General features: G+C 62.8%; 201 protein-coding genes, 1 tRNA gene and 3 pseudogenes. 92 read left to right on the top strand and 113 right to left on the bottom strand.

What is annotated here, in order from left to right; all coding sequences use genetic code 11:
* Positions 1 to 445: 445 nt before the first annotated feature.
* Positions 446 to 730: a hypothetical protein gene (locus ABIE49_RS27920; protein WP_192736566.1), complete on the top strand. Its 285-nt coding sequence runs from the start codon at positions 446 to 448 to the stop codon at positions 728 to 730.
* A 374-nt stretch (positions 731 to 1104) separates the two neighbouring features.
* On the opposite strand, the gene ABIE49_RS27915 is transcribed toward ABIE49_RS27920, so the two are convergent.
* The 3 genes from ABIE49_RS27915 to ABIE49_RS27905 are packed head-to-tail and all read right to left on the bottom strand — an operon-like array spanning position 1105 to position 3928.
* Positions 1105 to 1968 carry a hypothetical protein gene (locus tag ABIE49_RS27915; protein ID WP_192736567.1) on the bottom strand — a complete coding sequence of 288 codons (864 nt, stop codon included), beginning with the start codon at positions 1966 to 1968 and terminating at the stop codon, positions 1105 to 1107.
* 1 nt (position 1969) lies between these two features.
* Complete coding sequence (locus ABIE49_RS27910) at positions 1970 to 2140, bottom strand: hypothetical protein (protein WP_192736959.1); 171 nt, start codon at positions 2138 to 2140, stop codon at positions 1970 to 1972.
* Positions 2141 to 2143: 3 nt separating this feature from the next.
* Positions 2144 to 3928, bottom strand: a complete 1785-nt coding sequence (locus ABIE49_RS27905; protein ID WP_192736568.1) for an AI-2E family transporter — start codon at positions 3926 to 3928, stop codon at positions 2144 to 2146.
* Between the two features lie 433 nt (positions 3929 to 4361).
* Here ABIE49_RS27905 and ABIE49_RS27900 point away from each other — a divergent pair, with 433 nt between their 5' ends.
* Positions 4362 to 4532 carry a hypothetical protein gene (locus ABIE49_RS27900; RefSeq protein ID WP_192736569.1) on the top strand — a complete coding sequence of 57 codons (171 nt, stop codon included), beginning with the start codon at positions 4362 to 4364 and terminating at the stop codon, positions 4530 to 4532.
* 177 nt (positions 4533 to 4709) lie between these two features.
* Here the strand turns inward: ABIE49_RS27900 and ABIE49_RS27895 are convergent, their stop codons facing one another.
* The 10 genes from ABIE49_RS27895 to ABIE49_RS27850 all read right to left on the bottom strand — a co-directional run bounded on the left by ABIE49_RS27895 (position 4710) and on the right by ABIE49_RS27850 (position 8558).
* Positions 4710 to 4964 (bottom strand): hypothetical protein, encoded by a 255-nt coding sequence (locus tag ABIE49_RS27895; protein WP_192736570.1) that lies wholly within the window; start codon positions 4962 to 4964, stop codon positions 4710 to 4712.
* A gap of 54 nt (positions 4965 to 5018) precedes the next feature.
* Entirely contained in the window at positions 5019 to 5228 is a 210-nt protein-coding gene (locus ABIE49_RS27890) for a hypothetical protein (protein WP_192736571.1), read from the bottom strand.
* Positions 5229 to 5368: 140 nt separating this feature from the next.
* The gene (locus tag ABIE49_RS27885) at positions 5369 to 5875 is read right to left on the bottom strand and encodes a YciE/YciF ferroxidase family protein (protein WP_192736919.1); all 507 of its coding nucleotides are present in this window, start codon (positions 5873 to 5875) and stop codon (positions 5369 to 5371) included.
* Between the two features lie 279 nt (positions 5876 to 6154).
* Complete coding sequence (locus ABIE49_RS27880; protein ID WP_192736572.1) at positions 6155 to 6310, bottom strand: hypothetical protein; 156 nt, start codon at positions 6308 to 6310, stop codon at positions 6155 to 6157.
* Between the two features lie 176 nt (positions 6311 to 6486).
* Entirely contained in the window at positions 6487 to 6765 is a 279-nt protein-coding gene (locus ABIE49_RS27875; protein ID WP_192736960.1) for a hypothetical protein, read from the bottom strand.
* A 75-nt stretch (positions 6766 to 6840) separates the two neighbouring features.
* On the bottom strand, positions 6841 to 7053 hold the full coding sequence (locus tag ABIE49_RS27870) for a hypothetical protein (RefSeq protein WP_354067003.1): 213 nt from the start codon (positions 7051 to 7053) through the stop codon (positions 6841 to 6843).
* Between the two features lie 104 nt (positions 7054 to 7157).
* The gene (locus tag ABIE49_RS27865) at positions 7158 to 7388 is read right to left on the bottom strand and encodes a hypothetical protein (protein WP_192736574.1); all 231 of its coding nucleotides are present in this window, start codon (positions 7386 to 7388) and stop codon (positions 7158 to 7160) included.
* Between the two features lie 176 nt (positions 7389 to 7564).
* Positions 7565 to 7795, bottom strand: coding sequence for a hypothetical protein (locus tag ABIE49_RS27860; RefSeq protein ID WP_192736575.1), 231 nt, complete (start codon positions 7793 to 7795; stop codon positions 7565 to 7567).
* 241 nt (positions 7796 to 8036) lie between these two features.
* The gene (locus tag ABIE49_RS27855; protein WP_192736576.1) at positions 8037 to 8177 is read right to left on the bottom strand and encodes a hypothetical protein; all 141 of its coding nucleotides are present in this window, start codon (positions 8175 to 8177) and stop codon (positions 8037 to 8039) included.
* A 201-nt stretch (positions 8178 to 8378) separates the two neighbouring features.
* On the bottom strand, positions 8379 to 8558 hold the full coding sequence (locus ABIE49_RS27850) for a hypothetical protein (RefSeq protein WP_192736577.1): 180 nt from the start codon (positions 8556 to 8558) through the stop codon (positions 8379 to 8381).
* 183 nt (positions 8559 to 8741) lie between these two features.
* Here ABIE49_RS27850 and ABIE49_RS27845 point away from each other — a divergent pair, with 183 nt between their 5' ends.
* The gene (locus ABIE49_RS27845; protein ID WP_192736578.1) at positions 8742 to 9788 is read left to right on the top strand and encodes an HWE histidine kinase domain-containing protein; all 1047 of its coding nucleotides are present in this window, start codon (positions 8742 to 8744) and stop codon (positions 9786 to 9788) included.
* 152 nt (positions 9789 to 9940) lie between these two features.
* On the opposite strand, the gene ABIE49_RS27840 is transcribed toward ABIE49_RS27845, so the two are convergent.
* The 3 genes from ABIE49_RS27840 to ABIE49_RS27830 are packed head-to-tail and all read right to left on the bottom strand — an operon-like array spanning position 9941 to position 13379.
* Positions 9941 to 11245: a M20/M25/M40 family metallo-hydrolase gene (locus ABIE49_RS27840; RefSeq protein ID WP_192736579.1), complete on the bottom strand. Its 1305-nt coding sequence runs from the start codon at positions 11243 to 11245 to the stop codon at positions 9941 to 9943.
* Positions 11246 to 11273: 28 nt separating this feature from the next.
* The gene (locus tag ABIE49_RS27835; RefSeq protein WP_192736580.1) at positions 11274 to 11789 is read right to left on the bottom strand and encodes a hypothetical protein; all 516 of its coding nucleotides are present in this window, start codon (positions 11787 to 11789) and stop codon (positions 11274 to 11276) included.
* A gap of 45 nt (positions 11790 to 11834) precedes the next feature.
* Positions 11835 to 13379, bottom strand: a complete 1545-nt coding sequence (locus tag ABIE49_RS27830; protein ID WP_192736581.1) for an acetolactate synthase large subunit — start codon at positions 13377 to 13379, stop codon at positions 11835 to 11837.
* A 221-nt stretch (positions 13380 to 13600) separates the two neighbouring features.
* Here ABIE49_RS27830 and ABIE49_RS27825 point away from each other — a divergent pair, with 221 nt between their 5' ends.
* From ABIE49_RS27825 to ABIE49_RS27815, 3 genes are all read left to right on the top strand, one after another.
* Complete coding sequence (locus tag ABIE49_RS27825; RefSeq protein ID WP_192736582.1) at positions 13601 to 14188, top strand: L,D-transpeptidase; 588 nt, start codon at positions 13601 to 13603, stop codon at positions 14186 to 14188.
* Positions 14189 to 14353: 165 nt separating this feature from the next.
* A complete protein-coding gene (locus ABIE49_RS27820) occupies positions 14354 to 15133 on the top strand; it encodes a DUF2927 domain-containing protein (protein WP_354067002.1) in 780 nt (259 codons plus the stop codon).
* A gap of 18 nt (positions 15134 to 15151) precedes the next feature.
* Entirely contained in the window at positions 15152 to 18526 is a 3375-nt protein-coding gene (locus ABIE49_RS27815; protein WP_192736584.1) for an AAA family ATPase, read from the top strand.
* 106 nt (positions 18527 to 18632) lie between these two features.
* On the opposite strand, the gene ABIE49_RS27810 is transcribed toward ABIE49_RS27815, so the two are convergent.
* The 4 genes from ABIE49_RS27810 to ABIE49_RS27795 all read right to left on the bottom strand — a co-directional run bounded on the left by ABIE49_RS27810 (position 18633) and on the right by ABIE49_RS27795 (position 22158).
* On the bottom strand, positions 18633 to 19388 hold the full coding sequence (locus ABIE49_RS27810; RefSeq protein WP_192736920.1) for a methyltransferase domain-containing protein: 756 nt from the start codon (positions 19386 to 19388) through the stop codon (positions 18633 to 18635).
* Positions 19389 to 19978: 590 nt separating this feature from the next.
* Positions 19979 to 20176 (bottom strand): hypothetical protein, encoded by a 198-nt coding sequence (locus ABIE49_RS27805; RefSeq protein WP_192736585.1) that lies wholly within the window; start codon positions 20174 to 20176, stop codon positions 19979 to 19981.
* Positions 20177 to 20375: 199 nt separating this feature from the next.
* Positions 20376 to 21218 (bottom strand): alpha/beta fold hydrolase, encoded by an 843-nt coding sequence (locus ABIE49_RS27800; RefSeq protein ID WP_192736586.1) that lies wholly within the window; start codon positions 21216 to 21218, stop codon positions 20376 to 20378.
* A 13-nt stretch (positions 21219 to 21231) separates the two neighbouring features.
* Positions 21232 to 22158: a Bug family tripartite tricarboxylate transporter substrate binding protein gene (locus ABIE49_RS27795; protein WP_192736587.1), complete on the bottom strand. Its 927-nt coding sequence runs from the start codon at positions 22156 to 22158 to the stop codon at positions 21232 to 21234.
* Positions 22159 to 22392: 234 nt separating this feature from the next.
* Here ABIE49_RS27795 and ABIE49_RS27790 point away from each other — a divergent pair.
* Positions 22393 to 22527 (top strand): annotated as a pseudogene (locus ABIE49_RS27790) (helix-turn-helix domain-containing protein); the annotation flags it as partial.
* A gap of 313 nt (positions 22528 to 22840) precedes the next feature.
* The gene (locus ABIE49_RS27785) at positions 22841 to 23392 is read left to right on the top strand and encodes a LysR substrate-binding domain-containing protein (RefSeq protein ID WP_354067000.1); all 552 of its coding nucleotides are present in this window, start codon (positions 22841 to 22843) and stop codon (positions 23390 to 23392) included.
* 123 nt (positions 23393 to 23515) lie between these two features.
* Here the strand turns inward: ABIE49_RS27785 and ABIE49_RS27780 are convergent, their stop codons facing one another.
* On the bottom strand, positions 23516 to 24640 hold the full coding sequence (locus ABIE49_RS27780; RefSeq protein WP_192736589.1) for a M48 family metallopeptidase: 1125 nt from the start codon (positions 24638 to 24640) through the stop codon (positions 23516 to 23518).
* A 3-nt stretch (positions 24641 to 24643) separates the two neighbouring features.
* The gene (locus ABIE49_RS27775; protein ID WP_354066999.1) at positions 24644 to 25804 is read right to left on the bottom strand and encodes a DUF898 family protein; all 1161 of its coding nucleotides are present in this window, start codon (positions 25802 to 25804) and stop codon (positions 24644 to 24646) included.
* Positions 25805 to 26445: 641 nt separating this feature from the next.
* Between ABIE49_RS27775 and ABIE49_RS27770 the strand changes: the two genes are divergently transcribed.
* The gene (locus ABIE49_RS27770) at positions 26446 to 32913 is read left to right on the top strand and encodes a beta strand repeat-containing protein (RefSeq protein ID WP_192736590.1); all 6468 of its coding nucleotides are present in this window, start codon (positions 26446 to 26448) and stop codon (positions 32911 to 32913) included.
* A 123-nt stretch (positions 32914 to 33036) separates the two neighbouring features.
* On the opposite strand, the gene ABIE49_RS27765 is transcribed toward ABIE49_RS27770, so the two are convergent.
* Positions 33037 to 34209: an isovaleryl-CoA dehydrogenase gene (locus ABIE49_RS27765; protein ID WP_192736591.1), complete on the bottom strand. Its 1173-nt coding sequence runs from the start codon at positions 34207 to 34209 to the stop codon at positions 33037 to 33039.
* Between the two features lie 232 nt (positions 34210 to 34441).
* Between ABIE49_RS27765 and ABIE49_RS27760 the strand changes: the two genes are divergently transcribed.
* The 5 genes from ABIE49_RS27760 (at position 34442) to ABIE49_RS27740 (ending at position 38813) form a co-directional block, all read left to right on the top strand.
* Entirely contained in the window at positions 34442 to 35728 is a 1287-nt protein-coding gene (locus ABIE49_RS27760) for a cytochrome P450 (protein WP_192736592.1), read from the top strand.
* A gap of 106 nt (positions 35729 to 35834) precedes the next feature.
* A complete protein-coding gene (locus ABIE49_RS27755; RefSeq protein WP_192736593.1) occupies positions 35835 to 37106 on the top strand; it encodes a cytochrome P450 in 1272 nt (423 codons plus the stop codon).
* Positions 37103 to 37540: a PaaI family thioesterase gene (locus tag ABIE49_RS27750; protein ID WP_192736594.1), complete on the top strand. Its 438-nt coding sequence runs from the start codon at positions 37103 to 37105 to the stop codon at positions 37538 to 37540. Before ABIE49_RS27755 ends, ABIE49_RS27750 begins: the two co-directional genes overlap by 4 nt.
* Before the next feature lie 116 nt (positions 37541 to 37656).
* On the top strand, positions 37657 to 38223 hold the full coding sequence (locus ABIE49_RS27745; protein ID WP_192736595.1) for a thiamine pyrophosphate-binding protein: 567 nt from the start codon (positions 37657 to 37659) through the stop codon (positions 38221 to 38223).
* On the top strand, positions 38223 to 38813 hold the full coding sequence (locus tag ABIE49_RS27740) for a thiamine pyrophosphate-dependent enzyme (RefSeq protein WP_354066998.1): 591 nt from the start codon (positions 38223 to 38225) through the stop codon (positions 38811 to 38813). The genes ABIE49_RS27745 and ABIE49_RS27740 overlap by 1 nt, the downstream gene beginning before the upstream one ends.
* Before the next feature lie 5 nt (positions 38814 to 38818).
* On the opposite strand, the gene ABIE49_RS27735 is transcribed toward ABIE49_RS27740, so the two are convergent.
* On the bottom strand, positions 38819 to 39742 hold the full coding sequence (locus tag ABIE49_RS27735; protein ID WP_192736597.1) for a LysR family transcriptional regulator: 924 nt from the start codon (positions 39740 to 39742) through the stop codon (positions 38819 to 38821).
* A gap of 110 nt (positions 39743 to 39852) precedes the next feature.
* On the opposite strand from ABIE49_RS27735, the gene ABIE49_RS27730 reads away from it, so the two are divergent.
* The 4 genes from ABIE49_RS27730 to mdlC all read left to right on the top strand — a co-directional run bounded on the left by ABIE49_RS27730 (position 39853) and on the right by mdlC (position 44789).
* Positions 39853 to 41022 carry an acyl-CoA dehydrogenase family protein gene (locus ABIE49_RS27730; RefSeq protein ID WP_192736598.1) on the top strand — a complete coding sequence of 390 codons (1170 nt, stop codon included), beginning with the start codon at positions 39853 to 39855 and terminating at the stop codon, positions 41020 to 41022.
* Between the two features lie 9 nt (positions 41023 to 41031).
* The gene (locus ABIE49_RS27725) at positions 41032 to 42159 is read left to right on the top strand and encodes a CaiB/BaiF CoA transferase family protein (protein ID WP_192736599.1); all 1128 of its coding nucleotides are present in this window, start codon (positions 41032 to 41034) and stop codon (positions 42157 to 42159) included.
* Positions 42156 to 43010, top strand: a complete 855-nt coding sequence (locus ABIE49_RS27720; RefSeq protein ID WP_192736600.1) for an HTD2 family dehydratase — start codon at positions 42156 to 42158, stop codon at positions 43008 to 43010. The genes ABIE49_RS27725 and ABIE49_RS27720 overlap by 4 nt, the downstream gene beginning before the upstream one ends.
* A gap of 150 nt (positions 43011 to 43160) precedes the next feature.
* Positions 43161 to 44789 carry a benzoylformate decarboxylase gene (mdlC, locus tag ABIE49_RS27715; protein ID WP_192736601.1) on the top strand — a complete coding sequence of 543 codons (1629 nt, stop codon included), beginning with the start codon at positions 43161 to 43163 and terminating at the stop codon, positions 44787 to 44789.
* A gap of 98 nt (positions 44790 to 44887) precedes the next feature.
* Here the strand turns inward: mdlC and ABIE49_RS27710 are convergent, their stop codons facing one another.
* Positions 44888 to 45682: an SDR family oxidoreductase gene (locus ABIE49_RS27710; RefSeq protein WP_192736602.1), complete on the bottom strand. Its 795-nt coding sequence runs from the start codon at positions 45680 to 45682 to the stop codon at positions 44888 to 44890.
* A gap of 231 nt (positions 45683 to 45913) precedes the next feature.
* On the opposite strand from ABIE49_RS27710, the gene ABIE49_RS27705 reads away from it, so the two are divergent.
* Positions 45914 to 47377 carry a YcjX family GTP-binding protein gene (locus tag ABIE49_RS27705; RefSeq protein ID WP_192736603.1) on the top strand — a complete coding sequence of 488 codons (1464 nt, stop codon included), beginning with the start codon at positions 45914 to 45916 and terminating at the stop codon, positions 47375 to 47377.
* Complete coding sequence (locus ABIE49_RS27700; protein ID WP_192736604.1) at positions 47374 to 48405, top strand: YcjF family protein; 1032 nt, start codon at positions 47374 to 47376, stop codon at positions 48403 to 48405. The genes ABIE49_RS27705 and ABIE49_RS27700 overlap by 4 nt, the downstream gene beginning before the upstream one ends.
* Here the strand turns inward: ABIE49_RS27700 and ABIE49_RS27695 are convergent.
* A complete protein-coding gene (locus ABIE49_RS27695) occupies positions 48325 to 49902 on the bottom strand; it encodes a glycosyltransferase family 39 protein (RefSeq protein WP_192736922.1) in 1578 nt (525 codons plus the stop codon). The genes ABIE49_RS27700 and ABIE49_RS27695 overlap by 81 nt on opposite strands.
* 214 nt (positions 49903 to 50116) lie before the next feature.
* Between ABIE49_RS27695 and ABIE49_RS27690 the strand changes: the two genes are divergently transcribed.
* The 4 genes from ABIE49_RS27690 to ABIE49_RS27675 all read left to right on the top strand — a co-directional run bounded on the left by ABIE49_RS27690 (position 50117) and on the right by ABIE49_RS27675 (position 53703).
* A complete protein-coding gene (locus ABIE49_RS27690; RefSeq protein ID WP_192736605.1) occupies positions 50117 to 51850 on the top strand; it encodes an adenylate/guanylate cyclase domain-containing protein in 1734 nt (577 codons plus the stop codon).
* Between the two features lie 340 nt (positions 51851 to 52190).
* Positions 52191 to 52436: a hypothetical protein gene (locus ABIE49_RS27685; protein WP_192736606.1), complete on the top strand. Its 246-nt coding sequence runs from the start codon at positions 52191 to 52193 to the stop codon at positions 52434 to 52436.
* Positions 52437 to 52777: 341 nt separating this feature from the next.
* Positions 52778 to 53035 carry a hypothetical protein gene (locus ABIE49_RS27680; protein ID WP_192736607.1) on the top strand — a complete coding sequence of 86 codons (258 nt, stop codon included), beginning with the start codon at positions 52778 to 52780 and terminating at the stop codon, positions 53033 to 53035.
* Between the two features lie 467 nt (positions 53036 to 53502).
* Positions 53503 to 53703: a cold-shock protein gene (locus ABIE49_RS27675; RefSeq protein ID WP_027539571.1), complete on the top strand. Its 201-nt coding sequence runs from the start codon at positions 53503 to 53505 to the stop codon at positions 53701 to 53703.
* Positions 53704 to 53840: 137 nt separating this feature from the next.
* On the opposite strand, the gene ABIE49_RS27670 is transcribed toward ABIE49_RS27675, so the two are convergent.
* The gene (locus tag ABIE49_RS27670; protein ID WP_210337306.1) at positions 53841 to 54491 is read right to left on the bottom strand and encodes a hypothetical protein; all 651 of its coding nucleotides are present in this window, start codon (positions 54489 to 54491) and stop codon (positions 53841 to 53843) included.
* Between the two features lie 141 nt (positions 54492 to 54632).
* Entirely contained in the window at positions 54633 to 55094 is a 462-nt protein-coding gene (locus ABIE49_RS27665; RefSeq protein ID WP_192736608.1) for an Lrp/AsnC ligand binding domain-containing protein, read from the bottom strand.
* Between the two features lie 113 nt (positions 55095 to 55207).
* Here ABIE49_RS27665 and putA point away from each other — a divergent pair, with 113 nt between their 5' ends.
* The 3 genes from putA to ABIE49_RS27650 all read left to right on the top strand — a co-directional run bounded on the left by putA (position 55208) and on the right by ABIE49_RS27650 (position 60260).
* Complete coding sequence (gene putA, locus ABIE49_RS27660) at positions 55208 to 58273, top strand: bifunctional proline dehydrogenase/L-glutamate gamma-semialdehyde dehydrogenase PutA (protein ID WP_192736609.1); 3066 nt, start codon at positions 55208 to 55210, stop codon at positions 58271 to 58273.
* 112 nt (positions 58274 to 58385) lie between these two features.
* Positions 58386 to 59591: a CaiB/BaiF CoA transferase family protein gene (locus ABIE49_RS27655; RefSeq protein ID WP_192736610.1), complete on the top strand. Its 1206-nt coding sequence runs from the start codon at positions 58386 to 58388 to the stop codon at positions 59589 to 59591.
* A 21-nt stretch (positions 59592 to 59612) separates the two neighbouring features.
* Positions 59613 to 60260: a glutathione S-transferase family protein gene (locus ABIE49_RS27650; protein ID WP_192736611.1), complete on the top strand. Its 648-nt coding sequence runs from the start codon at positions 59613 to 59615 to the stop codon at positions 60258 to 60260.
* Between the two features lie 5 nt (positions 60261 to 60265).
* On the opposite strand, the gene ABIE49_RS27645 is transcribed toward ABIE49_RS27650, so the two are convergent.
* The 3 genes from ABIE49_RS27645 to ABIE49_RS27635 all read right to left on the bottom strand — a co-directional run bounded on the left by ABIE49_RS27645 (position 60266) and on the right by ABIE49_RS27635 (position 63145).
* A complete protein-coding gene (locus ABIE49_RS27645; RefSeq protein ID WP_192736612.1) occupies positions 60266 to 60433 on the bottom strand; it encodes a hypothetical protein in 168 nt (55 codons plus the stop codon).
* A 92-nt stretch (positions 60434 to 60525) separates the two neighbouring features.
* A complete protein-coding gene (locus tag ABIE49_RS27640) occupies positions 60526 to 62082 on the bottom strand; it encodes a hypothetical protein (RefSeq protein WP_192736613.1) in 1557 nt (518 codons plus the stop codon).
* Between the two features lie 91 nt (positions 62083 to 62173).
* A complete protein-coding gene (locus ABIE49_RS27635) occupies positions 62174 to 63145 on the bottom strand; it encodes a hypothetical protein (protein WP_502915928.1) in 972 nt (323 codons plus the stop codon).
* A 249-nt stretch (positions 63146 to 63394) separates the two neighbouring features.
* Between ABIE49_RS27635 and ABIE49_RS27630 the strand changes: the two genes are divergently transcribed.
* The 3 genes from ABIE49_RS27630 (at position 63395) to ABIE49_RS27620 (ending at position 65473) form a co-directional block, all read left to right on the top strand.
* A complete protein-coding gene (locus ABIE49_RS27630) occupies positions 63395 to 63769 on the top strand; it encodes a Crp/Fnr family transcriptional regulator (protein ID WP_192736615.1) in 375 nt (124 codons plus the stop codon).
* Positions 63766 to 64575, top strand: a complete 810-nt coding sequence (locus tag ABIE49_RS27625; protein ID WP_192736616.1) for an MBL fold metallo-hydrolase — start codon at positions 63766 to 63768, stop codon at positions 64573 to 64575. Before ABIE49_RS27630 ends, ABIE49_RS27625 begins: the two co-directional genes overlap by 4 nt.
* 286 nt (positions 64576 to 64861) lie before the next feature.
* Positions 64862 to 65473, top strand: a complete 612-nt coding sequence (locus ABIE49_RS27620) for a glutathione S-transferase family protein (RefSeq protein WP_192736617.1) — start codon at positions 64862 to 64864, stop codon at positions 65471 to 65473.
* A gap of 89 nt (positions 65474 to 65562) precedes the next feature.
* Here the strand turns inward: ABIE49_RS27620 and ABIE49_RS27615 are convergent, their stop codons facing one another.
* From ABIE49_RS27615 to ABIE49_RS27605, 3 genes are read right to left on the bottom strand one after another with little or no spacing between them, the layout of a single operon-like run.
* A complete protein-coding gene (locus ABIE49_RS27615; RefSeq protein WP_192736618.1) occupies positions 65563 to 66063 on the bottom strand; it encodes a TPM domain-containing protein in 501 nt (166 codons plus the stop codon).
* Positions 66064 to 66957, bottom strand: a complete 894-nt coding sequence (locus ABIE49_RS27610; protein WP_192736619.1) for a TPM domain-containing protein — start codon at positions 66955 to 66957, stop codon at positions 66064 to 66066.
* A gap of 19 nt (positions 66958 to 66976) precedes the next feature.
* Positions 66977 to 67588 (bottom strand): LemA family protein, encoded by a 612-nt coding sequence (locus tag ABIE49_RS27605; protein WP_192736620.1) that lies wholly within the window; start codon positions 67586 to 67588, stop codon positions 66977 to 66979.
* A gap of 198 nt (positions 67589 to 67786) precedes the next feature.
* On the opposite strand from ABIE49_RS27605, the gene ABIE49_RS27600 reads away from it, so the two are divergent.
* From ABIE49_RS27600 to ABIE49_RS27590, 3 genes are read left to right on the top strand one after another with little or no spacing between them, the layout of a single operon-like run.
* A complete protein-coding gene (locus ABIE49_RS27600; RefSeq protein ID WP_192736621.1) occupies positions 67787 to 68638 on the top strand; it encodes an enoyl-CoA hydratase in 852 nt (283 codons plus the stop codon).
* Between the two features lie 5 nt (positions 68639 to 68643).
* Entirely contained in the window at positions 68644 to 69789 is a 1146-nt protein-coding gene (locus ABIE49_RS27595) for an acyl-CoA dehydrogenase family protein (protein WP_192736622.1), read from the top strand.
* A gap of 30 nt (positions 69790 to 69819) precedes the next feature.
* Positions 69820 to 71016 carry an acyl-CoA dehydrogenase family protein gene (locus ABIE49_RS27590; protein WP_192736623.1) on the top strand — a complete coding sequence of 399 codons (1197 nt, stop codon included), beginning with the start codon at positions 69820 to 69822 and terminating at the stop codon, positions 71014 to 71016.
* A gap of 138 nt (positions 71017 to 71154) precedes the next feature.
* Here the strand turns inward: ABIE49_RS27590 and ABIE49_RS27585 are convergent, their stop codons facing one another.
* From ABIE49_RS27585 to ABIE49_RS27540, 10 genes and pseudogenes are all read right to left on the bottom strand, one after another.
* A complete protein-coding gene (locus tag ABIE49_RS27585) occupies positions 71155 to 73476 on the bottom strand; it encodes a xanthine dehydrogenase family protein molybdopterin-binding subunit (protein WP_192736624.1) in 2322 nt (773 codons plus the stop codon).
* 825 nt (positions 73477 to 74301) lie between these two features.
* Entirely contained in the window at positions 74302 to 75177 is an 876-nt protein-coding gene (locus tag ABIE49_RS27580) for a dihydrodipicolinate synthase family protein (RefSeq protein ID WP_192736625.1), read from the bottom strand.
* A gap of 78 nt (positions 75178 to 75255) precedes the next feature.
* The gene (locus tag ABIE49_RS27575) at positions 75256 to 76869 is read right to left on the bottom strand and encodes a gamma-glutamyltransferase family protein (RefSeq protein ID WP_354066997.1); all 1614 of its coding nucleotides are present in this window, start codon (positions 76867 to 76869) and stop codon (positions 75256 to 75258) included.
* A 129-nt stretch (positions 76870 to 76998) separates the two neighbouring features.
* The gene (locus ABIE49_RS27570; protein ID WP_354067634.1) at positions 76999 to 77853 is read right to left on the bottom strand and encodes an MFS transporter; all 855 of its coding nucleotides are present in this window, start codon (positions 77851 to 77853) and stop codon (positions 76999 to 77001) included.
* A complete protein-coding gene (locus ABIE49_RS27565) occupies positions 77798 to 78202 on the bottom strand; it encodes an MFS transporter (RefSeq protein ID WP_354066995.1) in 405 nt (134 codons plus the stop codon). Before ABIE49_RS27565 ends, ABIE49_RS27570 begins: the two co-directional genes overlap by 56 nt.
* A 191-nt stretch (positions 78203 to 78393) precedes the next feature.
* Entirely contained in the window at positions 78394 to 80103 is a 1710-nt protein-coding gene (locus ABIE49_RS27560) for an outer membrane beta-barrel protein (protein WP_192736627.1), read from the bottom strand.
* A gap of 247 nt (positions 80104 to 80350) precedes the next feature.
* Positions 80351 to 81992, bottom strand: a pseudogene (gene pgm / locus ABIE49_RS27555) (phosphoglucomutase (alpha-D-glucose-1,6-bisphosphate-dependent)).
* Between the two features lie 124 nt (positions 81993 to 82116).
* Positions 82117 to 83124, bottom strand: a complete 1008-nt coding sequence (locus ABIE49_RS27550; RefSeq protein WP_192736629.1) for a tripartite tricarboxylate transporter substrate binding protein — start codon at positions 83122 to 83124, stop codon at positions 82117 to 82119.
* 50 nt (positions 83125 to 83174) lie between these two features.
* Positions 83175 to 84083, bottom strand: a complete 909-nt coding sequence (locus ABIE49_RS27545; protein ID WP_354066994.1) for a VOC family protein — start codon at positions 84081 to 84083, stop codon at positions 83175 to 83177.
* A gap of 14 nt (positions 84084 to 84097) precedes the next feature.
* Complete coding sequence (locus ABIE49_RS27540; RefSeq protein WP_192736631.1) at positions 84098 to 85093, bottom strand: zinc-dependent alcohol dehydrogenase family protein; 996 nt, start codon at positions 85091 to 85093, stop codon at positions 84098 to 84100.
* Between the two features lie 111 nt (positions 85094 to 85204).
* Here ABIE49_RS27540 and ABIE49_RS27535 point away from each other — a divergent pair, with 111 nt between their 5' ends.
* The 3 genes from ABIE49_RS27535 (at position 85205) to ABIE49_RS27525 (ending at position 87484) form a co-directional block, all read left to right on the top strand.
* The gene (locus tag ABIE49_RS27535) at positions 85205 to 85906 is read left to right on the top strand and encodes a GntR family transcriptional regulator (protein ID WP_192736632.1); all 702 of its coding nucleotides are present in this window, start codon (positions 85205 to 85207) and stop codon (positions 85904 to 85906) included.
* A 125-nt stretch (positions 85907 to 86031) separates the two neighbouring features.
* Complete coding sequence (locus tag ABIE49_RS27530) at positions 86032 to 86886, top strand: fumarylacetoacetate hydrolase family protein (RefSeq protein ID WP_192736633.1); 855 nt, start codon at positions 86032 to 86034, stop codon at positions 86884 to 86886.
* A 4-nt stretch (positions 86887 to 86890) separates the two neighbouring features.
* Positions 86891 to 87484: an amino acid synthesis family protein gene (locus tag ABIE49_RS27525; RefSeq protein ID WP_192736634.1), complete on the top strand. Its 594-nt coding sequence runs from the start codon at positions 86891 to 86893 to the stop codon at positions 87482 to 87484.
* A 20-nt stretch (positions 87485 to 87504) separates the two neighbouring features.
* Here ABIE49_RS27525 and ABIE49_RS27520 read toward each other — a convergent pair whose 3' ends face one another.
* The 4 genes from ABIE49_RS27520 to ABIE49_RS27505 are packed head-to-tail and all read right to left on the bottom strand — an operon-like array spanning position 87505 to position 92481.
* Positions 87505 to 88467: a Bug family tripartite tricarboxylate transporter substrate binding protein gene (locus tag ABIE49_RS27520; protein ID WP_192736635.1), complete on the bottom strand. Its 963-nt coding sequence runs from the start codon at positions 88465 to 88467 to the stop codon at positions 87505 to 87507.
* Between the two features lie 32 nt (positions 88468 to 88499).
* Entirely contained in the window at positions 88500 to 89714 is a 1215-nt protein-coding gene (locus ABIE49_RS27515; RefSeq protein WP_192736925.1) for a CaiB/BaiF CoA transferase family protein, read from the bottom strand.
* Between the two features lie 38 nt (positions 89715 to 89752).
* Positions 89753 to 90892, bottom strand: coding sequence for an FAS1-like dehydratase domain-containing protein (locus ABIE49_RS27510; protein WP_192736636.1), 1140 nt, complete (start codon positions 90890 to 90892; stop codon positions 89753 to 89755).
* A 29-nt stretch (positions 90893 to 90921) separates the two neighbouring features.
* Complete coding sequence (locus ABIE49_RS27505) at positions 90922 to 92481, bottom strand: acetate--CoA ligase (RefSeq protein WP_192736637.1); 1560 nt, start codon at positions 92479 to 92481, stop codon at positions 90922 to 90924.
* Positions 92482 to 92591: 110 nt separating this feature from the next.
* Here ABIE49_RS27505 and ABIE49_RS27500 point away from each other — a divergent pair, with 110 nt between their 5' ends.
* Complete coding sequence (locus ABIE49_RS27500) at positions 92592 to 93368, top strand: IclR family transcriptional regulator (RefSeq protein WP_192736638.1); 777 nt, start codon at positions 92592 to 92594, stop codon at positions 93366 to 93368.
* 34 nt (positions 93369 to 93402) lie between these two features.
* Here ABIE49_RS27500 and ABIE49_RS27495 read toward each other — a convergent pair whose 3' ends face one another.
* From ABIE49_RS27495 to ABIE49_RS27455, 9 genes are all read right to left on the bottom strand, one after another.
* A complete protein-coding gene (locus ABIE49_RS27495) occupies positions 93403 to 93960 on the bottom strand; it encodes a DinB family protein (protein WP_192736639.1) in 558 nt (185 codons plus the stop codon).
* A 23-nt stretch (positions 93961 to 93983) separates the two neighbouring features.
* Positions 93984 to 94949, bottom strand: a complete 966-nt coding sequence (locus ABIE49_RS27490; RefSeq protein WP_192736640.1) for a VOC family protein — start codon at positions 94947 to 94949, stop codon at positions 93984 to 93986.
* 129 nt (positions 94950 to 95078) lie between these two features.
* Entirely contained in the window at positions 95079 to 96338 is a 1260-nt protein-coding gene (locus ABIE49_RS27485; RefSeq protein ID WP_192736641.1) for a serine hydrolase domain-containing protein, read from the bottom strand.
* Between the two features lie 106 nt (positions 96339 to 96444).
* The gene (locus ABIE49_RS27480) at positions 96445 to 97974 is read right to left on the bottom strand and encodes an ABC transporter substrate-binding protein (RefSeq protein WP_192736642.1); all 1530 of its coding nucleotides are present in this window, start codon (positions 97972 to 97974) and stop codon (positions 96445 to 96447) included.
* 46 nt (positions 97975 to 98020) lie between these two features.
* Complete coding sequence (locus ABIE49_RS27475) at positions 98021 to 98971, bottom strand: ABC transporter ATP-binding protein (RefSeq protein WP_192736643.1); 951 nt, start codon at positions 98969 to 98971, stop codon at positions 98021 to 98023.
* Positions 98968 to 99948: an ABC transporter ATP-binding protein gene (locus ABIE49_RS27470; protein WP_192736644.1), complete on the bottom strand. Its 981-nt coding sequence runs from the start codon at positions 99946 to 99948 to the stop codon at positions 98968 to 98970. Before ABIE49_RS27470 ends, ABIE49_RS27475 begins: the two co-directional genes overlap by 4 nt.
* Positions 99945 to 100811: an ABC transporter permease gene (locus tag ABIE49_RS27465; RefSeq protein ID WP_192736645.1), complete on the bottom strand. Its 867-nt coding sequence runs from the start codon at positions 100809 to 100811 to the stop codon at positions 99945 to 99947. The genes ABIE49_RS27470 and ABIE49_RS27465 overlap by 4 nt, the downstream gene beginning before the upstream one ends.
* Positions 100808 to 101725 carry an ABC transporter permease gene (locus ABIE49_RS27460; protein WP_192736646.1) on the bottom strand — a complete coding sequence of 306 codons (918 nt, stop codon included), beginning with the start codon at positions 101723 to 101725 and terminating at the stop codon, positions 100808 to 100810. The genes ABIE49_RS27465 and ABIE49_RS27460 overlap by 4 nt, the downstream gene beginning before the upstream one ends.
* Before the next feature lie 233 nt (positions 101726 to 101958).
* Positions 101959 to 102843, bottom strand: a complete 885-nt coding sequence (locus tag ABIE49_RS27455; RefSeq protein ID WP_192736647.1) for a dihydrodipicolinate synthase family protein — start codon at positions 102841 to 102843, stop codon at positions 101959 to 101961.
* A gap of 145 nt (positions 102844 to 102988) precedes the next feature.
* Here ABIE49_RS27455 and ABIE49_RS27450 point away from each other — a divergent pair, with 145 nt between their 5' ends.
* Together ABIE49_RS27450 and ABIE49_RS27445 are read left to right on the top strand one after the other, a co-directional pair.
* A complete protein-coding gene (locus ABIE49_RS27450) occupies positions 102989 to 104401 on the top strand; it encodes an FAD-binding oxidoreductase (protein WP_192736648.1) in 1413 nt (470 codons plus the stop codon).
* An 18-nt stretch (positions 104402 to 104419) separates the two neighbouring features.
* Complete coding sequence (locus ABIE49_RS27445; RefSeq protein WP_192736649.1) at positions 104420 to 105085, top strand: GntR family transcriptional regulator; 666 nt, start codon at positions 104420 to 104422, stop codon at positions 105083 to 105085.
* Positions 105086 to 105104: 19 nt separating this feature from the next.
* Here ABIE49_RS27445 and ABIE49_RS27440 read toward each other — a convergent pair whose 3' ends face one another.
* Complete coding sequence (locus tag ABIE49_RS27440) at positions 105105 to 106517, bottom strand: amidase (protein WP_192736650.1); 1413 nt, start codon at positions 106515 to 106517, stop codon at positions 105105 to 105107.
* Between the two features lie 3 nt (positions 106518 to 106520).
* On the bottom strand, positions 106521 to 108863 hold the full coding sequence (locus ABIE49_RS27435) for a molybdopterin guanine dinucleotide-containing S/N-oxide reductase (protein WP_192736651.1): 2343 nt from the start codon (positions 108861 to 108863) through the stop codon (positions 106521 to 106523).
* A 190-nt stretch (positions 108864 to 109053) separates the two neighbouring features.
* Here ABIE49_RS27435 and ABIE49_RS27430 point away from each other — a divergent pair, with 190 nt between their 5' ends.
* The 3 genes from ABIE49_RS27430 to ABIE49_RS27420 all read left to right on the top strand — a co-directional run bounded on the left by ABIE49_RS27430 (position 109054) and on the right by ABIE49_RS27420 (position 112802).
* Positions 109054 to 109767, top strand: a complete 714-nt coding sequence (locus tag ABIE49_RS27430; RefSeq protein ID WP_210337309.1) for a phytanoyl-CoA dioxygenase family protein — start codon at positions 109054 to 109056, stop codon at positions 109765 to 109767.
* Entirely contained in the window at positions 109761 to 110828 is a 1068-nt protein-coding gene (locus tag ABIE49_RS27425; RefSeq protein WP_210337310.1) for an acyltransferase family protein, read from the top strand. Before ABIE49_RS27430 ends, ABIE49_RS27425 begins: the two co-directional genes overlap by 7 nt.
* 222 nt (positions 110829 to 111050) lie before the next feature.
* The gene (locus ABIE49_RS27420) at positions 111051 to 112802 is read left to right on the top strand and encodes an ATP-dependent Clp protease adaptor ClpS (protein WP_192736653.1); all 1752 of its coding nucleotides are present in this window, start codon (positions 111051 to 111053) and stop codon (positions 112800 to 112802) included.
* A gap of 34 nt (positions 112803 to 112836) precedes the next feature.
* Here the strand turns inward: ABIE49_RS27420 and cbbX are convergent, their stop codons facing one another.
* The 7 genes from cbbX to ABIE49_RS27385 form a co-directional block, all read right to left on the bottom strand.
* Positions 112837 to 113715, bottom strand: a complete 879-nt coding sequence (gene cbbX, locus ABIE49_RS27415; protein WP_192736654.1) for a CbbX protein — start codon at positions 113713 to 113715, stop codon at positions 112837 to 112839.
* A 134-nt stretch (positions 113716 to 113849) separates the two neighbouring features.
* Positions 113850 to 114269 carry a ribulose bisphosphate carboxylase small subunit gene (locus tag ABIE49_RS27410; RefSeq protein WP_192736655.1) on the bottom strand — a complete coding sequence of 140 codons (420 nt, stop codon included), beginning with the start codon at positions 114267 to 114269 and terminating at the stop codon, positions 113850 to 113852.
* A gap of 12 nt (positions 114270 to 114281) precedes the next feature.
* Complete coding sequence (locus tag ABIE49_RS27405) at positions 114282 to 115742, bottom strand: form I ribulose bisphosphate carboxylase large subunit (protein ID WP_192736926.1); 1461 nt, start codon at positions 115740 to 115742, stop codon at positions 114282 to 114284.
* Positions 115743 to 115797: 55 nt separating this feature from the next.
* Entirely contained in the window at positions 115798 to 116880 is a 1083-nt protein-coding gene (fba, locus tag ABIE49_RS27400; protein WP_192736656.1) for a class II fructose-bisphosphate aldolase, read from the bottom strand.
* 34 nt (positions 116881 to 116914) lie between these two features.
* Positions 116915 to 118951, bottom strand: a complete 2037-nt coding sequence (tkt, locus tag ABIE49_RS27395) for a transketolase (RefSeq protein WP_192736657.1) — start codon at positions 118949 to 118951, stop codon at positions 116915 to 116917.
* Complete coding sequence (locus tag ABIE49_RS27390) at positions 118948 to 119823, bottom strand: phosphoribulokinase (RefSeq protein WP_192736658.1); 876 nt, start codon at positions 119821 to 119823, stop codon at positions 118948 to 118950. The genes tkt and ABIE49_RS27390 overlap by 4 nt, the downstream gene beginning before the upstream one ends.
* Before the next feature lie 13 nt (positions 119824 to 119836).
* Positions 119837 to 120877 carry a class 1 fructose-bisphosphatase gene (locus ABIE49_RS27385; protein ID WP_192736659.1) on the bottom strand — a complete coding sequence of 347 codons (1041 nt, stop codon included), beginning with the start codon at positions 120875 to 120877 and terminating at the stop codon, positions 119837 to 119839.
* A gap of 148 nt (positions 120878 to 121025) precedes the next feature.
* On the opposite strand from ABIE49_RS27385, the gene ABIE49_RS27380 reads away from it, so the two are divergent.
* Complete coding sequence (locus tag ABIE49_RS27380) at positions 121026 to 121997, top strand: LysR substrate-binding domain-containing protein (RefSeq protein WP_192736660.1); 972 nt, start codon at positions 121026 to 121028, stop codon at positions 121995 to 121997.
* Between the two features lie 65 nt (positions 121998 to 122062).
* Positions 122063 to 122446 carry a YkvA family protein gene (locus tag ABIE49_RS27375; protein WP_192736661.1) on the top strand — a complete coding sequence of 128 codons (384 nt, stop codon included), beginning with the start codon at positions 122063 to 122065 and terminating at the stop codon, positions 122444 to 122446.
* A gap of 40 nt (positions 122447 to 122486) precedes the next feature.
* Here the strand turns inward: ABIE49_RS27375 and ABIE49_RS27370 are convergent, their stop codons facing one another.
* Both ABIE49_RS27370 and ABIE49_RS27365 read right to left on the bottom strand, forming a co-directional pair.
* A complete protein-coding gene (locus ABIE49_RS27370; protein WP_192736662.1) occupies positions 122487 to 124925 on the bottom strand; it encodes a TonB-dependent receptor in 2439 nt (812 codons plus the stop codon).
* Between the two features lie 175 nt (positions 124926 to 125100).
* Positions 125101 to 126474 carry a histidine kinase gene (locus ABIE49_RS27365; RefSeq protein WP_192736927.1) on the bottom strand — a complete coding sequence of 458 codons (1374 nt, stop codon included), beginning with the start codon at positions 126472 to 126474 and terminating at the stop codon, positions 125101 to 125103.
* A 228-nt stretch (positions 126475 to 126702) separates the two neighbouring features.
* Between ABIE49_RS27365 and ABIE49_RS27360 the strand changes: the two genes are divergently transcribed.
* Both ABIE49_RS27360 and fghA read left to right on the top strand, forming a co-directional pair.
* Positions 126703 to 127323 carry a response regulator gene (locus ABIE49_RS27360; protein ID WP_192736663.1) on the top strand — a complete coding sequence of 207 codons (621 nt, stop codon included), beginning with the start codon at positions 126703 to 126705 and terminating at the stop codon, positions 127321 to 127323.
* A gap of 34 nt (positions 127324 to 127357) precedes the next feature.
* Entirely contained in the window at positions 127358 to 128203 is an 846-nt protein-coding gene (gene fghA, locus ABIE49_RS27355) for an S-formylglutathione hydrolase (RefSeq protein ID WP_192736664.1), read from the top strand.
* A 16-nt stretch (positions 128204 to 128219) separates the two neighbouring features.
* Here the strand turns inward: fghA and ABIE49_RS27350 are convergent, their stop codons facing one another.
* Positions 128220 to 128732: a DUF3280 domain-containing protein gene (locus tag ABIE49_RS27350; protein ID WP_192736665.1), complete on the bottom strand. Its 513-nt coding sequence runs from the start codon at positions 128730 to 128732 to the stop codon at positions 128220 to 128222.
* A gap of 150 nt (positions 128733 to 128882) precedes the next feature.
* Here ABIE49_RS27350 and ABIE49_RS27345 point away from each other — a divergent pair, with 150 nt between their 5' ends.
* From ABIE49_RS27345 to ABIE49_RS27325, 5 genes are read left to right on the top strand one after another with little or no spacing between them, the layout of a single operon-like run.
* Positions 128883 to 130064, top strand: a complete 1182-nt coding sequence (locus ABIE49_RS27345; protein WP_192736666.1) for a lanthanide ABC transporter ABC transporter substrate-binding protein PedA1 — start codon at positions 128883 to 128885, stop codon at positions 130062 to 130064.
* 17 nt (positions 130065 to 130081) lie between these two features.
* Positions 130082 to 131053 (top strand): YVTN family beta-propeller repeat protein, encoded by a 972-nt coding sequence (locus ABIE49_RS27340; RefSeq protein ID WP_502915926.1) that lies wholly within the window; start codon positions 130082 to 130084, stop codon positions 131051 to 131053.
* Positions 131050 to 131871 carry a lanthanide ABC transporter ATP-binding protein PedB/LutE gene (locus ABIE49_RS27335; protein WP_192736668.1) on the top strand — a complete coding sequence of 274 codons (822 nt, stop codon included), beginning with the start codon at positions 131050 to 131052 and terminating at the stop codon, positions 131869 to 131871. Before ABIE49_RS27340 ends, ABIE49_RS27335 begins: the two co-directional genes overlap by 4 nt.
* Positions 131868 to 132716 (top strand): lanthanide ABC transporter permease protein PedC, encoded by an 849-nt coding sequence (locus ABIE49_RS27330; protein ID WP_192736669.1) that lies wholly within the window; start codon positions 131868 to 131870, stop codon positions 132714 to 132716. Before ABIE49_RS27335 ends, ABIE49_RS27330 begins: the two co-directional genes overlap by 4 nt.
* Positions 132717 to 132733: 17 nt before the next feature.
* Positions 132734 to 133348 (top strand): hypothetical protein, encoded by a 615-nt coding sequence (locus tag ABIE49_RS27325; protein ID WP_192736670.1) that lies wholly within the window; start codon positions 132734 to 132736, stop codon positions 133346 to 133348.
* A 61-nt stretch (positions 133349 to 133409) separates the two neighbouring features.
* Here the strand turns inward: ABIE49_RS27325 and ABIE49_RS27320 are convergent, their stop codons facing one another.
* Positions 133410 to 133973: a PQQ-dependent catabolism-associated CXXCW motif protein gene (locus ABIE49_RS27320; RefSeq protein WP_192736928.1), complete on the bottom strand. Its 564-nt coding sequence runs from the start codon at positions 133971 to 133973 to the stop codon at positions 133410 to 133412.
* 17 nt (positions 133974 to 133990) lie between these two features.
* Positions 133991 to 134875 carry a substrate-binding domain-containing protein gene (locus ABIE49_RS27315; RefSeq protein ID WP_192736929.1) on the bottom strand — a complete coding sequence of 295 codons (885 nt, stop codon included), beginning with the start codon at positions 134873 to 134875 and terminating at the stop codon, positions 133991 to 133993.
* A gap of 161 nt (positions 134876 to 135036) precedes the next feature.
* Between ABIE49_RS27315 and ABIE49_RS27310 the strand changes: the two genes are divergently transcribed.
* Complete coding sequence (locus tag ABIE49_RS27310) at positions 135037 to 135963, top strand: quinoprotein relay system zinc metallohydrolase 2 (RefSeq protein WP_192736671.1); 927 nt, start codon at positions 135037 to 135039, stop codon at positions 135961 to 135963.
* 58 nt (positions 135964 to 136021) lie between these two features.
* Positions 136022 to 136867 carry a quinoprotein dehydrogenase-associated SoxYZ-like carrier gene (locus ABIE49_RS27305; protein WP_192736672.1) on the top strand — a complete coding sequence of 282 codons (846 nt, stop codon included), beginning with the start codon at positions 136022 to 136024 and terminating at the stop codon, positions 136865 to 136867.
* A 60-nt stretch (positions 136868 to 136927) separates the two neighbouring features.
* On the opposite strand, the gene ABIE49_RS27300 is transcribed toward ABIE49_RS27305, so the two are convergent.
* The gene (locus tag ABIE49_RS27300) at positions 136928 to 137287 is read right to left on the bottom strand and encodes a hypothetical protein (RefSeq protein WP_192736673.1); all 360 of its coding nucleotides are present in this window, start codon (positions 137285 to 137287) and stop codon (positions 136928 to 136930) included.
* A gap of 96 nt (positions 137288 to 137383) precedes the next feature.
* On the opposite strand from ABIE49_RS27300, the gene ABIE49_RS27295 reads away from it, so the two are divergent.
* From ABIE49_RS27295 to ABIE49_RS27280, 4 genes are all read left to right on the top strand, one after another.
* The gene (locus tag ABIE49_RS27295; RefSeq protein WP_502916005.1) at positions 137384 to 138346 is read left to right on the top strand and encodes an ABC transporter substrate-binding protein; all 963 of its coding nucleotides are present in this window, start codon (positions 137384 to 137386) and stop codon (positions 138344 to 138346) included.
* Between the two features lies 1 nt (position 138347).
* Positions 138348 to 139085 carry an ABC transporter permease gene (locus tag ABIE49_RS27290; RefSeq protein ID WP_192736675.1) on the top strand — a complete coding sequence of 246 codons (738 nt, stop codon included), beginning with the start codon at positions 138348 to 138350 and terminating at the stop codon, positions 139083 to 139085.
* Positions 139075 to 139803: an ABC transporter ATP-binding protein gene (locus ABIE49_RS27285; protein WP_192736676.1), complete on the top strand. Its 729-nt coding sequence runs from the start codon at positions 139075 to 139077 to the stop codon at positions 139801 to 139803. The genes ABIE49_RS27290 and ABIE49_RS27285 overlap by 11 nt, the downstream gene beginning before the upstream one ends.
* Before the next feature lie 113 nt (positions 139804 to 139916).
* Positions 139917 to 140267 carry a hypothetical protein gene (locus ABIE49_RS27280; RefSeq protein WP_192736677.1) on the top strand — a complete coding sequence of 117 codons (351 nt, stop codon included), beginning with the start codon at positions 139917 to 139919 and terminating at the stop codon, positions 140265 to 140267.
* Positions 140268 to 140294: 27 nt separating this feature from the next.
* Here ABIE49_RS27280 and ABIE49_RS27275 read toward each other — a convergent pair whose 3' ends face one another.
* The 3 genes from ABIE49_RS27275 to pqqA form a co-directional block, all read right to left on the bottom strand.
* Positions 140295 to 140531, bottom strand: a complete 237-nt coding sequence (locus ABIE49_RS27275; protein ID WP_192736678.1) for a hypothetical protein — start codon at positions 140529 to 140531, stop codon at positions 140295 to 140297.
* 123 nt (positions 140532 to 140654) lie between these two features.
* Positions 140655 to 141521 (bottom strand): DUF6662 family protein, encoded by an 867-nt coding sequence (locus tag ABIE49_RS27270; protein ID WP_192736679.1) that lies wholly within the window; start codon positions 141519 to 141521, stop codon positions 140655 to 140657.
* A gap of 381 nt (positions 141522 to 141902) precedes the next feature.
* Positions 141903 to 141983, bottom strand: a complete 81-nt coding sequence (pqqA, locus tag ABIE49_RS27265) for a pyrroloquinoline quinone precursor peptide PqqA (RefSeq protein WP_192736930.1) — start codon at positions 141981 to 141983, stop codon at positions 141903 to 141905.
* Between the two features lie 339 nt (positions 141984 to 142322).
* Here pqqA and ABIE49_RS27260 point away from each other — a divergent pair, with 339 nt between their 5' ends.
* From ABIE49_RS27260 to ABIE49_RS27250, 3 genes are read left to right on the top strand one after another with little or no spacing between them, the layout of a single operon-like run.
* Positions 142323 to 143093, top strand: coding sequence for a MotA/TolQ/ExbB proton channel family protein (locus ABIE49_RS27260; RefSeq protein ID WP_192736680.1), 771 nt, complete (start codon positions 142323 to 142325; stop codon positions 143091 to 143093).
* Positions 143090 to 143722 (top strand): hypothetical protein, encoded by a 633-nt coding sequence (locus ABIE49_RS27255; protein WP_192736681.1) that lies wholly within the window; start codon positions 143090 to 143092, stop codon positions 143720 to 143722. Before ABIE49_RS27260 ends, ABIE49_RS27255 begins: the two co-directional genes overlap by 4 nt.
* Positions 143715 to 144338 carry a hypothetical protein gene (locus ABIE49_RS27250; RefSeq protein WP_192736682.1) on the top strand — a complete coding sequence of 208 codons (624 nt, stop codon included), beginning with the start codon at positions 143715 to 143717 and terminating at the stop codon, positions 144336 to 144338. Before ABIE49_RS27255 ends, ABIE49_RS27250 begins: the two co-directional genes overlap by 8 nt.
* 93 nt (positions 144339 to 144431) lie before the next feature.
* Here the strand turns inward: ABIE49_RS27250 and ABIE49_RS27245 are convergent, their stop codons facing one another.
* A complete protein-coding gene (locus ABIE49_RS27245; RefSeq protein ID WP_192736683.1) occupies positions 144432 to 144761 on the bottom strand; it encodes a hypothetical protein in 330 nt (109 codons plus the stop codon).
* Between the two features lie 159 nt (positions 144762 to 144920).
* Between ABIE49_RS27245 and ABIE49_RS27240 the strand changes: the two genes are divergently transcribed.
* A complete protein-coding gene (locus ABIE49_RS27240) occupies positions 144921 to 145175 on the top strand; it encodes a hypothetical protein (RefSeq protein WP_192736684.1) in 255 nt (84 codons plus the stop codon).
* Positions 145176 to 145183: 8 nt separating this feature from the next.
* Here ABIE49_RS27240 and ABIE49_RS27235 read toward each other — a convergent pair whose 3' ends face one another.
* Entirely contained in the window at positions 145184 to 145612 is a 429-nt protein-coding gene (locus ABIE49_RS27235; RefSeq protein WP_354066993.1) for a hypothetical protein, read from the bottom strand.
* Positions 145613 to 145738: 126 nt separating this feature from the next.
* Entirely contained in the window at positions 145739 to 146707 is a 969-nt protein-coding gene (locus tag ABIE49_RS27230) for a helix-turn-helix domain-containing protein (protein ID WP_192736685.1), read from the bottom strand.
* Between the two features lie 413 nt (positions 146708 to 147120).
* On the opposite strand from ABIE49_RS27230, the gene xoxF5 reads away from it, so the two are divergent.
* The 5 genes from xoxF5 to ABIE49_RS27205 all read left to right on the top strand — a co-directional run bounded on the left by xoxF5 (position 147121) and on the right by ABIE49_RS27205 (position 156584).
* Positions 147121 to 148926, top strand: a complete 1806-nt coding sequence (gene xoxF5, locus ABIE49_RS27225; protein WP_192736686.1) for a lanthanide-dependent methanol dehydrogenase XoxF5 — start codon at positions 147121 to 147123, stop codon at positions 148924 to 148926.
* 107 nt (positions 148927 to 149033) lie between these two features.
* A complete protein-coding gene (locus ABIE49_RS27220; RefSeq protein ID WP_192736932.1) occupies positions 149034 to 149522 on the top strand; it encodes a c-type cytochrome, methanol metabolism-related in 489 nt (162 codons plus the stop codon).
* A gap of 67 nt (positions 149523 to 149589) precedes the next feature.
* On the top strand, positions 149590 to 150699 hold the full coding sequence (locus tag ABIE49_RS27215; RefSeq protein WP_192736687.1) for an S-(hydroxymethyl)glutathione dehydrogenase/class III alcohol dehydrogenase: 1110 nt from the start codon (positions 149590 to 149592) through the stop codon (positions 150697 to 150699).
* 35 nt (positions 150700 to 150734) lie between these two features.
* Positions 150735 to 151304 carry an S-(hydroxymethyl)glutathione synthase gene (gene gfa, locus ABIE49_RS27210; protein WP_192736688.1) on the top strand — a complete coding sequence of 190 codons (570 nt, stop codon included), beginning with the start codon at positions 150735 to 150737 and terminating at the stop codon, positions 151302 to 151304.
* Positions 151305 to 151748: 444 nt separating this feature from the next.
* Positions 151749 to 156584, top strand: coding sequence for an NAD-glutamate dehydrogenase (locus ABIE49_RS27205; protein ID WP_192736689.1), 4836 nt, complete (start codon positions 151749 to 151751; stop codon positions 156582 to 156584).
* A 135-nt stretch (positions 156585 to 156719) separates the two neighbouring features.
* Here ABIE49_RS27205 and ABIE49_RS27200 read toward each other — a convergent pair whose 3' ends face one another.
* Genes ABIE49_RS27200 through ABIE49_RS27175 form a run of 6 tightly spaced genes read right to left on the bottom strand, consistent with a single transcriptional unit; the run spans position 156720 to position 164488 of the window.
* Positions 156720 to 158606, bottom strand: a complete 1887-nt coding sequence (locus ABIE49_RS27200) for an ABC transporter ATP-binding protein (RefSeq protein WP_192736690.1) — start codon at positions 158604 to 158606, stop codon at positions 156720 to 156722.
* Positions 158607 to 158628: 22 nt separating this feature from the next.
* Positions 158629 to 159555 carry a 2-hydroxyacid dehydrogenase gene (locus tag ABIE49_RS27195; RefSeq protein WP_192736691.1) on the bottom strand — a complete coding sequence of 309 codons (927 nt, stop codon included), beginning with the start codon at positions 159553 to 159555 and terminating at the stop codon, positions 158629 to 158631.
* A 22-nt stretch (positions 159556 to 159577) separates the two neighbouring features.
* Positions 159578 to 160906, bottom strand: coding sequence for an NAD(P)/FAD-dependent oxidoreductase (locus ABIE49_RS27190; protein WP_192736692.1), 1329 nt, complete (start codon positions 160904 to 160906; stop codon positions 159578 to 159580).
* A 28-nt stretch (positions 160907 to 160934) separates the two neighbouring features.
* Positions 160935 to 161810: an ABC transporter permease gene (locus ABIE49_RS27185; protein WP_192736693.1), complete on the bottom strand. Its 876-nt coding sequence runs from the start codon at positions 161808 to 161810 to the stop codon at positions 160935 to 160937.
* A gap of 3 nt (positions 161811 to 161813) precedes the next feature.
* Positions 161814 to 162764: an ABC transporter permease gene (locus ABIE49_RS27180; RefSeq protein WP_192736694.1), complete on the bottom strand. Its 951-nt coding sequence runs from the start codon at positions 162762 to 162764 to the stop codon at positions 161814 to 161816.
* A 26-nt stretch (positions 162765 to 162790) separates the two neighbouring features.
* The gene (locus ABIE49_RS27175; protein WP_192736695.1) at positions 162791 to 164488 is read right to left on the bottom strand and encodes a peptide ABC transporter substrate-binding protein; all 1698 of its coding nucleotides are present in this window, start codon (positions 164486 to 164488) and stop codon (positions 162791 to 162793) included.
* Between the two features lie 225 nt (positions 164489 to 164713).
* Between ABIE49_RS27175 and ABIE49_RS27170 the strand changes: the two genes are divergently transcribed.
* The gene (locus ABIE49_RS27170; protein WP_192736696.1) at positions 164714 to 165349 is read left to right on the top strand and encodes a helix-turn-helix domain-containing protein; all 636 of its coding nucleotides are present in this window, start codon (positions 164714 to 164716) and stop codon (positions 165347 to 165349) included.
* Between the two features lie 164 nt (positions 165350 to 165513).
* Here the strand turns inward: ABIE49_RS27170 and ABIE49_RS27165 are convergent, their stop codons facing one another.
* The 3 genes from ABIE49_RS27165 to ABIE49_RS27155 all read right to left on the bottom strand — a co-directional run bounded on the left by ABIE49_RS27165 (position 165514) and on the right by ABIE49_RS27155 (position 175531).
* Complete coding sequence (locus ABIE49_RS27165) at positions 165514 to 165969, bottom strand: hypothetical protein (protein WP_192736697.1); 456 nt, start codon at positions 165967 to 165969, stop codon at positions 165514 to 165516.
* Positions 165970 to 166086: 117 nt separating this feature from the next.
* Positions 166087 to 172338, bottom strand: coding sequence for a VCBS domain-containing protein (locus ABIE49_RS27160; protein ID WP_354067627.1), 6252 nt, complete (start codon positions 172336 to 172338; stop codon positions 166087 to 166089).
* Positions 172250 to 175531, bottom strand: a complete 3282-nt coding sequence (locus ABIE49_RS27155; protein WP_354066991.1) for a beta strand repeat-containing protein — start codon at positions 175529 to 175531, stop codon at positions 172250 to 172252. The genes ABIE49_RS27160 and ABIE49_RS27155 overlap by 89 nt, the downstream gene beginning before the upstream one ends.
* 1045 nt (positions 175532 to 176576) lie before the next feature.
* On the opposite strand from ABIE49_RS27155, the gene ABIE49_RS27150 reads away from it, so the two are divergent.
* Positions 176577 to 176876, top strand: coding sequence for a hypothetical protein (locus ABIE49_RS27150; RefSeq protein WP_192736699.1), 300 nt, complete (start codon positions 176577 to 176579; stop codon positions 176874 to 176876).
* A gap of 328 nt (positions 176877 to 177204) precedes the next feature.
* Here the strand turns inward: ABIE49_RS27150 and ABIE49_RS27145 are convergent.
* Positions 177205 to 177279: transfer RNA gene (locus ABIE49_RS27145), tRNA-Glu, on the bottom strand.
* 169 nt (positions 177280 to 177448) lie between these two features.
* On the opposite strand from ABIE49_RS27145, the gene ABIE49_RS27140 reads away from it, so the two are divergent.
* The 4 genes from ABIE49_RS27140 (at position 177449) to ABIE49_RS27125 (ending at position 181089) form a co-directional block, all read left to right on the top strand.
* On the top strand, positions 177449 to 177751 hold the full coding sequence (locus tag ABIE49_RS27140; protein WP_192736700.1) for a hypothetical protein: 303 nt from the start codon (positions 177449 to 177451) through the stop codon (positions 177749 to 177751).
* A gap of 224 nt (positions 177752 to 177975) precedes the next feature.
* Positions 177976 to 178428, top strand: a complete 453-nt coding sequence (locus tag ABIE49_RS27135; protein WP_192736701.1) for a (2Fe-2S)-binding protein — start codon at positions 177976 to 177978, stop codon at positions 178426 to 178428.
* Between the two features lie 2 nt (positions 178429 to 178430).
* Positions 178431 to 180749, top strand: a complete 2319-nt coding sequence (locus ABIE49_RS27130; RefSeq protein WP_192736702.1) for a xanthine dehydrogenase family protein molybdopterin-binding subunit — start codon at positions 178431 to 178433, stop codon at positions 180747 to 180749.
* Between the two features lie 55 nt (positions 180750 to 180804).
* Positions 180805 to 181089 carry a hypothetical protein gene (locus tag ABIE49_RS27125; RefSeq protein ID WP_354066990.1) on the top strand — a complete coding sequence of 95 codons (285 nt, stop codon included), beginning with the start codon at positions 180805 to 180807 and terminating at the stop codon, positions 181087 to 181089.
* A gap of 68 nt (positions 181090 to 181157) precedes the next feature.
* On the opposite strand, the gene ABIE49_RS27120 is transcribed toward ABIE49_RS27125, so the two are convergent.
* The 3 genes from ABIE49_RS27120 to ABIE49_RS27110 all read right to left on the bottom strand — a co-directional run bounded on the left by ABIE49_RS27120 (position 181158) and on the right by ABIE49_RS27110 (position 184070).
* Complete coding sequence (locus ABIE49_RS27120; RefSeq protein ID WP_192736703.1) at positions 181158 to 182888, bottom strand: methanol/ethanol family PQQ-dependent dehydrogenase; 1731 nt, start codon at positions 182886 to 182888, stop codon at positions 181158 to 181160.
* A 77-nt stretch (positions 182889 to 182965) separates the two neighbouring features.
* Entirely contained in the window at positions 182966 to 183607 is a 642-nt protein-coding gene (locus tag ABIE49_RS27115; protein WP_192736704.1) for a QcrA and Rieske domain-containing protein, read from the bottom strand.
* 127 nt (positions 183608 to 183734) lie between these two features.
* Positions 183735 to 184070, bottom strand: coding sequence for a hypothetical protein (locus ABIE49_RS27110; RefSeq protein WP_192736705.1), 336 nt, complete (start codon positions 184068 to 184070; stop codon positions 183735 to 183737).
* 50 nt (positions 184071 to 184120) lie between these two features.
* Here ABIE49_RS27110 and ABIE49_RS27105 point away from each other — a divergent pair, with 50 nt between their 5' ends.
* Together ABIE49_RS27105 and rpoH are read left to right on the top strand one after the other, a co-directional pair.
* Positions 184121 to 185101, top strand: coding sequence for an RluA family pseudouridine synthase (locus ABIE49_RS27105; protein WP_192736934.1), 981 nt, complete (start codon positions 184121 to 184123; stop codon positions 185099 to 185101).
* 215 nt (positions 185102 to 185316) lie between these two features.
* Positions 185317 to 186216: an RNA polymerase sigma factor RpoH gene (rpoH, locus tag ABIE49_RS27100; RefSeq protein ID WP_192736706.1), complete on the top strand. Its 900-nt coding sequence runs from the start codon at positions 185317 to 185319 to the stop codon at positions 186214 to 186216.
* Between the two features lie 333 nt (positions 186217 to 186549).
* On the opposite strand, the gene ABIE49_RS27095 is transcribed toward rpoH, so the two are convergent.
* The 4 genes from ABIE49_RS27095 to ABIE49_RS27080 form a co-directional block, all read right to left on the bottom strand.
* Complete coding sequence (locus tag ABIE49_RS27095) at positions 186550 to 187173, bottom strand: peptidoglycan recognition protein family protein (RefSeq protein ID WP_192736707.1); 624 nt, start codon at positions 187171 to 187173, stop codon at positions 186550 to 186552.
* Positions 187174 to 187213: 40 nt separating this feature from the next.
* Positions 187214 to 188431, bottom strand: coding sequence for a GGDEF domain-containing protein (locus ABIE49_RS27090; RefSeq protein WP_192736708.1), 1218 nt, complete (start codon positions 188429 to 188431; stop codon positions 187214 to 187216).
* A gap of 719 nt (positions 188432 to 189150) precedes the next feature.
* Positions 189151 to 189765 (bottom strand): LysE family translocator, encoded by a 615-nt coding sequence (locus ABIE49_RS27085; RefSeq protein ID WP_192736709.1) that lies wholly within the window; start codon positions 189763 to 189765, stop codon positions 189151 to 189153.
* A gap of 201 nt (positions 189766 to 189966) precedes the next feature.
* The gene (locus ABIE49_RS27080; protein WP_192736710.1) at positions 189967 to 190362 is read right to left on the bottom strand and encodes a response regulator; all 396 of its coding nucleotides are present in this window, start codon (positions 190360 to 190362) and stop codon (positions 189967 to 189969) included.
* A 147-nt stretch (positions 190363 to 190509) separates the two neighbouring features.
* Between ABIE49_RS27080 and ABIE49_RS27075 the strand changes: the two genes are divergently transcribed.
* Entirely contained in the window at positions 190510 to 191373 is an 864-nt protein-coding gene (locus ABIE49_RS27075) for an SDR family NAD(P)-dependent oxidoreductase (RefSeq protein WP_192736711.1), read from the top strand.
* A gap of 667 nt (positions 191374 to 192040) precedes the next feature.
* On the opposite strand, the gene ABIE49_RS27070 is transcribed toward ABIE49_RS27075, so the two are convergent.
* Together ABIE49_RS27070 and ABIE49_RS27065 are read right to left on the bottom strand one after the other, a co-directional pair.
* Complete coding sequence (locus tag ABIE49_RS27070) at positions 192041 to 192847, bottom strand: lytic murein transglycosylase (RefSeq protein ID WP_192736712.1); 807 nt, start codon at positions 192845 to 192847, stop codon at positions 192041 to 192043.
* Between the two features lie 251 nt (positions 192848 to 193098).
* Positions 193099 to 193902, bottom strand: a complete 804-nt coding sequence (locus ABIE49_RS27065; protein ID WP_192736713.1) for a lytic murein transglycosylase — start codon at positions 193900 to 193902, stop codon at positions 193099 to 193101.
* Positions 193903 to 194048: 146 nt separating this feature from the next.
* On the opposite strand from ABIE49_RS27065, the gene ABIE49_RS27060 reads away from it, so the two are divergent.
* Positions 194049 to 194972, top strand: coding sequence for an OmpA family protein (locus ABIE49_RS27060; protein ID WP_354067622.1), 924 nt, complete (start codon positions 194049 to 194051; stop codon positions 194970 to 194972).
* Between the two features lie 4 nt (positions 194973 to 194976).
* Here ABIE49_RS27060 and ABIE49_RS27055 read toward each other — a convergent pair whose 3' ends face one another.
* Positions 194977 to 195927, bottom strand: coding sequence for a DUF817 domain-containing protein (locus ABIE49_RS27055; RefSeq protein WP_192736935.1), 951 nt, complete (start codon positions 195925 to 195927; stop codon positions 194977 to 194979).
* A gap of 129 nt (positions 195928 to 196056) precedes the next feature.
* Between ABIE49_RS27055 and ABIE49_RS27050 the strand changes: the two genes are divergently transcribed.
* Positions 196057 to 196293, top strand: coding sequence for a hypothetical protein (locus tag ABIE49_RS27050; protein WP_192736715.1), 237 nt, complete (start codon positions 196057 to 196059; stop codon positions 196291 to 196293).
* A gap of 311 nt (positions 196294 to 196604) precedes the next feature.
* On the opposite strand, the gene rpoD is transcribed toward ABIE49_RS27050, so the two are convergent.
* Positions 196605 to 198734 carry an RNA polymerase sigma factor RpoD gene (rpoD, locus tag ABIE49_RS27045; RefSeq protein WP_192736716.1) on the bottom strand — a complete coding sequence of 710 codons (2130 nt, stop codon included), beginning with the start codon at positions 198732 to 198734 and terminating at the stop codon, positions 196605 to 196607.
* Positions 198735 to 198989: 255 nt separating this feature from the next.
* Positions 198990 to 201026: a DNA primase gene (gene dnaG, locus ABIE49_RS27040; protein ID WP_192736717.1), complete on the bottom strand. Its 2037-nt coding sequence runs from the start codon at positions 201024 to 201026 to the stop codon at positions 198990 to 198992.
* A 186-nt stretch (positions 201027 to 201212) separates the two neighbouring features.
* On the opposite strand from dnaG, the gene ABIE49_RS27035 reads away from it, so the two are divergent.
* Positions 201213 to 201779: a chlorite dismutase family protein gene (locus tag ABIE49_RS27035; protein WP_192736718.1), complete on the top strand. Its 567-nt coding sequence runs from the start codon at positions 201213 to 201215 to the stop codon at positions 201777 to 201779.
* On the opposite strand, the gene ABIE49_RS27030 is transcribed toward ABIE49_RS27035, so the two are convergent.
* From ABIE49_RS27030 to ABIE49_RS27020, 3 genes are all read right to left on the bottom strand, one after another.
* Positions 201776 to 202174, bottom strand: a complete 399-nt coding sequence (locus ABIE49_RS27030) for a gamma-glutamylcyclotransferase family protein (RefSeq protein ID WP_192736719.1) — start codon at positions 202172 to 202174, stop codon at positions 201776 to 201778. The genes ABIE49_RS27035 and ABIE49_RS27030 overlap by 4 nt on opposite strands.
* Positions 202175 to 202283: 109 nt before the next feature.
* The gene (locus ABIE49_RS27025; protein WP_192736720.1) at positions 202284 to 203096 is read right to left on the bottom strand and encodes a transglutaminase-like domain-containing protein; all 813 of its coding nucleotides are present in this window, start codon (positions 203094 to 203096) and stop codon (positions 202284 to 202286) included.
* A gap of 2 nt (positions 203097 to 203098) precedes the next feature.
* Entirely contained in the window at positions 203099 to 203998 is a 900-nt protein-coding gene (locus ABIE49_RS27020; protein WP_192736721.1) for a transglutaminase family protein, read from the bottom strand.
* 99 nt (positions 203999 to 204097) lie between these two features.
* On the opposite strand from ABIE49_RS27020, the gene ABIE49_RS27015 reads away from it, so the two are divergent.
* Entirely contained in the window at positions 204098 to 204901 is an 804-nt protein-coding gene (locus tag ABIE49_RS27015; RefSeq protein ID WP_192736722.1) for an N-formylglutamate amidohydrolase, read from the top strand.
* 160 nt (positions 204902 to 205061) lie between these two features.
* Here ABIE49_RS27015 and ABIE49_RS27010 read toward each other — a convergent pair whose 3' ends face one another.
* A complete protein-coding gene (locus tag ABIE49_RS27010; protein WP_354066989.1) occupies positions 205062 to 206036 on the bottom strand; it encodes a DUF3592 domain-containing protein in 975 nt (324 codons plus the stop codon).
* Positions 206037 to 206236: 200 nt separating this feature from the next.
* Entirely contained in the window at positions 206237 to 206854 is a 618-nt protein-coding gene (locus tag ABIE49_RS27005) for a LysE family translocator (RefSeq protein ID WP_192736723.1), read from the bottom strand.
* Positions 206855 to 207149: 295 nt separating this feature from the next.
* Here ABIE49_RS27005 and ABIE49_RS27000 point away from each other — a divergent pair, with 295 nt between their 5' ends.
* The 3 genes from ABIE49_RS27000 to ABIE49_RS26990 all read left to right on the top strand — a co-directional run bounded on the left by ABIE49_RS27000 (position 207150) and on the right by ABIE49_RS26990 (position 210638).
* Entirely contained in the window at positions 207150 to 207464 is a 315-nt protein-coding gene (locus ABIE49_RS27000) for an ArsR/SmtB family transcription factor (RefSeq protein ID WP_192736724.1), read from the top strand.
* A gap of 39 nt (positions 207465 to 207503) precedes the next feature.
* On the top strand, positions 207504 to 208016 hold the full coding sequence (locus ABIE49_RS26995) for an SRPBCC family protein (protein ID WP_192736725.1): 513 nt from the start codon (positions 207504 to 207506) through the stop codon (positions 208014 to 208016).
* Between the two features lie 396 nt (positions 208017 to 208412).
* Complete coding sequence (locus tag ABIE49_RS26990) at positions 208413 to 210638, top strand: ATP-binding protein (RefSeq protein ID WP_192736726.1); 2226 nt, start codon at positions 208413 to 208415, stop codon at positions 210636 to 210638.
* A 4-nt stretch (positions 210639 to 210642) separates the two neighbouring features.
* On the opposite strand, the gene ABIE49_RS26985 is transcribed toward ABIE49_RS26990, so the two are convergent.
* From ABIE49_RS26985 to ABIE49_RS26960, 6 genes are all read right to left on the bottom strand, one after another.
* Positions 210643 to 211080 (bottom strand): hypothetical protein, encoded by a 438-nt coding sequence (locus tag ABIE49_RS26985; RefSeq protein ID WP_192736727.1) that lies wholly within the window; start codon positions 211078 to 211080, stop codon positions 210643 to 210645.
* Between the two features lie 19 nt (positions 211081 to 211099).
* Positions 211100 to 211453, bottom strand: coding sequence for a nuclear transport factor 2 family protein (locus ABIE49_RS26980; protein ID WP_192736937.1), 354 nt, complete (start codon positions 211451 to 211453; stop codon positions 211100 to 211102).
* Positions 211454 to 211547: 94 nt separating this feature from the next.
* Positions 211548 to 212018: a MarR family winged helix-turn-helix transcriptional regulator gene (locus tag ABIE49_RS26975; protein WP_192736728.1), complete on the bottom strand. Its 471-nt coding sequence runs from the start codon at positions 212016 to 212018 to the stop codon at positions 211548 to 211550.
* A 32-nt stretch (positions 212019 to 212050) separates the two neighbouring features.
* Positions 212051 to 213661 (bottom strand): acyl-CoA synthetase, encoded by a 1611-nt coding sequence (locus ABIE49_RS26970; RefSeq protein ID WP_192736729.1) that lies wholly within the window; start codon positions 213659 to 213661, stop codon positions 212051 to 212053.
* A 173-nt stretch (positions 213662 to 213834) separates the two neighbouring features.
* Positions 213835 to 214290 (bottom strand): GatB/YqeY domain-containing protein, encoded by a 456-nt coding sequence (locus ABIE49_RS26965; protein WP_192736730.1) that lies wholly within the window; start codon positions 214288 to 214290, stop codon positions 213835 to 213837.
* Between the two features lie 120 nt (positions 214291 to 214410).
* Entirely contained in the window at positions 214411 to 215112 is a 702-nt protein-coding gene (locus ABIE49_RS26960; RefSeq protein WP_192736731.1) for an alpha/beta fold hydrolase, read from the bottom strand.
* A 222-nt stretch (positions 215113 to 215334) separates the two neighbouring features.
* Here ABIE49_RS26960 and carA point away from each other — a divergent pair, with 222 nt between their 5' ends.
* From carA to ABIE49_RS26945, 3 genes are all read left to right on the top strand, one after another.
* Positions 215335 to 216522, top strand: a complete 1188-nt coding sequence (gene carA / locus ABIE49_RS26955; protein WP_192736732.1) for a glutamine-hydrolyzing carbamoyl-phosphate synthase small subunit — start codon at positions 215335 to 215337, stop codon at positions 216520 to 216522.
* Between the two features lie 165 nt (positions 216523 to 216687).
* Complete coding sequence (locus tag ABIE49_RS26950; protein ID WP_192736733.1) at positions 216688 to 217182, top strand: PaaI family thioesterase; 495 nt, start codon at positions 216688 to 216690, stop codon at positions 217180 to 217182.
* Between the two features lie 68 nt (positions 217183 to 217250).
* Positions 217251 to 217778, top strand: a complete 528-nt coding sequence (locus ABIE49_RS26945; RefSeq protein WP_192736734.1) for a hypothetical protein — start codon at positions 217251 to 217253, stop codon at positions 217776 to 217778.
* A 118-nt stretch (positions 217779 to 217896) separates the two neighbouring features.
* On the opposite strand, the gene ABIE49_RS26940 is transcribed toward ABIE49_RS26945, so the two are convergent.
* Positions 217897 to 219000: an HlyD family secretion protein gene (locus tag ABIE49_RS26940; RefSeq protein WP_192736735.1), complete on the bottom strand. Its 1104-nt coding sequence runs from the start codon at positions 218998 to 219000 to the stop codon at positions 217897 to 217899.
* A gap of 728 nt (positions 219001 to 219728) precedes the next feature.
* Here ABIE49_RS26940 and ABIE49_RS26935 point away from each other — a divergent pair.
* The 6 genes and pseudogenes from ABIE49_RS26935 (at position 219729) to ABIE49_RS26910 (ending at position 226159) form a co-directional block, all read left to right on the top strand.
* A complete protein-coding gene (locus ABIE49_RS26935) occupies positions 219729 to 220412 on the top strand; it encodes a hypothetical protein (RefSeq protein WP_502915925.1) in 684 nt (227 codons plus the stop codon).
* A gap of 87 nt (positions 220413 to 220499) precedes the next feature.
* A complete protein-coding gene (locus tag ABIE49_RS26930) occupies positions 220500 to 221531 on the top strand; it encodes a DUF1254 domain-containing protein (RefSeq protein ID WP_354066988.1) in 1032 nt (343 codons plus the stop codon).
* A gap of 45 nt (positions 221532 to 221576) precedes the next feature.
* Entirely contained in the window at positions 221577 to 223031 is a 1455-nt protein-coding gene (locus tag ABIE49_RS26925; protein WP_192736736.1) for a DUF1254 domain-containing protein, read from the top strand.
* A gap of 83 nt (positions 223032 to 223114) precedes the next feature.
* On the top strand, positions 223115 to 224551 hold the full coding sequence (locus tag ABIE49_RS26920) for a DUF1254 domain-containing protein (RefSeq protein WP_192736737.1): 1437 nt from the start codon (positions 223115 to 223117) through the stop codon (positions 224549 to 224551).
* Between the two features lie 145 nt (positions 224552 to 224696).
* Positions 224697 to 225701, top strand: a pseudogene (locus tag ABIE49_RS26915) (SphA family protein).
* A gap of 23 nt (positions 225702 to 225724) precedes the next feature.
* Positions 225725 to 226159: a DUF2721 domain-containing protein gene (locus tag ABIE49_RS26910; protein ID WP_192736738.1), complete on the top strand. Its 435-nt coding sequence runs from the start codon at positions 225725 to 225727 to the stop codon at positions 226157 to 226159.
* A 54-nt stretch (positions 226160 to 226213) separates the two neighbouring features.
* Here ABIE49_RS26910 and ABIE49_RS26905 read toward each other — a convergent pair whose 3' ends face one another.
* A complete protein-coding gene (locus ABIE49_RS26905) occupies positions 226214 to 226522 on the bottom strand; it encodes a hypothetical protein (RefSeq protein ID WP_192736739.1) in 309 nt (102 codons plus the stop codon).
* A gap of 239 nt (positions 226523 to 226761) precedes the next feature.
* On the opposite strand from ABIE49_RS26905, the gene ABIE49_RS26900 reads away from it, so the two are divergent.
* Positions 226762 to 227859: a mandelate racemase/muconate lactonizing enzyme family protein gene (locus ABIE49_RS26900; protein ID WP_192736740.1), complete on the top strand. Its 1098-nt coding sequence runs from the start codon at positions 226762 to 226764 to the stop codon at positions 227857 to 227859.
* The last annotated feature ends 48 nt before the right edge of the window (positions 227860 to 227907 follow it).

Below are 227907 nucleotides of genomic sequence, written 5' to 3'. Positions count from 1 at the left end.
AGTGCGAGGATTCACTATCGTTCGAATCAGGGCCAACCGCTTCCCGCATGTGCTGCAGACCTTGTTGGTGTGGCTTTCCAAAACAGCCACCTCTTCACCGCGGATTAATTCCATAACCGCCTCCATGCCGAGTTCTGTTTTGAGGGGTGAGACCTAAGTCAGGTCCCCGACATAGTACGAGGGGGCGCGAACTATTCCAAATGAATTCGAAGGTGCGCCCTCCGTTCGAAAGGGTCAGCCTGCAATACCTACCGCTCCGCGTTATTCGTCAAGACACGCAAGGCGCCGAAGAGACGGAAGCCTCGCACAGGTTCGCGTGGATCGGGAACAAGCGGCAACTGACTGCAATGAATTGTCGCCTATCGGGCAGACAACGACACCAGAAACGATTTCAATCGATCCCCACCTGAAGGCTGTGCAATCGCTCAATTGAACAGGTGGACGGATGGCGCACCAAATCAACAGATTGGTTGTCGGCGCTCGTTTCAAGGTGAACCAACTCGGATCAGTCCGGTGCCCGGCGCTGGCCGGCAAGACCGGGACCGTTACCGGAATTAGCTATCGCAACACGGGCGTTGCCGTGCTGTTCGATGGCACCAAGAGACCAACTTACCTGCACAGGGATTTTATCAGCCCCATCCCCGATCACTCGTTGACGACAAGCGAGGCGGCTTACGCCAACGCTAACCCGCCCCACGAACTCAAGCGCAGCGATCACCTGCATGCATAGCTAACCATCTCGTCGAAGCAAGACAGTGGCTCCTGCGAGGGCGGAATCTCGATTGCGATGTGCGGGTCACCGCGCATGATCTTCCACACCTCCGACATAGTTTTGATCTCGAACGCCTCGCCGTCGCGCGATACGAGAATGGCCGACGGCGAAAGGATTAGTCGGAGCCAGATCTCGCATATCCGCGCAGTTCTGCCTCGGAGGTAAAATGGCATTTCGGACAGGTAAATTGAATCATCGGCCGAGACGACCAGGACGGTTTCACGATGTTCAAGGCCATCGGCCACGCGTTGCATTGTGGACAGGCGATCAATACGGCTTCGGGGGTGAGGTCGGGGGTTCTCATCCGATCCACCTCACCCAACCTCACCCGTTCACGCGGCTTCGCGTCGATAGGCTACTCCAGACCCGCGAGCGCCCATCCAATGCGGCATCGGCGCCCCGTCACGGTGGCGGCCGCCGATACCGGCCGATGCCCATGCGATGACAGCACCCAGCAACAGGGCCGCGGCGACGGAGAACGCGAGGATCACCGAACTCCGGCGAGATTTCGCTATCGCGGCCCGAGAATTTGCGACAACGCCGTCGACCCGTTTTTCGGCTTCGGGCCCGGCAAGACCGGTATTCGCTGCGACGAGTTGAGCCAGATAGGATCGATCCTCACTGCTCATTCCCGAATGGCTCGACGACGTCAGGAGGATTCGTCCGGCCTCCGCCCGCTCCTGCGAGAGGTCCACGTTCGCGGCGCGGCGCAACGGCCTGAACAACCGGTCGATCTCATAGCTTAACAGCGGCTCTGCAGCGCTGGTTCGTGCCGAGGAGATGTTGCTGTTGGACCGCGTCAGGGACGCGCTTCCAAGCAAGGCCGCAAGCGCCACCCCGAGAACAACGGCGAGCGCCCAGGCAGCGAGACCATGCAAGCCGTCGCGATGTTCGATTTCGTCAGCATCCAAAACGGCCGGCGCGACATTCGTTCGCCCCGCAATGTAGCCACCCACGCCGAAACTCAGTGCGGCCTGGATAATGAGATAGAGTCCCGACAGAATCCAAAGTGCGGCGGACGCGTCCCGCCACGTCGGCGCCGTCGACGAGATCCCCAACCCGACGGTCGCGCCGAACGCCAACAGGATCGACGACAGCGCGGTTGCCACCAGCGCACCCAGGATCGCCGGCGTCCAGTTCAAATACCTCGGGGAGACTCCAATGGGAGCCGCGCCGGGTTCGATCTGTTTCACCATGTCAGCGCAGCCCGAAGAACGACAATACGGCCAGGATGACGACGACCAATCCAACCAGATAAATTATACCGTTCATTTTTCTCTCCTTGTTTCGTGACAGGTCGAGCCCGCAGTTCAGCGCGCCTTTCCGGCGCACGCTTTGGAGCGATGCCAGGATTGAACTCGCGGACATTGCCTATTGTTCCCGACGCGTTTTGACGCTGGTACTTTTGGCTACGGCGGCGATGGTAGTCGCGAGCGACTGCGGCCCTACATCATCACTCCGTTGCTCCTTGTCCGCCTCGAACTGATTTCCCAACCGGCAGACGATGATCCTGGCCGAAGCTGCCCGCCGGGAGAACTTGCGAACCGTAAACGACAACCTCGCCTCCGATACCTCCTCCAGAAAACAGACGCAGATCGTTTCCGCGTTGCCGGCGTCAATCTCGGTATCGGCGCCGGAAACACGGGCGTTGAACCCTTCACGTTTCAGCGCATCTGCAACAATCAGCGCGGCGCAATCGTCGAGTCGACCCAGTCCGGGTATGCAGAAAATCGGCTTGCCCAGCTTGCGAGCGTCGATGTTGACAATCTTCCCTTTTTTGGCGGGCGCTTCGGCACTCGCGTTCCCCTCAGCGGTCTCTTGCGAGGCCATATCCTCGATGATTTCGGAAACCGTCTCGTGGATATTCTCGAGCCTGACGTCGTCAAGCCGGCCTTGGGCGGCATCGGCCTCAGCCAATCGCAGGGCGCCCAGCAGGATTTCTTCGTAATAGGCCACAGCGGACCCCTTCTTCAGGTACGACCGCGCCTGTTCGATCGCGTCAATCGGATCGCCCGTCAGCATGCGCTGGTATGCGGTCTGCTGCGGCGTCAACGCCGGCTGGTCTCCCAGCATGACGTCGATAAACTGGAGACGGTCGACGTGTCTGGCAAAGACGACCAGACACAGCGTGAGCGGCGTGGAGAGCAAAAGCCCCAAGGGGCCCCAGAGCCAGGTCCAGAACGACGCGGCCACGACCACGGCGACCGGGGACAGGCCGGCACTTCGCCCACAGACCAGCGGCTCGACAACATGGCCAGTCAGCGGCTCCACCACTGCGAACAAGGCGGCCGTCCACAAGGTCATAGTCCAGTCGCTCCCGACCGCGGCCGCCAAAGCAATTGGCAAGCCGGCAGCGAGGATCGCGCCGATGTAGGGCACAAACCGAAGGATCATAGCCAGCAATCCCCATAGCGGCGAGTTCGGGACGCCGATGACGGCGAGGCCCAATCCGATCACGACGCCGAAAGTCGCATTCAGAATGAGTTGGGTCAGGAACAGCCTGCCCAACCGTTGCCCTGCGTCATCGAGCGCCGCCGTGGTGCGCTCCAAATCCTCGCTGCCGAGCAACCGGATGAACCGGTCGCGCAGATCCTCGCGCTGAAAAAGGAAGAAGATGAGGAAGATCACCACGATTCCGGTGGTGGTGAAGGGAGCTGCGAGTGGTCGCAGCATGGCGATCAGTGCCTCCGACGCGCCCGGGTCTGGCTGATGGACTTCGACCGGGATAGGCGTTCTTGCCGGGTCCGACAACGATGGCTTCGCCGTTTCGGCATCGCCACTTCCGGGCGACTTCAGCTCCCTGTCCAGGTTCTTCAACAGGCTGGAGGCGTTCTTGAGCACGCCAACGCTGCCAATCCTGTCCCGCAAATTATGGATTTTTTCGCCCAGCGTGGACTGATAGCGCGGCAGGTCGCTCGCGAGTTGGTTGACCTCGATCATCACCATCGCCGCAAGACTGAGGGCGATGGCCAGCGCCAGGCTGACGGCACTGAGCACCGCTATCGACCGCGGCACCTTCATGCGCTGGAATGCCCTCACGAGGGGCGACAAGACAAAACTCAAGAGGACGGCGACTGCGATCGGAACGAGGATTTCGCGCGTGAAATAGAGGGCGGCGACGACAAGTGCGCCGATCAAGAAGTTCGAAAATGCCAAGCCAGCTGGGACCAACACCTCTATTTACCAATGCGCGAGCCAACCCGGCACGGAAGTGCGCCGCGTGACCCTTAATGGAAATCCTGTTGCGAAGGTTCCAATTGCGAGCCGCATGAGATGTTGTCCCGTTCGAACGTATCTCTCCACAGACATCGGGTGCACTGCGATATTGATCGGGAAGAAGTGGCAAATCGCCGATGCCTCGCGCCTCGCGTCGCGGGCAAGAGCGGAACCAAATCCAACCGCTGCGGTTTGATCGGCTGATTACGTCCGTCTGCAACGCCACGAAGGATCAGCTCAAGGCGATGCCGGAATTCGAGTATTGAATTCGAATGGCCCGGCCTGGTCGTCGAGCCGTTTTCAGGAAGCTTCATACGTAGATTGAGTTTCTTCAAAGCACACGAAAGCGCGCTGCCCATGGAGGTGGCAAATCATGGTTGATCAACATCAGGTACAATCGATCATCGCGGACGCAATTTGCGAATGCTTCAAGGATCATCCCGAGCGAAGCATTGGCTTTGAGGAAGCCAAACAAATGGCAAAATGCGTCGTCGAGGCCTTGGCCGACGCCCGGCTGGAGATCCGCGTGCGTGAACAGGATTGAATGTTTGGGAGGTGCCTGGGACCCACTTCAGACGGTGGTGACCGCGAAGTATTGAGCGCGCCTCGCCGCGGTCTTTGATGTCAGAACGTCATCGATGAAGGGCGGACTACGCCGGAGCCTGTCATGGGGCCCGCGCTTCGCGCCGCCCCTGCCGGGCTAATCCGCTCCGGTCTTTCATCACTGAATCGTCTCATGCACGTCGAGAATGGGCACGTCCGGCGTGTTCATGATCTCGGCAATGATATTGTATGAAACGTCAACCGAGCCGGGCTTGTTCGGGTCAATCTTGACCCCCCTGACGTGAAGCGTCGCGCGAACCAACCGGCCGTCGCTCAGGGTGATTTCGGTGACGCCGTGACGAACGCGGGAAACGACAGGTTCCGGGCGATGGCCGATGTTGAAGGAAAATGGTTGTGCGTATCCGAACTTCATCGTGTCGCCCTCGCATTTCACTCGCAGTCTCGTAACTCGCGCACTTGGCTCCGATCAGATTTTCGGCGCCCGGCCTGCGCGGTCGAATACCGGCACCTTCTCGACATCGTCGGGTGCAGCGGCAGACGGCGTATCTTCGGCAGCGTGTCGCAACGCCTCGGTCTCGGCGTCGAGGCCGTCAACGGTTTCATTGGCCTGGCTGCCTGAATCGTGCGGTCGTGCCGGAACCTTGCCGTCCGTTCTGGCTGGATTTTGCTTTGCCATTGTCTTTCTCCTTAGAGGTCAAGACACCAATGAACCGCGGCGCGGTCGGTTCCGTTGCGTTTACGTGATCGCGGGTAGCAAACGCAGAAAGGCCCCAGCGTAAGGCTGGAGCCCTTCTTCGATGATGTCCGCTTGCCTGATTACGCAGCCTGCGCGGTCTCGGCGTGACGGTTGACCTCGGATTCCGCGAGTTGGCTCAGGGCGCTGTCCGTCGCCTTTTCTTCTTTCAGCGTCGCGTCGAGCAGTTTTACGGCGTCCTTGTAACCCAGTTCACTCGCCCAGGTCTTCAGCGTGCCGTAACGGGAAATCTCGTAGTGCTCGACGGCCTGCGCGGCAGCCAGAAGGCCGGCGTCGAGGGCGGGCATGCCCTTGTACTCGTCCATGACTTCCTTGCCCTCGTCGAGAATTCCCATGATGGCATCGCAGGTCTTGCCCTTCGGGGTCTCGTCGATCGACGCAAACACCTGCTCCAGCCGCTCGACCTGGCCATCGGTCTCGGCCAGATGCTTTTCAAAGGCCGCCTTGAGTTTCGGCGACTGCGCCGCCTTGGCCATCTTCGGCAACGCCGAGAGGATCTTCTTTTCCGCGAAGTAAATGTCCTTCAACGTATCGAGAAACAGGTCTTGCAGTGCTTTCTCTTTCGCCATACCGGCCTCCAGCTGTTGGATTGTGTTGCGGTAGAACCAGCCGTACCGGGAGTTGTTCCTCAACTGTGTCCCGCCGAGACGATTCATTTTTCTCGGCTCTTTTTTTCGGCGGCGCTGCAGCGGCTGTAGTTGAATTACAAAGACGCTCGTTGCACGCGTTGTCGCGATATCGCGGACGACCGGTTTGCCTGGCCTGAAGGACAGGGCCACGGTCCGCGTCAACGGTCAGAGCGTGGTCGGCAAGACCGCTACCGACTGATCCATGGATTAAGGAATCCCTCACGGCTTTTGCTCGGGATGCAGTGCGGCCTTCTCAGTCAGCATTTGCTTTATCAAACCGGCGATCCCGTCCAGCGTGAGCTGGTCAGTCACATGGGTTGATATTCGCTTGTAGTGTTCGATCTTGCCGTCGAGTTCGGCGCACCTTTTGCACATTGCTCACCCCCTGCATTCAGGCGGGAGCGCGACACTCTCATCGCCGGTAGAGACCAAGGAGACAGCGATAACACGGCAACTCCAATCTTTATGTCGCGTTCCCCTGAAATAGCGCCCAGGCAGGATCGGTCGGTGAGGCGGATTAAACGGCCACCGGCGGCGATGCTGCGACAGCATTATCCATAGCGAGGCGGCTTCGAAGGCAAAGCACGCGACGGGTTAGCCATCGTCTTCGACTGCGAAGGCGCGAGGTTTGGCATTCCTGTTTCGATGGCCGGTTTGGCGCCCTCGGCCGCGCGATTCTGGCGGGAAGCCAGGATCTGTTCAGCGAGGTATTCCCACCGCTCGGCCTCACCGAGCAACCTCCAGCTATTGTCCGGATCGCACGCGGCCTGTTGACGGCAGAGCAAGGCCGTCGCGCGATACGCTTCAGCGCTCTTGAAACCGCTTTCCATAAGATCCTCCCCAACTTTCGCGAGGTGCGACCAACCCCGCGCGAGGAGCAGAACGTTCCAGCCGGAGCCCTGTTCCTATGACGCCAGCGACAGGCCCTGTTCGGTTCGAAAACGCTGGTAGGAGGCGATGGCGGTGTTGGAGAGAAGCAGCCGGCGGCGCTCACCGCGCCGAACCATCGTCTCGATCGTGTCGAGCAGGTGATTGGCCGCGGTGTCGGGATGGCCGAGTTCGCCCGTTGCCTCCAGATAGTCCCAGGCGATCTGGAAGGAATCCTCAATCGTTGTCATCAGCGTCTCGGTCATGAAGGCAAACGCCGCCGGGGATGACCTGTTCCGCGACCATCTGCCGCCCAGAGTAAGTCGCGCGCCGGCGGTTCGGGCGACGTCGCGCATCACGGAACGTGATCGTTCCTGCTGCCGCCGATGCGATGCGGCTTGTTCAGGAAGTATCCGCGATTGCCGAGCGCGGCTTCCGCGTATTGGTCGATCGAGACGATGATGGCCTGGACGTGCTGGTAGCACCAGCCTTCGCGGCAGGCCAACGTCCGGACTTCGGCGAGCGCCTTGATCCAGGGCGGATTATCCGCGTTGTGGTCGTACCATTTCAGCGAATCTGACGGCATCGGAATGGCCTCGCTTCATCAAATCTTCCAGCTCCGCCCGCTTGCGCGAAAGCAGGAGCTCAGCCGTCGCGTTGTCGAGGCCGGCTTGATCCAGCCGGCGAACTGCCGAGCCCAGTTCGGCGAGCTGCCTGCGCAGCTTTTCGACTCTTGATTTCCAGGCCTCTTGATTTCCAGCCTCATCGCACACGGCGGCCGCGCGCACCTTTCAAGGGCCCGCGGCCGACCGCGCGGTAATCCGCTTTCAACCGCTCATCGACGTCGAGCAGGCGTTCTTCGCCGCCGAGCCTGTTCCGCTCGCCGATCAGCCCGAGCATCACGACGCGCATGGCCATCAGCTGCATCGAGGCCTCGGCGCAGTCTTCGTCGTGGTTGATGTGTTGGCGGATGGTGCTCTCGGCATCCAGCATTTGAGAGCGCAAGAACCTGATTTTCCTGCGGATTTCGTTCAATCTATTGTCCATGGCTCACCTCACCGGGGGTTGGAGCCTATAGAGAACAAACAAAGAACAAATATCAAGTTAAGAATGCGGGCGGAGCCAAGAATCTTTGTGAGGTCCTTGTGGGTCGCACCCGATCGGCTGGTGAACACGCGCAGAGGCGCAGGCCTGCGCGTACCGGCGACTGGCAGTCGCGCGAGCAATCGCGGAATCAGATCCCGAATACCCAGACCGCGACGATGGTGCCCAGGGTCGCGAGCCCGCTGATGGTCCATCCGGTTGCGTAGAGAAGGTTGTCCTCGCCGGTGCCGCGCATCGCGTCGGCATCCGCGGTTTCTAATCGCCAGTGCATGGCGCATCTCCACAGAGCCTGCCCGCGTGACAACGCCGGGCCGGGTTCCCGGTTCCATCCTTCCCGGATCACACGATCGAGCATTGATCGACGGCTTGAAGGGTGGCTACGCCCAAGGCCAAAACCGGCGCCCCGAGCGGGTCACAAAAAAAGGCCGCCCCCGGGCGGCCTCTGAGTGCTTCGCGCCGTCGGCGAAGACCATTACACCAGCAAAAGACGATCCGTCTTCGCGGGCGCCAGCTCATCCTCGTCTCTGACGATGATGGTGACGTCCCAGCCTTCGCTGGCCCACACCCGCGCCTTGGCGAGTGCCATCAGCGAACTCATCCTGTCCATCCTGACGGTCTCATTTTCCCGTTCCGCCACGATCCTGTACGCCATGCAAGTTCCCCTTACGCATCTGGTTGGCGGAACATTTGAATCCGGCTTTGACCGCAATTTGCTGACAATTTGTCCAATTGGCGGCCGGCCGGGCGGCCCCGACGGCAAAAGGCCATATTTCGTACCCGCGGGAACGTTTGCCTTTGTGACGAATTAGCGTCGTTGCGGGCGGGGAGAAGTATTATGTTGAATTTGTTCAGGCATTCCGAAGCAGCCGATCTCGAAAATATCCTGGCCCGGCACGCCATCAGGAACACCGCTGCTGCTGCTGACGACACGGAATCGCAAGAGAAGCAGTTCCGCGATCTGCTGCAGGCGCTGCCCGCCGCCATCTACACGACAGATGCCGAAGGCCGGATCACGTTCTTCAACCAGGCCTGCATCGAGTTCGCCGGCCGCACGCCGAAGATCGGCGAGATGTGGTGCGTGACCTGGAAGCTGTTCTGGCCGGACGGCACGCCGCTGCGCCACGAAGACTGTCCGATGGCGATTGCGCTGAGAGAAAACCGCCCGGTGCGGGACGTCGAGGCGATCGCCGAACGGCCCGACGGCTCGCGCATCTGTTTTGTGCCCTACCCGACGCCGCTGCGCGACGAGACCGGCCGGCTGCTCGGCGCCGTCAACATGCTGGTCGACATCACCACCCGCAAGCAGGCCGAAGAGCGCATGATGCTGCTGACCGGCGAAGTCGATCACCGCTCGAACAATCTGCTCGCCGTGATCCAGGCCATGCTGCGGCTGACCAAGGCCGACAGCGCCGAAGAGTTTCAAGCCGCGTTTCAGGGCCGGCTCCGGGCGCTCGCCAATGTGCAGCGGCTGTTCTCGGTGTCGCGCTGGACCGGCGCCAGCATCCAGACCATCATTCAGGAAGAACTGAAGCCCTATGGCTCGGCGCGGGTCAGCATGACCGGGTCCGACGTCCGGCTTCCGGCTTCACTCGCCCAGGCCATCGCGGTGGCCATACACGAACTCGCGACCAACGCCGCCAAATACGGCTCGCTCTCGGGCCCCGCGGGCAAGATCGACATCCACTGGCAGATCGATGAGGCTGACAGCCTTCAGCTGCGCTGGACGGAATCCGGCGGTCCCCAAATTGCCGAGCCGATGCGGAAAGGCTTTGGCGTCGACGCCATCGACGGCATGGTCCGCACCCTCAGCGGCCGGATCACGCGGCAGTGGAAGCCCGAAGGACTGGACTGCGAATTGTCGTTCCCGGTGATCGGGACGTAGCGGGAGCATCCGCGGCTCTATCCTTCGAGACGCATCGCTTCGCGATGCTCCTCAGGATGAGGTCTTCTTCAGAGCAAAGTCTTAGACCCTCATGGTGAGGAGCGCGGCAACGCCGCGCGTCTCGAACCATGAGGCCAGCGCCAGAGTTCGCCCTACTTCCCCTGCCTCACCACCAGCGCCGGCTTGGTCACGCCGTCGAGGCCGGTCAGCATCAGAACCGTCAGCAGCGCGTTTTGCGGGCCGAAATACGCGTCCGTCGGCTTGTACCATTCGTTGCGTGAGTGCCAGTTGCCGCCCTCGCCGCCGCCGCCGATGGTGACGGCGGGAATGCCGAGCGACATCGCAATGTTGGAGTCGGTCGAGGAGCCCGCGAAGGTCACGCGCGGCGCGCGGGTGACGGCGGCGACCGCGCGCTGCGTCGCCTGAACGATCGGGGAATCCATCGGCACGATTCCGGCGGGCCGGTCGCCGATCATTTTCGCCTCGACCGAAAGCTTGTCGGACTTCCAGCGCGCGTTTTCATCCGCCACCGCTTCCTTGACCAGATCGAGCAGGCGCGCCTCGAGCTTGAGCAGTTCATCGGTCGAATTCGAGCGCATGTCGACCGCCATCCGCGCTTCGGCCGCGATGGCGTTGACCGAGGTGCCGCCGACCACAGTGCCGACCGTGAAGGTGGTCTTGGGATCGGACGGCGGCTGCAGCTCGGAGATTTTGGCGATCGCGCGGCCCATGGCGTGGATCGCGCTGGGTAAGCCGAATTCCTGGAACGAGTGGCCGCCGGGGCCCCTGAAGGTGAACTCGTAGCGATGGCTGCCGGTCGCCTGGTTGACGACGCGGGTGATGCCCAGCCCGTCGATCGAGATGAAGCCGTCGATGTCCTTGTGATCGCGGAACAGCGCCTTGACGCCGCGCAAATTGCCGAGTTCCTCCTCGCCGACGGTGCCGACGAACATGATGTCGCCGACGGTCGCGATCTCGTTGGCGTTCATCGCCTTGATCAGCGACAGCAGCGCCGCCAGCCCGCGGGAATCGTCGCCGATGCCGGGCGCGACAAAGGTGCCGTCCTTTTCCTTTACCGTGACGTCGGTGCCTTCGGGGAATACCGTGTCGAGATGCGCCGACACCACGAGTTTCGGACGGCCGCCGCCCGACCCCTTGCGCAGCGCGATGACGTTGCCTTCGGCATCGATCGCGGCGTCCTTGAAGCCGAGCTCCTGCATCCGCTTCTGATAGTATTCGGCGCGGATCTTTTCCTTGTAGGGCGGCGCCGGAATTTCGGTGATGCGCTTTTGCTCGTCGAGCGTTCGCGCATCGTCGGCCTTGATGTCCTCAAGCGTCTTGGCGACCTTGGGATTGGCGAGGATGGCTTCCACCGCCGGCGCGGGCGCGGCCTGCCCGAAGGCCTGCGAAGCTGCCGCGACAAAGGCGATTGTCAGGATCGCGCGTTTGAAATTCATGAATGACTTCCCTCTCTCCTCGCAGGTCTTAGCCTGCACTCAAGCCTGTATCCTTCAGCCGTTCGGCGAACCAGATCGACATAGCCGGATCGATCACGCCGCCGGTATAGACCTCCGACATCGCGACCTGCTTCCTGCCGAGCGTCACGAACACGCCGATCCAGTAGGCGAACCACAGATGCGGATCGGTCAGCGCCCGCAGCTTGTGCTGGTCGTGTTCCAGCGGCTGGTGATTGGCGGATTTCCGGACCTCGATCGTGAGCAGATTGTTGGGGATCTCGCGCTGATGCACGACGATATCGGGGTAGATCGATTTGCCGAGATGGTCGTCGGTCGAGATGATCGAACCGTGCGGCAGCCGCAGCGTCCGCTCGCCGAGCCTGTCGTAGTCGCAATCGACCTGCCAGCCGGCAAACTGATGTTCAAGATGCACCGCCAGCCGGTGCGTCAGCGGGCGCTCGCCGACGTCCTTTTCGAGCAGGAACGTCTCGTGCGCGTAAAACTCCGATAGCGCCGTGACGACCTTGTTCAGCTCGGTCTGCATGTCGCCTCCGACCTTCCGTCATTCGAATGACGGCTTTGGAAGCCGTCACATCTGCACTTCGATCAACCGCGGTCCCGGCTCGGCGACGGCTTCCGCCAGCGCCTTGACGAAATCGTCGACATTGTCGACCGCGCGGGCCGGCACGCCCATGCCCTTGGAGAGCGCGACGAAGTCGATGGTCGGGCGGTCGATCTTGAGCATGTCGAGCGCACGCTGTCCCGGCTCGCCGGCGCCGACGCCGTCGAATTCGCCACGCAATATCTGGTAGATGCGATTAGCGAACACGATCGTGACGACGTTGAGGCCTTCGCGCGCCTGCGTCCACAGCGATTGCAGCGTATACATCGCGCTGCCGTCGCCGACCATGCAGATCACCTTGCGGTCCGGGCAGGCGATCGCGGCCCCGGTCGCGACCGGCGTCGAATATCCAATCGAGCCGCCCAGATTCTGGATCCAGTCGTGCGGGGCGCCGGCCGCCATCACCGGAAAGAATGCTCGCCCTGTGGTGACGGATTCGTCGACGACGATAGCATTGTCCGGAATAGCCATGGCGATCGCCTGGGCAATGGACGCATGGTTCAGGGCGCCGGTCGGCTTGACGAGTTCGACCTTGGCCTGCGGCTTCACGTCCGCCGGCTTGGCGCCCAGCGCGGACGCCAGCGCCTCCAGCGCCGCGACAGAATTCTCGCCGCTTTGGGTCATGCGATGGACCTCGCACCCCTCAGGCTTCAGCAGGCTGGGCTTGTTCGGATAGGCGAAAAACGCCACGGGATCGTTGGCTTCGACCAGCACGATGTGCCGAAAACCCTTCAGCGCCGCTTGCGCCGCTTCGATCACGTAAGGCACCCGATCGATCGAAAACCGCCCGCTGCCGCGCGCCATTCGCGGACTGGCCAGCGGGCCCATCACCCTGCAGCCGGTCTTGCCGGCGATTTGCGCCGCCAGCGCCAGTCCCTTCTCCGTCACCGCGCTGCCGGTCATCAACAGCAGGGTCTGTTCGCCTCCGCGCAGCACCTTGGCCGCCCTCTCGACGGCCTGCGGGGAGTAGCTCTGACGCTGCGATTCCACCGGCACCTCGGCCACGCCGTCGGCTTCGTTCCACGCGGTGTCGGCCGGCAGGATCAGGGTTGCGATCTGCGGCGGCGCACCGCTCGCGGCGGCAATGGCGGCAGCGCCGTCACGGGCGACCGATTTCGCGTCCGGCGAGGTCCGAACCCATGACGACATCGGCCGTGCCAGGCCCTCGATGTCGGAGGTCAGCGGCGCGTTGTATTCGATGTGGTAGGTGGCATGCTGGCCAACGATGTTGACGACGCCGGAATTGGCCTTCTTGGCGTTGTGCAGATTGGCAAGACCGTTGGCGAGCCCGGGGCCGAGATGCAGCAGCGTCGAGGCCGGGGTGCCCTTCATGCGGAAATAGCCGTCGGCAGCCCCCGTCACCACGCCCTCGAACAGGCCCAGCACGCAACGCATGCCCTCGACCCGGTCCAGTGCGGCGACAAAATGCATCTCCGAGGTGCCGGGGTTGGTGAAGCAGACGTCGACGCCGCCTGCGACCAATGTCCGCACCAGACTTTCCGCACCGTTCATGGTCTCGCCCCCGTTCGCGATTGTTCTCAAGACGGCTCAAGATCAATCATTCTTCACCCGTTTCGTCAAAGGTTTAGCCGACAATGCAGCCATCGCCTCCGATGTGTTGCCTTTTTTAACCGCCGCGTCCGAAAATGGCGCGCTCACGGGCTCTTTGCTTGCGAAATCGCGGCAGTTATGGCCTGTCTCGCTGCATATTCTGATTTTTCACGAGGAAGAAAATGACCCGGGTTTTGGCTTTGTTATTTGCGACGTTGACTTTGCTGGCCGGAGTCGGTCACGCGCAAGCCCAGGACTTCGGGGGCTTCTTCGACTCGCGCGACATCTTCGGCGGCGGCCCGAACTTCCGAGGTGGCGGCGGGTCGAGCCCGATCCCGCGCCAGACCGTTAGCTTTGCGAGCAATTATGCCCCCGGCACGATCTACATCAACACCGCCGAGCGCCGGCTCTATCTCGTGGTCGGCAACGGCCAGGCGCTGCGCTACGGCATCGGCGTCGGCCGCGACGGCTTCCGCTGGAGCGGAACCCACCGCATCACGGCGAAGAAGGAATGGCCGAGCTGGACCCCGCCGTCGCAGATGCTGGCGCGGCGGCCCGACCTGCCGCGGCACATGAAAGGCGGCATCGACAATCCGCTCGGCGCCCGCGCGATGTATCTGGGATCGACGCTCTACCGCATCCACGGATCGAACGAGCCCGAGACCATCGGACAGGCGGTATCGTCCGGCTGCTTCCGCATGACCAACGACGATGTGACCGATCTTTATAGCCGCGTCTCGGTCGGCACCCCGGTGATCGTCAAGAACTAGCCGGCATCCAGCGTCCGGGAACCGGCGGGCGTCTGCCTTGACGCGCGAACAAGACTTGTTGACCTGAACCAGCCTCGCCTGGCGTGAACAAGTCTTGCGCGCACGCGCCGATTGCGGCAGCGTCGAGCCATAATGAGCGCAATTGGCCGGCCTCGATTCCCGCGAATGCTCGCAGCCGCTCTGGCTGCCGTAGCCCTCGGCGAAGTGTTGCTGCCCGCCGCAGCGTTGGCCGGGGATCCCTCCGTCGCCCAGCGTCAGCGCGCCCAGAAGAAGATATTCACCGACAGCGAGATCATCGAAGGCTTCCTCAAGGTCGCCTTCGGCGCCGAGTATCATCTTGCCGGCCGCGTCGACCGCATCCGGAAATACGAGGCGCCGGTGCGGGTGTTTGCCGACGGCACCCGCGCCGACCGCAAGGCCCAGCTCGCCAAGATCGTCGCCGACATCGCGGCACGGGTCCAGCACCTGGATATCGCGATGGCCGCGAACAACGATGATGCCAATGTGCTGGTCAAGCTGGTGCGTGACCGTGACCTCAACCGCACCATCATAACCTTCTACGGCAGCGAGCGGGCGCGCGAGATTCGCTCCTCGCTCGATCCACAATGCCTGAGCGGCTTTCGCAAGAACGAAAAGTTCGAGATCGAGCATTCCGACGTGATCCTCACCGTCGACAATGGCGACTTCGTCTTCTTCGATTGCGCCTATGAGGAGTTGCTGCAGTCGCTCGGCCCGATCAACGACACCCCGACCGTGCCCTGGACCATGTTCAACGACAATGTGTCGATGGGCTATTTCGGCGTCTACGACCAATACCTCCTCAACCTGCTCTACGATCCCCGGATCAAGGCCGGCATGACCGTGCAGGACGTCAGGGCGATTTTGCCAGACGTGCTCGCCGACGTGCGGGCATGGGTGCGCAAGGTCAACAATCTGACGGAGTGAATTAGGGAGGTCCCCACCGTGGACGTCGGAGGTTGGCTGCGGAAGCTCGATCTCGAACAATATGAGGCGGCATTCCGCGAGAATAACATCGACGACACCATCCTCCGGAGTTTGACGAGGGAGGACTTGGAGGAGCTTGGTGTCGGATCTGTCGGGCATCGCCGGAAGCTGCTGGACGCCATCGCCGCGTTGTGGGCTGAAGCCTGCGAACCATCACCGCCAGCGGACGCAGAAGCCAACAAAGCCGCCAAGGACACCGCCGAGCGCCGCCAGGTCACCGTGATGTTCTCGGACCTTGTCGGTTCGACGGCACTCTCCGCGCGTCTGGATCCCGAAGACCTTCGCGAAGTCATTTCGGCCTATCAGAGATGCGTCGCCGATATTGTACGCCGCTTCGGGGGCTTCGTCGCCAGATACATGGGTGACGGCGTGCTGGTCTATTTCGGCTATCCGGCAGCAGATGAGGATGACGCCGAGCACGCCGTTCGGGCCGGTCTCGCGATTATCGACGCGGTCGCTGCAATCTCCGCCCCTGAGCGCCTGCAGGTGCGGATCGGAGCTGCCACCGGCCTGGTGATCGTGGGAGACCTTGTCGGATCCGGCGAAGCGCAGGAACGCAGCATTATCGGCGAAACCCCGAATTTGGCCGCGCGCCTGCAAAGCACGGCCGAGCCCAACACCGTCGTTATTGCTGAGGCCACGCGCAAGCTCGTTGGCAATCTGTTCGAGCTGCAGGATCTGGGGCCAATGGAGCTCAAGGGCATCGCTGGACCGGTGAAGCCTTTCTCAGTGCTGCGGGCAGGTTCTGTCGAGAGCCGCTTCGAGGCAATGCACGAAGGCGACCTGACTGCGCTGGTCGGGCGGGAAGAAGAGCTTCAATTGCTCTTGCAGCGCTGGGCGAAAGCAAAGTCCGGCGAAGGCCAGGTTGTACTGCTGTCCGGTGAGGCCGGTATCGGCAAATCCAGGCTTGCCGCCGCGGTCATGGAGCAGCTTGCAGGCGAGCCACATGCGCGGCTGCGTTATTTCTGCTCGCCCCAGCACACGGGCAGCGCTCTCTATCCGGTCATCGGGCAGCTCGAACGCGCCGCCGGATTTGCGTACGGCGACACACCGCAGACAAAGCGCGACAAGCTCGATGCGCTGCTGGCGCAGACCGCGACGTCCAGGCAGGACACAGCACTTGTCGCCGAATTATTGTCACTCGCCAACGATGGGCGCTACCCCGCTCTCGAGCTTGCCCCTGAACAGCGACGGCAGAAGACGCTGGAGGCACTCGACCGGCAATCGGAAACCCTGGCGCGCTCGCGCCCCGTGCTGATGATCGTGGAGGATGCGCACTGGGGCGACCCTACGAGTCTCGAAGCGTTCGGTCGCACGGTAGATCGGATTGCGAACCTTCCCGTTCTCGTGATCGTGACGTTTCGGCCGGAGTTCGAGGCAGCCTGGGTCGGAAAGCCGCATGTGACAGCTCTTGCCCTCAATCGTCTGGGTCATCGCGAGGTCGACAGCATGATCGACCGCGTCGTGGGCAACAAGGCGCTGCCCGCGGACATCAAAAAAGACATCATCGAGCGCACCGACGGCATCCCGTTGTTCGTCGAAGAGATGACAAAGGCCGTTCTGGAGACCGGGAGCGAGCGGGAAGCAATGCAGACTGCGGCCGCGGTTCCCCCCTCGGCGCACGCGGTCCCCGCAAGCCTGCATGCGTCCCTGATGGCGCGGCTTGACCGGCTCGGCCCGGCCAAGGAGCTGGCCCAGATCGGGGCGGCGATCGGTCGCGAGTTTTCGCATGCACTGTTGGCCGCGGTAGCGCGCAGGCCTGAGGCAGAACTGGTCTCCTCACTCAATCGTCTTGTCCGGGCCGGATTGCTGTTTCGCAACGGCGCACCGCCGCTTGCGACCTACTTGTTCAAGCATGCACTGGTGCAAGATGCGGCCTATGGCACTTTGCTGCGCCAGCCCAGGCGCGTGCTCCACGCTCGTATCGCGGACATCCTCGAAAGCCAGTTTGCCGACATCGCCGAGGCCCAGCCGGATCTGCTGGCGCGGCATTACACCGAGGCCGGGCTGATCGACAGGGCCGCCGTGTTGTGGGGCAAAGCAGGATCGCGCTCAATTGAGCGCTCGGCGCTGCTGGAGGCCATCGAGCAGCTAACACGCGCGCTTGAGCAGATCGCGACTTTACCCACCACGCCGGCGCTTCGTCATGAGGAAATCAAGCTCCAGGCCGCGCTGATAGGTCCACTCCGCGATATCAAAGGGCTTGCCGCGCGCGAGACCACGGCCGCCGCCGAGCGGGCGCGCCTGCTGATCGAACAGGCCGAAGCGCTCGGGGAGCCTCCCGAAGATCCGTGGCTGCTGTTCGGGACTCTTATTACGTTGCTTGATTCACATATTGTGAACTTCAACGGCGACCTGGCCCGCGAGAGTGCCGCGCACATCATGGCATTTGCCGAGAAAATGGGAGGTACGGAGCCTTTGCGGCTCGCCCAGCAACTCCTGGGTCTTGTCTTGCTTCTCTCGGGAAACATGGCGGAGGGCCGAGTCAATCTGGATCATGCGCTTTCCAGTCCTGTCGAAGCTCAGTCGATGGCGACACCGCGCGGTGGCCGCCTGCGGTGGCCAATACCAATCGTTTTGATCTGGCGGTCGCTGGCACTGTGGACGCTTGGCTATCCTGAAGCTGCGTTGGCAAGCGCAGAACAGGCGGTCGGTGAGGCGCGCAGGACAGGCTACGCCAGTACATTGATGCACATGTTGTCTATCGCATGCATTCCTCATTTGATGAGCCGCAACTATGCAACGGCGCAGGCGCTCACCGTTGAGCTCATCGCACTGGCCGAAGAAAAAGGTTCCGGCTTCTGGAAGACCGCCGGATTGTTCAGGCGGGCCAGTCTGCTGGCTGCAACCGGCAAAAACTCGGACGCAGTCAGCATTTTCAGCTCAGCGATCCCCGTCTGGCGCTCAGCAGGGGCGACAGTGATTTTGCCGGTATGGCTATCCTACCTGGCGAAGGCCTGCGGGGAGGTTGGCCAATTCGATGACGCATGGCGCCACATTGGCGAAGCAATGAAGGTGGTCGAGGTCACAAAAGAAGCATGGTACGAGGCCGAGGTCTATCGCATCGCCGGTGAAATTGTCCTGATATCGCCAGTGCGGGACTTTGCAAAAGCGGAAACGTATTTCGCGCGGGCGCTCGCAGTCGCGAAGGCGCAGCAGGCAAAATCCTGGGAGTTGCGCACAGCCACGAGCATGGCGCGGCTCTGGCACGATCAAGGGAGGCGTGATGAGGCCCGAGAACTTCTCGCTCCGATCTACGGTTGGTTCACCGAGGGGTTCGCCACACCGGATTTGAAGGAGGCAAAAAGCTTACTCGATTTGCTGGCGCCATGAGGACACCGGTGGAGTGCCGGCAAGAAATGCCTGCTCATGGCACCAAACAGGCATGCGGAGAAAACGGACCTCGCGCAGCACGTCCATACCGGCGTCCATCGGGTGGTCAGCGCGTGCCGGCACGATCCCCACAAGCAACGATATCCCGGGGAGATTTTCGACCCGCTCCCTCCGGTGGAGAGAACACCGCCAGGTATCCGCTGCCCCCTGCGAGCTTATGTGTGGCGACCGCGCGATAGCCGACGGCGGTCAGTTCGCAACGCAAGAGCTCTATTGGCGTGCCATGTTTCGACGTCGGAAGCTCAAGGTCGACAATTCCAACCCGCGCACCCCGCTTCAAGGCGGACGAGAGATTGTAGAGGAAGGCATAGGGTTGGGCTATCTCGTGATACATGTGCACAAGGATTGCAGCATCCAGCGAGGAAGCGGGCAAGCGCGGGTCGTGTGGTTCGCCGAGCGCGAATTTGACGTTCGTCAACTTCAGGCGCTCTATTCGGCGGGCGAGCTTGACAAGGTAATCCCGCGTAACGTCTTGGGCAACGACAGAGCCTTCGGGTCCGACGAGGTGCGAGATCCTGACCGTGTGGTAACCGCTGCCTGCACCAATGTCGCCGACCGTCATGCCTGGCTTTAGTTCAAGAAGACGGGCGATTTGACCGGTTTCATTCAGCGCGTCGCGGTGCTCTTCGGCAGAGCGGCGTGGGCTGACAATCTGCGCAACAGGGCGCTGAGGTAAGGGAAACTCGTTTGCAGCGGCTCCCGGGGGAGCAAGATTACCAATGTCAGCGGCGTATGCGCGAGTTGCGGCAAACGCCACTAGCGTCGCTGCAAGGGCCAGTGCTACCACGGGCTCGCCGAGCATTCGCAGCCGGTTTAGGCGCGGTCGTCCAGTTTTTGTGAGCTCGATAGGTGGGCTCACCGTGATGTCAACGAGGTTGAACGTCACAGCCAACTCCATCTGTTCGCCTTGCGCTGGAGCACTCAACGTCCAACCAGTGGTCACACGGTTGTATCCAACTAGCCTTCGTTCACATACTGCAACAGGATGCCTGACCATAGCTAATGTCGGTTGTTGGCACTAGACGTGCCGACCGGTCTTGGACGATGTCCGCTCCGAGAAATCGTCATCTCCGGACAAGCCGACGCGGTCGACCCAAAGCCGTCATCGCTCGCGAGTCAAAACCTAGGCTCACGTGCGCTGTAGCGGTGCCTCGTCGATGCGATCTATCTGAAAATGAGCCATCCCATTGGAAATAAGATAGCGAGCGTTACCGTCGTGGCTAACGCTAACCGGCCAACTTTGTGCAATGTGGATATTTGCGATGGATAACGATCTGGCTGTCGATCAAGCCAGCGCCGAAATGCGCGGATCGGCCACCCAAGAATCAGCCCGACAAGATGAAGAAGACCTTCAAAAAGCTCCAAAATGCCTCTCCGTTAGTAACGGCGTCTTCATCGCAAGAGTGCCGAGATAAGCGCGATGACGAGAATTCCGATCGCGCTCGCTACGGCCAGACCAACCAGCAATTCGATGAACGAGTTCGACTTATAACCCCAGAACGACAGCACTCTCCTGCCGGTTCGCTCGGCCATCAATTCAAACACCGCCTCGATCAATGCGCCTATGATGCGAACAACGGCTTCTGCCATTTGAACCTCCATTCATCATGTCAGCATCGGATTTGTTAATTTCCAGTGGCGAAGACATCCTGAAGACAGGCTGAATGCAGAATCTACAAATGTCTGATTGGGCACTTTTCGGACCTGATGCGGTGTCCGAACAGAGTGAGGAACAGGCACCGCAGCGGACAACAAGCCGACCGCTCAGATTCATGATTGGGCGGAGCGACTATTCGCGGCAAACGATCCCGTCATGCGCGGCGGCGAAATTCAGGATGTGTTCGGCGCAGGCCCGCGGCTGCAGCATCCCGAGCATCGCGTAGGGCGTATCGAGATGCGTCACGCGCACGGAGGCGATGTTGTCGCGCAGCGCGGCTTCCTGATCGGATGAGGAGATATTGCTGCCGGTCGGATAGAGCGCGAGGGTCGGAGCCTCGATCTTCTGCAGGTAAGGCCTGGCGTCGACGGAGCCGGCGAACTCGACCATCGCAGCAACGACGTCCACGTCAGCCTTCCCGACTTCCCGGGCGTACCAATCCATGAAGGCGGGATCGAAACCGGCGGGAAACCGCGCCAGCGTGTTCGACTTGCGCACCCAGCCCTCGACGCCGAGCGCCCTGATGGCCTCGACCCAGCTTGGAAAGCCGACCGCATAGGCGTTGCGGATCCAGTCATTGGCCCACACCGCCGGCGCCAGCACCGACAGCGTACGCAGGCGCTGCGGCCGCTCGGCCGCGAAAATCAGCGTGATGGCGCCGCCGATCGCCTCGCCGACCAGATGGAAATTCGGTGCGCCCGCGTGATCGGCCACCGCCTCGATGTCGCCGATATAGGCGGCAAGCGAGAGCGCGTGCGCCGGATCGTTCAGCGGCGTCGATTGTCCGAGCCCGCGCAAGTCCGGACAGATCACCCGGTAGAACCGCGCCAGATACGGCACCATGTTGAACCAGAACTCGCCCGAGCGGGCGAAGCCGTGGATTAGGATGATGGTCTCGGCCTTGCGCCAGCGGTCGGTGTAGTCGTGTACCGCGTAGTGCAACGGTGTCCCGTCGCCGGCTTTGGCGGTCGGCATGGCGGCGCTCCCGTCAGTTCGGTTTCAGACGGAGTTCTCTGGCGAGCTGCTCCATCTGGACGAATTCGCTTTGCGCGTATTTGGCGGCGTCTTCGGCGCTGATCACCCAGACCTCCTCGCCGCGCTTGGCCGCCATCGCCTTGAATTCGGGGCTTTGCGCCGCCCGGGTCAGAACGTCGCGCAGTTTTTCGAAGCGATCCTGCGGGATGTCGCGCGGCGCGATGACCGCGCGCCACAGCAATGTCTGGGATGGCGCCATCTTGACGTCATCAAGGCTCTCGACGTCGGGCAGCGTCGGAAAGCGCCGCGCGGTGGTCAGCAGCAGGCATTTTGCTTTTCCTTCAGCGACAAATTGCGCGATCGAGGCGATGGCGCCGCCATAGATGTCGATGGTGCGCGCAAGGAAGGCCGTCACGGTCTGGTCGGCGCCGGTAAAGGGGATGATGCGCTGGCGGATGCCCTGGGGTTGAAAAATCCGTGCGGTCGAAAACTGCACGAAGGCGCCGACGCCGTCCGAACCATAGGTGTATTTGTCGGGGTTGTTCTTTAGCTCGGCGAGGAACTCGCCTGCGTTCTTCGCCGGAAAATCCGGGTGGACGCAGAGCACACCGGCGGCCTGCGTGATCATCGCGACAATGCGGTAGTCGGCCTGCTGGAAGCTTTGCGCCGCAACATGCGGCGCCATGGTGATGGCGCCGCTCGGCACCCCGCCGATGATGTAGCCGTCCGGCTCGGACTTCGTCACAAAGCCGACGCCGATGGTGCCGCTGGCGCCGGGCTTGTTCAGGATCACGATCGGCTGGCCGAGCATCGGCGCTGCGACCTGGGCCAGCGACCGCATGATGGTGTCGGTGCTGCTTCCGGGCCCGGCAGGCACCACCAGCTGAACCGGCCGCTCGGGATAGTTGTCGGCCGACGCCGGCGAAACTACGCCGGCCATGAGGGCAGCTATTACGGCTACCGCGCCGATTCGGGCCGGCCTGGCAAAACGGCGCGACCTGAGCCCCCACATCATGTCAGCGAATTTCTCCGTCGCGCCCTCCCCAATTGCCCGCCAGCGCTGTGATCTGAGTTCCGGCCAATGACAACGCTGGGTTTTGCCTACGAAAACTTGTGACTTGCGGCAGCAAATCTTGTCTAATGAGTTAAAGGAAATCGTGTATAAGCTTTTCAAATGAATGACCTTCCCCGTACCCAGGCCCTGCGCTGCTTTATTACCGTAGCGCGCGAGGGCGTTGTGTCGCGCGCGGCCAGTTTGCTGAACCTGACCCAGCCGGCTGTCAGTTTGCAGCTAAAAGGGCTGGAGGAAAGTACCGGCCTGCTGCTTTTCAACCGAACACCGGGCGGCTTTACCCTGACCGAAGCCGGCGCCGCCCTGCTGCCGCTGGCGCACAAGGCGATATCGGCCTCGTCGGACTTCAAGACGATGGCGGATTCCCTGCGCGAATCGGTACGGGGATCGCTGCGGGTCGGCACGATCCTGGATCCCGAGTTCATCCGGCTTGGACCTTTCGTGCGGAGCCTCGCCACTTCCTTGAAACAGACCGAAGTCTTCCTGCGCTACGGCATGAGCGACGACGTGCTGGCGCAGATCGGCAGGGGCGACCTCGACGTCGGATATTATGTCGACGCCACGCCTGCCGAATCCCTGTCGTTCCCGAGCTTTTCCGAGCGGCCACATCGAAGACGGAAAGTACCAGCTCGCGCCGCTGATGAGCTACCCGTACCGGGTGATTGCCCCAGCGGAATGGAGCGACCGGGTAATCGGCAAGGACTGGCCCGACCTGATCGGCCTGCCGTGGCTCGCGACGCCGCCGCACTCGGCGCATCGGCGCCTGCTCGACAATATCTTCCGCCCCATGGGCTCGCTGCCGAAGCGCGTGGCCTATGCCGACCAGGAAGAGGCCATGATCGACTTCGTCGAATCCGGCATCTGCCTCAGCCTCGCGCGCGACTGCACCCTCGATCGCATCACCCGCAAGCGGAACTTCGTGATCGCCGACACAGTGACGGTGACCTGCGATCTCAGCTTTGCCTGCCTGACGTCGCGGCGGCACGAGCCGGTGATTTCGCACGCGTTCTCGGCCATGCAGGCGGTGTGGGATTTAAAGCCGACCAACGCCCTGCCCGCGCCGGTGGCGACGCCAAGGACACGGAAAAGCGCGCGAAGATAACCAGACCCGCCGAACTAGAGCCTTTTCCGTTCCGATGAAATCGGAACGGGGCTCTAGATTCTTGATTTGACGCGTTTTCTTGACGCGAACCGGCGTCCACTTCGCTGGAAAACGCTCTAGCCGTCAGATCTTGCCATCGGAATCGCAGATCGATCTCAGCGCTTGCCATTCCTCCGGCGTCAGCAGCGGCGGCTTGCTGGCCGGCCGGTCTTCCCGGGTCATCCGCGCCAGTCGATCCTCGCTCATCGGATGGCTGGAGATGATGGAGAGGCCCTTGCCTCCCTTGCCGGTGACGCGGACGAGCAGCTCGCCCATCGGCTTGGTCGGCCGGCCAAGCTTGTGCATGACGTCGATCGAGAAACCGTCGGCATCCTGCTCGGCCTCGCGCGAATGCGACGAGGTGACCAGCGTCTTTGAAGCAAAGATCAGAGCGCTGGAGCCCGTGATGTCGCCGAACAGCAACCCGACCAGAAACGCCGTGCCGCCGTCGCGGATCAATCCCCGCATGTTGTCGCGATGCTTGTGGTGACCGAGTTCGTGCGCCAGCACGCCCGCGATTTCGTCGGCGTTCTCGGCCTTCGCCAGCAATCCGTTAAACAGGTAAACCCTGCCGCCCGGCAGCGCGAAGGCATTGGGCACCGACGACGACAGCACGCTGGACTGAACGGCCGTATCCATCCCGGCGGATTCACGTATCGCGGTCATGAGCTTGGCGAAGGCTTTTTGTCCGGCCGCATTGTCGCAGACCTTGGCGTCGAAGATCGTCTTGACCTGACTTTCGGCCGCTTCGCCGAGCCGCCGTTCAAAGGCCTCCGGCACCAGCGGCGCCAAACGATCGGCGGCGAGCGGGACACCGAACAATACCACCGCGATGATCGAAACCGTGGCGGCGAGCGACCAGCCGACGATCGCGGCGACACCGCGGCGGCCCGGCGTGTTCTCGTCCAGGGTTGCGCAACGCGAGACCAGGTCGGCCGCGACCGCGGCATCGCGAACTTCCAGGCGCGCCAGCGCCGGTGCCGTCAGAGCACTGAGGCGCAGCATGCCGGAGGGACCGTCGGCGCGGCGGATATCGGCATAGGCCCATGCCGCAAGGGTCGCGTCACCCTCCCGGATTTCCAGCCGGTCGGCAAAATGCAGCGTGACCGCGCGCCGCTGGTTCGACTTGCCGTCGAAATAGATCGCTGAACCGCCCGATGGCGATTTCGGGGTATCCAGAGCGTCGCTATCCGTGATGGTACCGGTCATCAGCTAGAAGCCCGCGACGTCAAGGCCATCGGCAAAACCTTCACCAAGCGCATTGGCCAGTTCACCCCTTGCCGAAACATTGGCGGCCGCTTCAATGCCGTGGATGTTGATCGATTCCAATACCCGCACCCAGAGATCGCGCATCAGATAGACGCGGATCACGACGTTGAGCGCCAGTGCGAACACCAGGTAGCCGATGCCCGCGAGCACCAGCAACAGGATGCTCTGAGAAGATTCCTGCGACTTGAAGAACTCGCCAATTCCCTCACCACTCATGCTGGCGACCAGCGCCGTGGCAGCTGCGAGGTAGACCGAGAAAACCAAGCCTAGCACGGCCATCCAGCCGACGACCTTCCAGTACAGGCCGATCAGCCGGCTGCGCGGCAATTCCGATTCCAGGCGCACACCGCCGATCCGGATGCCGGACAGCCACCAGCGCCATTCGACCGCCTTGAACGCACCGTAGATGAAGGGTGCGAACAGCGGCATCACGAACGCCATCGGTGCGAGCAACCACAGCCACCAGCCGCGCTTGAAGAATGCCCAGCCGCTTCCCTCGAACTTCCCCTGCAGATCGCCATAGTATGAATGGCGCATCTTGTAACGCTCGAGCGCCGCCGTGCGCCATGGCAGGGCCAGGCCGAGCGTCACCATCGACAGCAGACCCCACAGCGACGCCTGCAAGGCATAGATCCAGCCCGAGCCACTCATCCAGAATCGCACACCGCGCCACACCGTGCGCGTCAGGCGATAGCGGCGGGCGCGAAAGATCGCGAACTGTCCGAACAGATAGAAGAAGGCGACCAAGGGAATGCTGGCGAACGCCTTGTAATGCTCGGCTTCGAGGCCGGCGAGAAAGTAGGCCAGATAGATCGGCACCAGGATCGCGAGGGCAACCAGGAACCCGATCAGCAATTCCCGGCCCCGGCCGGTATATTCGGCGCCATCGCCGTCGATCTGGGTATTGCTCCAGAGATGGCGGCGGATGTCGGTGGTAAGCCAGAAGCGGTAGAAGCCCAGCGTCACCAATTCCAGCCCGGCGCCGCGCTTCACCAGTTGAAAGAATTCATCACGTTTGCCGGAAAACCCCACCGGCATCGGGGGCGGTTTCGGCAGCGGCGGCAGCGATGGCGGCCCGAGCGGGGTCCAACTCATCTCGTTCACGGGTCACTCCAGGGCAGCTTGCAACAAATCGGGTTTACACCAATTTGTCGACTGGAGTGTGATCCGGTTCACTTACGCCGGCATCTCGAGCGGCCTTCGCCCGGTCACTATGCGCGAGTTCCACCGGTGCCGACGGCGATCTGGCAATGCACGGGTACTGGTGCTCCACCCAGACCGCTCCAGCACCCGACGGTCGACAACAATTTGGCGCAGTCCCTAACCGCTGATGTCAGCGAGATCGCGAAGATCAAAGCGACATCGCCTGGTGATCTCTCCACCGTGAATTGAACTTCGTCATCCATCGCAAGTAGCGACGACCACGCGTTCGATCGGCCGACCATCGGCAAAGTTACGGAAGATGCAACGCAACTCGATTCAGCATCACGCCGCAGTCGAACATCCGTTGATGCGGCCATTAATCGTTAATCGTAACGTTGCCGTGCAGCGATTTGGTGAACCGTGCACGCATTGAGAATGAACCGAGCGCGCGTTGAGAATAACCAAAAATGCTCGTTGACGAACGACTTGCTTTTCAATGATTGTCGCGCGCGTGCGCGTGCGGATAAACAAGCACGTCACCGTTAGCGCGTGAATTCGTCAGCGCAATGCAAGTTCGATTCAAGATTTTTTTTGCGGTTCAGATGACCACAGTCGTTCTTTCAATTTCGCCCGCCCTCAGTGCGTCGGTAGTCCCCCTTCAACTCGCCGATTACATCAATCAGGCGAACAACGGCCCGGCGGGCACGAACTACGTCATCAACTTTCCGGACAATCCCTATTCAAGCACCTACTCGCTTTCGCAGGATCTGCCGGCCATCGCATTGCCGGCCGGCTCGACGCTGACCATCAACGGCTTTTCCGACATCCCCGCGCGTTGGGGAAACGGCGTCAACTCAACGCTCGATGGCGGTGGCCTGTATCGCGGCTTCTTCGTGATCTCGGGAACGGTCACGATCGAGAATCTGAATCTGAACAACATGGTCGCCAAGGGCGGCGACGGCGGTGATGGCGGCAGTGGCGGCGGCGGTGGCGCGGGCCTTGGCGGCGCGCTGTTCGTCACCGGCACCGGCAATACCGGCTACAACAGCAGCGGCGGGCAATTCTCGGTCTCGCAAGGCGCCAACGTCACGATCGAGAACGTCAACTTCAACAACAACAGCGCCAAGGGCGGCAATGGCGGCGCAGCCATCGGCAACACCAATGGCGGTGGCGGCGGCGGCGGCATGGGCGGCGACGGCGGTGACGGCACCGCCAACGGCTCCGGCGGTGGCGGCGGCATCGGCGGCCCGGTCACACCCGGCTTTGACGGCAGCGCGCAAGGCGGCTCCGGCACCAACAATACCGGAATCACCGACGGCATCGCATTGACGTTGCCCGGCGGCGGACAAGGCCTGAGCGGTTTTGGCACCTATGGTGCGGGCGATCACGGTGGTGGCGGTGCCGGTGGCGGCTTCGCCGGCGGCGGTGGCGGCATCGGCGGCTATCGCGGCACCTCAAGCGGCTCGAACTTCGGCGGACTGGGCGGCTTCGGCGGCGGCGGCGGCGGCAGTTCGAACCTGGGCGGCCAGGGCGGCTTCGGTGGTGGTGGCGGCGGTGGCACCTACGGCTACGGCAATGGCGGCTTCGGTGGCGGCGGCGCCGGCAACAGCAGCGGCGGCTGGGGTGCCGGCAACGGCGCAGCGTATAATGTCAATACGAGCCAGAACGGCGGCGGTGGCGGCGGTCTCGGTGCGGGCGGCGACGTTTTTGTCCAGGCCGGCGGCGTCCTGATCGTCAAGGGCGGCTCGCAGTCGGGCGCCACGTCTTCCGGCGGCACCGGCGCGGCGGGCGCCGGCAACGGAGGTGACGGCGGGAACAGCGGCATCTTCCTGCAGGGTTCGACGATGTACGTCAATCCGACCTACGACGTCCCCGTCGGTTTCCACAGCAACACGATCACGACGACGACGATCAGTGACAAGATCGCCGATGGCGCAGGCGCCGGAAAGTTGATGGTCGTCGGCAGCGGCACGCTGATCCTCAACAACAACAACAACACCTATACCGGCGGCACCACCATCCAGGGCACCACGCTGGAGCTCGCGAAATTCCAGGCCGCGGGAACCGGCGCGATCGCCTTCTCCGCGGGGTTTACCGACGTCTTGCGGATTGACCTCGCTGCCTTCGGGACACTGTCCGGATCGACCTACACGTTCAACAACGAGATCGACGGCTTCGCCTCCGGCGACACCATCAACCTCGCGGGCGTGGCGTTCGACAGCAACTGGACCTTCACCGTCGGCAGCGGTCACGCGGTCAGCTTCGTTGAAAACGGCATCACCTACGTCCTGCAATTCGACCCGGCGAAGAGCTTCAACACCTTCCTGTTGCAGAGCGACGGTAACGGCGGCACCAACATCGTGCGCGCGGGTCCAAGCTCGTCACCCGATACCACCGCCGTGGTCACCGGCGCAACCGTAACGCAAGCCAACCCGAATGCCGGCGTTCTCGCCAACGATGTCGAGCTCGCCTATGCCTACACGCTCACGGTTAGCGGGATCAGCAACGCCTCTCAGGGCGCGGGCACCGTCGGCCAGGCGCTTGCCGGGCTCTACGGCGCGCTGACGCTGCACGCTGACGGTACCTACAGCTACGCGGCAAACAACACGGCCGCGATCAACGCCGCGCCTGCCGGTCGTTTGACCGACGTCTTCACCTACACCGCGAGCGACGGCCACGGAAATATCGACTCGGGAACGCTGACGGTAGCAGTCGATCGCAATCCGGTCGCCGGCAACGACAGCGGTACGACACAATCAGCATTGTATTCCGTCGACGCAGCGCACGGCGTGCTGTTGAACGACACCGATCCCGACGGCGACGCGGTGACGGTCGGCACCGTCAACGGCAGCGCGGCGAATGTCGGGAATTCAATCGCCGGCACCTACGGTCACCTGACCCTCAATGCCGACGGCAGCTACAGCTATGTTGCCGACAATGCCGCAGCGCTCGCTGCGCAGCCGGCAGGCGCAGCGCTTCAAGATGTTTTCACCTATGCCGCGAAGGACGGGCTCGGCGGCAACAGCGCCAGCGCCAGTCTCACCATCAACGTGTCGCGGTTGTCGACCATCAACCTGACGCAGACGCAGGTCCCGTTCTACGGGTCGCCGACCACGCTGGATTCGCATGCGACGATCAGTAATCCCGATCTGGTCAGATTCAGCAGCGCCACGATCGAAACCAACCAAACGAGTATGAACATTGGGCAGCAGGTCAACGGCTACGTTGGCGCCCATTTCCTGCTCAACGGGGTGCCGATTCCGGACATTACCCCGCAATGGCTCAACAGCCACATGACCGGCGACAATATCGGTCAACAGGCCCCGCTCTCGGTCACCATCGGCAGCGACACCTTCACGGTTGCCTGGCAGTATAATTTCTACGATATCTGGCCCTATAGCGGCACATACCTCTACTACGGCGCCTACAGCACCAGCGTCATCATCACGGGCAACGGTACCGCCGCGGAATATCAGCAAATCCTCGATCAGATACAGATCGACCGCGGAGGTTACCAGGTTACCTGGACGTTGACCGACGTCAACGGCAACGCCTCAGCGCCGGTCACGCAATCGATCAACAATTCGACCCCGATCACCGCGCATGCCGATGCCAATTCGGTCGTGGCGGGTGGAACGGTCACCGCGACCGCGGCGACCGGCGTTCTGGCCAACGAGAGCAACCCGAACGGCCGCGCCCTCAGCGTCAACGGCGTCAGCGATACCTCGCACGGCACAGGAACGGTCGGCTCGTCACTGGCGGGCGTCTATGGTCACCTGACGCTCAACGCCGACGGCAGCTACAGCTATGCCGCCGACAACGCGTCCGCGATCTCTGGCGCGGCGACCGGCTCCTTGCTGCAGGATATCTTCACCTATTCCGAGATCGACACCGGCGGCGCGGCGGCGAGCACCACGCTGACCATCAATGTGGTGCGTGCACCGACGGCCGTTGCCGACACTGCGGTCGCTGCCGCCAATGCGGCCGTGTCCGCGACAGCGGCAAACGGTGTATTGAATAACGACACCGATCCGAACGGGCTGGCGCTGAGCGTCAGCGCCGTGAGCAGTCTTGTCAGCGGCGCCGGCACGGTTGGATCGGTGCTGGTCGGCTCCTACGGCCACCTGACGCTCAACGCCGACGGCAGCTACAGCTACGCGGCCGACGTCACATCGGCGATCAGCGCCGCGGCGACCGGCAACCATCTGCTCGACGTCTTCAACTATGTCGGAGCGGACAGCGCCGGCGGCAGCGCCAGCGGCAGCCTGCAGTTCACGCTGAACCGCCAGCCGGTCGCGACCATTTCAGCCTCGAACTACCACGCCAGCACACAGGGCCCGCTGATGCTGCAAGGCAGCGGGCTTTCGGTCGGCGACCCCGACGGCAATACCGGCATCGAGAGCGTCACCCTGTCGGTCGGCGAAGGCAACATCGTCATCTCGGCTGGCAACAGCGGCATCACCTCCATCACCGGCAACAATACCGGCACCGTGACATTCTCCGGCACGGTCGCCCAGCTCAACGCCTTGCTCGCCGGCACCAGCACCGGCACGATCGCCTACAGCGACAACGCCGCGCATCCGGTTGCATCGACACAGCTGACGCTGTCGATCAACAATGGCAGCGCCGGCGGCAATCTGACCGGCTCGGCCTCGACCAGCATCCTGATCGCGCCGACGGTGGATTCGATCACCGCCACGACGGCGGGCAATCTGGTCAATCTGAATGCCGGCCAGGTCGTCACCGTGACGGTGCACTTCACCGACGCCGTCGACGTGTCAGGCGCGCCGGTACTGACGCTCAATGACGGCCAGGTTGCCAGCTATTCGAGCGGCACCGGCACCAACACGCTGACCTTCAGCTATACGGTCGCGGCCGGCGACAATACGCCTGATCTCAAGGTGCTCGGGATCGACCTCAACGGCGGCAGCATTGCTAACACCAGCGGCAATGCCGCCACGCTGACCGGCGCGACCGCCGATCTGCATCTGAACATCGACACGACAGCAGCGACGGTGTCGTCGATAGTGACGTCAGGCAGCGGAATTACGGCGGGTAGCGGCGACCTGAACGCAGGTCACACCGTCACAATCACGGTGAACATCAGCGAGAACGTCACGGTCGATACCACCAGTGGCACACCGACGCTGACGCTGAATTTCGGCGGCACGGCCATTTATGTTTCGGGATCCGGCACCTCGGAGCTGGTGTTCCAATACGTCGTCGCGGCCGGCGACAACGCCGCCGACCTCGCCATCACCGGGGTCCATCTCAACGGCGCTATCGTGCGCGACGTCGCATCCAACGATGCCGACCTGACCGCCGCGGTCGCCAACCCCGCCGGCACGCTGCAAATCGACACCACGCCGCCAGCTCCGGCGCCAACGCTTGCGCTGACCCATGACACCAATATCGCCGGCGATAACATCACCAGCGATCCGTCGATCACCTATTCGGCTCCGGCCCCCGGCAACACGCTGTCCTATTCGACCGACGGAACCCACTTTACAGGCACGGCGCCCACTTTCGCCACCAACGGCTCGGCGGACGGACCCCACACGGTCTATGTCAGGGAGACCGACCCGGCCGGCAATTTCACGACCGCCAGCCTGACCTTCACGCTGGATACGGGCGCCCCGACAGCGGCGCCGTCGCTCGCGTTGACCCATGACACCGGTGTGGCCGGAGACTTGCTGACCAACGATCCGTCGATCACCTATTCGGCGCCGACAGCCGGCAACACCCTGCTCTATTCGACCGACGGCACCACCTACACCGCCACTGCACCGATTTTTGCTACCGACGGTTCTGCGGACGGTCTCCATACGGTCTATGTCGAAGAGCAAGACATCGCCGGCAATGTCAGCGCGTCGTCAAGCCTGACCTTCCGTCTCGACGCGCGCCTGCCTGTTGCGCCGACCGTCACACTCACCACCGATACCGGCGCGTCCAGCAGCGACCGGATCAGCAGCATCGGAACGCTGGTGCTCGGCGGCATCGAAATCGGCGCCGCTGTCGAATATTCAGTCGATCATGGCGCGCACTGGACGAGTTCGTTCACCGCCGTCGAAGGCGCAAACTCGGTCGATATCCGGCAGACCGACGTCGCTGGCAATTTGTCGGAGGTAACCACCTTCGACTTCACACTCGACACGCTGGTATCGGCGCCATCGGTTGCCCTCGCGTTCGACACCGGCATCTCCAACACCGACAAGATCACCAACAATGGAACGCTGGCCTTCACCGGCTCTGAGCCAGGCGCACTCATCGAATATTCCGCTGATGGCACCACGCATTGGACCACGGCCGCTCTGGCGCTGGTGCAAGGCTCCAACACGATGTTTGTGCGCGAGACCGATGTCGCCGGCAACGTCTCTTCGGCGACGTCGTTCAATTTCACCTTCGACAACCTGGCACCGGCGACACCTACCCTGGCGCTGGCGCACGACAACGGAGTATCTGGCACCGATCGAATCACGAGCGATGCAGCCATCGTCTATTCTACGCCGGCGTCAGGCGACACTTTCCAGTTCAAGCTCGATGGCGGCGCATTCTCGGCGACGGCGCCGGTCTTCGCGACCGATCAATCGTCAGACGGCTTTCATACCGTGACCGTTCGGGAAACCGACGTGGCCGGCAATTCCTCCACGGCCAGCCTCAGCTTCACGCTCGACACCACTGCTCCGGTGCTGTCTCACGTCAGCGCGCCGACGGGATATGCGGTTTTGGGATCCCTGATCGGCTTTGTGTTTAATTTCGACGAGGCGGTAAAGGTGAGCAGCGGCACGCCGACGCTAGCTCTAAGCAATGGCGGCACGGCCGTCTACAACCCGGCGGCCACCGCAGCCCTGCATGACGCAACCAAACTGGCGTTCGATTATCTGGTCGGCCCCAACGATTTCGGGACGCCTTCGCTGGCGATCCTCGGCCTGGATTCGCATGGCGCAGCCATCACGAACTATGCCGGCGGCGCCGCTGATGTCAGCCACGTCGGCGGAACGGCCGTCAACGTGTTGGTGCTCCAGCCGTGGGCCCCGCCTCAGTCTGTCGGCGACTATCACCTGATCTGAGCCCGTTCTCCCAGGGAATGCTACCGGCTGCCTGGAGATTGAATCAGAACAGGGCTCTGGCCTTTTGGTTTGACGCGTGAACCGGTATCCACTTCGCTCGTAAGCGCTGTAGCGGCAGCCTGATCACGCCGACTTGTCGAACAGCTCCCGCCCGATCAGCATGCGCCGGATTTCGCTGGTTCCGGCGCCGATTTCGTAGAGTTTGGCGTCGCGCAACAGCCTGCCGGTCGGATAGTCGTTGATGTAGCCATTGCCGCCGAGCAGCTGGATGGCGTCGAGCGCGCATTGCGTCGCCTTCTCGGCGGCATAGAGGATGGCGCCGGCGGCGTCCTCGCGCGTGGTCTCGCCGCGGTCGCAGGCTTTCGCCACCGCGTATACATAGGCGCGCGAGGCGTTCATCGTGGTGTACATGTCGGCGATCTTGCCCTGCACCAGCTGAAAGGTGCCGATCGGCTGGCCGAACTGCTTGCGCTCATGCACGTAAGGCAGCACCACGTCCATGCAGGCCTGCATGATGCCGATGGGACCCGCGGCCAGCACCGCGCGTTCATAATCGAGGCCGGACATCAGGACGTTGACGCCGCGGCCGACTTCGCTGAGCACGTTCTCTTCCGGCACTTCGCAATTGTCGAACACCAGTTCGCAGGTATCGGATCCGCGCATGCCGAGCTTGTCGAGCTTTTGCGCGGTCGAGAATCCCTTCATGCCCTTTTCGATGATGAACGCCGTGATGCCGCGCGGGCCGGCATTGGCGTCGGTCCGGGCATAGACCACCAGCGTGTCGGCGACCGGGCCATTGGTGATCCACATCTTGCTGCCGGTCAGCACGAAGCGATCGCCCTTCTTGTCCGCGCGCGTCTTCATCGACACCACGTCGGAGCCGGAATCCGGCTCCGACATCGCCAATGATCCGACATGTTCGCCCGAAATCAGTTTGGGCAAATATTTGCGCTTCTGCGCATCGTTGCCGTTTCGGCGGATCTGGTTGACGCAGAGGTTGGAATGCGCGCCGTACGAAAGACCGACCGCCGCTGATGCCCGCGACATTTCCTCGACCGCAATACAGTGCTCGAGATAGCCGAGCCCGGTACCGCCATATTCCTCCTCGACGGTAATGCCGTGCAGGCCGAGCGCGCCGATCTTGGGCCAGAGATCCCTTGGAAACTGGTTGCTCTTGTCGATTTCGGCCGCGCGCGGCGCGATCTCCTTGCTCGAAAAGGCAAACACGGTTTCGCGAATGGCATCCGCGGTTTCACCGAGATCGAAATTGAACATCCGGTACGCATTGGGAATCATGGTCGGGCGACCTCCGGCGAAATATCGTTGTTGGGATAAGCCTTAACCCCTGCAGGCGCGCTTGTCACGAGGAATGATACGGCTCCGTATCGGCCCCGGCCGGGTGTAAAGTTCAATGCGGCCGAAGCAACAAACTGTCCCTTGCCCCGGCACGTACGAACGGCTGTAATCACCCCAAAATACCGCCACCGGGCGAATCCCGGCGCGCGGAAAACAATCAGGGAGCCGCTCCATGCAGGGAACCATCGAACTCACCCAGGATTCCATTGAACTGGATTCCCGGCAAAAGGCCGCACGCGAGCGCGCTTATTCGCTGCCGCTGGCCGAGTTCGACCCCGGCGATCCCGAACTGTTCAAGACCGATACGTTCTGGCCGTATTTCGACCGGCTGCGCCGGGAAGCGCCGGTGCATTACTGCAAGGACAGCATGTTCGGGCCGTATTGGTCGATCACCAAATACAACGACATCATGGACATCGAGACCAACCACGCGGTGTTCTCGTCGGCGGCCTATCTCGGCGGCATCACCATCCGCGATGTCGCAACCGATCTGCGCCGGGAAAGCTTCATCGCCATGGACCAGCCGCGCCACTCGGCGCAGCGCAAGACCGTGGCACCGATGTTCACGCCGACCCACCTCGACCAGCTCGCGATCAACATCCGCAAGCGGTCGGCCGAATGCCTCGACAATCTGCCGCGAGGCGAAGTGTTCGACTGGGTCGACCGGGTCTCGATCGAGCTCACCACGCAGATGCTCGCGGTGCTGTTCGACTTCCCCTGGGAGGACCGCCGCAAGCTGACGCGCTGGTCCGACGTTGCGACGACGATCCCCGGGCCCGGCGGCCTCGTCCCGACCGAAGAAGCGCGGCAGGCCGAGCTTCTGGAATGCGCGACCTATTTCGCCACGCTGTGGAAAGACCGGATCAACCAGCCGCCGAAGAGCGATCTGCTGTCGATGATGGCACACAGCGAAGCCACCCGCGACATGGACCCGAAGAACTTCCTCGGCAATCTGATCCTCTTGATCGTCGGCGGTAATGACACCACCCGCAACACGCTGTCGGGCAGCATCTATGCGCTGAGCAAGAATCCGGATCAGTACAGCAAGCTGCGCGACAATCCCGCGCTGATCGACAGTTTCGTTCCCGAGGTTATCCGCTGGCAGACGCCGCTGGCGCATATGCGGCGCACCGCGCTCGAGGACATCGAGTTCCGCGGCAAGCAGATCAAGAAGGGCGACAAGGTCGTGATGTGGTACGTTTCGGGCAACCGCGACGAAGAGATCATCGAACGCCCTTACGAGTTCATTATCGACCGCGCCCGGCCGCGCACCCACATCTCCTTCGGCTTCGGTATCCACCGCTGCGTCGGCTTGCGGCTGGCGGAACTGCAATTGAAGATTATCTGGGAAGAGATCCTCAAGCGCTTCGACAAGATCGAGGTGATGGACGAGCCGAAGCGGGTTTATTCAAGCTTTGTCAAGGGTTACGAGACCCTGCCCGCCCGCATCGCCGGCTAGGCCGGCGGTTCCGCCCAATCGGCGCGGGCTTTGCGCATCGAGCGTCTGCAAGTTATAGTCTAATACATTTCCTATTGCGTTTGCTTGCACCCAGGGATGACAGACGATGAACGTCCAGACCGCGATCCGAGGCGACAAACAAGAGCTCCTGCGCGCCGCGCGCGAGGAAGCCTATTCGACGCCGCTCAGCGAATTTCACCCGGGTGCGCCAAAGCTGTTCCAGAACGATACGTTGTGGCCGTGGTTCGAACGGCTGCGCAAGGAAGAGCCGGTACATTACTGCACCAACGCGCCGATCGAGCCGTACTGGTCGGTGACCAAGTACAACGACATCATGCATGTCGACACCAACCACGGCATCTTCTCTTCCGACTCGACGCTCGGCGGCATCTCGATCCGCGACGTGCCGCCCGGCTATGATTATCCAAGCTTCATCGCGATGGATCAGCCCCGGCACTCGGCGCAGCGCAAGACCGTGTCGCCGATGTTCACGCCGACGCATCTGGACGAGCTGGCCAAACTGATCCGCGAGCGCGCCTGCAAGGTGCTCGACAATCTGCCGCGCAACGAGACCTTCAACTTCGTCGACCGCGTCTCGATCGAACTGACGACGCAGATGCTGGCAACGCTGTTCGACTTCCCCTGGGAAGAACGGCGCAAGCTGACGCGCTGGTCCGACGTCTCGACCGCGCTGCCCAAGAGCGGCGTCGTGGAATCGCCGGAACAGCGACGCCAGGAAATGGACGAATGCTACGCCTATTTCTCAAAGCTCTGGAATGAGCGCGTCAACAGCGAGCCGCGCAACGACCTGCTGTCCATGATGGCCCATAGCGACGCAACGCGGCACATGGACCCCGACAATCTGATGGGCAACATCATCCTCTTGATCGTTGGCGGCAACGACACCACCCGCAACACCATGAGCGGCTCGGTATTGGCGCTGAACGAGCATCCCGAGCAGTACCAGAAGCTGCGCGACAATCCGGCATTGATCGACAGCATGGTGCCGGAAGTGATCCGCTGGCAGACTCCCTTGGCGCATATGCGGCGCACCGCGCTGGTCGATACCGAAATCGGCGGCAAGAAGATCGCAAAGGGCGATCGCGTCGTGATGTGGTACGTCTCCGGCAACCGCGACGAAGAGGGCATCGAGAAGCCCGACGAGTTCATCATCGACCGCGCCCGGCCGCGCACGCACCTGTCGTTCGGCTTCGGCATCCACCGCTGCGTCGGCATGCGGCTGGCCGAGCTGCAGCTCAAGATCGTCTGGCAGGAAATGCTGAAGCGGTTCGATCGCATCGAGGTGGTCGGCGAGCCGAAGCGGGTCTATTCCAGCTTTGTGCGCGGCATCGAATCCCTGCCGGTGCGGATTTCTTGAGCGAACTCAATCCGTCTGATCTCGCCGCTGCCGTCAACGCCAGGGAATTCTCTGGCGCCGCAGAGTTTCGCATCCTCGCGATCACACCGGGGCACTCCGAACTCGCTTTGACGCGCCGCGACGACCTCGTGCAGTTCTTCGGCCATTTCCATGGCGGCGTGATTACCGCGCTGGCCGACCAGGCGGCCGGAATCGCAGTCACCTCGGGACTGCCAAAGGGCAAGATCGGCGTCACCGTCGAGATCAAGGTCAACTTCCTTGCGCCCGCCGATGGCAGTGAACTCATCGCCCGCGCCAATACGCTTAAAATGTCGGGCTCGCTCGGTGTCGCCACCGTGGAAGTTTTCACCAGGGACGACAAATCCGAACGCCTTTGCGCCTTCGCTACCGCCACAATGCGCGCGCTCGATGTCCCTGCGGGAATGCTCCGCTAACCCCCTATACAAATCCGGCATAGCGGCTCGAACCAGATGAGAAGGCCACATTGCGGCGTTCTGGTCTAAGACGTTGGCATCGGCACGCGTTCAGACGTGCCCGGACCGAGGCTGCCATGAACGATGCTGCTGTCAGCGATGACGCCAAAGACGATACCCAGGCCGGCCAAAGCTGGCCGCTGCAGATCTACAAGACGCTGAAATCGCATGGCGTCTCGCAAATCTCCTATGTTCCGGATGCCGGCCACTCCCGGCTGATCGAGCTCTCGCACGCCGATCCCGCGATCCAGACCACCGTGCTGACCACCGAAGAGGAAGGCGTCGCGCTGTCCGCCGGCGCCTGGCTCGGCGGCGACCGCTCGGTGCTGTTGATGCAATCGAGCGGCGTCGGCAATTGCGTGAACATGTTTTCGCTGGCCGCGAGCTGCCGCCTGCCTTTCCTGACATTGGTGACGATGCGGGGCGAATGGGCCGAATTCAATCCGTGGCAAATCCCGATGGGCAAGGCGACGCCGCAGGCCTTCGAAATCATGGGTATCACCGTGTTCAGGCTCGAACGGCCTGAAGACGCGGAACAGATTATTTCGGCCGCCTGTTCGCTTGCATTCGAGAGCGACCAGCAGATCGCGGTGCTGATTTCGCAACGCATGCTCGGCCGCAAGAAATGGACGGAGACGAAGTGATGGTCCAGAATTTCACGCTCGGTCGCCGCGAGGCCGTCAAGGCACTGCTCGCCGATCGCAAGGACCTGCTTGTCGTGACCGGGCTCGGCTCGGCATCCTACGACGTGTTCGATGCCGGTGAGCATCCAGGTAATTTCTATTTGTGGGGCGCGATGGGCGGAGCCGGCATGGTCGGCCTTGGCCTTGCGCTGGCGCAGCCGAAGCGGCCGGTCGCCGTCATCACCGGCGACGGCGAGCAGTTGATGGGCATCGGCAGCCTGCTGACCATCGCGACCAAGACGCCCGGCAATCTGACCATCGTCATTCTCGACAACGGCCATTTTGGCGAGACCGGCATGCAGGTCAGCCATTCCGGTCTCGGCGCCCAGCTCGACGTGATCGCGACCGGCGCGGGCTTTCGCTCGGTCACCGAGATTACCGACATCAAGGGCATCAACGATTATCGGCCCACACTGCAGCGCATCGACGCCGGGCCGCGGCTGGCGCGCATTCGTATCGCTACCGGCCATGTCGATCGCGCGCTGCCGCCGCGCGACGGCGTGTTCCTGAAGAACCGGTTCCGGGAAAATCTGGGATTTGCGGTTTCGTAATCGCCTCAGCCGACCTGGATATCCCAGAGGCCTTCCTTGCGGCAGGCATCGACCTCCTTGCGGAGCAGATCAGTGACGAGCGTGATGGCGGTCGAACCGGGATGCTCGATTGGGGACGCAATGGTGAGTTCGCGCATCGGCGCCGGTTTCGAAATCGTGGCGACTTCCAGCCGGCCGTCGGCGACTTCCGCGCGCAGCGAGGACGGCGGCAGCAGGGCGTATCCGAGGCCCTCCTCGACCAGGCTGGTCAGGACGCGAAAGGAATCCGCCTCGACCTGGACGTCGAGCTTGAGTTTCTTCTTTGCCGCCGCATGCTCGATCAGCGTCCGGAGCCCGTGCGAATGACTGGGCAACACCAGCCGCTGCCGCAGCAGCCAGTCGATATCGACCTGCTTCTTCTTCGTCAGCCCGCAACCGCGCGGGCCGACGGCCACGATCTTGTCGCGGCCGAGGTGTTGCACGGTGAGGTGCAGATCGGCCGACGGTCCGTAGATCACGGCCAGATCCATCTGGCCGCGGTGCAACCATTCGATCAGATGCCCGCTGTAGCTCTCGACGATGCAGAGCGAGATACCGGGGTAGCTTTCGACGGTACGGCGGGCGAGCCGCGCGGAAATCACGCAGCTCACCGTTGGAACCAGACCCAGCACCACCCGTCCCGACGGCGGCCCGCCGGAGGACTGGATATCATCGCGAATCTGATCGATTTGCCGGACGATGCCGGCGGTCCGCGCCAGCAGCAGACGGCCGGCCTCGGTCAGCACCATGCCGCGGCCGTTGCGCGTAAACAGCTCGGCGCGCAGCTCGTGTTCGAGCAGCTTGATCTGGCGGCTGAGCGCCGGCTGCGCGACCCGCAACGTGTCGGAGGCCTTGCTGAGGCTTCCGAGTTCGGCCACGCAACTGAACGTCCTCAGCTGTCGGAAATCCATGCTTGCCAATCTTGGAATGCAGGTTAATACGCTATAACAATTGAGCATAGGGACTTCACGGTAGTTTCACAACTGCAAGCCCATCCCCAATCACAACGACGGCGCTTCAAATGACCGTACACGAACAACCCGACGAATTCGCCGACATCCGCAACGCAGTCGCAAAACTCTGCGCCCAATACCCCGGCGAATACTGGCGCAAGCTCGACCGCGAGATGAAATATCCGAGCGAGTTTGTCGATGCGCTGACGCAGGCCGGCTATCTGTCGGTGCTGATCCCCGAGGAATATAACGGCGCCGGGCTGAAACTGTCCGCGGCAGCCGCGATCCTCGAAGAAATCCAGCGCGCCGGCTGCAACGGCGGCGGATGCCACGCCCAGATGTACACCATGGGGACGCTGCTGCGGCACGGCAGCGACGAGCAGAAGGCAAAATGGCTGCCCAAGATCGCCAGCGGCGAATTGCGGCTGCAGGCGTTCGGCGTCACCGAGCCGACCAGCGGCACTGACACCTCCTCGCTGAAGACCTTTGCCAAACGCGACGGCGACAACGGCTACATCGTCAACGGCCAGAAGATCTGGACCAGCCGCGCCGAATATTCCGACCTGATGATCCTCTTGGCGCGCACCACGCCGAAGGAGGACGCCAAGAAGCGCACCGATGGCCTGTCGGTGTTCATCGTCGACATGCGCGAAGCGAAAGGCAACGGCCTCGAGATCCGCCCGATCCGCACCATGATGAACCACGCCACCACGGAAGTGTTCTTCACGGACATGCGGGTGCCGGCCGAAAACCTGATCGGCGAGGAAGGCAAGGGTTTCCGCTACATCCTGTCGGGCATGAACGCCGAACGCATCCTGATTGCCGCGGAATGCATCGGCGACGCCAAATGGTTCATCGCCAAAGCCACCGCCTATGCCAAGGAGCGCGTGGTGTTCGGCCGTCCGATCGGCCAGAACCAGGGCGTTCAGTTCCCGATCGCCAAGGCCTATGCGCAGATGCGCGCGGCCGAACTGATGGTAAAGGAAGCCACCCGCAAATACGAAGCCGGGCTCGATTGCGGCGCCGAAGCCAACATGGCCAAGATGCTGGCAGCCGACGCCTCCTGGGAAGCCGCCAATGCCTGCGTGCAAACCCATGGCGGTTTTGCGTTTGCCGAGGAATACGACGTCGAGCGCAAGTTCCGCGAGACGCGGCTCTATCAGGTGGCGCCGATCTCGACCAATCTCATCCTGTCGTTCGTGTCCGAGCACGTGCTCGGCATGCCCCGCTCCTACTGAGAACACATAATGCTGCCGCTTGAAGGATTGATCGTCGTCGCCGTCGAACAGGCGGTCGCTGCGCCGTTTTGCAGCTCGCGGCTGGCGGACGCCGGCGCCCATGTGATCAAGGTGGAACGCCCCGAGGGCGATTTTGCCCGCGGCTATGACGCCGCGGCGAAAGGACAGAGCAGCTATTTCGTCTGGCTCAACCGCGGCAAGAATTCCGTGGTCGTGGATCTCGCGACCAAGGACGGGCGCGCGGCGATGGAAGAACTGATCGCGAGCGCCGACGTGCTGTTGCAGAACCTCAAGCCTGGCTCGATGGACAAGCTCGGCTTCTCGCTGGAGCGTTTGCGCAAGGATTATCCGGCGCTGATCTGCTGCACCATATCAGGCTATGGCGATGACGGCCCCTATGCCGACCGCAAGGCCTATGATCTCCTCATCCAGGCCGAGAGCGGCCTCGCCTCGATCACCGGCGGACCGGAAGGCCCGTCCCGCGTCGGCATTTCAGTCGTCGATATCGCAACCGGCGCCACCGCCCATGCTTCGATCCTCGAAGCGCTCATTGCGCGGGGACGAACCGGCAAGGGCGCCGATATCCGGATCTCAATGTTCGACGTGATGGCCGACTGGATGGCAGTGCCTCTGATCAATTCGGAAGCCGGCAATCCGCCGAAGCGGATGGCGCTGGCGCATCCCTCGATCGCCCCCTATGGCGTTTTCCAGTCCAAGGACGGCAAGGGCATCCTGATCTCGATCCAGAGCGAGCGCGAGTGGAAGAAGCTATGCGCCGAGGTGCTGGACCAGCCCGATCTGCCCAATGATCCCCGCCTGGCCAACATGGTCGAGCGCGTCAAAAACCGCACTGTGACCGACAAGATCGTGGCCGACAGCTTTGCCACGATGGATCGCGTCGATCTGCTGAATCGGCTGGCGGACGCCGACATCGCCTTTGCCGAGGTCAACACCATGGCCGACCTTGCCGTACATCCCCATCTGCGCCGCATCGAGGTCGATACGCCAAAGGGTAAGGTCAGCTACGCCGCGCCGGCCGCGATCTTCGTCGGCGAGAACAGGCGTTACGGCGCGGTGCCCGCGATCGGCGAGCACGTCGAACTTCCCAAGGCTTCTGCACGGGCCAAATCGTCATGACGGAAAAACTCGACCTCGATCATTTGCGTAGCTGGATCGGCAAATCCACCGAAGCCTCCGACACCGTCACCGCGCAACTCGTGAAGGGTTTGCGCGCGACGCTGTTTCAGGAGATCGGCGAGCCGAAGAGCGGTGACGCCGCGCCCTGGACCACGCATTGGTGTCTGGCGCAGCCGGTGTTTCCGATGTCGATGCTCGGCCCGGACGGCCATCCGACCCGCGGCGGCTTCCTGCCACCGGTGCCGCTGCCGCGCCGGATGTGGGCCGGCGGCGAACTCGAATTCCTTGACGCGTTGCGCGTCGGCGATGAAGCCAAACGCACCTCGCGTATTGCCGACGTCACCATGAAGACCGGCAGCACCGGCGCGTTGTGTTTTGTCGCGGTCGAGCACACCATTACGACGCCGCGTGGCGTAGCCATCCGCGAGCGCCAGGACATCGTCTATCGCGATCTGTCGGGCACGGCGCCGGCCGCTCCTGCCAAGGCGCCTCCGCCGCCACCGGTCGCAAAGCACCGCGAAAGCCACATGGCCGACCCCGTGTTGCTGTTTCGTTACTCGGCGCTGACCTTCAACGGCCACCGCATCCATTACGACCGCGATTACGTCACCAAGGTCGAGGGCTATCCGGGCCTGGTGTTCCACGGCCCGCTGCAGGCCGCCCTGATCGTGGAGTTCGCCGCAAAACTGCATGGCGGCGCGGCGCCGAAGAAACTTGGCTATCGCGGCGTGCAGCCGCTGTTCGAAGGCAGCGAGTTCTCGGTCAATGCCAACGATACCGGCGCCGGCATGGAACTGTGGACCGCCAATTCGGACGGCCAGCCGACGATGAAGGGTACGGCCACGTGGTGAGTTGATTTGACGTCATTGCGAGCGTAAGCGAAGCAATCCATACCTCCATGCAGGAAGTATGGATTGCTTCGTCGCTTTGCTCCCTTGTGCAAACGCTTCGCGTTTGCCACAGGCAATGACGGAGTCTGCAGTTAGCTCTGGGAGTCACGGATGTCGTCCCGCAAGCCCACCAAGACCGAAGCCAAATCCACCACCGTCAAGGACGCCACCTTCAACCTGCTGCGCGCGTTCGGCGTCAAAAAAGTGTTCGGCAATCCGGGCTCGACCGAATTGCCGTTCCTCAGCGACTGGCCCGACGACATCGATTACGTGCTGGGCCTGCACGAAGCCTCCGTGGTCGGCATGGCCGACGGCTATGCGCAGGCCACCCGCAACGCCGGCTTCGTCAACCTGCATTCCGCCGCCGGCGTCGGCAATGCGCTCGGCAATATCTTCAACGCCTACCGCAACCAGACGCCGATCGTCATTACCGCCGGCCAGCAGGCGCGTTCGATCATGCCGCTGCTGCCGTTCCTGTTCGCCGAACGGGCGACGGAGTTTCCGCAGCCTTACGTGAAGTACAGCATCGAGCCGGCGCGGCCCGAGGACGTGCCGGCCGCGATCGCCCGCGCCTATTACGTCGCGATGCAGCCGCCGTGCGGACCGACCTTCGTCTCGGTGCCGGTCGACGACTGGACGCGCCCGACCCAGCCGGTCGAGGCGCGCCAGGTCAGCCGCGAGCTCGGGCCTGATCCGGCAGCAATGAAGGCGCTGGTGTCAGCGCTCGCCGAGAGCAAACGCCCTGCCCTCGTCGTCGGCCCAAGCATCGATCGCGCTGAGGCCGTCGACCTGATGGTGCGCGTGGCGGAGAAAGCCCGCGCCGCGGTGTGGGTCAGCCCGTTCTCGGCGCGCTGTTCGTTTCCAGAGAGGCATCCGCAATTCGCGGGCTTTTTGCATGCCTCGCCGGGACAGGTTTCCGACGCGCTGCGCGACCACGACCTCGTGGTCGTGATCGGCGCGCCTATTTTCACCTTCCATGTCGAAGGCCACGCCGCGATCTTCGATGGCGCCACCACGATCTTCCAGATCACCGACGATCCGACCGCGGCGGCGGTGACGCCATTTGGCACCAGCATCATTGCGACGATGAAGCCGGCGCTGGCGATGCTGCTTGAACTGCTGCCCGAGACCAAACGCGTGATCCCGGCGGGCCGCGCGCCGTTGCCCGCGCCCACGGCCGCCGATCCGATCCCGACCGAATTCCTGCTGGATGCGCTGTTCCACGCCATGCCCAAGGATGCCGCCCTCGTCGAGGAAGCGCCGTCGCACCGCCCGGCGATGCAGAAATTCATGCCGATGCGCGGTCAGGACAGTTTCTACACCATGGCGAGCGGCGGGCTCGGCTACAGCCTGCCCGCCGCGGTCGGAATCTCACTGGGACGTCCCGATGTGCGCACCGTCTGCCTGATCGGCGACGGCTCGGCGATGTATTCGATCCAGGCGCTGTGGACCGCGGCCCAGCGCAAGCTGCCGCTGACCGTGGTGGTGATCAACAATTCCGGCTACGGCGCGATGCGCTCGTTCAGCCAGGTCATGCAGGTCCGCAACGTGCCCGGCCTCGAACTGCCCGACATCGATTTCGTCAAGATCGCCGAAGGCATGGGCTGTCACGCGGTCCGCGTCAGCAAGGCATCGGAGCTCGGCGCTGCGCTGAAGCGCGGGCTGGCGCATGAGGGTGCCAGCCTGATCGAGGTGATGGTGGATTCGGCGGTGCCGCTGCTTTACACGAAGAAGGATTGACGCTCGCCGTCATTCCGGGGCGATGCGCAGCATCGAACCCGGAATCTCGAGATTCCGGGTCTGGTGCACCATCCCGGAATGACGGAGCAAGTGCTCCGTCACTTCCCGTACGCTTCCCGCATCTTGGCCTGGATCTTCGCCATGCCTGATATCCAGCGATCGTAATTCTCGGTCTTCTTGCGCATGTAACCGAGCACCTGCGGATGTGGCAGGATCGCAAAGGTTTCCTGCTCCAGCCCCGCGAGCACATCCTGCGCCACCTGTTCCGCCGACAGGTCGCCGTCGCCGGATTGCGGGCCCTTGGGAATCGACCTGAGCATCGCGGTATCGACGCCCTGCGGACACAGGATCGAAACCTTGATGCCGTCGGCCTTGTGTGAGATCGCGAGATTTTCCGCAAAGCCCACGGCCGCATGTTTGGTGGTCGAATAGGCCGGGCTGCCGACCTGCGACAGAAGTCCCGCCGCTGATATCGTGTTGAGGAAATAGCCGCCGCCGCGCGCCTTCATGCGCGGGATCAGGTGCCGCGCGGCATAGACATGCGCCATGACGTGAACGGCCCAGCTTCGCGACCAGGGCTCATCCGAAGTTCCGCCCGCATTGGTGGACAACGGATCGAAGCCGCCGCCGATGCCGGCATTGGAACAGAACAACGCGATCGGGCCGAACTGCTTTTCGGTCTCCTCGATGACGTGCAGGACATCCTTTTCCTTGCCGACATCGCATTTAAAGGCCGCGCCATTGATCGGCGTGGCGACGGTTCGCGCGCCGTCCGGATTGATGTCGGCAACCACGACCTTGGCCGCGCCCGCGCGGTGGAAGGCTTCACACAGCGCCCGGCCGATGCCGCTGGCGCCGCCGGTGACAACCACGACTTTTCCGGTCACCTGCATGGCCGTTCTCCCTTGATTACTGTTTTCAAACTGAACCCGGATCGGAAACGTAAGCCTCGCCCGGAAAATTGTCACGGAGCGATAAAACGTGCTCCCTGGATCGTCAATGCGCCGTCCGATCCCCCGGCCGCCGCCGCAACTGAAGCTTGATTTTGGCCCGCCAATCGCCACTTTTGCGGGTGATCGCCCGCCTATTGTCTCATTGCCCTCTGATCGAGCTCTCCACGACGCATGGCCCCCAGTTTTCAGGATATCGTCGAGGAAGCGCGGCTGTCGGCGCGGGCGTTGTTGGATTACGGCGACAGCTTCTTCCATCCGACGGTGCGGCTCGGCGTCACCGGCCTGTCGCGCGCCGGCAAGACCGTGTTCATCACGGCGCTGATCCACGGCCTCACCCGCGGCGGACGGTTTCCGGTGTTCGAAGCGTATGCGACCGGGCGCATCGCCCGCGCCCGGCTCGAGCCGCAGCCTGATGACGCGGTGCCGCGCTTCGATTACGAGAACCACGTCCGCACCCTGATCGAGGAGCGGCGCTGGCCGGCATCCACCGTCGACATCAGCGAGTTACGACTGGTGATGGACTATCAGCGCCAGAACGGCGCCGACCGCACGCTGACGCTGGATATCGTCGACTATCCCGGCGAGTGGCTGCTCGACCTGCCGCTGCTCAACAAGAGTTTCGAGCAATGGTCGGCCGAGAGCCTGGCCCTCTCGCGCGAAGGCCCGCGCGAAAAGCTCGCCGCGCCGTGGCACGAACATCTGGCAACGCTGACCGCCGAGGCCCGCGAGGACGAACCGGCGGCGCGCATGGCCGCCAAATTGTTCACGGACTATTTGCGCGCCTGCCGCGACGAGCGCTTCGCGATGAGCCTGCTGCCGCCAGGACGTTTCCTGATGCCGGGCAATCTTGCAGGCTCGCCGGCGCTGACCTTTGCGCCGCTCGACGTGCCCATCGACGGCACCGCGCCTGACGGTTCGCTGTGGGCGATGATGCGGCGACGTTACGAGGCCTACAAGGACGTCGTGGTGCGGCCGTTCTTCCGCGACCATTTCGCGCGGCTCGATCGCCAGATCGTGCTGGTCGACGCGCTCGCGGCGTTCAACGCCGGACCGGAGGCGCTGCACGACCTGGAAGCCGCGCTCGCCGGCATCCTCGATTGTTTCCGGATCGGCCGCAGCACGATCCTGAGCAATCTGTTCCGGCCGCGGATCGATCGCATTCTGTTTGCCGCGACCAAGGCCGATCATCTGCATCATTCCAGCCATGATCGGCTGGAGGCAATACTGCGGCGAGCGGTCGCCAAGGCGGCCGACCGCGCCGAGTACGCCGGCGCCGCCATCGACGTGGTGGCGCTTGCCGCGGTGCGCGCCACCCGCGAGGCGATGGTCGCGCGCGGCCGGGAAAAACTGCCCTCGCTGCTGGGTACACCGGCCTCAGGTGAAGTCGCCAATGGCGATACGTTCGACGGCGAGACCGAGGTCGCGACCTTTCCGGGTGACCTGCCCAGCGATCCCGAGGAGCTGTTCAAGGGCACGTTCCGCGGCCTCTCCAGCACGCCTTCCGAAAAGGCCGACTATCGCTTCCTGCGCTTCCGGCCGCCGCTGCTGCAGCGCGAAGGCGGCGAAGAACCCGCTTTGCCTCACATCCGCCTTGACCGCGCCCTCCAGTTCCTGATCGGAGACAAACTGCAATGAGCGAGAAGACGCCCCATCGGCGGCCGGCGACGTTCAAGCTCGACGATCCCGGCGTGATCGTGATGGATCCGGATGATGCCAGCCGTCCCGTCCGCGGCACGGTGCACATCACGCCGGAGCCCGACCCTGCGCAATTGCCGGTGCCGATCGACAGGCCGCTGGTCCCGGTCAGGCGCGGCTTCCGCTGGGGCACGCTGTTCTGGACCGCGACGGGTGGTCTGGTGCTGCTCGGCCTCGGGCTCGGCGTTGTCAACCTGATCGAGGATCTGTTCGCACGCAGCCAGACCATGGGTTACGTCGCGCTGACGTTTGCCGTCGCCGCCGCGCTGGCGCTGACGGTTGTGATCGCGCGCGAAGCCTTCGGGCTGGCGCGGCTTGCCGCCATCGAGAAGCTGCACCAGCGCGCCGCCGAAGTGTTGCGCAGCGACGATCGCGCCGCCAGCCGGGCCATCGTCAACGACTTGCTGAAGCTCGCGCATCAGAACCCGCAACTGGCGCGCGCCCGCGCCACGCTGGTGGGGCACGCCGACGACATCATCGACGGCGCCGACATGATCAAGCTGGCCGAGCGCGAATTGATGGCGCCGCTCGACGAGGAAGCTCGGCGGCTGGTCTCCACGGCAGCACAACGCGTCTCGGTCGTGACAGCGGTCAGCCCGCGCGCGCTGATCGACGTGCTGTTCGTGTTCGTCGCGGCGATGCGGCTGATCCGGCAGCTGGCGCGGCTCTATGGCGGCCGGCCAGGAACGCTCGGCATGCTCAGCCTGCTGCGCCACGTCATCGGCCATCTCGCTGTGACCGGCGGCATGGCGATCGGCGACAGCCTGGTGCAGCAGATGCTCGGCCACGGCATCGCGGCAAAGCTCTCGCAGCGGCTTGGCGAAGGCGTGCTCAACGGGCTGCTCACCGCCCGGCTCGGCCTCGCCGCCATCGACGTGACGCGGCCGCTACCCTTCACCGCGCTGCCGCGGCCCGCGCTCGGCGATCTCGCCAAGGATTTGTTGAGGAAGAAGGACGGCGAGGAGTGACATTCCCGGCTGCGCATTCCCAGCCAGCACGCGCCAGCGGAACAGCGGCGTGTCCGGCGGCGGCGAGAGTTCGGGCGTCCAGCCGGTCAGCTTCTCCAGCGCATAGGTATCCATCACCACGCCGCGCCAGCTGCGCTCGACCCGTTCGAGCGGCTGCCGTTTGGCTGACGTGAAATCCCAGATCGGCAGGCGGTTGTCCGGCTCGCGCGCGACGTAGAGGCCGGCGTGATCCCGGATGAGGTTCATGCCGGGATCGCGAAAGCCCTGAAACCTGCCGCGCTCGTTGATCTGGATGACCGGCACGCGGCCATTGAAATACCAGCGCAGCATCGCGTAGGTGCGATAGTCCGTCGTGGCGATCCAGGTCGCGCCGGTTTTTTGCAACTGATCCTGGGCGCGCGCCACCACCTGCTCATAGCCGGCCTCGCCGCCGACCGGATCGGCGCGGCCGATCAGGTTCCAGGGAACCGCGACATAATAGAAGAACACGCCGACGACGAAGGCGATGCCGGAGATCACCGCTACCCTCGCCCATTTGTTGGTGGATGTGATCATCGATTCCGGCCAGCCCTCGCGCGGCAGCAATGCAAGGTTGATGGCGGTGGCGGCAAATCCGGCCGGCCACAGGAACATCGGCCAGGTGTCGCCGACGCGCAATGTCAGCGACTTCCAGAAGAAGTAGCCGAACGGCACGATGACCGCGGTCGAGAGCAGGATCGCAACCGGCTCGCGATGGCGATAGCCGCGCCACGCCGTCAGCGCCACGCCCGACAGCACCACCGGCAACAGCACGAAGCCGACGAGGCCGAACTGCAGGCCGATATAATCGCCGACGGTGCGCAGCGACAATTGATGGGTCGCGACCGCGCGCACGAACTGGAACCGGAACGAGGCCCAGTCGTGCTGGTAATTCCAGATCAGCACCGGCGCGAACGTGATCAATGCAATCAGCGCTGCTGCCCACGGATAGGGACTGAGCAGCCAGCGCCGCCGCCAGTCCGGCACCAGCGCAAACGCCAGCATTGCGGGCAGCAGCATGATCGCGGTGAATTTCGACAGCATCGCCAGGCCGGCAAACAGCCCGGCGGCGAGCCACCAGCGCGCATTGCCGCTTTCATGGAGCCGGACCAGCGACCACAGCATCGCGACCGCGAGCGGGATCATCGCCGTATCGGGCGCCACCTTCGCCATCAGCAGCCCGTAATAAAGCGCGGCCTCCGGCATCAGGGCTGCGAACACCATAGCACGGAAATCATGCGTGACGCGGCGGACGATATCGATGAGCAAGAGCTGCGTGACCAGCATCGCCACGATGCCGCCGAATCGCACGCCGAGATTGGTGTCGCCGAAAATCGCAGTGCCGAACCGGATCAGCCAGGCGATCCCGGGCGGATGGTCGAGGAAGGCCAGCACGCTCTCCTTCGACCAGGTCCAGTAATAGGCCTCGTCGGTGCGCAGCTCGATGACCCCGGCATAGATCAGCCGCATCGCCGTCATCGCGGCGATCAGCGCCACCACGGCAAGCCATGGCCGGCCGGCGCTATCCGGTTTGTTGCTGTTGTCGGGGGCGTTCGTCACGGCGCTTTTTCTTCGACTCCCGCGGGGGTGTCAACGTTTCGCGGCGGAAAAGGTGATTACCGGGAACGCGTTGCGGGGTGTTCAGCAAGCGAATAAGGCAATATTGTCGCCGGCAGCTTCACTGATGGACCGCATGGCCTCCCTGTCCCCTAAGCAAATCACAGCCACCCTGCGCGGCACCAGCCTGCGGCAAATCCGTCTGGCCAGCGGCGTGGTGCTATTCGCTTATCTGGTCAGCCATTTCGTCAACCACGCGCTCGGCAATATCTCGATGGAGGCGCTGACCAGCGGCGTCTACTGGCACACGCTGTTCTGGCATTCCCTGCCGGTCACGCTGGTGTTCTATGCGGCCTGCCTCGTTCACACCGGGCTCGGCATCTGGGCGCTGTACGAGCGCCGGCAATTTCGCTGGAAAGCAATCGAGCCGCTGCAGCTTGTCCTCGGCCTCAGCATTCCCGCGATGATCATCACCCACGTGATCGGCGTGAGGCTCGGCTATTCGCTTTACGGCCTCGAAATACTCTATCCGCAGGTGTTCTTTGCCTACTGGATCTCATGGCCGCCGCTCAAAATGTGGATGCTGTTTGCTGTCCTGGTGATTTCCTGGACGCACGGCTGCATCGGTCTGTATTTGTGGCTGCGCATGAAGGCGTTCTTCAAGACCGCCGCGCCCTATCTGCTGGCCATCGCGGTGCTGATTCCGACGGTTGCCATGCTCGGCCTCTATCAGGGCGGACGCATCGTCGTCGACAGCGACAGCGTCGAATGGCGGGCGGAGAACCTCAAACCATCCCAGACGGGGACATCGGCTGAAAAGGCCGTGCTGAACGAAATCACGGACTATCTTCTGATCGGCTATTGGGGCCTGCTCGTTATTGTCCTGCTGGCAAAAGGCGCGCGTGCCATCCACGAGCGCCGCGGCGGCATGATCAACCTGTCCTATGGCAACGGCCGAACGATCCGGGTGCCCAAGGGCCTCAGCGTGCTCGAGGCCAGCCTGCGCCACAACGTGCCCCATGCCAGCGTGTGCGGCGGCCGCGCGCGCTGCTCCACCTGCCGTATCCGCATCATCGGCGACCACCACGACCTGCCCGAACCCTCGCAGCGCGAAGCCTTCGTGCTCAGCCGCGTCGGCACTTCGGATCCGTCGATCCGCCTCGCCTGTCAGTTGCGGCCGGCAAACGACCTATCCTTTTTCCAGCTCTTCCTGCCGCACACCATGTCGGCCGATGCGCCGTCGTCCAGTCCGACGAGGATCGGCCAGGAGCGTTATCTCGTCAGCATGTTCGTGGACATGCGCGGCTCGACCAAGCTTGCGGAAAAACGCCTGCCCTTCGACACCGTCTTCATCGTCAATCGATTCCTCGGCGCGGTATCGCAGGCGGTGATCGAAAGCGGCGGCCGGCCGAACCAGTTCGTCGGCGACGGCATGCTGGCACTGTTCGGGCTTGCCACGAACAGGCAGGAGGCCTGCCGGCAGGCGCTGCGGGCCGCCGCCATGATCGCCGCCAATGTCGACGAGGTGAACAGGTTTCTGGAACATGATCTGCGCGAACCGATCCGTTTCGGTATTGGCATCAATGGCGGCGAGGTGATCGTCGGCGACATCGGCTACCGCGACCACATGGTGTTCACCGCACTCGGCGACCCCGTCAATGTCGCCGCACGCCTGCAGGACATGACCAAGAGCCTTGCCTGCGAGGCGGTGATCTCGGACGAGGTTCGCGCCGCCGCAGGCCTGTCCGCCGACGCGCTGCCGCAACATGAAGTCGAGATCCGCGGCCGCAACGAGCCGATGATCGTGCGCAGCGTGTCGGATGCGAAGGAATTGTCGGCGCTGATCGACGAGAACGCCGCGGTGGCGTGATGCGGTGTAAGCCGATGTCGTAGGGTGGGCAAAGGCGCATTTGCGCCGTGCCCACCATTCTCTCGCACGAATGCCGTGAAGATGGTGGGCACGCGGAGCCTGTCATCGGGCGCGCATTCGCGCGACCCGTTGGCTTTGCCCACCCTACATTCCATTCGCGCCTCACCCTCCCTGAACAAGCATTCAGAAAATTCTGGTCAACCGAAGCCCAATTTTCTCGAACCCGCTTTTTGGCGGGTACGACTGATGGGCGATGGGTAATTAAAACCCAGGCTGAAACTGAAAGATCAACCCGCGCCAGGACAAGATGTCGAACGCGCACCATTGAAGGAGAAAGACCATGCGTAAAGTTGCTCTCGCTCTCGCCGCCGCCACTTCCCTCGGTGTTATGGCGCTGGCTCCCACCACCGCTTCGGCGTGGCATCACCACCACCATCACCACGGCCATCACCACCACGGTCACTGGGGCCACGGCCACGGCTTCCGCATCGGCATCATCGGTGGTGGTTATGACGGCTGCTACGTGACCCGCCGGGTGTTCACCCCGTACGGCGTTGTCCTGCGCACCGTCAACGTCTGCTACTAATCGAACCACTCGTTCGGTTCAGAAACCCCGGTCGCCCAGCGCGGCCGGGGTTTTCTGTTGCGGGTGGCAATGACGAAATTGGATGTCAGTCCTCGCGCAACGCTCCATTAACGACGTTGAATCCGGCGCAAACCGCGCCGCCTAGCCCATCTCGGCTTTCCGTTGTGTGATCTATTTCACATCTGAACAGCCATTCAGGTAGTTGTCCGCAATGTAATGCGGTTTTCTCGAACCGGCTTTCTCGCACGCACGACTGATGGGCGATGGGTAAGACTGAAACCTGAACGATCAACCCGCGCCAAGACAAGATGTCGATCGCGCTTCACTTCTGGAGAAAGACCATGCTTCGTAAAGTTACGCTTGCTATCGCTGCCGCCGCCACCCTCGGCACCATCGCAATGGCTCCGACCGCCGCTTCGGCGAAGCCGGTGCACTGGCCCGCCTTCCCGCATCACCACCACCATGGCCATCACCATCACCACCACGGCTTCGGCTTCAACGTCGGCTACATCGGTGGCGGTTACGACGGCTGCTACGTGAGCCGCCGCGTGTACACCCCGTACGGCGTTGTGTTCCGCACCGTCAACGTCTGCTACTAATCGAACCACAATTTCGGTTCAGAAACCCCGGTCGCCCAGCGCGACCGGGGTTTTCTGTTGTTGCAATGTAAATGTGAGAAGGAAGTGCAACCGGTGACGCCGTTCCGGAATCGTGGATTATCTCACGCGAACGACTGAAACGAGCGGCGGATGAAGGCGCGGATGCCCCCGCTCGCCGCGTCTATTGTGTGGTGACCCCCTCCCCCGCACGCCAGGCGAGGGAGTATTTCTGGTCAATCCCGCCATCCACGAGGCTCGCGCCGGCCACGATTTCGCCGCGTCAAATGAGCGCGAAACGGGCAAAACGGCGGAAATACGGTACGATATGGCGGATTTTTGCGGAATCCGTGGTGCCGTTTGCGCTACCCAGTCCGCCACAACCCGCGTATCCTGAAGTCTCGGGCATGCCCGGTATGTGCGGGGACCGGCGGCTCGGATATTTTTTTGATTCCGCGGAGACGACGTGAATGGCTAAAGGTACGGTGAAGTGGTTCAACCCGACCAAGGGTTATGGATTTATCCAGCCCAGCAACGGCGGCAAGGACGTTTTCGTTCACATTTCGGCAGTTGAGAAAGCTGGGCTTTCGACGCTTAACGAAGGGCAGACCGTTGAATACGAAGAGATTGCCAATCGCGGCAAGACTTCGGCCGAGAACCTCAAGGTTTAGCGCTACCGCGCGATCGGCAACGGCGCGCTCTCGGAACTAATCCGGGAGCCGGGCTTGAAAAAACTCTCAAAAAACTGTGAGCGTTCGGCGGAGCGAGCACCGTAGTTGCTCGTACTCTTTTTGGGCCGACCGGCCGCTCAATCTTCCTTTACCCATTTCTCGACCGGCATGACGTCCGGAGGCTGCAAATAGCCTCGCGGCCAGAGGTCGACGACCCATTCGGCCCTGGTTGCGCGGTCGACCAGCACGGCGGTGTTGTGCGGCGTCTGCAGAACCAGGGTATTGCCGCGATAGCGGGGATCACCGATCGCATGATGCTTCAGCAGCCCCCAATCCCGCAGCACCAATAACAGGCTGGTGGTGTTGCGGGTGGTGTCCCAGCAATCGTAATTGTGCTTGTCGTCGAAGTAGCGGAAATCCGCTTTCGCCACGCGCTTGTTAGTGCCGAGGATCGGTCCCATGCGGCGGTCGAACCACACCACGGCCTTCTGCACCGCCGCGCGTTCGGCCACGGCCGATGCACGGCCCGCAGCCATGATCTGCGTCAGCGCGGTGCGGTCTTGCGGCGTGAATTCCAGTATCTGGCGGCGCCGGCAGACGAAGCCGTAACAGACCGTCATCGAATTCGCCGACGGCGGATAGATCGACACCGACGTATAGAGGTCGGCGACCGCCGAACTCATTTCGGCCGCTTCGGAAGGCGCGCCTGATAACGCCGCCCCGACAACGCCGAGCACGCCCGCAAGCCGGGCAAACGTCTGGCGTAACGCTCGATCGGCGTCTCTCATGATCCCTGCATCCAAACCACGGCGGTGCCCGAGAATTAGCGTGTGCCTTTCACGCTGCCAAGTTGCAAAGACCGCCACCTGTGGAACAGGCCACGGCTATTTTTGGCGTGGTGCGTTTTAGACACGGTCGTTTCGTTTGCGCTACCCGACCGGCAACGGCGCGTCGCGCTTGACCTCTTCCATGACGGCGTAGGTCCGCGTTTCGCGCACCCCCGGCAGCGCCAGCAGGGTCTCGCCGAGAAAGCGCCGATAGGCCGTCATGTCGGCGAGGCGGGCTTTCACCAGATAATCGAAGCCGCCCGCCACCATGTGGCATTCCAGCACTTCGGGGGCCGATTGCACTGCTTCAGCGAAGCGCTCGAAGACATCGGGCGTGGTCTTGTCGAGCATCACCTCGACGAACACCAGCAAGCCTAACCCCAAAAGATGCGGATTGAGCCGGGCACCATAACCCTCGACAAAGCCATCGCGCTGCAGCCGCTTCAGGCGCTCGCCGATCGAAGTCGGCGACAGCCCGATCCGATCGGCCAGTTCGACATTCGCAATACGGCCATCCCCCTGAAGGATAGAGAGGATTTTGCGGTCAATCTTGTCAATTTCCATCGATTACCTGGTAAAAGTAGGTCTTCTCCGAGTTTTCTAAGGCAAAACAGCTAATTTGTCTATCGAACTGCGGTGAGAGCAGCGGTAAATTGGCTGAGACCGAGGGAATCACTATGCCGGACCGCCCACCGCCTCTCCCGCCTTTCAACGCGGCCTACGCGCCCGATGATTGGAAAATCGCCACCCGCCTGCTCGCCACCGCTAAACTGAGCGGCGAGCAGGAGGCGTGGATCGACCGCACGGCAACGCGCCTGATCGAAGCCGTCAGAGCCAATGACGATCCGCTCGGCGGTGTCGAGGACATGCTGCGCGAGTTCGCATTGTCGACCAAGGAAGGCCTCGCGCTGATGGTGCTCGCGGAAGCGCTGTTGCGCGTCCCGGATGCCCGCACCGCCGACCAGTTCATCGAGGACAAGCTCGGCCAGGGCGACTTCGTGCATCACGAGACCAAGTCCAGCGCCTTCCTGGTCAACGCCTCGGCGTGGGCGCTCGGCATGTCGGCGCGGGTGATCCAGCCCGGCGAGACGCCGCAGGGCACCATCGGCCGGCTGACCAAGCGGCTCGGCGCACCCGCCGTGCGCGCCGCGACACGCCAGGCGATGCGGCTGATGGGCAGCCATTTCGTACTCGGCGAGACCATCGAGGCCGCGCTGGCGCGGGCCGAAGCGCATGCATCGCGCCATCGGCGCTATTCCTTCGACATGCTCGGCGAAGGCGCGCGCACCGCCGCCGACGCCGCGCGCTATCTTGATTCCTATGCACGCGCGATCGATGCGATCGGGCGCGCCGCCAACAATCGTCCCTTGCCCGATCGGCCCGGCATTTCCGTCAAGCTCTCGGCGTTGCATCCGCGCTTCGAAGCGGTCAGCCATTCACGCGTGATCAGCGAACTCGTGCCGCGCCTGATCGATCTGGCACGGCAGGCCAAGACCTTCGATCTGAATTTCACCGTCGACGCCGAGGAAGCCGACCGGCTGGAATTGTCGCTCGACGTGATCGCGGCGGCGTTTGCCGATCCATCACTGGCTGGCTGGGACGGTTTCGGGCTGGCGATCCAGGCCTATCAAAAGCGTGCCCGTGAGGTGATCGACCATGTCGATGGTCTCGCGAAAAGCCTGAACCGCCGCATGATGGTGCGGCTGGTGAAAGGCGCCTATTGGGACACCGAGATCAAGCGTGCGCAGGAGCGCGGCCTCGACGGCTATCCCGTGTTCACCCGCAAGGCGATGACGGACCTGAACTACGTCGCCTGCGCGCAGCAATTGCTGGGCTTGCGGCCGCGGATCTTTCCGCAATTCGCGACCCACAACGCACTGACGGTGGCGACCCTCCTTGAACTCGCAAAGGACAAAAGCGGCTTCGAGTTCCAGCGCCTGCACGGCATGGGCGAGGCGCTCTATGCCCAGCTCAGCGAGGATCATCCCGACATCGCCTGCCGGACCTACGCACCGGTCGGCAGCCACCGCGATCTCCTCGCCTATCTGGTGCGGCGACTGCTCGAGAATGGCGCCAATTCGTCGTTTGTCGCGCTTGCGGCCGACGAGACGGTGCCGCTGGCCACGTTGCTGTGGCGTCCGATGGAAATCATTGGCGTCGCCGCCAAAGCCGCGCATCCGCACATCCGCCTGCCGGCCGACCTGTTTTCGCCACAACGGACAAACTCGCGTGGGCTGGAATTCGGTGAACGGGCGGCGCTGAACAAACTCATCGCGGATGTCGCTGCGGAAGTTGTGCCTGCAACTGGCAGCATCGCTGATGCGACGCCGGTCGAAGCCAACGCGGCGGTCTCGGCCGCGCGCGACGGTTTCAAGGGCTGGAGCCGAATGCCGGCCTGGACGCGCGCAAGCATTTTGGAAAAGGCCGCCTCGCTGCTGGAACAACGCACAGCACATTTCATCGCACTGCTGCAACGCGAGGGCGGCAAGACGCTGGACGACGCGCTGTCGGAGTTGCGCGAAGCCGTCGATTTCTGCCGCTATTATGCCGCGCAGGGACGCGCGCAGTTCATCGACGGCAAGGCCATGCCGGGTCCGACCGGTGAGAGCAACATACTCGCCTTGCGCGGCCGCGGCGTCTTCGTCGCGATCTCGCCGTGGAATTTTCCGCTCGCGATCTTCATCGGCCAGATCACGGCGGCGCTGATGGCAGGCAATGCCGTCGTCGCAAAGCCCGCCGAGCAGACGCCGCTGATCGCGGCCGAAGCGGTGCGGTTGTTGCATGAAGCCGGCGTCCCGCCCTCCGCATTGCATCTGGTGCAAGGCGACGGGCAGATCGGTGCGGCGCTGGTGGCGCATCCCGACATATCAGGCGTCGTTTTTACTGGCTCGACCGAGGTGGCACGATCAATCAACCGCACGCTCGCTGCCAAGGACGGTCCGATCGTACCGCTGATCGCGGAGACCGGCGGCATCAATGCGATGATCGTCGATGCCACCGCGTTGCCCGAACAGGTCGCCGATGACGTCGTCACCTCCGCGTTCCGTTCGGCCGGCCAGCGCTGCTCGGCGCTGCGGCTGTTGTTCCTCCAGGACGACGTCGCCGATCGCATGATCGAAATGATCGCCGGCGCCGCGCGCGAACTCCGGATTGGTGATCCCTCTGATCCTTCAACCCACATCGGGCCGGTGATCGATGCCGAGGCCAAGCAACGCCTGGATGCACATATCGCGCGCATGAAGCAGGAAGCGCGGGTGCACTTTGCGGGCACCGCGCCCGAGGGTAATTTCGTCGCGCCGCACATCTTTGAATTGTCCGATGCCGGACAACTCAAGGAAGAGGTGTTCGGCCCGGTGCTGCACCTGGTGCGCTACCGCGCCGACCGGCTTCGCCACGTGTTGCAATCGATCGAGCGTTCCGGCTACGGGCTGACGCTCGGCATCCATTCCCGGATCGACGATACCGTGGAGGACATCATCGACGCCGTTCAGGTCGGCAATATCTACGTCAACCGCAACATGATCGGCGCGGTCGTCGGCGTGCAACCGTTCGGCGGCCATGGCCTCTCCGGCACCGGCCCCAAGGCCGGCGGACCGCATTATCTGGCGCGGTTTGCCACCGAACAGACGGTGACCGTCAATACCGCCGCCGCCGGCGGCAACGCGGCGTTGCTGTCCGGGACCGAAGGCGCCGGTTGGCGAATTGGCCAGCCTTCGCCACGCTGGCGGGGGCAAGGCAGCTAAGCGAAAGTGCCGTTGCATCGTCCCCGCAACATGGGTCAAATGGCCGTTCATCGGCATTGATAATTCCAGTCACCGGAATAAGACCAACAAACGTCACGGGAGCGGCACGACAATGGAAAAAGGCATTTTTGACGGCCTCAAGGTTCTGGACTGCGCGAGTTTCATCGCAGCCCCCGCGGCCGCCACCGTGCTGTCCGATTTCGGCGCCGACGTAATCAAGATCGAGCCGCCGGTTACCGGCGATCCCTATCGCAATTTGCCGAATTTGCCGGGCTACCCGCACAGCGAACACAATTTCGCGTGGATGCTGGAAGCCCGCAACAAGAAGAGCCTGGCGCTCGACCTGACCAAGCCGGAAGCGCAGGCGGTGCTGTACAAACTGGTCGCCGAGGCCGACGTCTTCATCACCAACATGCCGCCGCAGGTCCGCACCAAGCTCGGCATCACCTGGGACCATCTGGCGCATCTCAACGACCGGCTGATCTATGCGTCGTTCACCGGCTATGGCGAAAAGGGCGAGGAAGCCAACAAGCCCGGCTTCGACTCGAACGCCTATTGGGCGCGCTCGGGGCTGATGGACCTGGTCCGCGCCGACGAGCACACCACGCCGGCGCGATCGATCGCCGGCATGGGCGATCACCCCTGCGCGATGGCGTTTTATGGCGCTATCGTGACTGCGCTGTTCAAGCGCGAAAAGACCGGCAAGGGTTCGCATGTCAGCTCGAACCTGATGGCCAACGGCGTTTGGGCAGCCTCGGTGCTGGCACAGGCCAAACTGGTCGGCGCCAAGTTCGGCGAGCGGCGCCCGCGCGAGCGCGCGCTGAACGCGGTGACCAACCATTACCAGTGCAAGGACGGCCGCTGGCTGATCCTGTCGCTGCTGAACGAGGATCGGCAATGGCCGACATTGGCGCGCTGCCTCGAGCGCGAGGACCTGGTGACCGACCCGCGCTTTGAAACCAAGAAGGAGCGCCACGCCCGCTCGCTGGAACTGATCAAGATTTTTGACGAAATCTTTGCCGGCAAAGACCTCGCCGAATGGCGCAAGATCCTCGACGGCAACGGGCTGGTGTTCGGCGTCGTCGGCATCCTCGACGACATTCCGGGCGACCAGCAGATGATCGATAACGAAGTGCTGGTGCCGTTCGAGAACGACACCATGATGACCATCAGCAGCCCGATCTGGGTCGACGGCAGCAAAAAGGTCCAGCCGCGCAAGCCGCCCGGCCTCGGCGAGCACAGCGACGAGATTTTGCGCAACGCCGGCTATGACGAGGCCGCGATCAAGAAGCTGCGTGCGTCCGGCGCGGTGGCGTGAGCCTGTGGAAAAGATAACGGCATGCCCACCTACCGACTGCATTATTTTCCAGAGTCCGGAAACAGCTACAAGCTTGCGCTGATGCTGACCCTGTGCGGCCAGACCTTCGAGCCGGTCTGGACGGATTTCGGCGGCGGCATCACGCGGACAGCGGAATGGCGCCGCACGGTCAACGAGATGGGTGAAATCCCGGTGCTGGAAGAGGACGGCGTCCGCCTCACCCAGACCGCGCCGATCCTGCTGAAGCTGGCGCGGCAATTCGGCCAGTTCGGCGGCGAGACCGAACAAGAACAGTTCGAGCTCTTGCGCTGGCTGTTCTGGGACAACCACAAGCTCACCGGCTACATGGCGTCATACCGGTTCATGCGGACGTTCATCCCGTCCGGCGATCCCGCGGTACTGAAATATTACCGCAAACGGCTCGACGATTACTTAGGGATTCTGGAAACGCACCTGCAACAGAGTGCGTTCGCGATCGGCGCGCGGCCGAGCATCGCCGATATTTCCATGATGGCCTATCTGCATTATCCGGGCGACGAGACCGGATATGATTTTGCGGTGAGCCACCCGGCCATCAGCGCCTGGCTCGGCCGTATGGCTGCACTGCCCGGCTGGAAGTCAGCCTACGATTTGCTGCCCGGCAAGCGGCTGACGCATTACGCGAAATAAGGGGCTCAGCGATTCAACCAGGCCCACGCGATGCCAAAGACGATCACACCGGCAATGACCGTGACCGCGATCGCCCAGGTGCTGACGCGGACGTTGCTGACGACCTCGCGTTTGGCTTCGTTCTCCGCGATCTCTCGATTCCGCTGCCTGTTCTCCTGGTCGGAAGAGCTCATCGCCGGTCCCCGCGCGGTTGGTCGTCACCCACCATAGCATCAAACGATGACGGTGCATCGGCGCCCTTGCCGCTGCCAGGGCCGAAACCTGCCTAACGGCTTTTCACAAAACACATGCCCATGCCTGCGGTCTTGCCGCTGACCTGACAGGCCAGTCCCTCGGCGCAGGTCCAGGCACGGAAGCTCGCGTCGTTGCTGGTCGCGGTGTTGCCGGGAGCGTAGCAATGCGCGCCCCAGCCATCGCTATATTCGGTCCCCACCAACTCCGTGCTGCCGCGCAATTGCGGACGGCTGGCAAAGCCCCGGGAATAATCCGGCGCCTTGCCATCCCGCACTGCGGTGAGGATGTCACGGCGGCGAACCTGATCGCCGAAGAAGTGCGGCGACGCCGGAACGACCGTTGAATTGGAAGGATTGACCGCCATCCAGTCGACGCCGGGAAAATGAAATCCGCCGATGCCGCGCGTCTGGTGGCACCCGGAACAGGTGACATCGTTCAGCCGCCGCTCGAAGCCGCCGGTCGAGCGGATGTTTTGCAACTTAATGCCGCCAGCCGCGGCCTTCTTCAGCGCCGTGACGACGTCAGCTTCGCTGAACACCGCCTTGGCTCCCTCGCCCTGCATCAGGCCGAATTCAGGCTGCAGGTCGGACGCGTCAAATCCAACCGGCGTTGCAGCGATCGCGCCGCTGGCAAGAAATTTTTCCGGGATCAGGACCGTGCCGCGATCGAACTCGGCGAGCTGTTTGGGATCGAGCAGCCATGACTTGAACTCGCGCCCGAGCGCGTCGTCAGCCAGAATGCGATCGCGGTCGATCTGGTTCTCCATCGGCGCTTCCCGAAATTCCCGCGCCGCGGCGTCATAGCGAAACACCTTCAGCAGATAATCCGTGCGGAAATCCCGCACTGCCGATTTCGGCGCATGCGCGATCTGCAGGTTGGTTTCGATGCGATCGATGTTTTCGTAACCGAGCAGATCGAGCGGACCGTTTTCTTCGAGCAGCTTTTCCGCGAGCGGCGCGCCGGTCAGCGACAATTCGCCTGCGGCGAGCCATCGCTTTGCGATTTCGGAACAGGTGACGGGTTTGTCGTTACGGTCGATCCCATGACCGGCCTTGGCTTTCAGCACGAGATTCAGCGTCATCGGCAGACGGGGCAAAATTGCCCTGTCGTCGGTCCCCGGCGTTTTCATTCGCGTCAGCCGATAGATCAGCCGGATGTCGCCGCAGCTGGCCTCGTCGACATAAGCGCGATCCATACGGTTGACGACGCCCGCCAGCGCGAAACGGGTGTCGCCGGAATCAAGCTTGGTGCGGTCGAACAGTTGAAAGGCAAAGCCATCGCCGACGCCGATGGCCTCGCTCGGCAGGCTCCTTTTGTGTCGCGCAATATAACGGTCGAACTCGGCGTCGATCGCCTGGCGGACCGGGACCATCGACGGCAGGGTGAATAATTGGCCGCTCGTGAGCGGAATGGTCGCCGACCGCTCCGGCCACAACAGACGGCCGATGCCGAACCTGCCGCCGTCGAGTTCGCGCAGCGCCAGGGGATCCGTTATCGCGGTCCCGCGCTCCAGCGTCGCGGCGGACGCCGGCAATGCGCCGCACAGCAGGGCGAACAGGGTGACAAGAAATCGCAGTGCACGGCTCATGCCCTCACTAACACCGCGCGAAGTGGCCTATTCAAGCAAAAAGGCGCTTCACATCCCGGTGAAGCGCCTTCGTGTTTCAGATTTCGCGTAATCAGCGGGCGACGATCAGGCCCTTGCTGGTCACGACCACCCATCTGCCATCCTGCTTGCGGATGGCATCGATGCGGCCGAGACCGGGGACGGGGTCGCCGGCGTAGACTTCAAAGATGCCCTGGCGGCCTTCGATCAGCGCGCTGCCATTGGCGGCGTCACGCAGCACCCAGCCGTCCACGGTCGGCAGCCGTGCAATCTCGGGCTTCGGCGCGGGGAGCGGCACCGCCGCGGTCGTTGCGGGCGGCGACACTGTTCCCGTGACGTCCCTGGCGGCGGCCGGCGTTGCGGCGGCGACGGGTGCGGGTGCAGCAGCTTGGGCGCGGAGTTTTTCGACGGCCTCGCTGAGCTTGGCGAGCTTGGCGGCCGGCTCGGCCTGCGCCTTCTCAACCTTGTCGAGGCGATCGCTGGTCTTGTTGAACTGGCTCACCCCGGTTTTGGAGGTGTGCTCGACGCTGGCCTTCAGCGCCAGGATATCGGCATCGATCCGCGCCACCGAGGCTTCGAGCGCACTGTTGTTGTTCGCGACCCCGGAATTTCCGGCCATCACGTATCCAAGGCCCGCGGTTGCGAGCGAGCCACCGAGCGCACCGGCGACCGTCGCCAGCGCCACCACGGCTGCCATCGCCGACATCCTGCGCTTGCCTGACGCCCCTTCGGCTGCAACGGCCTCCGGCTTCGCATCGGCTTCGTCGCCGCTCCACGCGCGCTCGCCGGGCGACATGATCAGCAGCTTGCCGGGAATTCGCGGCGGTGCAGCCTCGACTGCTTCAGCTTTGACCGCTTCAACCTTGGGAGCTTCCACCTTGGGCGCGTCCGGCTTGGGAGCGGTTTCTACCTGGTCGGGCGCCAGCATCGGAGACTCGATCGCCGCCGTCACCGGCTCCTTTGACGCGGACATATCGGGAGCGGCCGGCCCGGCGCCGACGGAACCGGTTTCACCGCTGGTGGCCTCGGACTGCTGTTCGCTCACGTTCAATTCTCCAGAATGGGTTGACCTTTTGGTAACTTTTATTGCTTGCGAAATCGTTACTGGGTTCCGCCTTACCGAAATTTAAGAGGGTCATCCGGGCCGGTTTGCGGCCGCAAGTTGACGGCGGCGCGGCTGGCGCTTCCGCCTCTCGCCCATGTTGCCCTGCGGCAATTCCGACAGCTCCGTTTGCGCCCGTTCATTTACCGACTAACATGGCCCGACCATCCAGCCAGAAGGCAGGAGGCCGCCATGACCATCGAAAAATGCATCAACGAGTTTGATGTAGATGACGTCATTTTTGAGGAAGGCTCGACCGGACGCGAGCTGTTCGTCGTGCTCGACGGCAAGGTCGAGATCGCCAAGGTTAACGGCGCCAGCAAGACCATCATCGTTACGCTCGGCAAGGGCGAGTTCTTCGGCGAGATGGCCGTGATCGACGGCTCGTCCCGCTCAGCGACCGCGATTGCCGCAGAGGTGCACACCCGCGTGATGCGGATCAACCACGCCCGCTTCGTCTACCTCGTCAGCCAGCAGCCGGCCTTTGCCCTGATGATCATGGATGCGCTCAGCAAGCGGCTGCGTGCCTCGAACGCGATCACGTTCAAAGCCGCGGCCAATCCATGAGCGAGCGCAGGCCGAGCCCATTCAAGACCCTGCTCGAAAGCGACGTCTGCACGCTGATCGAGGCGGCCGAGGATGTTTACCAGATCCGCTTCAAGAACCGCGCGGCCAACGCCTATCTGGTACGCGGCAGCTCGCGGACCATCATGATCGATGTCGGCCTGTCATCGAACTATCCGCATCTGCTGAAATGCCTGCAACACGTCGATTGTCCGCCCGAGAAAATCGACATGGTGGTGCTGAGCCACGAGCACCTCGACCATATCGGCGCGGCCTATCATTTCAATGGCCGCGCCTTCATCGCCGCGCATCGGCTGGCCGCCAACAAGATCATGCTGCGCGACGATTTCTCGATGCTGCGCAAGATGTTCAACGAACCGAATATCCCGATCAATGTCGACATCTGGCTCGAGGAAGGCAATTTGCTCGACCTTGGCAATTTTCGCCTGAACGTGATGTACACGCCCGGCCATACCTCGGCCTGCATCACACTGTTCGACCAGGACAAGGGCCTGCTGTTCGCCTCCGACACGCTGATGCCGGGCGGCGTGATGGGTGGCGTATTCGGTTCCGGGAGCATCGCCGACTATATCCAGTCGCTGGAGCGGCTGAAGGGGTTGAACTCGAAGATCCTGCTGTCCGGCCACGGCCGCCTGTCCGACACGCCGCAGGACGATGTACGGGTCGCCATTCAACGTTCGCACAATTTGCTGTCCGACACCGCGCAATTGTTCGATGCGCTGGATGCGCGCTCGAATTTCGAACCGATCATGCAGTCGGTGCGCGACCTCAACAAGCTGGACGGCTAGAGAAACTGCTGGCCTCATGGTTCGAGACGCGCGAAGACGCGCTCCTCACCATGAGGGTCTCAGACCTCATCCCCGCGTGAGCGTAAGCTCATCGCTGGAGGAGCGGCGTAAAAGCCGCGTCTCGAAGGATGAAGCCACCGAACTGGAATAACTTCGGCAGCCGGAACTGATCTGCACGCACGGATCAGCGACGTGCGGGTGTGATCCAGCCATTTGACAAAATCCGTAGCGGCATGTTCAACAACGGCAACAATGACGCCTCCAAGAGGCATGGGGAGAGAGCACCATGAAATTTTACGACTCGGTCGGACCGAACCCGCGCATTGTCCGCATGTTCATGGCGGAAAAGGGCATCGAGATGCCGAAGCAGACGGTCGACCTGCGCAAGGGCGAGAACCGCGAGGCCGAGCACCTGAAGCGCAATCCGCACGGCCAGATGCCGGCGCTTGAACTCGACAATGGCAGCTATCTCTCGGAAGTTCTCCCGATCTGCGAATACCTCGAGGAGAAGAATCCAGCGCCTGCGATGATCGGGACCACGCCGGAAGAGCGCGCCGAATGCCGGATGTGGGCACGCCGCGTCGATCTCAACATCTGCGAGCATCTCGCCAACGGCTTTCGCTTCGGCGAGGGTCTGAAGTTCTTCGAAAAGCGCATCCTCTGCGCGCCCGAAGCCTCGCCCGGCCTGAAGATGATCGCGGCCAACCGCCTGCAATGGCTCGACGGACAGATGGCGGGCAAGGACTATCTCTGCGGCAAGCGCTTTACGATGGCCGACATCCTGCTCTATTGCTGGATCGATTTCGGCGGCACGGTCGGCCAGCCGCTGGATCAAAGCAACGGCAATGTCGTGGCATGGATGGCGCGGGTCGCGGAGCGGCCGTCGGTGAAGGCGTAGAGGCTCGCCGTCATTCCGGGGCGCGTTAGCGCGAACCCGGAATCTCGAGATTCCGGGTTCGATGCTTCGCATCGCCCCGGAATGACGATTCAAATCACGACCGGCTTGTCCGGCAGCTCATTCATCCCGCCGCCCTGCGGCGGGAAATGCGCTGCCATTTGCCTCGACACGGCCTCGATCCCCTTGATCACGCCGCGTTCGAAATTTCCTGCCCGGAACTCCGTTTCCATCTCGACACATATTTTCTCCCAGCCGGCGGTGCCGACGTGTGCGTGGATGCCGCGGTCGGCAACGATTTCGACATCGCGGTCGGCGAGCAGGAGATAGATCAGCACGCCATTGTTGTGCGCGGTGTCCCAGATCCGCAGTTGCGAGAAAACATCCAGCGCGCGTTCCCGCGCCGGCTGGTTCCGGAACAGCGGCGCGCCATCGAGCGCGCCTTCGACGACGAAGCGGACCTGGCCGGAATGCGTGGCCTCGCCCGCCCTGATCGCTGCCTCGATCGCGGCCAGCACTTTTGGCGGAAAGTCGCGCCGCTCCCGCCAGCGGTGCTGGATCAGATGCCTGCCAATGCGTTTGATATCTGCCATCTACCAGCTCCCCGACGCGCCGCCGCCGCCGAAACTGCCGCCCCCGCCGCCGCTATCACTGGAGCTGCTGCTGCTCGAACTGCCTCCGGACCATGAGCCGCCGCTGCTGCCGCCGGACCAACCGCCGCTTCCACTGCTCCCCGGCGACGACGACACAATGGAGTCGCTGAACAGCACGAAAAACACTGCGATCAGCCCCGCGAATATCGCCGCGGCCAGCGAGCCGAACAGGAACCAGGCGATCAGCATCACCACACCGCCGCCAACGCCCGCGCCGACCAGCCGCCCGAGCATGGTCCGCATCAACCCGCCGAACAGGAACACCGGAATCAGGAGAAACGGATTGAACATCGCATCGACGTCGAACAACCCTGTCTGATGTTGCCAATGCGGCGGCTCCGGCTCCGGCAGTTTCTCGCCATCGATGATCCGAATCATCTTGTTGAGGCCGGCCGAGACGCCGCCGGCGAAATCACCGGACTTGAATTTCGGCGTGATCTCCTCATCGATGATGCGCTTGGTGGTGACGTCGGTCAGCGCGCCTTCGAGGCCATAGCCGACCTCGATGCGAAGATGACGATCGTTCTTGGCGATGACAAGCACGGCACCGTCGTCGATCTTCTTGCGGCCGATCTTCCAGGCTTCCGCCACCCGAAGCGAGAACTGCTCGATCGCCTCGCCATCCGTCGTCGGCACAACCAGCACTGCGATCTGGCTGCCCTTTCGCGCCTCGAAACTTCGGATGGTCTGGTTCAGCGAAGCGATATCGCCGCTAGTGAGCGTCCCGGTCTGATCGACCACGCGCCCGACGAGCGGCGGCACCGCAACCAGCGCGAGGGCTACCGAAGCCCAACACAGCAGCAGCGCAAGCAGGGAGGCCCTTGCAGCGTTCATTGCGATTGATCTTGATCCGCTACTTTGCGGGCGCGGCCGGTGTCGGATTGAAATCCACCTTCGGCGCCTTGGAGATTTCCCGCTCGTTCTCGACTGCGAAGTTCGGCTTTTCCTTGTAGCCGAACATCATCGCCGTCATGTTGTTCGGGAAGGTGCGGATACCGACATTGTAGTCCTGCACCGCCTTGATGTAGCGGTTGCGCGCCACGGTAATACGGTTCTCGGTGCCTTCGAGCTGCGCCATCAAATCCTTGAACAGTGCGTCGGATTTCAGCTGCGGATAGTTTTCGGTCACGACCAGTAGTCGGGACAACGCGCTGGAGAGTTCACCCTGGGCGGCCGTGAATTTCTGGAACGCGGCGGGATCGTTCAGCACCTCGGGCGTGGCCTGGATGCTGCCGACCTTGGCGCGGGCGTTGGTGACCCCGAGCAGCACGTCCTTTTCCTGCTGCGCAAAACCCTTCACCGAATTGACGAGGTTGGGCACGAGATCAGCGCGCCGTTGGTACTGGTTCACCACTTCCGACCAACCCGCCTTGACCTGCTCGTCGGTGGTCTGGATGGCGTTGTAGCCGCAATTGGTCAGGCTAAGCGTCGCCAGCGCCGCCAGCACGGTCCATAATCTGCGCATAAAACACTCCCGGTATTATTTCGTGTCACGGTATCAGAATGTCGTGCTTTCACACAATTATTCCGAGGCTGGGCCTAATGGCCCATCCCGGAACGGCGGCGGTGATTGAATGAACTTCGGGCCGCTTTCGTTCCGATGGCTCTTGCCTATCGTCAGCTGAAATAGTCACATGGCCGCATAATAATAACGGGAGGGCCCATGACCGCATTCGAAACCATCGTCGTGGAGCGGCCGGAGCCGCGCATCGCGCGGATCGTGATGAACCGGCCCGAGGCGCGCAACGCGCAGAACCTGCAAATGACCTACGACCTCAACGCCGCCTTCGATGCGGCCGTGCAGGATGACGCGGTCAAGGTCATCATCCTCGCAGGAAGCGGCCCACATTTTTCCGCCGGGCACGATCTGCGCCCGGGCAGCAAAAACGAAGCCGGGGTCGATTTTCCGCCGGTCGGAAATTGGGGCGGCTTTGCCGAACCCAACGCGCATGGCCGTTTCGCCCGCGAGCAGGAGATCTATCTGCAGATCACGCGGCGCTGGCGCAACCTGGCGAAGCCGACCATTGCGGAAGTGCACGGCAAATGCATTGCCGGCGGGCTGATGCTGGCCTGGGCCTGCGACATGATCGTCGCCGGCGCCGATGCCGAGTTCTGCGATCCCGTGGTCACCATGGGCGTGTGCGGCGTCGAATGGTTCGTGCATCCCTGGGAACTAGGCCCGCGCAAGGCCAAGGAATTGCTGTTCACGGCGGACACCTGGAGCGCGGACGAAGCGCACCGGCTCGGCATGGTCAACCACGTCGTGCCGCGCGCGGAGCTTTCCTCGTTCGTGATGGCGCTGGCGCAGAGGATCGCGGCGAAGCCATCGTTCGCGCTGAAGCTGACCAAGGAGGCCGTCAACCGCTCGGTGGACGTGATGGGACAACCTGCGGCGATCGAACAGGCGTTCGCGCTGCATCAGCTCTGCCATGCGCATAATCTTCAGGAATTCGGAATGGTGGTGGACCCCGCGGGCCTGCATCCTTCCGTCAGGAAATCAGCGGTAACGAAGTAGATCACATGGACCTGACCTTGAGCGACGAGCAGCGAATGCTGCGTGAGAGTGCCGAACGCTTTGTAGTGGAGACCTACAACGCCGACCATCGCCGCCGCGTGGCGAACGATCCGCTCGGCTTCAGCGCCGAAATCTGGAAACAGTTCGCCGAACTCGGCTGGCTGGCACTGCCGATCGCCGAGGACCACGGCGGGCTCGGCGGTGGCGCGGTCGAGATCGGCATCCTGATGGAAGCCTTCGGGCGCGGACTGGTGTCTGAACCCTATCTCTCGACGGTGGTGATTGGCGCAGGGCTGATCGGTGCATGCGGCAGCGAGGCGCAGAAGCAGACGCTGCTGCCCAAGGTCGCCGACGGTTCGCTGTATCTGGCGTTCGCACATTCGGAGCGCGCGGCGCGGTTTAACCTTGCCGAAGTCTCGACGACGGCCTGGAAGACGCCCAACGGCTGGCGCATCGATGGCCGGAAGACCGCGGTGCTCGACGGTAATGCCGCCGGGCAGATTATTGTTTCGGCGCAGGTCGCCGACGACAATGGGGTGGGAGAGCTCGGCCTGTTCCTGGTGCCGGCGGAGGCGGCTGGTCTCACCAAGCGCGATTTCCCGCGACTCGGCGGCGGCCGCGCATGCAACCTCGAACTTCGCGGCGTCCACGTGGGCGCCGACGCCGTGCTCGGCGACGGCAGCGATGCGCTGCCTGTTATCGAGGCCGTGGTCGACCGCGCAATGGCCGCACTCGGCGCGGAAGCCGTCGGCATCATGCAAACGCTGCTGGATCAGACCCTCGAATACGCCAAAATCCGAAAACAGTTCGGCCGGCCGCTGTCCGCCAATCAGGTGATCCGCCATCGGCTCGCCGACATGGCGATGAACTGCGACGAGGCCCGCTCGATGGCGCTGCGCGCCGCGCTGATGGTCGATGCCGAACCGGTCGCGCGCGGGCGCGCCGCCTCGGGCGCCAAAGCCAAGATCGGCAAATGCGCGCGCTTCGTCGCCGAACAATCCGTGCAGCTGCATGGCGCGATGGGCGTCACCGAAGAGCTCGACATCGGTTCCTACTTCAAGCGGCTGCTGGCCTTCGACACGTTGTTCGGCGGCAGCGCCCATCATTATCGCCGCCACGCCGCCCTCGGCGGCAGGACCCTCCACACTTAGAAGCCCATTCAAGCCTAGCGGGAGCGCACCATGGATCTCACCTTCAGCGCCGAGGAGCGCGCCTTCGAACGGGAAGTCCGCGACTTCATCGCGCAGAATCTGCCGGCGGAAATGAAGCACGCGCAGTCGCTGACCCCATCGGTGTTTTCCGATCCGGATATCGGCATCGCCTGGCAAAAGGCGCTGCACGCCAAGGGCTGGGGCGCGCCGGGATGGCCGGTCGAGCACGGCGGGCCGGACTGGACGCCGGCGCAGCGCTGGATTTTTGAGGCCGAATGCGCCCGCGCCGGGGCGCCGAATGTCAACGTGATGGGCGTCAAGATGGTCGGCCCTGTCATCATCGGGTTCGGATCGCCGGAGCAGCAGAATTTTTATTTGCCGCGAATCCGCTCCGGCGAGGATTACTGGTGCCAGGGCTATTCCGAGCCGGGCTCCGGCTCCGACCTCGCCTCGCTGAAAACGCGCGCGGTGCGCGACGGCGACGATTACATCATCAACGGCACCAAGATCTGGACCACGCACGCCCACCACGCCAACCGCATGTTCGCGTTGGTGCGCACCAACGAGACCGAGCGGCAGCAGGACGGCATCTCCTTCATCCTGATCGACATGAAGAGCCCGGGTATCACGACACGGCCGATCCTCACGATCGGCGGCGACCACGAAGTCAACCAGGTGTTCTTCGACGACGTCCGCGTGCCCGTCGCCAACCGGGTCGGCGAGGAAGGCAAGGGCTGGACCTACGGAAAATACCTGCTCGAGTTCGAACGCGGCTCCGGCATTGCGTCGGCCAAGTTGCGCGAGGCGCTGAAGACGGTATCCGACCTCGCCGAATCCGACGCCACCGGCCGCGCCATCGACGATCCCGATATTTCGATGCGGATGTCGGAGATCGAGGTCGATATCGACACGCTCGAGATGACCGAGCTGCGGGTGCTGTCAGCGCTGCAGACCGGGCAGAATCCCGGCGCGGTGTCGTCGCTGCTGAAGTTGCGCAACAGCGAGATCCGCCAGGCCGTCACGCGCCTCGGTGTCGATGTGATCGGCCATGACGGGCTCTATGTCGAGCCGATGCGGCCGTTCTACAAGCTCAACGAGGCGCCGGGAATTCCCGAGGAGATGCTGCCGGTGGTGCCGGAATATCTCAACAGCCGGGCCTACACGATCTTCGGCGGCTCATCGGAGATCCAGCGCGACATTATCGCGAAGATGGTGTTGGGGCTCTGAGATTCTCTCGGTCATTCCGAGGCAGCCCGCAGGGCTGAGCCCGGAATCCATTTCACGACGGAGCATGCGGCTCGATGGATTCCGGGCTCGCGCTACGCGCGCCCTCAGATGCGCAATTGCGCATCGGGGAATGACGAACTACCCCGCCCTCGCATCCCTGATCGCCTGCCAGACCTTGGCCGGCGTCAGCGGGGTGTTGAGCTGCTTGATGCCGAGTTCGCTGAGCGCATCCATCACGCCGTTGGTGATGCAGGGCGGGCCGCCGATGGCGCCGGATTCGCCGCAGCCTTTGGCGCCGAGCGGATTGGTGCGGCACGGCGCGGAATCATCCAGCGTCACTTCGATCGGCGGAATGTCGTCGGCGCGCGGTACGCAGTAATCCTGATAGCTCGCGGTCAAGAGCTGGCCTTCCTCGCTGTAGGACACGCCTTCATACAGCGCCTGCCCGATGCCCTGCGCGACGCCGCCATGCACCTGGCCGGTCACCAGCATCGGATTGACGGCGATGCCGACGTCGTCGACCGTGGTGTAGCGCACCACTTTGCTGACGCCGGTTTCCGGATCGATCTCGACCTCGCAGATGTGCGTGCCGTTCGGCCAGCTCGGGCCATCGACTTCACCCTCGCTGTCGACGCTGAGCCGCGCGCCGTCTTCTTTCTTTGCTATCTCGAACAGGCTGATGCGCCTGTCGGTGCCGACCACGGTGAGAAAGCCGCCCTGATACTCGATGTCCTCGACCGAAGTCTCCAGAACATTCGATGCCTTCTCGCGCGCCTTGTTGATCATGTCGTTGGTGGAAACCGCTACCGCCGTGCCGCCGACGAACAGCGAGCGCGAACCGACGGAGCCGAAGCCGGTGGCGAGATCGGTGTCGCCCTGCACGACGTCGATCTTGTCCATGGCAATGCCGAGCGTATCCGACACCATCTGGGTGTAGGTGGTCTGCAGCCCCTGCCCCATTGCCATGGTGCCGGAGTGCAGGATGATGCGGCCCTCGGCCGTCGCGTGCAGCGAGACCTTTTCGGTGTGCGCGCGCCCGCCGGTCCATTCGATGTAGCTGGTGAGGCCGCGGCCGTAGAGCAGGCCCTTCTTCTTCGCGGCCTTCTTGCGCGCGTTGAAGCCGTCCCAATCGGCGAGGTCGGAGGCGCGCTGCATCATGTGCGCGAACGCGCCCGAATCGTACACCTGGCCGGCGGCGTTGGTGTAGGGCAATTGCGCGGGCTTGATGTAGTTGACCTTGCGGATGGCGCGCGGGTCCATGCCAATCTGGCGCGCGGCGGCGTCCATCAGCCGCTCGACGATGAACACGGCTTCCGGCCGGCCCGCGCCGCGATAGGCGCCGACCGGCGCGGTGTTGGTCATCACGGATTTGACTTCGAAATGCACCAGCGGCAGATCATAGACGCCGGTCTGCACGAACGGCCCAAGCACCAGCGGGATGATGTTGCCCGCGCCGCTGCTATACGCGCCGGTGCCGCCGATCGAGCGCACGCGATAGGCCAGCACGCGGCCCTTGGCGTCGAGCGCGAACTCGCCGGTCGATGTCAGATCGCGGCCATGGGTGCCGCCGACGAATTCATCGGTGCGGTCACCGCGCCAGCGGATTTTCTTGCCGAGCTTTGTGGCGGCATAGGCCACCACGCCATCTTCCGGATAAAGGCTGGTCTTCTGCCCAAAGCCGCCGCCGATATCGCCGACCAGCACGCGGACGCTTTCCTTCGGCCGCTTCAGAATCGATTCGGCGAGCAGGTCGCGGGTCGAGCCCGGGGTCTGCGATTGGACGTGCAGGATCAGCCGGCCGGACTTCTTCTCGATTTCGGCAATGGTCGAGCGCGGCTCCATCGCCGATGGAATGAGGCGCTGGCTGACCAGATCGAGCGAGACGGTATGCGCGGCGCTGGCGAAGGCCGCTTCGACCTTGGCGGCGTCGCCATAGCTCATGGCGCCAACGATGTTGTCGGGCGCCTCGGGCCACACCACAGGCGCGCCCGGCTTGACCGCCTCGACGGGATCGACCACCGACGGCAGCACCTCGTAATCGACCGCGATCGCTTCGGCCGCGTTCTGCGCCAGCACGCGGGAGGTCGCGACCACGGCTGCGACCGGCTCGCCGGCAAAGCGCACGATCTCATGCGCGAGCAGCCGCCGCGGCGGCACCGTCATCGGCGAGCCGTCCGGCCGCTTGAAGATCGCCAGCGTCGGGATGGTGCCGATATCGTCCCTGACCAGGTCGGCGCCGGTATAGATCGCTTCCACGCCCGGCAGCTCCGCCGCAGCCCTGGTATCGATCGCGACGATTTTGGCGTGGGCATGCGGCGAGCGCAGCACATGCAGCCACAGCGCGCCCTCCTCCGGCCTGTCGTCGATGAACTGCCCCTTCCCGGTGAGCAGTCTCTGGTCTTCCAAACGCTTGACCGGCTGGCCCGCACCAAAACGCATATTGCCGGGAAGAATGTTCATCAGTTGGTCCTTCGAGCTTCTTGGTAAAGTTGGATGGGTTCTAGCGGATAGATGGGGGGTGAGCCAACCCTATGGAAGCGCCTGAGAAATAGGCATTCGTGGGCCATCGTTTCGGCGCGGCTCCACAAATGGTGTCGTCCTCCGCGAAAGCGGGGGACCCAGTACGCCGCGGCTTCTCGGCTCTATCATCAGCGCCTCTGGAATACTGGGTCGCCCGGTCAAGCCGGGCGATGACACTGAATATGTGGCCGCGATCTCGCGACGCATTGCGCCCGAGTTTTGCTGTTGACTTCCTTGCCCTCTCATTCAGAGGGCGCAGGGAATGCCGGATGCGCGCTGCACCCGCGGTCTCGTGTGCGATTGTGCTAAGTAGGTTGCACACGAGCATACAGGGCAGCGGAGAACATCCGACATTCCCTGCGCAATGGCTTTACGGCTTATGACGTGATCTCCCCGGGGAGACGGCCTCTATTGCCCCCGTCGCCAGCGGAATTGCTTCCACCAACTTGACGCCGTTACGGGCGCCAGGACCACACGCTTTTGCCGTACGCTCCAGCGCCTCTCGTCAAAGGCAACCTTCACGTCCATCGCAACCCGCCCCTCGTCGTGACGACGGCCGACGCCCCTCTGATTGGGACGGGATAACGCAAACTCGTAGAGATGATTTGCCCGACGACGGAAGCGAAATTTTGCCCGTCGGGTTATTTTGTCGCACACACCCGTCATGCCCGGACTTGATCCGGGCATCCATCAATCTTCAAAAGAATCTTACGAAGAGGATGGATTGCCGGGTCAAGCCCGGCAATGACAGATCGGGAAGGGACATCACCCAACATCCCTCAACGCCGCTTCCACCACCTTGCGCTGCTCCGCCGTCAGCGCGGCCTGCGGCGGAACGGGATCCCCCACCGCGTAGCCTTGAATCTCAAGGCCGGCCTTGATGCAGGCCGCGAGGTTGAAGCGGGCGAAGGCTTCGTTGATGCGCCATAGCTTGCGCTGCAGCGTCAGCGCCTCGTCCCAGCGTTTGGCGTGGCAGAGATTGTAGAGTTCGACGCTCTGGCGCGGGATGATGCAGGCCGGGCCCGCCATCCAGCCGAGGCCGCCGATCAGCATCACCGCCGCCGGAATATGGGCCGAGGCCGAGAACACTTTGATGCTGTCGCCGCAGCGGTTCATGATCGACAGCAGCCGCCCGGTATTGGTCGAGGCGTCCTTGATGTAGCCGATGCGCGGATGCGCGGCGAGCCGCTCGATCACGTCCAGCGTCAGATCGGAGCGCTGGAATTGCGGGTTGGTGTAGATCACGACGGGAATCTCGACCGCGTCGGCAATGGCGCGGAAATAGGATTCCACCTGCGCATCCGAGATTGGAAAATAAGCTTCGAGGATCGCAAGGATGCCGTCGGCGCCGAGCTTCTGGTACGCCTTCGCCTGTGCCACCGCGTCCGCCGTCGAGGTCGAGGCGACGCCGGCAATCACGGGCACCCGGCCCTTGGCAGCCTCGATCGTGGCCTGCACCACGGCGGTGCGCTGCGCCTGGTTGAGATAGGCGAACTCGCCGGTCGAGCCGAGCGGCGTCAACCCGTGCACGCCTGATGTGATGAGATCGTCGCAGAGGCGGCTGAGGACGTCGGTACGGATGTCGCCTTCGGGGCCAATCGGTGAAACCAGATAGGGGAAGACGCCGTGCAGATCAGCCATTGAGAGAAAACGCCTTTTGAAACCCGGGAACGGATGGAAGCGATCGCCCGTATATCAAACGGGCCTGGTCGTTCAAGTTCAGGAAGCCGTAAGCGCCATCCCGTCGGTCGCTGGATCGGCACCACCTTCCATCCCCTGAGGAGAAATCTTGATACCATGTACCCAACCGAATGTGTGGCTAAGTGCGGATCGTACCGTCTGATATCCGAGCCCATTCAGCGCCCGCTCGGCAGAGCGCGGGATCCGGTTCGAGAGATCGATGATATCGCTGGTCGCCGAAAAGCGCGGCGTTGAGACCGCCTCCAGCATCGACATTTCGAAGTCGAGGACGTTCAACGATACCTGGAGCACACCCATGGCGATCTGGGTCGCCCCAGGTGCTCCGATCACCAGGACGGGCTTGTCGTCCCTGAAGACGATCGACGGGCAAATGGAAGAGAACCTCGCCTTTCCCGGCGCCAGCGAGCCGGCGCGCCCGGGCCGCGGATCGAACACACCCATGCATCCATTGTACATGAAACCCAGTCCATTGGTGATCACGCCAGACGGCAAACCAAGCGAATGGGTCATCGAGATGCAGTTGCCTTCGGCATCGCATATCGAAACCTGCGTCGTATCCTTGCTCGGGAGGCCCGCATTGAGCCTGACCACGTTGACCTTGTCGCCACGCTTGATGCCTTCGGCGATTTCGGCGCAGTGCTCCTTCGAGATCAAGCGATCGGTCGGAACGTCGACAAAGGAAGGGTCGCCGATAAAGAGATCCTTGTCGCGGGTTGCGGCCTTCATGGCTTCGGCAACGACTCTGACGTATTCGACACTGTTGTGACCTATGGACTTCAAATCGAAATTTTCGACCGTGCGAAGCATCTCCAGCAGCATGATGCCGCCGCCCGGCGCCTGATTTGTCGTAACCCGGGAGTTTCGATAGGTGGCGGAGAGCGGCTTGTTCCTTGCGGTTCGCAGCTTCTCGAGATCAGAGCGGCGCAACAGACCGCCGTGAGCCCGCATGTCCGCGTCGATGGCATCGGCGATCTCGCCGCGAAAGAATGCGTCGGGTCCGTCCTTCGCGATAACCCGCAGCACGTTTCCATAGTCCCGATTGACGACGCGATCTCCCACACGCTTCGGCGACCCATCCGGTCTGCAATAAAGCGCCTTGGCCGATGGGACGAATGAAATTCGACTGGCGTTGCCCACGCGCCCCATCGTTCCTTCTTCCGACCACCAGGTGTAGACATGCGGCCGAACGTTCCAGCCGTTTTCGGCGTAATCAATGGCCGGGCCGAACAGCTCCGACCAGGGCAATTTGCCGAGATCACGGTGCGCGTCGGCAAAGGCCCTGAGCGAGGAAGGCACGCAGATCGATTGATAACCGATGTCGTTCACGTTCCCTTTGAGAATAAAGCCGTATCCGTCACGTGCTTCGCCCTCGATCAGATCCTGCCACATGTCAGGTCGTACGGCTGATGGCGCAGGAGCGTGGAAATCGTAGTAGGTGTGCACCTTCTTCGACGGGAAATAGGCGGCCAGGCTTCCGAAGCCGGCGATTCCGCACATCATGGGGTCAACGACCGTCTGAACCAGCGCGGCCGCGATGGCGGCATCGATCGCATTGCCGCCGGCGACGAGGATGTCCCTGCCCGCCTCTGTGGCCTCGGGTTGCGGAGTTACCACCATGCCCTTGTGCGTCACGTTCTTCTCCCTGGCGCCGTGAATTGACATCCGGTCGCAGCAAGGAGCGAAGCAGCTAGGAATTCTTTTGGCAACAGATGGATCGGCATGGGCCTCTGTGAGCGGAGACGCCAACAAGCGGTTCCCGCTTCAAATCTCCTTCCACCAGCGCCAGGTCGCGGCCATGGCCAGCAAGCCAAGAACGCCGGTCACCGCCGTGGCGTTGTGGGACCCGATGCGGTCTGCGAGCCATCCCAACCACACGAAGCCGATCGGACCGGTGCCGATGCAGACGGTCAGGACGCCGAGTATGCGCGAGCGCATTTCCGCCGGCGCAGCGAGATAGACCAGCGTCGCCTGCATCGTCGCAAATCCGGCGCCACCTAGCCCGGTCAGCAGCAATGCCGCGCCTGCCAGCGCCGGGCTTTGCTCAAGCGCGAACATCACCACCATGATCAAGTAACAGATGACACCACAAAGATAGGCCCGGCCGTACCATCTCGGGGTCAGCCACAACGCCAACAGAAGTGCGCCGACGAAAGCGCCGACCCCGTCCAGGCTGGCCAGCAGGCCAACGCCCTCCGGTCCCAGGTGCAGACGGTCGCGCCCGATGACGGGGATCATGCTCGTAAAGGGCCAGGCGAAGATATTGTAGACCACGGTCACAACCAGCACGCCGATAAGCCGCTTGTCGGTGCGCACCAAAGCGAGCCCCTCGGCGATCTGTGCCAGCACGGCGCCGGAGCCTGCGGTGCGGGGAATGCGCGAGCGGATCGTCAGAACCGCCCAGAGCGCAGTGCAATACATCAGCACGCTCAGGATAAAAGCGCCTTGAATGCCGGTCCAGGCGAGCAGGAATCCGCCGAGGGCGGGGCCGATCATCCTGGTTGCATTGCTGGCGCCGACGTCCAGCGACATCGCGGTGCCCATCCGTTCGCGGCCCACGACTTCACCGATCATCACGCGGCGCACCGGGTTGTCGGTGCACCAACCGCACCCATTGATGAAGCTGGCGAGCGCGAGATGCCAGATCTCGAGCTGTCCGCGTCCGGTCCAGCACTGCGAGGATTGCCGAGGTGCCGATCATCAGCAGCACGACGATGAGAAGAACCCGGCCGCGGTCAAAGCGCTCCGCAAGCGCGCCGAGAAACACCCCGAAGAGTCCCATCGGAAGCACGCGGAGCATGGTCATCATCGAGACAAGAAACGCCGAATCGGTGCGCTGGTAGACGACAATCCCGACGGCTACGGTTTCCAGCCAGCGCACGATGGCGACGATCAGGCCGACATACCACAAACGCCAGAAGTCCGGCGTGCTGGCCCCGATCATCCGCCGGAACGGCGAGTTGCTCACGCGATCGCTTCCTCCCGGGGGACGACTTGCCCCCTTACGTTTGCATTACTGGAAGCTCAGGGGACAGAACAGGCCTTTTCAGCCAGAACATGGCGTCATGAGCATCCCGCATGCTCCCGACATCCATCGCGTGCTTGCTGCAGTGCAGGTGCGGAGGGAGCGAGCGGCCAACGATTCAAGGAGCTCGCCTGTTACTTCAGCCCGTCCAGCTTGTAGGAGGCCTGGATGAATCCGCCGTAGCGTTCGGCGCGGACCGGCAGCGTCTGGCAGGGGCAGTCGGTGCCGAAGATGTTGGTGGACGCGCCGGGGGCCCACATCGCCCAGTAGCGGCCGCCCGCACCGACGCTGAAGGATTTTCCGATCGCGTAGGACAGGATGGCCTCGAGCTGCACGCCGTGGCCGGCGCCCGCCTCCGGGGAAACGGTGTTGGACACGTCGGTCCGCAGCACGTGATTGTCGACGCCGGTGAAATTCACGAACGGCAGATAGGCGGCATCAGCGGTCAGCGTCAAACCGTCCATGAGCTTGACGGCGCCGGTCGCACCGACCCGGAGCGAATTCCACTTGTTGTTTTCGGTGATGGCGAGCGTGGAATTCGGTATAGAGGGAACGCAGGCGGAGTAGGGATTGGCGATCTGCACGCAGCCAAAGGCCGATTTGTCTTCGCGGTAGTAGTTGTAGCCGATGAAGCCGCCGATATTGGCGCTGGGTCCGCGAAACAGCGAATAGCCGACGTCGATCGTGGCGTAGCCGATGTCGCCGCTCACGGTCGAGAGCGTGTTCGAATAGGGCACCGTTCCATTGAAGATCAGCCAATCCTCGTCGTGCATCTTGCCCGACAGGATCTTTCCGCCGCCGACAAAACCCTTGAGGAAGAAGTTCTGCGCGGTGTCGAGGCGGCCGAACACCTCGCCCGATGCCGCCGTGGTGTCGTAGGTGAGCCGCGAGACCAGCACGTTCTGCAGCGACGGATTGGCGGTGGCGCCGAGATCCTTCTGGAAGCGGCCGGAAGAGTACCAGGTGCGCCCGCCGATTTCGACTTCGATGGCGGGGATGACACCCGCATCGGTGGTGCCTCTCAGGCGATATTCCGATTCCGTCGGCTGAAATCTCGCATCGCCGTCAACGCCGAACTTGTAGTTCAGGCCCACCTTGACGGTTTGTAGGTTCTGGCTGACCGAAGTCGTGCCGCCCGCGGTGCGAAGGTAGCCGTTGCTGAACGGCGGCAGAACCTGGACGAAGCTTTCCGGCGTGGCGACGTTGACGGCGCCGAAACGCGCGTAGTCATATTCCAGCCTGAACGACCAGGCGGGCGTTATCGCCCGTTCCACGCCGGCACCGGCGGTCCATCCCCATCGCGTGCCGTCGAAGACCGTCGAGGGAAAAATCAGCGGGTTGGACGTGATGTCGATCTTCTCCTGCAACCAGGCACCGCCGCCCTTGGCATAGAGCAACGTGCGCCCCTGGGCGCCCGCGGCCCAGCCGACGCGGCCGGTCAGGCTGCCGCCCAGACCCTGACGAACCCTGCAGTTCGCGGAGATGAAGAAGCCTGATGATGCAAGGCAGGTGGCGCTGCCATCGGCGATAAAGCCGGAGACATCACCCTCGATGCCGAGAACAAAATTCGAGTTTGGAATTTGCCAGTTGTAACCGGCCTGCCCGCCGCCAAGGAACGAAGGGCTTCGGACGGCTCCGCCATAGATCGGCGGGCCTGCGGGATCGGAAAACTGCGCATTGGCGGAGCCGGCACCGAGATGCGCGCCGGCATAAAACCCGGTCCAGGACCACGCCGCGGCATAGGCCGGAATGACATCAGGCATGTCCGCCGCACCGGCGGGACTGGCGCCCGGGAGACCGGAACCCAACAGCAGACCAAGAAGCGCAACTGAGACTGTCTTCATCGACTCAACCCAAACTGTTACCGGCTACAGCCGGCAACCAAGGTCGGTCGAAATACTTAAAAAACCATAAGCGTTGACGATTGGGTAACCCTAATATTTCGTTTCACTTCGTAGCTCGTCATGCCCGGCCTCGTGCCGGGCATCCACGTCTTTGCGGTCTGACAGCAAGGAAGACGTGGATGGCCGGGACAAGCCCGGCCATGACGCGGAATGAACGAATTTCGCGTCAGGCAAAGCCGGCGCTCCGTCAGAACGCCTTGGCGATCGCGGCCTTGGCGTCGCTCTGGATTTTGCCGAGATGATCCTTGTCGCGGAAACTTTCGGCGTAGATCTTGTAGACGTCTTCGGTGCCGGACGGCCGTGCTGCGAACCAGCCCTGAGCGGTCTCGACCTTGATGCCGCCGAACGGCTGATCGTTGCCGGGCGCCCTGGTCCGGATCGCCGTCACCGGATCGCCAGCCATTTCCTTCAGGCCGAGCTGTTCCGGCCCGAGCGCTTTCAGCGCGTTCTTCTGCTTCGGCGTCGCCGGCACGTCGATCCGCGCGTAGACCGGCGTGCCGAGTTCGGCGGTCAGTCCCGCAAACAACTCGCTGGGATTACGGCCGGTCTTGGCGAGGATTTCAGCCGCCAGCAGCCCCATCACGACGCCGTCCTTGTCGGTGGTCCACACCGATCCGTCGCGTTTGAGGAACGAGGCGCCAGCGCTTTCCTCGCCGGCAAAGCCGAATGCGCCGCTGCCGAGCCCCTCGACGAACCATTTGAATCCGACCGGAGTCTCGACCAGCTTGCGGGTTCAGCTTTTTCGCGACGCGGTCGATGATCGAACTGGAGACGATGGTCTTGCCGATCGCGGCATCCCTGCCCCATTGCGGCCGGTGCTCGAACAGATAGGCGATCGCAGCGCTGAGGAAATGGTTCGGGTTCATCAACCCGCCGGTGCGCGTCACGATGCCGTGGCGGTCGGCATCGGTATCGTTGGCGAACGCGACGTCGAATTTGTCGCGCATCTGGATCAAGCTCGCCATCGCGTAAGGCGACGAGCAATCCATCCGGATCTTGCCGTCCCAGTCCGCGGTCATGAAACGGAAGGTGGGATCGACGACGTCGTTCACAACAGTGGCGTTGATGCCGTAATGCTCGATGAGCGGCTGCCAGTAATGCACGGCGGCGCCGCCGAGCGGATCGATGCCGATCTTCACGCCGGATGATTTGATCAGCGCCATGTCAACGGCGTTGCCGAGATCGGCGACATAGGGGCGGATATAATCATACAGATGCGTGGTCGGCGCCTTGCGGGCGCGCTCATACGGCATCCGCGCCACGCCCTTCATGTCCGCCGCCATAAAGGCGTTCGCGGCCTTTTCAACTTTGGCCGTGACATCGGTATCGGCCGGGCCGCCATGCGGCGGATTGTATTTGTAGCCGCCATCCTCGGGTGGATTATGCGACGGCGTGATGACGACGCCATCGGCAAGGCCGCCCGTCCGGCCCTTGTTGTAGCTCAGGATCGCGTGCGAGATGACCGGCGTCGGCGTGTAGCCGCCGCGATCGTCGATCATGATATCGACGCCGTTGGCGGCAAACACTTCCACCGCGCTCACCAGCGCCGATTCGGCCAGCGCGTGGGTGTCGATACCGATGAACAGCGGGCCGGTCAGCCCGGTCTCGCGGCGGTAATCGCAGATCGCCTGCGTCGTCGCCAGAATGTGGTTTTCGTTGAAGGAGTTTTTCAGCGACGTGCCGCGGTGACCCGAGGTGCCGAACGCAACGCGCTGCGCAGGATCGGCCGGATCGGGCTTTCCGGCGAAATAGGCCGTCATCAGACGCGGAACATTGACGAGATCAGCGGAACCGACCGGTTTACCCGCGGCGGGATTGGTTGCAGTCACATGGCCTCGCAAAAAGGAGTGTGTCTGCGGACATATACGCGAAAGGACGGCGGCGACAAAGGCGCTTTCGGCTGCTCACGCTGCCGGAAATGCAAGCAGGGCCGCCATGACGATGCCTTGATCGTCACAGCCGCGGAATATTCGCTGTCTTGATCACGTCGGCCCATTTTACGGTTTGCGACTGAATCAGCGCGCGCATCTCCTCCGGCGTACTGCCCTGCACTTCGCCGCCGATCGCGGTTTCCAGCGCCGCCCTGGTTTCGGGATCGGCCAGGGTTTCCAGAACAGCCTTGTTGAGACGCTTGATGATCGCCGGCGGCGTGCCCTTCGGCGCCAGCAGCCCCGCCCAGGTGCGCACATCGAATCCCTTGACGCCCGATTCATCGGCCGTCGGAACGTTGGGCAAGAGCTTGCTGCGCGCAGGTGATGTCACGGCAAGCCCGCGAATGGCCCCGCTCTCGATCTGCGGCGCCAGCAGCACCGGCGTTCCCACGATCATTGGAATCTCGCCGCCGAGCAGCGCGGTGACGGTGAGCGAATCGCCGCGATAGGGAACGTGCACCATCTTGATGCCGGCCGTGGTTTCCAGAAGTGCGCCGGCCAGATGGTGGGTGCTGCCAAATCCAACGGAAGCGTAATTGAGTTCGCCCGGTTTTGCTCTCGCGAGCGCGATCAATTCGCCAAGTGATTTGGCCTCGTAATCGGCGCGAACCGCGATCACGAGCGCGTAGTAGACGGCGGTCGAGATCATCTCAAAGCTGTCGACGGAATCGTAAGGCAGCGACTTGTAGAGCGCCGGCGATATCGCGTGGGCGCCGGTGACGAGCCCGATCGTGTAGCCGTCGGGCTCGGCCTTGGCGATCTGGGCCGCGGCGAGATTGCCGCCCGAACCCGGTTTGGCTTCGATCACGATCGGCTGGCCGAGCCGCTTCGAGAGCCCGTTCGCCAGAATGCGCGACAGCGTGTCGGCGGCGCCGCCGGCGGCAAAGCCGTGCAGCAGCCGGATCGGCCGGGTCGGATACTCCTGGGCGCTGACGGCGCTAATCGATCCCGCGATCGTGGCGATGAACAGCATCGCGAACAGCCGCCCGAACAAATGGCGACGAACTGAACTACGCGCTGATCCCGCCATTTTCGTCTCTCCCCATATCGCTTGTTGCTTTTTCTCGGAAATTCGACGCGCTATTTTCCGCCGCGCATCTTCGGCGAAAACTCCGCCGCGTCAGGCGACGGGCCGACGCCCCAGATGTCGCGCGGCAATCCGATCCAGGTCTTCGGACGCTGCGGCCGGTCGCGATGCCAGGGGCGCGGCTCGAAATAGCCAAGCTCCTCGTCGGCCATGCGGTCCATGTCGTAGAACAGCTCGATGAGATAGCCGTCGGGATCGCGATGATAGGTCGCGATGTTGTGGCCGGGGCCGTGGCGCACCGGCCCCCACAACAGCGGGATCTTTCGGCGCCCGAGCAGGTCGCAGGCCTGCTGCATGTGAGATGCGTCGCGCAGTTCGAATGCCATATGATGCAGCCGCGCGTCGGTGCCGCGCGCGAAATTGATGGCGTGATGCTCGAAGCCGCAGCGCATGAAGACGAAATTTTCCTCGATCCGGTCTGAATCGCGGAAACCCAAAACGTCGGAATAGAATTTTGCGGTGCGGTCCGGATCGGGCGCGTACAGCGCCATGTGACCGAGTTTATTGACGACGATGCCCCGCACCTGTTCGCTCGGCGGGGTGAATTGCCACTGCGTGAGCAGCTCGATCTGCCGGCCGTCGACGTCTGAGAAAACCAGCGTCCGCGGTATTCCCGGCACGGCATCGGAGCGGAGTTCGGACTTGATGCCGAGATCTTTGAGCTGTTTGCCGACGTCCCCGAGTTCGACATTGGGGGCGATCTCGAATGCCATGGCCTTGCAGGAGGAAGCCGTATCCTGCTCCAGAACCAGCGTGAGTTCGCCGGACTCCGAGGCGAACAGCGCGCGACCGGCCTGCCTTTCGACAATGCCGAGACCGATGATCCCCTGATAATATTCGATCTGCTGCTCGATATCGGCGGTCGCGAAGGTCGCGTGCCTGATGCGTTTGACACCTATCATCGTAACTATCCCCATCAGTCGCGCGTCATGATGATCTTGCCGAGCGCCTTGCCCGAATCCAGCAGCTCATGGGCCCGGCGCACCTCGGACAGTTTGAAGCGGGCGAAGATCGCCGGCTTGATGCTGCCGTCAGCCAGATGGCCGATCATGCGCTTCATGATGGCGCGGCGGCCTTCGCGGTCGTGGTCGTAGATGTGAAACGAGAAGCAGCGGATGGCCGGACAGACGTCGAGATGCTTGCGCATCTCCTCCATCATGTTCTGCGTCGGCAGGCCGTCGAACGCGTTGTAGGAAACTACCGTTCCCCACTTGGCCAGCGCGCGCAGATGGCTGAAGAAATCAGGACCGCCGACATGGTCGAGCACCAGATCGACACCGCGCCCGCCGGTCAGTTCTCGCACGCGCGCAACGACGTCTTCGCCGCGATAGTAGATGATGCCGTCGGCGCCCATGGCGCCGGCGAAGACCGCCTTCTCCTCCGAGCTGACGGTGCCGATCACGGTCATGCCCGCAAGCTTCGCCAGTTGCACCAGCGACGAGCCGACGCCGCCGGCCGCGCCGACGACGAGCACCGATTTCGGCGGACGCGACGATCCGCATTCATTCAACAGCGCCCAAGCCACCTGGTAATTGGCTAGGCAAACCGCGGATTCGAGATCAACCTGCTCGGGCAGCAGATGAACGGCATCCGCGGGGGCTGCGACCATCTCGGCGTAGCAGCCACCACGCTGCGCCAGATCGCGGGCGCTCAGCAGCACCTTTTGTCCGACCTTGATGTCACGGACGGCGCTGCCGACGGCCTCGATCCGGCCCGCCACGTCGTTGCCGGGGTTGGCCGGCAGCGGCGGCATCCATTTGTAGACGCCACTGCGGATCAGCTTGTCGGGCTGCCCCACCCCGAAGGTCTCGGCCCGGATCAGCACATCGGTTTCGCCGGGCACAGGCATCGGGACGTCCTGATACTCCAGGGCGTCCGGCCCTCCCGGGCGGTGTACCAAGACAGCCTTCATGCGCGCTCCACCCGTCCTCAACCCATATTTTCGAAAATACTACCGCTTACGAAAATTATTGCAACAGCATTCTAGCCTCGATAGACTCAAAGGCGATCGGAGAGCGATTCCATGAACGTGACGGCCTTCAAGCGCCGAAAGGAATTCGGCAAGACGCTGGCGTCCGATATCGCGCACCGGATGCGCAACGAGATCGTGACCTGCCGGCTCAAGCCCGGCGAGGTGCTCAAATTCGACACGCTGCGGTTGGCCTATGGCGCGAGCTTCACGACGCTGCGCGAGGCGCTGACGTGTCTTGCGGCCGAGGGGCTGGTGGTGGCCGAGGAGCAGCGCGGCTTCAAGGTGGCGCCGATCAGCCTTCCGGATCTGATCGACCTGACGCGCGCCCGCATTCTGATCGAGGTCGATTTGATCCGCCGCTCGATCGAAAATGGCGATGATGACTGGGAAATCGCGGTTATTTCGTCGATCCACCGGCTTGGAATCATCGAGGGGCGCGAGGTCGAGGACTACGCCGACAATCCGGAATGGAAGCTGGCACACCGGGAGTTTCACGAATCCCTGGTCGCGGCTTGCGGCTCGCCGACCCTGCTTGGCATCAGGCAATCACTGTTCGAACGCGCCGAGCGCTATCGCAATATCTCGGCAAGGTTCCGGCCACGTCCGCGCGACAAGGCCGGCGAGCACCGCGCGCTGATGAAGGCGACCGTCGGCCGGGATGGGAATCGGGCCTGCGAGCTGATCGCAAGGCACATCCAGAACACCACCGACAACGTCATCAAATACGCTTCGGAATTGTTCAGCCAGAATTGAACCGATCGGGCCTCGGCGACCGCGCGGAAATGCGCAATGCCGAGCCGAAACTGAATTTTGCTTGTATCATTTTCGAAAATAGTATCTTTTACGGAAATCTTAAATCAGGTCCGAGGATCGCGTTCATGAAGCTCATCTCCTTCCTGCGGCAGCAGACCGAAACCTGGGGCGCCGTGCGCGGTAACGAGGTCATCGACCTCGGCAAGGTGCTCGGCGGGACGCTGGCGGATTTCATCGGCAGCGCAAAATTCGCCGAGCGGGAGCAGATCGCCGCCGCCCACAAGCCGGACCTGAAACTGAGCGAGATCAATTTTCTGCCTGTGATCCCGCGGCCGGAAAAGATCGTCTGCGCCGTGCGCAACTACCTCGATCACCACAACGAGGCTGTCGCCTTCGGCATGAAGCGCGAGATCACCGAATTTCCGCCGATCTTCCTGCGGGTCTGGCGTTCGCAGGTCGCCCACAACGCGCCGGTAATCCGGCCAAAAGTTTCCGACAATCTGGACTGGGAGGGCGAGCTCGCCGTCGTGATCGGCAAGGGCGGCCGCCACATCAGCCAGGCCGATGCCTGGAGCCATGTCGCGGGTTACTCGATCTACAACGACGTCAGCGTCCGCGACTGGCAACGCCATGCGCAGCAGATCGCGTCCGGCAAGAATTTCGTCGGCACCGGCCCGTTCGGCCCATGGCTGGTGACGCCTGACGAGATCGCCGATCCCACCAACCTGAAGCTTGAAACCCGCGTCAATGGCGAGACGGTGCAATCGAGCAATACTTCGATGCTGATCTTCTCGATCCCGCGGCTGATCGAATATTCCTCGATCATTTTCGACCTCGTGCCGGGCGACGTCATCGCGACAGGCACGCCGGCCGGCGTCGGCTTCACGCGCAAGCCGCCGATCTTCCTCAAGCCCGGCGACGTCGTCGAGGTCGAGATCGAACAGATCGGCGTACTCCGCAATCCCGTCATCGACGAGTGAACCGATGACGCCATCGTCCGCAGCCCATGAAATCCGCAAGACGTCGCTGAGCGTCGAGACAATCTGGCACGAGCGTGGTCCCCGCCGCGACCAGCCGCTGCTCGTCGGTACGGCGATCGCCGTGATCCGCAATCCCTTTGCCGGCCGCTACGAACCGGACCTGATGCCGTTCCAGGCCGGTTTGCGCGACCTCGGCCGCGAGCTTGCAACGGGGCTGATCGCACAGCTCGGTGGCGCCGCGGGCATCGAAGCCTACGGCAAAGGCATCGTCGTCGGCGAGGACGGTGAACTCGAACATGGCGCAGTGTGGCACGAGGCCGGCGGCCAGGGCATGCGCGAGGTGCTTGGCCAGCCCAAGGCCATCGTTCCCGCGGCGAAGACGATCGGCGGGCCGGGCACACGCCTGATGGTGCCGCTCGGCCATATCCACGCTGCCTATGTACGCAGCCACTTCGGCACCGCCGAGATGACGACATGGGACGCGCCACGCCGCGACGAAATCGCGTTCGGTCTCGTCATGGCAACCGGCGGCCGGCCGCACGCCCGCATCGGCGGATTGTCGGCCGATGCGATTTCAGTCCATGACGGCCAGCGCTGACGTGCTGTCCGGCTGTTCGCTCAGCCGCCCTGCAGGCCCGTTTCCTTGATCAGCGGACCCCATTTGAGCCGCTCCCGTTTTTCGAACTGGGTCAGCTCGGCGGGCGTTCCGCCGCCCGGATCAAATCCGAGTTCCAGCAGGCGCTTCTTCGTTTCCGGTTCGGCAAGCGCCTTGGCCAGTTCCTTGTTCAGGAGATCGACGATCGGCTGCGGCGTGTCGCGCGGCGCGTAGAACGCGTTCCAGGCGGTCACCTCGAAGTCGGCGACACCCTGCTCGGCGATGGATTTTACACCCGGCATCAACTCGGTCGATTTCAACGAGGTGATCCCGAGCGCCTTCAATTTGCCGCCGGCGACATGGCCGCGCAGCGCCGTCACCGTGTCGATGATCAGCGGCACCTGGCCGCCGAGGACGTCGGTCGTGGCCGTCGCCGATCCCTTGTAGGGCACGGAGAACAAGGACGCACCGCTCCGCCCCTTCAGGAACTCGAAGACGATGCGGGCCGTCGTGCTCGGCAGCGCGATGTCGACCTTGTCGGGCGTCGCCTTCGCCGCCGCAATCAGGTCGGCCAGCGAACTTCCGGTAAACGACGGATTGGCCGCGAGTACCATGGGCAGCTTGCCCACCAGGATGATCGGCGCAAAATCCTTGGCCGGATCGAATCCCGGCGATGCATACATGAACTCGTTCATGCTCTGGGTGGCATTGGTGCCCATCATCAGCGTGTATCCGTCGGCGTCCGAACGCGCGGCCTGCTCGGCGCCGATGTTGCCGCCGGCGCCCGGCTTGTTCTCGACATAGAACCGCTGGCCCATCGTCCGCGACAATTGCTCGGCGAAATATCGCGCCACCACGTCCGTACCCTGGCCTGCCTGATACGGCACGATGATTCGCACCGGCCTCGACGGATAGGTCTGCGCCACAGCCGCGCAGCTCCATAGCAGAGCCAGCAATCCTGCGGCCCATTTTGCAGATCTCAGCATGACGGTTTCCTCTCGTGATGTTTTGTTTTTTGTTATGAACTCTTCTTGTCGTTGGGTGAGACGATGCCGGTCTCGATCAGGCCGTCGATATCAGCCTGATCGAAGCCGGCCTCGCCCAGGATTTCGCGGACATGTTCACCGAAGCGCGGTGGCCGCCGTCCCGCGCCGCCGGGCGTTTGCGCAAGTTTTATGGGAATGCCGGGTGCGCGGTGGCCTTCGCTCTCAATCAGCATGTCGCGGTGCGCCACATGCGGCTGCGCGAACGCCTGCGCCACATTGTTCACCGGCCCTGCCGGCACGCCTGCGCGCATCAGATCGCGGCAGAGATCGTCGGACTTGAAGCCGGCCAGCGTGCGCTCGAGTTCGGCGCGAAGGGCGGCGACATGTGTCAGCCGGTCGGCGTTGGTACGGAAACGCGGATCGTCGAGAAGGTCTTCGCGCGCCACCTTCTGGCAGAAACGACGGAACTGGCCGTCGTTGAGAATACCCAGAAAAACCTCACCATCGCTGGCTGCGAATTTGTCGTAAGGCGCGATGTTGGGATGGGCGCTGCCGAGCCGGCCAGGGACGTTACCCGAGCAGAGCCAGTTGGCCGCGTGCGGGACCAGCAGATTGAGCGCGGTGTCGAACAGCGTCACCTCGACGCGCTGGCCCATTCCGGTGCGCTCGCGCGCCGCCAGCGCCAACAGGACGCCGGTGAGCGCATTGTATCCGGTGACGTAATCGACAATGGGTACGCCGACGCGGGTGGCGCCGGATTGCTGCGTGCCGTTGATGCTCATCAGCCCGCACATCGCCTGCAGTACCGCGTCGTAACCGGGCAGTCCGCCGAGCGGCCCGTCGGCCCCGAAGCCGGAGATGGCGCAATACACCAGCCGCGGAAAGCGCGTGGACAAAACATCAAAACCGATACCCCAGCGCTCCATGGTGCCGGGCAGGAAATTCTCCACCAGCACGTCCGCATCTCTGAGCAGGGCTTCGAGCACGGCGCGCCCTTCCTCGCGCGAAAGGTCGAGCGCCATGCCGCGCTTGCCGCGGTTGACGGCGCTGAAGTAGGCCGCCTGCCCGGCCGCATCGAACGGCGGCCCGAGACCACGGGTCTCGTCCCCCGCCGGCGGCTCGATCTTGACGACGTCGGCGCCATGATCGGCCAGCATCTGCGTGCACAGCGGCCCGGCGAGCACGCGCGACAGATCGACGACCTTGAGGCCGGTCATCGCTCCGCGCGTGAGCTCGTTTGCGGGCATGGTCAATGGACCGTTCGGTTGTCAGGAACGAAGCTTTTTCAGGAACGGCTTGGCAATTCCACGATGCCGGTCCCGAGGACCGATACTTCGTTGTCCTGGTTGTAGGCTTCCTGCTCGATCTCGACGAGGTGACGTCCGCCCTCGACGAACTTGCGCTTCACCTTGCCCTTGATGAACAGCATGTCGCCTTCGGGATTGTGCCGGCGGATCTTGCAGGTCGCACGGCGCAGGAAGCCATCGTCGCCCATCCAGTTGGTGAGATGATGGGTCAGCCAGGAGCAGCGCTCCGGACCGTAATCGTAGGCGCCGGGCGCGCCGACCTCGAGCGCGAACTCCTCTTCCCAATGCACGCGCTCGGGACAGTCAGGAATATTGAAGCGGTTCGGAATGCCGAGACCGCTATGGGCGTCCTGCAGCTTCCAGGCGAGCTTGTTGGCGCGGATATAGAGGCCGCCCCAACCTTGCGCATAGGCGATGAAGCCGGTGACCGTCATCGGCCCCTTGAACATCACAGGCAGCGCCTCACCCTCAGTGACGTCCTGCCAGTAGCGCTTGCGCGAACCCTGAATCCGCTCCTCGGCATAGAGCTTGTAGGCCTCGGCCAGTTCCTGCTCGCTGTAACGGCGCGGCGCGCGGGCCTTGACCTCCTTGTACTTGGTGCCCTGCTCGCGCGCGTGGTCGCGCTCGGTGCGGAAGCACCAGCTATCCGCCTCGGCGACGAGGTCGCCCTGCTGGTTGAAGAAATCGACATGATAGGTCTGCTGGATTGCGCGGCCGGCGAAGCGCGTCTGGTGCTCGACGAGATCCTTCAGCTTGGCCTCGGTCGAAATCACGTCGTTGCGCCTGACCGCCTTGTGCCAGGTCCAGTCGGCGCCCGACCACATCGCGTGGACGCCGGGCAAACCGCCGACGTAACCTGACACGATGCGGCTGGTCGAGAACAGGAAGCTCGGCAGCGCGATGATGCCGCCATGGTTGGTCTTGGCGGCGTAGTCAGGGTCGCACCACAGCGGATTGTCGTCGCCGATGCCGTGCGCGTAGTGCCGTATGTTGTCGCGCGTCGCCTCATAGCACCAGGGCTCGGCGGTGACGCCGATGGAGACGCCGATGCGCTTGCGCAGATCGTCGAGGCCATCCTCGGTGATTTTCGGAAACCTGGTTTCGACGGTATCAAGCATTGACGTTCCTTCCTTTCAGGCTTTTGCCTCTATCTCGCTTCTGATTTCGTGATGGCCTGCTCGCGATCGCGCAGCACCTTGCGGTTGACCTTGCCGGCCGGTGTCTTGGGCAGCTCGGTGACGAAGCTGACGACACGCGGATATTCATGATGGCTGAGGCGCTGGCGCACGACGTCCTGGATTTCGTGCTGGAACGCCTCGTCGCCTGCCCGGTCGGTGACGACGAAGGCTTTTACGACTTGCCCGCGCAGCGGATCGGCGACGCCGATGGCGGCGGCCTCGCGCACTTGCGGATGCTTCAGGATCGCGTCCTCGATTTCGACGGCACTCATGGTCCAGCCGGCGGAGATGATCACATCGTCGGCGCGGCCGCCGTGATAGAAATAACCATCCTCGTCGATGCGACCGAGATCCTTGGTCGCGATCCACTGCCCGTGGCGCCAGACCTTCAGCTCGCCGGCGACGCCGGGCGGGCATTGCCGGCCTTCGGCATCGTGGACTTCAACGCGCCCGCCGGGAATCGGTTTACCCAATGAACCGGGCTTGACGACGAAATCGCCGGCGCCGGGATAGCTCACCAGGATCACGCCGATCTCGGTGGTGCCGTACATGCTGCAGGCCGGCCGGCCAAAAACATGCTCGACGAACGAAGCGGTCTCGCTGTCGATCGGCTCGCCGGTGAAGGACAGTTTCTCGATCGCGTAGCGATAGTTCGGCGCCACGCCCGAATTCCGCATCATGCGATAATGGGTGGCGGCCGCCGAGATGTTGGTGAACTGATGCTGTTGCAGCGCCGCCAGCAGCCGCTCCGGATTGAACTTGCCGGCATAGGCGCCAATGGTGATGCCGAGCGCCAGCGGCGCCAGCGTGCCGTGCCAGAGGCCATGGCCCCACGCCGGCGACGACGGACAGATGAAGCGATCGCCGGGACGCAGGCCAGTGCCGTAGAGCGCCGCCACCATCAGCGTCACGATCGCTCGATGGGTGTGCTTGACCGCCTCGGGAAGCTCGCGCGTCGTCCCCGACGTGTACTGAAACAGCGCCAGCGCGTCGGCCGCCGTGTTGGGCGTGAAGTGCGGCGAGAAGCGCTGAAGTCCCTTCAGGAACGCATTGTCGGCGACCACGATCTTCGCTTCGATGCCGTCCAGGCTCGGCGCCTTCTCGGCGTTCGTCACGATCAGCCGCGGCGTACAATCGTTGACGCGCAACTTGACGCCATCGGGCCCGAACAGCGTGAACAAGGGAACGGCGATTGCGCCCGCCTTCATCGTGCCGAACACCGCCACGTAGAACGCCCGTGACGGCTCGAGCATGATCGCCACGCGATCGCCGGGCTTGACGCCCTCGCTCGTCAGATAATGGGCGAAGCGCGACGAGGCTTCCGAGATCTCGCGAAAGCTCAACAGTTCATCCGGCCCGTCGGCGTGAACGACAATGACCGCCGGATTGGAACGCCCGGCGTGCCGGTCGATGCATTCATGGGCGATGTTCAGGCGTTCGCGATTGCCCGCGAACAGTTCCCAGAGTCTGGCGGAGGAAAATTCCGCCTGCGCATCCGCGTAGCTCGTGAAGTGGGTCAGCTTGGTCATGGCGGCAAAATACCGAAGACAAGCTGATTGTCAAATAGCGTTTATAATTGTATATGTACAATGAACGCATCTCGTTGTTGCGCCGCAAGCGTTGTTGTACAGAGACAATCATGCCGAATCCCAAATCGCCGCGGGTCCGCGCGGTACCCGCCGTCACCCGCGCCATCGCCATTCTGCGGCTGCTCAGCCGCAGCCGTTCGCCGCAAAGCCTCAAGGCGATTGCGGAGAGTCTTGACCTCGTGCCCAGCACCGCGCTGCACATCGTGCGCGCGCTCGTTGCCGAAGATTTGCTGCAAGTCGATCCCTTGACCAAGCGCTACAGGCTCGGCGTCGGCATGCTGCCGCTGGCGCGCGCGGTGCTCGAGAACAGCGACTTTCCGAATCTGGTGCGGCCGAAGCTGGATGATCTCTCACACCGCTACGGCGTCATGGCGATCGGCGTCGAGGTGCCCGACCTCGACAACATGATCGTCATCGCCCTGGCCCGCAGCCAGGCGCCGGTCCGCCTGCATGTCGATGTCGGAAGCCGGTTTCCCGCGCTGATCAGCGCCACGGGGCGGTGCGTCGCCGCGTTTTGCGGGCAACCGCAGAAGGAGATCGAGAAGCGATTTCGCCTGCTGCGCTGGCATAACGCGCCGAGCTACGATTCCTGGCGCAAGGAAGTCGAGCTGGTACGCCGTCAGGGGTTCAGCATCGATCGCGGCAATTACATTGACGGCGTCACCATCGTGGCGGTGCCGGTTTTGAACAGCCAGGGCACGATCTCGCACACCATCGCAGCCGTCGGCCTCGGCAGCCAGCTCGACCGTGCACGCTCGCTAGCGCTGGCGAACGACATGGGCGTCGCCGCGCGCGAGGTCGCCGCACAGCTGCCGCCGCAGTTCTAGCTACCGCTGAGCGCAATCACGACGACGCCGCAACTCAGCGGCACCAGATCTTATCCTCGCTCCAGCCTAGCTCCGCGAACTCGCCTGCGCGCAATGGCGCCTCTTCCGCGGCAAAGAACTCGTCGAGCTGCGGCGGGCGGACACCGGTCGCGCTCAACATCGCATGCGCCTGGCCGCGATGATGGATCTGGTGCTGGAACAGATGCAGCAGCAGCCGGTCCATCCGCTCATGTTGAATGCGACTGCCGCGGTGGACGTTGACGATGCGATCGAGATATTCAGCGCCGAGGCGCTCGACGAAGGCAATCAACCGGCGGTCCATCTCGTCTTGCGCTTCGCGGAGAATGCCGACGGTTTCGCACGGCTCCTCGTTGGCCCAGGCCGCCGGCCCAAGGGTCCCACCTTCCAGGGCGTCGATGTAGAAACGGTCGATGATCAGGATGTGATTGAGGGTGGCGCGCAGGCTTGGAAAGAAGCCGGTGCGCGGCGCGGTGAAATCCACCTGCGGCAGCGCTGCACAGGCGGTCAGCAGGCGATGATTGGCCCAGCCATTATTGTAGGCCATGGAACGGAAAGGCAGCACGGCATCCATCGCATCTGCTCCCGCCTGATGGCTCAGACCTTGACGAGGCGCACGCGCGTGCCCCAGGGGTCGGCGGCCTCGAGGCCGCCAGCAACGGATGCGACCTGGACGCCGGCCTGACGCAGGCGCTCTTCCTTTGCCGCGAACAAATCCGGCTTCTCGATCTCCAGCGAAAACCAGGCAAGGCCAGTGGCCGCGTCGTCGCGACGGCCGGCACCGGCACTTTGCCAGACATTGAGACCGAGATGGTGATGGTAGCGCCCGGAGGACAGGAACGCGGCGCCGCTGCGCGCCCGCGTCGGATCGAAGCCGAGCGTGCCGCGGTAGAAGCCATCGGCCTTGGCGAGATCGCCGACGCGCAGATGCATGTGGCCGATGCGCAAGCCGTCGGGCGCCTTTGCATAGTCGCTGACGTTGGTATTGGTGAGCGAGACGAGGTTGTCGATATCGAGCTGGTCGGTCCCCATCGTCACGGTGCCCTCGCTCCATTGCCAGAGCGAGGGATCGCGATCGGCATAGACCTCGATGCCGTTGCCTTCGGGGTCGTCGAGGTAGACGGATTCGCTGACGCGGTGATCGGCAAAGCCCGACAACGGCACGCGGTGGATCGCGGCATTGACCAGCCAGCGCGCGAGATCCTTGCGCGTCGGCATCAGGAAGGCGGTGTGATAGAGCCCGGCGGCGTTGCGGGCCTCGTTCGCGGCATCCGGGCGCGCCTCGAGCGCGAGGAGCTTGACCCCGCCGGCGCCGAGCACCGCGCCGGTGGCCGAGCGTTCCATCACGGCAAGCCCGAGCACGTCGCGATAATAATCCGCCACGACATCGAGCTTGCGGACCCGGATCGTCACCATGCCGATCCGCATCGGCGTACGGTTGGCGAAAGTCGGCCCACCGCCGCTACCGCCCTGCTCGGCGTACGCCGCGGCTGCGGCGGCCGCAGCCAATGAGGAGACGCCGGCGAGATGCAGCAAAGTGCGACGGGTCATATCGAGGTTCATGGGGAGCGCGTTGCCTGGGTTCGAATGGGATGACGGCGGGTCTATCACATTTTCGATCGGCGAACTGCCCGCCATCGCGCGCGTTTCAATCACATCTACGTCGGCGGAATGGCAGTCACCCGGAGGTGACTAGGCTGCCCCCAGCGCGCGATAAATCCCGCGCTCGAACTGCCGGTAGGCCACCAGCGCCTGTTTGTCGACAAAGGGCAGGATCTGCATCATGATCACGCCCGCAATGCGCTTTTTCGGATCGATCCAGTAATATGTATTGAACAGGCCGGCCCAGGTGAGACTGCCGGCGGTACGGCCCTCGCGGACCGGATCGACATTGATCATATGGCCGAGCCCCCAGCGCAGATGGACGCCCGGGAAAAAATCCACGTCGTTTGAAAGCGCGGGATTGGCGGTCTTGAGAATTCCTGCTTCGATATTGCCGATCTGGTTGGTCGACATCATTGCGACGGTGTCCGGCCGCAACAGGCTTGTGCCGCGAAACCGTCCGCCGTTCAGCAACGCCTGCAGCAGGACCAGATAGTCCGGCGCGGTCGAATAGATGCCGCCGCCGCCGGAAAAGCCTGATGTCGGGGCCAGCTTCTCGAACGGTTTTGCGACGAGCTTTCCGCCGGCGTCGCGCACATGCAGGCTGGCCTGGCGGGCACGCTGCTGTTCGGTGATGACAAAGCCGGTGTCGCTCATGCCGAGCGGGCCGGTGATGTGTTCACTGAAATAGCGATCGATGGTTTGCCCGCTGGCGATCTCAACCAGCTGGCTGACATTGTCGATGCTGCCGCCATAGGCCCATCGTGCGCCTGGCTCGAACATCAGCGGCCGGCGCGGCAGCGCCGGATCGGCCCGCGCCGCTTTCTGGTAGCGAACCACATTCGGATCCCACAGCGGGTAGCTGAAGCCGGATGTGTGCGTCAGCAGGTTGCGCAGCGTGATCGGCTTGTGCGCCGGCCGCAGCTGCGGTGTGCCTTTGACATCGAAGCCCGCGAGCACCTGAGGCGAGGCGAGCGTCGGATCGATGTTGGCGGCCGGCTCATCCAGTTTCAGTTTGCCGCGCTCGACCAGCTGCAATGCGGCCACCGACGTCAGCAGTTTGACCATCGAGGCAATACGAAAAACCGTATCTGGAGACATTGGGATTGCGGCCGCGACATTGCGGGTGCCGAACGTGCCCTGATACACGACCGAGGTTTCGTTCGCGGCCATCGCGACCACGCCGGGGATTTCCCTGGCAGCAACTTTTGCCTGCAACGCGGCGTCGATCGCCTCGCCGGAAACCGGCTTGCGGGCGGGTGCGGCAAAGCCGGCAGTAGAAACCAGGCCTGCCGCCGCAAGCCCCGCGCTCCGCACCAACGCATCACGCCGACTGAGCAATTCTATCATCGTGTTCCCGAATGCCGCGCCGAGATTTGGGCATTCTAGACGCTTCGAAACCGATGACGCCAGTGGGCTGAACCGGCGCGGCGACGCCGCGCCGGGCGCGTTCAGCCTATTTCCACTTCGCCAGATAGAAGCGCGGCAGTTCGTCCGAGTACGGCGTAAATTCGAGCTGCTTGGAATAGCCGTAGGTCGTCACATAGGTGTGCAGCGGCGCGAAATAGGCCTGCTGGGTGACGCGCTGGATCACAGCCGAGTAGGCCTTGTTGCGGACTTCCGGGTCGATGGATGAGCCGCCTTCGATCAGCCATTTCTGCACGTCCGGATCGCGCGCATAGTCGTCGGCGCCGCCGTCAAGGAAGTTCGGCATGAAGGCCGACACGTCGTTGATCGAATAACTGCCCCAGCTTCCGATGTAGGTGCGCAGTTCGCCGGCCTTCGCCTTCTGGATCAGCGCCGCCGTCTGCAGCTGGTTGAGCTTGGCGCGGATACCGACGGCGATCAGATAGTTCTGCACCGCCGAGCCCCACTGCGGCAGCACATAGCTCGCCACTTCGAGGTCGAAGCCATCGGGATAGCCGGCCTCGGCGAGAAGCTGCTTTGCCTTGGCAGGATTGTAGTCGTACAGCGTCGCGGCCTCGCCGTTGCAGCCGAACTGGGTCGGGAAGCAGGGCGCCGCCGGAACCCGGCTGCCGCCGGTGACGAGCTTGTCGGCCATCGCCTGCCGGTCGATCGCGTGCCAGATCGCCTGACGTACCTTGAGCTTGGTGATCGGGTTATCAGCGCCGGTGCGGCCGGCAGCGTCGAGCGAGAGATAGCCGACCCGCATCGATTCCTTGCGCACGGCCGCAATGTGCGGAAGCTTGTTCACGTTTTCGAACTGGTCCGGATTCATGTTCCAGATCCAGTCCGCGCGGCTGGCCAGCAACTCCGTCATTTCCGTGGTCGCGTCCGGAACGAAGCGAACGCTCATCTTCTTGATCGCCGGTTTGCCCTTGGGGCTGCCGGCCCAATAATCCTCGAAACGTTCGAAGTCGATGGAGGCGCCCGGTTCGACCTTGGTGATCTTGTAGGGGCCGGCGCCGACCGGCGCCTTGGCGTAGCCTTCCGCGCCAACCTTTTCGCGGTATGCCTTCGGGTAGATCGGCACGACCATGGCGAAATAATCCAGCGCCGCGGGCGTCGGCCGCTTCAGCTTGACGCGAACCGACAGGTCGCCGGTCTTCTCGGCCTTTTCAATCCAGTTGTAGTTCGCGGGCGTCGACACCTTGCTCCCGGGATCGGACACCAGATTGAGCGTGTAGACCACATCATCGGCCGTGAACGCGCTGCCGTCGTGGAATTTGACGCCCGGCCGGAGCGTGAATTCAATCGTGGTCGAATCCGGCAGCTTCCACTCGGTGGCGAGCAGCGGCTCGTTCTTGAACGTTTCAGGATTGCGGTAAACCAGCCCGTCCCAAGCCTGGTGATGCATCACCACGCCGGTGCGCAGGTTGTTGTAGTAGGGATCGACGTTCGGCAGCGCGTCACGCATCGTGATCCGCAACGTGTCGGCGGACTTCTGCGCCAGCGCCGGGGAAGCGCCGGCACCGACCAGTGCCGCCGCGAGGATCGCCGCACCAAATCTCAATTGCACGCCCATGCCGTCCTCCTTTGGTTCCGATCGCAAGACCGATTTCAAGCACACTCTATGCCAGATGGCACTCTACCATTCCGTGGGGGGAGCGGGCCATGGGCGTTGGTGCCACACGGCGGCAGCGTTCGACCGCGATGCCGCAGCGCGGGTTGAACCGGCAGCCCGGGGGAATATTGGCCGGATCCGGCATGGCGTCGCCGAGGCCGATATCGGGCACGCCCCGGCCCGGCTCTGGCGTCAGCACGCTTTGCAGCAACGCCTGCGTGTAGGGATGACCGGGCGCACGAAACAGGGCGTCGGTTTCGTTGCGCTCGACGAAACGACCGAGATACATCACCGCGACCTCGCTCGCGACATGCTCCACGACCGCCAGATTGTGGCTGATGAAAAGATAGGTCAGTCCGAGATCGCGGCGCAGATCGGCGAGCAGGTTGAGGATTTGCGCCTGCACGGAAACGTCGAGCGCGCTGGTGGGCTCGTCGCAGATCACGATCCGCGGCTCGAGCACCAGCGCACGGGCAATCGCCGCCCGCTGGCGCTGCCCGCCGGAGAGCTGCGAGGGCATGCGCTCGCCCATCGCCGCCGAAAGCCCGACGCGTTCGAGAATTTGAGCGACCCGGCGCTCGATTTCCGCACGTGAGAAGGTACCCTGGGCGGTCAATGGCAGCGCGACGATGTCCTTGATGCGGTGGCGCGGATTGAGCGAGGCGAACGGATCCTGGAACACCGGCTGGATCAATCGCGCCCGCGCCTTGCGGTCGAGGTCGAACAGGCGCTTGCCGTCGACCAGCACGGTCCCCGCCGTCGGCTTCAGCAGCCCGAGGATCAGCCGCGCGAGGGTGGATTTTCCGCAGCCGGATTCGCCGACAATGCCGAGCACGCTGCCCGCCGGCACGCTGAAGGTAACGTCGTCGACCGCGATCACGCGTTTTTCCGCCGCGAACCAGCCGGCGTTGACCCGGAACTCGCACCGCAAATTCTGGACTTCGATCGCGACGCTCATGCGGGCTGCGGCTCCGAGAATTCCGGTGCGAGCCGGCAAAGATAGTCGTGCGCGCTGCCTGCCTGGCGGCGCGGAATCTCGCGTTCGCAGCTGGCGTCGGCATGGGAACAGCGCGAGCGGAACGCGCAGCCCGCAAAGCCGGGTCCGATCGCCGGCACCACGCCCGGAATCGAGCCGAGCGGCCGGTCGCGCTGCACCCGGCCCGGCACCGGCACGCAGGACAGCAGTCCACGCGTATAGGGGTGTTGGGGGCTGCGGAACAATTCCGCGGTCGGCGCGCGCTCGACCACCTCGCCCGCATACATCACCGACACCCGGTCGGCGACGCGGGCGACGATGCCGAGGTCATGGGTGATCAGCAGGATCGCAAGGCCGAGTTCGCGCTTCAAGGTCGCCAGCAGCCGCAGGATCTGCGCCTGCACGGTAACGTCGAGCGCAGTGGTCGGCTCGTCGGCGACCAGCAGTTCGGGATCGCACATCAGCGCCATCGCGATCATGACGCGCTGACGCAAGCCGCCGGAAAGCTGATGCGGAAACTGGCCGAGCCGCATCTCCGGCGCGGTGATACCGACGCGGCCCATCAGTTCGACCGCGCGCTCGAGCGCGGCGGTGCGTGAGCCGCCCTTGTGGCGGGTCAGCACCTCTGCCATTTGCGAGCCGATCGTAAAAGCCGGGTTGAGGCTGGTCATCGGTTCCTGGAAGATCATCGAGATCCGATTGCCGCGCAGCCGCGCCATCTCGCGGTCGGACAGCGAAAGGAGGTCCGTGCCGGCAAAGCTCATGCGTTTGGCGGAGCGCCGGCCGCCGCGCGCGAGCAGGTTCATGATCGACAGCGCGGTCACCGATTTGCCGCAGCCGGATTCGCCGACCAGGCAATGGGTCTCGCCCTTCTCGACCTGAAACGAGGCGCCGCGTACCGCCGCGCTGCGGCCGCCGAACATCACTTCGAGGTCCTCGATGTCAAGCAATGCGCTCATCGCGACCGCTCCGAACCGAGCAGATTGCGCAATCCGTCGCCGACCAGGTTGATGCCGAGCACCAGGACGAACAGCGCGACGCCGGGCACCATGATCACCCAGGCCGAAAAGAACATGTAATCCTTGCCCTCGGCGATCATCAGACCCCAGGACGGCAGCGGCGGCGGCACGCCGAGGCCGAGGAACGACAGCGCCGCCTCGAGCAGGATCGCGAGCGCCATTTCCAATGTTGCCACCACGGCAAGATGGCTCGCGATGTTCGGCAGGATCTCCCTGACCAGCAAATGCGAGGTCGAGGCGCCGGCGCAGCGGGCCGCGTTGACGTAATCGAGGCTGCGAATCTGCATCGTGGTCGCGCGCGCCACCACCGCAAAACGGTCCCACAACAGAAGCCCGAGGGTTGCGACCACGAGGCCAAGGCCCGAGCCCATCAGCCCCACGACTGCGAGCGCGACCAGCACCACCGGGATCGACAGCCGCGTGGTAATGGCGAACAGCACGGCGTCGTCGATGCGGCCGCCGAAGAAGCCGCCGAGCACGCCGAGCGTGATGCCGATCAGTCCCGACGTGATGACCGTCATGATGCCGATCAGCAGCGAAATGCGCGCGCCGTACACCAGCCGCGCCAGATAATCGCGGCCGAGCTGATCGGTGCCGAGCAGATGCCCGGCCTGGGTACCCTCCATCCAGAATGGCGGCTTGAGGCGGTTGCCGAGGTCCTGGGTGAAGGGATCATGCGGCACCAGCTGATTGCCGATGATCGCGGCCACCGCGATGATGCCGACGATAACGATCCCGACCGTGAAGCCGGCCACGCCGACCCGCGACGTCAGCGGCGCATGGATTGCAATCGGTTCGCTCATCCGGTCCGAAGCCTCGGATCAAGCAGCGCATTGAGGATGTCGGAAAGCAGCGTGAGGCCGATATAGATCGCCGCCAGCACCAGCACCACCGCCTGCACGACAGGAAAATCATTCTTGGCGATGCTCTCCCAGCCGAGATAGCCGACGCCATGCAGCGCAAACACCGTCTCGATGACGATGGAGCCGCCAAGCATGAAACCGAGCTGGACGGCGGCGATCGACACCACAGGGATCGCGGCATTGCGCAGCGCGTGCTTGAAGATGATGCGCGCGCGCGACAGGCCCTTGGCGCGTGCGGTGCGGATGTAGTCGGACGCCATCGCCTCGATCATGCCGGATCGCGTGAGCCGTGTAAGGGCGGGGATTGCCGTAAAAGCGAGCACGATGCCCGGCATCACGAAGTGCTGCCAGGTGCCGGTGCCTGAAATCGGCAGGATGCCGAGATTGAGACCGAGCACGATCATCAGGATCAGGGCGAGCCAGAAACTCGGGATCGCCTGCCCCACCATCGTGAACATGGTGACGCCGCGGTCGAGCCAGGTGTTCTCGCGAACCGCCGCGAGGATGCCGAGCGGGATCGAGATGATCAGGGCCAGGCTCAGGCCCACGAGGCCGAGCGTGAGCGTGATGGGCAGGCGCTTCGCGATCAGGTTGGAGACGCTGTCCTTGAAGAAATAGCTCTGACCGAAATCGCCGACCATGGCGCGGCCGACCCAGGAAAAGAACTGGACGTAGAGCGGACGATCGAGGCCGTATGCCTTGCGGATGATTTCGACGTCGGCCTGCGTCGCGGAAGGCCCGGCGATTGAAATGGCAAGGTCACCCGACAGCCGCGTCAGCATGAATGCAAGCGTCATCACCGTGAGCGCGACCAGGAGGCCGAGACCGAGACGCCGGGCAATCAAAAGCAGCATCGAGAAGTCCAATACCGAAACGCAACGAGAGTGTTCAGGTCGGTGTCCCCTACCCGAAGCGACCGCACGGTGTCATCAAACAGACCCTCCATGCAAGAGCACGACTTGCCACATGCAAGAGCCGCGCCGCGGCCACGAGCAAGAGCCGCGCCGCGCGCAGGTTTCAGGGTGCGGCCTTGCCCGAGGCAGCCTGGAGCGTTGCGTACGTCACGTGAAACTTCGGCTTGAGACCTTCAGGCGACCTCCGGGCTCATCAACGTCTCCAGCTTCGCCTTCAAAACCGCGCCATCGGCGCACTGGCGCAGCGGTGGACGCACCCGCAGCCAGCCGGCGTCGCCGCTCTGCGCGGCGAGAATTGCCTTCAACGTCGAGGGGAACGACGGCCCGCTGGCCACGACGTCGATGGCGGCCTGCATCCGCGCTTCCGCGCCGGTCCCGTTGATCATGGCCTGAACCAGGCCCGGCACGACATTGCCCATTCCGCAGATCGTGCCGGCGCCGCCACCTGCGATGGCGCGGGCGATATCGGCTTCGTTGCCGACCGTAATCGCAAGCTCGGGCGCGGCGGCACGAAACGCCTGGAATTGCCTGAAGTCGCCGCTGCTATCCTTGAGGCCTGCGACGACAACGCCGTAGCGCTTGCGCAAACTGGCCGCCACCGCGACGGGCACGGCGACGCCGGACACCTGCGGGATATGATAGAGCGTGGCGCGAAGGCGGTCGTCAGCCACGGCATCGAAGATCGCGGCGAACGCATCCTCGATTCCCTCCGGCGTAACGTCACGGTCGAAATAGGGCGGCAGGATCAGCACATGGTTCAACCCCAGGCTCAGCGCCGAACGCGCCAGGACAATGCTGTCGGTGATCGCGGGAAAGCCGCCGCCAAGCCCGATGCGCGACGCCGCCACGCCGGCCTTGAGCAGCGCCTCGACGGTCGCGATTCGCTCGGCCACACCGAATGAGGTGCCCTCGCCGGTGGTGCCGAACAACACGACGCCATCGACGCCCTTTGTGAAGAGGTTGAGGGCGTGCGCCGCGAGCTTCGCGTGATCCACGGCCCCACTGGCCGTCAGCGGTGTGGGCGCAGCCGCCCAAAACCCGCGAATTGCTGCTGTCATGACCTCTCCCATTGCATTTGGACGCCCCAAATGGGCTTCTTGACTTATCTTGTACCTTACATACAAGAACACCTCAACTCGGTATTGAGCAGGCCGCGCTGCCAAAAACGCATGGACGCGCGACGGCCCAACTAAAGGCTCCGCCATGGATACGATGACCCGACCCGAACGACCGCTGGAGTTGCTGAGCGCCTTGCAGCTCAAACTCGGCCAGCAGGCGGTGCTGACCGGTGCCGATATTCCCGCCCGCAATGGCAACGACTGGAGCGCGAGCCTGCCACAAACACCGATCGCGGTGGTTCGGCCGCTGGACGCGGCGGGCGTATCTGAAACCATCGCGACATGCCGCAAGGCACAGCTGCCGTTCGTGCCGCAAGGCGGATTGACCGGCCTGTGCGGCGGTGCCGCACCTGAGCCAGGCTGGGTCGCCATTTCGCTGGAGCGAATGGTCGGCATCGAGGAGATCGATCGCGCCAGCGCGACCATGACGGTGAAGGCCGGCACGCCGCTGGAGACGATTCAAAAGGCCGCGGATGAAGCCGGCTTCTTCTTTCCGCTCGATTTGGGATCACGCGGCTCCTGCGCGATCGGCGGCAATCTTTCCACCAATGCCGGCGGCAATCGCGTCATTCGTTACGGCATGACGCGCGAGCTAGTGCTTGGCCTCGAAGTGGTGCTGCCGGACGGCACCATCGTCACCAACCTCAACAAGCTGCTGAAGAACAATGCCGGCTACGATCTGAAGCATCTGTTCATCGGCTCGGAAGGCACGCTCGGCATCATCACCCGCGTCGTATTGCGGCTGTTTCCGAAACCACGCTCCACCATGGCGGCACTCTGCGCCGTGGCTGACTATCCCGCGGTGCTTGATCTGCTCGACGCGGCGCGTGGCGGGCTCGGTCCACTTTTGTCCGCATTCGAAGTGATGTGGCCGGACTATTGGGAGGTGATCACCGCGCGGGCCGGCGTGCGCTCGCCGGTCGGCACCGGTCATGGCCTTTATGTGCTCGTGGAGGCACAAGGCACCGATGAGAGCATCGATGCGCCGCAGTTCGAAGCCTGGCTCGAAGAGCTGATGGCGCGCGGACTGCTGCAGGACGCCGCCGTCTCGCAATCGGTGGCGCAGACCAAGGCGTTCTGGGCGGTGCGCGACATCTGTTCGGAATTCGGCCAGGTGCTCGGCCCGCACATCTCCTACGATATCGGGCTTGCGGTGGCGCGGATGGATGAGTTCGCCAGCCGCTGCAAGGCCGCACTGGCCAGCGGCATCACCGGATGCGAGAGCGTCTATTACGGCCATATCGGCGACGGCAATTTGCACCTGGTGTCCTGGGTCGCCGGCCTGCCGGTCGAGCGCCAACCAAAGGAGGCAATGGACGCGATCATCTACGGCCTGGTGCGCGACATGGGCGGCAGCGTCTCTGCCGAACACGGTATCGGCACGATGAAGAAGAAATGGCTCGGCCATGCGCGCAGCGAAGCCGAGATCGCGCTGATGCGCACGCTGAAGGCGGCACTCGATCCCGATCATTTACTCAATCCCGGCAAGGTGATCTGATCGAGCCAGGGAGCGCCAATGAAGTCACTCAAGCTCGATGCACCGAAGTCGCTGTCGCAGCGGGTCATGCTGCGGCTGCGTCAGGCCATCATCGACGGCGAATTCGGACTGGGTGCGGTCATTTCCGAAGAGATGATCGCGCAATCGTTCGGCGTCAGCCGAACGCCGGTGCGGGAAGCGATGGGTCTGTTGCAATCGCAGGGGCTCGTGGTGATAAGGCCGCAGGTCGGCAGCTTCGTCTTTACCCCGAGCGCTGCCGACATCTCGGCACTTTGCGCGTTCAGGATCATCATCGAGCCCAAGGCCGCCGAACTCGCCTATCGTCATGACCGCGCCGGCGCCGTCGCGGCGATGCGGTCCGCGATCTCGGAAATGGAGCAGGCGCTGGCCTCCAAGGACAACGTCGCCTATGGGCGAGCGGATACCGCGCTGCATGAGGCCTTCTTTGCGCATTGCGGCAATCGCTATCTCGTCGAGTCCTATCAATTGGTATCGGGACGCGTGGCCGCGCTGCGCACCAATTTGAGCGCACCGGTTGACGTCCAGACACCGGCCTCGTTCGACGAGCACCGCAAGCTGCTCCACCTGTTCGAGCGCGGCGAGCTCCCGGCTTTCGAGACGCTGATGACGTCACACATCGCCAATTCAGGGCTGACCTACGCGCGCGCGCTGGAAGTGGCATAAGCGTCCGTCGTTGCGTTGCTCAAGCAATCGGCGGACGCGCGGAGGCCCAGGGACGTGCAGCCTCGAACGCGGCGGACATTTGCAGCACGCCGAGATCGTCGCAGCGCCGGCCGACGATCTGCAGCCCGACCGGCAGGCCTGATGTGGTGAAGCCGCAAGGAATGGACGCGGCCGGATTCTGCGCCAAGTTGAACGGATAGGAAAACTCCGCCCACGACATCCAGTCCCACGGATGTTGCGGCCAGTGATCGGGCTGCAGCTTCGTGGCGGGGAATGCCGCGACGGATACCGCAGGCGTCAGCAGAAAATCCCATTCCTCGAAGAAATGGTGGATCTCCGCGCAATAGGCGAGCTTTGCGACTTTCATTTTCAGATAGTCTGGCAGCGTGATGTGCTGTCCGGCCTCAAAGCACGCGACAAAGCCCGGATCCAGCCGGTCGCGGGATTCGGCGACGCGGTCGGCGTAACGGCTGTAATGCGCCGGCCAGAAGAAGCGCGCCAGCTCCGGGCCCTTTGGTCCCCACGGCGTCTTGACCTGTTCGACGCGCCAGCCGAACTCGGTTTCGAACGCCTCCGCGGCCTTGCGCACCAATGCCGCCACATCAGGATCGACGCGGGCATGGCCGAGATCCGGACTGAATGCGATGCGCGGCGCGCGTGGCCGGTTCGCAAGCTGTGCGGGATAGTCGGCCGGCGGCCCTTCAAGGCTCGACTGATCGTCGGGATGGCGGCCGGCCATCACTTTCAGCATCAGCGCGGCGTCCGCGACCGTGCGCGTCAAGGGACCGAGGTGCACGGTGTTGTCGCTCGGCGTCATCGGCGATTGCGGCACGCGTCCGTAGGTCGGCTTGATTCCGTAGACACCGCAGAAATGCGCGGGCATGCGGATCGAGCCGGCGCCGTCGCTGCCTTGATGCAGCGGGCCGTAACCTGCGGCGGCACCGACACCGGCGCCGGAAGAAGACGCGCCGGCGTTCAAACCGAGCTTCCAGGGATTATGCGTGACGCCGGTCAGCGGGCTGTGGCTGACGCCCTTCCAGCCGAATTCGGGCGTGGTGGTCTTGCCGAGGATGATGGCGCCCGCCTCGCGGAGCCGCGCGACCGCGACGTTATCTGCAGGCGCGACCTCGCCGCGAAACAAATAGGTCCCGCGTTCGAACGGCATGCCGCGCACCGGTTCGAGATCCTTGATGGTGACGGGAATGCCGTGCAGCGGCCCAAGCGAATCTCCCTTGGCGAGCGCGCTGTCGGCCGCCGCCGCGGCGTCCATCGCCTGCGCTGCCGCCAGATGCGCGAAGCCATTCAGTTTGGGCTCAAGGGCTGCGATGCGCTCCAGCACCGTCGACGTGATTTCGACGGATGAGAGTTTCCTGGCGCGGATCGCGCCTGCCAGCTCCGTTGCCGGCGTGAAGCAGAGATCAACTTTATCCATGGCCTAGCTTCCGCGCTTCGCGGTCACGGGCGGATCGTAGGCCTGGATCGGCGGCAGATTGCCTGTGAAACGTTCGACCTCGGCGGTCGTCAGTTGCCCGGTGCAGCCCTGCGCCAGAGAGGACGTGCCGACGTCCCGCGTCAGGACGTTCGGATTGCCGTGCACGCAAAGCGAGGCCTCTTCCTGCGGATCGGCGGGATCATACCAGGCGCCGGTAGCAAGCTGGATCACGCCTTGGCGGATATCGTCGGTGACGCGTACGCCTGCAAGACACGCGCCGCGCTCGTTGAACAGCCGAATGATGTCACCATCGCTGATGCCGCGCGCGGCGGCGTCGATCGGATTCATGCATGCGACCTCGCGTCCGCGTTGCTTTGAAGCTGCACTGTGGCCACCGAAGTCGAGCTGGCTGTGCAACCGCGTCGCTGGCTGGTTGGCGACCAGGATCAGCGGCGCCGAAGGCGCCGGCACCTGCACCCGCTCGAGCCAGGCCGGATGACCGGGGCAGTCGGCCTCGCCAAAGCCCGCGATGACTTCCGAGAATATCTCGAGCTTGCCGCTGGGTGTCGGCAGCTTCGCTCCATCAGGATCTTCGCGGAAACGGCGCAGCTGCCCGCCATCGTCCGGGTGTTGCGGCATGATCAGGCCGTCGCCTTTCCAGAACTCGTCGAAGGTCGGCGCCGGCAGATTACGCTCCGCCAGCCCCTTCCGTGTCGGTTCATACAGATGCTCCAGCCATTGGCGGACATTGCGGCCTTCGGTGAATTCCTCGCGCTTGCCGAGGCGTTCGGCGAGATCGGAGAAGATGACGTAATCGTCCCGCGCGTCACCATAAGGCGGCGCAATCTGCTGCATCGGCACCAGCAAGGGATCGTTGGCGTTGGCGCCGATATCCTCGCGCTCCAGCGTCATGGTCGCGGGAAGCACGAAATCGGCATGCCGCGCCGTCGCGGTCCAGCCCAATTCATGCACCACCAGCGTATCGACCCGCGCGAAGGCCTTGCGCAGGCGGTTGATGTCCTGATGATGATGGAACGGATTGCCGCCAGCCCAATAGACCAGCTTGATGTCGGGATAGGTCTTGGTCTTGCCGTTGTAGCGATAGGTGCCGCCGGGATTGAGCAGCATGTCGGCGATGCGGGCGACCGGAATGAATTCGGTGATGCCGTTACGCGCTTGCGACAGCGTCGGCGTCGGCACGGAATTGTAGCGCCGTCCGTAATAGGCGATGGCCCCGAGCGCGTAGGCATAACCGCCGCCCGGCAGGCCGATCTGCCCCAGCACTGCTGCGAGCACCGCGCCCATCCAGACCGGCTGCTCGCCATGCTCGGCGCGCTGCAGCGAGTGCGAGACCACGATCAGCGCGCGGCGGCCGTGAACCTTGCGGGCAAGCGCGACGATGGTGTCAGCGGCGACGCCGGTGATGGCGGCGGCCCATGCCGCGTCCTTGGGCTGGCCGTCGGTCTCGCCCAGAACATAGCGCTCGAACACCGGCCAGCCGACCGTGAAGCGATCGAGGAAAGCCCGATCGTGCAGTCCCTCGGCCACCAGCGTATGCACCAGCGCCAGCATCAGGGCGACATCGGTGCCGGGAATGTTGCTGATCCATTGCGAGCGGGCTTCATCAGGCAAATCGCCGCGCAGCGGGCTGACGTGGATGAACTGGCAGCCGCGTTCGGCGGCGCGCGCCATCGCGCCACGCTCGACATGCTTGCTGGTGCCGCCGCCGGCCACCATGCTGTTCTTCAGCGCCATGCCGCCGAAGGCGAGCACGACATCGCTGTGCTCGGCAATCTGTTCCCAGGAGACGTTGCGCTTGGTCAAATCCTCGTAGTCACCGATGATGTGAGGCACTACGACGGTGGCGGCGCCGGAACTATATGAATTGACCGACTTGACGTAGCCGCCCATCGCGATGTTCAGAAAGCGATGGACCTGGCTTTGCGCATGGTGAAAGCGGCCCGCGCTCGACCAGCCGTAGGATCCGCCGAACACCGCGCTTGGGCCATAATTATCCCGCACGCGGGCGAGTTCCGCGCCGAGCAGGTCCAGCGCGTCCTTCCACGACATCGGGACAAATTCATCACGTCCGCGGCGCGCGTCCGGCCCGCGCTTTCCTTCGAGCCAGCCGCGGCGCACCATCGGCTGCGCGACGCGCGCGCGGTGGCGCAAGGCGCCGGGAAAATTATCGATGATTTTGTTCGGATCGGGATCGTCAGGATGCGGCCGAACCTCGAGTTCATCGCCCTGCCAGCGCGCCGAAAACACGCCCCAATGGGACGAATGCGGACGGAAGGATGCGTCGGCTGGGGAATCGGGAGGGGTTTTCTCGGTCACATCGGTCATTCGGATTCTCTCATCGCCCGTTGGGGTCATGCGCCAGCGCAAGTCTGCTGCCGACAGTCTAAACCTATCGGGCGCCGGGAGCATTGCGAAATTGGAGAGAGGCCCTGCTTGGCCCGCGCCCCCGGGGCTATGCGGCCGGCAAGGGCGAGGCTAAGCTCCCTGTCGTCGGTCACCAACGATCTGCCATCACATGCCCCCTTCCGCCTTCCTGCAGTCGGTGCAGGCCCAAATCGCGAACACCGGCTTTGCGATCCTGCGTTCGGTTCTTCCGCGACCGGACATGGATATGATTCAGGAAGCCGCGCGCGCATTCTACGAGGTTGCCGAGCGCGCCGACCATTCGCCGTTCCCGCGCGCCTACCTTTACAACCCCGGCAATACCGCAACCGGGATGGCAGCACTCGATGACTACGGCACGAAGGATTATCAGCTGTTGCGCACGGTCGCGAATTCACCGGCAGCCGCATGTTTGCGTCATTATCTCGGCGACGACGTGCTCTGCTCGCTGACCCACTCCCGATTGCGAAAGAACTATCCGCAAGGGGATCTCAGCCGGCCGAGGCCTTCCACGGTCGCGTGGCATGCCGACGGCGGCGCGAACGTCAACTACTACAGCGCCTATATTCTTTGGGTTCCGTTCACACCCTGCAACGACGACCATACCGGGCTTGAGCTTCAGGCGCACGACGGCTCAACCTCCCGCCCCGACCTCGACATCGGCGATGCCCTGCTGTTCAGCGACAAATTGCTGCATCGGACCTCGGATTGTCCAACCGCAACGCAATCCCGCTTCAGCTGCGACATGCGCTTTTTTCGAGCGGCGGATATTCCGGCCCGCGTTCATCAGAAAGTTGCGCAGGAACCGCTGCTGAGCGTACGGGCCTTCGCGCTCCAGCCGTGGTGACGGACCTGCCGTCGATCAAGGAACTGCAAATTCCATCGCTGGACGGGCTGCGCGGACTTGCCGCGTGCATGGTACTCGTCTCTCACGTCAGCAATGTCACGGGACTGTGGGGCGGCCTATTTGGCAGCGGCGGCGGCCAAGTCGGGGTAATGGTGTTCTTCGTGTTGAGCGGCTACCTGATCTCCGGCCTTTATCTCGATCGTTCCTTCACAACCGCGTCCGTTCAGGATTACCTGATCAGGCGCGCGGCTCGCGTGTTGCCGATGTTTTATTTCATCGTGACAATCGCGCTGGTTCTCCATACCGTACAGAGCCGAACCGGACTGCTGGTGTCGATCTATCCCGTTTCACTCGACCAGGCGTTCTGGCACTACGCGATCCTGTCGGGAGCAAGTGTACTCTGGACGATTCCGGTCGAAATCCATTTCTACCTCCTCTTCATCGGCGTGTGGTGGCTGCGAACGCGGATCGGAAATGTCTGGCTCGGCGCGATTTGTGTTTCGGCGATGGTTTTCTATTGGGCCCTGCCTGTTCAGGTCCCGGACCGGCCGCGCGTCTTTCCCTATTATCTGGTTTTTTTTCTTGCCGGCATGCTTGTTGAGCGATTGCTCCCAATGCGGCGGCAACCCACGCTTTCGTGGCCGTGGTCGTGGATATTGGCACCCGCGGCGGCGCTGCCGTTCCTGATCTACCCAAATATCTGGCTGACATTCTTCAACCCGTCCGGCTGGCTGGCCCGGGCCGAGTATCAGCAGATGTGGCACGATCCGCTGTCCGTCATGGCAGTATCGGCCCTGCTGATCGCAGCTTTGCTTTCACGACCGATCAAGGCGTTGCTGTCGACGCGGATCATGATCTATCTCGGGACGATTTCGTATTCGATGTATCTCCTGCACCATCCCGTCATCGACATGCTCGCGATTCACACGTCCTTGCGCGCGCATCCGATTGCTTTCCTGCTTGCAACATTCAGCCTTACCGCTGGACTCGCCAGCCTGACTTATTTTGGGATCGAAAGGCGCTTTTGGCGCCGCGGTTCGTACCGATCCGTCCGAGCCTAGTTCTTCTGGGGAATCTTGGCATATCTTTGAAATTACTCGGTCATTCGAGCACGTGTCGGAGCGGGCCCGATTTATTGAGGGATGTCAGCAGGCCAATCTGGCGCAGCGCCTTTCGATAATCTACACGCTGGGGTAGTGACATAGTTCCTGTTTTGTTCTAATGACTGATGACATGAAGCGATATGCCAAACGGACGTGAACTTAGTCAGGGGCAATTTTCCAATGAGTGATGCCAAGGCCGCTAGCCACCGCGAGATCATCTTTCACAACGACGATGAAACGCCTCTGGATTTCGTCATCGAACTTGTGCACTCGGTTTTCAAGAAGCCGCTAGCCGACACGTTCAGATTCACCAAAGAAATCCGGGACGGAGGAAAGGCAAGTTGCGGAAGTTATCCGCGGGACATCGCCAGCGAAATGCTGGAAGCCGCGCGTCAACGCATCGATGAGTCAGGTCATCCGCTCCGCATCACGAGCAGAGCGACTCTCGGGGACAACCATCTGTTTGACGGTCGTTGCAAGCTCTGCGGCGAACTTTTCTGCGACAACATCGTCACATTGAAAGGCATCGTGACGCCCCTCTGCGATGACTGCGTGAACGAGATTGCGCGCAATCAACCCGATGTCACCAGTAACAAGCAATTCGATTATGCGCACCAAGCACTGGCCTCGCATTTTGCCGGAATTCCAATGGATCGACTGGTCTCGACCTCGCGACTATTCCCAGGTCACATGCGCGCGGACGTCCAAGCTGGCGTGGACAGACTGTTCTCAACATCTCCGCTGCGGTTTTTCGGCATCTATGAAGAGCACCGCTACGAGACGCTGAACTTCGCAGCACTGACCCGCGACGGCCGGAATGCGCATGGCATCGCGCCCGCGCAATATCACGACGTGGATGTCGGCGAGAGCGCGCCGGTCAAATGTCTCGAAAACGGCCTGTGGCTTTGTAGAACCGACGGCGATCTGCGCTACGCCGTGGTGCTCTCCGCGCACCGCGAGTATAGCCGCGAAGCTGGGACGCGGATCGAAATTGCTGTGCCTGCCGGCGCCGAAGGCGCAGAGTTCGCGCAACGCTGCTTCGCCGAGCTCGAGCGCGCGGTCAATGACGCGCGCAGCTATCGCGGCAAGGTTTTGTCGCTCGATGTCGACAGGGGTTATAGCGGGCGCACGAGGGGCATCATGGTCCACAAGGTGCCACTTGTTCAACGCGATGACGTCATCCTGCCCGAGGCCACACTGAAGCTGCTCGATCGCAACGTCCTGGACTTTGTGGGAAACCGCACAATGCTGCGTGAACTCGGACAATCGACGAGGAAGGGCATTCTGCTCTACGGGCCGCCCGGAACCGGAAAGACCCACACCATCCGTTATCTCGCCAGCAACCTGCCAGGTCATACGACTCTGATCATCACGGCCGCACAGGTCGGCGCTCTTGCGCAGTACATGTCGCTTGCGCGGCTGCTGCAGCCGGCGATGGTCGTGATTGAGGACGCCGATCTCGTCGCGCGCGACCGCGAGCAGATGAGCAGCGCTTGCGATGAAGTCATGCTCAATGAGCTTCTCAACGAAATGGACGGTCTGAAGCAGGATGCGGACATCCTGTTCGTGCTCACCACCAACCGGCCGGAACAGCTGGAGAGCGCGCTGGCCAGCCGCCCCGGCCGCATCGACCAGGCGATTGAGGTGCCGGTGCCCAATGAGATCGGCCGCAAGAAGTTGATCCAGCTTTATGGCCGAGGTCTGCCGCTCAGCGGTGCCATCGTCGGCGAGGCCGCGCAGCGGACCGAGGGCGTCAGCGCCGCCTTCATCAAGGAACTGATGCGGCGCGTGGCGCAGGCAAGTATCGCCCGCGATGGCGGCAAGACCGTCGAGTCCCCTGACATCAGCCAGGCGCTCGACGACATGTTGTTCACGGGCGGCAAGCTCAACGTCAAGTTACTGGGCGGGGCACGGGAAATGGCCCGAGCGTGATGCGCACCGCGCTGGGTTTGCACTGGACTCTGGTCTACGACTTGTCTTTCAGGAACACCCGGCTGGCGAGCACGTCCGACGCCTGCAGCGACATCACGTCGTCAGTGTCCAGCATGCGGTCGAGATCGGCGACGAGACGATTGGCCTGCCGCAGCCGCATGCGGTCGAGCGCGTTCCGGATCGAGCGCGCGTTGGAGAACAGCGGCTGGGTGACGCGTGCCGCGATGTAACGGATGAACGCCTCCCGCGCCTCGTTGCTGAACTTGTAGTTCATGTCGTGCAGCATCAGCTCGGCGATGGCGAGCAGCTCATCATTGGAATAATCCGGAAAATCGATGTGATGGGCGATGCGGGAGCGGAAGCCCGGATTGCTGGCGAAGAATTTTTCCATGCGGTCGCCATAGCCGGCGAGGATCACCACCAGATCCTCGCGCTGCGATTCCATCACCTGCAGCAGGATCTCGATCGCTTCCTGGCCGTAGTCCCGTTCATTGTCCGGCCGATTGAGATAATAGGCCTCATCGATGAACAGCACGCCGCCCATCGCCTTCTTCAGCACTTCCTTGGTCTTGGGCGCGGTGTGGCCGATATACTGCCCCACCAGCTCGTCGCGGGTGACCGAGACGACATGGCCGCGGCGGACGAAGCCAAGCCGGTGGAGAATGCCCGCGATCCGCAGCGCCACCGTGGTCTTGCCGGTGCCGGGATTGCCGGTGAACGACATATGCAGCGTCGGCGTGTCCGTCGTCAGATTCATGCGCTTGCGGATACGTTCGATCAATAGCAGCGACGCGATCTCGCGAATGCGGGTCTTGACCGGCTTCAGCCCGATCAGCTCGCGGTCGAGCTGGGTCAGGATCTCCTCGATGCCGACGGCCTCGAGTTCTTCGCGGAGATTGACCCGGTCTGTCATTGGTGAGGCATCCAAATCCATCTGCGAACCGCCTTTCGAGAAAAAACTCCGTCGCCACCCTTATGGCGACGGAGCAGTACTTCCGGCTGGGGTCGATGAGGGAGCACCGCCGGCCGGCAGGAGAAACGAGCGAGCTAGCCGTAACGACCGCCTTCGGGGCGATCGACCGCATAGGACTTCGTGGTGTAGCGGATGTTGCGCCCGGCCATCTCGTGCCGTTCGAGGCGGAAGCCGGGTTCGTCCTTTGGCCGGTTGACGATGAAGGATAGCCGCACCGATTCCCAGCCGTGGCTGTTATCGAACGCCGACATTCGGATGTAGCTGTTGCCATACACCTTGCGGCATTGAGCGAGCTCCATCATCACGCCGGCAGCGTCGCGGAGATCGAACATCGGCAATCCCCACATCTCCCAAAAACTGTTGCGGGGATGGGGGTCGTCGGTGAATTCGATGTTCACCGCCCACCCCTTCTCCAGGCAATACTGGACCTGGCGGGTGATCTGCTCGTCGGTGAGGTCAGGCAGGAACGAGAAGCAGCCCTGGGTAACACGCATGATATCAGCTCCTTACATCGCGACGCTGGGTGTGGGGACGTAGTCCGGCATGTCGGTCGATTCGTAGTTGAAGGTGACGTTCTTCCAGACCTCGAGCGCCGATTTCAGCGGCGTGCAGGTCTCTGCCGCCTTGGCGAGAATTTCCGGCCCTTCGCGCAGATAGTCGCGGCCCTCGTTGCGGGCGAGGATCATCGCTTCCAGCGCCACGCGGTTGGCGGTCGCACCAGCCTGAATGCCCATCGGGTGACCGATGGTGCCGCCGCCGAACTGCAGGATCACGTCCTCGCCGAGATGATCGAGCAGTTGGTGCATCTGCCCGGCGTGAATGCCGCCGGATGCGACCGGCATCATCCGGTTGAGGCTGGCCCAGTTCTGGTCGAAGAACACGCCGTGCTCGAGCCGCACCGGATTGTAGTCCTCGCGGCAGATGTCGTAATAGCCGCGCGTGGTCGCCGGATCGCCTTCGAGCTTGCCGACCACGGTGCCGGCGTGGATATGATCGACACCCGCGAGCCGCATCCATTTTGCGATGACGCGGAACGAGACGCCATGACTGCGCTGCCGCGTGTAGGTCGAATGCCCTGCCCGATGCAGATGCAGGATCATGTCGTTGCGGCGCGCCCATTTCGCCATCGACTGGATCGCGGTGTAGCCGATGACGAGATCGATCATGATGATGACCGAACCGAGTTCCTTGGCGAATTCGGCGCGTTCATACATGTCCTCCATGGTTCCGGCGGTGACGTTGAGATAGGTACCCTTGATCTCGCCGGACGCAGCCTGCGCCTTGTTGACCGCCTCCATGCAATAGAGGAAGCGCTCGCGCCAATGCATGAACGGCTGCGAGTTGATGTTCTCGTCGTCCTTGGTGAAGTCGAGGCCGCCTTTCAGCGCCTCATAGACCACGCGTCCGTAGTTGCGGCCGGAGAGTCCGAGCTTCGGCTTCACGGTGGCCCCCAGCAGCGGGCGGCCGAACTTGTCCATGCGCTCGCGCTCGACCACGATGCCGGTCGCGGGGCCCTGGAATGTCTTCACATAGGCCACCGGCAGCCGCATGTCCTCGAGCCGCAACGCCTTCAGCGGCTTGAAGCCGAACACGTTGCCGATGATCGACGCCGACAGGTTGGCGATCGATCCGTTCTCGAACAGGTCGAGATCGTAGGCGATGTAGGCAAAGTATTGCCCCGGCGAGTTCGGCACCGGATCGACGCGGTAGCACTTGGCGCGATACTTTTCCGCCGCCGTCAGCCGGTCGGTCCACACCACGGTCCAGGTCGCGGTCGAGGATTCGCCGGCCACGGCCGCCGCGGCCTCGATCGGGTCGACACCATCCTGCGGCGTGACCCGGAACAGCGCGATGATGTCGGTGTCCTTTGGCACATAGTCGGGCTCCCAATAGCCCATCTTCTTGTATTCCATGACGCCTGACTTGTAGCGTTCCTTGCCGCGAATGGTCATCGAGTGCTGGTTCATCTTGGTTTCCTCATGTTGCGTGCGGCGGCTGGTCGGGAGCGTGGGGATCAGAAGATCAGGCGGCATGGGTCATCTCCCCGATGCGTGGGTCGAGCGCGCCGGAGCGATAGCGCCTCGCCATCTCGGCCAATGGAACGACCTTGATCTTCGAGGCGTGGCCGGCGGTGCCGAATTGCTCGAAGCGCTCACGGCAAAGGTCGCGTAGCGCGTCCATCGCCGGTTTGAGGAATTTGCGCGGGTCGAATTCGCTGCGGCTTTGCGTCGCGACCTTGCGGAACGCCGCGGCCATCGCCAGCCGGCAGTCGGTGTCGATGTTGACCTTGCGGACGCCATGCTTGATGCCGCGGACGATCTCCTCGACCGGCACGCCCCAGGTCTGCGGCATCTCGCCGCCGAACTGGTTGAACATGTCCTGCAGCGGTTGCGGCACCGAGGAGGAGCCGTGCATCACCAGATGCGTGTTCGGCAGCCGGCGATGGATCTCCTCGACCACCCGCATCGCGAGGATGTCCCCGTCCGGCTTGCGCGAGAATTTGTAGGCGCCGTGCGAAGTGCCCATTGCGATCGCCAACGCATCGACCTTGGTGGCGCGGACGAAATCGACCGCCTGGTCAGGATCGGTCAGCAGCTGGTCGTGGCTGACCTCACCCTCGACGCCGTGGCCGTCCTCCTGCTCGCCGCCGCCATGCTCCAGCGAGCCGAGCACCCCCAGTTCGCCCTCGACCGAGGCGCCGATCCAGTGCGCCATGTCGACGACGCGGCGGGTGATGTCGACGTTGTAGTCGTAATCCGCGGCGGTCTTGGCGTCGGCCTTGAGCGAGCCGTCCATCATGACCGACGTGAAGCCATGCTTGATCGCGGTGGCGCAGGTTGCTTCCTCATTGCCGTGGTCCTGGTGCAGGCACAGCGGAATCTGCGGATGCATCTCCTCCAGCGCGTCGATCATCTTCGAGAGCATGATGTCGTTGGCGTAGGAGCGCGCACCGCGCGAGGCCTGAATGATGACGGGCGCATCGACGGCGGCCGCCGCCTCCATGATCGCAAGGCCCTGCTCCATATTGTTGATGTTGAATGCCGGCACGCCGTAGCCGCGTTCGGCGGCGTGATCCAGCAATTGCCTCAGTGTGATTTTGGCCATCGGTCCCTCCGTGTCGTTGTCTGTTTGCAGGCGCTCATGTGTCGTTCACCGCCATCCTGGCGCGCGCGATGCAGCGCAGGGCCGCCTTCGCAACCCCGTCCGCGGTGATGCCGAACTCGCGATAAAGCGTTTCGGCCGGCGCGGAAGCGCCAAAGCCGGTCATGCCGACGAACTCGCCGTCATCGCCGAGCCAGCGCGCCCAGTCGCCTTCGACCGCGGCCTCGACGCCGACCCGCGGCACGCGTCCGAGCACCGCGGTCCGATACTCGCGCGATTGCTGGCGAAACAATTCGAAGCATGGCGCCGAGACCACGGCCGCGCGGACGTCGACGCTCGCCAGCAGTTCGGCAGCGTGCATCGCGATCGATACTTCCGAGCCGGTTGCGATCAGCGTGACGTCTCGGCCTTCCTCTGGATCGACCACGACGTAAGCGCCAAACGCGACCAGATTCTGCTCACCGGCTTCGCGGAACGTCGGCATCGCCTGCCGCGACAGGCACAGCAGCGACGGGCTATTTTGGGCCCGCAACGCGCAGTCCCAGGCCTCTGCGGTTTCAACGGCATCGCCGGGGCGAAACACCAGCAGATTGGGGATCGCCCGCAGCGATGCCAGATGCTCGACCGGCTGGTGAGTGGGGCCATCCTCGCCCAACCCGATCGAGTCGTGCGTCATCACATGGACGACGCGGATACCCATCAACGCCGCCAGCCTGATCGCGGGGCGGCTGTAGTCGGCGAAGCTGAGAAAGGTGCCGCCATAGGGAATGAAGCCGCCATGCAACGCGATGCCGTTCATCGCCGCCGCCATGGCGTGCTCGCGGACGCCGTAGTGAATGTAGCTGCCGCTGAGACAATCGGCCTGCACCGCCCGATGCGTTTTAGCGCGCGTCAGGTTCGAATGGGTCAGATCGGCGGAGCCGCCGAGCAAATTCGGCAATGCCTCGGCGATCCCGTCGATCACCAGCTGCGAGGCCTGCCGGGTCGCGATGTTGGGCCGCTCGGAGGCGAAGCGATCGCGCAGCAGCGCCATCGCGTCGACATAGCCACACGGCAGATTGCGATTGAGGGCATCGTGAAACGGCGAGCGCGCCGCGGCGCAGCGCTTGGTCCGCTCGATCCAGCTGCGGCGGGCTGCATGCCCGCGTGCGCCGGCGTCGCGCCATTGCGCGATGATATGCTCCGGAATCTGGAACGGCGGATGCGGCCAGTTCAGCGCATCGCGGGTCTTTGCAACCTCATCGGCGCCGAGCGGCGCGCCATGGGCTTTCTCGCTGCCCTGGCGGTTCGGCGCTCCGAAGCCGATCAGCGTGCGACAGGCGATCAGCGACGGCCGGTCGCTGGTGCGGGCCCGTTCGATCGCAACGGCGATGGCTTCGGGGTCGTGGCCGTCGATCCGGCAGGCCGACCATCCGGAGGCCTTGAACCGTGCGAGCTGGTCATCCGAGCACGACAGCGAAGTCGCGCCATCGATCGAAATCTCATTGTCGTCGAACAGCACAATCAGGCGATTGAGCTTCAAATGGCCCGCCAACGAGATCGCCTCATGGCTGAGGCCTTCCATCAGGCAGCCGTCGCCTGATATCACATAGGTGAAGTGATCGACGTGGTCGTCGCCGAAGCGCGCATTCATCAACCGTTCGGCGAGCGCCATGCCAACGGCGGTGGCGATGCCCTGCCCGAGCGGCCCGGTGGTGGTCTCGACTCCCGGGGTATGGCCATACTCGGGATGTCCCGGCGTCTTCGATCCCCATTGCCGGAAGGCCCTGAGTTCATCCGATGTCACGCCCTCATAGCCTGTCAGGTGCAACAGCGCGTACAGCAGCATCGAGCCGTGACCGGCTGATAGCACGAAGCGATCGCGGTCGGGCCATGCCGGGTCGGCCGGATCGAATTTGAGGAACCGCGAAAACAGGACGGTGGCGACATCGGCCATGCCCATCGGCATGCCGGGATGGCCGGACTTTGCATGTTCAACCGCATCGATCGCCAGGAAGCGGATCGCGTTGGCCATTTCCGCGTGCGAAGCAGAAGCATCCGGATAGCCGGCAATACGGGACAGGGGAGCGTTCATGTCGTGCGCCTCTTGCGTTCCATCAGTTGCAGGATCAGCGGGGTGAGGATGAGCTGCATCGCCAGATCGAGTTTCGCGCCGTGGATCACGATCGAATTGGCGCGCGACATGAAGCTGTGCGGGATCATCGACAGCAGATACGGAAAATCGATGCCGCGCGGATTCTTCAGGCGGATCACCACCATCGATTCATCAGGCGTCGGAATCCACCGCGCGATGAACGGGTTCGAGGTATCGACGGTCGGCACACGCTGAAAATTGATGTCGGTCTCGGCGAACTGCGGACAGATGTAGTTCACGTAGTCGGGCATGCGCCGCAGGATGGTGTCGGTCACAGCCTCCGCGGTATAGCCGCGGGCACTGCGGTCACGGTGCAGCTTCTGGATCCATTCCAGGTTGATGACAGGCACGACGCCGATCTTGAGATCGGCATGCTGCGCGACGTTGACCTTGTCGGTCACGACCGCGCCGTGCAGTCCTTCGTAGAACAGCAGGTCGGAATTCTCAGGCAATCGGCGCCAGTCGGTGAACGTGCCCGGTTCTGCGCCGTAGAGCTTCGCCTCTTCGTCGTCGTGGATGTAATGACGGGTGGTTCCGGTGCCGGATTCGCCATAGTCCCGGAACACCCGTTCCAGTTCCACAAACAGGTTGGTTTCCGGGCTGAAATGGCTGAAATGCTTGTTGCCGCGCTCGGCTTCCTCCAGCATTTTTGTGCGCATCTCGAAGCGATTGTAGCGGTGGAAGGCGTCGCCCTCGATGTAGGCCGCAACCACCTTTTCGCGGCGGAAGATCTGCTCGAACGTCTTCTTCACCGACGTCGTGCCGGCGCCCGACGAACCCGTGATTGATATGATGGGATGAGCCCGTGACATGTCGATCGCCCCGTCAGAGAAACAGGCCGCGCCGCGCAAACAGCGGTGCGTCGCTATTGTCGAACATCGGTTCGATCCTGTCGTGAATGGCCGTCACGTCGCGCACGTGGTGCACGGATCCCATGATCAGCGGCACCCGCTGGTGCGGGGTTTTCGCAGCCAGTTCCAGAATTCGCCGGCGCCCGGTCGACGCCGCGCCTCCCGCCCATTCCATGATCAGCGCCATTGGATGGGCTTCGTACAGCAGGCGAAGCCGCCCTTCCCGATAGCTCGGGCGGGCATCGGCCGGATAAAGGAACACGCCGCCGCGCACCAGGATGCGAAGCGCCTCCGCGACCAGCGAACCGATCCAGCGCATGTTGAAATCCGCCTCGCCGCCGCCGCTGATGCCGGAGAGGCACTCGTCGATATAGGTGCGGACCGGCCCATGCCAGTGGCGGTGATTGGACGCGTTGATGGCGAACTCCGGCATATTGCGTGCGATCTGGACACCCTGCCGGGTCTGCACGAACTCCTGCGCGTGGCGATCGAGCATGAAGACATCGACGCGCGCGTTGAGCGCGAGGACGAGCGTGGTCTGCGGACCGTAAACGATGAAACCCGCGGCACACTGCGCCGTGCCGGGCTCGAAGAACGTCGAAAGCAGGTCGTTGCCCCTGGGGCGGATCGAAAAGATGGTGCCGACCGAGATATTGTTGTCGAGATTGGCCGATCCATCGAGGGGATCGATCGCAACGCAGAACGGCGCCGAAGGACGCAGGGTTTCCGGCAGCGCCGCTTCCTCGGAAAGAACCGCCGCCACCGGAGTGCCGCGCAAGGCGCGCCGTATCATTTCATCGGCGGCGACGTCGATATCCTTTTGCTGATCGCCGTCAGAATTGATGCCGCCGTTCCGCCCGGTAATGCCTGCGAACGGTCCATCCGCGATCAGCCCGGCAAGCTCGATGGAAGCTGACGCAATCGCCTTGATCACGTCGGCAAGCGCAGCACCATGCAGCGGCGTCTGCAACGCGGACCGATCGAGATGTGAACGCAGCGTCACGCGCTCGTCCATGACCGTCTCCCCTGTGCCCTCTTTCGGGGGCTCTCAAGCGTCTCGCCGGTTTGGCAATCCGCGATGTCAAAGGAAACGCAGTTTGCCGAATTAGTAAAATTTTGTTATCTTTGGGCTTGGCAAAGTTTTTGTTATAAAGGGTGTGGCGATGGCAGGCCGGTTATTGCGGGAAGTGACGATCCGCCAGTTGCGTGCACTGGCCGCCGTTCAAAAGAGCCGATCGGTCACGTCAGCGGCCAAACAGCTCCATCTCACCCAGCCCGCGGTCACGCTGCAGCTTCGCAATTTGCAGGCACTCGCCGGGCTGCCACTGATCCAGCGCACCGGCGACGGCATGCTGCTGACGGATGCCGGGCGCGAAGTGCTGGCGCTGACTGAGCGGATCGAGGCGGCGATATCAGATTGCGAAACCACGATGGCCATGATGGCGGGGAAGACCGCCGGCCGCATCTCGATCGGCGCCGTCAGCACCGCGAAATATTTCGTGCCGTTCATGATTTCAGGATTTTCGAAACGGCATCCGGACGTCGAAGTCACGCTCTCGATCGGAAACCGGCAGGAGATCGGCACGGCATTGCGCGGCTACGATCTCGACTTTGCGATCATGGGCCGCCCGCCTGCAGACATCGACATGAACGTTCACCTGATCGGCGATCACCCCCACGTCATCATCGCGCCGACGGGACATCGGCTGGCGCGAAAATCCCGCATCGCACCGGGCGAGCTTGCGAGCGAGACTTTCCTGACGCGCGAGCCTGGATCCGGAACGCGCGGCCTGATGGAGCAGCTGTTCGAATCCGCCGGCATTCGCCCCAGGATCGGCCTTGCCATGAGCAGCAACGAGACCATCAAGCAGGCCGTGATCGCAGGTTTGGGCATTGCATTCATTTCCGCGCACACGGTGGCTACCGAACTCGATGAACGACGATTGACAGTCCTCGACGTGGACGGCCTTCCCGTGGTCCGGCAATGGTTCGTGCTCGCCCGCAAGGACAAGGTCCTGCTGCCGCCGGCGCAGGCAATGCTCGATTTCCTCTCTACCAGGGGCAAGCAGTTTCTGCCGCGCACCTATGGCCGCCTGCGTCTCACCCGGTCGTCCACCCGCAAAAAGCGCGGCTGAAATGCCCCGCAAGTTCTGCTCGCGCTGCTACCTTGGCCAAGGAACCCGGTACACTGGAAGGCGCAATGCTCTCTCGTATCAAATCGTGGGCCAAGGGCCTGAAACGCGACGCTCACGCGATCTATCTCGCGTCCCGCGATCCGCGCGTGCCGTGGTATGCGAAGGCGCTCGCCATCGCCGTTGCCGGATATGCGCTTTCACCGATCGACCTCATTCCAGACTTCATCCCCATCATCGGCTATCTCGACGAGTTGATCCTGCTCCCTTTGGGCATCTGGCTCGTGGTGACGCTGATTCCCGATGAGATCATGGTCGAATGCCGCGCCAAGGCGAGCGCGACCGCGCAGCGTCCGACCAGCCGAGCGGGAATGGCAGCCATCATCCTGTTGTGGATTGCAGGCGCATTGACGATGGGATGGATCGGTCATGCCTGGTGGAACCGGCCGTGAAGGCCGGCTCTGATCGGTATCCTCTGACGCGCCGTTCGCGTCAGAAGGTCGCCTTCAGGCCTGCGTAAAAGGCGCGCGGCCGCGCCGGGCTGAGCGAACGCGCGTCAGTGAAGGGCGCGCCGCCATTGGTGAAATTCGGCACGTCCCCAGTATCGAAGAAGGTACCGAAGGTCGCATAGCGGTTGTCGAAGATGTTGTCCGCGCGGGCGTAGATCTGGAACGTCTTGTTGATCTGATACGAGGTGTGCAGGTTGAAAACCGCATAGGACGGCAGTCGCCGCGCCTGATTGGATTCGTCGCCCGCAAAGTACTGGTTGCCGACGAACAGCGCATCGCCTCCGACCTTGAAGGCGTCCGTGACCGAATAGTCGATGCCAAACTTGATCCGGTTGCGGGGGATCGCCGGAATTCGATTGCCCGGCTGGATCTGGACATTGCCATTGTCGTCGGCGAACGGGCTGTTGGAGCCGACCTGCAGCGCGTCGAGGAAGCGGGCATCCACGAGGGCATAGCTGGCATAAAGTTGCAGTGTCTTCGACGTCAGATTGACCTGGGCCTCGATGCCCTGGCGCCGTGTCGAACCCACGTTCTGGAAGTAGCCAAAGCCCTGCAGTTCCGGGCTTGGAATCGCGAGGATGTCATCGGCATTGGTTGCGCGGAACGCACCAACTTTCCAACTCAACGTTCCGATATTGAGTTCCGACGTTCCGCGGAAACCTGCCTCGATGGTGCGGGACACGACTTGCTTCAGCGGCGGGTCGGCGATGAGGAATGCGGCGATGAGACAGGGGCGCAAGGGGTCGGCGCACGCAAGCTCCAGCGGGGTCGGTGCACGATTAGCCTCGGAATACCCGGCATAGGCCGTCAAACCTGATGTGATCTTGTAGGTGCCGCCGATCATCGGGTTGAAGCGGGTAAACGTATGCTCGCCATTGAGCGCCGTACCGATCTGATCCTCCAGCTTAATATGCGCATGGTTGAACCGGCCGCCGCCCGTGATCGAAAATCTATCGGTCACGTCGAACGTGTCTGACGCGTAGAGCCCGGTGTACCGGTTGGTGGCGCGAAGCGAAACCGGACCGATCGAGATCGGCTCGCCGGATGGTCCGAGATAGATGCCGCTGCCGTTGACGACGTAGTTTGAACCGATGGTTCCGAGCTCCGCGCTGGCCCCGAAGCGGGTGACGCCGGAGTCGATGCTGGCGCCAACCATGAACTGGTTGTTGTGCCCGAACAGCTGATCGGTATTCGTTGCCTGCAGGGTTGCCCCGGTCGTGACCGAACGGGTTGTGGTCCGGTCGATCTGTCCCAGCACGGCGTTGTCGGGGAAGGGATTGGCGAGCTGGACGCCGTTCAGGCCATTCGCCGGGACGTCGTCGTCGTTAAAGCAAAGCAGGCCCGGATCGGCCGCGCATCGCTCCGTCTCGGTTGGATTGCCATCCACCGTTTTTTGCCTGAAAGCGCGGACGCGCGCGGAACCTTCGATCGTCCAGGTCGGCGTGGCCTCGACCTTTCCGGTCAGATTGGCATAGGCAACCTGGTTGGATGTCGTCTGCGGCGTGGTGTAGGTGGCGCCCCAGTAGTTCTGCAGCAGTTCAACCGGCACCGTCGCAGCCGCGCCGAAATTGTTCTTGGCCAGGCCCACGTTGAGGTGAAATTCACTGCTATCGGTCCGATAGCCGACATCGCCGTAGAACCGGCGAATGGCCGACTCCGAAAAATTGCGAAAGCCGTTGTCACGCACGCCTTCCAGCGCGCCATAGACCGAAAAATTGTCGATCTGCTTGCCATACTGCGCCGAACTCTGGATGCGTCCGAACGAACCGCCCATCGTGTTGATTTCGGCGCCCCGATAATTGAAGCCGTCCTTCATCTGGACGTTGACGGCGCCGCCCAGCGCATTGAGACCGAAGGCGGGATTGTTGGTGACGACGGTGACCGACCTGATCGCGGCCGTCGGGATCAAGTCCCAATTGACGGTATCGCCGAACGCTTCGTTGACGCGCACGCCGTTCTGGTAAACTGCCAGTCCCTGCGGCGTACCGGCGACCGGAGATGCGACGAACCCCCGAAACTGTATGTCGGGCATAAACGGATTTCCGGTCGTATCGCTGATGATGATACCCGGCACCTGCTGCTGTAATGCGTCCGCGATGTTGAGCGAGCCGGTGCGCGCAATCTGCCCGGCCCCCACCGCATTGACGCTTGCCGCCACCTTGTCGACGTCCATTCCGGAACCCACCGTCGGCGTCGGCGCGGTTGGATAAATCAAAACCCTGCGGGTGCTTCTGGTTGCCCGAGGCGCATTTCTGCTGCGGGCGGGCCTGGCGGCTGTCCCCGGCGAAACCACCTCGATGGCCGGTAAGACCTCGGTCGAACCGGGCGCGTCCTGGGCTTGAGCACAGTCACTCCCGGGAACCAGACACAGTGATATTGTCCCGATAAACAGGAATCGCGCGCCCATTTTACTTCGTCCCATCCCAATCCGGCTGCATTGGTGTCTGCCGGTACGCCGATGACGATCTTACGGGCGTCGAAAAAGTTGCGCACCATTCAAAACGTCCCGAACGGGTTCGGGAAAAATTCCCGAACTGGAGCGTTTTCCAGCGAAGTGGACACCGGTTCGCGTGAAGAAAACGCGTCAAAAAAAGAATCTAGCGCCCCACGTCCCGGGGAACCAGGGCCTCGACCGTTACGCCGCTATCTCCTGATGCAATCGTAAGCGAGCCGCCCAGCGCCAAAATGCGCTCGCGCATGCCGGTTAGCCCGAAGCCCAGCTTGTGATCGGGCCCCAATCCGTTGCCATTGTCACGAACCCGCACCAGCGCGCCGCCGCGGCCGGTACGCGCAAGCCCCACAGGCAGTTCGGCCGGTTCAACGCTCACCTTGATGCTGGTGGCGCCGGCGTGGCGAAATACATTGGTCAGCGCTTCCTGGATGGTGCGGTAGATCGTCAGATCAGCCGTCTCGCCGGTGTCGCCCAACGACGGCGAGATCGCCGTTTCGATAGCGACTTCGGGGTGCGACTCCCCCCACAGGCGCAGCAGCGCGCCGAGCGCCTCGCGAAGCCCGAGTTCCGTCAGTCCCACCGGACGCAATTTTTCAAGAACCCTCCGATTGGACGCCTGCAAGGCATTCAGCTGTTCCAATATGGCACTGCCGTGCCTTCGGGTGGCCTCCCCGTTCGGATCCCCCGCCTCCGCAATCCGCGTCAGGGCGCTGGCGTGCACCCGCAAAGCGAAGAGATAGGGTCCAAATTCATCATGCAGTTCGCAGGCAATTTCCTTGCGTTCGACATCTTGCAGCGAGACGACACGCTCGGCGAGGCGCCGCTTGTCCTCAACCGCCTCGCCCAGAGTGGCCGCAAGGTGATTCAACTTGTCGCAAATGGCAACGAGTTCCGGCGGTCCGTCCGGTTTCACGCGCGTATCGTAACCGCCGGCCTCGATCTTCGCCATCGCATCCGAAAGGGTCTGGATCGGCGCGAGCGCCCGGCCAACGACCCTGCTGGTAATGAGGAAAAGAAATATCGCAATCGCGGCGCCGACCAGGAGCTGGGTGAATATCCCGTCCCAGATTTCGGCCATCTCGTCGTTGGGATGCGACGTGATCAGCAGCGCGTCCGGTTTTCCCTTGATCGAGATCGGCACGTTCACCGTCGTCTGTTCGGGGTGAACAAGCCGGACAAACCATGCCGGCGGCGAGCGTGCATCGGGATTGTCGTCCGGCTTGTCCGCGATCCCGGATCTTGCGATGGCTTCGCTTTGCCGCGTGATGCTGACGTGACGCAGCTTGTTGAGGTCGTGAACAATCTGGTTCAGTCGCGCTTCGGGATCCGGCGCCTCTTTCAGTCCTGCAACGATCGTACCGATGAACTCGCGCGCCAATCGTATGACGCTTTGATCTTCAGCCTGAACCCGGGGGCCGGCCTCCAGCACAAGCCGCGCAACGTTGATGGCCAGACCAAGCGTGAGGACGAGCACGAGCAACAGGTTGATCCGGGCACGTAACGAAAGCTTTTGCCACATATCATTTGTCCAGGAGTGAAGTCGCTTAGTCCGAGAGCGAAATCGCCTTCGATTTCCTATCGATGGGAGCGTTGACAGATAAAACACGCGTCTATCTAATCGAAGCGTATAGCAACATCGCCCGGGTTGCATGACCATCGACGGCAGATATCGCCCCGAAGTCTGCGCCGGTGTTTCACCTGATGCGGTGCACAACGGGATTGACGCGGCTATTCGGGACCAATGCCAATGCGCGTTCTGATCGTAGATGATCATCGCATCGTAGCTTCAGGCTGTCGTGCCTTGTTCGCGGACGAGCCGGAGATCGATGTCGTGGAAGCCTCCGACGCGGAGAGCGGCGAGCGCGTGTTCGGCGAACTGCATCCCGATATCTGCGTGCTCGACATCAACCTGCCGACGGTGTCCGGTTTCGAACTGGCGCGACGCCTGCTCGGGCGCGATGCGTCGGCGCGGATCATCATGTTCAGCATGAACGATGACCCGGTATTCGCCGCGCGCGCCATCGACGTCGGCGCCAAGGGTTTCGTCTCCAAGACCGGGGATCCCCAGGACCTTGTTGACGCCATCCGCGAGGTAGCAAAGGGCGGGGTCTATTTGCCGCCGGCGATTGCGCAAAGCATTGCATTCGCCGGCCCCTCATATGCAAAGAGCCCGCTTTCAAAACTGACGGCGCGCGAGATGGAAATACTGCGCCTGCTCAGCACAGGAAAATGCCTGTCCGAAATCGCGTGGCTGGTCCATTCCTCCTACAAGACCGTCGCCAATACATCCTCGATCATGCGCCACAAACTCGGCGTGCGCACGTCCGCCGAACTGGTGCGGCTGGCCATCGACAACGGCGTGGCCTAAAGACGGCGCGACGCGGCACGGCAACGGAGAGTTCATGACAGTTCAAACGGTTTCGCTCAACAAATCGCATGGCGGCACGCAAGGCGTTTACAAGCACGCCAGCGCCGAGACCGGCACCGACATGACATTTTCGGTCTATGTCCCTCCCCACCAGGATGGCGCAAGGCTGCCGGTGGTCTGGTATCTGTCGGGATTGACCTGCACGCACGCCAACGTCACGGAAAAGGGTGAGTTCCGCAGCGCCTGCGCTGACCTCGGACTGGTGTTCGTCGCGCCGGACACCAGCCCGCGCGGCGACAAGGTGCCCGGTGATCCCGCCGGCGCGTATGATTTCGGGCTCGGGGCCGGCTTTTATGTCGACGCGATACAGGAGCCGTTCGCGCATAACTACCGGATGTGGAGTTATGTCACCGAAGAACTGCCGAAACTGGTCGCCGCGAATTTCCCCGTCGATGCCGGGCGGCAATCCATCCTCGGTCATTCGATGGGCGGCCACGGCGCACTGACCGTCGCGCTGCGCCATCCCGACCGCTACCGCGCCGCCAGCGCCTTTGCGCCGATCGTCGCGCCCTCGCAGGTACCGTGGGGCATCAAGGCGCTGGGAGGCTATCTCGGCGGCGACAGGCAGGCCTGGCGCAAACATGATGCGGTGGCGTTGATCGAGGACGGCGCCAGATTCTCCGATCTACTGGTGGATTATGGCGACGCCGATTCGTTTCTGGCCGAGCAGCTTCGCCCCGAACTGCTGAAAAGCGCCTGCGAGAAGGCGAACATTCCGCTCACGTTGCGCCGCCAGGGCGGTTACGATCACAGCTATTTCTTCATCTCCAGCTTCATGGGCGACCATCTGCGCTGGCACGCCGCGCGCCTGAGAGCCTGAAATTTTACGCGGTCCATTATGGCTGGGGTCTGCCATAATTGGGCGCCAGCAACCGGTTGCGCACGAGATAGCTCGTCGCCCGCGTCCAGGATTCATCGGTGTTGCCGCGAAAATCGGCGTTCATTGCGGTGATGAGCTGTCCGGTGTGGGCGTCGCGCACGAAGATGGTCAGGTTGAGAATAAGGGTCGAGATCTTCTTCATGACACCCGTGATGACGAGATCCGCGCCGATGCGCTGCGCATACTGGACGTCGCAACCACCGCATGCCTGCAGATTGCTGCCCTCGGCCGCAGCTTTCACCGGCGAGATGTCCAGAAGCTCGAACTTGCTGGATTCCGTCAATTGCCGGCGCACCAGATCGCTGATGCGGATCAGTCGATCATGCTCGTCGGCCTGAGGTCCCCTCATCTCGCCTTCGAGGCTGGTATCCAGCAGTTCGAAATCGAAAATCGCGAGCTTCGGCGGATCGGCACGCGCCGGCACCGACACCAGCAGCATCAGCGCGGCAAAGACAAATTGCGCTCTCATGATCGTGATCCCTCACATCGACGGTCGAACAACGACGAAATGCGGACTTGCAAGCTAGAACAATTCAGTCAAGTTTCAAGTCGAGCGTGCTTGCGAGACAAGTATCCCTCCATCGCCGGCAAGTCGAGGAGGAGAATTGAGGGAGCGTCCATGATCCGATGGTTGATCGGCGCAATCGGACTAAGCTTCGTGGCCAGTTCCGCGTTCGCGGCCGACCCGATCGACATCCGCGTCGGCTATCTCGGTCAGGCCGGAATCAAATCGAAACTGTCCCTTGCCGAGCAACCGTCGGAAAATGACGGCATCGCCGGTGCGCGGCTGGCGATCGAGGACAACAACACCACCGGAAAATTCCTCAATCAGCGTTTCTTCCTCGAGGAAATTCGCCTGAAAGATGGCGAGGATGTCGCCAAGGCGGCGATGGCTCTCGCCGACCGCAATGGCATCATCATCGCCGATCTGCCCGCCGACGCGCTGTTAAAGGCGGCCGATGCGCTGCGCGATCGCAAAACCGTGCTGTTGAACAGTGGTGCGATCGACGACCGGCTGCGCGAGCAGGATTGCCGCGCCAACGTGATCCATGTTGCCCCGACCCGCTCGATGCTCGCTGACGCGCTGGCGCAGTATCTGGTGTGGAAGCAGTGGAAGCGCTGGCTGCTGGTGGTCGGCTCACACGAAGCCGACAAGCTTTACGCCGATGCGCTGCGGCGCGCGGCGACGCGCTTTGGCGCCAAGATCGTTCAGGAAAAGGTCTTCGAGGATACCGGCGGCGCGCGGCGCACCGACAGCGGTGTAACCCTGATCCAGCGTCAAATGCCGGTATTTACGCAAGGTGCGCCGGCCTATGACGTCCTCGTCGCGGCGGACGAAAGCGAAGTGTTCGCATCCTATCTGCCCTACCGGACCTGGGACCCGCGGCCGATCGCCGGCTCGGCAGGCCTTGTGCCGACAAGCTGGGACGCGGCGCACGATCAGTGGGGTGCGATCCAGATCCAGAACCGCTTCGTCAAATTGAATTCGCGGCGCATGACGGCGCGGGACATGCAGGCCTGGACCGCCGCGCGCATGATCGGCGAAGCGACATCGCGCACCAACTCCGGCGACCCGAAATCGGTGTTTGATTTTCTCAAGAAGCCGGATTTTTCGGTTGCGGCGTTCAAGGGACAGCGGCTGACGCTGCGGGACTGGAACCTGCAGCTACGCCAGCCGATCCTGCTGGTCGACGGCCGCATGGTCGTCTCGGTTTCGCCGCAGGAGGGTTTCTTGCATCAATACTCCGAACTCGACACACTCGGCGTCGACCGGCCCGAAACCAAATGCAAACTGAACTGAAAACGGAGGAATGGCGGATGTGGCGTCGGTGTCTGCTTTCCGGAATGGCGGTGTGGCTCGCGGCCACCTGCCCCGCCTTGGCCTTCGTCGCCTATGTATCGAATGAGAAGAGCAACACGGTATCGGTGATCGATACGGACAAATGGGCCGTCACCCATACCATCAAGGTCGGTCAGCGCCCGCGCGGCATCGAGTTCACCAAGAGCGGCAAATTCGTGCTGGTCGCGGTCGGCGATGACGACAAGATCGAAGTGATCGATACCGCGACCCATCAGGTGGTGGACAGCCTGCCCTCCGGTCCGGATCCGGAACTGTTCACCCAGGATGCCGCCGGCAAACTCCTCTACGTCGCCAACGAGAACGATAACACGGTGACTATCATCGACCTCGAAAAGCGCGTCCGCCTCGGTGACATCCAGGTCGGCGTCGAGCCTGAGGGCATGGCCCTCAGCCCGGACGGCAAGATCCTGATCAATACTTCCGAAACCACCAACATGGCGCATTTCATCGACACCGCGACGCGCGAGATCGTCGCCAACGTGCTGGTCGATGCGCGGCCGCGCTATGCCGAGTTCAAGCGTGACAGCTCCGAATTGTGGGTATCGTCCGAGATCGGCGGCACCGTTTCCATCCTCGACCCCGCCAAGCGCACCATCACGGGCAAGATCGAGTTCAACATTCCCGGCCTGCGGCGCGAGGCGATCCAGCCGGTCGGCATCGGCATCACCAAGGACGGCAAGACCGCTTTCATTGCGCTCGGCCCCGCCAATCGCGTTGCCGTCGTCGACGCCACCACGCATAAGGTCACGAAATATCTTCTGGTCGGCCAACGGGTCTGGCACATGGCCTTTACCCCGGACGAAAAATATCTGCTGGTGACCAACGGCGTTTCAAACGACGTCTCTGTCATCGACGTGTCGGCGCAAAAGGTGATCAAGACAATCCAGGTCGGCGAGCTGCCCTGGGGGATTACGTTTGCTCAGCCATGACAGCCATCGACGCACACAACAAAGGACCTGCGCCGCCGGACCCCCGTCCCCGGGACGATCCTGCGGCTACGCCCGCATTGTCGATCGAAGGCATCAGCCATTCCTACGGCACAAGGCGCGCTTTGATCGACGTCAGCTTCGCGGTCGCACCGGCAAGCTTCACGGCACTGCTTGGCCTCAATGGCGCCGGCAAGAGCACGTTGTTCGCGCTGATCACGCGGCTGTTCGGAACCCAGGCCGGACGGATCGGCATTTTCGGCCACGACATCAGCCTCGCGCCAGGCGAAGCGCTGCGGCTGCTCGGCGTCGTATTCCAGTCACGGACGCTCGATCTCGATCTCTCGGTGACGCAGAACCTGCTCTATCACGCCGCCCTGCATGGCATCGCCACGCGCGAGGCACGGCTGCGCAGCGACGAAGTGCTGACGCGCATCGCCCTTGTGGACCGCGCCGGCAGCAAGGTTCGCGACCTCTCCGGCGGCCAGATGCGGCGGCTGGAAATCGCGCGCGCCTTGCTGCATCGTCCGCGCCTGCTGTTGCTTGACGAGGCGACCGTCGGGCTCGACGTCAAGGCCCGCGCCGACATTCTCGGCCACGTCCGGCAGCTCGTGATCGAGCAGGATATCGGCGTGCTGTGGGCCACCCATCTGTTCGACGAGATCGTGCCCGGCGACGACCTCGTGGTCCTGCATCAGGGCCGCGTCCTTGCGCATGGTCCGGTCGAGAGTATCATCGCCGACGCCGGAGCCCGTGACATCAATTCCGCATTCATGCGCCTGACCGGCGCTGCGGTGGATCCCGGGAGCCCCGCGCCATGAGCTTCGTGACCGTCAACCGACAGCACAGCGGCTTCTCGCTCGCGCAATATGTCACCTGCCTGAACGGCATCGTGTGGCGCGAGGCGCTGCGCTTCGTGCACCAGCGCGAACGCTTCGTTTCGGCGCTGGTCAGGCCGCTGGTGTGGCTGTTCATCTTCGCCGCGGGCTTTCGTCAGGTCCTCGGCATTTCCATCATCCCGCCATACGAAACCTACATTCTCTATGAGGTCTATATCGCGCCGGGATTGATGGCGATGATCCAGCTCTTCAACGGCATGCAGTCGTCGCTCTCGATGGTCTACGATCGCGAGATGGGCAATATGCGCACCCTGCTGGTGAGCCCGCTGCCGCGCTGGTATCTGTTGTTCTGCAAGCTGGTTGCGGGAACCGCGGTCTCCTTGCTCCAGGTCTACGCCTTCCTCCTGATCGCGTGGTTCTGGGATATCGCACCGCCGCCGATCGGTTATCTCACGGTGCTGCCGGCGCTGATCGTTTCGGGCTTGATGCTCGGCGCGCTCGGCATGCTGATCTCCTCCGGCATCAAGCAGCTCGAGAATTTTGCCGGCGTGATGAACTTCGTGATTTTCCCGATGTTCTTTGCTTCATCGGCGCTCTATCCGCTGTGGCGGGTGCAGGAAGGCAGCCCCTTGCTCTACTATGTCTGCCTGTTCAATCCATTTACCCATGCCGTCGAACTGATACGCTTTGCGCTGTACGGACAGATGAACTGGATTTCACTGGCCGTCGTGGTTTGCTGCACGACGGCCTTCATGATCGGTGCGATATACGCCTATGATCCATCACGCGGCCTGGTTCGCCGCGGGCCCGCCGGAGGCGAAGCATGATCCGCCGGAGGCAAAACATGAGATGGCAGATCGCAATCGGGACGCTCTTCCTTGTCGCGGCATCGACCGAGGCCGGCCTGGCCGCCGATCCGCGCTATCCGGACTGGCCGTGCACCCAGGCCAAGGTGCCGGAAATCTCCCTCACCGCGGTGTGGGCCGGTCCGCCGCTCGACGACATCAAGGACAAATGGAGGGACGATGCCAAGGTCAGCCCGCTGGTGTCGAGGCTGGCCGCAAGACGGACGTCCCTCGACGAGGCGCAAAAACTGATCACGGAGTTTCTTGGCAGCCCGGCGACCGACAAGGCCACGACGGGCAAGCTGTTGTTCGCCGGACTGTTCGACAGCCTCAACGCGCAGCGCGCGTCGGTCATGAACGGATTGGAACGGATCACCCGCAAGCAGCGCGAGGCCGCGGACAAGATCCGGTCCGACGTGTCCGCACTGCATGCCCTGCAGGGCGCGTCCCCGCCCGATCAGCCCAAGATCGACGAGCTCAGCAACCAAATGGTCTGGCAAACCCGGATCTTCGAAGACCGGCAGCGCGTGGTCAAATTCGTCTGCGAGGTGCCCACCGCGATTGACCAGCGGTTGTTCGCGCTCGGCCGCATGATCCAGCAGGAGATCGAGTAGCGAAAGAGAGGTCCTTCTTACTTTGCATGGGGTTGTTTTCGCAATTTTGTGCCCAAGCCCCTCATCTGCTCCCTTCCTCATCCGTTCTGGGCTCGGGCTGTGATTCAACGGCCGGCAGGCTGGCGCGCTCCCAACCTTCGGTTCCATCCGGGTACCAGGCCACATTGGAATAGCCGTAGGACAGGACCCGTTTCGCCGCGTTCCAGGACATCCAGCAATCTTCCTGACAGTAGATCACCAGCAGCGCGGCTTTGTTGCCATGAGACGCCCGCTCGAGTCCGCGCCGCAGATAGGCCTCGGTTGGCTCTGCCAGTTTGCCGTACCCCGTATCGGGCAACCAGATGCTGCCGGGAATGTTGAACCGCGGCTTGTCGCGCCAGACCGTGCCGGCGGGGAGATTTGGCGGTTTCGGCGCACGCGGCAGCACGTCGATAAAAACACCGCTTCCTGCGCGCCAGATCGCTTCGGCCTCTGCCGTCGTGAGAACGCGTACGCCGGCGAGGGTCGCAGGAACAGCCGCGCGATAATTATCCGTGCGATATCCGTCCGGCTCCGGCACATTCTGCTGCGCGAGAACATTGGCTGCAGGGGTAAACGCTGCGAGGGCAAGGGTCGTAACGACCACGCACGCCAGCGTTCGTATCACGGCGACTTCTTCGCCGTCTCCGCGCCGATCGGCCGGTCATTCTCGTCGAGCAAGGGAACGCCGAAGTCGAGCAGGATCCTGTTGATGGCCGGCTGGTTCTCCTGGATCAGGCGGTTGAGCATCCGCTTCCAGTTCTGGTCGGCCGGCCGGACGCCCATGCCGATGCGATAGACGAGCCGAGGCCCCGTGGTCTCCTTGACAAGCGGCGTGACATGCAGCGGCGGGTTTGCCTTTTTGGCGTAGAAGCCAGCGAGCGGTCCCCACAAAATGGCGGCGTCGATCGTTCCCGCCGTTAGATCCTTGATCATGACCTCTGCTGATGAATCGATCCGCGTATCGACCATCAGTGGATAGGACTTGGCTTCTGCCATCAAACCATTTGATGTCATGTTGGTGGCGGGCGGCGTGCCGGCGACAATGCCGATATGCTTGCCCTTCAGGCGTGCGTCGCCCAGCGCCGCGACATCGTCAAGGCCGCTGCCTTGCCTGACGACCAGCGCGTAGGCGGTCCGGTAGTAGGGATTGGTGCCCTGCACCAGGTCGTCGCCTTGCGGATAGCCCATGATGACGTCGCAACGGTGAGCGGCAAGCGTCATTCGGACAAAGCCGGCCGCCTGCGGGTAGTAAGCATAATCCAGCTTTTTCTGCAGCTTTTCGGCGAACAGCTCACCGAGCTTGTTTTCGATTCCCTCGCCCTTGTCGTTCGAGAACGGCAAATTGCGCGGGTCGGCGCAAACCCGCAGCACCTTGGGATCGATGAGCTCGATGGACAGGTCGGTGCTGTCGTTGGTCTGCGCTCCGGCGATATCTCGGCCGGCGAATATTGCTGTGATCGCGAGCAGCGAGACCAGCAAGCGGCGGCGTTGTCCCCAATCTGTCATCATGCATTCCCTTCTTGATCGAACGCCCGCCATCCATCAATTGCTCAGCGTGCCAGAGCGTGCAACAGGAATATCCCCGTGCTGGATTTGCGTTGCATGCTGCGACGCAAACCAGCTCGACGAAACCCGAGATCGCTTCCGGACGAGACTGAGGCAGAAACATGGCTCATGGCGTTTCGGTTCTTGCCTTACTCGTGGTTTTGGCGACGTCCACCCTAGCGCAGGCCCAGCAGCAAGAATTGCCTGTGAGCGAAGTCGCTCCCGGAATATTCGTGCACCAGGGCCAGACCGCGCTGATGACGGGCGAGAACGAAGGCGCGACCGCCAACGTCGGATTCGTCGTCGGCGAGAGCGCGGTGGCGGTGATCGACACCGGGGGAAGCGTTCGCGAGGGTCAGCGGCTGCTTGCGGCGATCCGTGCGCGAACCGGCAAACCGATCCGCTACGTCATCTACACACACGGCCATCCGGACCATGTCTTTGGCGGCGCCGCGTTCGCAGGCGATGGAACCGAGTTCGTCGGCCACCGGAACCTGCCGCGGGCGCTGGCGGCGCGCGGACCATTCTATCTCGATGCATTTCGCCGGATCATGGGCGAGAAGTCCCTGGATGGGGTGCGCATGTTACCGCCCACGCTCCTTGTCGATGGCATGGTCAAGCTCGATCTCGGCTCGCGAATCCTGACCTTGAGGTCGTGGCCGGCGGCGCACAGCGACAACGACGTCACCGTGTTCGACGAGCAAACCAAAACCCTGTTCGCGGGCGATCTGGTGTTTCTCCGGCACATTCCGGTGCTGGACGGCAGTATTCGCGGATGGCTCGCCGTGATCGACGAACTCGGCGCGCTCCCCGCGCAACGCGTGATTCCCGGTCACGGACCTGTGAGCGAATGGCCGGGCGCCCTCGCCGACCAACGCCGTTACCTCGAAACGCTGGCGTCGGACGTTCGCAGGCTGGTCGCCCGTGGCGCTCCGATCACGGTCGCCGCCGACACCGCCGCGGCCAGCGAGCGACCGCGGTGGCAATTGTTCGACGACTACAATGCACGCAATGCAACAACCGCATTTTCGGAAATTGAATGGGAATAGCCTGCCCGATGACGTATACTGGCGGCGTTACGTTCCATCCCAGCGAAGGGGTGCCGCCATGCCCGGACGTCGTTTCCACCTGCTCTGCATCGCCAGCCTCCTGAGCGTCATGCTCGTCGGCGCGCGCGTTGCGCCTGCGGCAACTCCCGAGGCCAACGATCCGTGGCCCGGACTGGTCCAGGACATCTTCAACAACCGCCCGATGAACGACGGCGCAGACGTGATCGCCATCGAGATGCCGTACCGTGCCGAGGATGCGGCGATCGTTCCCGTTACCCTGCGCACCAAGCTCCCTCCTGGCGACAGCCGCCGCGTGTTGAGAATCACGCTGGTGATCGACCAGAATCCGGCGCCGATGGCGGCGAAGTTCGAACTGGGACCGGATGCCAATGTGACGGAAATCTCGACGCGCGTGCGCGTCAACAACTACACCGACGTTCATGCCGTGGCCGAACTGAGCGACGGCAAGCTCTATATGACGAAGACCTACGTGAAGGCCTCCGGCGGCTGCTCCGCACCGGCCACCAAGGTCGCCGACGAAGCCAAGAGCCGCCTGGGGCAGATGCGATACCGGCAGTTCGCGCGGGCTGGTGAAGGACTTCGCCAGGGTCCCGCCAGCGGCACCCGCGAGGCGCAGATCATGATCGGTCATCCCAGCCATTCCGGCCTGCAGATGGATCAGGTGACCCAGCTCTACATCCCGGCCTTCTTCGTCGACCAGTTGCGGCTGTGGCAGGACGATAGTCTGGTGCTGGCGATGGAAGGCGGAATCTCGATCTCGGAAGATCCCAACATCCGCTTTACCTATGTTTCGAACGGCGCGAAGCGGTTCTGGGCCGAAGCCAGGGATACCGAAGGCCACGTATTCCAGAAGGAATGGAAGGTCGACGATTCCGGCACTTGACTCGACGCGGCGAGGCAATAGCACCAGCACATCGCGACCACGTCTAGAAACATCGCACGTCTAGAAACATCGTACTTCCGCTTCGGCCTGTGCGCGCCTGAGATCATTGAGCGCGCTCGCCGCCTGCTCTGAAGTGCGGAACTGCCCGCCGAGATTGCCCCGGTGCTGCGCCATGCTGAGCACGGTTTCAGCCGAGACATAGCGCTCGTAGGGTACGATCGATGCGATGATATCGATCGAGCAGGAGCATTGTTCGATCGCCTGCCGCGTCTCGCCATTCGCCTTGAGGCAACCAAAGACGTATTCGGCGCGCGCCGAGGTCGGATAGTCGTTGATGTCTGCGGCCCGCGCCATCGTTGCCATCGCCGTCAACGCTGACAACGCGGCGACAATACGTCGTACCGATCCGACAGCTGCCATGATCTTCCTCCCGCTACGAAGCGTGGAAGCTATGCTATGACAGTCCTCAAGAAAAGATGCGCGCGGAAACGGCTCACCATGACAATTTGCATTCGCATGCTGCTGGCTGCGGTTATTTTGGCCTTTGCGCAGGTCGGTACATGCTACAGCGCCGAGACCGTGCGGGTTGCGGTGCAAAAAACCGGAACATTCGCCTGGGAACTTGCCGTGATCCGCGCCCATGGTCTCGACAAACAGGCCAATCTCTCGGTGGGGGTTGTCGAGCTTGCGAGCCCCGAGGCGGGCAAGATCGCGCTCCGTGCTGGCAACGCCGACATCATCGTCTCCGACTGGCTGTGGGTATCGCGCGAACGTACCCTTGGCGCCAAGCTGACATTCTATCCCTATTCGAGCGCGCTCGGCGCCGTCATGGTACCGGCCGCGTCGCCGATCCAGACATTGGCTGATCTGAAGGGCCGCAAGCTCGCCGTTGCCGGCGGCCCGATCGACAAGAACTGGCTGCTGTTGCAAGCGTGGCTGAAACAGGGCGGCATCGATTTGAAGTCGGAGGCGACCATCGCTTACGGCGCGCCGCCGCTGCTGACGGCAAAGACGCTCAGCGGGGAAATGGATGCCACCATAAACTACTGGAATTTCTGCGCCGTGCTGGAAGCGAAAGGCTTCCGCCGCGTCGCCGGCGTTGAGGATCTGCTGCCGAAGCTTGGCGCCACCGGCCGCACCGCGATGATCGGCTACGTCTTCGACGAAGCATGGGCGAACGCCAACCAGGACATAGTGGCCCGCTTTATCGCCATGACCCGCATGGCGAAAGAGATCCTGTCGACCTCGGATGCCGAGTGGGAGAAAATTGCGCCGCTGACCGGTGCCCCCGATGCCGCGACGCTCCGCGTCTATCGCGATCGCTATCGGGAGGGAATTCCACGCCGCCCGATCGCCGACGAGGAAGCCGACGCGCGCATCCTCTACCGCGTGCTGGCTGGGATCGGTGGCCGCGAACTCGTCGGGGCGGCGCCCGAACTCGCTTCCGGCACCTTCTATCACGCCATCCCGGGAGACTGAGGTGCCGCGTCTGTTTTCATTCGCCGTGTTTTTCGCAACCTGGTGGATCGCCTCGCTGCTCGCCGGTGATGCGAAGCTGCCGCCTCCGCCCACCGTGCTCGCGGCCATGCTTGCGGAAGCGAAGTCGGGCGCCTTGTTCTTCAATCTCGGCGTAACATTGGCGCGCGTGGCGCTCGCCTTCACCCTGGCGATGACGCTGGGTGCCGCCATCGGCTACCTGATGGGCCGGGTACGGCTGGCCGATCGGCTGGGCGACCCCTGGCTGATCCTGCTGCTCAATCTGCCGGCGCTCGTGGTCATCGTGCTCGCCTACATCTGGGCCGGATTGACCGAAGTCGCTGCCATTGCGGCCATTGCCATCAACAAGCTGCCGACCGCCGTCGTTACGCTGCGTGAGGGGGCGCGGGCACTCGACGCGGCGCTCGACGAAATGGCGACAGTATTTGCGTTGCCGCGCTCAAGGACGTTCCGGCACGTCATATTGCCGCAACTGGCGCCCTATATCGCAGCCGCTGCGCGATCGGGACTTTCCCTGGTCTGGAAGATCGTCCTTGTTGCGGAGTTGCTTGGACGCCCGAACGGCGTTGGCTTCGAGATTGGCGTGGCGTTCCAGTTGTTCGACATCCCGCTTTTGCTCGCGTATTCACTGAGCTTCGCGGCTGTCGTGCTCGTCATCGAAACCGTGTTGGTGCAGCCATTTGAGGCCCGGCTATCCCGGTGGCGCCCCCGTGCGGCTTGAGGTCGATATCGCCAGCAAGAAGTTCAGGAACGCGGCGGGCGAACAGCACGACGTGATCGCCGGCGTGGCCTTTGCGCTCGATGCAGGAGAGGTTGGCGTGTTCGTTGGCCCATCCGGCTGCGGCAAGAGCACCATGTTGAGGATTCTCGCCGGCCTCGACCACGATTTTCAAGGGCGCGTCGTGCGTCCCGCCGGCGCACGGATCGGCGTCGTGTTCCAGGAACCGCGGCTGCTGCCATGGCGATCGGTCGAAGAAAACGTGCGGCTTGTCGCACCTCTGGCCGACGAGGCGAAGCTTTCAGCGCTGTTCGAAATTCTGGAATTGGGCGCACATCGCAAGCATTTTCCCGGCGAATTATCGCTCGGCCTTGCCCGGCGCGTCGCGCTCGCCCGCGCATTCGCCATCGAGCCGGATTTCCTTATTCTCGATGAACCGCTGGCCTCGCTCGATGACGCCCTCGCCGTCCGTCTGCGCGATCAGATTGCCATGCTGGTCGACGGCCGTTCGGTGATGACGCTGCTGGTTACCCATGACGTGGACGATGCGGCCCGTCTCGGCGACCGCCTGTTCCTGCTGTCGCCGCGGCCGGCTCGGGTTATTGCCGAGCTGCCCATCCGCACGCCCCGTCGCGCGCGGGGCGACGCCGAGATCGCGGCGATCAAGTCAGACATCATGCGGCGGATCAACGGCGGTCTCACCGAGCGGGATGCCTCATAGGTGCTTGATCTCATTCAGCGAGATTGAAGGCACCAAAAAATTCGAGACGACGAAAAACCGAAACGTCTGATAAGATAGGAAGCGCTTGAGGTTTGCCGCGGGAGGATCTGGTGATGCGATGGATACTGGCCTTGGTCGTGCTGTTGTCGGCGGGCGCCGGCGAACTCGCCGCGCAGAGCAAGGGCAAGGGCATCCGGCTCTGGAACCTGACCACCTCGACGATATCGGGTTTCCAGCTGTCGCCAGTCGGGAAGGACGCCTGGGGACCTAACCTGACCCTGAACGACAAGGACAAGGAGGTCGACCACGACGAACGCCTTCGCATCACGGGCGTGGAGCCGGGACAATACGATGCCAAGGTAAGTTATCCCGACGCGCGGCAGTGCCTTGTGAGGGGCATCGAAATCAAGGCGGATGCCGTATTTTCGATTGCCGACAAGGATTTAAAGGACTGCAACAAGTAGCCCCAGCGGCAGCCTGACAGGATGGCTTCAGCCTGCGGGCGTCACTTCGCCCTTGTCCGCCCGGTCGTTGTGGTGCGGATACTCGCAACGCCACTTGACCGCGGTCCATTTCGGATGCTCGCCGACCCATTGCGCGATATAGGGCTGCGCAGCCATGACGCATTGCCGCGGGGAAACATCCGAGGAAAACACCAGGTGCCTCTCCTCGCAGGTGGCCGGCGACAGCACGGCACACACTGTCAGTACCAGATCGATCGCATTCATGCCTGAGATCCAAAGCTAGTGCGTTGAATAGATAACACAAACAGCTACGTAGCAGGCAGCGAAAAGTTTCACCACACCGCGAAAATCCGGTACCCGGCGCGACCTCGTGTCAGCCGCGCAGGCTCAAAAGTTAACGCCGAAAATCAGCCGTGCGTGATGGCGTTCGAAGTTGACGAGATCGAGCGCCGCATTCGATCCGGCCGGACGTCCCCATGCCTGAATGCTCCAGGCCGCGGTCAATCGTGAGCGCGGCGACAACTGAAAATAGGCCGTGGGCCCGACGAACAGCGCCTGGCCTTCGAATTCCTGCAACCCGATCCCTTCATATTGCCTGAGGTAGCGGGCTTCAGCGCCGAGAAAGACGCCCGGACGTGTTTGCACCATCAAGGCAAGCGCGGCGCCGATGGTCGATTCCTGCTCTGCGGCTCCGGTGCCGACAACGCGCGTCCATTCCGGCTGGTAGATCAGATTGACCGCAGCGACGGCGACGTTCGGAATTATTTCGCGGTCGAACGCCAGCGTTAGTCCCGCCCCGTAGCTTCGCACCGCCGCTGCCGTAGTCTCGTCAATGCGGCTGCCGTGGCTTTCTACCGCGACGGTAAAGCCAAATGGGGCCGCGTCCCGATCGAGAAACCGGTAGCGCAGGTCCACCGACACGCCTTCCCACGACAACTGGCGCCGATCCTCCAGACCTGGAACGCCGCGGATGTAATGGGACGCAAAGCTGGTTCCCAACTCCACCCGAACATTTTTGGCAGGCACGAATTCCAATTCGAATTCCTGACCGATCGTGCGGTACTTTCCGCCATTCTTGGAAAATCGTCCGGTGGTCTCGCTCTGCAGCTCGCGCTCGCCGACACTGCCGATATCCGTGCCGATCATGAAGCCGAACAGATGCTCGGTATCAATGCCCTCCGCGCGAACAGCACCCGGAAGCAGCATGGAGAGACAGACGAATAGCGCCCGGCAGGTGTTCGAACGAATTGGCATCCACGAGCCACAGGAATGAAAACGACGGGAATGAACGAGGCGTCACTGCCGACACCCTAGCATGGCGCAGATGGCGGCGGCCAAGGAATCGGAGGGCGTATTCCCGGAATTCCGGCTATCGCAGCCAGTGGCGGCGCGAGGGCGCCAATGAGGGAAAATGGAATTGCAAAGCTCCTGCTGCAAGAAGCCTGACGGCTTCGAGACTTTCGACACGAGCCGATCAATGCAAGGGGAGTTGGGCGCTGCGTGATTTCGCGAGGCGATGTTCTGAAATACTGAGCCGGACCAAATCTCGCGCCGGACTAAATCTTGAACCGGACGCCTGCCGCGGCTCGAAGCAGCAGAGTGCAGCCAGAGCCGGGCAGAACGTTTCGATGCAGTCTATTTGCGCGATGCGCAGGCGTACATGTTGATTTCCATGCCCACCGACACTTCGACGATTTTCGGAGTCTTCCAAGTCATTCGGGGTCCTCCCAACTAATTTGGCGCGACGTTCACGCCGGAGCAGAACCTAGGGCGGCCCCGGACGCAGCGCAAGTACGGAACATCGACGGCACAACGATGGAGTGCCGCACCTGGCCGCCAATATTTCTCTCTCGGACAAAGTCACTTCGCTCCTAGGCAAATACGGAACACCGGATCGGCGCGCGACATCAGTGCAATAGCGCACGGGCCGTGAAAGACTTTGTGCCAACGGAACCTTGAATCGCCATTTGACGAATTCGGTTTGCCTGCCCATGCGACATGTGGAAGGTTGGCGTTCTCTTGGGTCGAGGTTCTTGGGTGGATCGAGGTGTCCGGATGCCAACGGCGAGTGGCGATCTTGATTCTTTTGGTGACCGCGGGCCTCTGTTGAGATGGCTGGTCTTCACCGGGCTGTGGATTTTTGCGTTCTTTCTGTTGTGGCGCTTCGGCCTCGTTCGGCAGATGATCGCTGGCGATCGCACCTATCTCTCGCCGATCATCGCTCTGCTCTATGTTGCGACGTCGCTACACTGCCTGTGGCGTACGATCGTGATCGCACGCGAGGGCGATGCGGCGCGCCGCACTGGCGCGTTGATCGCGTCTGGATCGGGTCGCCTTGATCTTGACCGCGACTCCGTCGTCGTCGAGGGCGCCGGCCAGCTTCCAACCGGTCTGGTCGCGGCTCACATTCGCGACCTTGCCGTCAAGGCACGCCTGCAGGGATCCCGCAAGCTCGATCAGACGCTGCTGCTGCGCGGGCTGGCCAGCCGGCTACGCGGCTCCAACCAGTTCGGCGCCTTCGCCAGCGACACGCTGATGAAGCTGGGCCTGCTCGGTACGATCATCGGATTCATCATGATGCTGGCGCCAATTGCGGGACTTGATCCCAGCGACCGCAGCACGGTCAGGTCTTCGATGAATCTGATGAGCGACGGCATGGCGGTCGCCATGTACACGACGCTCGCCGGTCTCGTCGGTTCCATCCTCGTCAGGATCCAGTACTACATGCTCGACGACGCGACCGCGAAGTTGTTTGCCTTCGCCGTCGGGCTGACGGAAGTCCGCGTGGTTTCGATCCTGGAGAACAGGCCTGAGGCAGCGGAATGATCGACGAATATGACCTCATGCCGCAGGAGGAGCCGTTCGATCCGTTCGCGGTCATGCTGTTCAAGGCGTTGCAGGTCCTCGCCTTCCTGTTCTTCGTCGCGTTGCTGGCCATCGCGCCCGAGGCAAAGGATGGCAAGATCGACAGCAAGGCGGAATTCCTGGTGACGATGGCCTGGCCCGATCAGCATCCTGATGACTTCGACATGTTCGTTCAGGACCCGCTTGGCAATATGGTCTGGTATCGGCGGCGCGAGGCCGGATTCATGCTGCTCGACCGCGACGATCGCGGTGGCGCCAACGATTTCATTCTGGTCAACGGCCGCAAGGTGCTGTCGCCGATCCGCCAGGAGACGGCCAGCATCCGCGGCATCGTCGCCGGCGAATACATCGTGAATATCTACCATTTTATCGCGATGGGCCGCGAACCCGTGCCGGTCTCGGTCAAGGTCGAGAAGCTCAATCCGACGGTTCAGGTGGTCCATTACGCCAAGATGATGATGCAAAACGCGGGCACCGAACGCACTGCCGTCCGCTTCTCGATCGACGCCGGCGGCGGCATCGTCGATGTCAACCATCAGGAGAAGTCGCTGTTGCAGACGCTGCGCAGCCGAATGAGCAAAAGTGGCTGACCCCATGGAACTGCAGAAGGAAATCCTGGGTCTATCGATTGCCTACGCGCTGCTGGCGGCGTTGTTGCTGATCTTTGTGCTGCGCGCCCGCGTATCCTGGCAGCTCAAGGCAGCGGCCGTGCTTGTCACCAGCGTCTACTACTGCGTGGCGTTCTTCCGCATCGAAGGCCTGGCCGGCTGGTCGGCGCCCGCGCCGCTGCCGTCGCAGTTCCAATTGTTGTGGGCGCGGGTCGTCGAGCCGAACCCGCTCGATCGCGATCCCGGCGCGGTGCACATCTGGGTCGAGGAACTCGATGCCGCCAATCTTCCGAGCGGTCAGCCGCGGGCCCATCGCTTGCCCTATTCCGCGGCACTCGCACATAAGGTGACCGCGGCGCGCGACGAGATCATGAAAGGCCATCCGCAGGGCGGGCGCGCGGCCGATTACGGATCCGGCAATGGACAACCCGCGCCTGAGGGACCCTCCGATGTCTCGACGCTGCGTCCGACGGCTGCGCCGGGCGGCGATCCGATGAGCGGCGGTCCGCTCGATCTATCGTTCCTGACCGGTGAAGCCGGCAACATCGAATTCGCGCCGCTACCCGCTCCGATTCTTCCACCCAAGGACGGGCCCTGAAGCTGATCGACGCGGCGGCGCCGAACACCTCTGTTCTGTCGCGGCTAGCCGCGGCCGATCATGATCGGCGGTCCCGGCTTAATTACAGCTGGCCTAATCGCAAGCCTTTTCGGCCATTTGCTGATCAGACTTGGCGCCTTGGGCCTGCTGCGCCGCCGTCGGCTGACCTTGCATCTGCTTTTGCGTATCCTGCGAAGACGCTGCAACGTCGCTGGCTGCACGATTCATCGTGCTGGTTGGCGCGTGTTCCTTGGCATCGGAAGCCATGCCGGTGGTCTGGCCGGTGCCAACCGATGCAGGTCCGGAACCCGCGTCCTTCAGATTTGCGGCGCGACCGGTGGTGTCGCAGGGGGCGGCCATTGCGCTGCCGATGCTCAAAACAGCGATCGAGCAAGCCGCGAGAATGAGTCGTTTCGTGTTCATCTGATCCTCCTTGGAGCTGCCGTGCGCCCCGGCACGTCAGGACGGAGGAGCAACCGGTTCGGACGCCACGGGTTCCGGGTGGCGGGTCGAATCTCGCTGTTGTTTAATCGGGCGCACCTCATGTTCCGATCAGTGACTTCAATTTGCGAGGCTAATCACATGCGACCATTGATCTGCGGAACGCTCGGAGCCCTCCTCGCGATTTGCCTCGCGCCAGCGGCCGAGGCCCAGGACAACTCGCAACTCGAGCAACCGGCACCTGCCTCGGCAAACCCGCCTGCAACGCTGACCGGCAAGGAGCGGCTCGGCAGGAAATGGATGGACGAGCAGCGGATCGACAATTGCAACGTGCCGATCGACAAGCGTGGGTCCCAGATGCGGCCGAGCATCTGCCCGCATGTTCCGATGGGCTGATCAAGCGCTCATACGCCGCCGGGCTGGACGTAACAGAACACGTGACCGTTGCGGTTCATGAAAACGACGCCGTGCCCCGTCGGGTTCGACTGGTCCCATTTGAGCTTGTAGTGCGGGATTTCGATTTCCGTTCCGTTCTTGACGTGGGGCCGGCCGAGCGGTTCATCCGGCCGGTCATCGGTAATGCGCACGTAGGTCTTGCCATCCCGGACGTGGATTTCATCAGCCCAGTAGGCGTCAGCCTCGCCGCAGCATGATGCGCCGGGAGCGTCGGGCTGCATCAGCGATTGGTACCACTGCCGGATCGCAGTATCCGCGTTTTCCCATTGACCAAGGTCGCGCGCGCCGAGCCCTGTAACGGAACAACCGAAAATTCCGAGAAAAAGGATGATTCGCTTCATCCGTCCCGCTCCTGTGTTCTCCGGCGGGATGATCAAAGCAATGTTCGTGCCGCCCAAACCGGTATGGAACCGGGCCAGGCAAGGCTCCGACTGGGCGACGAGCCGCTGCGCTATCGGAGCTTCGATCTACGGATCGGGTTCAGATCAGGAGAGTTGAGAAACTCAGGAAGCGTCCGGAGCCGGGCTGCTGTGCTGCGCCTTCTGGATCGAAGACGGAACAATGCCGAAATACCTGCGGAAGACCCGGCTGAAATGGGACGAACTCGAAAAGCCCCATGAGAATGCGACATCCGTGACGGTCTTGCCGCCGTGCGTCTCCAGTTCGTGGCGGCAGTTCTGCAACCGTGCCTGCCAAATATAGTCGCTGACGGTCATGCCCCGGTCGCTGAACAGCATGTGCAGATAACGCTTGGTGCAGCCCAGTGCGGCGGAAATCTGATCGATGCACAGATCAGGATCGCGCAGATGTTCGCGGATGAAGGCCTGAGCGCGAATATACATCGCCTCGGGGCCGCCGCGATCGAAACTCGCGTCCGCCTCGCGCAGCGGCAACAGCAACAGATCGATCAGCGAATCGGCGACGACGACCGCGTTGTTCGGCGACAGTCTGGCGGCCTGGTCAAATGCGGCATGAACGAAGTCATAGGCAATGCGGCCGGTGCCTGTGCGCGCCGAGAGCTTGCACGCCGACATCCGCGCCGTATGGAAGCCGCGCTCCTGCAGCAGCGCCTTCGGCACGATGACCACTTCGTGCCGCGTCAGCGCCGGACTTACGATCGTGTGCGGACAGGATACATCGTAGGCAAGACAATCGCCGGGCATCAGATCGATGCGACGGCCCTCCTGCTCGAAATAGGAAACGCCATGCGTCTGAAACAATATCTTGACGTAGGGATGCTCGCTGGCTTTTGAACGAGACACGGTGTGCGCGATGCGGTGCTGGCTGACCTCGATCTGACAGAGCTTCAGCTTTGAGACCGTCGTGTAGTTGACACGCGCTTCGAGCGACGAAGCTTTCAACGGATCTATGTCAAATTGGCCGCAAAGATCCGTCAGTGCATCAGACCAGCACTGTATCTGCTTCTTCGGCGACAATCCCGAAGTGGTAAGCGAGTGGAGCGTATCAACCATTTCCAGCCACCGATTCGAGAAACGTAACTGTTGCCGCGGGAGACTCGGTCACGGTGAAGTTTGATTTACCTCAATTTAGAACGGTCGTTGTTGCCTAAGCAACGTATGTCCCGGCATCCACTTGACAATCCTCCGACTTAGTTTCTGCGCCGTCAAGGGGAAGGTTCGCCTCGACCGTGCGACATCCGTCGTAGTGCGCCGCACAGCGGCGGCCCAAACCGCTGCCTTATGTGTGGCAACGCCCACAGCGATTTCGGGAGAAAACAGAAAGTTCGCCGAGGTTCGCTTTGGAGCAAATGCCCTTCCCTCTTGGGCAAGTTTCCCATTCCCGAACGGGATAAAGATACGGGACAAAATCGAAAAAGTGGGCCGCCACCTCGGCGGTACCTGGGCTTCATCAGTGGGAGGACGCAATGCGCAGACTGCTATTTGCAACTTGTCTTGGTTCCATGGCGGCGTTCGCCGTGGGCAGCGCCGTAGCCAACGAGGAATTGATCAAAATGTCGCAGAACCCGAAGGATTGGGTGATGCCGGCAGGCGACTACGCCAATACACGCTACTCGAAACTGAACCAGATCACGGCAGCCAATGTCGGCAAGCTCCAGGTCGCCTGGACCTTCTCGACCGGCGTGCTGCGTGGCCACGAAGGCGGACCGCTCATCATCGGGAACATGATGTACGTCCACACCCCGTTCCCAAACAAGGTCTATGCCCTTGACCTATCCAAGGACCAACAGATCGTCTGGAAGTACGAGCCGAAGCAGGATCCGAACGTCATTCCGGTGATGTGCTGCGACACCGTAAACCGTGGCGTAGCCTACGGCGACGGCAAGATCTTCCTGCACCAGGCCGACACCACGCTGGTCGCTCTCGACGCCAAGACCGGCAAACTTGAGTGGTCGGTGAAGAACGGCGATCCTGGCAAGGGCGCAACCGGCACTTCCGCACCGCTCGTCATCAAGGACAAGGTCCTGGTTGGCATCTCCGGCGGCGAGTTCGGCGTGCAGTGTCACGTCACCGCCTACGACCTCAAGTCAGGCAAGCAGGTATGGCGGGCCTTCTCCGAAGGGCCGGACGATCAGATCCTGGTCGACCCCGACAAGACCACCGATCTCGGCAAGCCGATCGGCAAAGATTCCAGCATCAAGACCTGGCAAGGCGATCAGTGGAAGATCGGCGGCGGCTGCACATGGGGCTGGCTGTCCTATGACCCCGCGCTCAACATGGTCTACTATGGGTCGGGAAATCCGTCGACCTGGAACCCGAAGCAGCGCCCGGGCGACAACAAGTGGTCGATGACCATTTTTGCCCGCAATGCCGACACCGGAATGGCCCGCTGGGTCTACCAGATGACGCCCCATGACGAATGGGACTATGACGGCGTCAACGAAATGATCCTGAGCGATCAGCAGGTCAACGGCACCGAACGCAAGCTTCTCACCCATTTCGACCGCAACGGGCTCGCCTATACGCTCGACCGCGTCAACGGTGAGTTGCTGGTGGCCGAGAAGTACGATCCGAAGGTCAACTGGACCACCGGCGTCGACATGAACAAGAGCTCGCCGACCTACGGCCGTCCCAAGGTCGTCAGTCAATATTCGACCGAACAGACCGGCGAGGACAAGAATACCAAGGGCATCTGCCCGGCCGCGCTCGGCACCAAGGACGAGCAGCCGGCAGCCTACTCGCCGGACACCCAGCTGTTCTATGTGCCGACCAACCACGTCTGCATGGACTATGAGCCGTTCAAGGTGAGCTACACCGCAGGCCAGCCCTATGTCGGGGCGACGCTCTCGATGTACCCACCCCCCGGCGAATCCCACATGGGCAACTTCATTGCCTGGGACAACAAGACCGGCAAGATCGTGTGGTCGAACAAGGAGCAGTTCTCGGTGTGGTCCGGTGCGCTCGCCACCGCCGGCGGCGTGGTGTTCTACGGAACGCTCGAAGGTTACCTCAAGGCGGTCGATGCCAAGACGGGCAAGGAACTCTACAAGTTCAGGACCCCGTCCGGCATCATCGGCAACGTCACGACCTATGAGCAGGGCGGCCGGCAGTATGTCGCAATTCTGTCCGGCGTCGGTGGCTGGGCGGGCATCGGCCTTGCGGCCGGTCTGACCGATCCGACCGCTGGTCTCGGCGCGGTCGGCGGCTACGCTGCGCTGAGCAACTACACGGCGCTCGGCGGATCGCTGACCGTCTTCGCCCTGCCGCAGTGAGTTGAACCGCTACGTTCCGGCGCATGGACTACTCCATGCGCCGGAGCACTTCCCAACGAATCCCGAAGGACAAGCTCTTGCGTACAATCTGGTTTGTGGGCGCTGCGATGATCGTCGCGGTATCTGGCGGAATTACCCTCGCTGCAGACGCGGTCGATCCGACTGCCGTCAAGTCCGAGGACGGAAAGTACTTCGACAAGGAAGGCACCCCGACCTACAAGGTCGCCCCTGACGGCACGGTGGATTGGTACACCTACTCCGGATATCGCCGCTATCACTCGGAATGCCATGTCTGCCACGGCCCCGACGGGATGGGATCGACCTACGCCCCTGCCCTCACCGATTCGGTCAAGACCATGAGCTACGGAGACTTCGTCGGCGTTGTCGCGAGCGGCCGCAAGAACGTGAGTTCGTCGCAGGAGAACGTGATGCCGGCGCTCGGCGATAATCCGAACGTGGCCTGCTACATGGACGACCTCTACATCTATCTGCGCGCCCGCGCCAATGACGCGGTCGGGCGCGTGCGTCCTGCCAAGAAGGAAGACAAGCCTGACGCCTACACCGAGGCGGAGAATTCTTGTATGGGCAGGAAGTGATCATCCGGAGTGAGCGCGGGGGACAGGTGTCCTTGCAGCGCCCTCAAGACGAAAAGTGGAGTTGAGAATGAAGACGCGCGCTGCTGTGGCTTTCGAAGCAAAAAAGCCGCTCGAAATCGTCGAGGTCGACCTCGAGGGGCCGAAGGCTGGTGAGGTCCTTGTCGAGATAAAGGCGACCGGGATTTGCCACACCGACGCCTATACGCTTGACGGTTTCGACAGCGAAGGAATCTTTCCTTCGATCCTCGGCCATGAGGGCGCCGGCATCGTTCGCGAGGTCGGCGCGGGCGTCACGTCACTGAAGCCGGGCGACCATGTGATCCCGCTTTACACACCCGAATGCCGCCAGTGCAAAAGCTGTCTGAGCGGCAAGACCAATCTCTGCACCTCGATACGCGCCACGCAGGGCAAGGGCGTGATGCCCGACGGCACGTCGCGGTTCAGCTACAAGGGCAAGCCCGTCTTCCACTACATGGGCTGCTCGACGTTCTCGAACTTTACCGTGCTGCCGGAAATTGCGCTGGCGAAGATCCGCGAAGACGCCCCGTTCGACAAGAGCTGCTACATCGGTTGCGGCGTGACGACCGGGGTCGGCGCGGTGGTCAACACCGCCAAGGTCACACCGGGCGCCAACGTAGTGGTGTTCGGACTTGGCGGAATCGGACTCAACGTGATTCAGGGCGCCAAAATGGTCGGCGCCGACAAGATCATCGGGGTCGACATCAACGACAGCAAGGAAGCATGGGGCCGCCGATTCGGCATGACCCATTTCGTCAACCCGACCAAGGTCGGCGGCGACATCGTTGCGCATTTGGTCACGCTCACCGACGGCGGCGCCGACTACACCTTCGACTGCACCGGCAACACGACAGTGATGCGCCAGGCGCTCGAGGCGTGCCACCGCGGCTGGGGCGTCTCTGTCGTGATCGGGGTGGCGGAATCCGGCAAGGAAATCGCGACCCGGCCGTTCCAGCTGGTGACCGGCCGGGTGTGGAAAGGCACTGCATTCGGCGGCGCGCGCGGCCGTACCGATGTCCCGAAGATCGTTGACTGGTACATGAACGGAAAGATCGAGATCGACCCGATGATCACCCACGTCCTCACGCTGGAGGAGATCAACAAGGGCTTCGATCTGATGCACGAGGGCAAGTCGATCCGTTCGGTCGTCGTTTTCTAAAGTCAAAGAACGTCAAACATAAGGAGGATAGGCCCATGACTGTTCACATCCACCCATCGGTCGACAGCGGCGTCAAGAAAGGGTCGGGCAGCTTTGCCGGCGGCACCCTTGTCTGCAAATGCGCGGACAAGGCGGTCAAGGTCGGCATCAAGGGTGATGTCGCCCACAACCACGCCTGCGGCTGCACCAAATGCTGGAAGCCCGCCGGGGCAACCTTCTCGGTGGTCGCGGTCGTGCCACGCGAAAACGTGTCGGTGCTGGAAAACGGCGACAAGCTGCAAATTGTCGATGCGTCGGCGGCGATCCAACGCCACGCCTGCAAGGCCTGCGGCACGCATATGTACGGCCGGATCGAGAACAAGGGACATCCGTTCTACGGCCTCGACTTCATCCACCCCGAACTATTCCAGGAAGCCGGTTCGGCGGCGCCAGGGTTTGCCGCGTTTGTATCGTCCGTGATCGAAGCCGGCGTTGCTCCGTCCGACATGTCGGGGATCAGATCCCGCCTCACAGAGCTCGGGCTCGAGCCCTATGATTGCCTGTCGCCGCCGCTGATGGATGCGATCGCAACCCACGTGGCGAAATCGAAAGCCAAAGCAGCCTGACCCTGCAATCGTCTGCGACCGCCGGTGAGCTTTACTGCCACCGGCGGAGCCGCGATCAGCCGCGCAAGATTCGGCCTCGAAGACCGTAGTTTGGCGCAGGAAATCGCAGGCTTTTGGTAACGGCGGAGCGCCCCACCCCCTGCTGCAAGAATTCCTCGTTCGTAAGCTTTACCAGCAAGGCTTGCGCAAATGCGCCGCGGCGGGTGACCTTTCCCGACCTCCGATAACCGACCTGCCAGCAAGTCAAGCCCTCTCGAAGTCGGCCGAAACGCATACTGAAGATGCATTTCCCGAGATTTGATGGCATAATCATCGAGGGCTGCTGAGGTTCCGAGACCGAGGATTGCGCGTACGCGATCAATCCTCGGCCAAAAGCGATGCGCCCAAAGAGATGCACTCCAGAATCCAGCGAACGATCGCGGCTGCGGTCAGACGGCGAGAGAAATGGAGGACCTTATGGCGTCGTGGCGTGACGACAAGGCCCGGGCGACCCTGATCCGCGAAGCCGCGGGTAACGTGCAGCCGGGCAAGGCGCCCCGATCCTTTGCCGAGCATCTGTTCGGCCATACCAATCTCGAGGACCTCGCCAACTACGATGCGGCCTCCCTGGCCTTCCTGGCGGAACAGGCCTGGGAGCATGTGCAGCAACGCACGACGGGCCGTGCCGACATCCGCGTCGTCAATCCGATGATGCCCGATGGGCGCGAGATTTCCGTGCTCGAAGTTCTCAACGACAACATGCCCTTCCTGTTCGATTCCACCATGGCGGAGCTCGCCGATCGGGGCATCGAGGTCACGCTGGTCGCCCACCCGATCATCGCCGTGGAGCGCAACGAGCAAGGCAAGCTGTTGCATTTCTACGGCGAAGCGCTGCCGGAGGGAGCAAAGGGCGAACGCGAAAGCCTGATTCATTTCCACATCGCGCGGCTGGACGCCGATGCCGACCGCCAGAAGCTGATCGAAGGCCTGACCAGGACGCTCAACGACGTGCGCGCCTGCGTCGCCGACTGGCGGGCCATGCGCGCCCGGGTCGAGCAGGCGATCATGACCTTCCGCTCCAATCCGCCGCCGCTGCCGATCGACGAGGTCGCCGAAGCCAACCAGTTCCTGCAATGGCTGTGCGCCGACAATTTCACCTTCCTGGGCTTGCGCGAATACCGATTCTCGCCCGACGCCGATGCGTCGGACGACATCAGCACGGGCGAAGGCCTCGGCATCCTGCGTGATCCCGATGTGAAGGTTCTCCGACGCGGCGCCGAAATGGTGGTCATGACGCCGGAAATCCGCGAATTCATGCGCGAGCCGACCGTCCTAATGGTGGTCAAGGCCAATGTGAACAGCCGTGTTCATCGGCGCGTCCGCATGGATTATGTCGGCATCAAACTCTATGCGCCCGACGGGCGGCTCGAGGGCGAGTTGCGCCTCGTCGGCCTGTTCACCTCGGGCGCCTATACCCGCTCGGCGCGGCAGATCCCCTATGTCCGCCACAAGGTCGAGCAGGTGTTGCAGCGCGCCGGCTTCGACCCGGCCAGTCACTCAGGCAAGGCGGTCCTGCATATCCTCGAAGACTATCCACGCGACGAGCTCTTCCAGCTCGATGCCACAACGCTCTACAATTTCGTCATGGATGTGCTGACGCTCTATGAGCGTCCCCGCGTGCGGGCGCTGGCACGGGCCGACAAGTTCGACCGTTTCGTCTCTATCCTCGTCTTCATTCCGCGCGAGAAGTATGACACCGATGTGCGCACGCGCGTCGCGGACTTCCTGGCGCAGGTCTACAAGGGGCGCGTGGCCGCCTCGTACGCTTCCTTCCCCGAAGGATCGCTCGCGCGCGTCCACTACATCATCGGCCGCTATGAGGGCAAAACGCCTGTCGTCGAGCGCGCTATGCTGGAATCCGAGATCAGCACCATCGCCGCGACCTGGGGCGACAAGCTGAAGGCGGCGCTCGCCGCCTCCACCGACGGCATGCGGGCGCGCATGCTCGCCAACCGTTACGCCCAGGCCTTCACCGGCGGCTACACCGAGGCCTTCGGCACCTCGCAGGCGATTGCCGATATCGCCACCATCGAAAAGCTCACCCCGGCGCGACCGGTGGCGATTTCGGCCCACCACATCGAGGGCGAGGACGATCCAACGCGCTTCGGTCTCAAGGTCTTCTCACTTGGCGCGCCCCTGTCGCTGTCGTACCGGGTGCCGGTGATCGAACATCACGGCCTGCGCGTCGTCAACGAGCGCACCTATCAGATCGTGCCTCGCGCCATGCCGGCGCCGGCGCCGGTATGGCTGCACGACATGACGATCGAGGCCAACGACGGCAAGCCGATCGTGATCAGCTCGGAATTCGGCCATCGCCTAGAAGCCTCGATCATGGCGGTGGTCGGCGATCGGGCCGAATCCGACGGATACAACGCCCTCATCCTGCGTACGGCCCTGAGTTGGCGTGAGGTTTCGACCATCCGCGCGCTCTCCCGCTACCTGCACCAGATCCGCGCTCCATTCAGCCAGGACTACATGTGGGAGACCTTGCGCAAGAACACCGCGATCACCGCCAGCATGGTCGCGCTGTTCCAGGCCCGCCTCGATCCGCGCCTCGCCGCCACCGACGCCGAGCGCTCGGCACGTGAGGCGACCCTCCTCACCGAGATCGAGGAGCAGCTCCAATCCGTCGCTTCGCTCGACGAAGACCGCATCCTGCGCCGCTTCACCAATCTGGTGCAGGCAGCCATCCGCACCAATCTGTGGCAGATCGGCCAGGACGGACATCCGCGTCCGGTGATCTCGTTCAAGTTCGACGCGCGCAAGATCGAGGACCTGCCGGCCCCGCGGCCGCTCTACGAGATCTTCGTCTATTCGCCGCGTGTCGAAGGTATTCATCTGCGCTTCGGCAAGGTCGCGCGCGGCGGGTTGCGCTGGTCTGACCGGCCGCAGGATTTCCGCACCGAGATCCTCGGCCTGGTCAAGGCCCAGCAGGTCAAGAACGCCGTGATCGTGCCAGTCGGCGCCAAGGGCGGCTTCGTGCCAAAACGCCTGCCGCCACCCTCCAATCGCGACGCCTTCATGGCCGAAGGCACCGAAGCCTATCGCATCTTCATTCGCTCCATGCTCGAACTCACCGACAATCTCGACGGCGACGACATCGTGTCGCCCGACTCCACCGTGCGGCATGACGGCGACGATCCTTACCTCGTCGTCGCCGCCGACAAGGGCACCGCCACCTTTTCCGACATCGCCAACGCGATCTCGACCGAGAAGAACCATTGGCTCGGCGATGCCTTCGCCTCCGGCGGCAGCCAGGGCTATGACCACAAGAAGATGGGGATCACGGCGCGCGGCGCCTGGGAGGCAGTGAAGCGCCACTTCCGCGAACTCGGCACCGACATTCAGACCATGCCGTTCACCGTCGCCGGCGTGGGCGACATGTCCGGCGATGTGTTCGGCAATGGCATGCTGCTCTCGCCGGCGACCAGGCTGGTCGCGGCTTTCGATCACCGCGACATCTTCATCGATCCCTCGCCCGACCCGGCCGTCAGCCACGCCGAACGCCTGCGCATGTTCAACCTGCCGCGCTCAAGCTGGCAGGATTACAACAAGGGGCTGATCTCGCAAGGCGGCGGCGTGTTCTCGCGCTCTCTCAAGGCCATTGCGCTCGCTCCGGAAGTGCGCACCCTGCTTGACCTCGACAAGCCGCAAGCCACGCCGTTCGAGGTGATGACGGCGATTCTGAAAGCGCGCGTCGACCTGCTCTGGTTTGGCGGCATCGGCAGCTATATCCGCGCGTCCGGGGAAAGCGACGATCAGGTCGGCGATCGCGCCAACGATCCGATCCGCGTCACCGGCGCCGATATCCGCGCCCGGGTGATCGGCGAGGGCGCCAACCTTGGCGTGACCCAGCGCGGCCGCATCGAAGCTGCGCAGAAAGGCGTCAGGCTCAACACCGACGCGATCGACAATTCGGCCGGCGTGAACACCTCCGACGTCGAGGTCAATATCAAGATCGCACTGGCGCGCCCCGAGCGCGAGGGAAGCCTCAGTGCGGCTGACCGCAACAGCCTGCTGGCCGCGATGACCGACGAGGTCGGCGCCCTGGTGCTACGCAACAATTATCTGCAGACGCTGGCGCTTTCTCTGGCCGAACGCAAGGGCTTGGCAGAGACGGGCTTCCTCGCGCGCCTGATGCAGTCGCTCGAACAGCGCGACCTTCTCAGCCGCGCCGTGGAATTCCTGCCCGACGACGCGGCGATCGCCGAACGCGCCCGGCGCGGCCAATCGCTGACCCGGCCGGAACTTGCCGTGCTGCTCGCTTACGCCAAGCTGACGCTTTACGACGATCTGCTCGCCGCCAGCGTGCCTGACGATCCGTATCTTGCCCGCGAATTGTCTCAGTACTTCCCGCGCGAGCTTGAGGACAAATTCCCCGCTGCAGTGGAACAGCATCGCCTTCGGCGGGAGATTATCGCCACCAACCTCGCCAATGCCGTCATCAATCGTGGCGGCCCGGCGTGCGTCGTGCGCCTGATCGACGAGACGGACGCCGAGGTGTCGACTATTGTGATGGCCTTCGTGGCGGTGGATGAAACCTACGGTCTGAAGCGGCTGAACGACGCGATCGATGCGCTCGACACCCGCATCGACGGGCAATTGCAGCTTACCCTCTACGCCGCGCTTCAGGATCTCCTGCTCTCCCGTATGGTCTGGTATGTGCGCAACGTCGATTTCAAGACCGGTCTGGACTCGGTCATCGCGCGCTTCGGCCCGAGCATCCGCGAGATCCTCGCCGGACTCGACAAGACCCTTCCGGAGGACATGCAGGCCGGGCGCAGCAAGCGACGGCAGGACCTGATCGATGCCGGCGTCCCAGCCGACCTCGCAGGCGAGATCGCCGATCTCGACGCCCTGGTCTCGGCACCGGATATCGTGACTGTAGCGGAGCGCACCAGCCGGACCATCGGCGACGCCGCCGCTACCTTCTTCGCTGCCGAGGCCAATTTCCGTCTCGATCGCCTTATCGCCGCGGCACGCAGCGTCCCGGCCAACGATAATTACGAACGTCTCGCCATTGATCGCGCCATTGACCAGATCGCAGCCGCCGAAAGAAGACTGGCTGCCGACATGCTGGCAACCGGCCAATGCGGCCAGGAGGCCGCCGGGAACTGGCTGGCGGCTCATCCTGAAGCGACGCGCATCCGCCGCTCGGTCGAGGAGATTGTGGCCAGCGGCCTGACGCTCGCGAAGCTGACGGTGGCGGCGAACTTGCTCGGCGATATGGTGAAGGGCTGAGCAGGCGCGCTCACACGCGATTCGGGATACCGGTCAGAGCGTTTTCCAGCGAAGTGGACACCGGTTCGCGTCAAGAAAACGCGTCAAATCAAGAATCTAGAGCCCCGTTCCGATTCCATCGGAACGGAAACGGCTCTAGCCCGACCATTCTTCGCCCCAGACCTGGACGACATGACCCGGCGTGACCTCGCGGTACTGGCGAATCGGAGGTTGGTAGTCGGGCGCGCGCACCGGACTCTTGATTTCGTCGTTGGATACACCGCGCTTCTCGGCGCGCCGCGCGGGATCGGGGATCGGTACGGCCGCCATCAGCTTCCTGGTATAGGGATGCTGCGGATTCCCGAACACCGCCGCGCGGGGTCCGATCTCGACGATTTCTCCGAGATACATGACAGCGACACGGTGGCTCATCCGCTCGACGACCGCGATGTCATGGGAAATGAACAGATAGGCAAGGCCCATGCTCGCCTGAAGATCGAGCATCAGATTGACCACCTGCGCCTTGACCGAAACGTCGAGCGCCGAGACCGCCTCGTCGGCGATGATCAACCTGGGCCCGAGCGCCAGCGCGCGGGCGATGCAGATGCGCTGGCGTTGCCCGCCGGAGAACTCGTGCGGAAAGCGCGACGCCATATCTGCCGTCAGTCCGACGCGAACCAACAGATCGGCAACCTTGTCGCGCGCTTGCGACGAGGAAGCCAGTCCATGGGCATAGAGCGGCGCGGCGACCGCCGAGCCGACCGACATGCGCGGATTGAGGCTCGCGAACGGATCCTGGAAGACGATCTGCATGCGCTTGCGCAAGGAGCGCAGGGCCCAGGCGCCCATGCCGAGGACATCCTCGCCATCGACCAGCACGGAGCCGCTGTCCGGCTCGACCAGCTTGAGGATGGATCGGCCCGTCGTCGACTTGCCGCAGCCGGACTCACCGACAAGCGCCAGTGTTTCGCCGGCGTGCACGCTGAAGGATATGTTCTCCACCGCATGGACGCGGCCCGAGACCTTGCCGAACAGGCCGGAGCGGATCGGAAACCGCGTGGTCAGGTTGGCGACGTCGAGCACCGGCCGTTCCGATGCCGCGACCGTATCGGGCGTCTCCGTCGGTTCGTCCGACGTTCCCGTCACCTTGTCGACGATCGGAAATCGCATCGGCCGCGCCCGCCCTTCCATGGAGCCGAGACGCGGCACGGCCGAGAGAAGCGCGCGGGTATAAGGATGCGAAGGCGCGGCGAAGATCCGCGCGGTGCTGTCGGCCTCGACCGCCTGGCCGTCATACATCACCACGGTGCGGTCCGCGATCTCGGCCACTACGCCCATGTCATGCGTGATGAAGAGGATCGCCATATCCTCTTCCTCCTGCAGAACCTTGAGCAATTCGAGGATCTGCGCCTGGATCGTGACGTCGAGCGCGGTGGTCGGCTCGTCGGCGATGAGCAGCTTCGGCCTGCAGGCTAGCGCCATGGCGATCATCACGCGCTGGCGCATGCCGCCGGAGAAGCGATGGGGATGTTCATGGAAGCGCGACTTCGCCGCCGGGATGCGGACCCTCTCGAGCAGGCGAACGGTCTCGGCCTCGGCCGCCGCGCGCGACATGCCCCGATGGTAGATCAGCGCTTCGGCGATCTGGAAGCCGATGGTCAGCACCGGATTGAGGCTGGTCATCGGTTCCTGGAAGATCATGGCAACTTCGTTGCCGCGCACATCCTGCATGGTCTGTTCGGGCAGCGTCAGGAGATCGCGGCCCGCGAGCTTGATGCTGCCCTCGATGCGGCCGCTCTCTTGCGGAATGAGCCGCATGATGGAGAGCGCGGTGACGCTCTTGCCCGAGCCAGATTCCCCGACAATCGCCACCGTCTCTTTCGCGGCAACGTCGAACGATACGTTCCGGACGACGGGAATCCATTGCCCATCGCGGATGAACGAGGTGGTCAGACCCGCGATCGACAGGACCGGCGAACCCGCTGCCTGGGCCGGCTTCACGCCGGTGGCGAGATGGTCAAGTCCGCTTGGGCCAATACTCATCTTGAGCTTTCAATCTACCGTTTCAGTAGCCGCGTTCACGATCAACTCGCCCCGGCAACGCTTCACCGCGGCGGTGGCGACCGATAGTATCGAGCACGAATTCGACCGCCGCTTGCGGCGTCGTCATGCTCGCAATATGTGGCGTAAGGAGAATGCGCGGATGGCTCCAGAACGGATGGCCCGCCGGCAACGGCTCGGGCTTGGTGACGTCAAGAACGGCTGACGACAACAGGCCGCGCTCCAGAGCCGCAATGAGGTCTGCCTCGACCAGATGCCCGCCCCGCCCGACATTGACGAGTTTAGCACCGTGCGGCAGCGCCTCGAACAGACCTGTGTTCAGGATGCCGCGGGTTTCATCGGTCAGCGGCAGCAGGCAGACAAGGATGTCGGTCTGCGCGAGGAAGTCCGGCAATGTCTCCCGGCCCGCATGACAACTGACACCCTCTATGCTGCGTGGGGAGCGGTTCCACCCGGCAAGCGGAAAGCCGAATAGTTTGAGCCGTTCAAGCACCGCCAGACCGAGCAAGCCGAGGCCCATCACGCCAACACGCCGTTTCGCAGCCGGCGTGACCCGGATCTCGCGCCATGTCTGTTCCCGTTGCTGGTCGATGAAGTGCAGGAGATCACGGTGCAGCGCAAGCACGGCCATGGTGACATATTCAACCATGCCCTCCGCGATGCCGGGCTCCAGCATGCGGATCAGCGGAACATGGGGTGGGATCTGCGAGAAATCGAATTGATCGACCCCTGCTCCGACCGAGAAGATGAGTTCGAGATTGGGGAAGGTTGCGGCGATGTTTTCCGGCGGGCTCCACACCGCGAGATAGCGCACCTCTGCCGGATCGCCGACATCGGGCCAGAGCCGGAACGGCAGCTCCGGGGCACGCTCCGCAAAAAAGCGCGCCCATTCCACACCTCGGATCGCGTTCGCCTTGTAGAGGAATGTCATGGCGCGGGCCGATCCGATACCGCTAGAACAGGCTGACCGGCGCCAGCGGCCGGCCGTCGATCAGGCGCGTATGGCTATAGGCCGCCGGATCGACCAGCGGCGTGTCGCCCGTGACGAGGTCGGCAGCGAGCTTGCCGGCTGCCGGGCCAATGCCGAAGCCGTGACCGCTGAAGCCGGTCGCGAGGAAGAACCCCGGCATCGCATCGACACGTGAAATCACCGGAATGGTGTCGGGCGTCGTATCGATGGTGCCTCCCCAGGCCTCCGCGACTTCGATGCCCTTCAAATCAGGGTTTGACTTGATCAGCGCCGCGAGCGCCGAATTGACCAGCGACATGTCAGGCGCGGGATCGCGCACCCGCTCGGTCTCGAACGGCGAAGGCTTGTCGAGGCTCCAGCTGGTGCCGCGCATGATCTGATCGAAAAACGACTTTCCGAACGACAGCTTCAGTCCCTTGCGGCGCTGCTTGTAGGTCGGCCAGAAGGTTTTGGCATAGCGAAACAGATCCGGCGACACTTCCACCGTGCCGCGGCCGCGCAGCGCCAGCGTGAAGCCGCCATCGAGGCGGCGGCGGATGCAATAGAAGTCGGTGCCGAGCGCGCCCATCGTGATTTCCGGCGCCGGGGTGGTGCGGCACGCGGTGGCGTTGACGAGGCCGATCGGCAGCTCGATGCCGTGACGCCGGCAGAACAGCGACGACCACGCCCCTCCCGCCAGCAGCACGGACTGCGTGCGAATGGCCCCCTTCTCGGTGACGACCGCGCTCACCTGCCCGCCCTGGGTTTCGAGCCCGCGCGCGGCGCAGCCCTGATGAATCGTGACGCCGTGCTTGCGCGCGGCGGCCGCGAGCGCCGGCACGGCCATCGAAGGCTCGGCGCGCCCGTCGCTCGGCGTGTGCAAACCGCCAACCCAGGTGTCGGCATTGCCGGGCACGCGCTCGGCGACCTCGGCGGCCGACAAGACGGTTGAATGAACCTGCTGTTCGCGCGCGATCTCGGCCCATTTCTCCCAGGCGGCCAGTTCCTGCGGGTTCTTGGTCAGGAACAAGACGCCGGTACGCCGAAAGCCGGCATCGACGCCGGCGTCGTTCTGCATGTCCTCCCACAACCGCAGCGCCTCGCGGGCCAGCGGGATCTCGGCGCGGGCACGGCCCTGCTGGCGGCACCAACCCCAGTTGCGGCTCGACTGCTCGGCGCCAACATGCCCCTTCTCGATCAGCGCGACGGTGTGTCCCTTCTTCGCCAGGTGATAGGCCGCCGAAACGCCGATGACGCCACCGCCGATGACGACGACATCGGCTTGCGCCGGCAAGCGTTCGTCGCTTGTGATGCGGCTGAGTGGCGGGGACATGAGACTCTCCTGACAGTAAAATTGCGCTTCATGGGATGTTCATGCGCGGATCGAGCGCGTCGCGCAGTCCGTCGCCGAGGAAGTTGAAGCTGGTCACGGCGAGCGTGATGGCAATGCCCGGCGCAATCGCAAGCCAGGGCGCACTCGTCATATAGATCTGCGCATTGTTGAGCATGTTGCCCCAGCTCGCGGCCGGCGGCTGAATGCCGAATCCGAGGTAGCTGACATAGGATTCGAGCAGGATCGCCTTGGCGACGTTGAGCGTGGCCGCAACCACGATCGGCGCCATCGCGTTGGGCACGAGTTCGCGGAACATGATCCGCAGGTTCGACGACCCGAAGGCGACGGCGGCGATCGCGAACTCGCGTTCGCGAAGCGAACGGACCTGCGCTTCCACCACGCGGGCGACGCTCATCCACGCGGTGGCCGCGATCAGCAAGGTGGTGGTCATCAGACCCGGCTCGGTGAGCGCCGCGAGCGCCAGCAGCAGAAAGATCGCCGGGAAGCACAGCACGGCATCGACGAACCGCATCAGCACGGCACCGATGACGCCGCCGTAGAAGCCCGCGAAAGCGCCGACAAGGATGCCGACCGCCATGGCGATGGTCATCGCGACGATGCCGATGGAGAGCGACACCCGACCTCCCATCATCAGCCGCGCCAGCACGTCGCGGCCAAGCTCGTCGGTGCCAAGGATGTGAGCTCCCGACAATGGCGGCGCGAACCGCTTCATGATGTCGATATAGGTGTCGTCGAACGGCAAAAGATAAGGACCGAATGCCGAACCCAGCACGAGGATGACGATGGTCACGGCACCCGCCAAAGCCAGTTTGTGACGCCGGAAGCGCTGCCAGGCGGCCTGGCCGGGAGCAAGTTGGACGGTCTGCAAGGCTGCGGTGCTCATCGCCTATCCCACCCTGATCCGAGGATCGACGACGGCATAAAGGATGTCGGCGAGAAGCGAACCTATCAGCACCATCATGGCCGAAAACATCAGGATGCCCATCACGACCGGATAATCGCGATATCCGATGGAATCGAGGAACAGCCGGCCCATGCCGGGCCAGGTGAAGACGGTCTCGGTGACCAGCGCGCCGCCGAGCAATGTTGGAAACTGAAGGCCCGCAACTGTGATCATCGGCAGCAGGGCGTTGCGCAAGGCATGCACCGTCAGGATGCGCCACTCCGGCATCCCCTTGGCGCGCGCCGTGCGGATGTAATCCTGGTTGATGACCTCGAGCATCGAGGAGCGCATGAAGCGTCCCCAGATGGCGGTCTCGACAAGCGCCAGCACGACGGCCGGTGCGATCAGATGATGCAGGAGATCGAGCAGTGAGCCGTCGCCGATCGTGTGCCGGTTGCCGGACGGCAGCCAGCCGAGCTTCACCGAAAACAGATAGATCGTGACGAGCCCGAACCAGAACGTCGGAATGGAAAGCGCGATCATGGCGCCGACGGTTGCCAGCGAATCGAACAAGGAATAGCGGCGCACGGCGCCAAGCACCCCGATCCAGCAGCCGAGCAGAACCGCGATGAGGGTCGCGGTCGCCATCAGTTCGAGCGTGGCGCCAAGATGCGAGCCGATGACGGACAGCACGGGCTCTCCGTCCCGATAGGAGCGACCCCAGTCGCCTCTGACCATGCGCCCGAACCAGTCGAGATACTGGATCGGCAGCGGACGATCGAGGCCGAGCTGCCTGGTGACGCGATCGAGGTCCTCCTGCGTCATTTGCGCCGAGGCGGCGAATTGCGAGAGCGGGCCGCCAGGCGCCAGATGGAGGATCGCAAAGCCGAGCGCCGAGACGATCACCAGCAACATGATCGCCTGCATCAGGCGATTGGCGACGTAACGGGCCATTCAGGCAATCCCCCGGATCAGACGCGTCAGGTCCAGTACCATTCGCGGATGTTCCAGCAGTTGGACGAAGCGTTGATGTTGTGCCGGAAGCCCTGCAGCCCTTCCTTGACGCCCTCGGTGATGGTGCCCTGGAACAGCGGCAGCACCGCAAGGTCGTTGCGGATCAGCTTCTGAAGGTCACCATAGATCGCCTTGCGCTTTGCAAGATCGAACTGCTTGGCGCCCTCGGCGAGCAGCCGGTCGGCCTCCGGGCTCTGGTATTGATAGGTGTTGAAGCCGCGTCCGCCCTTGGCCGGAATGGCGCCGGAGCCGAAGCGCGGCGTCACGTCCGGATCGCTGCCCAGCATGAAGTTCACCGACACCAGGACCGAGTTGAACTTCGACTGCTGCCAGAACTCGCCCCAGATGACCGCAGCCGGCATGTTGTTCACGCGCATCGCGGCGCCGATCGCGCGCCAGTCCTGAATCAGCAACTGCTGGGTTTGCTCGCGCACGGCGTTGCCGGACGTGGTCGAATTGGTGAATTCGAGCTTGGCGCCGCCCTTCTCGCGGATGCCGCCCGCACCGCGGACCCATCCCGCCGCATCGAGCAGCGCATTGGCCTTCGCCGGATCGTAGCTGTGCCACGGCAGGCCTTGCTGGAACGACCAGGCCTGTTGCGGCACAAAACTCTCGGTCTGCGTCGGCAGGCCGTAATTGAGCGCGTCGATGATCGCCTTCTTGTTGATCGCGAGATAAAGCGCCTCGCGCACCGTGCGGTCGGTGAATGGACCGAAATCCAGGTTCGGCGCGACATGCTCCACCGAGGCCGTCGACGACACGAAAATCTTGCGGCCACGCAGCGTTTTCGCCTCTTGCACGAAGTTCGGCAGGATTCCCTGCAAGCCCGTGTAATCGACCTGGCCGGTGCGGAACTGGGTGTACAGGACGGTCAGGTCCGGGATGTACTTGAAGACGACGCGCTCCAGATAAGGCCCTTTGCCGTGGTAGCCGGTATGGGCGTGCAACAGGATGTGGTCGCCCGGCACGCGCTCGCCCCAACGGAACGGTCCGGTCCCGACTGGCGCATTGTGGAATGGCGAGCTGTTTGGATCCGAAACCTTCTCCAGAATGTGCTTGGGCACCATGCAGGTCAGCGACAGGATCGACATATAGGGCGAATACGGCGCCTCCATGCGCCAGTGAACCTCGTCGGGCGCGACGACCTTGATGTCCTTGACCAGGTTATGGCCGACGCGGTTGCGCGCGCGGAAATCCGTGTTGTTGATCAGCTCGAGGGAGAACTTGACGTCGTCTGCCGTAAACGCCGTGCCATCATGCCACTTGGCGTTACTGCGCAGCTTGATCTTCCAGGTCAGACCGTCGGCCGACAGCCCGCCATTCTCGATGGTGGGAACTTCGCGGGCCAGGTCAGGAACGAAGTTGCCATCAGGATCGATGAACCATAGCGGCGAGAACACTTGCCACCAAACGCCCTGATCGACCTCGATACCGGGCATCAGGGGATGAAAGACGGTCGGCTCCTGCGACAGGGCCGCGATCACCTGCCCGCGTGGCTTGGCGGGCGGATTGCCCGGACGTTCCGTCTGCGCAAATGCCGAGGCCGTAGTGCTCAATCCCGCCGCAGCGCTCGCGCCGAGCAGCATGAACTGCCGGCGGTTCGGGATGCCGGGGTTCAGATTGCCCAGCGCTGGAACGTCGAACTTGCCAATTTTGTCCGCCATGAACCCTCTCCGTTTCCGCACGAGGCGTCGTTTCCCCGCGCCTGGGTTGAAAACCCGACAATGGAGGGGATTGATCGAACTTTAGCATTTCTAAATATTTGCACAGAAATTTCATCACAGCTAAATAATCGAGTCAATCGTAATGATGGTATGACTGGTTAGTTTAGTAGGACTGACGTTTGGCGCTGGCGCGAAAAGGTTGGGCGGCGAGATATGGAGAACGACATGGGTGGCCGCAGCGGCGCGAGCATTCCGAAGAACGCCCAGGCGATCGAAAGCGACGACGCGGTCGACCAGCGGCGTCTCGGCGAAACCGTGCGGCTGCTGCGCCAGCGCGCAGGCTTCTCGATTCAGGACGTCGCCAAACGTACCGGCCTGTCCACCGGCATGATCAGCCAGCTCGAACGCGCGCTCGCCATGCCGTCCGTGCGCACGTTGCGTCTCCTCAGCATCGCGCTCGACGTGCCGATCTCCTATTTCTTCGGAGCAACCGACGCCGGCGAGCCGCAGCGCTACATCGTGCGGAAGAATGACCGTCGGCTGCTTCGGCTCACCGCCAGCGGCGTCGTCAAGGAAGCGCTCACCCCTGCCGAGAAGGGTGAACTCGAACTCTATGAACTCACGCTCAACCCTGGCGGCTCGTCGGGCACCGACTTCTTCCAGCACACCGGTGAAAAGGCGGGCTACATATTGTCGGGCAGCCTGCGTCTGTGGCTCGACCACGAAGCCCATGTCCTGGAGGCGGGCGACAGTTTCCGCTTCCCGAGCATCGTGCCGCACATGTTCGACAATCCGACGCAGCAGGTAGCGCGCGTCATCTGGGTAACGACGCTGCGCCGAACCGATCCGCCTGCTGGTTGAAGTGCGCGGCCGCTTTCATGGTGAGAACCGCGAAGTTCACGCCGGCTGGCGCGGGGCTGTTCGCCTGACTTCGTCAGCACCTCGGTCGCCGGGTCGCGGCAAGCTGCTATCTACGTCCGGCTACCGGACGGACGCAGGTTGATTTTTAACGCACATCCGTGAGCTCACTTGTTTAGTTCGCCGGCAACCGGGGATGCGAGCAATGCGTCCGCGCTCTTGGTCAGCCCCGCAGCTACTTGACGTGCGGCATCCGGGGACAGCGCATATCCTTCCTGGTTTTCCAGCCGGTGATTGAGAATAAGCAGGACCAGGCCCCTGCCCTCGGTGTCCGCCGTCACGGCGAAGGTCTTCGGAATTTCAAATCTGACTTCATTCGGGTTGCCTTCCGATCGAGCATTCCGCTTGGGAACCACGGCGGAGCCCGCACTGGGAACTGCCACGGCAAGGGTTGGCTCCAGCGTGCCCCGCGCGCTGACCAGGGCATCGATAAAATCGTCCAGGCACTCGCGCGCGATTTTCAGCTCGACATCGCCAATATATTTCCCGCTTCCGCCGACGATGACTTCCTTCTTGTCATCCGAAAGGCTGGACGACTTTACCTCGCCGATCCTGATCGCCATTTATGAACGCTCCAGGCCAAGCCTACCCGTGCCCTGGTCATACTCCTTCTCACGTTCCAAAACCATCGTCGGGCATCGCCCCATCAGCTCCGCACCGCATCCAGAGCCGTCGGTCAGCTAGATCAGATCCGCACGGTATGACAGAAGTGTGCCCGTCGTATCGTCTGCCGAGAATGCGAAGCCGTCCGCCGAGTAGTCGCCGAGCAACGAGATGTTGGCGGTGTGAACGCCGTCCGTTACCGTTAGGGTTCCGCCGGTCTCCTCGGTGTTCTCAACGTAACTTACGCTGGTGCTTTCTCCAAACGTGACATCGACCAGATCGAAGTGGTCATCCTCGTTAAATCCCGAAACCATTCCGCTGAAGTCGAAGGAGTCGCCAAGCTTGAGCGTTCCAGTCGCCTCGGCAGCAAACGTTACATCAACAGCTGAGGCCGCTTCGAACTCGATCGTGGCTACACCATCGATCAATGCCGTGCCGCCGCCAGTTACGCTGCCGTTGAGGGTGATGTCTGCCCCATTCGCCCACAGCAATCCGGAATTATCAAGGTTGCTGTCGATCACCAGCCCGCCGCTGCCGGTCGCTTCGAGTGTTCCGGAATTGACGATGGTATGCGCACCGGTATCGATCTCGAGGGAATTGGTGCCGGTGGCGATGATCGTGCCTTCGTTGATCAGGATCATCTGCCCTGCGCCGAGCTGTCCGGCGCCCGAGATGGTGTTGTCCACGTTCGTCAGCGTGACGTCCGAGACCGTTCCGGTGATCACGTTCCCGGTGCTGTCGGACAGCATGACCTGTCCGTGACCCTGGAGCGTAATGCCATGCTGGATAAGCTGGAGATCGGTTTCGACACCCGCCGAGTTCAATTCTATCGTGCCGGTGTTATCGATGACGCCGCTCAGCGGCAGAATTGCGCCATTGCTGATCACCATGTGGCTGGCATTCACCGTGAACGGTGTCTGGTCGAAGACGAAGTCATCAGCGGCGAGCGAAGCGGCATCGACCCCATTCAGCGTGATCGATTGACCGTCAGCGAGCGTGATCACCGCGTTGCCGGCCGCGTCGTTTGCAGTATGCGCCTGGATGTCGCCGAAGCCGGTGAAATTAGCATAGCCGATCAGATCAATCTGATCCGACATGGCGTCGAAGCTATAAATCACGTCATGGCCGATTGGTTGGGCGAACACGAACAGGTCTTGGCCGCTGGAGCCGGTCAGGTTGTCGTCGCCCGAGATGGCGAAGATCGGGTTGCCCGGCGCGTAGACTTCCACGTTATCGGCGACGATGGCGTTCCCGGTGCTGCCGTCTGGGTTGGTCCAGCTTTGCGTCACGGTGAGGACCAGCGCGCCGGTGTAGTCGCCTGGCGAGGTGATCGTCAGCGCGGCAACGTCGGCTGTATGCACCGTCCAACTGCCATCGCCGTTGGCGGCGCCTTCGCTCAAGCTCCAGCCCGCCGGAACGCCGGCGATAGTGACCGTGACGGCGCCGACGTGATCGGCGGACGGGTCGGTGAGAGCCAGGTTGACCGGCTCGCCCGCAACCCCCGCGGGCGCGAGGGTGAGGTTCGCGAAGTTGGCAGCCCCCATCGCGCCGAACCCGACACCATTGAGCGTCATGATGTGCTCAACGGTCATGCCGCCATTACTGGGGTTCGTAGCATCACTAATGTTCACCGTATAGATACCCGCATTCGCGGTGCCGGTGAGGTCCGAGTAAACGATGAACGTGTAATTTCCAGTGGCGGGAAAGTTAGTGGTTGCCGCCTGAATGATACTTTCGATATTTGAGCCGTCTCCATCGTTAGCAAGCGAGGTGGTAACCCGACCAGCGTTGTTGATCGCTATTTCGACGATCCTTGCTGTTCCCGAAAAAGTGGTATTGTCCGCCGTGATCGTCTGGACACCGGTGGCCGTAATGCTCGTGCCATTGAGAATCACGGCAACTCGATCGCTGTCAGCCACGTCGAAGTTGCTGACAGTCACGACCGTCTGGTCGGCAAGGCCCAGCGCGGTGTGGTTGAAGATAATCGTGTCCTGAACCGCATCGCTTCCCAGGTTGACTGTCCACGAACGGTTGGTGGCGCTGCCGGCATCTATCTTTACGGTATCAGCGCCGGCCCCGGCATTGATAGTGTCTCCCGCACTACTCGATGTGACTATGTCGCCATTCGCAGAACCCGTTAGGGTGACCGCCGTCGTACTGCTGTTATTCAGGGTCCAGCCGTTGGGTCCACTGGCACTGGCAACACTCACGTTAAAGCCGTTTGCATTTACGGATGCCGTGCCAGCGTTGTTGGTCGCCACGCTCGCCGTCCAAGCGGCGGTGGCGGTCGCGATCGCGGTTGCTCCAGCTGACACGACTAGGATGTCGGCGCCCCCCGTTCCGAGATCCGTGATGCTGTCCGTGCCCGATTCTACATTAAATGTATCTGCGCCTGCATTGCCAGTGAGCGTGTCACCGCCCCCACCAGCAGTGAGGGTGTCGCCGCCGGTGCCACCGATCAAACTATTTGCCCCGCCCGATCCGGTCAGAACAACGGCCGAAGACACGGCTGATGCGTTGACATTCTCGAACCCGGTAACGACGGAAGCTGCCGAGGTATCCTGATTAACGAGAGACAGATTTATGTTCACGGCCTGCGTGAGAACGAGCGTGTCGCTGTTGGTGCCTGCCGGCGCAGAAGCGGAATCGCCGTGGATTGTCGCACCCGTCTCGTAAGTGATCGTATCGCTGCCGCCATTGCCGATCAATAGATCGGCGCCGCCGCCACCAATGATGACATTGGCGAGTGCGCCGCCGACCAACGCTTCTGCCGCTGCCGTTCCGGTGAGGTCCGGAGCGGGTTGGGTCGTAAGACTGAGGGAGCCGGCTGCAATGTCTCCATCGCCATCCGTGGCCTTGAGGCCGAAGCTCATCGGGATCGGGCTGCCAACGTTTTCCGTTTGGTACCCGAAAGTGTTGAGGCCAATGTTATTGCCAGTCGGATTTTCAACCTCAATTCTATTATAGCCATCGTCGCTGAAAACAGTAATCGTGTCGTTTAGTGCAACGCTGACGGTGTATACTGTGACTCCCGCCTCCACGGTTGAGGTCAGTGACGAAAGATTCAGCTCCACACCGTTCTTCAGTATGCGGGTGACCTGAACCTGGGCATCGTTGATCAGATCCGCGCGACTTGATGTAGCAGCGCCTGGTTCGGCGTCCGAGTCGCTATACACCCTCAGCTTCACCGTAGCCCCAGCGGAAACATCGGGAAGGCCAAACGAGAAACCGTTCACGTCATAATGACTGTCGTAGTCAAACGTAGTACCTGGCGCTACGCCATTGTTGACGAAGTCGATGCGGAGGCGCTCACCACCGCTGATGGAGGGATTGTTGACGCCGACTTGGGAGCTGTTTGTGTTGACCGTCCCCTCGGCGCCCGCGCCGTTCTGCGCAGAGAACAGCAGATCCCTGTTGCCGGCTCCTTCTACGAGCCGGAAAGTGCCATTGCCGGCGCTAAGGCTCCCAACGGAGACGGTGGACGCTTGTGACCCATCATCCAGACGTTGGAAAAACTGCACCGTGTAATTGTCATTCGCCTCGGTGGCGCTGTTCGGGTTCAGCGTGATGGTGAAAATCGTCGTGCCACCCGTGCCATCTGCAGCGGCGCCTGTCTTGGCGGTCAGCACGCCCGTATTGAACCCAAACAGTTTGACGTCCACGCCGCCGGACTTCACTGCGTTGCCACCCGAAAGCAGGGTGGAATTGTTTGTGCCGTCAAACACCACCGTTCCGCCGTCCGCCCCAATATTCTCGAAGAAGTTGAGGGGAGCGGTGCCGACCGTGGTAGTTTCGTTCGACACAATCATCGGCATAGCAGTAATGTTGTTCGGAACGTCGTCCTGCACCCGCACGGTCGCGGCGCCGGTCGCTATGTCTCCATCGGTGTCGGTTGCCTGGACGTTCACGTTGCCGAGCGAACTGATTTGCGCGGCCAAACCATTCGGATGCGACAGATTATCGGACAGCGTCGCCGTCACCGTAGCAGTCCCGCTGGCGCCCGCAGCAATGCTCGCCGGCGCGTTCAAATCGAGCGTCACCGCCAACTGCGTCATTCCTGCGTTAAGGAAGCCCTTGATCTGCGTAGCGGACGAGTACTGCCACCAGATGTCCTGGCCGCCGCCGTTCAGGTCCGTGACCAAACCCGACAAGTTGGTCGAGAAAGCAAAGGAGGTCAGATTGTCCGAGCCGGCGGTGAATGAGAGGCTTGGGCTATTGTCTACCTCAGTTATTAGAGACGGATTCGACCCTGTCGCACCAGCGGTCGACAGCGCCGCCTCGTTAACGTCGAGCGTGATGGCCGCCGCATTAGCCGCCGCGGTCCCATCGGTCACCGTGATCGGCTGAACCGCCGTCGCGGTCGCTCCATGACTATCTGTGATTTGATATGTGAAAGCGGCGCTGATTCCCGACGCATTGTTCTGGTTCAGGCTGGGATCGAACGTCCACGCTCCGTCCGCTTGGAAGGTATAGGTACCTTTCGTATTTGACAGCGTCGTTATGCCACTCGGCACAATCGTCTGAAAACCGCTTCCAATATCGACAGCGGTGACCGTCCTGGTGTCGCCGTTATCGACGTCGGTGTCGTTGGTCAAAGTATTGCCGCCTATGGTGCCGACAAAATCCTCCGTAACGCTCACTGGCGCGTCGCCGACCGCAGTCGGCGCATCATTGGTGCCGTTGATGGTGAAGCTGACCGTGTCGGTCGCGGTCGCGCCGGTGCTGTCGGTCGCCGTCACCGTGTAGGAGAAGGTGATGGTTTCGCCCGACGACAGGAAGTCGAGGTTGGCGTCGTTGACCGTGTAGGTCCACGGCGTGTCGCCCGGGGCCGCCGCGTCGGTCGCGCTGGTGGCAAAGCCCGCCACCAATTGCGCCGCCAGCGCCGGGTCGATCGTGCCGTTGCTCCAGGCGATGTCGCCGTTGGCGGCATAGCTGATGTCCACCACGTCGTTGGTGTCGATGTCGTCAAAGCTCACCGTGCCGGACTGGCTGAGGTCCTGCGCGCTGGCATCGCCCGCCTCGGTGATCGCCGAGGCCGCCGTCGCGTCAACCGTCGGCGCATCATTGGTGCCGTTGATGGTGAAGCTGACCGTGTCGGTCGCGGTCGCGCCGGTGCTGTCGGTCGCCGTCACCGTGTAGGAGAAGGTGATGGTTTCGCCCGACGACAGGAAGTCGAGGTTGGCGTCGTTGACCGTGTAGGTCCACGGCGTGTCGCCCGGGGCCGCCGCGTCGGTCGCGCTGGTGGCAAAGCCCGCCACCAATTGCGCCGCCAGCGCCGGGTCGATCGTGCCGTTGCTCCAGGCGATGTCGCCGTTGGCGGCATAGCTGATGTCCACCACGTCGTTGGTGTCGATGTCGTCAAAGCTCACCGTGCCGGACTGGCTGAGGTCCTGCGCGCTGGCATCGCCCGCCTCGGTGATCGCCGAGGCCGCCGTCGCGTCAACCGTCGGCGCATCATTGGTGCCGTTGATGGTGAAGCTGACCGTGTCGGTCGCGGTCGCGCCGGTGCTGTCGGTCGCCGTCACCGTGTAGGAGAAGGTGATGGTTTCGCCCGACGACAGGAAGTCGAGGTTGGCGTCGTTGACCGTGTAGGTCCACGGCGTGTCGCCCGGGGCCGCCGCGTCGGTCGCGCTGGTGGCAAAGCCCGCCACCAATTGCGCCGCCAGCGCCGGGTCGATCGTGCCGTTGCTCCAGGCGATGTCGCCGTTGGCGGCATAGCTGATGTCCACCACGTCGTTGGTGTCGATGTCGTCAAAGCTCACCGTGCCGGACTGGCTGAGGTCCTGCGCGCTGGCATCGCCCGCCTCGGTGATCGCCGAGGCCGCCGTCGCGTCAACCGTCGGCGCATCATTGGTGCCGTTGATGGTGAAGCTGACCGTGTCGGTCGCGGTCGCGCCGGTGCTGTCGGTCGCCGTCACCGTGTAGGAGAAGGTGATGGTTTCGCCCGACGACAGGAAGTCGAGGTTGGCGTCGTTGACCGTGTAGGTCCACGGCGTGTCGCCCGGGGCCGCCGCGTCGGTCGCGCTGGTGGCAAAGCCCGCCACCAATTGCGCCGCCAGCGCCGGGTCGATCGTGCCGTTGCTCCAGGCGATGTCGCCGTTGGCGGCATAGCTGATGTCCACCACGTCGTTGGTGTCGATGTCGTCAAAGCTCACCGTGCCGGACTGGCTGAGGTCCTGCGCGCTGGCATCGCCCGCCTCGGTGATCGCCGAGGCCGCCGTCGCGTCAACCGTCGGCGCATCATTGGTGCCGTTGATGGTGAAGCTGACCGTGTCGGTCGCGGTCGCGCCGGTGCTGTCGGTCGCCGTCACCGTGTAGGAGAAGGTGATGGTTTCGCCCGACGACAGGAAGTCGAGGTTGGCGTCGTTGACCGTGTAGGTCCACGGCGGTGTCGCCCGGGGCCGCCGCGTCGGTCGCGCTGGTGGCAAAGCCCGCCACCAATTGCGCCGCCAGCGCCGGGTCGATCGTGCCGTTGCTCCAGGCGATGTCGCCGTTGGCGGCATAGCTGATGTCCACCACGTCGTTGGTGTCGATGTCGTCAAAGCTCACCGTGCCGGACTGGCTGAGGTCCTGCGCGCTGGCATCGCCCGCCTCGGTGATCGCCGAGGCCGCCGTCGCGTCAACCGTCGGCGCATCATTGGTGCCGTTGATGGTGAAGCTGACCGTGTCGGTCGCGGTCGCGCCGGTGCTGTCGGTCGCCGTCACCGTGTAGGAGAAGGTGATGGTTTCGCCCGACGACAGGAAGTCGAGGTTGGCGTCGTTGACCGTGTAGGTCCACGGCGTGTCGCCCGGGGCCGCCGCGTCGGTCGCGCTGGTGGCAAAGCCCGCCACCAATTGCGCCGCCAGCGCCGGGTCGATCGTGCCGTTGCTCCAGGCGATGTCGCCGTTGGCGGCATAGCTGATGTCCACCACGTCGTTGGTGTCGATGTCGTCAAAGCTCACCGTGCCGGACTGGCTGAGGTCCTGCGCGCTGGCATCGCCCGCCTCGGTGATCGCCGAGGCCGCCGTCGCGTCAACCGTCGGCGCATCATTGGTGCCGTTGATGGTGAAGCTGACCGTGTCGGTCGCGGTCGCGCCGGTGCTGTCGGTCGCCGTCACCGTGTAGGAGAAGGTGATGGTTTCGCCCGACGACAGGAAGTCGAGGTTGGCGTCGTTGACCGTGTAGGTCCACGGCGTGTCGCCCGGGGCCGCCGCGTCGGTCGCGCTGGTGGCAAAGCCCGCCACCAATTGCGCCGCCAGCGCCGGGTCGATCGTGCCGTTGCTCCAGGCGATGTCGCCGTTGGCGGCATAGCTGATGTCCACCACGTCGTTGGTGTCGATGTCGTCAAAGCTCACCGTGCCGGACTGGCTGAGGTCCTGCGCGCTGGCATCGCCCGCCTCGGTGATCGCCGAGGCCGCCGTCGCGTCAACCGTCGGCGCATCATTGGTGCCGTTGATGGTGAAGCTGACCGTGTCGGTCGCGGTCGCGCCGGTGCTGTCGGTCGCCGTCACCGTGTAGGAGAAGGTGATGGTTTCGCCCGACGACAGGAAGTCGAGGTTGGCGTCGTTGACCGTGTAGGTCCACGGCGTGTCGCCCGGGGCCGCCGCGTCGGTCGCGCTGGTGGCAAAGCCCGCCACCAATTGCGCCGCCAGCGCCGGGTCGATCGTGCCGTTGCTCCAGGCGATGTCGCCGTTGGCGGCATAGCTGATGTCCACCACGTCGTTGGTGTCGATGTCGTCAAAGCTCACCGTGCCGGACTGGCTGAGGTCCTGCGCGCTGGCATCGCCCGCCTCGGTGATCGCCGAGGCCGCCGTCGCGTCAACCGTCGGCGCATCATTGGTGCCGTTGATGGTGATCACAACATCCTGCGTGGTGGTCGAACCATGACCGTCATTCACCGTGACCGTGTAAGTCTCGGTGACGCTCTGGCCGTCGGCCAGGTACTGCGACGCGCTGTTGTTGAGCGCATAACTCCAACCGACCGAGCCGCTGGCCGCGTTGACGGCCTCACTCACCGCACCAAGCGAGAAGGTCCCGAGCGACGTCATGTTGGCGGGAGCGGCAGCAAAGCTGACGGTGTGGCCGTCGCTGAGGTCGACGTCAGTGAAATTGATGGTGCCATTGGCGTTGAGCGAGTCGGACGGATTTGGTGTGGTGAGCGCATCCTCGACCACCGTGCCGCTCTGCACACCGCTGGTGACGCTGACAACGTCGTTGCTGCCGGTGATGGTGACGACTACGTTCTGGGTGGTCGTCGAACCGTGGCCGTCATTCACCGTGACCGTATAAGTCTCGGTGACGCTCTGGCCGTCGGCGAGGTACTGCGACGCGCTGTTGTTGAGCGCATAACTCCAACCGACCGAGCCGTTCGCCGCGTTGGCGGCCTCACTCACCGCACCAAGCGAGAAGGTTCCGAGCGACGTTGCGTTGGCAGGAGCTGCGACAAACGACGCCGTGTGCCCGTCGCTGAGGTCGACGTCGGTGAAACTGATGGTGCCATTGGCGTCGAGCGAGTCGGACGGATTCGGCGTGGTGGGCGCATCCTCGACCACCGCGCCGCTCTGCGCACCGCTGGTGATGCTGACAATGTCATTGGTGCCCATGATCGTGATGGTCAGCTGTGCGGTGTCCGTAAGACCATTTGGATCTTGCACGGTGTACGTAAACACCTCCGTGACCGTGACGCCGTCCGCCAACGCGTTGGTGTCGGCGTCCATGTTATTTAGGGCATAGGTCCAGGTGCCATTGGCATTCAGGGTCAGCGAGCCGTAGATGCCAACCAGTGCGGTCCCTACTGTGCCGCCAGTTCCCGCGCCGTATTCTGGTCCGGTACGCACGCCCGAGACAACCAGCGACGCCTGGCCGTTGTCAGAATCCGTATCATTTGTGAGCACATTGCCTGCGGCCGAACAATCGCCCGCAAACGGGGCATTACCCGGGCCCACGCCGGCCTCTCGGACAAGATCGAGCCCATTGATATCGTCGACGCCTTTGGGAGAAGTCGGGTCGAGCGCGACACTGACCTTTTCAATCGCAGAGACTTTGAGATTGATGCTCGTGAACGTGAATTCTGCCTGGCCTGCTTGACCGGTATTCTTGTTCGTGTTTGCGGCCATAAAGGCCTGAAATTGGGTGATTTCAGCGTTCAACGCTGCCATGAAAGTCGTATTAAGTAACTGCGCATTGCTCAGGTTGATAACGAGTGTATCAATTTCTGCCGTGCCCTGGGCAGCATTGCCGTTGCCGCCGTCATAGATGTCGTAGCCGGAAAAGGCCATTTGTCCGACCGTTGTGCCTACCCCGTAGACTTGGCTACCGATCTTGTATTGGTTTTCCCACGCTCGATAGATGAGCGTATCCGCGCCTGACCCACCGAGGACGGTGTCAAAACCACTGCCGCCATCAAGCGTATCGGCCCCCGATCCGCCGTTGAGGCGATCGCCACCAGCGCCTCCGGAGAGATAGTCATTGCCGGACCCGCCGACGTAATTGTCGCTGCCACTGGTGCCTGTGAGGGTGGTGGTGCCGCTGGCGCTTGCCATCAAAAATACTCCAATACTCTGTTCGTAAAATTCGCGCGCAACTATCGCGCCGTCTGCCTGTTCGATGAACCGGATGCCGCGATCGCGGCCTGGAATTTTGCAATGATGTCTAAGTGAGACGACAACGAAACGAAGGAGTCGTCTGAAGCAAATGCTGGTGAATCATTTGTGGGAGCGATCGACGGTCCGATTGGAAAAATGGAAAAACGGCAAAAACCTGAAATTTCGTGGCGACGCGATTCGATCTCGAACCAGTCGACCGGCTCTGCCTTTTAGTAAACGCAACGCGTCCCACGGCTCACTCCTCTGCTAACGCAGAGCAGGTGCGATCGCACTCGAAAAGTATCTCACAAGACACCGCCGATTTTTCGGCGCGCGGTCAACGCAAACGCGCTGACATTGGAGAGAATCTGGAACTATTGTGAATTACTCCGAACGCCATAATCCCTGCCCTATTCATGTCGAGTCCCAGGACCCGCGCATGTTCGAAATTTTTTTGTCGCGTCTCTTGATTTGATCAGAGACAAAGTCGCAGACGTCATTCATTCGTGCTGCAATTCGCGAGGCCGTCCCTTAACTTCATGAGCGCAACTTGTCGTAAATTCTAATTACCGTCCATATGCAACGCGACTTAACTATGAATCGATGGCGTCGCAAAATTGCGTTATGATTCATCCGGTTAGACGTCAAAACTGTTCCTGGATTGAGAGGCCGTAAGACTACGGACATCAAGCGGCGAAAGAGGTACCTCGAAAGAGCGATTGAGAGCAGCACAGCTTGTATTTGCCAGATTGTCTGCGGGCTCCTCCGGGAATTGCCAAACGGTCCAACGAGGGATTCGCAATAAGCGAGGATTAAGCGCAGTGAACTATTCGGTGCTCGCTAATGAAAAAAGTGAAGCTGAAGTCAGTGCCGCACGACTGCGCTACATTGCCGGAGCATCAAATGGACCAGGATCATTCGGCCGCTCAATCGGCAGTTCGTATCTGAAACCGAAGCCACCGCGTGACCGAGAGTGCAAAGGACTCTCCGGTAGACATCGGACATGAATTCCGATGCGACCGTGCCGGTTTTGACGTCAAAGCGGCGACGCTTCGTCGAGGAATATCTCCACGACATGAACGCCACGCAGGCGGATATTCGCCGCAAGGATCGCGTCCAGATCGGCGAAACCAGGAAGCTACGACTGTCCGATCGAATGCGCCGGCTGGAGCTAATCGGCAAGCACATCCGCTTCAAAGCGTTCGAGGAGACGGTCAACGTCAAGGGGCTCGATACGCTCGCAGACCGCCTGGAGCGCGCTCATCGACAGGCTGCGGCTACACACCCGATCAAAGGGGTCTGATGATTCGCCTGGAGGATCGTCCCCAAAACAACATCCATTGTTTTTGCACAACGCGGCCATCGCCTCTCTATCTTCGAGTATGTCGGCGGCGGAAGAACCGACTTCTATTTCAACCTGCAGGCTGGGCGCAGAGGCCGGTATGGAAGGACGCCTACGGTTTGTCGCGTGCCTTTTGGACGGGGTTACGACGGATGTCGGCCGAGAGTTCGGGGGTATTCGACTGTGGAATCGCGGTGCGCTGGAGCAGCACGAAATTCGCGGGCGCAGGGATGTTAATTTTACCGATATTCAACGGCGACCTCGATCGTCGCCTAAGCATTTGATTTTATGGCGCTCCCTAGGGGAATCGAACCCCTGTTTCAGCCTTGAGAGGGCCGCGTCCTAACCGCTAGACGAAGGGAGCGTACGGCAGAGGGAATAGCCGCGAAATCGTCCGGCTGCAAGGCGCTGAAGGCCATGGTTTAGGCGATCTAGGGCGGTCCGGGCGTGATCCTGGCGGTCCGGCATCGAAATCAGGCTTCAGGGTGCCTTCAACTGAGCGATGGCGGCGGCGCCGGCCAAAGGACGAGACAGTGGACGACGGCCCCGAGAATCCGGAACTCAGTGACGAGCGGGCGCGCATCTGCAGTCCGCGCGACTGGCCGCTGAGCGTTTTGCTGACGAATTTCAGCCTGCCGGCGGGTTTTGGCGGCCTGGCGTCGAAGGCGAGGACTTGGTCACCGCCTGTACCCAGCTTCACCTCCTCGCCGGTGCAACGCCGTTCGAACGAACTCAACGCCTTCACTGCCCGGCTTCCGCGCGCGGCGAGAGAAACCGGCCAGCCGCCCGGCAGCCCCGCTTTCGACAAACGGCAAATCCAAAACACCTGTCTGTGAAGTCACCGCGTCGTTAACGTCTGATAGCATCGCGGCATTCCTGATGCCGGGGGCGCCTCGGCCAAATCGCGAAAGGACATCCGCAAACAGCAAATTGCCTTAACCAGATTGCCTTCACGAAATGCCTTGGGGCGGGAAAACCACGCGGCGATCCGAGCGAATGGAAATGTGTTCCGGCTCGCGCCGCAAACAGATCAACAGCTTAAAAAGAGCGAGGGACAGCCATGATCAAGGTGAAGATAAACGGCCAGGAACAAAATTGGGATGGCGATCCGGATCTTCCGTTACTCTGGTTTCTCCGTGACGAGGCGGGACTGACAGGGACCAAATATGGCTGCGGCCAGGCCCTGTGCGGCTCGTGCACCGTCATCATCGACAAGCAGGCCGTGCGCGCCTGCATCACCTCGGTTTCCGACGTGGTCGGCCGCGACGTCACCACCATCGAGGGGTTGCACCCGACCGGCGATCACCCGGTGCAGAAGGCCTGGCGCCAGCTCAATGTCCCGCAATGCGGCTATTGCCAGACCGGCCAGATCATGCAGGGCGCCGCGCTGTTGATGGACAATCCAAAACCTACCCATGACCAGATCCGCGAAGCGATGGCGGGCAACATCTGCCGCTGCGGCTGTTACCAGCGCATCGAGAACGCCGTGCATCTCGCGTCAACGGGGGTGTGATCATGAATATCCTCACCAATCCCAAAAAACTTCGCGGCTTTGAGCGGCACCTCAAGGTCGAGAACGTTTCCCGCCGCAGCATCCTGAAGGGCCTCGGCATCGCCGGCGGCTTTGCGCTCGCCGCGCCCGTGATGTCCCGCCCGGCTTTCGCCGCCTACGAGACCGGCGCATCGAAGATGCCGCACGGCACCGTGGTCGATCCACGCGTGTTCGTCTCGATCGCGCCCGACGGCATCGTCACCATCGTCGGCCACCGCGCCGAGATGGGAACCGGCGTACGGACCAGCCTGCCGCTGATCGTCGCCGAGGAGATGGAAGCAGACTGGTCGCGCGTCCGGGTTCAGCAGGCGCCCGGCAACGAGGCCAAATACGGCAACCAGGACACCGACGGCTCGCGCAGCACGCGGCATTATCTGATGCCGATGCGCCAGATCGGCGCCTCGGCGCGCTCGATGCTGGAGGCCGCCGCCGCCAAGCGCTGGGGCGTGCCGGCGACCGAGGTGAAGGCCCGCAATCACGAGGTGATCCACGCTGCGAGCGGACGCAAGATAGGCTTTGGCGATCTTGCCGCCGATGCCGCCAAGGAATCGGTGCCTGGTATCGAAGGTTTGAAGCTGAAGGACCCGAAGGATTTCCGCTATCTCGGCAAGGGCCAGATCGGCATCGTCGATCTCAGGGACATTACCGTCGGCAAGGCGCATTACGGCGCCGACATTCGGCTGCCGGGCATGAAATACGCCGTCATCGCCCGTCCGCCGGTGACCGGCGGCAAGGTGAAGTCGTTCGACGCGGCGGAAGCGATGAAGGTCTCCGGCGTCGAGAAGGTATTGGAGGTCAAGGGCTGGCCGTGGCCGTCCAAATTCCAGCCGCTCGGCGGCGTTGCCGTGATCGCCCGCAACACCGGGGCGGCGATCAAGGGGCGCGACGCGCTGAAGATCGTCTGGGATGACGGCGCCAACGGCAAATACGACTCGGTCGCCTACCGGGCTTCGCTGGAAGAGGCCGCGCGAAAACCGGGGCTGGTGGTGCGCAAGGAAGGCGACGCCGATGCGGCATTGAAGAGCGCCGACAAGGTGATCACCGGCGAGTATTATGTGCCGCACCTGGCGCATGTCAGCATGGAGCCGCCGGTCGCGGTCGCCGATGTCAAAGGCGACAGGTGCGAAATCTGGGCGCCGGTGCAAAGTGCCGGCGGCACGCGCGAAGACGTCGCCAAGACGCTCGGCATCCCCGACGCCAACGTCACCGTCAACGTCACGCTGCTCGGCGGCGGGTTCGGGCGCAAATCGAAATGCGATTTCGCGATCGAGGCGGCGCTGCTGTCGAAGGAACTCGGTGCGCCCGTGAAGGTGCAATGGACGCGGGAGGACGATGTTCGTCACGGCTTCCTGCACACCGTTTCGCTGGAACGCATCGAGGCCGGGCTGGACAAGAGCGGCAAGGTGATCGCGTGGCGGCATCGCAGCGTGGCGCCTACCATTGCCTCGACCTTCGCAGCTGGTGCGAAGCATGAGGCGCCGTTCGAACTCGGCATGGGACTGATCGACAACCCGTTCGAGATCGCCAACCTGCAATGCGAGAATCCGGAAGCGGCCGCGCATACCCGCATTGGCTGGTTCCGTGCGGTGTCGAACATCCCGCGCGCCTTCGCGGTTCAGTCGATGGTTGCCGAAATCGCTTCCGCGACCAAGCGCGACCCGAAGGACATGCTGCTGGAGCTGATCGGATCGCCTCGCCTCGTCAACCTGTCGTCGGTGAAGGACCCCTGGAACTACGGCGAGCCCTATAGCAGCTATCCGATCGACACCGCCCGCCTTCGCAAGGTGGTCGAGCTGGTCGCCGACAAGGGCGGCTGGGGACGGTCCGTGCCGAAAGGCCACGGGCTCGGCATCGCCGTGCACCGGAGTTTCGTCAGCTACATCGCGACCATCGTCGAGGTCGCCATTGACGACAAGGGCAAGCTCACGGTGCCGAGGGTCGATACCGCGATCGATTGCGGAACCTATGTCAATCCGGAGCGCATCGAGTCCCAGATCGAGGGCGCGGCGATCATGGGGCTGAGCCTTGCCAAATATGGCGAGATCACTTTCAAGGACGGCAAGGTGCAGCAGGGCAATTTCGACGATTTCCCTGTGATCCGGATGGACGAGTCCCCGCTGGTGACCCACGTCTATATCGTGCCGCCGGGGCCCGATACGCCGCCCAGCGGCGTCGGCGAACCCGGCGTGCCGCCGTTCGCGCCGGCCTTGATCAACGCGATCTTCGCCGCCACCGGAAAGCGCATCCGCAGCCTGCCGATCGGCAAGCAACTGGAGGCGTGACGCGGAACGTTAAAGGGCTGTGGCCGTTTTCATCGATCTGACAGGAGCCAGGTCGATGAAAAGGTCGATGAAAATCACGATGGTGAGATTGGGGACGCTCGCGGCAGCCTTGCTGTCGGGCGTCCTTCTTTTTGATATGCAGGCAGCGAGCGCCCAGACCAACGCTGCGCCGGACGCAACGGCAACGCGGCCGGCGAAGACGCCGTCAGGCCAGACTTCGATTCCAAGCAGCGGGCCGGCGGCCACGACGACGCAAACCACCGGCGAAGCCAGCCGGGATCCCACCATCAAGCAGATGAACGAAGACGAAAAGTCGAAGGTCGATTCCAAGGGCAAATGACTTGAAATAAAAAGCGGCGGGGTTGAACCCGCCGCTTTCTACGCCACCCCCGTCGAACCGTTCGGCCCTTACTTCTTGACGGCGAATACCCAGACGACGCCGCCTTGCGGCACGTTGTTCTCGACACCCACGTTATTCTGGGTCGCCAGCGCGTCCTGGATGCGTTGCGCATCCACGCCCCAGCCGGACTGCACGGCGATATATTGCGTGCCATCGACCTCATAGGCGATCGGCATGCCCACGATCCCGGAGTTGGTCTTCTGCTCCCACAACTTCTCACCCGTCTTGGCGTGGTAGGCACGGAACATCCGGTCGTTGGTGCCGCCAACGAAAACGAGGTCACCCGCCGTCGCAGTCACCGAGCCGAACAATTGGGATTTGGGGAAGTTCTGCTGCCAGACCTTTTTCCCGGTGGCCGGATCCCACGCCTGCAATTCGCCAAAATGATCGGCGCCGGGACGAACCTTGAGGCCGATGTCTTCGGGCTTGGTGCCGAGCCAAAGCTGGCCGGCAACCAGCGGCACTTTCTCGCCGGTGAAGCCGCCGCAGAAATTCTCGTTGGCGGGCACGTAGACCAGGCCGGTCTTCTGGCTATAGGCCGCCGACGGCCAATCCTTGCCGCCCCACAATGACGGACAGAACTCGACCCGCTTGCCAATCACCGGCTTGTGGGCGGGATCGACGATCGGCCTGCCGGTCTCCGGCTCGATTCCTTTCCAGACGTCGGTGTGAACAAAGGGCCAGCCGCTGACGTAGTTGATCTTGTCCGCCTTGCGCTCGAGCACCCAGAAGATCGCGTTGCGGCCGGGATGAATCAGGCTCTTGATGGTGCGACCATCCTTTTGCAGGTCGACCAGCATCGGCGCCTCGACCTCGTCCCAGTCCCAGGAATCGTTCTGATGATACTGGAAGTATGTCTTTATCCTTCCGTTCTCGGGGGCGAGCGCTAGCACCGAGGTTGAGTAGAGATTGTCGCCGGGATGAGTATTGCCCGGCCAGGGTGCGGCATTGCCGGTGCCCCAATAGATGGTCTTGGTCTCGATGTCGTAGTTGCCGGTCATCCAGGCCGGCGCGCCGCCCGATTTCCAGTCGTCACCGGTCCAGGTTTCGTGCCCGGGCTCGCCGGGGCCCGGAATCGTAAAGGTCCGCCACAGTTCCTTGCCGTTCTCGGCGTCATAAGCGACGACATAGCCGCGCACGCCGAATTCACCGCCGGAACCACCGACGATCACCTTGCCGTCGACGATCAGCGGCATCAGCGTCAGGTACTGACCCTTCTTGTAGTCCTGGACCTTGGTGTCCCACAGCACCTTGCCGGTCTTGGCGTCGAGCGCGACGACGTGATCGTCGGTCGTCGCAAGATACAATTTGTCCTGCCACAACCCGACGCCGCGGTTGGTCGGATGCAATTGAAAGAGATCGTCGGGAAGCTGGCGCTTGTATCGCCAGTACTCGTCGCCGGTCTTGGCATTGAGCGCGATCACCTGCCCTGCAGGCGTCGCGACGAACATCACGCCATTGTTGACGATCGGCGGTGCCTCATGGCCTTCGACCACACCCGTCGAGAAGGTCCATACCGGCGTGAGGTCCTTGACGTTCGAAGTGTTGATCTGGTCGAGCGGGCTGTAGCCCTGCCCATCATAGGTCCGGCGATACAGCATCCAGTTGCCGGGTTCGGGTTTTTCGAGGCGGGCCGACGTCACCGGGCTGTAATTCTCGATCGGTCCAGCGCCGGCGGCGGCTGAGACAAGGCACGTGAATGCGACAGAGCTCGACAATAACCAATGCTTCGTGGTCATGAGACGCAACCTCCCTGTTTTGTTTTTTTCATTCATTCCGTGGTCGTGCGAATGCCCGATGCGGCTTCATCCTCCAGTCAGGTACCTACCTTTCCAATGAATGTTGCGGTGACGGTGAGCGCATCGTCCGTGATCGCCAGCGGAAGCGCCGCCAGGCGCCGCGGCGCCGGCCCGAACAGGACCTTTGCGCTTTCCCGCGGATCATATTCGGAGTTGTGGCAGGCACATTTGAACACGAGCTTGTCGCCCGACGCCTGTTTCACCCAGCCGGTGACCGGGCATCCCGTATGCGAACAGATCAGCGAATAGGCGACGATGCCGTCGGCGCTGCGTGATCGCGTGTCATCATCCAGTTCGGCTGGATCGAGCCTGACCACCAAAAGCTCGTTCAACCGCGAGCCCTTGCGGATCACGGCGGTCTTAAGATCCTTTGGCCAGGCGCGCGCAGGAGGCCCGCCGAGCTTCAAATCCTCTGGCTTGATGACCTCGCCGGCGCGGTCGCCTTCCGAGAACACCAGCGTGTCGGCTTTTTGTGGCCGCAGATTGCTGCCGGGCTGATCATCCTCCGCATTGGAAGGTTCTGGAGCAGCGAGACAGGCGCAAGTCGCAAGCGCCGTCAGCAGCATCGCACGCCGCGTCGGATCGGAACATGAAACCGCGCCATCGTGTTCGACGATGTCGCCCATGGGAACCGCGGCGCTGGGGTTGGATTCCGACATGGCGCAAGCTGAGCGTGTAACTCAGCCAAAAAAATGGCGAGCGTCTAACTTGCCAGCGTTGCTGCTACGCGAAAAATCACCTTGCATTCTGAAGTTGAGTTCGACGAGCGGCCGTCGATCGCTCCGCTCAGGGCTCGCTGACGAATTTCAGCTGCCCTACAGGTTTCAGCGTCTTTGCATCAAATGTGCGGATTTCAGTTACGCCGCCGATATCGAGGGTCACGACCAGCCGGTCGCCGGCGACGCCGGTGGACACGATACGGGCGCCTTTCGGCAAGCTCGCCGTGGTATCGGATATCGCTGCGGGGCTTCCCTCGCTGCGATAAAGACGATAGCCGATGGCGGTCAGGACGATGGCGACGGCCAGCGCCGAGGTCACGCCTGCGATCAGCATCATCCGCCGCACCCGCGCAAACAGCGCGGCCTGTTCGGGGGTCGGTTCGGGCGCAACGGTATCAGTCATGCAAAGGCTCTTCTTTGGAACAAGTCACGTCTTCGAATAGCGGCGAGAGGCTGGAGGTCACGGTCGGCGGCGACGAAGGATCGCCCCGGCTCGACCGTGTGCTCGCGGTGCTTCGCCCGGAACTGTCGCGGTCCCGCCTGAAGGCGTTGATCCTCGCCGGTTCCGTCACCGCCAAGGGCACCCCCATTCGCGACCCCGCTTATCATGTTGCCAAGGGCGATACGATCACAATCGACGTTCCCGAGGCCACCCCGCCTGAGCCAAAGGGCGAGGATATCGCGCTCGATATCGTCTTCGAGGATGAGGACATTATCGTCATCGACAAGCCAAAGGGACTGGTCGTACACCCCGCTGCCGGCCACGAAACCGGCACGCTGGTCAACGCGCTGATTGCCCATTGCGGCGCAAGCCTTTCCGGCATCGGCGGCGTCCGCCGTCCGGGCATCGTGCACCGGCTCGACAAGGACACGACGGGGTTGATGGTTGTCGCCAAAAACGACCGCGCGCACCAATCACTCACGGCGCAATTCGCCGACCATGGCCGTACCGGCCCAATGCGGCGCGGCTATATGGCCTTTATCTGGGGCCTGCCGAACCGCCAGCGCGGCACGGTCAATGCGCCGATCGACCGGCATCCCTTTGCCCGCGAGAAAATGGCGGTGCGCGACAGCGGCCGTGAAGCGGTTACTCATTGGGAGCTGCAGGCGGCCTTCAATGGCCGGGACGGCAAACCGGTCGCCTCGCTGCTGGCCTGCCAGCTCGAGACCGGACGGACCCATCAGATCCGGGTGCATCTTTCCCATATCGGCCACCCCCTGATGGGCGATGCGGTCTATGGCCCGCACTTCAAGACCAAGGCCGGCCAGCTTGGGCCCGGAGGTCAGGCTGCCCTGGCCGCGCTCGGCCGGCAGGCCCTGCACGCCTACCTGCTTACCTTGGAACATCCTCGGACCGGAGAGCTTTTGCACTGGGAGGCGGCCCTACCGGAGGATTTGCTTCTCCTGCAGGGCACCCTCGAAGCGGCGCTATGACGCAGCCGATTCAGAAAAGCGATGCTATGCCAATAGGTTATGGCAGGCACACGGGGACGTGACGTCAGCATTCCTTCCCTATCGGCCCCCATTTGGTGTATGTTGCACCTGCGCTGAATATCCAGCGCGGAACATCGCAGCCTGGTCGGCTTTAACACAGCGATCACCTGCCGGGCCCGCCGCTATCGGGGGCCTGAACCACTGGAGGGCGCTCAATGGCCCGTACAGCTACGTTGCCGGTTCTCAATGGAGAATCCGGCCTTTCTAGATACCTCGCCGAGATCCGCAAATTTCCGATGCTGGAACCCCAGCAGGAATACATGTTCGCCAAGCGTTGGCGCGAACATGACGATCGCGACGCGGCACATCACCTTGTCACCAGCCATCTCCGGCTCGTCGCCAAGATCGCCATGGGCTATCGCGGCTACGGCCTGCCTATTTCCGAGGTCGTATCGGAAGGCAATGTCGGCCTGATGCAGGCGGTCAAGCGGTTCGAACCCGAAAAGGGCTTCCGACTCGCTACCTACGCCATGTGGTGGATCAAGGCGTCAATACAAGAGTACATTCTGCGTTCCTGGTCGCTCGTGAAAATGGGCACCACCGCGAACCAGAAGAAGCTGTTCTTCAACCTGCGCAAGGCGAAGAGCAAGATCTCCGCGCTGGACGAGGGCGATCTCCGCCCCGATCAGGTGGCGATCATTGCCAAGCGCCTCGGCGTGACGAATCAGGACGTGATCGACATGAACCGCCGCCTCGGTGGCGACGCGTCGCTCAACGCTCCGATCCGCGACGACGGTGAAGCCGGCGAATGGCAGGACTGGCTGGTCGATAACTCGCCCAACCAGGAAGCCATCATGGCTGAACACGAGGAGTTCGATCATCGCCGGCAGGCGCTGAACGGCGCCATCGGTGTGCTCAACCCGCGCGAACGCCGCATCTTCGAGGCGCGGCGTCTGGCGGAAGAGCCGATGACGCTGGAAGACCTCGCCGCCGAATTCGGCGTGTCGCGCGAGCGCGTGCGGCAGATCGAGGTCCGTGCTTTCGAGAAGGTGCAGTCGGCCGTCAAGGGCACGATTGCCCGGCAGGAAGCCGCCGTGCTCGAAGCCGCGCACTAATTTCGCGGCCAAGGCAATGAACGACGAAAGCCGGCGGCAACGCCGGCTTTTTGTTGTTTGGAGCAGTTCGCCACCCAACGCTGTCGTCCCCGCGAAGGCGGGGACACCCATACGCCGCAGCAGATGTGAGATAGGCAGTGTTAGTTGCCTTTCTTGCCACGTCGCATCATGAACATTTGTGGCTATGGGTCCCCCGATGTGCAATTGCACATCTGAGCTCAAGGCCGGGACGACGAGTTGAGAGACCGCCGGCCTCCAACAATACGCCGCAGATAATCCGCGATGCTGGTGGACTGGTTCAGCGTGCTCCAGCAGCGCGCCGAGGCTGAGAGCTTACTCGCCCCATTCCCGCGCCAGCTTTGCAAGCTCGCAGCCTTCGCAATAGCGGGCGTCCTTGAAGTCGATCCAGTTATGCGCATAGACCTGCGTCAGCGGGATGCCGTAACGCGCGCGCAGGACCTTGACCAGGATGCGCCACGCCGCCACCTGCGCCTCGGTGGCGCCGCGCGTCACATCCGGGAAATTGCCGGCGAATTCCACGCCGACCGAATTGTTGCCGACCACCTGACGAAAGGTCGGGCGGTTGTCGATGTATTTGTTGTCGTTGCGGTTGCCGCCGTCGCCATGGGTCGGAACCAGATTTTCCGCCACCGCCCAATACACGGTGCCGTCGGTTTCGACCCAGACCATGACGCCGCGCCGCGTCGGATTTTTGGCTTGCGCTTGCGCGCCGCCACGGGCCGAGCCGGCCGGGCCTTCGGTCTGGTGCACGATGATGTTGCGCCAGGGATGCGCCTTGGCAACGTCGCCCCATGGCGCCAGCCAGACCACCTTCAATCCCGGAATCTCGGGCGTGCCGGACGATCGCGCGATGGTGGCGAGGTCGGGCGTTTGGGCAGCAGCGGGAAGAGTGAACGCGATGGCGCAGAGCGCGATCGCAAGGCGGCGGAGCTTCATACGCTAGGGATCCAATGACGACCCCTCTGAGTAACATGCTTCAGGCGCGCTTGCGCAAGCTCGCATCCGCCAGCACGGCTATTTCGATCCCGGGCGCCAGCGGCGGCGCGGGCTCGTAGGTCGCAAAGCAGTTTCGGCCGCCCTTCTTGGCGTCATAGAGCGCGTGGTCGGCGGCCGCGATCAGACGGTCGGGGAACGCCCCCATTTCCCGGGTCCATTGTGCGACGCCGATCGAGACCGAGATCGGAATATCGTTACCCATGCATTGTTCGGCATCGGCGCGGCATACTTCCAGCACCCGGCGCGCGATCATCGCGCCTTCGCGCAAGGTCGAGGACGGCAGCACGATGCAGAACTCGTCGCCGCCCGACCGCGCCAGCATGTCGCCGGGGCGCAGGCGGGTTTGCGCCATCAGGGTGAAATGCTGCAGGCAGGCGTCGCCGGCGGCGTGGCCGTAGGTATCGTTGATGCCCTTGAAGCCGTCGAGGTCGATCACCAGCAGTGCGAACGGCTGGTTGCTGCGCTCCGAGCGCGCGCATTCCTCGGTCAGGCGCTGCACCAGATGGCGGCGGTTGCCGACGCCGGTGAGGTCGTCGAGCAGCGCCAGATCGGCGACTTCGCTTCGCAGATGGTCCATCGCCATCAGCAGGAAGCCGAAATTCAGCGCCATCGACAGGAACACCAGCATCAGGATCACGGCCGACTGCGCCGGGCTGAAATGCATGTAGGAGAAACCGCCGGCGATGCCGCCGATCAGCCGGACTCCGTAGATGGCGATGATGAGGCTGGCCACGATGGCGGCCAGCCGCGCGCCGGGATTGACGCGGCCCTGGTGCGGGGTCAGCAGCAGCTTTACGCTCAGCGCCAGCGGAAGAACCTGGGCGATGGTGAAGATGGTGATGCGCGCCGGCGGGCTGTCATAGGCGAACATGAAGAAGGAAAGGCCGGCGAAGCTCAGCCCCATCACCAGCCAGGTGGCGCGCCACGACACCGGCTTTTCGAAGAATTTCTGGACGCCCATCGCAGCGAGGCAGAGCGCGAAAATCATCGCGGTGCCCGCGATGAGCAGCGGCCAGAGTGCGTCGGTCACGACGCGCAGCATCGCAACGGCCGCGCCTGCCGCCGCCATGAACGAGGAGCCGGTCCAGTATCGCGCGGCATAGAATGACGGATAGCTGCGGATCACGTAGGCCCAGATCAGGCCCAGCGCGAGAAAATTGATGACGAACACCGTCCACAGCGTCGGAACGCTCAGCATCGCGTGCCCGGGACGCTTAGCGTCCCGTCTCCCCTGTTAGATCGCCCCAGTAGATCGCTCAAGGCTTTCACCTCCGCGGGCGTTTCCCCGATCGACAATCCCCGTTGTCTTATGGACAAGGTGCGCCCTTCTCGCTTAACGGACTCTCACCGTCGCCGGGTAATCAATACCGTGGTTTTAAATTGATGAAGAGGCGCGCGTTGGGGCATCGTTAAGCATGATGCGCGCGGCGCGATCGGCGCTACCGAACGGCATTTTCGCGGAAAAGCACGTCAAAATGCATAACAGCTGTGGATAACATGATGACGGCGACGTGACAGCACGCGGCAGCACGCCGCGAATCTGTTGCAATTGATCTTGAGGATGTTGCGAGGTTGGCCCTCCGCCAAGCATGCCTCGGAGTCGCGTTTCAATCCATTAAAACCTTGAGAGGATTTACTATGGCTAAGAAAGCGAAGAAGGCGAAAAAGGCGAAGAAGGCGAAGAAGGCCAAGAAGTCGAAGAAGTGAATTTTGGCCCGGGTGGGGCGCTCAGTTCCGCCCGGGCTTCCACCTTCGAGGCGCCACTTTCAAGGCTCTAACTTTCAAGGCTTCACTTTCAAAGCTCTACTTACGTTCAAGGCTTCCACTTTCAAGCCTCCCAATTGCAAAACCATTCGATTTCGAAAGCAGCGGGCCTCAGGCCCGCTTTTTTGTGCCCTCATCTTTTGTGCCCTGAGGCTATCTCTCCGCGAACGCCAGCTTCGCGCCGAGCGCGGCAAATCCAGCTGCAAAGCTGCGGCGCAGCCAGGCCATTACCCTCGGCCGGGTGATGACGCGGTCGCGGACGCCGGCCGCGAACAGGCCGTAGATCGCGAACACCGCAAACGTCATCGCCATGAAGACCCCGCTCAATTCCAGCATCCGTGCCAATGGATAGGCCTCGTCCACCGCGATGAACTGCGGCAGGAAGGCGAGGAAAAAGATCGAGAGTTTTGGATTGAGGATGTTGATCAGGACCGCCGTGACGATCACCCGCCGGCTCGATCGCCCCGGCGCCGGCCGGGCGTCGATCGCAAGCGCGCCGGTTTCGCGCAGCGCCTGCCAGGCCATGAAGAGCAGATAGACCACGCCGCACCATTTCAACACCGCGAACGCCAAAGCGCTGGTATGCAGCACGGCCGCGAGCCCGAGCATCGCCGCCAGCATCTGCGGCAAAATCCCGAGCGTGCAGCCGAAGGCGGCGGCGATCGAGGCGCGGCCGCCTTGCGTCAGCGCCACCGCCAGCGTGTAGAGCACGCCGGTGCCGGGGGACGCGACCACGATCAGCGTGGTGAGCAGGAAGGACCATGTCATCAACGAGACCCCATTGGCTGCGAATGCGGCGCCGGTCGGCCATATCATGGCGCGGCCGGTTGCGAAAGCAGCGGCCCCATTTTCGTTTCGTCATGGCCGGGCTTGTCCCGGCCATCCACGTCTTCCTGCTTGAATTCCTAACAAAGTAAGACGTGGATGCCCGGCACAAGGCCGGGCATGACGATGATAAGGGTACCCCCACTACGCCTCGCCCACCCGGCTCCAGGCGATCGACATCCTTTCCGCCTCGCGGATCACGTCGAGCGGCGCCCAGGGCTTCGCCCAGAATCTGGCGCCATCCGGCAGCTTCTGCCGCAGCGGTTTGCCCGAGGTGACGATCACATCGATGTCCGGATTGATGTTCTTGGCGACATGCGCAAGCTCCACGCCGTTCTTGTGGCCGGCGAGTTGGACGTCGGTCATGACAAGCACGAGGCTCGCCCCCGCCTCCTCCAGCACCAGTTCGGCGGCCTCCGCGCTTTCGCACTCGATCACGTCCATGTCGCTTTCTTCCAGCAACAGGCAGATCATTTCCCGCTGCATCGGATCGTCTTCGACAACGAGTGCGGTCGCACGAAAAGGCTTCGATTGTCCCATAGGTCGCCCTCCTGAATGGGTATTCATCACGGTAACAGGGGGTTAAAGCGGAAAATCGCTTTATGTTCGGTTCCAATTTGCGAAAGATGCGGGAACCCGCACCGCTGCGCGGCCTGCCTGTTTCTCATCTGTTGGAGCTGACCTCGCATGACTGCCATCAATGGATCGGCCGCCGCCGTGACCGGCGCGGCCAGCGGCATCGGCCGCGCTTTGGCGCTTGAACTGGCCGCGCGCGGCTGCGATCTGGCGCTGGCCGACCGCGACGAGGCCGGGCTGCAGCAGGTCGCCGCCGAGATCGCCAAGGCTGAAATCGCGAAGGCGCACCAATGCAAGGTCAGCACGCACCGCGTCGATGTCGGCGAGCCCGCGCAGATCGCGGAATTCGCTGAAGCCGCCAGCGCCGCGCATCCCGGGCTGAACATCGTGATCAATAATGCCGGCGTCGCCTTGCTCGGCCAGTTCAGCGAGATCGAACAGGCGCAGATGGACTGGCTGTTCAACATCAATTTCTGGGGCACGGTGCACGGCACGCGCGCGTTCCTGCCGATTCTGGCCAAGCAGCGCGAGGCGCATATCGTCAATCTCTCCTCGATCTTCGGCATCATCGCGCCGCCCGGCCAGACCGCCTACAGCGCGGCGAAATTCGCGGTGCGCGGCTTTTCCGAAAGCCTGCGGCATGAGCTCGCGATGGCGAACAGCCCGGTGCGGTTGTCGGTGGTGCATCCCGGCGGCGTCGCCACCAGCATCGTACGCAATTCCCGCACCGGCACCGGCGTCACCGACAACGCCCGCCGCGCGCAATCGATCGACCGCTTCGATGCGGTGGCGAAGACGACGCCTCCGGCGGCGGCGCAGCGCATCATCCTCGGCATCGAGAAAAACCAGCCACGGATTCTGATCGGCAGCGACGCGTGGTACATGGATCTCCTGCAGCGCTTCCGGCCGGCGACGTATTGGGCGGTGCTGGCGAAGCGGCTGGAGAAGGCGATGAGCGCGGGGAAGGTTTCGTAGCTCGCCACACATTCGATGTCGTCCCGGGCTTGACCTCAGATGCGCAATTGCGCATCTGAGGTCAAGCTCGGGACGACGTGGATATAGCTTCGCGTTCTCGCGGCACATTGCGCCCGAGGTTTGCTATCAAACTCATTCGCCCTCTCTAATCAGAGGGCGCAGGGAATGCCGGATGCGCGCTGCACCCGCGGTCTCATGTGCGATTGTGCATAAGAATGCTGCACATGAGCATACAGGGCAGCGGAGAACATCCGACATTCCCTGCGCAATGGCTTTACGGCTTATAACGCGCTCTCCCCGGTGAGACGGCCTCTATTGCCACCGTCGCCCCTCGGAAGCGTTAGCTCCCGAAAGACTTGACGCCGTTACGGGCGCCAGGACCACACGCTTTCGCCGTACGCTTCAGCCGCGACCGTCAATCGCAACCTCAGCGTCCACCGCATCCCCGCCCCTCGTCGTGACGATGGCCAACGCCCCTCTTGATAGGACGGGATGCGCAAACTCGTAGAGATGATTTGCCCGACGACGGAAGCAAAATTTTGCCCGTCGGGTTATTTTGTCGCACGCACTCGTCATGCCCGGACTTGATCCGGGCATCCATCAATCTTCAAAAGATTCTCGCGAAGGGATGGATTGCCGGGTCAAGCCCGGCAATGACAGCGTAGAACTACCGCCCCGCCAGCTGATCCGCAAAATACCCGATCGTCTTGCGATAGATCGTGGCCCGGTTCCACTCGCGCATGGCCTCGAAATTCGGCGTGCCTTCGCTGTAGGGCGCGCCGGGTTTGAAGCCGGAGACGTGCAGCAAATTGGCGGTGGAGGCCAGCACGTCGGGGACGCTGTGGCGCAGGTCGACATGGCCGTTGCCGTCGAAATCGACGCCGTATTTGATGTAGGACGACGGCAGGAATTGCGTCTGGCCGATTTCGCCGGCGAAGGCGCCGATCATGTCGCGTAGCGGCAGGTCGCCGCGTTGCACGATCTTGAGCGCGGCGATCAGTTCGCCTTGGAACAGTTCGGTGCGGCGGCAATCATGCGCCATGGTGGCAAGCGTGCGGACGACCGGCATCTTGCCGACGTCGCCCTTGCCGAAATCGGATTCCAGCCCCCAGATCGCGACGATGATCTCCGGCGGCACGCCGTACTGCTTCTCGATCCGCGACAGCAGCGAGGCGTGCTTCAGCAGCATCTGCCGCCCCATCTTGATCCGCCCGGGCCCGACGCGGGTCGAGACATATTGCTCGAACGTCTTGTTGAAGGTGCCGCGCTGGCGCCGGTCGAAGGCCAGCACCGCCGGATCCTGCGTCACGCCCGACAGCGCCTGCGAAATCACGCCTTGCGAGACGCCGGCGGCGGCGGCTTCCTGCGATATCGCCGCCACGAAGGTATTGAAATCGCCGCCGCAGCGGGCGGCGTGAGCGGGGCTGGCGGCAATGACGGCGCCGAACAGGATGGCGAAACAAAGCTTGAGCATGCGAATCCCTTGTGACGTGCAGGTTGAGTCGATCATGCCATGAGATGAGGGTGCGGAGGAGATGTGTTATTGTCGCTTAGTTTCGTCGTCCCGGCCTTGAGCCGGGACCCATACGCCGCGGCCTTCGTTGTTGGCAAAGGAAGATAACGACTAGCGTGTAAACCAATGGCCGCCTGTGGTTATGGGTCCCCCGATGCGCAATTGCGCATCTGAGGTCAAGCCCGGGACGACGGCTGTGGTTCACACCACCCTCACTCACTCCCCCCATCGATCTGCCGGCCCATCAGCGCTATCGCCTTTTGATAGACCCCCGCGGCGTTCCAGGCCTGGATGGCGGCGAAGTTGGGTTCGCCCGGCTGGTAGCCGGCGCCGGCGCGCCAGCCATGGGCCTTGAGGAAATTCGCGGCCGAGGTCAGCGCGTTGGCGGAGTTCTCGAGATTACCGGTGCCGTAGGCCAGGATGGCCTTGGGCATGAACTGGGTCTGGCCAACTTCGCCGTGCATCGAGCCGCGCTGGGCCGGCGAGAGCACGCCGCGATCGATCAATTGCAGCGCCGCGTAAAGGTGCTCGGTGAAGTAGGCCGTGCGCCGGCAGTCATAGGCCAGCGTCGTGATCGAGGAGAGCATGTTCTGGTTGCCGCGCACCGCGCCGAAGCCGGTCTCCATGCCCCAGATCGCAAGCAGCGGGCCCGGCGGCACGCCGTAGCGCTGCTGGATGGAGGAAAACAGCGCGGCCTGCGAGTTCTTCAACTGACGCCCCTTGGCGACGATCGCATTGGCGCCGCGCTTGGCGAGAAACTGATCGAGCGACAGCTGAAAACTGCGCTGGCCGCGATCGGCATTGATGGTCGCCTGCGCATAGTTCGTCGCCATCATGGCCTGGATGGTCGCGGCGCTGATGCCCTTGGCCCGCGCCTCGCCGGCGAACGACTGCTTCCACGCCTCGAAGCCGGCGGCAGAGTTGCCGCATTGCGCGGCATATCCTTGCGAGAAGGATGTGAGGAAAACGGCAAGAGGAAGGGAGCAGAAGGCAAAGGCATGGCGAAAGAAGTGCATGGGGAAACCATCTTCAGTGTGGGTGCCGGAATATCAGGCCTGCTTCTAGCACGTCTGCCGCCGCGCTTCGAGCGTTGCGGCAGGGCCGCTTGGCCGGTATCTTTCCTAAAAATGCAGAGATTTTCCGAATGGCCCTCCCCCACGCGATGATCAAGCCGCTCCTCGTTTTGCTCGCCTTGTCGCTTGCGCCGGCCGCGGCCCTGGCGCAGACCCGCGACGTCGCGGGCTCAAAGGATTTTCCCGGCATCGGCCGCTTCGCCGGCAGCGTGATATCAGGTCACCAAGTGAAGAATTTCGATGTCGCGCGAATGCAGGCCGCCGCCTTCAAGGACGGCAAGCCATCGGATACGCCGCGCCTCGAAGGCCGCATCACCCGCATCGCCTATCGCACCAGTCCCGGCCCCTCGATCACGGAGGTATCGCGGAATTTCGAGACCCAGCTGACAAAGGCCGGCTTCGAGACGCTGCTCTCCTGCGACACCGAAGCCTGCGGCGGCATTCCCTTCACCGAGGCGATCGAGGCGCTGCCGATCCCGCAGATGTGGGTGGACGGCTTCAACTATCATTACTTTTCGGCGCGCAAGAGCGAGAACGGACGCGAGATTTATGCCAGCGTCATCGTCAGCGAGAACAACCGCGATATCTACGCGCAGCTCACGATCGCTGAACTCGGCGCGATCGAGAACAAGATGGTGGATGCCACCGTCATGGAGAAGGGCCTGCGCGAGACCGGCCGCGTCGCCCTCTACGGCATCTACTTCGACACCGACAAGGCGATCATCCGGCCCGAGAGCCGCCCCACCCTCGAACAGATCGCAAAGCTCCTGGCCTCGCAGGTCGCGCTCAGCGTCTTCATCGTCGGCCACACCGACAGCCAGGGCCCCTACACCTACAACCTCGACCTCTCGCGCCGCCGCGCCGAGGCGATCGCCGAAGAGCTGGTGAAGACCTATCACATCGGCGCGCCGCGGCTGCGCACCGCGGGCGTCGCGCATCTGTCGCCGGTGGGGTCGAATGCGAGCGAGGCGGGACGGGCGTTGAATAGGAGGGTGGAGTTGGTGGCGCCGTAAAGTGTCACGCAGAAGTCGTCGCAGCCGCGCCGGCTGGGCGTGAACCAGTGCTGCTTCGCGCCGCGTTCATTGCGCGCGGCGCATTGATCAAACTCACCAGCGTGTAGCTGATGATCAGCAGTAAAAACCAGGAGCCGAGCTTGTCGATGGAGACAATCGACCAGCCGAGCCGCTGCGACGGATAGAGCCAGATTTTCGTGAAAGTTCCGATGTTCTCCGACAGCCATATAAACGCGGACACCAGCAAAAGTCCGAGCAGCAGCGGCATCGCGCGGCGCTCGTGCCAGACCCTGAAATGGATCGTGGTGCGGCCGAACAGCCACGCTGATGCTGCGAACAACAGCCAGCGCAGGTCGACGATGAAATGGTGGGTGAAGAAGTTGAGATAGGCGGCCATGCTGAGCACGATCAGGCTGCCCCGCCGCGGGTGGTTCGAAAAGGTGAAATCGAACAGGCGCCAGGCGCGGCAGAGATAGCTGCCGATGCAGGAATACATGAAGCCGGTGAACAGCGGAACGCCGCCGATGCGGAAGAAGCTCGCCTCCGGGTAAATCCAGGAGCCCACGGAAGTCTTGAAGACCTCCATCGCGGTGCCGACCACGTGATAGATCAGGATAATCTTTGCCTCGTCTGATGTCTCCAGCCGGCCCGCGAGCAGTGCGGCCTGGACGGCGATCATGCAGAGCAACAGGAAGTCATAACGGGCAAGTACCGCGCTCGCCGGATAATAGCGCCAGGTCGCGATCATCAGCGCCACCGCGATGCCACCGAACAGGCAAGCCCAGCCCTGCTTCAGGCCGAAGCGCAGGAATTCGTACAGCCATGCCGTCCACCGCCGCCGCGTCATAAAGCGGCCAAGGCGCCGCTCGCCAGAGATGAACGGGCGAAGCGGCGGCCAGATCGCGGCGGCGCTCGGCTCTGACGTGTCGGGGGTTTGATCGAGGTCGCGATGCATGCCATCGACGGTGGCGGCGGAACGCGGTCCAAAGTAGGCGAATATTTGCAGATTTCGCTCAGTTTGCGCGCCGTGTATGCGTCCCGCATTTTTCTTTGACACCAGCCCCCTTATCGACCAAAAGCCCGCATGGCCAAGAAACCCGGGACCAATCCCAAAGGCGAGTTTGCCTTCTTCAATGTCGTCTATGAAGACGACTCGCAGCGCTCCAACCGGCGCGTGCCTGCCGAATTGCTCGGCGGGCTCGACGGCGACGAGCCGGCGCGTGCGTTCATCCTCGAGCAGGACCGCGAGATCGCCGAGAAGTCCGGCCGCACGCCGCTGGAGATCAAGAGCATCAGCCGGGTTGGGGCGAAGAAGAAATAGGGCGGGCCGGAGACTCGGTTCACCTCTCCCGCTTGCGGGGGAGGTCGGATCGCATCGAAGATGCGATCCGGGTGGGGGCTCTCTCCTCGCGAAGATTCTGACTCGCGGCGACACCCCCACCCCGCCCTCCCCCGCAAGCGGGAGAGGGAGCGCACCGGCGGCGTGGAGACAGCTTAATGCAAGGCGCGTGCAGGCGTGATCGCGCACCAAGCAAAAACGGCGGGCCTAGGCCCGCCGCTTTCATTTGGATGGATTGCCGGGTCCCGGCTACGCCAAGGCTTCGCCGGGCAGGCAAGCCCGGCAATGACAAGCTAGTTATCCAGGAAGCTCCGCAGCTTCCTTGACCGCGACGGATGCTTCAGCTTGCGCAGCGCCTTTGCTTCGATCTGGCGGATACGTTCGCGGGTGACCGAGAACTGCTGGCCGACTTCTTCCAGCGTGTGGTCGGTGTTCATGCCGATGCCGAAGCGCATGCGGAGTACGCGTTCTTCGCGCGGCGTCAGCGAGGCCAGCACGCGCGTGGTGGTTTCGCGCAAATTGGACTGGATCGCGGCGTCGATCGGGAGGATCGCGTTCTTGTCCTCGATGAAATCGCCGAGGTGCGAATCTTCCTCGTCACCGACGGGGGTTTCGAGCGAGAGCGGCTCTTTCGCGATCTTGAGAACTTTTCGAACCTTCTCCAGCGGCATGCCGAGCTTTTCGGCGAGCTCTTCCGGGGTCGGTTCGCGGCCGATCTCGTTCAGCATCTGGCGGCTCGTGCGCACGATCTTGTTGATGGTCTCGATCATGTGCACGGGAATGCGGATGGTGCGCGCCTGGTCGGCGATCGAGCGCGTGATCGCCTGCCGGATCCACCATGTCGCATAGGTCGAGAACTTGTAGCCGCGGCGGTATTCGAACTTATCGACCGCCTTCATCAGGCCGATATTGCCTTCCTGGATCAGGTCGAGGAACTGCAGGCCGCGGTTGGTGTATTTCTTGGCGATCGAGATCACGAGACGCAGGTTCGCCTCGACCATTTCCTTCTTGGCCTGGCGGGCTTCGCGCTCGCCCTTCTGCACGCCGTGCACGATCTTGCGGAATTCGCCGATCTCAAGCCCGGTCAAAGCGGCCAGCGACTGGATCTCGTGGCGCAGATCCTTGATGCGGTCCTTTTCGTGATGGACGAAATTCTTCCAGCCTTTGGCGGAGAGTTTCGAGACACGGTTGAGCCAGCGCGGATCGAGCTCCGAGCCCTGGTAGTTGCGCAGGAAGTCTTCGCGCGCGACGCCGTGGCTGTCGCCGAGGCGCAGCAGGCGGCCTTCGAACGAGACCAGGCGCTTGTTGATGTCGTAGAGCTGCTCGACCAGTGAATCGATACGGGCCTGGTTGAGCCGCAGCGACTTCACCTCGACGATGATTTCGTCCTTCAGCTTCTTGTACTTGCGCTCCTGCGAGGGCGACAGCGTCTCGCTCTGCAGCTGGTTGGCGATGTCCTGCTCCTGCAGGCGGCGCAGCTTCTTGTACTCGGAAGCGATCTTGTCGAAGGTCTCGACCACCTTCGGCTTCAGCTCGGCCTCGATGGCGGCGAGCGACATCTGGTTTTCGAACTCGTCGTCGTCCATGTCGCCTTCGGCGGCGGCCTCGGCCGGATCCTTTTCCTCGGTGTCGCCACCGGGCGCGGATGCAGGGGCGGCGCGGAACGGCGTCGCCGACGGCGGGGCGGCCGGCGGCGCGACATGCGCGGGTGCGCCATTGCCGTTGGCAGCGGGCAGCGGCTGGCCGTCGGGGCCGACGGGCGCCGCCAGCATCGCCGGGTTCATGTTGTTCTTGGCGTCGGGGCCGGCATAGGTGGCTTCGAGATCGATGATGTCACGAAGGAAGATCTTTCCTTCGTTGAGCTCGTCGCGCCAGATGATGATGGCCTGGAACGTCAGCGGGCTTTCGCAGAGGCCCGCGATCATCGCCTCGCGGCCGGCCTCGATGCGTTTGGCGATCGCGATTTCGCCCTCGCGAGACAGCAGCTCGACCGTGCCCATCTCGCGCAGATACATCCGGACGGGATCGTCGGTGCGCTCGCCGGGCTCGGATTTCTTGACTTCGGTGACGGCCTTCTGCGTGACCTCGACAAGCTCGTTGTCGGTCTCGTCGTCGGCCTCTTCCTTCTCGTCCTCGCTATCGGCCTCTTCGGCTTCGGACACGTTGATGCCCATGTCCGACAGCATCGACATGATGTCTTCGATCTGTTCGGGCGAGGTGGTGTCGGAAGGCAGGACTTCGTTGAGCTGATCGAAGGTCACGAAGCCGCGCTTCTTGGCCTGCTTGATCATCTTCTTGACGGCGGCATCCGACAGATCGAGCAACGGCGACGGGGCGTCCGGCGAGTCCTTCTCGGGGGCGTCCGCTGCCTTGTCGTCTTTTTCCTTGTCTTTAACCTGCAGCGTCTTTGCCTTGGTGGCCATTCATCAAGCTCCCGAAACGCGCTCATGCAGGATGCGGCCGCCGCACCTTGCAAAGAAAACAAAAGTTACTCACGACGCGGAAAGGGCGGCGCAGACTGTCGCCACCCCGAATCCCCGTTTCGCCGGTTATGTCTACTAGCCGTAAGGCTCTTAAGCTTCGCTTAACCCTGTTTTTGCAGCCAAACCATGGGTTTGGCGAGTCTTTTAACGGCTCCGGCACGAACCGTCCGCATCATTTTTTCATCTGACGCTTAATCAGACGCTTTGCCGGAACCGGCCTGAAAGCTCGCCAAAACCCTCAATCAGGGCCTCGGTGCCGTCCAGCGACTCCAAACGGGCGCTGACGTCCTTTAACCACGCCAGATTGGCCTCACTGGACTCCTCGCCCAGGGCCAGCTCGGCATCCTTCTTTTCCCTAAGTAGGGCGTGCGTTTTCTGATGCAAGGCAACGAGTTGCTGCCAGGTGGAAAGAACATCCTCGCGGGCGGCGCCGATCTGCACGCCCCACACCGCCCCGGTCGTAATCGCGCTGCCAACCCTTTGAAGAACTTGCGAAAATCCGCGCGCTTCGAGATCGGCGCGCATTTTCTCGGCCTGTTCTTCGACATCGGGGGAATGGTGATGGTCGCTCGCAAAGGCCGCGATAATACCGGCGCGGAGCTTGTTGGCCTCCGGATGGGCCAGTTCCAGGGCCGCCACCTCCTCCAGATGGTCGTGCAGCAGCCAGGGGTGGTTGATCAGCGACTGCAGAATCAGCGCTTCCCGGCGGGACATCGCGCTGCGCTGGCCGCGCATGATCGGGCTGTTTGCAAGCTGGGGGCTCGCGGCCTGGTAGGGGCCGCGGTTGATGGTCTGGCTGGCGGAGCCCGCCTGCCCGCGCCCGCCATAGGGCGCCGCCCGGCCTGCCGGACCCGGGGTGAAGCTGCGGGAGGCAAAACGGCGGCCTGATTCGCTCGCTCTTCCGCCGCCGCCGAAATTGCCGCCACCAAAATTGCCGCGGCCGTAGCCGCCGCGGCCGCCTTCGGGCGCAAAGGTGTTGCGAAGCCGCTCGGAGAGATCCTGGCGGTAGTAGCGCCGCACCACTTCGTCGCGGATGCCGTTACTGAGTTCGCCGATCCGCGCTTCCAGCGCCGCGCGGCGCTCCGGCGTTGCAAAGGTGCCGCCTTCGATCTCGCGCGACCACACGATATCGGCGAGCCCGCGCGCCGCCGAAATCACTTCCTCGATCGCGGCGCGGCCGCCGGAGCGCGCGAGATCGTCGGGATCCTGTCCCTCGGGCAGCAGCGCAAAGCGCAGGCTTTTCCCGGGCTTGAGATGCGGCAGCGCGAGGTCAGCGGCGCGCCACGCGGCTTTCTTGCCGGCCTTGTCGCCGTCGAAGCAAAGGATCGGCTCGTCCACCATCTTCCACAGCAGCATCAGCTGGTTTTCGGTCAGCGCGGTGCCGAGCGGCGCGACGCTGGCCTTGAAGCCGGTGGTGACCATCGCGATGACGTCGACATAGCCTTCGACCACGATCAGCGGGGCGCCGTCATGCGTGGCCTGCCGCGCGGTGGCGAGGTTGTAGAGATTGTCGCCCTTGTGAAACAGCGGGGTTTCCGGCGAATTCATGTATTTGGCGGGGACGTCCTTTTCCAAAGCCCGGCCACCGAACGCGATGACGCGGTTGCGCACGTCGGTGATGGGAAACATCACGCGGTCGCGGAATTTGTCGTACGGCACGGGAATGTCTTCGCCGCCGTTGAGCAGCCCGGCCTCGACCATGTCCTCGGTCGGAATGCCCTGCGCACCCAGATATTCCTTCAGCGCAAAGCGTTCGCCGGGCGCGTAGCCAATGCGAAATTGCAGCTGCGTCGCCGGCGAGATCGCGCGGTCGGCAAGATAGCCGCGCGCCTTGGCGCCGCCCCGCGAAGCCAGCGTGTCGGCGAAGAATTTGGCGGCGAGCTCCATCACGTCATACAGCGTCTTGCGGCGCTGCTCGTGCCTTGCCGCATCCGGCGTTACCGCCGGGAGCGCCATGCCGGCCATCGAGGCGAGGCGCTCGACAGCCTCGGTAAAACCGACGCCCTCGGTCTCCATCAAAAACGAGATGATGTCGCCGTGCTTGCCGGAGGAGAAGTCGTGGTAAAAACCCTTCTGGTCGTTGACCGTGAAGGACGGCGACTTCTCCTGCTGGAACGGCGACAGCCCCTTCCACTCCCGTCCCGCCTTCTTCAGCTTGACGCGCCGCCCCACGACTTCGGAGACCGGAAGCCGGGCGCGCAGTTCTTCGAGGAATTGGGGCGTAAAGCGCATATGGGATTTGGGGCCTTGAGTCGCTGGACCGGATTCTAGCACGTTGGCCAACCGGCCATGGATATAGCGACGCGCCGGTAAAATACGAAGGTAATCGGGCTTCTCGCCGCTATTCACAGCCCCTGCTGTCCCGGATGGCCGGGATGACATCTTGAACCGGGCCCGGTTCCACGCTTCCATATAGCCATGTTCACGACCTTCAGAGGCGGGCAAAGCGGGGCCTGGCAGGTGGTGTCGCAGGCCGCGGTCAAGGGCACGGGGCTGTTGCGGGCGCCGGCGCTCTCGATCGTCCATTCCCCCTCGATCGCGCTGCCGATCCTGCCCTCGCAGACCTCCTGGCGGCTCGCCGGGGTCGCGAGCCATGTGCGCTATACCGAGCGCGCCGAGAAGGAAAAGCTGGTGGCGGCGCAGGCCGGGCTCGGGCGCCCCGAAGCGAGCTGCGCGGCGCTGATCCCGATCAAGAAGAGCGCCGCGTGGTGGGACCTGACGCAGGAAGAGCGGCGCGAGATTTTCGAGGACAAGTCGCAGCACATCGCCGCCAGCCTGAAATACCTCCCCGCGATCGCGCGGCAACTCTATCACTGCCGCGATCTCGGCGAGCCCTTCGATTTCCTGACCTGGTTCGAATACGACGTCGCGAATTCAGCGCTGTTCGATGAACTGGTCGCGATGCTGCGCGCGACCGAGGAATGGAGTTACGTCGAGCGCGAGGTCGATGTGCGGCTGGAGCAGGAGCGGCTGGATGCGCGCTAGTTTTCGAGGAAGCTCCCCGACGCGATCCGCGGCAGGCCGGTGACGGGCCAGTTGTAGACATACGTCCACGCCTCGCTCGCGCTGCCGTCACCAAGCGTGACGTTCAGCATCTGCCGCAAATATTCGGTCGGCGCCTGAAAGCCCGGGCCGCAGGCCTCGTACATGTCGAACTCGCCAAGCAACGCATCGCGGTCGCGCAGGCGATACAATTCGCCGGATACGGTGTCGGCAGGATCGTCCGACAGCACCAGCCCGGGATAGTGCTTGATGAGATAGAGCCGGCCGCGGCACGTGGCCTCGCCGATGAAATCGGCGCTGCGCGACAGCAGCTTCGCCATCGGATGGTCGAAGCCGCGCATCAGGGTGCCGTAGACGAACAGACGATCTGAAATCATGGACCTTCATGTCATTGCGAGCGCAGCGAAGCAATCCATCTTGCCGCGCAAAGAAAGAATGGATTGCTTCGTCGCCCCGCTCCTCGCAATGACGGCGGAGAGAGCGTGGCTACGCCACCACCACCTCGTCGCTGACGACGACGAACTTCACGAGGTCCATACGGCCAAAACTCGTGGTCAGCGCGACGTCGGCGGCGTCGCGGCCGGTGCCCATCAGGATGCGGCCGATCCGCGGGTGATTGTGCCGGGCGTCGAAGGTGTACCACTGGCCGGACAGGTAGACCTGAAACCAGCCGGAGAAATCCATTGGCGCGGGATCCCTGGGGATGCCGATATCGCCCATGTAACCGGTGCAATAGCGCGCCGGGATGTTCATGCAGCGGCAGAACGTCAGCGCCAGATGCGCAAAATCGCGGCAGACGCCGGCGCCCTGTTCGTAGACGTCGTGCGCCGACTTCATGTGATGCGCATGCTGGTAGCCGAACGTCACATGGTTGTGGACGAACTCGACGATCGCCTGCACCCGCGCCCAGCCTTCGGGCGTGTTGCCGAACAGCGACCAGGCGACATCGGTGAGCTTGTCGGTCTCGCAATAGCGGCTCGGCATCAGATATTGCAGCACCTCGTCCGGCAACTGGTCGATCGGGATCTGCTGCGCGGTCGGCATCACGATGTCAGGCAGGCCGGAATCGCGCACCAGCGCGCTGCCGCGCAACGTCACGCCGCCGGCGGGCGCCACCAGCCGGCCGCAGACATTGCCGAAGATGTCGCGATAAAAACCGATCGGCACGTCAGGCTCGGCGACGATGCTTTCCGTGCCGACGATGTCGGAGAAGCGCGACGGATGGATCGAGAGCATGATCACCATCGGCGTCGGCTGCACGGCCGCATAGGCAATCTCGAAGCCGACCTTGATCTCCATAATCAGACCTTTTCCGCCTGCGCTTCGTCCATGACGGAGACGACGTTGATATTGACCTCCATGCCGACAAAAGCGTCCGCCGAGCCGAGATAGGCGCCGTGCAGCGGGATAGCCTGGCGCGGATCGCGCGCTACCGCCACACGAATGAGGTCGCGGGTGCCGATGATGCCATTGGTCGGATCGAACTCGATCCAGCCCGCGCTCGGCAGATAGACCTGCACCCATGCATGCGTCGAGCCGCCGCCGACATAACCATGCGCACTGTCGCCGGGAATGAAGAGATAGCCGGACACGAATCGCGCGGCGATGCCGAGCCGCCGCAGCGCCTCGATCATGAACAGCGCATAGTCGCGGCAGGTGCCCGACTTCGTCTGCAGCGTATCGAGAGGATGCTGTGTGCCCTGCTCGTGACGCTTGCGATAGGTGAAGGCTTCGCGGATGCCATGGGTCATCCCGCTGAGAATGTTGTAGGTCCGCGTCGGCCCGTCGGCTTCGAGAAATCCCCGCGCCCAGAACGACAGCTCCCCGTTGGGATCGCCATATTGCGGCGTGATGAACTGCACCAGGTCGGGAAACTCTTCATCGTCGTACTGGAAGGGATAGAAGTAGGCCGGGTCATCCGCGGTCAGCGCGAATTCTTCGGCCGGGTTGTGCTCGATCGTAGCCATCGAAGTGAACGACAGCGTTTGCGCGCGCTCGTCGAAGGTCGCGATCGCGACGCTGTTGCCGAACACGTCATGGATCCAGCGCAGCTGCATCGGCTGCGGCTCGATCTCGAGGCTGCCGGACAGCACGCGCAGATCATGGCCGTCGCGCGGACGCAGCATGATGCGGTGTTCGCCGAACGCCACCGGGTGCGTGTAGCGATATACGGTCTTGTGATGAATCGTGAGTAACGGCATCGTCAAACAATCATCGTGATTTTGGGCCGGCTAATCTATACAAAAACCTGCTCATTTGTAGGCCGATATGCCGCTTCGATAGGCAATACGTAAGGAAAAATGGCATTGGACCGCGTCGGCGACACATCATTACTCTTGGGACCAGCGGATGTTCCCCCGGTTGGCGAATATTATGATTCAGGACGCTCGCCGTTTCTGCTCACTTGTGACCATTACGGGCGGCTGATTCCGCAAGCGCTCGGCGATCTCGGATTGCCGGAGAGCGAACTCGTGCGCCACATCGCGTGGGACATCGGCATCGCCGGTGTCGCCGAAATGCTGTCGAAACATCTCGGCGCGCATCTGATCGTGCAGCGCTATTCGCGGCTGGTGATCGACTGCAACCGCCCGCCTGATGTCGCAAGCTCGATCCCGCTCATCAGCGAGACCACGACGATCCCCGGCAATGAAGGCCTCGCGCGGGAAGCCGCGGAATTGCGGCGAACGCAGATCTTCGATCCCTATCACCGCCGTATCGGCGAGATCATCGACGCGCGCCGAGAGCGGAAGATGCCGACGATACTGGTTTCGCTGCACAGCTTCACGCCTGTTTATGCCGGCATCGCGCGTCCATGGCACATCGGCACGCTCTATCAGCGCGACAAGCTGTTGCCGCCGCTGCTGCTGCAATTGCTGCGCGCGGAGCCCGACCTGGTGGTCGGCGACAACGAACCCTACGCGGTCAGCGACCAGACCGACTACACCATCCCCGTTCACGCCGAGGCGCGCGGGTTGATGAACACGGGAATCGAAATCCGTCAGGACCTGATTTCGGATCAAGCCGGCGAGAAAGCATGGGCCGACCGGCTGGCGCGCATTCTTGGTGAGATCGAGAGGATTTTTCGGTCGCGGCAGGTGATTTAGTTTTCTCTCTCTCGACACTGATGCTGCGTTCCCCCTCCCCTTGCGGGAGAGGGTTAGGGAGAGGGGTGGCCGCGAGTTCGGTGCTTGTGGCTTACCCCTCTCCCCGACCCTCCCCCGCAAGGGGGGAGGGAGCAGAGTTGTGCAGGCAGCAACACCTTCTCTAACCGTGCACCGCCGCGTAATATGTCAGCCCCGCAAACCCGAGCACCAGTAGCCACAGGAACCACACGAACGATGCGCGCGGCTCCAGTGTCGCTTCGGATGGATTGGCGGGGTTGACCCAGACCTTGACCCGGGCGCCATCCTGATAAGGCGGCGTGAGTTTTCGCGTCAGCCAGTCCGAGCTCGACGCGACATTGCTGGAAAGGGTTGCGTGCGTGCCGGTGTAGGACTGGTCGTTGTAGGTGTACGTGTAGAGCACCTTGCGCTGATACATGATTTGCCCGCGCGGCCCGTTGTCGGTTGGCGCGGCGCGGTATTGCTCGAGACCGGACAGCTTGATGATGCCGGATACCACCGGCCATTTCCCGGCGAGCTGTGCCTGCCGGTGCATCGCGAGCGCGAACAGCGCAATGACACTGCCGAACGCGCCGAAGGCAATGACCAATGGCGACGCGGTTGGATGGGCCAGTTTTGTCGAGACGAGTTCGCTCAGCTTGTTGAGCCCGATCGCCGAACCGAACACGATCACGAGCGTGATCGCGGTGCCGATGCCAAGGCAGCCCCACAGCCCCTTGGGCAGGTCGCGTTCCAGCACCGCTTCCTTCGGGTGCAGCGGATTGTAATAGACCGTCACTTCGGCGCCGACCGGATATCTGGCGATGGTCTCGGCGACCTCGAAATTGCCGAGGTCCTCGCCGATGCTGACGCGGTTGTTGCGCAGCCTTTTGCCGGCCACCGAATATTCGTAGATGATGTTGGCGAAGTTGCGCTGCTCGGTGCGATAGCCGCCTTCCCGGTTGCTGTCGATCACCCTGACCTCGCGCACCTGGGCGTGCGAGGCCACGATCTTGCCGGCCGCCGACGGCCATTCGCGGGCGGCGCGCACCTGCAGCGTCTTGTAGACCGCGGCCGCGAGCAACAGCCCGAGCGGCGCGAGCAGCATCGCAAAGACGAACCAGGGCAGATCGGGCACGGAGGTTTTCCCAAAGACGGCGCTGGATTAGACGCTCCGTCACCGCTTATGGTTCAAGGAAATCAGCGTCGCACGCGCGGTGGCCTCATGGCTCGAGACGCGCGCAAGAGCGCGCTCCTCACCATGAGGGTCTGGTATCCTTGACCTCATCCTGAGGAGGCCGCAACGCGGCCGTCTCGAAGGATGAAGCCACCGAGGCGCTATTTTGCCCGGGTCAGCGCCAGCCAGATGCCGCCGCCGATCATGAAGCCGCCTGAGATCCGCGACACCAGCCGTGTGCGCTCCGCCGAGAAGAAAAGCCGGGCCCGGCCGGCGAGCAGCGCATAGACCGCGTCGGTCATGGCGGCGGTTACCATGAACGTCGCGCCGAGCAGCGCCACTTGCGGGAAGTGGTCCTGCTTCATGTCCATGAACTGCGGGATGAAGGCGCCGAAGAACACCAGCACCTTGGGGTTCGAGAGCAGCACCAGAAAGCCCTGCAGGAAGAAGCCGCCGCGCGGCGGCGGTGGCGGTTCGTCTGATTTGATGCCCTCCACCGGCTCGCGAACCAGCTTAATGCCGAGCCAGATCAGATAGGCCGCACCGGCGAAACGCACCCAGTCGAACCAGTAGCCCATCGTCGCCATCAGCGAGGTCAGGCCGACCGCGACGATGCCGATCACGATGGCAAGGCCGACCTGGGCGCCGGCGACATTGATCAGCGCCGCGCGGGTGCCGTGGCGCAGGCCGTTGGCGATGATGAGTGTGACCACCGGACCTGGCAGCAACGCCAGCGCGATGCAGGCAGCGACGAAAGCGAGATAGACCTGGAGGGACATGGTGGAACTCGGGGTGGGAGGGAGCTTACGGCATTAATGCACGTGAACGGGGGAGATGGAAGCGGTGCATTCTTCCTTCTCCCCTTGTGGGAGAAGGTGGTGCGCGAAGCGCGCCGGATGAGGGGTCTGTCGCCGCGGATAGACACCCCTCATCCGCCTTCGCTTCGCGAAGGCACCTTCTCCCACAAGGGGAGAAGGGAAGAAGAAGCGGCCTCGCCTTCCCTCCATCGCAGCCACCAACGCGTCAAAACCACGCTCTTGACATGCAACCATTCAGTTGCCTATTATCCCCACCATGGATGAGGTCTTCCGAGCGCTTGCCGACGCCTCGCGCCGCGCGTTGCTGGACAGGCTTCATGCCAGGAACGGACAAACATTGGGCGAACTATGCGACGGCCTCGCCATGACGCGGCAGGCCGTGACCAAGCACCTTGGAATCCTCGAAGCGGCCAACCTCGTCACCACGCTCAGGCATGGCCGCGAGAAGCTGCACTACCTGAACCCGGTTCCGATCCATCAGATCGGCGAACGCTGGATCAAAAAATTCGAGCGCGGCAAGCTCACCGCGCTCAGCGAATTGAAACGGCAGTTGGAGAAGCGTGATGAGTAAGGCGGAATTCGTCGCCCGCCTCGACATCGAGGGCGTGTCATGAACATCGACAAATTCAAACCCGCGGTCGTCTACACCATCTACATCGCTGCCACGCCGGAGAAGGTGTGGCAGGCGCTGACGACTGCCGAGTTCAGCCGGCAGTATTTTTCCGGCTTTGCGATCGAGGCCGACCTGAAGATCGGCGGCGCTTTCATCGCCCGCGCGCCTGACGGTTCGGTGCATATCAGCGGCGAGGTGATCGAATGCGATCCGCCACGGAAATTGACCGTGACCTGGAACGTCAACTGGCCGGCACTGGTGGAAAAGCTCGGGCCCACGCTCGTGACCTACGAGATCGAGCCGTCGGGCGAGGTGGTGAAGCTGACGATGCTGCAATCGCACGACCGCGCCATCAGCGACGATATCCTCTCCGGCGGCCGCCAGGGCTGGCCGGCGATCCTCTCCAGCCTCAAGAGCGTGCTGGAGACGGGTCAGCCGCTCGCGATCAAGATGGCGCCGCCGCAGCGCATGCTGGACGCGCTGAAGGCGATGGGGATCGGAACGCCGTAGTGGTCGCGACGAATAACTCTCGTCGTCCCGGCGAACGCCGGGACCCATCACTCCGCGGCCGTTGTTGTTAGAAAAGGAAGATAACGACCAGCATTTAAAATAATGATCGCCGGTGGTTATGGGTCCCGGCGTTCGCCGGGACGACGGCGGAGACTGGCGCGCTATCCCAACGACACACCACACGCCCTCCCCCATCACCCGCCCCTGATTGCGATAGCCGAACAGAGTCTGTAGGGTTGCTTCGAGGGATTCCACTAGAAGCTATTTGAAAACTGCCGGGCCCGGTTTGTCGCAAGGGGCATTTGCCATCCCGCGGCGGACGCAGCGGCACACGATTGCCGCACATTATTAGTTAAAAATGAAACTGTCCGATTCGAGCGCGAAAATTACGAACCGATGAGCCTGCGCACCCGGCTACTGATACTCGTTATCGCGGCCATGCTGGTGCCGGCTATCCTCGTGGGACTGCGCTTCGCCCAAAATCGCGCCAGCGAAATCAACGCAGCGCTCGCCAATTTGTCGGCAACGGCCGACGATATCTCCAAGGATCTGGACGAGAAAATTCAGGGCACGGCGCAGCTTCACTATGGCCTGGCCCGCGCCCGCGACCTCGACACGTCAGACAAGGTGGCGTGCTCGGCCTTCCTCTCCGCGGTGCGCGAGGAATACCCGCAGTTCACCGGCATCCTGACCATCACGCCTGACGGCGCCCTGTTCTGCGACTCGCTGCGGACCAACCGCACCCTCGACTTGCGGGACCGCGCCTATTTCAAGCAGGCCCTGACGGCGCACGGTATCGTCACACTGGAGCCGGTGTTCGGCCGGCTGACCGGGACCTCCGTGCTGCAGATCGCGTACCCCACCCGCACGGAGTCCGGCGAGCTGAAATTCGTTCTGCTGGCGTCGTTCAACCTGCGCAAATTCGCCGAGTACGACACGCGCCTGCTGAACGGCAAAGACGTGCTGCTGGTTGACAGGAAAGGCACCGTCCTGGTTGCCCCGCAAGGCAAGGGATGGACCGAGCCCGCCGGTGCATCGATCGCAAACTCGGAGCTGTTCCGGTTTGCGGCCGCAGCTGACCGGGGGCCGTTCCACGAGGTGAAGGACGCCGAGGGCCGGACGCATGTATGGGCCGTCGCCCGCTCGCCATCGATCCGGGACGCCGGCCTCTATATCATGGTGGGGCTGCCCAAGGACGGCCTGGTTGCCGCCGCCAACCGCCGCGTCTACGAGGATCTGGCGATGCTTACGGTGGCCTCCCTGCTGCTGCTCGCTGGCGTCTGGCTGCTGGCGACTTTGGGCGTCGGCCGCCAGGTCGGACGGCTCGCCGGGATGGCGCGGAGGCTCGGACTTGGCGATTTGAGCGCGCGGATTCCCGAGCCGCATCCAGGCGGCGAACTGGGCGGGCTGATGACGCTGCTCAACGGCACCGCCGAGTCGCTCGAGCGGCAGCGCGCCGCCATCGACGAACTCAATCAGAAGCTCAGCCAATCCCAGAAGATGGAGGCGATGGGTCAACTCACCGGCGGCGTCGCGCACGACTTCAACAATCTCCTGACCGTCATCCTGGGCAACGCGGAATACCTCGCCGAGAAACTGGCCGCGAACCGGGAGCTGCACACCATCGCCGACAGCATCGCCACCGCCGCCGAGCGCGGCTCGGACCTCACAAGGAGCCTGCTCGCCTTTGCCCGCAAGCAGCCCTTGACGCCGCAGGACATCGACATCGGCCAGAAAATTCTCGGCATGGAACAATTGCTGCGGCGGACCCTGGGCGAACATATCGAATGCGAATTCCTGCTCGATCGGGACTTGTGGCGCGCCAGCGTCGATCCCGGTCAATTGGCGTCCGCGCTGCTCAATCTGGTGCTGAACGCGCGCGATGCGATGCCGCAGGGCGGCAAGCTGACGGTCGAGGTCCGCAATATCGCGCTCGATGAATCCGACCTCGACGTCAATGGCGAGGCCCGGCCCGGCGATTACGTCGAGGTGGCCGTGGCCGATACCGGTAGCGGCATGATTGCCGAAGTGGCCAGCCGCGCCTTCGAGCCGTTCTTTACCACCAAGGAGGTGGGCAAAGGCACCGGCCTCGGCCTCAGCATGGTCTATGGGTTTGCAAAACAATCCGGCGGCGCGATGCAGATACGCACCGAGCCGGGACGTGGCACCGCCGTCAGGCTTTTCTTCCCCCGCATCGATGCGCCGCACAGAGCCGCCGCGCCGCCCGCCGCCCAGCTCGCCGCGCATGCCGGCACCGAGACCATTCTCGTTGTCGAGGACAATGATCTGGTGCGTGCGTATGTCGAAAAGGAGCTGAAGGAGCTTGGCTATCGCGTCATCGCGACGCGCAACGGCCGCGAGGCGCTGGAGTTATTGCGCCAACGCAGCGAGATCGATCTGCTGTTTACGGATGTTGTGATGCCCGGCGGCATGTTCGGACCGGAGCTTGCCAGGGAAGCATCGCGGCTGCGGCCCGAACTCAAGGTGCTTTTCACTTCCGGCTACACCGAGCATCCGGTCCAGCCGCTCGACGGCCTCGACAGTGAAGCGAAAATTCTGAACAAGCCGTACCGGCGAAACGACCTGGCGCTGATGCTGAGGTTGGTGCTGAAGGCGGGTTGAGCGGTCAGGACGACAGCAGCAGGAAGACCACGGCAAGATTTGCCGCGAACAGTATCGCGTCGATGGCAAAGATCCGGAGCATCGGGCCCTTCAACACGGGCCAGTACGCCACCCCGACGCGTCCCCCGCGCATCAGGACCGGAAGGTTATAGGCGAACTGACTGAAGTGACACGCGGCAAAGAACAGGAATAACGCAAGCTGCGCGTCAGTGGCCCCAAAGAAGGGCGGCCTGGCCAGCAAATACAGCGACAGCAGGCCGATCGGCAGATTGATCCCGCCCAGGAACGCCACGCTGGCCGACAAGGTCGGCGCGATCGGATTTCCCCGCTCTTCCCGCGGCACCAGTATTTTCAGCGTATTGCTCTGGGCGATGCTGAACTGGATGAAGGCGCCGCCGAACCAGAGTGTGTTGAGGAGCAGAACGAAATCCGAAAATCGCATCGTTACTTTCCGTACGTGGCTATTTTCCGTAGAAGGCCTCGCTGCGCACCACACGGCCCGCAGCGTCGAAGTCCATGAACTCGCTGGCGCGCGTGTCGCCCAGCTGCCACCAGACCGTCAGGCGCGCGATCGTGTCGTCCCAGCTCCAGCTCAGGATTTTCAAATCCGCGCTCTCGATGGCTCCGTAAGCCTTGCGCCAGTAGGCGCGAATGTTCTCAAGCCCCGCGACCACAGGCGCGCCCGTCAGTTTGATCGCCAAGGGAGAGCGCATCTCCGCGTTTTCGGCAAAGTGCGACACGACAGCGTCGATATCAACCTTGCACCAGTTGGCGCACCACGCCTCGACAAAGCGTCCGGCGGCTGCCCGGTCCATCGTCTGTTTGCTCAAGCTCCCGCACCTCCCCGGCATCACTGCAGAGAAAGTTGTCACGACACGATCTTAAAGTCAACTATGTTGACCTTAGAAATCAATTGTTGTCGGCGATAGCCCCCATGACGGCCATCCACGCGGCAGCGCCACGCGGGCCGACACGATCGAACGCCTCGCTCACGACCTTGCGCTCGTAGTCCGACGCCCGTTGTTCCGCGCGTTTTCCTGCTTCCGTGAGCCGCAACAATTTGGAGCGATGCTGCTCGGGCGACCGCCTCGAGGTCAGCATTTTGCGCTCCAGCAGCAGGTTGAGCGGCCGGTTCAAGGCTTGTTTGGATATGCCGAGAATTTCGATCAGCGAGCCGATCGAGACGTCGGGCTGCCTGGCCACCACGTAGAGAATGCGGTGATGCGGGCGCGACAGGCCAAGGGTCGCAAGATACTGATCGGCGGAAAGCGTCATCCCGCGCCAGCCGTAATACATCAGCTCCAGCGCCGCATCCAGATCATGAAGCTTCCTAAGCGAGGCGCGGTGCAAGCCCGCGGCGTGAGGCACAGTTTTTTGCATTTTCCTAACCGCATGGAATTGACCGAACAGATTTACCCCAGCGCCCGCAGCTCGCGTCGCAGCACCTTGCCCGTCGCGGTCATGGGGAGGCTTTCCGCGAACTGCACGAAGCGCGGATATTCGTGGGCGGCGAGCTGCACCTTGACGAATTCCTGGATATCACGCGCCAGCGCGTCACTGGGCGCAAAGCCCGGACGCAGCACGATCCAGGCCTTGATCGATTCGGTACGGATCGGATCGGGAATACCGACGACCGCCGACATCGCCACCGCCGGGTGCTTCATCAAGGTGTGCTCGATCTCCGACGGCCCGACGCGATAGCCGGCCGTGGTGATGACGTCGTCCTCGCGGCTGACATACCAGAAGTAACCGTCCTCATCCTGCACGCCGAGATCGCCGGTCAGCAAAAACTCGCCGGCATACTTCTTGGCAGTCGCTTCCGGATTGCGCCAATATTCGATCATGGTGCAGGGACATGGCTGCCGCACGCCGATGACGCCGCGGCTACCACGCGGCAGTTCCTCGCCCTGGTCGTTGACGATGCGCACGTCAAAACCGGGCGTCGCCCGGCCCATCGAACCCGGCCGGATCGGAAACAGTTTGGAATTGCTGCCGATCACGAGATTGCACTCGGTCTGGCCGAACACTTCATGGGCATCGACGCCGAAGGTCGCGCGCACCCAGTCGAGCAATTCGCCGCCGAGCGACTCGCCGCCGGTAAAGATGCTGCGCAGCTTTGCGCCGGAATGTTTGACGTCGGCGATCCGCATCAGCTTCAGCGCCGTCGGCGGCAGGAACACGTTGCGGATATTGTGATCCGCCATCATTTGCATCGCGGCCTGCGGTTCGAATTTGCGCGCGCGGTGCCCGACCAGCGGCACGCCGTGATACCAGAACGCGAACAGGCCGTTGATCAGCCCGCCGATCCAGGCCCAGTCCGCCGGCGTCCACATCAGGTCGCCGGGTTTTGGAATGAAGTCGTGGCACATCTCGACATTGGGCAGATGGCCGAGCACGACGCGGTGCGCGTGCAGCGCGCCCTTGGGATTTCCCGTGGTGCCCGAGGTGTAGATGATCAGGCCGGGATCGTCGGCCGAGGTATCGACGGTCGTAAAATCCGGTGATGCGGCTTTCAACGAAGACCAGAACGGCTTGGCGCCCGCGGGCGCGCGGGCGCCGACCACATAGACGGTCTTCAGCTCGGGCAGGCGGTCGCGGATCTTTGCGAGCTTGTCCCAGCCGGCCTCGTCGGTGATGACAGCCTTGGCCTCGGAATTACCGAGACGAAACTCCAGCGCGTCCTCGCCGAACAGCGCGAACAGGGGAATCGAGATCAGGCCGGAGCGAAACGCCGCCAGATGCGCGATCGGCAGTTCCAGCGATTGCGACAGGAACACCGCGACGCGTTCGCCGCGAATGAGGCCATCAGCCTTCAGGACATTGGCGAAGCGGCGCGACATGTCAGCGACCTCGTCGAACGAGGTTCGCGTCGCGGCGCCGTCCTCGCCGATATAGATCAGCGCAAGGCGGCCGGAGCCATCGGCATGACGGTCGCAGCACGCGGTCGCGATGTTGAACCGCGCCGGGATGTCCCAGCGGAAGTTGCGATAGAGCTCGTCATAGGTGGCGGCTTCGGTGAGCATGGCCTTGGTCGTCGTCCCTTGCTTTATCGTCGTCCCGGCTTTGAGCCGGGACCCATACGCCGCGGCGGGTGTTGTAGGATAAGGAAGGCAACGACCAGCGTGCAAAACAACTGCGCCGGTGGCTATGGGTCCCGGCTCAAGGCCGGGACGACACCGAATTCAAAACGCAAAACTCACCCCGCCAGCGCCGCCTTCACCAATCCGCTGGCTTTTCCAAAATCCATCTGTCCGGCGTATTTCGCCTTCAGCACCGCGATCACCTTGCCCATGTCCTTCATCCCGGCGGCGCCGGTTTCAGTGACCGCGGCCGATATCGCCGCCTTGACGTCATCCTCCGACATCTGCTTCGGCAAATAAGCAGAGATCACCGCGATCTCCTCGCGCTCCTGGGCTGCGAGTTCGGCGCGGCCGCCCTTGTCGTAGAGTTCGACGGATTCCTGCCGCTGCTTGATCATCTTCTGGAACACGCCGAGCAGGTCGGCATCGCTGAGCGGCGGCTTGCCCTCTCCGCGTGCGGCGATGTCGGCGTTCTTGATGGTCGAATTGACCATGCGCAGCGTGGACAGCTTGCGCTCGTCCTTGGCCCGCATCGCGTCCTTGACCGCATTGTTGATGTCGTCGCGCAGCATGTTCGTATCCTTCGGCTATCAGAGCCCTGATCTAAGCGCTTCGCGCCGCCAGAACAACCATAGCGTTTTCGAGCGAAGTGGAGACCGGTTCGCGTCAAGAAAACGCGTCAAAACAAGAATCTAGCTCCGCAACCATTCCGTCAGCGCGTCGGCGGTCTCCTGCGGCGCTTCCACCTGTGGCAGGTGACCGCAATTGGCCAGCACCACCAGTTTGGCCCCGGGAATGCCGCTCGCCATCTCCATCGAGAGCGAGTTCGGGATGGTGTTGTCCTGGTCGCCGGTCAGCACCAGGGTCGGACATCTGATCCACGCCAGCGTGGGGCGCGAATCCGGCCGCCCGATCACGGCGGTCTGCTGGCGGACGAACGCCTCCGCCCCGATATCGTCGCCCATGTCATGGACAAGCTGGCGCAACGCGGCATCGCCCTGCCGCGACGGGTGCACGAAGCCGGGAAACAGCTCGTCGAGCACGGCGCGGTATTCGCCGCCTTTTGCGCGGGCGATCATGCCCTGGCGGCGGGTCGTCGCCTCGCCGGTGTCGGGCCGCGCCTGGGTGTTGATCAACGCCAGCTTCGCCACCCGCTCGGGGGCCTGCCGCATGATCTCGAAGGCGATGTAGCCGCCCATCGAATGCCCGGCGAGCGCAAAGCGCGGCGGCGCCTCGGCCAGGATCCGCCGGGCGATCGCGCCCATATTGTCGTCGCGCTTGTGGTTGGCGACCGTCACCGGCCCGAGCTGCCACAGGGCCGGCATCACGGGCCCAAACAGCCGCGGCGAGCAAGCGAGACCCGGAACGAGCAGGATCGGCATCGTATTGTCCATGCGGACTCCCGATTGGGCGCTTTGGGGTGAAAAGCGGCCCTAGCTTCTTGTTTTAACGCGTTTTCTTGACGCGAACCGGCGTCCACTTCGCTCGAAAACGCTATGAAATGGGAACTCCAGATTAGGCTGGTGGCACAGCCTGTCAAATATGCAGTGAAACGCGTGTGAATCCGCGTTTTTGGGGGTTCACGCGGCGGGGTACGCCGACTATGTAATGCGCTCATGACAATCCCTGAAAACTCGTCAGCCTGGCCGGACCTCAAACCGACCGCGCTCCTCGTGCTCGCCGATGGCACCGTGCTGGAAGGCTTTGGCCTCGGCGCGGAAGGCCAGGCGGTCGGCGAAGTCTGCTTCAACACCGCGATGACCGGTTATGAGGAGATCCTCACCGATCCCTCCTATGCCGGGCAGCTCATCACCTTCACCTTCCCGCATATCGGCAACGTCGGCACCAACGACGAGGATATCGAGACGGTGAACATGGCGGCGACGCCGGGTGCGCGCGGCGTAATCCTGCGCTCCGCCATATCAGATCCCTCGAACTACCGCTCGGCAAAACATCTCGACGGATGGCTGAAGGCGCGCGGCATCATCGGCCTTTCCGGCATCGACACCCGCGCGCTGACCGCGCTGATCCGCTCCAAGGGCATGCCGAATGCCGTGATCGCGCACGCCAAGGACGGCAAGTTCGACCTGCACGGCCTCAAGGAAGAAGCGCGCGAATGGCCCGGCCTCGAAGGCATGGACCTTGTGCCGATGGTGACTTCCGCCCAGCGCTTCACCTGGGACGAGACGCCGTGGGGCTGGGAAAAGGGCTTTGGCCGCCAGACCGCGCCCGAATTCAACGTGGTCGCGATCGATTACGGCATCAAGCGCAACATCCTGCGGCTGCTCGCCGGCGAGGGCTGCAAGATCACCGTGGTGCCGGCGACGACATCAGCCGAAGACATTCTGGCGATGAAGCCGGACGGCGTGTTTCTCTCCAACGGCCCCGGCGATCCCGCCGCGACCGGCAAATACGCGGTGCCTGTGATCAAGCAGGTGATCGATTCGGGCACACCGACCTTCGGCATCTGTCTCGGCCATCAGATGCTGGGCCTCGCCGTCGGCGCCAGGACCAAGAAGATGCATCAGGGCCATCACGGCGCCAATCATCCGGTCAAGGACGAAACCACCGGCAAGGTGGAAATCACGTCCATGAACCACGGCTTTGCGGTGGACGAAAAGACGCTGCCCAAGGGCGCTACCCAAACCCACATCTCGCTGTTCGACGGCTCCAATTGCGGCATCCAGCTCGACGGCAAGCCGGTGTTCTCGGTGCAGTACCACCCGGAAGCCTCACCGGGACCGCGGGATTCGCATTACCTGTTCAAGCGGTTCGCGGATCTGATGCGGGCGAAGAAGGCCTAGCCCGCACTTCCCTCTCCATTCATCATGCCCGGGCTGGTCCCGGGCATTTTATTGCGAGTTCGGTCCATGACTCGCGGCATGACGAGATATCATGTGACGGATGGCCTGTTGCCGCGCTATTCGCTATAGTATGATACTAAACATCTAAAGCACAGGAACCGCCCCATGGACACCGCCCCCGCCTCCAAGGTCGAATACGGCGTGACGCCGACCAGCGTGATGGCGTCGATGACGGGTCTCGAATTCGTCCGCGCGATCTTCGAGGGCAAACTGCCGGCGCCGCCGATCATGGAGAATGTCGAGCCGTTCGATTCCACCGCCGAGAACGGCGTCGTGACCTTTCACAGCGTGCCGGGCTTCCGGCACTACAACCCGATCGGCTCGGTGCATGGCGGCTACGCCGCGATCCTGCTGGATTCCGCGATGGGCCTCGCCGTCCACACCACGCTGCCGGCCGGCACCGGCTACACCACGCTGGAATTCAAGATCTCCTTCATCAAGGGCATGACCAAGGATACCGGCCCTGTGAAGTCGGAAGGCCGCACGCTCAGCGTCGGTCGCCGCGCCGCCACCGCGGAAGCGCGCATCACCGATTCCAAGGGCCGCCTGCTCGCCCACGCCACCACGACCTGCCTGGTGTTTGAAATCCCGAAAGCATGAGCCAGGGGAACGCGGGGCGCTGACAGCGGTTGAATCCCGACGTATGGTTTGTACGCGGGAGAACGATCATGTCCGTCGTCAGCGAAGACCTTCAGCCGCTCACCTTCGACTTCGTCGATGACGGCCTGGTGCCGAACAGCAAGATGCCGTTCCTGGTCTACAAGCGCGCGATCGACGTCGACAACGACCATCCCGAAAAAACCATCGAGGGCCTGTTCGGCGCCCATGGCTGGGGCGCGATGTGGCGCAACGGCGTCTATGATTATCTGCACTACCACGCCACCGTGCACGAAGTGCTCGGGGTCGCCCGCGGCAACGCCGTCGTGCGGTTCGGCGGCGATAATGGCACGGATCTCGCGATCGCGGCCGGTGACGTCGCGATCCTGCCGGCCGGCACCGGGCATCAATGCCTGTCGTCGAGCGCTGATTTTTCAGTCGTCGGCGCCTATCCGCCCGGCCCGCCGGCCGAAATCACGCGCGCGACGCCGGAGAACCACGCCAAGGCGTTGAAAACGATTCCGAACGTGAAACTACCGAAGGCCGATCCGGTGATGGGCGCGGACGGACCACTCGTGAAACTATGGAAGCGCGGCTGAGGGCAAAGGCGTTGTTACGCCGTGCCCACCATCTTGCTGATTATCAATCACCAAAGGTGGTGGGCACGCTTCGCTTTGTCCACCCTACGAATTGCGGCCGATCCTTCAAAACGAACCCCTAGAGATACGCCGTATACGAACTGATCCACACCAGGATCGACGCGAGAAGGCCGATCACGCCCGCATTGCCGGCAAAGGCGGTGGCGCTGCCGGACATTCCCAGACGAAGCGAGTCGCGGCTCATCCCGTCGGGGATCGAAATCTCCGCTGGAAACACCGTCGCCCCGCCGAGCGCATTGGTGCGCGCCAGCGTTCCCGATACGGCAACCTGGCCCTGGCCAACACCTTTCGGAATGGCGGCGATCGTGGCGTGATAGATGCGGCCCGGGACATTGTCGAAAACGATGTCGACGGCCGCGCCTTCCTTGATGGCCTGAAAGCCATTCTGCGGAAACATTCCGACCAGCGTAATGTCCTTCTCGACGATGAACGACATCGCCGAGCGCGCCTGCAGTGCGCGGTCGCCGACCGCCAATGCGACAACGGTGACATAGCCATCGGCCGGCGCGCGAACCGTCGCTTGCGACAATTCCCAATTGGCGTTTTCAAGTTGCGCCTGGATTTGCGCGACCGTGGTGTTGACGCCGCCTATCTCGGAATCCATCGCGAGTTTGGCGCTCTGCTGTACTGCCTTGGCCGAGTTTAGCTGCGCCAGCGCTGTCTCGTATTGATTCTGGTTGTCCTGCGCCTGGAATTGTGTGTTGGCACCTTCTGCTGCAAGCTTCTGAATGTCCGCGTTGCGTTGCTTGTTGAACGCGACCTGCGTGGTGAGCCCGCTGACATTCGCCGTCGCCTGTTCGTAATTCGATTTCAGGATCCCGACCTGCTGCTTTGCCGCGGCGAGCGAGGCCTGCAACTGCGTGACCTTGTACTGAAACGGCGCCGGGTCGATTTGAAACAGCACATCGTTGGACGGCACATTCGGCCTGACCGGAATTGCAATAACTTGCCCTGTCACATTCGGCGTCACCTCCACCACGCGGCCGGTCACCGTCACGCGCCCCGACGGCGTGAGATAATTAAAAAGCGCGAGAAATGTCGCGAGGATAAATACTCCGACGGCGATCGAGACCGTCCCGGACAGCCAGCCCCAGCGCACCAGTTTGAATTTCGAGAACACGGCCCATAGCGCGACGAGATAGAGGCACAAAATTATGACCATGACTGGCCCTCATTGGCTTGTGCGCGCGGAGGTAGCCGCGCTTCGATCGTTAGCTTCCTTGCTCCTGTTTTTCCAGCACGTTGTTTCGATCCTCCATACGCTATCTCTTACGTACACATCTCTCTCACGCCGGAGCGAGAAAATGCCTTCGAAAATTCGGGAAATGAAGTTGCCGAAGACTGATGCAGTGATGGGAGAAACGGTTCGCTACGTGAAACCATGGAAGTGAGTCTGACACTTCGATTTGACTCGCTTGCGACAATTTGTCCTGTCACATTTCAGCGTCGCTTCTACCTCAGGCTGTCTGGCACAAAGTGCATAGTCGACGACGCGATCATTCAAAAAACACGCGAAACGTTGCGAATATAGCGCGCCGACAACATCGCGATGCTGGGCAACAATAGATTCATTGCGCGCCGCGGAATTGAACGCCACGCGCAACACGCGTGCACGATGCGCGACACAGCAACCGTTGCTGGCCCTCGAGTTCCATGCATGCTAACGTGCTCTACATGAAGCGCGCCGCATCACAACGCAGTCGAAGCTTGAGCGACATTCGTAAATCCGCCTAATCGAATCTACTTTTATCGACCCTGTATCGAGTCTGCATACGCCTAGGGGCGTTTTATGCAGCCGGCGATGTATGTCCTCTTGAACACTACCTCTCGCGCCCGCGCGGGAATTTCCAAGGCGACCCGATCAAACTTCTGCAAAAAGGAGTGGATGTCATGCGCATCACCAAATTGAACGGGATTTTCGGAATGTTCGCCGTGGCCGCGACGTTGTGCGCCACCGAGACAGCACTCGCCCAGAACGCGGCAGCGCCGCCCTCCATGAAAAGCATCGGCACGCCATCTGCGCCGGCCAAACCCGAGATCGTGCCCTCGCTGTTCGTGCTCAACTCACGCGGCGCGACGTTGCAGGGCGATACGCTCACTTTGACCGGCGTGACACCGAGCTCGATCATCTTTGCCGACCGTCCGGTGCGATCCGCCGGCCACCAGCCCACCGCTGACGTGATCGCGGAATGGGGATCGGGTGACGACAGCTTTACCAAGAACCCTCCGAACGCAACCTTGTCGGTGTTCGGCAAGGACGGTTCGGTGAAGGACGCCGTGGTGGTGCTGAAAAATCCGAAGCTCGAAGGCGACAAGCTGACGTTCAACGTCCAGACCCTCGAGGGAGACATCACCGGCGCGGATGGCGGGGCCGCACTCTTTATTGATATCATCGGCCGGCCGTTCACGCCGATGTCGTTTGCCGGCGTCGCCCGCCGTTCGGCATTTCGCGGCGCGATGTATGCCGGCGCCGCCGGCGCGGCTGCGTATGGGGCGGCTGCGTATGCGCACCCATACGCCTATCCGTATGCGCGACCGGCGTGCGGCTATTATCCTTATCCGCCCTGTTACTGAGACCACGGGGAGGCACGCGCTTCCCCGCTTCGGTTGATCAGTTCGGTTTTCAATCCCTGATTGAACGTCCTCGGAAAGGTATCCGTCATGAAATCGACCAGACGATCTTTCGTTCATGGAGCATTTTTAAGCGGCATGGTTGCCGCTTCCTGCTTCGCGCTAACTCTACCTGCAAAGGCCCAAGCGTTGTCGCCAGCGGAAGCGCAACAAATTGCGACCGATGCCTACGTCTACGGCTATTCGCTCATCACCACCGAGGTGACGCGTGTCCAGATGAGCAATGTGCCGAAGGTGGAGGGGTTTAACAGCCCGACGGGCCAGTTCGTCAACGTTCCACGCTATCCGCCGGCAGATTATCGCGGCGTTTCCGCTCCCAATGCTGACACGCTGTATTCGGTCGCTTGGCTCGATCTGAGCGAACCGCAGGTGTTCAGCCATCCGGACATGGGCAGCCGCTTCTATCTGTTCGAGATTACCGACCTGTGGATGTCGGACTCCGAGTCGTCCCCGAGCAAGCGCACGGCCGACGGAAAGGCTGCCAATTACCTGTTCACCGGCCCAGACATTCCGCAAACCGCCCTGAAGACAATCGAGGCCAACAAGAATAGCATGGGCGAAATTGTAAATGGTTGGGTGGTTTCGAAGGGGCTGGGTACTTATGGTCCCGGCGACTACCTCAAACGCGCTACGGTAGCGGCGTTCGGCTGGCCTGCCAACAACGAGCACGATGCGATCTATCCCTATACCGAAGTTGATTCCGCGGGCCAAAAACTGACTGGCGCCAACAAGTACACATTGACGTTCGCCAAGGACGCGACGCCGCCGGTCAATGGTTTCTGGTCGATCACCATGTACATGATCGATGGCGGCTGGTGGTTTGTTCCCAATGCACTCAACAAATTTACGGTCAGTCCGCGCGACAATCCGAAGCCCAACGCCGACGGTACGCTAACGCTCTACTTCCAGAACGAGTCGCCGGGCAAGGACAAGGAAGCCAATTGGCTGCCGGCTCCGAAAGGCGACTTTCTGCCGATGATGCGGATGTACTGGCCCAAGGGCACATCACCCTCGATCATCAACGGTTCGTGGAAGCCGCCGGCGGTCGTCAAGGTGAACTGATCGCAAATCGAGACCAAGAACCGCAGCAAAATAGGAGGATTCGACATGCTTCGAGGAATTCTGACGCTGACATTGTCTGTCTGCCTTGGCGCGGCCGCAGCGCCTGCAGCGCTCGCCCAAGTGGCGGCGCCCATCACCGAACAGGAGGCGCACGCCATCGCGGTCGATGCCTACGTGTACTTCTACTCCATCATGTCGATGGACATATCCCGCAAGCAATTCACCAACGGCACCACTGACTTCAAGGGGCCGATGAACACCTTCGTCAACGTGCCCGAATACCCGCCGGCGGATTTCAAAGGGGTCGTGCGCTCGAACTTCGATACTTTGTATTCCGTGTCATGGCTGGACATGACCAAGGAGCCCGTCGTCATCTCGGCGCCAGACACCAACGGACGCTACTATTTGCTGCCGATGCTCGACATGTGGACCGATGTCTTTGCGTCGCCGGGCTGGCGAACCACCGGCACCAAGGCCGCGACATTCCTGGTGGCACCGGCAAGCTGGCGGCCCGATCTGCGCGACAGGTTCGCCGAGGAGTTCAAGCTTCCAAAGGACACCAAGCGCATCGACGCGCCAACGCCTTACGTCTGGCTGATCGGCCGGACCAAGACCGACGGCCCGCCGGACTATGATGCGGTCCGCAAGATTCAGGCCGGCTACAAGGTCGCGCTGCTTTCCGAGTATGGCAAAACGCCAAAACCAGTCGAGTTCAAGCCGGACCCCAGCGTCGACATGAAGACGCCGCCGAAGACGCAGGTCGATACGATGTCGGCCGGCGTGTATTTCGCCAATGCGGCCGAGTTGCTCAAGCTGCATCCGCCGCACATCACCGACGAGCCGATCATCGCGCAGATGAAGAAAATCGGCATCGAACCCGGCAAGAGCTTTGACATCGGCAAGCTCGATCCCGCCGTGCAAAGGGCGCTGGAAACCGCGCCGCAGGACGCGCAGAAGCTGATGGCCTGGAAGCTGCCGACACTGGCGCGGGTGGCCAACGGCTGGTCGATGAACACCGACACGGTGGGCGTCTACGGCAATTATTACCTGAAGCGGGCCATTCTCGCGCAGCAAGGGCTTGGCGCGAACGTGGTCGAGGATGCGATCTATCCGCTCAATCTCGCCGACGAATCCGGCAAGCCGCTGGATGGCGCCAACAAATACACCATCACCTTCGAGAAGGGGGCGACGCCACCCGTCAATGCGTTCTGGTCGATCACGCTCTACGACCAGGACGGATTCCAGGTCGGCAACACGCTGAACCGCTTTGCCGTGAGCAGCTGGATGCCGTTCAAGTACAATGCGGACGGTTCGCTTGATCTCTACTTCCAGAACGCGAGCCCCGGCAAGGACCTCGAAGCCAACTGGCTTCCCGCACCGAAGGCGCCATTCAATCTGACAATGCGGCTGTACGCGCCGAAGTCGGAGGCACTGACCGGAAAATGGAATCCGCCGCCGGTCGTGAAGTCGCAGACAACGGTGGGGATATCCGCGCAATGAAGGTTGACGGCAACGCCGGCGCTTCGGCGCCGGCGTCCGATCGCGCGCCACGTGAAATCATCCCCAAAAGAGGAGCCGGCACCATGTTGACGAAACGCGACCTCCTTCGTTCCGCTGCGCTCGCTGTCATGACAGCCACGACTGCAAGGTCGTTTCCAGCGCTGGCGCAGGCCGACCGGCCAGGCTTCCTCAAAGCAAAGGACATCGCCGAACAAGGCTTCATCTTCGGCCTGCCAATCGTTATGAACTACGGCATCATGTATGAATTTGCGATCGATCGCAGTTCGAGCCAGTTCAAGGCGCCGTTCAACCAGTTCAAGAACGACCCCAACGTCTTTACCTACAAGGACACCGCGGTCGTGACGCCGAACAGCGACACGCCCTATTCGATCGGGTGGATGGACTTTCGGGTGGAGCCCATCGTCATTTCCGTCCCGGCGGTGGACCCGAAGCGCTACTATTCGGTCCAGCTCTGTGACGGCAACACCTACAATTATGGCTACATCGGCACCCGCGCCACCGGAAGCGAGGCCGGGGATTATCTGGTCGTCGGCCCGGACTGGAAGGGTGCGACGCCTCCCGGCATCAAGAAGGTGTTCCAGGCCAGCACCCAGCTCTCGATCGTCATTTTCCGCACCCAGCTTTTCAACCCCGCCGATATCGACAACGTCAAGAAGGTGCAGGCCGGTTACAGGATGCAGCCGCTTTCCGCCTACCTGAAGCAGCCGACGACGACGGCCGCAGCGGCCATCGACTTTCCGAAGATCGACAAGGAGCTCGTGAAGACGAATTTCTTCGAGTATCTTGACTTCGCGTTGCAGTTTGCTCCGCCGCAGGAGAACGAGAAGGAAATACGCGCAGCACTTGCGAAGATTGGCGTCGGCCCCGGCAAGCCCTTCAACTTCAAGGACCTGCCGCTGGAGCAAAAGCTGGAAGTCGTCCTCGGCATGAAGGAAGGCGAGAAGAAGGTCGAGGAAGCCGTCGCCAAGACCGGCAAGACGATCAACGGCTGGCAGGTGAGCGCGATGCCGGGCGACAATGCCCACTACAATGGCGACTGGCTGAAGCGCGCCGTCGCCGCCAAAGCCGGCATTTATGGGAACAATCCGGCGGAGGCGACCTATCCGCTCACACGCGTTGATGCCGACGGCCAGACGCTCGATGGCAGCAATCACAATTACACGCTGACATTCCCGCCGGGCCAGGAGCCGCCGGTCAACGCCTTCTGGTCGTTGACGATGTATGACGGCAAGTCGCAGCTCCTGATCGAAAATCCGATCAATCGCTATTTGATCAATTCGCCGATGCTGCCGGACATGAAAAGGAACGCGGACGGTTCGCTGACGCTCTACATCCAGAACAAGTCGCCGGGTGCGGACAAGGAATCGAACTGGCTGCCGGCGCCGAACGATACGATCTATCTGGTCATGCGGCTCTACTGGCCCAAGACGGAGGCGCCGTCGATCCTGCCGCCGGGCGAAGGCAGCTGGAAACCGCCGGGGGTCGTGGCAGCGAAGTAATGGATCGGCCGTCATCACCAGCGAGGCGATGGCGGCCGTCTCAGAGTTGAGCATTGTGATCCCGGGGGACGAGCAGATGACGCACAACATTCCTCAACGAAATTCCAACCGTTCTCGCACGTGCGGCGGCATCGGCGCGGCGCTCATGATCTTCGGATCGATGTCCGGAGCCGCCTACGCCGACGAAACCGGCGTCTCGTACTGGCTTCCAGGTCGGTTCAGCAGCCTTGCAGCGACACCGCAGGTGCCGGGCTGGTCAATGGCCGCGGTGTATTATCACACCACAGTCGAAGCATCAGGCGCGGTTGCCGCGGCCAGGCAGATCCAGATCGGCCGCTTCCCGGCCAACGTGAACGTCAATTTCAATGCGAATCTGAACGCGCAGGCAGATCTCGTCCTGCTCAACCCCACCTATACGTTCGGCACGCCGGTGCTTGGCGGACAACTGGCGATCGGCGTCACCGGCCTGTTCGGCCGGGCCAACACGAGCATCGATGGAACGCTCACCACCGTACTCGGACCGCTGGTGGGAACGCGCACCGGAATCATCTCGGATTCACTCACGTCCGTCGGCGACCTCTATCCGCAGGCCACGCTGAAGTGGAATGCCGGGATGCACAATTTCATGACCTATCTGACCGGCGACATTCCGGTGGGCGCCTACGATCCCGCGCGCCTCTCCAATCTCGGTATCGGGCACGCCGCGATCGACAGCGGCGGTGGCTACACCTACTTCAACGCGGCGACCGGGCACGAATTCTCCGCCGTCGCCGGCTTCACCTACAATTTCAAGAACCGTGACACGCAATACCAGAACGGGATCGACTTCCATGTCGATTGGGGTATGTCGCAGTTCCTGTCCAAGCAGTTTTTCGTCGGCCTCGTCGGATACGGATATCAGCAGATCACCGACGACTTTGGCCAACATCCCCAGCTCGGCGGATTCCGTTCGCGCGTGTTCGGCATCGGTCCGTAGATCGGGTTTCTGTTCCCGGTCGGCGACATGCAGGGATACCTCAACCTGAAAGGCTATGGCGAGTTCGAGGCGCAGAACCGGCCATCGGGGTGGAATACCTGGCTGACGTTCTCGATCTCGCCGATGGCGCCCACCAGCACGGTGACGCCGACGCGCCGGGTGGTGACGAAGTAAGGGAGCTACTGAGCCCGAATCCAATGTATCCCGACACGCCCTCCGTCAGTCAGCTATCGCATGTCATTTCACAGGCGGCAGCGCCTGCGTTTCTTCTCGGCGCTTTGGCAGCCTTCATTGCCGTGCTGATTTCCCGCCTGAACAGAGTCGTCGATCGAACGATCGTCCTGAACGGGATCTCCGACGACGACACCGTCAGATATCGGCTCAAAGCCGATCTTCCACGTCTGATGCGACGTGCGTTGATGCTGAACCGGGCCATCTTCTGGGCCGTGATTGGCAGCATTTCGGTCACGCTCCTCGTCGTCGTCGCGTTTGCAAGTGCTTTGGTCCAGGTTCAACATGAGCGCGGGGTGGCCATCCTGTTCATGGTCGCGCTCGGCGCCTTCACGGTATCGCTCGTCGATTTTGCCCGGGAGGTGCGAATTGCGCTGAACGAATTCGATCACCACGCCTGACGCGAACGATCGCGTCGCCCGGCTTGGGGGTGGCGGTGAAATCACGTCAGGCGGCTAACGCGCCCACTGCCCCATCTGGAGGCAGGTCTGCAGGCTGACGTAACTTGGCGTGCCGCCGATGCTCTCCTGCGAGACACAACTCGCGCGGCTGGTCGCAGGGAATTTGGACCACTGGCTTCCGAGCTGCTGGCGCGCTTTCTGTTCATCGCTGATGCAGGTCTTCAGCGATTGATCGACCGTGAGGCCGGCGGTAGCGGCAATGTCGAGCTTGCAGCTCCGCGTGATATCGAACTTCGGCACGCCGTCAGCGACGGGCATAATCAGTTGCGAACCCAATACGATCATAGAGACGGACAAAGGCATTTCCGGCCTCCTGCTACTCTGGGGTGCTGTATCGTAGCGCAAGCTGGCCGGACCGCCAGTAATATTTGGCTACTGTACGTGCGTAGGGTGAGTAAAACCGACGGGTCGCGCGAACGCGCATCGCGTCCCCGCATTGGAGGCATGACGCACGGCGCTGGATTGACGCCGGCGTTATATGATTGACTTTCCCTTGTCCGAGATCAGGCCAACATGATCCGGCCAGCACAGGGAAACGTCCGATGACAGCCAACCCAGACATGACCATCCGTGACATCCGCGTGACGATGCTGCGCCTGCCCTGGGCCGACGATCCCTGGCTCAAGGGGCATGCGCTGGGCCCGACGCGCGACATTCTGATCTGCGAGGTCGAGACCGCAGGCGGCGTCACCGGCATGGGCTATCTGTTCGTGTTCCGCCCGGGGATGAAGTCGATCGCGGCCTGTCTCGAGGAGTGCATCATTCCGCGCGTGAAGGGCAAGGACGCCACCGCGATCGAGGCGATCTGGCGCGACCTGTGGACGGCGACGATGACCTATGGCCGCGGCGGCATCGCCGCGATGGCGATGTCGGCGATCGACATCGCGCTGTGGGATGCTGTGGGCAAGCGCGCCGGCCTGCCGCTGCACCGGTTGTGGGGCCATTATCGCTCGGAAATCCCGATCTACGGCTCGGGCTGCTTCCGCGGCGCCGGCGGCGACGGCATGATCGAGAAGGCGCTGCACTTCGTTAAGCAGGGCTACAAGGCGATCAAGATGCAGGTCGCGCATGTGCACACGCCCGCGCAGGACCTCGACAATGTACGCCGCATGCGCGAGGCGCTCGGGCCCGACATCGACATTATGATCGACGTCAACATGGGCTGGAGCGCCGATGTCGCGATCGAGATGGGACGCAAATTCGAAAAGTACGATATCTACTGGCTCGAGGAGCCGGTGCCGGCCGACGATTTCGCCGGCTGCCAGCGCATCGCAGCAGCCCTCGACATGCGTGTGGTCGGCGGCGAGACGCATTTCACGCGCTACGATCTGCGGCCGTTCTTTATCAATCCCTGCCTGCCGATCCTGCAGCCCGACCCGATGCGCGGCGGCATGACGGATCTACGCAAGATTTCCGCATTGGCGGACACGTTTGGCATCACCATCGCGCCGCATCTGTTTCCCGAGCTCAACGTGCACCTGCTGGCCTCGATCCCGAACGGCATCTGGTGCGAGAACATGGGGCTGATCGACGACCTCTGGGTCGATCCACCCGAGATTGCCAACGGCATGATCACCGCGCCGGAGCGGCCCGGGCACGGGCTCCGGTTCAAGGAAGAGGTAATGAAGTTCAGGATTTAGATCGTAGGGTGGGCAAAGCGAAGCGTGCCCACCATCCACGTCGCGCAA

It is taken from the genome of Bradyrhizobium sp. OAE829, from assembly GCF_040546575.1.
In the GTDB taxonomy this organism is placed as follows: domain Bacteria; phylum Pseudomonadota; class Alphaproteobacteria; order Rhizobiales; family Xanthobacteraceae; genus Bradyrhizobium.
The sequence above is the reverse complement of the archived record's forward strand: the minus strand, read 5'-3'. Positions and strand labels throughout refer to the sequence as shown.

Excerpts from the sequence above, each read along its gene's own strand:
- ABIE49_RS27920 (WP_192736566.1), top strand. The coding sequence starts at position 446 with ATGGCGCACCAAATCAACAGATTGGTTGTCGGCGCTCGTTTCAAGGTG.
- ABIE49_RS27915 (WP_192736567.1), bottom strand. The coding sequence starts at position 1,968 with ATGGTGAAACAGATCGAACCCGGCGCGGCTCCCATTGGAGTCTCCCCG.
- ABIE49_RS27910 (WP_192736959.1), bottom strand. The coding sequence starts at position 2,140 with ATGTCCGCGAGTTCAATCCTGGCATCGCTCCAAAGCGTGCGCCGGAAA.
- ABIE49_RS27900 (WP_192736569.1), top strand. The coding sequence starts at position 4,362 with ATGGTTGATCAACATCAGGTACAATCGATCATCGCGGACGCAATTTGC.
- ABIE49_RS27895 (WP_192736570.1), bottom strand. The coding sequence starts at position 4,964 with ATGAAGTTCGGATACGCACAACCATTTTCCTTCAACATCGGCCATCGC.
- ABIE49_RS27890 (WP_192736571.1), bottom strand. The coding sequence starts at position 5,228 with ATGGCAAAGCAAAATCCAGCCAGAACGGACGGCAAGGTTCCGGCACGA.
- ABIE49_RS27885 (WP_192736919.1), bottom strand. The coding sequence starts at position 5,875 with ATGGCGAAAGAGAAAGCACTGCAAGACCTGTTTCTCGATACGTTGAAG.
- ABIE49_RS27880 (WP_192736572.1), bottom strand. The coding sequence starts at position 6,310 with ATGTGCAAAAGGTGCGCCGAACTCGACGGCAAGATCGAACACTACAAG.
- ABIE49_RS27875 (WP_192736960.1), bottom strand. The coding sequence starts at position 6,765 with ATGGAAAGCGGTTTCAAGAGCGCTGAAGCGTATCGCGCGACGGCCTTG.
- ABIE49_RS27870 (WP_354067003.1), bottom strand. The coding sequence starts at position 7,053 with ATGACAACGATTGAGGATTCCTTCCAGATCGCCTGGGACTATCTGGAG.
- ABIE49_RS27865 (WP_192736574.1), bottom strand. The coding sequence starts at position 7,388 with ATGCCGTCAGATTCGCTGAAATGGTACGACCACAACGCGGATAATCCG.
- ABIE49_RS27860 (WP_192736575.1), bottom strand. The coding sequence starts at position 7,795 with ATGCTGGATGCCGAGAGCACCATCCGCCAACACATCAACCACGACGAA.
- ABIE49_RS27855 (WP_192736576.1), bottom strand. The coding sequence starts at position 8,177 with ATGCACTGGCGATTAGAAACCGCGGATGCCGACGCGATGCGCGGCACC.
- ABIE49_RS27850 (WP_192736577.1), bottom strand. The coding sequence starts at position 8,558 with ATGGCGTACAGGATCGTGGCGGAACGGGAAAATGAGACCGTCAGGATG.
- ABIE49_RS27845 (WP_192736578.1), top strand. The coding sequence starts at position 8,742 with ATGTTGAATTTGTTCAGGCATTCCGAAGCAGCCGATCTCGAAAATATC.
- ABIE49_RS27840 (WP_192736579.1), bottom strand. The coding sequence starts at position 11,245 with ATGAATTTCAAACGCGCGATCCTGACAATCGCCTTTGTCGCGGCAGCT.
- ABIE49_RS27835 (WP_192736580.1), bottom strand. The coding sequence starts at position 11,789 with ATGCAGACCGAGCTGAACAAGGTCGTCACGGCGCTATCGGAGTTTTAC.
- ABIE49_RS27830 (WP_192736581.1), bottom strand. The coding sequence starts at position 13,379 with ATGAACGGTGCGGAAAGTCTGGTGCGGACATTGGTCGCAGGCGGCGTC.
- ABIE49_RS27825 (WP_192736582.1), top strand. The coding sequence starts at position 13,601 with ATGACCCGGGTTTTGGCTTTGTTATTTGCGACGTTGACTTTGCTGGCC.
- ABIE49_RS27820 (WP_354067002.1), top strand. The coding sequence starts at position 14,354 with ATGCTCGCAGCCGCTCTGGCTGCCGTAGCCCTCGGCGAAGTGTTGCTG.
- ABIE49_RS27810 (WP_192736920.1), bottom strand. The coding sequence starts at position 19,388 with ATGCTCGGCGAGCCCGTGGTAGCACTGGCCCTTGCAGCGACGCTAGTG.
- ABIE49_RS27805 (WP_192736585.1), bottom strand. The coding sequence starts at position 20,176 with ATGGCAGAAGCCGTTGTTCGCATCATAGGCGCATTGATCGAGGCGGTG.
- ABIE49_RS27800 (WP_192736586.1), bottom strand. The coding sequence starts at position 21,218 with ATGCCGACCGCCAAAGCCGGCGACGGGACACCGTTGCACTACGCGGTA.
- ABIE49_RS27795 (WP_192736587.1), bottom strand. The coding sequence starts at position 22,158 with ATGGCCGGCGTAGTTTCGCCGGCGTCGGCCGACAACTATCCCGAGCGG.
- ABIE49_RS27785 (WP_354067000.1), top strand. The coding sequence starts at position 22,841 with ATGTCGACGCCACGCCTGCCGAATCCCTGTCGTTCCCGAGCTTTTCCG.
- ABIE49_RS27780 (WP_192736589.1), bottom strand. The coding sequence starts at position 24,640 with ATGACCGGTACCATCACGGATAGCGACGCTCTGGATACCCCGAAATCG.
- ABIE49_RS27770 (WP_192736590.1), top strand. The coding sequence starts at position 26,446 with ATGACCACAGTCGTTCTTTCAATTTCGCCCGCCCTCAGTGCGTCGGTA.
- ABIE49_RS27765 (WP_192736591.1), bottom strand. The coding sequence starts at position 34,209 with ATGATTCCCAATGCGTACCGGATGTTCAATTTCGATCTCGGTGAAACC.
- ABIE49_RS27760 (WP_192736592.1), top strand. The coding sequence starts at position 34,442 with ATGCAGGGAACCATCGAACTCACCCAGGATTCCATTGAACTGGATTCC.
- ABIE49_RS27755 (WP_192736593.1), top strand. The coding sequence starts at position 35,835 with ATGAACGTCCAGACCGCGATCCGAGGCGACAAACAAGAGCTCCTGCGC.
- ABIE49_RS27745 (WP_192736595.1), top strand. The coding sequence starts at position 37,657 with ATGAACGATGCTGCTGTCAGCGATGACGCCAAAGACGATACCCAGGCC.
- ABIE49_RS27740 (WP_354066998.1), top strand. The coding sequence starts at position 38,223 with ATGGTCCAGAATTTCACGCTCGGTCGCCGCGAGGCCGTCAAGGCACTG.
- ABIE49_RS27735 (WP_192736597.1), bottom strand. The coding sequence starts at position 39,742 with ATGGATTTCCGACAGCTGAGGACGTTCAGTTGCGTGGCCGAACTCGGA.
- ABIE49_RS27730 (WP_192736598.1), top strand. The coding sequence starts at position 39,853 with ATGACCGTACACGAACAACCCGACGAATTCGCCGACATCCGCAACGCA.
- ABIE49_RS27725 (WP_192736599.1), top strand. The coding sequence starts at position 41,032 with ATGCTGCCGCTTGAAGGATTGATCGTCGTCGCCGTCGAACAGGCGGTC.
- ABIE49_RS27720 (WP_192736600.1), top strand. The coding sequence starts at position 42,156 with ATGACGGAAAAACTCGACCTCGATCATTTGCGTAGCTGGATCGGCAAA.
- mdlC (WP_192736601.1), top strand. The coding sequence starts at position 43,161 with ATGTCGTCCCGCAAGCCCACCAAGACCGAAGCCAAATCCACCACCGTC.
- ABIE49_RS27710 (WP_192736602.1), bottom strand. The coding sequence starts at position 45,682 with ATGCAGGTGACCGGAAAAGTCGTGGTTGTCACCGGCGGCGCCAGCGGC.
- ABIE49_RS27705 (WP_192736603.1), top strand. The coding sequence starts at position 45,914 with ATGGCCCCCAGTTTTCAGGATATCGTCGAGGAAGCGCGGCTGTCGGCG.
- ABIE49_RS27700 (WP_192736604.1), top strand. The coding sequence starts at position 47,374 with ATGAGCGAGAAGACGCCCCATCGGCGGCCGGCGACGTTCAAGCTCGAC.
- ABIE49_RS27695 (WP_192736922.1), bottom strand. The coding sequence starts at position 49,902 with ATGACGGCGATGCGGCTGATCTATGCCGGGGTCATCGAGCTGCGCACC.
- ABIE49_RS27690 (WP_192736605.1), top strand. The coding sequence starts at position 50,117 with ATGGCCTCCCTGTCCCCTAAGCAAATCACAGCCACCCTGCGCGGCACC.
- ABIE49_RS27685 (WP_192736606.1), top strand. The coding sequence starts at position 52,191 with ATGCGTAAAGTTGCTCTCGCTCTCGCCGCCGCCACTTCCCTCGGTGTT.
- ABIE49_RS27680 (WP_192736607.1), top strand. The coding sequence starts at position 52,778 with ATGCTTCGTAAAGTTACGCTTGCTATCGCTGCCGCCGCCACCCTCGGC.
- ABIE49_RS27675 (WP_027539571.1), top strand. The coding sequence starts at position 53,503 with ATGGCTAAAGGTACGGTGAAGTGGTTCAACCCGACCAAGGGTTATGGA.
- ABIE49_RS27670 (WP_210337306.1), bottom strand. The coding sequence starts at position 54,491 with ATGAGAGACGCCGATCGAGCGTTACGCCAGACGTTTGCCCGGCTTGCG.
- ABIE49_RS27665 (WP_192736608.1), bottom strand. The coding sequence starts at position 55,094 with ATGGAAATTGACAAGATTGACCGCAAAATCCTCTCTATCCTTCAGGGG.
- putA (WP_192736609.1), top strand. The coding sequence starts at position 55,208 with ATGCCGGACCGCCCACCGCCTCTCCCGCCTTTCAACGCGGCCTACGCG.
- ABIE49_RS27655 (WP_192736610.1), top strand. The coding sequence starts at position 58,386 with ATGGAAAAAGGCATTTTTGACGGCCTCAAGGTTCTGGACTGCGCGAGT.
- ABIE49_RS27650 (WP_192736611.1), top strand. The coding sequence starts at position 59,613 with ATGCCCACCTACCGACTGCATTATTTTCCAGAGTCCGGAAACAGCTAC.
- ABIE49_RS27645 (WP_192736612.1), bottom strand. The coding sequence starts at position 60,433 with ATGAGCTCTTCCGACCAGGAGAACAGGCAGCGGAATCGAGAGATCGCG.
- ABIE49_RS27640 (WP_192736613.1), bottom strand. The coding sequence starts at position 62,082 with ATGAGCCGTGCACTGCGATTTCTTGTCACCCTGTTCGCCCTGCTGTGC.
- ABIE49_RS27630 (WP_192736615.1), top strand. The coding sequence starts at position 63,395 with ATGACCATCGAAAAATGCATCAACGAGTTTGATGTAGATGACGTCATT.
- ABIE49_RS27625 (WP_192736616.1), top strand. The coding sequence starts at position 63,766 with ATGAGCGAGCGCAGGCCGAGCCCATTCAAGACCCTGCTCGAAAGCGAC.
- ABIE49_RS27620 (WP_192736617.1), top strand. The coding sequence starts at position 64,862 with ATGAAATTTTACGACTCGGTCGGACCGAACCCGCGCATTGTCCGCATG.
- ABIE49_RS27615 (WP_192736618.1), bottom strand. The coding sequence starts at position 66,063 with ATGGCAGATATCAAACGCATTGGCAGGCATCTGATCCAGCACCGCTGG.
- ABIE49_RS27610 (WP_192736619.1), bottom strand. The coding sequence starts at position 66,957 with ATGAACGCTGCAAGGGCCTCCCTGCTTGCGCTGCTGCTGTGTTGGGCT.
- ABIE49_RS27605 (WP_192736620.1), bottom strand. The coding sequence starts at position 67,588 with ATGCGCAGATTATGGACCGTGCTGGCGGCGCTGGCGACGCTTAGCCTG.
- ABIE49_RS27600 (WP_192736621.1), top strand. The coding sequence starts at position 67,787 with ATGACCGCATTCGAAACCATCGTCGTGGAGCGGCCGGAGCCGCGCATC.
- ABIE49_RS27595 (WP_192736622.1), top strand. The coding sequence starts at position 68,644 with ATGGACCTGACCTTGAGCGACGAGCAGCGAATGCTGCGTGAGAGTGCC.
- ABIE49_RS27590 (WP_192736623.1), top strand. The coding sequence starts at position 69,820 with ATGGATCTCACCTTCAGCGCCGAGGAGCGCGCCTTCGAACGGGAAGTC.
- ABIE49_RS27585 (WP_192736624.1), bottom strand. The coding sequence starts at position 73,476 with ATGAACATTCTTCCCGGCAATATGCGTTTTGGTGCGGGCCAGCCGGTC.
- ABIE49_RS27580 (WP_192736625.1), bottom strand. The coding sequence starts at position 75,177 with ATGGCTGATCTGCACGGCGTCTTCCCCTATCTGGTTTCACCGATTGGC.
- ABIE49_RS27560 (WP_192736627.1), bottom strand. The coding sequence starts at position 80,103 with ATGAAGACAGTCTCAGTTGCGCTTCTTGGTCTGCTGTTGGGTTCCGGT.
- ABIE49_RS27550 (WP_192736629.1), bottom strand. The coding sequence starts at position 83,124 with ATGGCGGGATCAGCGCGTAGTTCAGTTCGTCGCCATTTGTTCGGGCGG.
- ABIE49_RS27545 (WP_354066994.1), bottom strand. The coding sequence starts at position 84,083 with ATGATAGGTGTCAAACGCATCAGGCACGCGACCTTCGCGACCGCCGAT.
- ABIE49_RS27540 (WP_192736631.1), bottom strand. The coding sequence starts at position 85,093 with ATGAAGGCTGTCTTGGTACACCGCCCGGGAGGGCCGGACGCCCTGGAG.
- ABIE49_RS27535 (WP_192736632.1), top strand. The coding sequence starts at position 85,205 with ATGAACGTGACGGCCTTCAAGCGCCGAAAGGAATTCGGCAAGACGCTG.
- ABIE49_RS27530 (WP_192736633.1), top strand. The coding sequence starts at position 86,032 with ATGAAGCTCATCTCCTTCCTGCGGCAGCAGACCGAAACCTGGGGCGCC.
- ABIE49_RS27525 (WP_192736634.1), top strand. The coding sequence starts at position 86,891 with ATGACGCCATCGTCCGCAGCCCATGAAATCCGCAAGACGTCGCTGAGC.
- ABIE49_RS27520 (WP_192736635.1), bottom strand. The coding sequence starts at position 88,467 with ATGCTGAGATCTGCAAAATGGGCCGCAGGATTGCTGGCTCTGCTATGG.
- ABIE49_RS27515 (WP_192736925.1), bottom strand. The coding sequence starts at position 89,714 with ATGCCCGCAAACGAGCTCACGCGCGGAGCGATGACCGGCCTCAAGGTC.
- ABIE49_RS27510 (WP_192736636.1), bottom strand. The coding sequence starts at position 90,892 with ATGCTTGATACCGTCGAAACCAGGTTTCCGAAAATCACCGAGGATGGC.
- ABIE49_RS27505 (WP_192736637.1), bottom strand. The coding sequence starts at position 92,481 with ATGACCAAGCTGACCCACTTCACGAGCTACGCGGATGCGCAGGCGGAA.
- ABIE49_RS27500 (WP_192736638.1), top strand. The coding sequence starts at position 92,592 with ATGCCGAATCCCAAATCGCCGCGGGTCCGCGCGGTACCCGCCGTCACC.
- ABIE49_RS27495 (WP_192736639.1), bottom strand. The coding sequence starts at position 93,960 with ATGGATGCCGTGCTGCCTTTCCGTTCCATGGCCTACAATAATGGCTGG.
- ABIE49_RS27490 (WP_192736640.1), bottom strand. The coding sequence starts at position 94,949 with ATGAACCTCGATATGACCCGTCGCACTTTGCTGCATCTCGCCGGCGTC.
- ABIE49_RS27485 (WP_192736641.1), bottom strand. The coding sequence starts at position 96,338 with ATGATAGAATTGCTCAGTCGGCGTGATGCGTTGGTGCGGAGCGCGGGG.
- ABIE49_RS27480 (WP_192736642.1), bottom strand. The coding sequence starts at position 97,974 with ATGGGCGTGCAATTGAGATTTGGTGCGGCGATCCTCGCGGCGGCACTG.
- ABIE49_RS27475 (WP_192736643.1), bottom strand. The coding sequence starts at position 98,971 with ATGAGCGTCGCGATCGAAGTCCAGAATTTGCGGTGCGAGTTCCGGGTC.
- ABIE49_RS27470 (WP_192736644.1), bottom strand. The coding sequence starts at position 99,948 with ATGAGCGCATTGCTTGACATCGAGGACCTCGAAGTGATGTTCGGCGGC.
- ABIE49_RS27465 (WP_192736645.1), bottom strand. The coding sequence starts at position 100,811 with ATGAGCGAACCGATTGCAATCCATGCGCCGCTGACGTCGCGGGTCGGC.
- ABIE49_RS27460 (WP_192736646.1), bottom strand. The coding sequence starts at position 101,725 with ATGCTGCTTTTGATTGCCCGGCGTCTCGGTCTCGGCCTCCTGGTCGCG.
- ABIE49_RS27455 (WP_192736647.1), bottom strand. The coding sequence starts at position 102,843 with ATGACAGCAGCAATTCGCGGGTTTTGGGCGGCTGCGCCCACACCGCTG.
- ABIE49_RS27450 (WP_192736648.1), top strand. The coding sequence starts at position 102,989 with ATGGATACGATGACCCGACCCGAACGACCGCTGGAGTTGCTGAGCGCC.
- ABIE49_RS27445 (WP_192736649.1), top strand. The coding sequence starts at position 104,420 with ATGAAGTCACTCAAGCTCGATGCACCGAAGTCGCTGTCGCAGCGGGTC.
- ABIE49_RS27440 (WP_192736650.1), bottom strand. The coding sequence starts at position 106,517 with ATGGATAAAGTTGATCTCTGCTTCACGCCGGCAACGGAGCTGGCAGGC.
- ABIE49_RS27435 (WP_192736651.1), bottom strand. The coding sequence starts at position 108,863 with ATGACCGATGTGACCGAGAAAACCCCTCCCGATTCCCCAGCCGACGCA.
- ABIE49_RS27430 (WP_210337309.1), top strand. The coding sequence starts at position 109,054 with ATGCCCCCTTCCGCCTTCCTGCAGTCGGTGCAGGCCCAAATCGCGAAC.
- ABIE49_RS27420 (WP_192736653.1), top strand. The coding sequence starts at position 111,051 with ATGAGTGATGCCAAGGCCGCTAGCCACCGCGAGATCATCTTTCACAAC.
- cbbX (WP_192736654.1), bottom strand. The coding sequence starts at position 113,715 with ATGACAGACCGGGTCAATCTCCGCGAAGAACTCGAGGCCGTCGGCATC.
- ABIE49_RS27410 (WP_192736655.1), bottom strand. The coding sequence starts at position 114,269 with ATGCGTGTTACCCAGGGCTGCTTCTCGTTCCTGCCTGACCTCACCGAC.
- ABIE49_RS27405 (WP_192736926.1), bottom strand. The coding sequence starts at position 115,742 with ATGAACCAGCACTCGATGACCATTCGCGGCAAGGAACGCTACAAGTCA.
- fba (WP_192736656.1), bottom strand. The coding sequence starts at position 116,880 with ATGGCCAAAATCACACTGAGGCAATTGCTGGATCACGCCGCCGAACGC.
- tkt (WP_192736657.1), bottom strand. The coding sequence starts at position 118,951 with ATGAACGCTCCCCTGTCCCGTATTGCCGGCTATCCGGATGCTTCTGCT.
- ABIE49_RS27390 (WP_192736658.1), bottom strand. The coding sequence starts at position 119,823 with ATGTCACGGGCTCATCCCATCATATCAATCACGGGTTCGTCGGGCGCC.
- ABIE49_RS27385 (WP_192736659.1), bottom strand. The coding sequence starts at position 120,877 with ATGGACGAGCGCGTGACGCTGCGTTCACATCTCGATCGGTCCGCGTTG.
- ABIE49_RS27380 (WP_192736660.1), top strand. The coding sequence starts at position 121,026 with ATGGCAGGCCGGTTATTGCGGGAAGTGACGATCCGCCAGTTGCGTGCA.
- ABIE49_RS27375 (WP_192736661.1), top strand. The coding sequence starts at position 122,063 with ATGCTCTCTCGTATCAAATCGTGGGCCAAGGGCCTGAAACGCGACGCT.
- ABIE49_RS27370 (WP_192736662.1), bottom strand. The coding sequence starts at position 124,925 with ATGGGACGAAGTAAAATGGGCGCGCGATTCCTGTTTATCGGGACAATA.
- ABIE49_RS27365 (WP_192736927.1), bottom strand. The coding sequence starts at position 126,474 with ATGTGGCAAAAGCTTTCGTTACGTGCCCGGATCAACCTGTTGCTCGTG.
- ABIE49_RS27360 (WP_192736663.1), top strand. The coding sequence starts at position 126,703 with ATGCGCGTTCTGATCGTAGATGATCATCGCATCGTAGCTTCAGGCTGT.
- fghA (WP_192736664.1), top strand. The coding sequence starts at position 127,358 with ATGACAGTTCAAACGGTTTCGCTCAACAAATCGCATGGCGGCACGCAA.
- ABIE49_RS27350 (WP_192736665.1), bottom strand. The coding sequence starts at position 128,732 with ATGAGAGCGCAATTTGTCTTTGCCGCGCTGATGCTGCTGGTGTCGGTG.
- ABIE49_RS27345 (WP_192736666.1), top strand. The coding sequence starts at position 128,883 with ATGATCCGATGGTTGATCGGCGCAATCGGACTAAGCTTCGTGGCCAGT.
- ABIE49_RS27340 (WP_502915926.1), top strand. The coding sequence starts at position 130,082 with ATGTGGCGTCGGTGTCTGCTTTCCGGAATGGCGGTGTGGCTCGCGGCC.
- ABIE49_RS27335 (WP_192736668.1), top strand. The coding sequence starts at position 131,050 with ATGACAGCCATCGACGCACACAACAAAGGACCTGCGCCGCCGGACCCC.
- ABIE49_RS27330 (WP_192736669.1), top strand. The coding sequence starts at position 131,868 with ATGAGCTTCGTGACCGTCAACCGACAGCACAGCGGCTTCTCGCTCGCG.
- ABIE49_RS27325 (WP_192736670.1), top strand. The coding sequence starts at position 132,734 with ATGAGATGGCAGATCGCAATCGGGACGCTCTTCCTTGTCGCGGCATCG.
- ABIE49_RS27315 (WP_192736929.1), bottom strand. The coding sequence starts at position 134,875 with ATGACAGATTGGGGACAACGCCGCCGCTTGCTGGTCTCGCTGCTCGCG.
- ABIE49_RS27310 (WP_192736671.1), top strand. The coding sequence starts at position 135,037 with ATGGCTCATGGCGTTTCGGTTCTTGCCTTACTCGTGGTTTTGGCGACG.
- ABIE49_RS27305 (WP_192736672.1), top strand. The coding sequence starts at position 136,022 with ATGCCCGGACGTCGTTTCCACCTGCTCTGCATCGCCAGCCTCCTGAGC.
- ABIE49_RS27300 (WP_192736673.1), bottom strand. The coding sequence starts at position 137,287 with ATGGCAGCTGTCGGATCGGTACGACGTATTGTCGCCGCGTTGTCAGCG.
- ABIE49_RS27295 (WP_502916005.1), top strand. The coding sequence starts at position 137,384 with ATGCTGCTGGCTGCGGTTATTTTGGCCTTTGCGCAGGTCGGTACATGC.
- ABIE49_RS27280 (WP_192736677.1), top strand. The coding sequence starts at position 139,917 with ATGCGATGGATACTGGCCTTGGTCGTGCTGTTGTCGGCGGGCGCCGGC.
- ABIE49_RS27275 (WP_192736678.1), bottom strand. The coding sequence starts at position 140,531 with ATGAATGCGATCGATCTGGTACTGACAGTGTGTGCCGTGCTGTCGCCG.
- ABIE49_RS27270 (WP_192736679.1), bottom strand. The coding sequence starts at position 141,521 with ATGCCAATTCGTTCGAACACCTGCCGGGCGCTATTCGTCTGTCTCTCC.
- pqqA (WP_192736930.1), bottom strand. The coding sequence starts at position 141,983 with ATGACTTGGAAGACTCCGAAAATCGTCGAAGTGTCGGTGGGCATGGAA.
- ABIE49_RS27260 (WP_192736680.1), top strand. The coding sequence starts at position 142,323 with ATGCCAACGGCGAGTGGCGATCTTGATTCTTTTGGTGACCGCGGGCCT.
- ABIE49_RS27255 (WP_192736681.1), top strand. The coding sequence starts at position 143,090 with ATGATCGACGAATATGACCTCATGCCGCAGGAGGAGCCGTTCGATCCG.
- ABIE49_RS27245 (WP_192736683.1), bottom strand. The coding sequence starts at position 144,761 with ATGAACACGAAACGACTCATTCTCGCGGCTTGCTCGATCGCTGTTTTG.
- ABIE49_RS27240 (WP_192736684.1), top strand. The coding sequence starts at position 144,921 with ATGCGACCATTGATCTGCGGAACGCTCGGAGCCCTCCTCGCGATTTGC.
- ABIE49_RS27230 (WP_192736685.1), bottom strand. The coding sequence starts at position 146,707 with ATGGTTGATACGCTCCACTCGCTTACCACTTCGGGATTGTCGCCGAAG.
- xoxF5 (WP_192736686.1), top strand. The coding sequence starts at position 147,121 with ATGCGCAGACTGCTATTTGCAACTTGTCTTGGTTCCATGGCGGCGTTC.
- ABIE49_RS27220 (WP_192736932.1), top strand. The coding sequence starts at position 149,034 with ATGATCGTCGCGGTATCTGGCGGAATTACCCTCGCTGCAGACGCGGTC.
- ABIE49_RS27215 (WP_192736687.1), top strand. The coding sequence starts at position 149,590 with ATGAAGACGCGCGCTGCTGTGGCTTTCGAAGCAAAAAAGCCGCTCGAA.
- gfa (WP_192736688.1), top strand. The coding sequence starts at position 150,735 with ATGACTGTTCACATCCACCCATCGGTCGACAGCGGCGTCAAGAAAGGG.
- ABIE49_RS27205 (WP_192736689.1), top strand. The coding sequence starts at position 151,749 with ATGGAGGACCTTATGGCGTCGTGGCGTGACGACAAGGCCCGGGCGACC.
- ABIE49_RS27200 (WP_192736690.1), bottom strand. The coding sequence starts at position 158,606 with ATGAGTATTGGCCCAAGCGGACTTGACCATCTCGCCACCGGCGTGAAG.
- ABIE49_RS27195 (WP_192736691.1), bottom strand. The coding sequence starts at position 159,555 with ATGACATTCCTCTACAAGGCGAACGCGATCCGAGGTGTGGAATGGGCG.
- ABIE49_RS27190 (WP_192736692.1), bottom strand. The coding sequence starts at position 160,906 with ATGTCCCCGCCACTCAGCCGCATCACAAGCGACGAACGCTTGCCGGCG.
- ABIE49_RS27185 (WP_192736693.1), bottom strand. The coding sequence starts at position 161,810 with ATGAGCACCGCAGCCTTGCAGACCGTCCAACTTGCTCCCGGCCAGGCC.
- ABIE49_RS27180 (WP_192736694.1), bottom strand. The coding sequence starts at position 162,764 with ATGGCCCGTTACGTCGCCAATCGCCTGATGCAGGCGATCATGTTGCTG.
- ABIE49_RS27175 (WP_192736695.1), bottom strand. The coding sequence starts at position 164,488 with ATGGCGGACAAAATTGGCAAGTTCGACGTTCCAGCGCTGGGCAATCTG.
- ABIE49_RS27170 (WP_192736696.1), top strand. The coding sequence starts at position 164,714 with ATGGGTGGCCGCAGCGGCGCGAGCATTCCGAAGAACGCCCAGGCGATC.
- ABIE49_RS27165 (WP_192736697.1), bottom strand. The coding sequence starts at position 165,969 with ATGGCGATCAGGATCGGCGAGGTAAAGTCGTCCAGCCTTTCGGATGAC.
- ABIE49_RS27155 (WP_354066991.1), bottom strand. The coding sequence starts at position 175,531 with ATGGCAAGCGCCAGCGGCACCACCACCCTCACAGGCACCAGTGGCAGC.
- ABIE49_RS27150 (WP_192736699.1), top strand. The coding sequence starts at position 176,577 with ATGAATTCCGATGCGACCGTGCCGGTTTTGACGTCAAAGCGGCGACGC.
- ABIE49_RS27135 (WP_192736701.1), top strand. The coding sequence starts at position 177,976 with ATGATCAAGGTGAAGATAAACGGCCAGGAACAAAATTGGGATGGCGAT.
- ABIE49_RS27130 (WP_192736702.1), top strand. The coding sequence starts at position 178,431 with ATGAATATCCTCACCAATCCCAAAAAACTTCGCGGCTTTGAGCGGCAC.
- ABIE49_RS27125 (WP_354066990.1), top strand. The coding sequence starts at position 180,805 with ATGAAAAGGTCGATGAAAATCACGATGGTGAGATTGGGGACGCTCGCG.
- ABIE49_RS27120 (WP_192736703.1), bottom strand. The coding sequence starts at position 182,888 with ATGACCACGAAGCATTGGTTATTGTCGAGCTCTGTCGCATTCACGTGC.
- ABIE49_RS27115 (WP_192736704.1), bottom strand. The coding sequence starts at position 183,607 with ATGTCGGAATCCAACCCCAGCGCCGCGGTTCCCATGGGCGACATCGTC.
- ABIE49_RS27110 (WP_192736705.1), bottom strand. The coding sequence starts at position 184,070 with ATGACTGATACCGTTGCGCCCGAACCGACCCCCGAACAGGCCGCGCTG.
- rpoH (WP_192736706.1), top strand. The coding sequence starts at position 185,317 with ATGGCCCGTACAGCTACGTTGCCGGTTCTCAATGGAGAATCCGGCCTT.
- ABIE49_RS27095 (WP_192736707.1), bottom strand. The coding sequence starts at position 187,173 with ATGAAGCTCCGCCGCCTTGCGATCGCGCTCTGCGCCATCGCGTTCACT.
- ABIE49_RS27090 (WP_192736708.1), bottom strand. The coding sequence starts at position 188,431 with ATGCTGAGCGTTCCGACGCTGTGGACGGTGTTCGTCATCAATTTTCTC.
- ABIE49_RS27085 (WP_192736709.1), bottom strand. The coding sequence starts at position 189,765 with ATGACATGGTCCTTCCTGCTCACCACGCTGATCGTGGTCGCGTCCCCC.
- ABIE49_RS27080 (WP_192736710.1), bottom strand. The coding sequence starts at position 190,362 with ATGGGACAATCGAAGCCTTTTCGTGCGACCGCACTCGTTGTCGAAGAC.
- ABIE49_RS27075 (WP_192736711.1), top strand. The coding sequence starts at position 190,510 with ATGACTGCCATCAATGGATCGGCCGCCGCCGTGACCGGCGCGGCCAGC.
- ABIE49_RS27070 (WP_192736712.1), bottom strand. The coding sequence starts at position 192,847 with ATGCTCAAGCTTTGTTTCGCCATCCTGTTCGGCGCCGTCATTGCCGCC.
- ABIE49_RS27065 (WP_192736713.1), bottom strand. The coding sequence starts at position 193,902 with ATGCACTTCTTTCGCCATGCCTTTGCCTTCTGCTCCCTTCCTCTTGCC.
- ABIE49_RS27060 (WP_354067622.1), top strand. The coding sequence starts at position 194,049 with ATGATCAAGCCGCTCCTCGTTTTGCTCGCCTTGTCGCTTGCGCCGGCC.
- ABIE49_RS27055 (WP_192736935.1), bottom strand. The coding sequence starts at position 195,927 with ATGCATCGCGACCTCGATCAAACCCCCGACACGTCAGAGCCGAGCGCC.
- ABIE49_RS27050 (WP_192736715.1), top strand. The coding sequence starts at position 196,057 with ATGGCCAAGAAACCCGGGACCAATCCCAAAGGCGAGTTTGCCTTCTTC.
- rpoD (WP_192736716.1), bottom strand. The coding sequence starts at position 198,734 with ATGGCCACCAAGGCAAAGACGCTGCAGGTTAAAGACAAGGAAAAAGAC.
- dnaG (WP_192736717.1), bottom strand. The coding sequence starts at position 201,026 with ATGCGCTTTACGCCCCAATTCCTCGAAGAACTGCGCGCCCGGCTTCCG.
- ABIE49_RS27035 (WP_192736718.1), top strand. The coding sequence starts at position 201,213 with ATGTTCACGACCTTCAGAGGCGGGCAAAGCGGGGCCTGGCAGGTGGTG.
- ABIE49_RS27030 (WP_192736719.1), bottom strand. The coding sequence starts at position 202,174 with ATGATTTCAGATCGTCTGTTCGTCTACGGCACCCTGATGCGCGGCTTC.
- ABIE49_RS27025 (WP_192736720.1), bottom strand. The coding sequence starts at position 203,096 with ATGGAGATCAAGGTCGGCTTCGAGATTGCCTATGCGGCCGTGCAGCCG.
- ABIE49_RS27020 (WP_192736721.1), bottom strand. The coding sequence starts at position 203,998 with ATGCCGTTACTCACGATTCATCACAAGACCGTATATCGCTACACGCAC.
- ABIE49_RS27015 (WP_192736722.1), top strand. The coding sequence starts at position 204,098 with ATGGCATTGGACCGCGTCGGCGACACATCATTACTCTTGGGACCAGCG.
- ABIE49_RS27005 (WP_192736723.1), bottom strand. The coding sequence starts at position 206,854 with ATGTCCCTCCAGGTCTATCTCGCTTTCGTCGCTGCCTGCATCGCGCTG.
- ABIE49_RS27000 (WP_192736724.1), top strand. The coding sequence starts at position 207,150 with ATGGATGAGGTCTTCCGAGCGCTTGCCGACGCCTCGCGCCGCGCGTTG.
- ABIE49_RS26995 (WP_192736725.1), top strand. The coding sequence starts at position 207,504 with ATGAACATCGACAAATTCAAACCCGCGGTCGTCTACACCATCTACATC.
- ABIE49_RS26990 (WP_192736726.1), top strand. The coding sequence starts at position 208,413 with ATGAGCCTGCGCACCCGGCTACTGATACTCGTTATCGCGGCCATGCTG.
- ABIE49_RS26985 (WP_192736727.1), bottom strand. The coding sequence starts at position 211,080 with ATGCGATTTTCGGATTTCGTTCTGCTCCTCAACACACTCTGGTTCGGC.
- ABIE49_RS26980 (WP_192736937.1), bottom strand. The coding sequence starts at position 211,453 with ATGGACCGGGCAGCCGCCGGACGCTTTGTCGAGGCGTGGTGCGCCAAC.
- ABIE49_RS26975 (WP_192736728.1), bottom strand. The coding sequence starts at position 212,018 with ATGCAAAAAACTGTGCCTCACGCCGCGGGCTTGCACCGCGCCTCGCTT.
- ABIE49_RS26970 (WP_192736729.1), bottom strand. The coding sequence starts at position 213,661 with ATGCTCACCGAAGCCGCCACCTATGACGAGCTCTATCGCAACTTCCGC.
- ABIE49_RS26965 (WP_192736730.1), bottom strand. The coding sequence starts at position 214,290 with ATGCTGCGCGACGACATCAACAATGCGGTCAAGGACGCGATGCGGGCC.
- ABIE49_RS26960 (WP_192736731.1), bottom strand. The coding sequence starts at position 215,112 with ATGGACAATACGATGCCGATCCTGCTCGTTCCGGGTCTCGCTTGCTCG.
- carA (WP_192736732.1), top strand. The coding sequence starts at position 215,335 with ATGACAATCCCTGAAAACTCGTCAGCCTGGCCGGACCTCAAACCGACC.
- ABIE49_RS26950 (WP_192736733.1), top strand. The coding sequence starts at position 216,688 with ATGGACACCGCCCCCGCCTCCAAGGTCGAATACGGCGTGACGCCGACC.
- ABIE49_RS26945 (WP_192736734.1), top strand. The coding sequence starts at position 217,251 with ATGTCCGTCGTCAGCGAAGACCTTCAGCCGCTCACCTTCGACTTCGTC.
- ABIE49_RS26940 (WP_192736735.1), bottom strand. The coding sequence starts at position 219,000 with ATGGTCATAATTTTGTGCCTCTATCTCGTCGCGCTATGGGCCGTGTTC.
- ABIE49_RS26935 (WP_502915925.1), top strand. The coding sequence starts at position 219,729 with ATGCGCATCACCAAATTGAACGGGATTTTCGGAATGTTCGCCGTGGCC.
- ABIE49_RS26930 (WP_354066988.1), top strand. The coding sequence starts at position 220,500 with ATGAAATCGACCAGACGATCTTTCGTTCATGGAGCATTTTTAAGCGGC.
- ABIE49_RS26925 (WP_192736736.1), top strand. The coding sequence starts at position 221,577 with ATGCTTCGAGGAATTCTGACGCTGACATTGTCTGTCTGCCTTGGCGCG.
- ABIE49_RS26920 (WP_192736737.1), top strand. The coding sequence starts at position 223,115 with ATGTTGACGAAACGCGACCTCCTTCGTTCCGCTGCGCTCGCTGTCATG.
- ABIE49_RS26910 (WP_192736738.1), top strand. The coding sequence starts at position 225,725 with ATGTATCCCGACACGCCCTCCGTCAGTCAGCTATCGCATGTCATTTCA.
- ABIE49_RS26905 (WP_192736739.1), bottom strand. The coding sequence starts at position 226,522 with ATGCCTTTGTCCGTCTCTATGATCGTATTGGGTTCGCAACTGATTATG.
- ABIE49_RS26900 (WP_192736740.1), top strand. The coding sequence starts at position 226,762 with ATGACAGCCAACCCAGACATGACCATCCGTGACATCCGCGTGACGATG.